This window comes from Asaia siamensis (genome assembly GCF_014635085.1).
Classification (GTDB): domain Bacteria; phylum Pseudomonadota; class Alphaproteobacteria; order Acetobacterales; family Acetobacteraceae; genus Asaia; species Asaia siamensis.
In genome coordinates this window covers 1-174,720 of sequence record NZ_BMCH01000007.1, presented here as the reverse complement: position 1 = coordinate 174,720, position 174,720 = coordinate 1, and the positions used below count along the sequence as shown (strand labels likewise).

Genomic DNA, 174,720 nt, shown 5'->3' with positions numbered 1-174,720 from the left:
AACCTTACCCTAACTCACTGATATCACTCAGTTCCCAAGGCAGTCACCGCGGCGTGTTCCGCTGCGGTGAACGGGCTTTTAGACCCCACACCCACACCCGTCAATCACAAAATTTCAAAAAAATGACACCAATTCAAAAAAACTCGACCAGACGTTCAAACACGCAGGTCTGAACGACACCGTTCAACCGGCAGCGCAATCGAAATCGGTGACGCTTCCCGCATCGGCTTCCTGAGGCTCATAAGCCCGGAACCATTCGACAAACCGGCGAACGCCTTCCTCAAGGCTTACGACAGGACGCCAGCCGGTAAGCGCTGTTATTTCCTCATGGGAAGACCAGGTGGCCTCGACATCGGAAAGGGGCCGACGCTTTGCCTCGATCACAGCCTTGCACCCGAGCTCGCTCTCGAGCAGCGCCACCAGACGACTCACCGGGGTGGGAGAATCACTACCCAGATTGAACACGCGGGAAACACCCTTCTCCGGCTCATGGGCCAAAGCCGCCACCACACCGGAGACAATATCGTCGATATAGGTGAAATCGCGGGCCAGCCCCTCGCCCGCATAAAGGGTAAGCGGCTTACCTGCCGTGATGGCACGGGCGAATTTGTAATAGGCCATATCAGGCCGCCCCCACGGACCATAGGCCGTGAAAAAGCGCAGCCCTGTCTGACGAAGGCCGTAGAGATGCGCATAGGCGTGTGCTGTCAGTTCGCCTGCTCTCTTGGTCACCGCATAAAAGGAGCCGGGCCGATCGACCGCATCGGTCTCACGAAAAGGCATGGTCTCGTTGAGGCCATAAACCGAGGAAGACGAGGCATAGACGATATGGCGAAGACCCGTCAGGTGACGTGCCGCCTCAAGCAGCACGACATGGCCCATCATATTGGCGGTGATATAGGCACAGGGATCGGCCAGCGAATAACGCACACCAGCCTGTGCCGCGAGATGGACGATATGTGTGATGTCTGGATGCTCGGCCATGATGGCATCGACATCATCCCGAATGCTCAGATCACCCTGACGGAAAGTGAAGCCCGGTTTCGGCGCAAGCTGGCCCAGACGGTCCTTTTTCAGCTGAACGCTGTAATAATCGTTCAGTGAGTCGAACCCGACCACCTCGTGCCCCTGGCTCAGCAACCGCTCAGCCACATGATAACCGACGAACCCTGCCGCGCCTGTCAGGAAGATCTTCATTGCCTTCAGCGTGCCGTCGGCAGGGCTTTGGAGGAAACGACGTCTCCAACGACGATACCATTCTTCTCCATCGTGCCCGCTGCCACTTCAAGCACCGCAGCAGAATCGCCATTGCCGCTCAGGCGTCTTTCACTGAACGGGACCGTCTTTTCCGCCATCGCCTGAATATGGCCATCAGGCGCTATGAACACCATATCGAGCGAGGCAGGGGTGTCGTGCATCCACATCGCTGCAGCCTCGGGCGGCGTGAAGAGAAAGAGCATTCCGGTGCCCTCAGGGGGCGACGCACGAAATGTCTCGCCTGCTTCCTTCTCTTTTTCACTGCGGGCTATCTCGACCGTGAACTCATGCTTGTGTCCCTGACGGTCAGTGATTGTCAGGGGCGCTTTTTCGAGCGGCTTTTGCGCGACCGCCGGTTTGGCGTCGTCGGCCAACACGCCGGAGACGGGCAGAGCAAGGGCGATCCCCGCCAGAAGCAGACCCTTCGTGAATAATGTCTTCATACAGGGGCTCCCGGCTATCAGTTCAGAAAAGGATTATTCTTTCGTTCTTCACCAATCATCGTCGGCAGACCATGACCGGGCAGAACAATGTAATCGTCAGGCAGGGAAAGCAGTCTGCGCTTGATCCCGGCAATCAGGCCTTCATGGTCGCCATAAGCGAAATCAGAACGACCAACAACACCACGAAACAGGGTGTCTCCCACGATCGCAAGCTTGTCTTCATGACATATAAAGACAACGTGCCCTGGCGTGTGACCGGGGCAGTGCGCCACCTCGAAACGGGCGCCCGAGAATTCCAGGATCTCACCATCGACGACGAAATGGTCGGGATGGGCATTATGGAGATCGAACAGGCCAAAAGCCTGAGCCTGGTCTGTGACCGAATTCAGCAGAAACTCGTCACGCCGGTCAGGGCCGATAATGCGCACAGGGGTTGTCTGTCGGCGCGCCAGCCCTTCTCGAAGGGCATCGGCCCCACCGACATGGTCGAAATGCCCGTGCGTGAGAAGAATGGCCTCGACAGTCATGCCATCAAGAATCTTCAGCAATTCTGGTGCGTCGCCGCCCGGATCTACAACAAGAGCCTGTCCGGTCTCCGGATTTTCAAGCACCGTGCAATTCTGGCGCAGGGGGGTCACCTTTACAGTGCGGGCACGCAAAACCGGCTTCTCCTTCGCGGTCGTGGATAAAGGCAGGTCCTTGAGAGGCCTTTAGGCGCGATACCGCGCCACTGTCTCACAGGCAAGCAATCATCGACCCGTCAGGATTGACCCGATGCCTTACCCGGACCAGAGTTCGGCCAAGCGGGCACGGCATGGCTGGCCCGGCAACCCAAGGTTTTCAGGAGACCCTCATGAGCCGCATCATCCGCACGGAACCCAACCCCGTCATGTCGAAGGCCGTCGAATATCACGGCTTCGTTTTCACCCAGGGTGTTGTTGCCCGTAACCTCGACGCCGATTTCGCTGCGCAGACGGCAGACGTGCTCGAGCAACTCGATATCCTGCTCGAGCAGCATGGCACCGACAACACCCGCATACTGCAGGCCCAGATCTGGCTGAAGGACATTGCTGACCGCGATGCGCTCAATGTTCAGTGGACGGCATGGCTGCCGAAGGAATCGGCCCCCGCACGTGCCTGCGTTCAGGCCGTTCTGGCTGACCCGCGCATGCTTGTTGAGATCATGCTGATCACAACAAAGTAAGGCCTCTTGACCTTTCCCCGGGCTGACACAAAATTTTCTCGGGGAAAGTTCATAAATTCGCCATGACTCCGCACTACACGGGTTGCATATTCAAGGTGAACACAGTTACCTAGATGCAACACATAACGGGCGGATGCGGAATCAATGAACGTGAGACAGAAAAGTTGCCTCAGACTTCTGCGCAGGCCGTTTTTTTCGTCTCTGACCGCATTATCCGTTCTGATCGGGTCGGCGCTTCTCGCACCGAAGGCTGAAGCCCGCCAGAAGATTTCTCACAAATCTGCCATGCATGGTGTGCATGTCGCTCATGTGAGCGGCTCGCATCGCGGTGCCATTCACCAGACCCGTTTCACACCGCGCCGCCACCGCTCGGGCGGACATGTGATCCAGTGTGTTGCCTACGCCAAAGCCGCTTCCGATGTTGTTCTGAGCGGTAACGCTCGCGACTGGTGGGAAAATTCCCGTGGCGTATATGCCCGCGGCTCCGCTCCCGAACCCGGATCCGTTCTGAACTTCCGCGCGATTCGTCGCATGCCTTACGGTCATGTCGCTGTGGTTCGCGCGATTGAAGACAACCGCACCATTGTTATCGACCAGTCTCACTGGGCGCAGAATGGCGTGGCAAAGAACGTACGAGTCATCGACGTTTCTCCCAATAATGACTGGTCGGCAGTTCGCGTTGCGCTCAACAGCAAGACCGAGACCTACGGCAGCATCTACCCGACCTACGGCTTCATCTATGGCCGTCCTGATGACGGGGTGATGATGGCTAACAATACGCCTGCCCCGGCACATCGTTCCATCCGCTCGCATTCTGTTGCGACGCAGAGCTTTGCCGCGCTGCAGCATCCGATGAATTCGACGGAAGTTGCAGAAGCGCCGGATGATGCATTCGGCCTTGAAGGCCCGAGCCGCAACCTGCGCTAAGCACTTCTCTCACCGCATTGCCCTTGGGCGGCCCGGAAACGGGTCGCCTTTTTTATTGCCCGAAAGGCAGGCTGATCAGAGCAAGACCAATATCGTGTCGGCTACGGCCGGGCAGCGCGATGATAGGGATGTCCCGCGCTGATCGCGCGCGCGCGATAAATCTGCTCAGCCAGAAGCAGACGGACGATCATGTGCGGCCAGGTCATGCGCCCAAAGGAAATGCGCGAATCGGCGCGATTGATCACGCTTGCCTCGAGCCCTTCTGCACCACCAATAACAAAAGACACCTGCTTGCCTGTAGCCAGCCAGGTCTCGAGCATTGTTGAAAACTGCTGGGAGTCGGGGGACGTACCCCCTTCATCGAGGGCAACCACAATGCTGCCCTCAGGGCAGGCTGCAAGAATTGCTGCAGCGTCCTTGCGGCGGATTTCGAGCGCACTGCCGCGCGATTCGGCAATCTCAACCAGTTCGACCCTGGGGCGGGTGCGCTCGACATAACGGTCGAACAGTTCCCGCTCCGGCCCTCTCTTCAATCGACCGACGGCGACGATCCTGATCATGAAAGATCAGAGATCCGTGGTGTCGGCTTCGTCTGCGGCGCTGTCGTCGAGATCCTTGCCCCACATGCGCTCAAGCGCATAAAGCGCACGGCTTTCAGGCTTGAAGAGATGCACCACGATATCGCCGGTATCGAGCAGCACCCAATCCGTGCCGTTCGCGCCTTCGATGGTGATGCGCTTGATGCCGATCTCGTTCAGCTTGTCTTCAATGTGCGACGCCATGGCGGCGATCTGACGATCGGCAATACCGGTTGCGACCACCATATGATCGGCAAAGCTGGCACGACCGCGCAGATCGAGGGTCACGATATCTTCTGCCTTGTCTTCATCAAGGCTGGTCGTGATGACAGCCAGTGCCTGCTCGACAAGTTCACGCGCAACGGTTTCACGCGGTGCGGCGGCAGCGCGCGACTTGCGCGGCCCGGCAGCAGCCGCCTTCTTGCGCGGCGTGCCCGCCGTTTTCAGGGTTGCAGTCTTCTCGCCCGTGGCAGGCTTGGTCTCACCAGCGGACGCACGGCTGCGACGGGCTGGGGTGGTCGTCTCGTCGGACGGTTTTCTGGCGATGGCTCGACACTCCGGTCAATTCATTAGAGAGCGCGCGGCGGGATAATTTCCAGAATCCCTCAGCGCTGTCGCTGATATACCGTTTTGCGGCGCCGGAAGAAAAGCCCAGACACCACCTTTAGAGCGCGACATGACTGGCCCCTGCCTTGGGGGCACACGCATATGGCTGAGAGCATGGGTCGCCCGTCCTGAAAGGGCCGTCCGGTTGCTGCCCGGTCTCGGCACCACGGCCATGGGCACATGCAGGGCCAGTTCGCGCCAGCGCCGCCAGCGGGTAAGTGTGGCCAGACTATCTGCCCCCATGAGCCAGACAAAGCGGGCACGAGGAAAGCGCAGGCGAAGCAGGGCAATCGTCTCGACCGTATAGCGTTTGTTCAGCCGCGCCTCGATATCGGTGGCGATGATATGCCGCCCGTCAGCGAGCGCATGAGCCGAAGCCAGACGGTCTTCAAACGGGGCCATACCGATTCGCGGCTTCAGCGGGTTGCCGGGGGAGACCATGAGCCACACCTGATCGAGCCGCAGATGGGTCAGGGCATAACGGGCCAGTTGCAGATGGCCCGCATGGGCAGGATTGAATGAGCCACCCAGCAGACCGATCGAAATGGCGCGACTGTCACCGTATTTCGGAATTTGCGGCACGTCAGGGGCGCGTCTGGCCGGTGCCGCGCACCTCGTAACGGAAGGTCGTAAGCTGCTCGAGACCGACCGGGCCGCGGGCATGGATCTTGCCGGTCGCAATACCGATCTCGGCGCCGAATCCAAACTCGCCGCCATCGCAGAACTGCGTCGAGGCATTCCACATCACCACCGCGCTGTCGGTGCCGTTCAGAAACTGCTCCGCCACTTCCGCATTCGCTGTGATGATCGCTTCGGTATGACCGCTGCCATAGCGCGCGATATGGGCGAGCGCTGAATCGACGCCGTCGACCACCGCCACAGACAGGCGCGCATCAAGCCACTCTGTGGCGAAATCGTCGGAACTGGCGGGCTCGAGGTCATGCACGATGCTACGCGCTGTCTCGTCACCCAGAATCGCACAGCCCAGCGCATGAAGATCCTGCACCAGAAGCGGCAAGAGGCTCGCCGCGATTTCCCGGTCGATCAGAAGGGTCTCGGTTGCGCCGCACACACCTGTCCGGCGCATCTTGGCATTGGCCAGAATCTCGCGTGCCATCGCGAAATCGGCGTCCTCATGGATATAGGTGTGGCAAAGGCCATCGGCATGGGCGAGCACCGGCACACGCGCTTCGCGCTGCACACGCTCGACGAGTGATTTGCCCCCGCGCGGGATGATCATGTCGATTTCGCCCGCTGCACCCAGCATGGACGCCACATGGGCGCGGTCGGCATCCGGCACGATCTGTACGCATTCGCGCGGCAGACCCGCCTGCTCGAGACCTTGCTGAATACAGCTCTGGATGCAGCGTGCCGAATTGAGGCTTTCAGACCCACCACGCAAAATGACGGCATTGCCCGACTTGATGCTCAACCCGGCGGCATCGGCGCCGACATTCGGCCGGCTCTCGTAAATCATGCCGAGCACACCAAGAGGGGTCGCTACGCGACGAATCATCAGACCATTGGGACGCGTCCACTCAGACAGCACACGCCCCACGGGGTCAGGCAGCAATGCAATCGCATCGAGTCCCTTGGCCATGGCTTCGATACGTGCCGGGGTCAGTGTCAGCCGGTCGATGAAAGCGGCGCTTGCCTTTGATGTCGCCACATCGCGGGCATTGGCCACGAGAATATCGGCCGAATGGCGACGCAGCGATTCGGCTGCTGCCCGAAGGGCCTCATTGCGCTGGCTTTCCGGGGCAATCGCAAGAATACGGGCGGCAGCGCGTGCTGGTCCGGTCAGAGCCTTGAAGTCGGACTGGGGGGTGACGGCTTCCATCCTGCATTCTCCTGTCTGCGATGCATCGGGCGCTCTGTCAGCGCCAGGGCTGCAAAAGAGCGATCAGGCTATGTATCACTCCTGCACCGCTTGAAAAGATCGCCCGACCGCCAGCCCTGCTGCAACGTTGCGTGCACAGCGACGCAGGGAGGGGGCAGCGTCTGACAAGGCTTCTTCAAGCGAGCAGGGACGATCGAGACTACTGAACAGCGCATCAAAGCCCAGTTCGTAGAGTTTTTCGCAGTCTTCTCCCAGCGTACCCGCAAACGCCAGAACGGGCTTGCCTGCCTGTCTGGCCATGCTCGCAATCGCATGAGGCGCCTTGCCCTGCGCCGTCTGCCCATCGAGGCGCCCCTCTCCCGTGATGACCAGATCGACCTGGCTCATCAGTGTGTCCAGTCCGAGCAGACGCGCAATGGCTCCAGCCCCGGGAACGAGCGTTGCCCCGCACAGCGCGACCAGCCCCAGAGCGGTGCCACCCGCAGCCCCCATACCGGCATCCATAGACAGGTCGCGCCCGCAGCGCGCCTCGAGCAGACTGGATAACCGGGCCAGCGCCCCATTCAGAATAGTGACCATGGGGGGTGTTGCGCCCTTCTGGGGCCCGAATACGGCTGCAGCGCCACTTTCCCCGAGCAGGGGTGCCGTCACGTCACAGAGAATCTCGATACGGCATCCGGCAAGACGCGGGTCGAGCTTTGCGTCGTCAAGGGTGAAGACAGAGCCCAGCGGCCCCCCGCCCTGGGCGATTTCCTCACCACGCAGATCGCGCAGCGACACGCCGAGTGCCTGCAGAAGCCCTGCTCCGCCATCGCATGTGGCACTTCCGCCCAGAGCGAGAACGAGATGCTCGCAGCCCAAATCGAGCGCTGCGAGCATAAGCTCGCCTACACCACGGGTCGTTGTGAAAAGGGGCTCTCGCGATTCAGGGGGAACCTGCGCCAGCCCGGCAGCTTCGGCCAGTTCGATCAGGGCCGTACGCCCTTCGTTCAGAACGGCAAATCTGGCTGCAACCGGCACACCGAGCGGACCGCAGACCAGACGCCTTTCCAGCTGGCCGCCAAGCGTGCGCGCCATGATAGCCGCCGTACCCTCGCCCCCATCGGCCATGGGAAAGGCGTGATAGCGTGCCTGCGGGAAAATATCGGAAAAACCGGTGACAATCGCCTCGACCACCGCCTCGGCGGTCAGGCTCTCCTTGAAGGAATCACAGGCGACGAGGATTTCCATGGCGCGCTCCAGAACAACGCACCATTCTTGCCTGTAACGCCAAGCGGTCAAGTAGTGACCGCCCGCGTCAGGCAAAATCTCTTACCCCGATGGGGTCAAAGAGGTCAGACGTTGAAACGGAACAGCAGGACATCGCCGTCCTGCACCACATATTCCTTGCCTTCAATGCGCAGCTTGCCTGCTTCCTTGGCGCCGGACTCACCGCCACAGGCGATATAGTCGTCGTAGGCCACGGTTTCGCAGGCGATGAAGCCACGTTCGAAGTCGTTATGAATGACGGCTGCCGCCTGCGGGGCTTTTGTGCCCTTGGTGATGGTCCAGGCGCGGGTCTCTTTCGGACCGACCGTGAAATAGGTGCTGAGACCCAGCAGGCCATAACCAGCAGCAATAACGCGGTCGAGACCGGAATTGCTCAGCCCCAGCCCCTCGAGGAACTCTGCGCGCTCTTCCTGCGGCAGCTGGCTGACTTCGGCTTCAATGGCGGCAGAGACCACGACCATGGCAGCCCCTTCGGCCTCGGCACGCTTGCGCACGGCTTCGGAATGGCTGTTGCCGGTGGCAGCAGAGCCTTCCTCGACATTGCAGACATAGAGCACCGGCTTGGTGGTCATGAGCTGCAGGCGGCGCGCCGTCTCTTCCTCACCTTTCGGCACGGCGGTACGGGCAGGCTTGCCCTCGCGCAGGGCCGCGATGATGGGGTCCATGATGGCGAGCTGCTGCTGCGCTTCACGGTCATTGCCGCGTGCGCGCTTCTGCAGCGAGACCTGGCGCTTTTCGAGCGAATCCAGATCGGCCAGCATCAGCTCGGTTTCGATGATTTCGGCATCACGCACGGGGTCCACGCCACCCTCGACATGGGTGATGTCGTCATCCTCGAAGCAGCGCAGCACATGGATAATGGCATCGACTTCACGGATATTGGCGAGAAACTGGTTGCCCAGACCTTCACCACGAGATGCACCGCGCACGAGACCGGCAATATCGACAAATTCGAGGCTGGTCGGCAGGATCTTCTGCGACTTGCCAATGCGCGCCAGATTATCGAGGCGCGAATCAGGCACGGCCACGCGCCCCACATTGGGTTCGATGGTGCAGAAGGGATAATTCGCCGCCTGGGCCGCTGCCGTTTCCGTCAGCGCGTTGAACAGGGTGGACTTGCCCACATTAGGGAGCCCCACGATGCCACAATTGAAGCCCATCAGCGTTTCTCCCCGCACAGCATGGCGATTTTTGTCATTGTTGCTTCCGGCTCCCCTTTGGCCAGCAGAGGCGACGCCGCAGCCACGGCATCGAGAAGCGCTTCGAGTTCGTTCTGTTCGGCCTTGGCGAAATCGCCCAGCACATGGCCCGTCACACGGTCCTTGTGGCCGGGATGGCCGATACCGAGGCGCACGCGCTGGTAGTTCTGGTCCCCCAGCATCCTGTCCATTGAGCGAAGGCCATTATGCCCCGCTGCGCCGCCGCCCCGTTTGACGCGCACCTTGCAGAAGGCAAGATCGAGCTCATCATGAAACGCCGTGATGTCAGAGACCGGAATCTTGAAGAACCGCGCAGCCTGCTGCACGCTCTCGCCGGATAAATTCATATAGGTCATGGGCTTGAGCAGAAGAACCTTTTGTCCCTCGATGCTGCCCTCGGCCGTCTCCCCCTTGAAGCGCGCACGCCAGGGAGAAAACCGGTAGTATTCGGCAATACGCTCGACAGCCATGAAGCCAATATTATGGCGCTGCCTGCGCATGCCGGGCTCGGGATTGCCGAGCCCGGTCCAGAGTAGCATTGCGGCCACCCTGAGCGGTCTTACTTCTTCTTCGCAGGAGCGGCGGCTTCAGCAGCAGCCTTCGCAGCGGCTTCAGCTTCCATCTCGGCATCGACCGTCGGCGGTGCGATGGTGGCGATGACGAAGTTCGGCAGCTGCAGAACAGGCGTCACGTTCTCGGTGCCGGTCAGGTCGTCCCAACGCACGTTGTCGTGGATGTCGAGCGCGCTCAGATCAACCGTGAAGCTGGACGGAATGCTGTCAACGTCAGCCATGACGTCCACCGTGTGGCGAACCAGGTTCAGCACGCCACCGCGCTTGATGCCCGGAGCCTTGTCTTCACCCGTCACATGGATGGCGACGGTCACGTGGACCTTCTCGCCAGCCGCAAGACGCTGGAAATCGACATGGATCGGAGCGTCGGTCACGGGGTGCAGCTGCACTTCACGCAGCAGGGCGCGCACGGTGCCGCCTTCGAGCGGCAGCTCAAACAGGCGCGAGCGCCAGCCGCCACGAACCATTTCCTTGTGGATGATGCGCGGGTCGATCGCGATCAGCGCCGGCTCCTGCTTGCCACCATACACAACACCCGGCACCAGACCGGCACGTCTCGTTGCGCGCGCTGCCCCCTTACCAGCCTTCGCGCGCGTAGAGACTTCGAGGGACGTCATATTTGTCACGGTATTCTCCCAAATTCATTGCACTCACGGCCTCCAGGGGTGCCTGAGTGATGGGGCGCCTTACCGGAAATGGGGGGGTAAAGCAATGTTCTTCGGGATTCGGAGGGGGATTCTTCTCGGAGCTCTGCCCCGAAACCCGCAAAGGGGCACAGCCCCTTTGATCCTGACACTGTTTCAGTCAGGGATGAAAGGGATCTGTTCCGTTCCCGAGGCGCGGAGCAGCGCCCCGCATCGCTCACTCGTAAGCGGTGAGAACCCAGCCATTCTCTGTCGGGTCGCAGTAGAGTGGCACAGCATTGGCCAGACGCACATTGATCGGCAGGCTCATCGCAGCACGCAGCGCACGGAAAAGCGCGCCATGGGCCACGATCATGGGGATACCGTCCTGTTCGAGCGCGCGATTGACGGCTTCAGCCGCACGGGTCTTGAGCCCCTCGAAGGTTTCGCAACCTTCGGGTGTGAACTGACCTTCGATCCAGGGATCGTACCAGTCGCCCATGGGTTCGCCTTCCATTACGCCGAAGCAGACTTCCTCGAGGCCCTGATCGGTCACCAGCGGCAGGGTGACGCCGCTCGAAACGGCAATCGCCTCCTGCGCGGCCAGCGCGGTGTCATGGGCGCGTGTCAGCGGGGAAGAAACGATGCGGGCGATGGGCGAAGCGCCATCGCGCCAGTGACGGGAGAGTGAGTCTCCCGCCTTGATGGCCTGCTCCCGCCCTGTGGCGTTCAACGGGATATCTGTCCGGCCCTGAGAGAGATTCTGTGCGTTCCAGTCGGTCTGACCGTGGCGCAGATACCAGAAGGGGCGACGAAGCAGCATGAAAACCGGTCCTTAGTCGAAAAGCGAAGAGACAGAGCTTTCATCTGCCACAGCACTCATGGCGCGCGCCAGCAGATTGGCCGTGCTGATTTGACGAATATTGGGCGATTCTTCCATGACATCCGTCGCAGGAATGCTGTCGGTGAGCGTCAGCATCTTGAGCGGAGACGCCTTGACGCGATCGACTGCCATGCCGGTCAGCACACCATGGGTCACATAAGCCTCGACCCCGGCGGCACCATGCTTCATCAGAGCTTCGGCCGCGTTGCACAGCGAACCACCGCTATCGACGATATCATCGACCAGAATGCAGTAGCGCCCCGCGACATCACCGATCACGTTCATGACCTCGGACACACCGGCGCGTTCGCGACGCTTGTCGATGATGGCCAGATCGGTGTTCAGACGCTGCGCGAGCTGACGGGCACGAACCACGCCGCCGACATCCGGCGAGACGATCATGAGGTCTTCATTCGGGTGACGGGCATTGATGTCGCGCTTGAAAAGCGGTGCGGCATAAAGGTTATCGACCGGAATATCGAAAAATCCCTGAATCTGCATGGCATGCAGATCCATGGTCAGAATGCGGTTCGCACCAGCCTCGACAAGCAGGTTGGCCACCAGCTTGGCGCTGATCGGCGTACGCGGACCGGATTTGCGATCCTGACGGGCATAGCCGAAATAGGGCATCACAGCCGTGACACGACGAGCCGACCCGCGACGCAGGGCGTCAAGCATGATCAGCAGTTCCATCAGATTGTCATTGGTCGGCGAACAGGTGCTCTGAATGACGAAGACGTCTTCGCCACGCACGTTTTCCTGGATCTCGACGAAGACCTCGGCATCGGCGAAGCGCCGCACCGACACCTTGCACAGAGGCAAACGCAGCTCCTGAGCCACGGCACGCGCCAGAGGCAGGTTACTGTTACAGGCGACGATCTTCATCGGGAAACGACTCCGGTCCGGGACGGCAGCAAACGCGGCCTTCTAACAACGCCGCGCCACGCTGTCATTAATTCATGGCGGCCCGGATCGACCGATAGAGCGTTTTTTACAACTCTGTGACTCTCGCCACCCATGTGCTGGGTATCCACCCCAAAGGGGGGGCTTCCGACGTCATCATATCCGTCCAGCATATCCCAAACACTTTCCCTACCATCAGGCCAGATGCCACCTGATATCAGCGGGACTGTGTTTCTATAGGAACGATGCTCCTGTCATCCCCCCCTCCCCGTCTCCGGAGAGAGGGAGGACAGACAGCTTCAGTCGGTATCGTATTTCACCGAACGCGGCCCGTAGAGCAGACCATCCGGCGGCCCTACCTTCAGAAGACGGTTGGCGGCTGTGCCGGCTTCGACAAAACTCTCATCCGTCAGGCTATCGACAACCTGATTGATAGCCGCATTGACGAGCACACCGATCAGACCACCAGCGCCGGAATTCTGATTCTTCTCAGCGCTCGAAGCCGTTCCGGTCCCAGTCCAGAGCACTGAGCCGGTCTTCAGATCCACGAGCTTCGCACTGGCTGTCACGACGGTGTTGCTGTTGATCACGTGATAGACCGAGCCGTAATCGGTAATGGTGGTGTACAGCACGGCATCGGCGCCATAAATCGTACGCAGCTTTTCGGCGGGGACCTGAATGATTTCATCAGGAACGCTCAATCCGTTCTGTCGGAATGTCTCGGTCTCGAGCGTGACGGGAATGACGTAATAACCGCCCTCGGCCAGCGGCAGTGTCATCTGCGACAACAGACCGCTGGTAGCCTTGATATCGGGCGTATGATTGACCGGCGGCAAAACGAGGATGGTGCGCGGCTTCGCAGCCTTGAAAGCGGTGTAATCGGGAGCTTTGACCTGTGAGGCACAGGCTGTAACGGCAAAGCAGAGCGCCAGCGCAGCAAAACGCCCCATCAAAGAAAAAGACTTCATGACGACACCTTCGTATTTTGAGGCGCACTGACATTCTGAGTCTGGGGCGAATTGGAAAACGAGCCTGGGGCCTGACCGAGATTCTTCAGCAGGAAGTCCATATAGGTGGTGGCTTCAGGAAAAAGCGTCTTTTCCTGAGTGAATTCCTGCTGCGCCAGATCGGTCTTGCCCTCTGTGGCATAAAGCAGGCCGAGATGTGCATGAAAGCCAGGAGGAACCGAAAGCCCCTTGGCGCGCGCCTTCTCCATGTCTTTTTCCATGACGTTAATCTGGGCCAGCGGATCTGTCTTGCCCTGAAGGTAGAGATATTGCTGAGCCTGAAAATTCTGCCAGCTATAGAGCGGCGGCGTTGACTGCCCGGAGCAGGCAGCCAGAACTCCTGGCAGCGCTATGCCTGCCAGAATTCTTGCGTAACGAGACATGGTTTGGAAATCCATTTATTGGTTTTATAAGTAGAATCGAAGTCACAGAGAGTCAGTGAATCTGACCCGAATCGACCTCCTGGGCGAAATGGTTCACGGCATCCTGGATAGCCAGATCGAGTACCTTGCCATTGAGGGTCGAGTCATAGGCGGCTGTGCTGCCAAACCCGATCACTTCGCGATCGGACAGGCTGTATTCTGCTGCCCCTTCGCTGGTTGCCACGATCTGGGAGGTAAGAGGATTGACGATCTGCAGGCTCACCTTGGCATAGGCAATCTGGCTGTGCCCCCGACCGGCAATACCGAAAAGCTGCATATCGCCCACATCCTTGCGACCGAACGCCGTCACGTCGCCGGTTACAAGATACTGCGCGCCTTGGATCGACTGCCCCTGTCGCAGGAATCCTGCCTCCTGCTTTCCCTCGGCCAGATTATCCCGATCCATGACCGAAAACCGGCCCGATTGCTGCAGGCGCGTCAGAAGAATCACGCGCGCCTGGTTTCCCAGACGATCAATACCATCGGAAAAGATCCCGTTCATGTAGTTCGACCTGTTGGCGAATTTACCTGCGGCAATCGGGATGCGTGGCCCGTTATAGGGCGTCTGCGCTACCTGAACGGGAGGCACGGGCAGAGTATGTGAGGATTCTGTCGCACAGCCTGCCAGAAGCAGGGCTGATGACAGCATTCCGGAGATGAAAATTTTTACGCGCACGAGAACCGTGTCCTTGATCGTTATTATCCAGTCAATACACCAAAGAATCAGAGAATTCTTCATGATAAAAATAACCTCATAAAATATTGAACAATCTCCGGGTGTGATAAATTTTTCGATACTTAAGAAAGATATCCGCGATAAATTTCATCGTTTCCATACTGCCTATGTTACCCAACAGATAATTTTAAGATATTTTATCATATTATTTTTGTATTTGTAATTTTTATCAAATAGTTATCTATTATATGTTATGTTTTATATTTATTTATCAGTAAAAATAATTTAAATATTAAAAGTAATGTTGCAAGAAAAAGATCTTCATTGCCCGAACACGTTTGGAAGGTCACTTGTTCTGACGGGAAACCCTTCGTTTTCCCATCATGAGGCCGCGCTCGTACGCCATCACACGCTTTATACACCTGCTGGTATTCTGATTGAAAACGCCACTTATTGCGCAGGGGAAAATATTGCCGGCACCTTCGATTATCATGTTTACGCTCCGCGGGTGATCTCGCCTGATCTACCTGTCTGTGACGGACCGGAAGACTGCTTCTGGCTGGGCTATTTTCACGACCACTTTGGCCATTTTCTCACCAGCACGTTGCAGCGTCTCTGGCATATTCAGAAATGGCAGCGTCATTACGCGGGATATGTTTTCCCCAATCGCAGGATTTCGGAAAAAAACCTCCCGTTCATGAGCAGAATATTCGAAATTCTGAATATCAACGAGACACAGATTTTTCATGTTCCGGAAAATACCATGATGAGAAACATCATGGTTGCCGAACCAGCTTTTATCGAAAACGCACATTGCTACGAAATCTGGGGCACATTCATGCGGGAACTGGGAAGGAAGATTCTTGGCTCCCGTGGGACAGCGCCTGAGAAATATCCAGTCTTTCTCTCTCGCAGTCTGACCCGTTCACCCACGCGCAGTTATGACGGAGAAGACGAACTGACGAGCCTTCTGATGGCTCTCGGCATCAGATCCTGTCATCCTGAATGTCTCTCATTGCAGGAGCAGCTGGCTTTTTGGGATAGCCACGCCGTTTTCATCGGCTTTTCAGGCTCGGCTTTCATGAATGCGGCATTCTTCGAGAACAAGACGCTCATCGTCCTCAATCATGACGGCTATGTTTTTGGCACACAGCGCATGATCGATTCTATTGCGGGAAACAGGGCCCTCTATCTGGATGTGTCACCCTTTCTCGAGCTTCAGGATGCAACCTCTCAGCGTTACCGTATCACGAGGCCTGGCGCTCTTGGGGCCGAGATTGTCACCGCCATACGGCGCCTTGGCTGAAGCGCGCTATAGCGCATGGGGGCGGTAATGCCTTGAGCAACATGTTGCCGCACCTGCATGGCAAGGGGGGCTATTTTTTCGTCGCAGGCGTTTCCGGTGGCAAGGGCTTGTGATCACGTCCTGAGTAATTGGTGATGATCTGATGCACGCCACCCGCTGCCTCGGAAGCTGCGGCCATGGCAACATCCCCCCAAGGCCCATCCAGTGAATGGGCGTCGATATCATGTAGCTGCGTGGCAGCGCCCGCCTCCTTGCCGTCGGCAGCCACTGTGCGCCATGAAATCTCGATATGCTGGCTTGGGTGGCCAGTCGTGCCGGCAGGGCCATCGCTCACGGTCACAATCGCCTCGACGCTGTAATCGGCGTCCTTGGGCGTGCTCTGCAACTGGTCATGCCTGTCAGGAAAGCTTGCAGTAAAAGCGCGCGCCAGCGAGACATTCCCGTCACCGGGGGCGCCCTTTACGCCTTTGAAATACACCTTGGCGGGGCGGCGCTTGAGGCTATGCGGGTCAGCTTGCATCATCGCAGCCTGAATACCGGTCAGAACCGAGCTGATCTGCGGTGCCGATGCGGCGGCCAGCGAGGAAAGCACAGGCTTTTCGCCCTGCGCCCAGACGGAAGCCGGGACGGGCGCCGCATCCCAGTGGCCGCGCGCTTCGCCATTGGGCATCATCACGACATAATGCGGCGTCACATCGCTGCCCTGCAGGGTCGCAGAGAGCTTGAGCCACCAGTCACCGGGCTTGGCTGGCTGCGCCACCGCAGGAAGTGACTGATCAACCAGCTGGGTTGCGACCTCTCTCGCCCAGAGCGCCGAGGCCGTATTATCGAGCAACGAATCAGGCGGGGTCGGCACCGCCAGACGCGGCGGCGGCGTGGTCAGTGCCAGACGACGGCCTTCCGGTCCGGGATCACCAAACGGATGCGGCATGTCCACGCACCCTGCCAGCAGGGTCATGGTGCTGAACAGACCGATACAGGCTTTCAGAGACCCCTTCATGCCCGGGCTCCTGCCCGGATGGCCGAAATCTGATGGCCAATCGCACCACCACCGGCCAGGGTGCGACGACGGTGGCTGAAAAAGCGCCTGACATCGAAACGCGTATCGAGCCCTACCGCAGAAACATGGTGCAGCCCGGCACGACGCAATCTGTGAAGGCAGTAGCCGGGCATATCGAAAAGAAAATGTCCGTCACGCAAGGCAGGCAGGAAGAAATGGGCCGCCTCAGGAGAGGTATCGAGCACGGCTTCGCGCATCTCGGGTCCGACTTCGTAACTCTCCTGACGGATGCAGGGCCCGACACTGGCCACGACATCCCCGGCACCAAGAGCTGCCATGGCCGAAAGCGTTGCCTCAAGTACGCCTCCGACCGCTCCACGCCATCCTGCATGGGCTGCGCCCACGACATGGCCATCGGGACTGGCAAACAGAACCGGGCTGCAATCGGCGGTGATGACACCAAGCGCCAGATCATCGCGATCGGTCACGAGCGCGTCGGCCTTGGGGCCACGTCCGGTCTGCCAGACAGGCGTTCCGTGCGTCAGGGTCACAACATCAGCTGAATGGGTCTGCGTCAGCCCCAGCAGCGAGGGCGCTTCGACCCCAAGAAACCGCGCAACCCGACCACGATTTTCGGCAATGTTTTCCGGCCGGTCGGCAGAGGCCAGGGAGCAGTTGAGCGAATTGAACGGGCTGGGCGAGACGCCGCCCAATCGGGTGAAGAAGCCATGACGCAGAAAGGCCAGGGAATCTGCCTGCAGCACCCAGCCACGCGGTGCCTGATCAGCCATCGACCTTTTCTCCCTCGATCGAATGCGGGTGACGCATGCCATAGGCCATAAGCCAAAGCCCGGCCAGCGCCATCGGAATGCAGAGCACCTGCCCCATCGTCACGCCGAAAGGCAGAAAGCCGATAAACGCATCAGGTTCGCGAAAAAGCTCGCAGAAGCTGCGCGCCACCGCATAGCCGAACAGGAACAGACCGGAGAGAAAGCCATAGCGCATGCGCGCCCAGGGGCGGCTCGCGACAACGAGCATGACAGCAAGCAGCAGCAGCCCTTCAGTCAGCGCCTCATAAAGCTGCGAGGGATGACGCGCGACAGGGCCGCCCGTCGGAAACACCATCGCCCAGGGCAGCCAGTCCGGCGCCGGGCGTCCCCATAATTCACCATTGATGAAGTTCGCACAGCGGCCAAGCCCAAGACCGAGCGGCACGATGATGGTGATGCGGTCGGAGAAAGACAGAAAGCTGAGCCCGTTGCGCCAGGTGAACCAGGCAAGCGCCAGAATCACGCCCAGCGCACCACCATGGAAAGACATTCCCCCCTGCCAGACCTCAAGGATGGAGAGCGGATGGGTGAGATAGAAACCCGGCTTGTAGAACAGGATATATCCCAGCCGCCCCCCGAGCACGACGCCGAGCATGGCCCAGAAGGCGAAATCATCCACTTGTTCCCGTGTCGCAGCACGCGGCGCCAGGCCGCAGAGCCGGATGGCGATTTTCCACCCGATCAGGATCGAGAGGATATAGGCCAGCGCGTACCAATGCACGGCCAGTGGCCCCAGATGAACGGCAATCGGATCGAACTGGGGCAGGATGATCGGGTGGGATTGCATGGGAAACTTTACAGATAGGGGTCTGGCGTCGCGAGATAATCGCGCACATAGCGCGTGATACCGTCTTCAAGCGAGGTGAAGGGTCGATCATAGCCCGCTTCACGCAGACGGGTCATGTCGGCACAGGTATAGGATTGATATTGCCCCTGCAAAGACTCGGGCATGTCGATGAACTCTATGCGGCGCGGCACACCCGCGGCATCGCACACGGCATTGGCGAGATCGACATAGGTACGAGCCGTGCCCGTGCCGCAATTGAAAAGCCCGCTGACCCTAGGATGGTCGTGCAGCCAGAGCATGACCGAAATCAGGTCGCCTACCCAGATGAAATCGCGTGCCTGAGCGCCATCTTCCAGATCTGGCCGGTCAGAACGGAAAAGCCTCGCCGGTGCACCGCGCATCACCTCGTCGTATTTGACCTTCACGACGGAGATCATCGACCCTTTGTGATACTCGTTGGGGCCATAGACATTGAAGAATTTGAGCCCCGCCCACTGGCGTGGCATCAGACCACCCGAGTCGATCCGGGCCTGGAGATGCTGGTCAAAGACATGCTTGGACCAGCCATAAAGATTGAGGGGTCTGAGCGCGGACAACGAGTCAGGCGCATCGGAAAAGAGCTCGGGCCTGTCTGCCGCCCCGTAAGTGGCTGCCGAAGACGCATAGAAGAACGGTACGTCACGCACCGCACACCAGTCGAGCAGGGTTTCAGACAGCTCGACATTGGTGCGCCACACCAGATCACCATCACAGGCCGTGGTACTGCTGATCGCCCCCATGTGAAACACGGCAGTGATCTCGGTCGAGTTCGACAGGAACGTCTCGAGCGCGTCCGGATCGATCAGCAGATCGGGCGGATGCTGGGCAAGATTACGCCATTTGCCCTGGTCACGAAGGCGGTCCACGACCGCGACAACCTCGCCCCGCGCCTTGAGCGCAGCGACCAGGCACGAACCAATAAATCCGGCGCCGCCGGTGACGATCATCATGGAACCTGTATAAGACGCCGCAACGCAACCTCCAAGCCACACCAGCCGGAGAAAAACGCGGCACGGGCATCCCTGACGGGGCCTCCTGCGTTGCTCTTGGCAGAGGTGAGAGTCAGTCTGGGCACAGCTTGGCCCCGACTGAACGCACGGGGGCCTCATAATCGCCCGGTCGCCAGACCGGACGCCAGGACAGCAAGGAAACCGCCATGGCAGACCGGCCCCGTTTTTTCGATGATCTTGCAGGCGCCGCCGGAGGCGCGTTCTCGGCCCTGACTGGGCTGCGCGAAGAGCTTCACGCCGTCGTACGCGCCCGTATCGACGAAGTGCTCTCCTCGCTTGATCTGGTGCGTCGCGACGAGCTCGACGTGGCCCGTGAGCTGGCCACCCGCGCCCGCATGGCCCAGGAAGATGCCAATGACCGCCTCGCCCGTATCGAGGAGCGTCTCGCCGATCTGGAAAAAGCCGTTACCGCCCCTTCATCGCACTCTTGAACTCTGCGGATATCTGCGTCCTTGCAACCGGGGCCGGGCATCCGTAACGTGACCTGATATGACGATTCGCGGTCTGATTTCCGCGGGTTTTCATATCTTTGCAGACATCATGATGCGCACCGCCTCGCGTCGCGCATCACCGGCCCAGGGAGTCCCGAATGCCTGCTCTTTCCTTCTCCTCCTCCTCGCATCAGGATACCAATCCGCTCGACGTCATGGAGCAGATCGTCTGCGGCCATGACTGGGCGTTCGACCGCCGTACCGAATCGGAAATGGCCGCCGAAGCGCCGGGCAAATGGTGCGACTATGGATTGTATTTTTCATGGTCCCGCGAAATTGCGGCCATGAACTTCACCTGCACCTTCGACCTGCGGGCTCCCGCCAATCGCCGCAAGGCTCTGTACGAACTCATCGCGCTCGCCAATGAGCGTCTCTGGATCGGGCATTTCAGCCTCGACCTCGAGACCGGCACGCCGGTTTTCCGGCACTCGGTTCTGTTGCGCGGTGCGACCAGCCTTGCCGCAGAAAGCATGGAAGACATGATCGATATCGCCATCACGGAATGCGAGCGGTTCTACCCCGCCTTCCAGTTTACACTCTGGAGCGGCAAGACGCCGGCAGAAGCCCTCGAAGCCGCCATGCTCGACTGTATGGGTGAAGCATGAGCCTGCCTTCTCTACTTCTCGTCGGCTGCGGCAAGATGGGCGGCGCACTCTGGCAGGGCTGGCTCGAACAGGGCGTCGCCCCTTCGGTCATTCTCGACCGCAGCTGCGCTGCCCCGCCTGCCCCTCATCGCCTGGCCCGCACAGCAAGTGAAATTCCTGCCGATTTCAAACCCGACATCATCATTCTGGCGGTCAAGCCAGCCGGAATGGAAGAGGCGCTCGCGTCGCTGCGTCCGTTCCTTGATGGCGCCATCATCATCTCCATGCTGGCTGCACGCACCATAGACAGCCTGCGCGCCGCCTGTGGTGACGCCGCCAGCACGAAGATCGTGCGTGCCATGCCCAATACGCCTGCGGCGATTGGCAAGGGCGTGACAGGCGTCGTCAGTCAGGATCTTGATGAGGACGGACGCACGCTCTGCACGGCGCTGCTTTCGGCCGTGGGCGACGTTGCCTGGGTCGAGAGCGAAGCCCAGCTTGAAGCCCTGACGCCAATCTCGGGATGTGGCCCGGCCTATGTCTTCCTTCTGGCCGAATTGCTGGAAAAGGAGGCCCTGCGTGTCGGCCTGCCTGCCGAAACGGCGCGGCTCATCGCGCGCGGTACGGTGTCAGGGGCAGGCGCGCTGATTGCTGCCTCGGACGAGAAGAGCGCGACCCTGCGCAAGAACGTCACGAGCCCCAATGGCGTCACTGCCAGGGCACTTGATGTCCTCATGGCACCGGAAGCGTGGCCCGAGACCATGACCAGGGCCGTTGACCAGGCCATGGCACGGGCGAAAGAGATGGCCTCCTGAGACGAAAACCCGCCTCTGAACCTGTCATTCGATTGTCACGACGCGCCCATAGGTTATTATCGGGCGCTTCAAGACAGGGACAGGTTCATGACGGATATCGATCGCGAAGAGTTTGATCTCGCACTTCTGGAGGCGGGTTTCACCCTCGCCGCTGATAAGGGCTGGCATCGTTTCTCGCTGGTAGAGGCCGCGCATCGAGCCGGACTTGCAGTCGATGAAGTCCGTGCCCGCTTTGCCTTCCGTCACACATTGCTGCTTCGCCTGGGGCGACTGGCCGATGAGTCGGCTTTCCGGGACGATGGTCTTGGCGGCTCTGTACGCGAGCGTATTTTTGACCTCTTCATGCGTCGCTTTGACGTCTTCCAGCAATATCGCGAGGGCATTCGCGCCGTGCTGCAGGCCCTGCCGACCGAACCGGGCCTTGCCGTCATTCTCGGCGCCGCAACGCTCGACACCATGCGCTGGATGGCCGATCTCGGCGGTATCGACCGCAGCGGCTTTGGCGGGGCGATGCGTCTGAATGCGCTGGTAGGTGTCTGGGGCTTTGCCCTGCGCGCCTGGGAAAAGGACGAAAGCCCCGATCTCTCCCAGACCATGGCAGCGCTCGATCAGGCGCTGGACAAGGCAGAGCGCTACGGCGCGCTCAAGCCCTCGCCCGACCGCCTGATGGAAGAGGCAACCCGCAATACGGGCATCGCCGATCATTCACTCGAACTCGAAACATAATGGCTTTACGTCTGCCGAGAGGCAGACTAAAAGCCCTGACACGCAATGGGATGTAGCCAAGCGGTAAGGCAGCGGATTTTGATTCCGCCATTCGGAGGTTCGATCCCTCCCATCCCAGCCAGCGTTTCCTTCTGAAAATCTCTGCTTGTTCTGGCGCCCTGTGCTGTCACGCATCATGACGTCCGGAAGCATTTCTTCTCCAACAGGAGAGACGTGCAGGGCAGATCTATGCTTCCCAAGGCGCCGAACAGCCTCTGGAGGCGGCGCGTAGCCATAATCCCACATAATTCAGGCAAACCCGCTTCAGGGCCTCAGGCACAAAAGCGAACTGGCCAGAGCACGATAATGAATAGAAGATCAGGGTCTTCTGGTTGGGTGCATAATGTAAAGGGAGGTACCGGCGGGGCAATGGTGGGCACACAAGGGCTCGAACCTTGGACCCGCTGATTAAGAGTCAGCTGCTCTACCAACTGAGCTATGTGCCCATAGCCCCGCTCCGGTGAGGTGGCTTCTAACAGGGGGCGGAACAGGCATCAAGAGGAAAAATGCACTATTCCGCATCCGTAACTATCAGGAAGCTTTCTCCGGCGATAACAGACGCATCAGCGTGTCGAACTGGTCGAGGCTGCGATAGTCGAGACGCAGCGATCCGCCCTTGCCATTGAACTCGATCTTGACCTTGAGCCCGAGCTTCGTGGCCAGGTCGCGCTCGAGACGCACCAGCTCATTATCACGCGGGGCCTTGATCACTTCCTGTTCGGCCTTCGGGGCCTGACGGGCAAGAGCCTCTGTCTGACGCACATTGAGCCCACGAGCGATCACGATATCGGCTGCTGCACAGGGGTCAGGATGGGCCAGAAGCGCACGGGCATGCCCAGCGCTCAGCATCCCGTCACGTACCTTCTGACGCACTGCCTCGGGCAGGTTCAGCAGGCGCAGGATGTTGCCGATATGGGGGCGTGACTTGCCCACCGCACCAGCCAGCTCTTCCTGCGTCAGCGCATAATCGGTTAGAAGCCTTTGCAGCCCTTCTGCCTCTTCGATCGCGTTCAGATCGGCGCGCTGAAGGTTTTCGACCAGAGCGGCCGCCATGGCATCGGCATCATCCAGCAGACGCACATGCACCGGCACTTCATGCAGCCCGGCGCGCTGCGACGCACGCCAGCGGCGTTCACCCGCGATGATCTGGTAGCGCCCTTTCTGGTCGGGGTCGGGCCGCACCAGAATAGGCTGCAGAACGCCACGGCTGCGGATCGAATCCGCCAGCTCGTTCAGACGCCCCTCATCCATGTCCACACGCGGCTGAAACGGCCCGGGGGCCAGCAGATCGACACCGAGCATGGAGGGATTGGGAGCGCTCTCATGGCTGGGAGACTGCGCTCTGGGCATGTCGATGGCCTGATCGCCGAGAAGGGCCGCGAGACCGCGCCCAAGGCGCGGAGCCGGTTTCTTGCTCATGACGAAGCCCCTTCCTTGTCGGTGATACCCAGACGTCCGGCAATTTCCTGCGCCAGAGCGAGATAGGCAGCGGCGCCGCTGCTGCGACGATCATATTCGAGCACGGAGCATCCATGGCTCTGCGCTTCGGATATCTTGATATTGCGCGGAATCAGCGTCTCAAGCACCTGCTCACCGAAGAAATTGCGCGCATCGGCAGCAACCAGTTCTGACAGGTTGTTGCGCCGGTCGTACATGGTGAGAATGATACCGGCCACATGCAGATCGGCATTGAACGCCCGGCGCACTCGGTCGACCGTGCGGACGATCTGGCTGATCCCCTCAAGAGCGAAAAACTCGCATTGCAGCGGAATCAGCACGGCATCGGACGCCACAAGGGCGTTGAGCGTCAACAGCCCGAGGCTTGGCGGACAATCGATCAGAATGACGTCATAGCGACCCGAGAGGGCTTCCAGCGCCTCACGGATGCGAAACTCGCGTCGCTCGCCGCCAATCAGTTCGATCTCGGCGCCGGCCAGATCGGTGTTGGCTACGATGATATCGAGATTGGGCGTCTCGGTCGGGCGGGGCAGCTTTTCAGGCGGCGCCTCCTGCATCAGGGCAGCATAGCTGCCGATCTGGCGGGCATTGTAATCAACCCCCAGCCCGGTCGAGGCATTGCCCTGCGGGTCGAGATCGACCAGCAGCACGCGTTGCGTACTGGCAAGCGCCCCGGCCAGATTGATTGCTGTTGTGGTCTTGCCCACACCACCTTTCTGGTTGGTGATGGCGAGGATACGGGCCTTCTTGCCCGTGTCGTTAGTCGACACGTCTGATATCGCTTATCTCGATGATGGCGCCCCCTGAGGCGGCGCGATTGTCCAGAATTCTATGCTGCATGTGCCAGCACCGTTCGGCTTCGGTCAACTCGTCCGGCAGATTTTTCCCTTTCAAAAACAGGGCTTTTCCCTCCGGCAGAAGAAATGGCGCGCTCCATTCCAGCAATTGTGAGAGCGAGGCCAGAGCCCGTGCCGTCACATAAGGTGCAGGCGCAACCTCTGCCTGCTCGATGCGCCTGGACACGACCTGGGCTTTCACACCGCAGGCTCGCGCCGCCTCGCGCAGGAAGGCACATTTGCGCTGGTCTGACTCGACCATGACCATCTCGGCGTCGCAGGCGATCCCGATCATGAGCGCCGGGAACCCCCCGCCGGAGCCGAGATCGATCACGCGGGAACCGTGCTCGATATATGGCACCAGCCTGAGAGAATCCTCGATATGACGCTCCCACAGATGAGGCATATCACGCGGGCTCACCAGATTGATGCGCGCATTCCATTTTTCGAGAATTGCTGCAAAGGCTTCCAGACGTTCTCTGGTTTCACGTGAAACGCCATTCATGCCACAGCCCTCACATGAGCCAGAAGCGCAATCATGGCAGCAGGTGTCACACCCGGCACACGCTGCGCGGCAGCAAAATTGGCCGGTCTTGCCAGTGAAAGACGCTCCTTCATTTCACTGCTCAGCCCGCCGATGCGGGCATAATCGAGATCGCTTGGCAGAGTGATCTGCGCCTCGCCGGCGAGCTGCCTGATCTCACGCTCCTGTCGTTGCAGGTAGCCACCGTAGCGGGCCTCAGTCTCGACATGCCGCCGCACACGCAAAGGCAACGCCGCAAACCACGGCGCCAGACGCTCGACCGCCCCCTCTTCAGTCTGGCCGCATAGCACATCGAGCAGCGAACGGCGCCTTCCGTCCTGAGATACGGTGATGCCCTGCGCTGCCAGATCCTGCGGCGCGTGAAGAGCCTGACGCGCTTGCTCCATCGCCTGAGCAATAGCGCTTTCATCTTCTTCCAGCTTCGCTGCCCGCTCGGCACCGACACAGCCCATGGCCTTGCCCAGTGCTGTCAGACGCAGATCGGCATTGTCAGCACGCAGACTCAGACGATACTCGGCACGCGATGTGAACATGCGATAAGGCTCGGACACCCCCTGAAGCGTGAGATCATCGAGCATCACCCCCAGATAGGCCTGATCGCGACCCAGAATGAGGGGCGCATTCCCCACCACGAAACGGGCGGCATTCAGCCCGGCCAGAAGCCCCTGCGCACCAGCCTCTTCATAGCCGGTGGTGCCGTTGATCTGCCCTGCGAGATAGAGCCCTGTCATGGCTGTCAGCGCAAGGCTGGGCGCCAGCTCTCTTGGGTCGACATAATCATATTCCACAGCGTAGCCCGGCGTGACGATACGCGCCTTTTCCAGCCCCGGAATGGAAGCGATCATCAGCGCCTGGATATCTGCGGGCAGGCTGGTAGAGATCCCGTTCGGATAGACCAGATCGCCGCCCGGATTACCCGGCAGCCCCTCAGGCTCGAGAAAGATCTGATGCCCGTCCTTCTCGCCAAAGCGCACGACCTTGTCTTCGATCGACGGACAATAGCGAGGCCCCCTTCCTGCAATCGCTCCGCCGTAGAGCGCAGAAAGCGCCAGATTATCGCGAATGATCTGATGCGTTTCGGGCGTAGTGGTGGTGATGCGGCATGACAACTGATCGGTCGTGATCCTGTCAGTCAGGCGGCTGAAAGGCTCCGGCAGCGCATCGCCCTTGTCTTCGACGAGCGATTCCCAGTCGATCGAGTCTCGTGCGATACGCGCAGGTGTACCGGTCTTGAGGCGCCCCATACGCAGGCCCATTGCCTCCAGCCGCTCACCCAGACGAGCTGCCGGGCGCTCACCGATGCGCCCCGCCTGCTCCTGTGTATGACCGATATGAATGACCCCGCGCAGAAACGTGCCGCTGGTGACGACCACAGCGCCGCATCTGAAAACCCGCCCGTCCTCGCATACGACACCCGTGACACGACCGTCGTGAATTTCCAGATCAGCCACCTCACCAGCGAGGATGGTCAGATTGGGCGTCTCTGCAAGAAGCGCCTGAATGGCGTTGCGATAAAGATAGCGGTCGGCCTGCGCACGCGGCCCGTGCACGGCAGGCCCCTTGGAACGGTTCAGCAGCTTGAAATGAATACCTGCCCGGTCGGCAGCACGCCCCATGAGGCCGTCAAGCGCGTCGATTTCGCGCACCAGATGGCCCTTGCCTATGCCGCCAATCGCCGGGTTGCACGACATGGCACCGATCATTTCGGGTTTCTGGGTCAGAAGAAGCGTACGCGCACCGAACCGTGCCGAAGCTGCCGCCGCCTCACTTCCCGCATGTCCGCCGCCTATGACGACAACATCAAACTCGTTCACACAGCCCTCATTTACCAATGCAGAATTGTCCAAATATCACATCCAGCAGGGACTCGACATCAACTTGTCCCGTCAGGCGCCCGAGTGCGCGCATGGCCAGACGTAGCGCCTCACCCCTCACTTCTGGCCAGGAAGCATTGCGCGCCTGGTCGAGATAAAGCAGTGCCTCCTCAATTCCGGCTCTGTGGCGCGCACGGGTCAGGGGGGCACCTACCCCAGCCGTCAGCCCCTTGATGCGTTCAGCAAGCGCCGCCTCGAAAGCCTGCATCCCTTCGCCTGTCTGCACACTCAACCCCAGGCTACCCGCAATGGCGGGCTGCAGATCGATCTTGTTGCTCACCAGAAGCGCATCAGGCCGCAACGGCATTTCGGCTTCACCCGCCATCACGTGCAGCACGAGGTCTGCATGTTCCACGTGAAACATCGCCCGCTTGATACCTTCGGCCTCGATCTCGTCTTCGGTCTCACGCAGCCCCGCCGTGTCGACGAGGCGCAGGCGTACGCCATGAAAAAGCCAGTCGATGGCAATGACGTCGCGCGTCGTCCCGGCACGATGCGTCACGATGGCCGCATCATAGCCAGCCAGATAATTGAGCAGGCTCGACTTGCCGACATTGGGCGCGCCTGCAATCACGACGGTCAGACCGCGCCGCACAATCTCACCGCGCTTATCTGCCAGATGGGCACTCAACGCCGCGCGCAGATCATCAAGTGTGTTCGCAAGCATCTGCTCGACAGAATCCGGAAGATCTTCGTCCGGGAAGTCGATCAATGCCTCCTGATGCGCCAAAAGGATTTTCAGACGCTCGCTCCAGCCTTCGTATAGACGGCTGAGCGCACCATCGGCCTGGGCCAGCGCCTGCTGCCTCTGGCTTTCGCTTTCGGCCTCAACCAGATCGCCGATGGCTTCTGCCTGCAGCAGATCGAGCCTGCCAGCCTGCACCGCACGACGCGTGAACTCCCCCGCCTCGGCCGGTCGCGCCCCAAGTACGGTCAGGGCCAGGGCAACACGATCGATCACCGCGGGCCCGGCATGAAGATGCAGTTCGAACCCGTCTTCACCGGTATAGGAACGCGGGCCCGGCAACCACAGCACCATGGCATCGTCCAGATGCTCGCCCTCATGACGCAGCGCTCGCAGGCTCGCCTGTCGCGGCAGTGGAAGGCGGTCTGAACACAACCCGGCCAGCACCTCTTGAGCGCCGGGACCACTTGCGCGCATGATGGCGATCGCCGCCCGTCCGGCCCCTGTCGCCAGAGCGAAAATGACTTCGCCCTTGCGCGCTGCCGGGCTTTCCATCGCGTCAACCATGTGAATTCCTTCTATGCCCCAGCTCTCTTTGCATTCTCCTCTCGGTCCCCTCACCCTCAGCGAGGATGAAGGCGCCATCGTCGCCCTTGATTGGGGATGGGGACGCGATCAGGAAAAGACACCCCTTCTTACCCGCGCCCAGACCATGCTGGAACGCTATTTCGATGGTGAGCCTGAAAGTTTCGACCTGCCACTGACGCCCTGGGGTACCACCTATCGCAAGGCGGTCTGGGCGGCCCTGCGCGACGTTCCCTATGGGCAGACCGTCAGCTATGCCGAACTGGCTGCCAGGGCTGGCGGCTCCGCCCGCTCTATCGGCGGCGCCATGGCGCATAACCCCATCCCCATTCTGATCCCTTGCCATCGTGTGCTCGGCAAAGGCCATCTCGGGGGCTATTCGGGTGAAGGCGGACTGGATGACAAACGCTATCTGCTTCGTCTGGAAGGTGTCGCGCTCTAACGTGGCCTTCACGGGGCGCTGCCCCGTCCCCCGGAAAGGGGCGCGCCCCTTTCATCCCGATTTAAAGGTTTCCAAAGGGCGACGGCCCTTTGGCGGGGGATGGGGTAAAGCCCCATAAAAAAAGCCGCCGGGCACCCACAGGCACCCAGCGGCTTGACCGTCACGAACTGACCCGAAAATCAGTTGTTCATGGCGTCGAAGAAATCCTGGTTCGTCTTGCTGTATTTCAGCTTGTCGAGCAGGAAGTCCATCGCATCCATCGTGCCCATCGGCGACAGGATACGACGCAGCACCCACATCTTCGAAAGCATGGCGCGATCGACAAGGAGTTCTTCCTTACGTGTGCCCGACTTGGTGATATCGATAGCCGGGAAGGTACGCTTGTCGGCGAGCTTGCGATCAAGGATGAGTTCGGAGTTACCCGTACCCTTGAACTCTTCGAAGATGACTTCGTCCATGCGGCTGCCCGTATCGATCAGCGCCGTGGCGATGATGGTGAGCGAGCCACCCTCCTCGATGTTACGCGCCGCACCAAAGAAGCGCTTGGGGCGCTGCAGGGCGTTGGCATCGACACCGCCGGTCAGCACCTTGCCCGACGAGGGCACAACGGTGTTGTAGGCGCGGGCAAGACGGGTGATCGAGTCGAGCAGGATCACAACGTCACGCTTGTGTTCCACCAGACGCTTGGCCTTTTCGAGCACCATTTCAGTCACCTGAACGTGGCGGGTCGCGGGCTCATCGAAGGTGGACGACACGACTTCGCCACGCACCGAGCGGGCCATGTCGGTCACTTCTTCAGGACGCTCGTCGATGAGAAGAACGATCAGGAAGACGTCAGGATGATTGGCACTGATCGACGAGGCGATGCTCTGCAGCATCACGGTCTTGCCTGTGCGGGGCGGGGCCACGATCAGGGCGCGCTGGCCCATACCGATGGGAGCAACGAGATCGATCACGCGCGGCGTGTAGTCGCGCTGGTCTTTCTTGCCCTTGCCGGTCGGCTGCGGCTCGGGGGCACCGACCTGCTCGACTTCCATACGCAGGCGACGCTCGGGATAGAGCGGCGTCAAATTGTCGAAATTGATGCGCTGACGAACGGAGTCAGGTTCTTCGAAATTGATCGAGTTGACCTTGAGCAGCGAGAAATAGCGCTCACCATCGCGCGGCGCGCGAATCTGACCCTCAACCGTGTCACCGGGACGCAGGCCGAAGCGGCGCACCTGGGCGGGAGAGATATAGATATCGTCCGGGCCAGGAAGGTAATTGGCCTCGGGTGAGCGGAGAAAGCCGAAACCGTCAGACAGGATTTCCAGCGTGCCTTCGCCATAGATGGCCTGATCATTATCCGCCAGGGTCTTGAGAATGGCGAACATGATGTCCTGCTTGCGCATTGAGGACGCGTTTTCGATCTGCAGCTCTTCAGCATAGGCCAGCAGATCGGCAGGTGATTTTTTCTTGAGTTCAGCAAGATGCATGAAAAGCGCCTTAGATGGGCTATAGTCCACTGCTCGGGAGACGGAATCCGTATCCGTGACAGATGATCGATCGCGAAAGAATGCCCCGTCAGATGGGCCGCAGAACCGGGCCCGACGATGAGCGAAGACGAAAGGTCTTGTGAGAGAGGCCGCGATGCAGTGAACGCATGCGGCTCTTGCTGTTCAGTCTAATGAGAAATAACGCTTTCTGTCAATAGTGCCGGTCAGCCGCGCCAGGGCTTCATCAGGTACTCACCGGAGCTGTTCTCCCCTTCCCCCAGGCCGGGCAGAAGAAACATCAGGGGCTGGGCTTTCACCTTTTCGCTATAGGCCCCCGAGATTAGGGCCGGGCCGCACATGCCGCTGAGATGCAATGTGCTGGGAAGCGCGATGTCGACACGACAGGCTATCGCAGTTTCGCCCCGGCTCGCTTCCAGAAGATGGCCGTTCAAAGGCGCGGCCTGGAGCGGGCGGTTCTCGGCATCGAGTGCAACGAATTCACCTGCAATCTGCAATCCATCGAGATGATAGCCGATCAGCACGCGGGTTGGCTGCCTGCCCTGATAGCCAGGCGCCTGACGGAAGCCGAGAGGGAAGTCGCTTGCCCCTTCAAATTTCAGCGGCTCCTGCACCAGCTTGTCGAGCATCGCCTGGGCCTGCTGAGTGGTGGTCTGTGTAACGGGACCAGCCAGAGCCTGATGGGCAATCGAAGCCAATGCGAGTAGGAAAACAGACAGAGCGTACCGGTTCACGATGAACGATCTCCAAACCATCCCCGGCGCCAGAAAATGAACAGGGGCAGCAGCACCGAGAAAGCCATGAGGCCTAACGCATAATAATAGCCGTAGCGCCATTCGAGTTCCGGCATGATCTTGAAATTCATACCGTAAATACCCGCAAGCAGGGTCGGGGTAATACCGACGAAGCTCACCACGGTCAGCAATTTCATGCCGTCATTCTGGTCGATACTGATAAAGCCCAGCGTCGCATCGAGCAGGAACTGTACCTTGACCGTCATCTGCGCCACGTAGTCGTTCAGTGAGGCCACGTCGCGACCCATGATGCGCAGCCGCGTCTGCAGCGTATCGCGAAACTCGAAATAGCGCGCATCGCCGAGGAACATCCCTATGCGATCCACCCCCAGCAGACTTTCCCTGATCGACGAGGTCAGATCGCCGCTCTCGCCCAGCTTCCTGAGTGTCTGGCGCAGCACATCGGCATTGCGCACGCGCCTGCGCGAGCGCTTGTCGGCAAAGACAGTGCGTGAAATCGTATCGAGGGTATGCCCGGCGTTTTCGAGAATATCCGCCAGACGATTGACGATGGTCTCAAGCAGGTGAATGGCGAGTTCGGGCACATCCGACAGGGCGAAATCGACATCATTGGCCGCCAGATCGCGACTCATGGTCTCGAAGGCCGTATAGCTTGCATAGCGCAGCGTGATCAGCCAGTTGGGCGAGACGACCATACCGACAGGATAGGTCGTCAGCCGGTCATCGATCATGCGTACAAGAGGCGTCGAGAGATAGATGACATCTCCCTTGCGGTAATGACGTGACGAACTCTCGATTTCCTCCAGCGCATCACGGCGTGGCAGGCTCAACCCCGTCACGGCCTCTGCCAGTCTGATCTCGTCTTCGCTCGGTTCGATCAGATCGAGCCAGGAGACGTTTTTCGCATCTTCGGCGGCAACGATCTCATGAATAGGGCGCCCCACAGGATGCGCTAGAAACATCGAACCTTCCTTTCCGGCTCAGACAGCTTTCCCCTGCGGGTCGGGAATGGACGTCATGCCGCCCCTCTGGTATCGCAGAAACCCGCTTGCCGTGTCGATCCATGCCTCAAACAGGACAATTCGCATGAGTTCTGAAGTCTCCCCCCGTCTCAACAGCCTGCGCAACGGTCCCGATCAGCGCGGCCGTTTCGGCACGTTCGGGGGCCAGTTCGTTGCTGAAACCCTCATGCCTCTGGTGCAGGATCTGGCCGATGCCTATCAGGCAGCCAAGGCCGATCCGAGCTTTCGACAGGAACTCGATTACTACTTCCGCGACTATGTCGGCCGCCCCAGCCCGCTCTGGCATGCGAAGCGCCTGAGTAAGGAACTCGGCGGCGCGAAGATCTATCTCAAGCGCGAAGAACTGAACCATACAGGCTCGCACAAGCTCAACAACGTCATGGGGCAGATCCTGCTGGCACGACGCATGGGCAAGACGCGCATCGTGGCCGAGACCGGTGCGGGTCAGCATGGCGTGGCCACGGCGACCGTCTGTGCGCTGTTCGGTCTGAAATGCACCGTCTATATGGGCGCGGTCGATGTCGAGCGGCAGAAGCCAAACGTATTCCGCATGCATCTTCTTGGCGCCGAGGTACACCCCGTGACAGCGGGCTCCGGCACGCTGAAAGACGCCATGAACGAGGCCATGCGCGACTGGGTGGCCAATGTGCATGACACCTATTTCCTGGTCGGTACGGTCGCAGGGCCGCACCCCTATCCGGAAATGGTGCGTGACTTCCAGTCGATCATCGGCATCGAGACGCGCGAACAGATCATGCAGGCCGAAGGCCGGCTGCCTGACGTTCTGGTGGCGGCAATCGGCGGCGGCTCGAACGCCATGGGTCTGTTCCATCCTTTCCTCGACGATGAATCGGTCAAGATGGTCGGTGTCGAGGCAGCAGGCCATGGTCTGGATAGCGGGCTGACGGCAGCCTCGATTTCTCGTGGACGCTCGGGTGTGCTGCATGGCAACCGCACCTATCTGCTTCAGGACGAATTCGGCCAGATTGCCGAGGCGCATTCCATCAGCGCAGGCCTCGATTATCCGGGCATCGGGCCTGAGCATTCCTGGCTCAACGATATCGGACGCGTGGAATATGTCGGCGTAACCGACAAGGAGGCGCTCGACGCCTTCCAGCTTCTGACCCGTACCGAAGGCATCATTCCCGCGCTGGAATGCGCCCATGGTCTGGCCCAGGTGATGAAGATCGCCCCGACCATGACGCCGGATCAGATCATTGTTCTCAACCTCTCCGGCCGCGGCGACAAGGACATCTTCACCGTCGCCGAACATCTGGGAGTGTCGCTGTGAGTCGTATCAAGGCCCGTTTCGAATCCCTCAAGGCCGAAGGGCGCGGCGCGCTCATTCCCTATCTTCAGGCCTATGATCCCGATCTCGAAACCTCTCTCGCCCTGCTCAAGGGCATGCCGGGCGCAGGTGCCGATCTGATCGAAATCGGCGTCCCGTTCTCTGATCCTTCAGCCGATGGCCCGACCATCCAAGCCGCCGCGCTGCGCGGTCTCAAGGCAGGGGCAACGCTTGCCGGTGTGCTTACCATGGTGCGTGCCTTCCGTGAAAGCGACAACGAGACCCCCATCATCCTGATGGGCTATCTCAACCCGATCGACAGCTATGGCCCGGCGCGTTTCTGCACAGATGCCGCACAGGCAGGGGTCGATGGCCTGATCATTGTCGACCTCCCGAAGGAAGAGAGCGATCTGCTCTCTGACGATGCGCAGAAAAACGGGCTCGATATCATCCAGCTCGTGGCCCCCAACACGCCCGATGAGCGTCTGCCCTATCTGCTCGATACGGCCTCGGGCTTCATCTATTATGTGAGCATCACGGGCATCACAGGCACGCGTACAGCGAGCGGCGATGAACTGGCAGCAGCCCTGCCCCGCCTGCGCGCCGTAAGCCCCCTGCCTGTCGCCATCGGATTTGGCATACGCACACCGGAGCAGGCGGCCCAGGCCGCCTCGGTAGGTGATGCGGCTGTCGTGGCATCGGCACTTATCTCGACCCTCGCCACCACCCTTGAAGACGACAAAGCCACTGACGGCACAGTGCCTGCCGTTCTCGGCCAGCTTGCCACCATCGCCAGGGCCGTACGCGGCTCATAAAAAAGGGGGCGTTCACCGCCCCCTTTTCATTACCTGACCCGGCGGCTGCATCACGCAGCCGCTCGGTATCATTTCCCGGCGTTCCTGAGCGACAGACCAAAAGACAGAGCCGAAATACCGCCAAAGATCAGTTCGATGGCGATAAAGGTCCCGATCAGCCATAGCCCGGACCAGGGCAGCGTCACGAAAATCAGAACGCCCGTCAGAAGCGCCACGACAGCACTCAGGATCAGCGTCCACCAATTGGCCACGTAACGGTGACCTGCCGCCCAGAGAGCGCGCATGACACCCGACGCCATGAGACAGCCAGCCAGAAAAGCCGTAAGGAACACAGAGCCAGTTGCAGGTTCCTGAATGAGCAGAATGCCGCCCAGAACATAAAGAAAGCCCATCAGCGCCGTGATCCAGAAGCGCGAGCCTTCAACATCGCGATGGGCAAAGCTCTGGGCAAGATAGGCCACACCCGAGAAAATCAGCAGAAACCCGATAACAATGATGCTCGCCAGAGTCGTCACCACGGTATCGACAAAGGCAATGCCTCCCAGAATGAGCAGCACCACACCGATACCGATAAACCAGTTGGGTTTGAGTTTCGGATTGATCGGGGGAAGACCGGGAAAATCACCAAGGCCAGCCATATTGTTTATTCCTTTCTTTCGCATCTCTACGCATCAACGTCGCATCCGGGCGCATCAGAGCGTTGTGAACAATATGTTATCTTCCCTGCCGACGGCGGCGATGTTTCACGTGAAACGCTGAGGCAATCAGCAGAAACGACCGTTCTGCGTATGCTTGGCGTACGCTGGTCCGCCATATTGGGGGACGCTACGCCCCACCATTCGCGCCCATCAGTTTGGCACGACGATTGTCACACTTGCATCATGACAGTATTGAACGATGCATGAGTGCAGATCTCTTCCGAAACCGGCTCGCCGGATTGCTGCCGCGACGGGGCCATGCTTCAGACAGCGCCCCTATACGCAGCAAGTCGCGTCCTGTTCTTGAAGAGAGCGCCAACTGCACGCCGTCCGGGCGTATCCATGGAAAGATCGAAGCCCTTTGCGCGAGCCTGCGTCTGGCTGGCATTGTGGTCTGGGTGCCGCTTTCGGTCGGGTTCGAAGCGCTTCTCCTGCCCATTCCCGGCGTGATGAAAATACGCTGGACACGCGTGATCTGGGGCGTGCTGTGCAAGCTGCTCGATCTGGACATCAAGATGATCGGCCGCCCCGTCGGCACGGTTGGTGGGCAAAAAGGTCGCGACCGTGGCGAGCGTCCGGTCATCTATGTGGCCAATCATTCTTCCTGGCTCGATATCCCTGTTCTGGGCACCAAGATCTATTCTGTCTTCGTCGCCAAGGGTGATATCGAGCGCTGGCCCATCATGGGGCTGGTCTCCAAGATCGGGCGCACGATTTTCGTGAGCCGTAACAGAAGCACGACAGGGCGCGAGCGTGATGAAATGATCACCCGCCTTGCCACTGGCGATAATCTCATCCTTTTCCCTGAGGGCACGTCGTCAGACGGATCGCGCGTCCTGCCGTTCATGTCGACGTTTTTCGCCATCGCCAAATTGCCGCGCCTGCCGAAAAACGCCCCGCCTGTCGACATGCCGTCATACCCGCCCGGCCTCACCCCGCTCATCCAGCCCATCTCTCTCGTCTATGACAGGCTGGAGGGGCTACCGGTCAATCGCACGAAACGCGCTGTTTTTGCCTGGTATGGCGACATGGATCTCGGGCCGCATGTCTGGCAGTTTCTTAAGAAGCGTAACAAGCGCGCCACCATCCTGATGCACCCCCCGCTGGCACCGGAAGATTTCCCCAGCCGCAAGGCGCTGGCCAACGCCGCCTGGGCTGCTGTCGCTCAGGGTGCCGCCGCACTCAGACAGAACAACGACACCGTGCAGGGCTGGTCTCCCGAACCACTTGTGGAACCAAGCCTCGCTACTGCTTCAGAAGCATGCGATCAGAAATCGATTTCGGTCGTTGCGTGATAGGTCCGGGGCAACCCGGCCACCGCTGAGTTCGTGGCAGTCGCCGCCCCATTGATCGAACTGGGGTAGACAGACGCCCAGTAGCGCTTGTCTGTCACATTCGTCACGCCGAACCTCACCACAACCGGCACGCGATACAGATGAAAACCGTAACGGGCGCCCAGATCGAGCGTCGTAAAGCCCGCAGCGAACTGACGGTTTTCGACATCGGCTGCACGCCGGCCCATTACATGGACGCTGGCATTGACAGCACCACCCCGCATCCATGACGCATGATAATCGAGCAGCATGCTGGCCTGAACCGGCGCCACACCCACAACCTGCTTATGGGCGGTAAGACCCTGGCCCGTTGCGCCCGTCTGGGCATCCAGCCAGGTGACGCCACCAAACAGGCTGAGCGCCCTGCCCAGCTTTCCAGCGACCTGCCCCTCCACACCGTAATTGCGCTGCTGCCCTGCCTCCCGATAGACGCCTGTCGTCGGATCGGTGAAAGCAAAGCCGCGTGTCATGCGAAACCCGGCGGCACTCACCATCAGATCCGGCAGCGGGCGATATTTGATGCCAACCTCATATTCTTCAGAGCGCAGAGGCGAGAGCACCTCATTGGCATTCGTGCTGGTGGCAGGGGCCACCGGCCCTGCCTGAACAGCCCGCCCCCATGTTGCATAGAGACTGGTCCGGCTGTCTGCGCGATAGATCAGACTGGTCGTAGGCGTGAAGACCGGCCCGACGCTGTAGCGTGCCGTCGTGACACCCTGGGTATTGCCGCTTGTCGTATCGAGCCAGCTCCAGGCCAGCGTCCCCATGACGGACCAGTGCCGTGTCAATGCGATCGTGTCGCCTGCCAGCAGCGATTGCGACATGATGGAGGCTGATTGATACCGGCCCGAAAAATAGGGCTGGGTTCCTGAAAACACGACAGGCGCCCCGATGCGCGCCGTACCCAGAACGGCGCTCTGGCCCTGGGTCGGGTTGAATGTCCCCATGCTGTAGCCATTCGACCCGATCAGGATCTGATGAGCGAAAGGCCCCGTATGGAAGCGGCCATTCACATAGGCCAGATTCGACCAGACCTTGAAATCATTGGCTGTTGTCGCCGCTGCGATGCTGGTCCGGTAGCGACCCACCGAGTCCGTCAGCGTGTTGGTGACGGAAAACACATTGCGCCAGGCGTCCTGATACAGACCACCAAGCGTTACCGACCAGTCCTCGTTGAAACGATGGGTAAGTTTGGCCAGCGCGGTGTTGGTCGAGGCGTTATATCCTGCGAAATCCTGTCCATAGCCGCGTCGGGACAGATCGGGTGCTGCAGGCAGGGCAAGACCCGTAGCGTAGGAGAAGCCGCCAGCATAGCCGCGCTGGGCATAGCTGTACTGGCTGGCATCGATCTGAAGCGTCGTCCTGGAATCGATCCTGAAATCGAAGGCCCCGGAAATGAGCCCCCGGCGGAGATGCGTACCGGGCGCATAGGTGCCTCCGGACTGGTTCAGCATGGTCACCCGATAGCCGAACCATTTATTGCGCCCCACCCGACCGGACGCATCGAGTGACTCGAATGGTGCGCTGGTCGAATCGACACCAAACGCCAGATGCTCACGCTGCCGATCGGTCGGTCGGTTGAGGGTATAGTCGAAAGTACCCGCCGGATTCTGCGGCCCGTAGAGCGCACCCGAGAGGCCATTGAGCACCTGAAGCGAGTCGAACTGCTCGGCGGCATAGGGCGTGGTGATAACCATGTTCAGCCCATCAAGACGCGAGTTGGAAATGACATCCGCCTCGAAGCCACGCGATTGCGGTCGGCTCGTATTGGGGTCGCCGCGCATTTCGAGCTGCACCGATGGCATATATTGTGCCAGATCATTCGCGTTGCGCGATTGCTGGTTCACGATCACATCCCGTGGCACGGTCATGATCGAGAAGGGCGTATCCAGCAGATCGCGCGTGCCGAGCGGCCCGAGGGCAGCTTCCTTGCTGCCGTATTCCGCCAGCATGCCGGCGGCCTGACGCCCGCGCACTGTGATGCGCTCATCCGGTGTCCGGCCTTTTCCCGTTGATCCCGCCTGACGCTGCCCCGGCGTATGAGGTGCCTTGCGCACAGGCGCTGTCGATGCCGGTTTCGTCACGGCCTGTTCGGCACGGGCAGAGCCAACAGCCGTGATGGAAATACAAAGGAGCAGAAGACTGCGTCCACAGACGCCGGGAATGGAGAGACGAGCCATGGCTCGTTTCCACATCAAAATAAGGCGGATGTCACGTCTGTCGTGCAGCGAAAGCCGCGTTTCGTCTGCATCGGTTGCACCCGGGCCTCACTCCCGCCTCATCCGCCTGTCGGGCTGACCATCACAGATGGCAGCCATGGCCGCGGCGCATGACAATTGCGCAAGGCGAGGCGGACGCCCCCTTTCCGGAAGGACCAACATAGGGCAACCTGAGTTTCTTGGTCTCCCGTGCCAAGAAGACAGAACAGTTGATCATTCTGCTCTGACTGACACCCAAGAAGGACAAGAACGTTCCCATGGTTTCGAGGACAATGCGCATGACCCGTCATTTTCTGCGCCCTGCACTGACTGCCCTTCTTCTGTCGGCTCCCGCTCTGACAGTCACGGCGCCCTACGCCGCGGCTCAGGCTGTCATCACGGGCAATCAGAAAATGGTCGCAACCGTAGAGAGCGTGGATCATGAGACACGCACCATCCTGCTTCGCGACAAGAAGGGTGGATTGCTGAACGTCACGATCCCCAAAGGCGCCAAGGATCTGCCCCATCTGGAAGCGGGCGACCGCATCAGCATGCAGTTCTTCCAGACAATGGCCGCTGATATCGCCCGACCCGACTCACCCCTGCCTGAATCGACGGTCTCATCGGCCAAGGGATACGCAAAGCGTCATCCGCACGGCATGCTGATTTCATTCCAGCGTCAGCGCGTGCGCATCCTTGCTGTCGATGCTGCCGCCCATAAGGTGACGTTCATCGATCATGCCGATGTCACCCGCACGGCAACCATCGACCAGAAGGCTCTGCTGCCGCTTCTTTCTTCGCTGAAGATGGGCGATGAAGTCGATGTGACGACCATGGACGCCGTTTCGTTCTCGGTGCTCAACCGCACAGTAAACGGCGACGTCTCTGTGACGGAAGATCAGGGCACCCAGACGAAGCCTGCGGGCAAATAAAGGGTCCTCAGGGCTCTGCCCTGAACCCGCGAAGGGGCTTGCCCCTTCGATCCCTGCTTTGATCAGTCAGGTTTCCAAAGGACGACTGTCCTTTGGCGGGGGGCGGGGCAGCGCCCCGCCTGTCTCTCAGGGCGCTGTCGATACCGGTTTCCACAGTGTATCCGGCGGCGGCAGATGGGGTGAGTTGTCGATCACCCCATAGCCATCGGCGGCATAGCCATGATGCGCCACCCTCTGCGGGCCGCAACCGCAAAGACCCGCACCTGCGACCAGAAGCACCACAGCCAGACGTGTCATGCGCCGGGTTCCAGACGCAGACTGTCGGCAACCGCGCGGGCAAGACGGGTATAGGCCTGCGCCGCCTCGCTTTCCGGGGCTGAGAGAATGATTGGCGTACCCGCATCGGCGCTCATGCGGATATCGGCCAGAAGAGGAATCTCCCCAAGGAACGGCACATTAGCTTTCTCGGCTTCCTCACGCGCACCGCCATGGCCGAATAGCTCGGTACGGTGGTTGCAGTTCGGGCAGCAGAAATAGGACATGTTCTCGACCACACCGAGAAGCGGCACGTTCATGCGCTCGAACATGGTCAGGCCGCGACGGGCATCAAGCAGGGCAATATCCTGCGGGGTCGAGACAATCACGGCACCGCGCAGGCTGAGCTTCTGCGCGATGGTCAGCTGCGCATCGCCCGTACCGGGCGGCATGTCGATCACCAGCACATCAAGAGCGGGCCAGGCCACATCGGCGAGAAACTGGCCAATGGCGCCCATCACCATGGGACCACGCCAGATCATGGCCTGCTGCTCGTCCACCAGGAAGCCGATCGACATGGCATGCATGCCCCAGGCCTCGACAGGAATGATCTTGCCATTTTCAAGCGCCGGTTTGGCAGAATGGCCAAGCATACGCGGCAGGGAGGGACCATAGATATCGGCATCCAGCATGCCGGTGCGCAGACCGAGCTTGGCAAGCCCCGCCGCCAGATTGACGGCAGTGGTCGATTTGCCGACACCGCCCTTGCCGGAGGCCACGGCAATGATGGCACGCACCTGCGGCAGGGCCTTGCCGTCCGGACGCGTCGGCTGAGGATGACCGGGGCTGTTGGCGGGCTGTTCGAGCTGGAAGGGGCGATGCCCCTGGGGTTGGGGCGCTGCCTTGCCCGGGGCGCGATGCGCGGTCAGAATGATGGTAGCACGGGTAATGCCGGGCAGACTGGCAAGAGCCGCCTCGACACGGGAACGCATTGGCTCGATACGGGCGGCATCCTCACGCGATGTCGCAAGCGACACATGGGCGTGACCGTCACGCAGGGCGATCCCTTCGAGCGACGCAAAGCTCAGAACATTCGATGTGCCTGCCTCGTCTTTGACAAGACGCAGGGTCTCGAGAATCCTGCGCTGGTCGGCTTCATTGGCGGGTTTTTCAAAATCGGTCATGTTTGTCCTCTGGCGACGGGGCCGTACCCCATGCCTTTTCGTTTAGCATGGCGGGAAGTGGATCGCGCAAGCATCTGCGCGTATGAGCAGGCAAAGCCGGGGCACCGCCCCCGGACCGACCGGGCAGGAGAGCAGGACAGGAATGAGCGAGGCCAAGACCGACTCCGCCCGCAAACGCAAGAAGCGCGACCATCGTATCGACGCGCTGCGTGGCATCGCGCTGCTGATGATGCTGGCCGATCACGCCCCGCAGGATGTGCTCAACCGCTTTACCCTGCGCAATTTCGGTTTTGCCGATGCCGCCGAGATCTTCGTGCTGCTGGCCGGATACGCCTCATGGCTGGCTTACGGGCGGCTGATCCTGCGCGGCCCGCCAACAGGTGGCTGGCTGATGGGCATCGAGCGGATCGTGCGGCGATGCTGGCGCCTCTATCTGTTCCAGATGGTCATGCTGCTCGTCTCGGTACTCACCATCAGGCAATGGCGCCACTATTCTCCTGTTCCGGTCGATTTTCTCGAACCCGAACTCGCCCATGGGCATGAATGGATCTGGCGTGTCCTGTCTCTGCAGGCCCTGCCGAATAATCTGAACATCCTGCCGCTCTATATCGTGCTGCTGCTCGGCTTTCCGCTGCTGGTCTTTCTCTGGAAGATCTCGCCTTGGCTTCTGGCTGCGGCGAGTTTCGCCCTGTGGGGGCTGATCAACAGCGACCCCACGCTCAATCTGCCGAACTGGCTCGATCCGGATGGGTGGTATTTCAACCCGTTTGCCTGGCAGCTCATTTTCACGCTGGGGATGCTGGCCGCGATTGTGGCAGGCAAGCGTGACGGCAATCTGCCCGGTCCGCTCTGGGCAAAGCTCATTGCGGGCGCCTATCTGCTTTTCGGCGCGCTGGAATGCTTTCCCTATGAGAGCTGGAACCTGCCAAGCCTGAGGCCGCTTGCGGATGTGCCGCAGGCCGACAAATCAGACCTCGCCATCTGGCGCTGGGTCGACGCCATGGCCATTCTGCTGCTCGTTCAGTCTTCACTCACGGCGACGAAGCTCTCAGAAACGCGGATAGGGCAGGGTCTGGCATTACTGGGTCGCCATTCTCTCGAGGTCTTCAGCTTCGGCACGATTCTCGACCTCTTCGCACGACTGGTCATGAACAGCTTCGGCGACGGCTGGGTCATCCAGATCCTGGTCAATGTGCTGGGTCTGGCCGGTGTTTACGGCGTGGCCGTCTGGCTTGACCGCCATCGCCGCCAGGCCGCCCTCATGGCCGGTGAGACGCGAAAGGAAGCCAGAGAGGAAGAGAAGAAAGATCGTGACGCAGAGATAGGTGACGCAAACCCCTGATTTGCGTTAGCGTAAGACCATGAAACATCGCCTCGTTCTCGCTGCCCTGATGGGTGGCTGGGTCTCCGCCAGCTCTTCCGTTCTCGCCCAGCCCGCCGCCCCTCCCGTCACACCGGCGGCGGTCCCGGGCGATGGCGCTGCCACAGCGCGCAGCGTCCACGCGGCGCCAGATTCGCTGGCCGACCTTGCCGCCCGTCTGCTGCCCGCTGTCGTGAATATCTCGATCTCGGCCACGCTGAAGCCGGGCGAGGATGAAGACGATGATGACGGTCCGGATGCGAGCCCCGATGACGGCCCGCAGGTACCGCAATTTCCCCCCGGCTCGCCGATGGAGAAATTCTTTCACGACTACATGAATCATGCGCCGACCCCGTCGGACCCGCCGCGCAAGATGCAGGCACTGGGCTCGGGCTTCATCATCTCGCCCGATGGCTACATCGTGACCAATAATCACGTCATCAAGGATGCCGACAAGGTATCGGTCACACTGCAGGATGGCACAGTACTGCCCGCCAAGATCATCGGTCGTGACAGCCGCACCGATCTCGGTGTGATCAAGATCGAGAGCAAGACGCCCTTTCCCACCGTCTCCTTCGGCGATAGCGACAAGGCACGCGTGGGCGATCGCGTGCTGGCTATCGGCAATCCGTTCGGGCTGTCTGGCACGGTCACGAGCGGTATCGTGTCGTCACGCGGGCGCGACATCAATCACGGCCTGTATGACGACTATATCCAGACCGATGCCTCCATCAACCGCGGCAATTCGGGCGGTCCGCTTTTCGATCTCGATGGCCAGGTCATCGGCATCAATACGGCCATCTACAGCTCGAGCGGCGGCTCCATCGGTATCGGCTTTGCCATTCCGGCCAATGATGCAAAGGGCGTGATCGACCAGCTGCGTCGTGACGGCCATGTGTCGCGTGGCTGGGTCGGGGTGCGGGTGCAGGATGTCACGCATGAAATTGCTGACAGCATTGGTCTCAAGCCTGAAAAAGGGGCCATGATCGCAGGCGTCGATCCCAAGGGGCCAGCCGCAGCCGCCAAACTTCAGACGGGCGATGTCATCACCTCGCTCGATGGCAAACCAATCGACGGCCACGCCCTGCCGCGACTGGTGGCCGAGATCACACCCGGCACCAAGGCGGTGTTCGGTATCTGGCGCAAGGGCAAGACCTTGGATGCGACCCTGACCATCAAGGCCTCGCCCGAAGCGCCCGACATGCCGCCGACAGACGCCAAGACCAAGGGACCGAGCAAGCTCGCCCTTGTCGATCTGGGCGTGACGTTTGCCGCAATCGACGATGACACCCGCGCCAAATACAATCTCTCCGACTCACAGCGCGGTGTGGTGGTGACCGATGTCACGCGCGACGGCACGGCCGATACGCGCGGCCTGCAGCCGGGCGACGTGGTGACAGAGGTGCAGCAGGTAGGCGTCAACTCGCCCGATGCCCTCTCGAAAGAACTGGCACGGGCGCGCCAGCAGAAAAAACATACGATCCTGCTGCTTGTTCAGGGGCAGGACGGATTGCGCTGGGTGCCGTTGCCACTCTCCGGGGAGTGACCCATGCCTTTCGCCTCGCTGTTCAGGGCCCGTGAAGACGGAGAAGCACCCTGGCGCCAGATGGTCCGCACACTCGTTGCGGTCGCGCTCTGCTGGATCATTGGCGAGGCCACCGGGCTGGATGAAACGATCTGGGCGTTGATCACGGCGCTGATCGTCACACAATCGAGCATCGACCAGACTTTTTCGACGGCACGTGACCAGATCATCGGCACGCTGCTCGGCGCGGTTGTGGGCACGCTGGCCATAACCGCACGGCTGGTCTTCGGCCTTTACTGGCCGATTTTCTGCGTTGCCCTCCTGCCCCTGGCGTATATGGCCGCTGTCAGGCCCTCTCTGCGCTTTGCCGGGGTGACGCTCATGATCGTCTATCTGCTGCCTTCTCGTGGCAGCAACCCCTACTGGCCGCTGACAGAGCGACTGACTGCCATTTTCCTGGGTGTCATCGTCTCGCTGGTGGTGTCGTTTGTCGTACTCCATGCGAGTGCACGGCGTCGTGGCTTCCTGACCGCAGGGCGCATGTTTCGCGAGATGGATGAGCTGCTACAGGCCGCTCTCAGGCGTGAAGAGATGTGGAGCGAGCTTGAAAGCCGTAACGACCACTGCGCGCGCAATCTGCTTGTCATCAACGAATGCGTGGCAGAGGCCTATCGCGAAAACTGGGGCCTGCTCGAAAAGCGTCACCCTATCTTGACCGTGCTGCCGGCCCTGATGCGGCGGATGCTGAGCGATACCATGCTGGTGGCGCGCGCCATCAATGCCGGCAAGGACAGGGGCGGATTTTCGGGCGTGGCGGGACTTCATACCGGCCTCAGCCATGCCTATCGCTCGCTTGCCCGGCGCTGCGAGATCCATGCTGCCGGCAAGGCACATGAAAAGCCTTATCGCCCCGGACGTGAAGACGTGCTGAGTGCCCTGCCGACACTCGGGCAGGATGCCCTGCCGGAAATGCATTTTGTTATCGCACTGCTTCGGCAGGATCTGCGTCGTGCGACGGATGTGCTGATGAGCACACCGGAAAGCCGGGCCAAGGACCTGCGGGACATGATCGGAAAATAGCGTCGGCGCGGGCCGGCGATGAACTTGTGAACGGCCTGAGGCGTTTATCCGAACGTAATGCGCCCATAAAAGGCGACGCACCATTTTTGACGTGGGGCAGCCGATCAGGTCACTCTGCCCCGCCCGGGAACGGCAACCTGTATAAAAAACGAAGAGGGATTTAAGCTAATGATCACCCGTGAGACTCTGCAGAACCTGCCAGAAGGCGTGGCAGCGCCGTCTTATGATCTCAAGGACATCAAGCCGGGAATCCTGCATTTCGGCGTGGGGAACTTCTTTCGTGCGCACGAAGCCTATTACGTCAACAAGGTTCTTGGCCTGCCGGGCCAGCAGCAATGGGGCATCGTCGGGGTTGGCCTGACATCGGGCGACCGCTCGAAGAAGAAAGCCGACGACTTCAAGGCACAGGATTGCCTTTTCTCCCTGACCGAAACCGCCCCGTCAGGTGAAAGCAAGCGCAGTGTGATCGGCGCCCTGCGCGATTACATTCTGGCCCCGGAAAAGCCCGATGCGGTACTCGATCTTCTTTCCGACCCCGCCATCAAGATCGTCTCCATGACGATTACGGAAGGCGGCTATAATATCGACGAGCATACTGGCGAGTTTGCCCTTGAGAATGAGGGTGTTCAGCGTGACCTCGCCAATCCGGAATCGCCTTCGACGATTTTCGGCTATGTGGTCGAGGGTCTGCGTCGTCGTCGCGATGCCGGCAACCGTGCCTTCACGATCATGTCCTGCGATAACCTGCGCCATAATGGCAATGTCGCGCGCAAGGCGTTCCTGGGTTTTGCCCGTGCCCGCGACCCGGAGTTGGCAAGCTGGATCGAAGCCAACGCGACCTTCCCCAACGCCATGGTCGATCGCATCACACCGACGGTTTCGCCCGAGATCGCCGCGCGTCTGAACCGCGAGAGCGGTCTCGACGACCTTCTGCCGCTGGTTGCCGAGGATTTCACCCAATGGGTGGTTGAGGATGAGTTTGCCGATGGCCGCCCCGCCCTTGAAAAAGTGGGCGTGCAGATGGTCGATGACGTGACCGATTATGAGTTCATGAAGATCCGTATGCTCAATGCATCGCATATCTTCCTGGCCTTCTCGGGCCTTCTGCTCGGCTACGATCACATTGATGAGTCGATCAACGATCCCGATCTGCGCAAGCTGGTCGAGACCTATCTCGATACCGATGTCATCCCGACCCTCAAGGCGGCACCAGGCGAAGATCTCGAAAAATACAAGCAGTCGGTCATATCACGCTTCTCCAACCCGGCCATGGCCGACCAGAATCTGCGTATCGGCAGCGATGGCGCCTCCAAGGTTCAGGTTTTCTGGACGGCAACGATCCAGAACCTGCTCAAGGACAAGCTGTCGATTGATCGCGTGGCCTACGGTCTGGCCGCCTATCTTGAAATGCTGCGCGGCAAGAACGAGCAGGGCGGTAGCTTCGAGCCGATCGAGCCGACCTTTACCGACGAAACCTGGAACATCGCCAGAAGCGACGATTTCGAAGCAGGCTTCGCCCTTCCGGCATTCGATGGTTGGCGCAAGCTCGACCATAAGGCGCTTGACGCAAAAGTGATCGAACTGCGCCATATCATTCGTGAGAAGGGCGTAAAAGCCGCGCTTCCCGCCTGAAAAGGATGCGTGAAAGCCGCACTCGTGACAGATTTCTAAGGCAGGCGAGTTTTCCTGTGTCCCAAAGTAACTTATGGGCGTTAGGAAAATCAGACATCACCCGGCTCCCGGCCGGGCCTGCTGGAGAAAGTCATAGTGCTGCGTCGCGACCTTGTAAAAATCGGTGCTGGCCTCTCGATACTGGGGGCTAGCAAGATCGCCCGGGCGGCCCCTGCCGCCGCGCCGCAGGCGACGGCGTTCGACAACAACACCGTGCGCCTCATCGCGCAGAAGCTGTCGAAATCGGCCTACAAGGCGCCGCAGCAATCCCTGCCCAGCGCCATCGACAACATGAATTTCGACCAGTTTCGCGGTATCGCCTATAAGGAAGACCGCGCCTTGTGGCGGGGGCAGAACCTGGCCTTCGACGTCGAATTCTTCCCGCGCGGCTTTCTGTACCGCCCACGTATCAACATGAACGAGGTTGTCGACGGGCAATCGACGCCCATCGTCTACGACCCCGACATGTTCACCTATCCCGATCCGATGCTGCGCGTGACCGACGATCTCGGCTTTTCGGGCCTGCGCCTGCGCAATGCCATCAACACGCCCAATGTCATGGAAGAATGCGCCGTATTCCTTGGCGCTTCCTATTTCCGCGCCGTCGCCAAGGGCCAGAACTACGGTCTTTCAGCACGCGGCTTTGCCAATGGCACGGGCGATCCGAAGGGCGAGGAATTCGCCCTCTTCCGCGAATTCTGGCTTGAAAAGCCGAAGCCCGGTGTCGATTCCGTCGTCATTCACGCCCTGATGGACAGCCCCTCGGTCGTGGGCGCTTTCCGTTTCACCATTCGCCCCGGCGCCACTACGGTGTTCGATGTGCAGTCGAGCTTCTATCCGCGCACCGACATCACCGAAGGCGGCGTGGCGGCTCTTACGGGCATGTTCTATTTCGACGCCAATAACCGCAATCATGTCGATGACTGGCGCCCGGGCGCTCATGACAGCGAAGCGTTGCAGATGTGGACCGGGACGGGCGCGCAGCTTTACCGCCCGCTCAACAACCCGGTCGATCTGCAGTTCTCGGCGTTTCAGGATGCCAGCCCGCATGGCTTTGGCCTGATGCAGCGTCGCCGCTCTTTCCATGATTTCGAGGATCTGGCGCTGAATTATGAAAAGCGCCCGTCACTATGGATCGAACCCATCGGCGACTGGGGCGAAGGCGCCGTCGATCTGGTCGAAATCCCGACCCCCAACGAGGTGAACGACAATATCGTCTCGTTCTGGCGCCCCAAGCAGACCATGCAGGCCGGGCACGAATATGCCTATACCTACCGCATGTACTGGGGCTGGGACACGCCCTGGCCGACCGATCTCGCCCGTATCGGCGCCACCCGCGTCGGCGCAGTGACCGACCATGCCGATGGCCGCATGTTCGTTATCGACTTTACCGGCAAGCCCTTCGAGAACCTGCCGCCCAACGCCGCTTTCCATCTTCTGCCGCAGGCCTCGACCGGCACCATCAAGAATGTGGTGGTCGAGCCCAATCCTGAAATCAAGGGCTGGCGCACGACGTTCGAATTCTATCCGGGCAGCGCGAAGCTGGCGGAGCTGACCTGCCAGCTTGCCAATGAGCAGGGCCCGATTTCCGAAAAATGGATGTATCGTTGGACGCCGTGAGCAGCCTTTCCCGCAAATTCACCCCTTTCGACGTGCTTCCGGCGGAATCGCCTCTCGAGATGCCGACGCAGAACCTGCGTCAGCGTCCCGAGACGTTCGGGCGTGACCGTCATCCCCCCACCACGCCGCCCTTTCTCTGGCTGCGTCGCCTGTTCGTCATCGGAGGCGCCATCCTCCTGACGGCATGGGGCGCCTTTGAAATGAACCGGGTGCTAAACAGCATGGGCGTTTCGACGCTCGGCATTATCGTGCTTGCGCTGTTCGTCATTCTCGGGGCGTGGATCTCGCTTTCCTTCACCTCGTCCCTGGCCGGTTTCGTTTCGGTACTGCGCCATGGCGGGCTTGGGCTGGGCATATCGCGTGAAACGCCGCTGCCTGCCCTCATGACACGCACAGCCGTGCTCATGCCCACCTATAACGAAGACCCCGACCGCGTTCTGGTCGGGCTGCGCGCCATTCATGACAGTCTGGTGGCCACAGGCCGTATCGACGCTTTTGATTTCTTCCTGCTTTCCGACACGACCGATCCGGATGTCTGGATTCGTGAAGAGCGCGCCTATCTCGCCTTCGTCGAGGCCGTTCATGGTCAGGGTCGCGTTTTCTATCGTCGCCGCCCCAAGAATATCGACCGCAAATCTGGCAATCTCGAAGAGTGGGTGAAGCGCTTCGGCGGGGCCTATCAGCAGATGCTGACGCTCGATGCCGATTCCGTCATGGATGGCGGGCTGATCGTCCGTACCGTCTCGGCCATGGAGCGCCACGAGAAAGTGGCCCTGATCCAGACCCTGCCCGTCATTATCGGCGGCAAGACGCTTTTTGCGCGGATGCAGCAATTTGCCGGACGTGTCTATGGCCCGCTCATCGCCCATGGCATTGCCTGGTGGCACGGCTCCGAGGGCAATTACTGGGGCCATAACGCCGTCATCCGCACGCGCGCCTTTGCCGAACAGGCCGGTCTGCCCCATCTGCCGGGTCGCAAACCCTTTGGTGGTGGCATTCTGAGCCATGATTTTGTCGAAGCGGCCCTCATGCGTCGCGGCGGCTGGGCCATTCACATGATCCCCGGTCTTTTCGGCTCCTATGAAGAAAGCCCGCCCTCGCTCACCGATGTTGCCATTCGCGACCGTCGCTGGTGCCAGGGCAATCTGCAGCATGGCAAGATCGTGCTGTCACGCGGCCTGCACTGGGTCAGCCGGATGCATATGATGGTCGGCATCGGCGCCTATATCACCTCACCGCTCTGGCTGCTTTTCCTGCTTTTCGGCATCCTGATTTCGCTCCAGTCGCATTTCGACCGGCCGGAATATTTCGGTGACACCAAGACCCTCTATCCGCATTGGCCGCAGGTCGATCCGGTACAGGCCAAATATGTGTTCATCGGCACCATGGCTGTGCTGCTCGCCCCCAAGGCGCTTGCTCTGATCACGACGCTGTTCGACCGCGCCATGCTGCGTAGCTGTGGCGGGGTACTGCGCCTGACGGCCTCCATCGCGCTCGAGACACTCATCGGTGGCCTCATCGCCCCCATCGCCATGCTTATCCATACCTCGGGCGTGATCTCGATCCTGCGCGGGCGCGATTCTGGCTGGAACGCCCAGAACCGCGATGACGGTCGCGTTTCCCTCAAGGAAATCGCTCACGGCTACTGGATTTACACCGCTTTCGGTGTCGTCATGGCTGCAGCCGCCTGGTCTGTCTCCTTCTCGCTGTTCCTCTGGATGACACCGGTTCTGCTCGGCCTCGCGCTTGCCATACCGCTGGCGGCCATGACGGCCAGCCGTGATGTGGGACTCTGGCTGAAAAGCTGGGGGCTGCTTCTGATTCCTGAAGAAACCGCCCTGCCGCCCATCCTGCAGCTGGCCGCCGAGAACGATCTGCGCCGGACACAGGCTGAAGCCATGCCCAACCGTCCACCCGAAGAGGCTTTTGCCGCCCTGCGCGTCGATCCCGAACTGGTGGCCGAGCATCGCCGCGCCCTGCCCGCCCCGCGTAAACCCGGCACCGCCATCGATGCCAACCTCGTTGTCGGTCTGCTGAAACTGCGCGAGGCTCCTTCTGTCGCCGATGCCCTCAACGTGCTCACGCGTCAGGAAAAGGCCGCTGTTCTCTGCAGTGCAGAAGGCCTCGATCTGGTGCTGGCTCTGCCTTACTGAAGCGGCATCCGGGGCTTTGCCCCGGACCCGCAGAGGGGCTGGTTTTTTCAGTCCCTGCTTTGATTTCCGACCGGTCGCGGGGCTGCATGGCTTGCAAAGCCTTTGCAGGGTGCCGCCCTGACACGCGAAGAGGCTGGCCCCTTCGATCCCGCTTCAACGACGGCTGTCCTTTAGCGGGAAGAGGGGCGAAGCCCTCGGGAAGCCTCAACATAACGCACCCCCAACATAGCAAAAAGGCCAGCCCTTGCGGACTGGCCCTTTCGCGAAGGCTTCGACAGGCAGGGCTTACTTGTAGTCCTGACCGCGCTGGCCGACCTGCGCGCAGAGCTGCGTGCGATGGCTGAGGTCGAGCGTGGACACATCGAACGGCACATTCGTGCTGGTCTGCAGCAGGCCCTTGCCGCCGAGCGAATAATACTGATCGTTCTTCACGTCAGGACGCTTGGCAAGGGTGCGACCAACAACGCGCAGGGTGGTGCCATGCACAAGGTGATTGCGCACGCAATAGCTTGCGAGCCCGGCCAGATTGCCAGCCTTCGCTGAGTCGAGCGAGGGCAGACCATAGGTGTCGAGCACGCCCGGCGTGGCGGCAGTCGACACCGTGTCGCTCACTTCGGCTCCGCCAACCGACTGCATGACATTGGTGGGCGCATGCGGTGCGCCATCGCGGTGCACGGGCAGCGATCCGGCAGGCATGACGGTGGACTGAGTGCCAGGCGCAACCGAGGGAACGGGAGCCTGCTGGGCGTGAGCTGCACCAACAAAGACGAGGCTGCACAGAGCTGTCAGGCCGAGGCAAGTACGTGCGAACATGAAAAACTATCCTTTGTCTGCTCTTCGTCAGACCCCGCCTGCAAAGCCGGGGGCCGTTAAAACGCTTTCTCCCGAAGCCGAATGCCGGGGTGAAGGACGTGTGCTTTTGTAACATGTGAGCCGGGCGCAGGTTTGTTCTCACATCGAAACTTCGCAGAAACAGAATTTTAGGGCGTTGAGGCGCATCCTGTTCTGCCGCACTCTATCGACCTTGTTTCTGAACAACTTCGAGGCCTTGCCATGATCCCCCCCGCTCCCCGGCGCGTCCCGCACACCATCACCCAGCTCGGACGTGTCAGGCAGGATGATTATGCCTGGATGAAGGATGAGAACTGGCAGAAGGTGCTGCGCGACCCATCGCTGCTGCGAACCGATATTGCCGAGGCCCTGCGCGAAGAGAACGCCTACACCGAGCATTGCCTCGAAAAAACGGCGCCCGTGCGCGAGGCCCTGCTCAAGGAAATGATCGGGCGTATCCCGCCCGCCGAGGATTCCGTACCCTGGCCCGATGGCGCGTGGCTCTATTTCTCGCGCTTTGCAAAAGACGCCCAGCATCCGGTCTATCTGCGTCGCCCCCGCGCCGGAGGGGATGAGCAGGTTCTTCTCGATGTCGAAGCCCTTGCAAAGGAGCATGCCTATTTCGCGCTCGCGGGCACACGCCATTCCGACGATCATCGGGTCTTCGTCTACGCGGCAGACATGCAGGGCTCTGAAGTCTATCGCCTGCACAGTATCGACCTCGAAACAGGCAAGGCCTATGCCCCTGCGGTCGAGAGTGCCGCAGGCAGCTTCGTCATTTCGCCTGACAGCCAGTGGCTGTTCTGGGTCTATCGCGACGATAATGGCCGTCCGTCACGGGTCTATCGCCGTCCGCTCGCCGGTGGTGAGGATGTGCTGGTCTTTGACGAACCGGATTCGGGCTTCTTCGTCAGCCTGAATGTCACGGCATCGCGCAAGTGGATCGTGATTGAACGAGGCGATCACGATACCAACGAGACGCTTCTCATTCCTGCCAGCGACCCGACACAGATGCCGCAGGTTGCGTCTCCTCTGGTACGAGGCGAACGCTACAACTTCACGCACTGGAATGACCGCTTCATCGTTCTGACCAATACCGGCAACGCGATCGATTTCCAGTTCATGCAGGTGCCGGATTCCTCGCCGTCACGCGAAAACTGGACGCCCTTCGTGCCGCACGAGCCGGGTCGCTTCCTGCTTGGCGCCGCCGCCAGCCGGGATTATCTCGCCTGGTCCGAACGGGTGAATGGCAATATCGAAATCCATGTCATCCGTCAGGATGTGCAAGGTCCGGTACGTGCCGAGGCCAGAACCATCGGCATGAAGGAGGAAGCCTTCGACCTCACCTTGCTCGGCTTTCTCGAATATGGCGATACGACACTGCGCTATATCTATGAGTCACCAACCACGCCGGCCCATTGGTACGATGTCGATATGGCGAGCGGCGCCCAGACCCTGCAGAAGATCCGCGAGATTCCGTCAGGTCATGACCCGGCCCTGTATGAAACGCGGCGTCTTTTTGCCCGTGCGTCTGATGGTGCCGAAGTGCCTATCACTGTGCTCAAGCGCCGTGACACGCCATGCGATGGCACGGCACCGCTGCTGCTCTACGGCTATGGCTCTTATGGCATCTCGATGGAATCCGGGTTCAGCACCTCGGTCTTCAGTCTGGTCGATCGTGGCTGGATCTATGCCGTTGCCCATATTCGTGGCGGATCGGAAAAAGGCTGGGACTGGTTCCTTCAGGGACGCGGCAAGCACAAGCCCAACAGCTTCACCGATTTTGTTACCTGTGGGCGTCATCTCGCAGCACAGGGCTATGGCAGGGAAGGGCGTATCGTCGCCCATGGTGGCTCGGCAGGCGGGTTGCTTATGGGGGCAGTCGCCAATCTCGCCCCCGATCTGTTCGCGGGTATCGCGGCACAGGTACCGTTCGTCGATGTGCTGAACACCATGTCTGACGACACCCTGCCGCTCACCCCGCCCGAATGGCCCGAATGGGGCAATCCGCTGGAAGACGGCGACGCCTATGACCTGATCGCCAGTTACTCGCCCTATGACAACATCCGGCCCGTTGCCTATCCGCCGGTTCTGGCCATGGGCGGTCTGTCAGACCCGCGCGTGACCTATTGGGAACCCGCGAAATGGATCGCGAAACTACGCGAAATCGCCCAGGGTGGGCCCTTCCTGTGCCGCATCAACATGGATGCCGGTCATGGAGGGTCTTCCGGGCGGTTCAAGCGTCTTGAAGAAGTGGCCTATGTGCAGGGCTTCGCCCTGTGGGCCATGGAACGACGCCCGCTCTGATCAGAACAGGCCCGGCAGAGCGCCGGGCCCGATTATCAGTCGTCATTCTCGCTCGGCGGGCGGGATTGGGCAGCCGCACAGAGCGGCGGCAATTTGGGGTCACTCTCGCCCTTGGTGCGGCACAGTCGGCGCGCATCGGCCCCGCAGACCTCAATTGTTTCCTCAAAATCGGATTCGAGCACGTCGCGGGCGACCGCAGCATCCTGGTTATTGCTGTCGGTATCCTGATTAGCGACGATCCCCTGCGTCTTGTGCAGTTCCTTCAGCGCTTCGACGCATGTATCGCTCGCCGAGTCCGGGTCGGTCTGTAGCACACCGAGAATCCGGTTGAGCACCGACGCCGGATCGTTTTTCGGATGGGGCGCAGCTTGGGCCGCAAGTGGGAGTCCCAGGAGGAGGATGGCGAAAACAGGCAGGGCTTTCTTCATGGAATCAGGATAATTGCGTTTCTCTCCTTTGAAAACGCCCAAAATAAAGGCTTTCGGCGCCGGGAAACGCAGCAAAGAGTTGACTCCCGCCATGCCGGTTAGTATTCCGACCACCTCTCGCGGGCGCGACGCCCGTTCGTCTTGCATGGCCCGGGAAGCAAATTATCATGAAGATCCGTAACAGCCTCAAATCCGCAAAGCTCCGCGACAAGGACTGCCGCGTCGTTCGCCGTCGTGGCCGCGTTTATGTCATCAACAAGAAGAACCCGCGTATGAAAGCACGCCAGGGCTAATCTCCTGTTGATGCCGAAACGGAGCCACCGCCCCGTTTTGACGCATTGCACGGCCCTTTACCGGGCCGTCGTCAGGCCGTGTCTGCTTTTCAGCAGCGCGGCTTTTGTCGTTTCTACGCTTTCCTCTACCCATGCCGCGCCTGTTCCGGCTCTTCAGCCCAGCCAGATAGCGCCTTCTGCCAAGGCCACTTCCCCCGCTAAGCCGAAACCCGATCCGCTGCAGGAGACCAGCAAGGCGCTGCGTGCGGCAAAGACCGCAACGGAAGCCCGTGAGCTGGAGCGCCGCGCTGAAACCTTGCGACAGAAGGGCCTGTCGGCCAGCACGCGCCTTCTGCTCGAAAATGCCGATTCGAGCCTCAAGGCTCATGATTATCGCAAGGCCGAGGCCGCTCTGGACAATGCGCTTGTCCTTCAGCCGGACAAGGCCTTCATTCGTCGCGGCCGCGCCCGTGTACGCTACGCGGCAGGCGATTTCGAAGGGGCTATCAGCGACCTTGGCGTCGCACTTCAGAAAGACCCTGACGATCCATTGTCATGGCAGCTCCTCTCTCAGATAGAGGAAGAGCGACATGACATGAAAGCCGCTCTCGCCGCCGCCCGACAGGTGCTTGTCGTCGATCCGCTTGCCAGCAATGGTGCCAAACGTGTGAAGACATTGCAGGCCGCCGTGGATGGACGTCCGATTTAAAGCACGTCACGATCTCAACTCTGTCGCGTCTGCGTTGTTTGATAAGACAGAGACGTCAAAGGAGAATCCGATGTTCAAGAAGAACAAAGCCAAGGTCACTGAACTGACCGCCCCGGACGAAGGCAAGAAAGGCTGCTGCATCAGCAAGATGTGCTGCTCTGCCAAGCCGCAGACGAAAGAAGCCATTCTGGGTGGCCTCACCTTCCTCAGCCTGTTCGGCCCCAAGAAGCTGCGCCCCCATCTGCAGCATGTTCTCGCCGTCATCGCCATCGTCACCTTCGTGGTCAAGGCCATCAAGCCCAAGCGCGAAGACAAGGCCGCCTGAAAAAGCCTCTCCTGTCGGGAGGGACTCCCCCTTGCCTCCGACAAAAGGTCATCGTCTCCTCAATATCCCGCAACGGGATAAGAGGGGCGATGCCCCTTCCGGTGGCGGGACGGTGCCCCGCAACCTTCCTACAGAAACGAAATCGGATCGATATCGATGTCGATCCGCTCATGGCTCGAAAGTTTCACGCCCTCAAGCCATTGCCTCAGAATAGGCTGCACGGCGACATTCCGCCGTGTGCGCAAAAGCAGGCGTCGGCGATGACGACCCCTTAAAATAGCCAGAGGCGCTGGAGCGGGGCCAAGCACCTGCGTTCCAGGCAGTTCGGGCGCTCTGGCACCCAGCTTGGCAGCCAGACGATCGGCGGCTTCGGCGGAATCGGCGCTGACAATCAACGCTGCCAGACGCCCGTATGGTGGCCAGAAACCGGGCTTTCTCTGCGCAGATTCCTGTTCCATGAAGGCCTGATAGTCGTTCGAGACGAGCGCCTTCATGACCGGGTGGTCGCCCAGATAGCTCTGCAGAAGCACCGCGCCCGGCTTGTCGGCACGACCGGCACGACCAGAGACCTGATGCAGAAGCTGCACGGTGCGCTCTGCGGCGCGCAGATCGCCCCCGCCCAGCCCGAGATCGGCATCGACCACACCTACAAGAGTCAGATCAGGAAAATGCCAGCCTTTGGCGACAATCTGGGTACCGATGACAAGATCGATCTCCCGGTCACTGATGCGGCGCACGGCCTCAGCTGTCGCAGAGGGCGAGCCAAGCGTGTCGGATGCCATGACCAGAATACGCGCGTCGGGAAAATGCAGCCGTGCTTCTTCATGAACACGCTCGATACCGGGGCCAATCGCCACCAAGCTGGCTTCGGCATCGCATGACGGGCAGGTTTCGGGCAGCGCCTCATGATGACCGCAATGGTGGCAGGTCAACATCTGACGGGCGCGATGCTCGACCAGCCAGGCGGAACAGTTCGGGCATTCCATGCGATGGCCGCAACTGCGGCACAGCGTCAGCGGCGCATAGCCTCGGCGATTGAGGAACAGCATGGCCTGTTCCTGACGCTCGAAGGTCGCGCTGATGGCGGCAACGAGTTCCGGCGACAGAAACTGACCGCGCTCCGGCGGGGCGCGTCGCATATCGACCAGTCTGACATCGGGCAGGGTCGCATTGCCATGACGACTATGGAGGGTGACATGCTGGTATCGCCCGTTCTCTACATTGGTCAGGGTTTCGAGACTGGGCGTGGCCGAGACCAGTATCGCCGGCACGTCGGAAAGGCGCGCCCGGACGATGGCCATGTCGCGACCATGATAGGTCACGCCTTCTTCCTGCTTGAAAGCGGATTCATGCTCCTCATCGACGATGATGAGGCCAAGATCGGGAAAGGGCAGAAACAGGGCAGAGCGCGCGCCAACGACCACAGCCGCCTGCCCCTGAGCGATGGCGTGCCAGGTCTCCCGGCGCTTCTTGCCGCCAAGCTCGGAGTGCCACAAGGCAGGCTGCACACCGAAACGGCGTGCGAAACGGTCGGTCCATTGGGTGGAAAGAGCGATTTCAGGCAGCAGAACCAGACATTGCCGCCCGGCCGCAAGACAGGCAGCCACAGCCTCGAAATAGACTTCTGTCTTTCCCGACCCGGTCACACCCTCCAGCAACGTGACACCAAAACGATGGGCCTTGACCCCTTCTGACAGATGATCGGCGGCCTCGCGCTGCTCCTCTGACAAGTGAGGGGGGTGAAATCCCGCATCGGGAGGCGCAAAAAGAGGCGCAACGACGAGCGGGGCCTCTTTCAGAACGCCCGCCGACGCGAGGCCGCGCAGCACTGCGGGAGAAACGCCGGTTTTTTCTGTCAGCGCTGCCGTCGAAAGCGGCACATCCCCTATGGCATCGAGTACGCGTTGCCGGGCTTCGGTCAGGCGTAGCCCGGCAAGATCGGCCTCCCCCCTGATCCAGCCAAGCTGTACGCGGGTCGGCTGTGTGTGGCGCGCCCTGATGGCCATGGCCAGCACGAGCCCGGGTGGGGTCAGCGTATAGGCAGCCAGCCAGTCGATGAAGCGCCGAAGATCAGCCGGGATCGGGGGCAGATCGAGCTGCCCGAGGATCGGCTTCAGTCGGGCGAGGGCAACCTCTCTGGCAGGTGCGGGCGCAAAATCGGCCGGGACATCGCTTTGCGTATCCCATACACAACCAGTTTCCTGCCTGCGCCCCAGGGGCACGCTAACCAGATCGCCGGGGGAAACACGCCCTTCAGGGGCCAGATAATCGAGCGGTGTCGGAAAAGGCAGCGGCAGCAGAACGCTGACACGCACCGCTCTCTCGCCATCTGCTGTCAGCTTCATTAAGCTCGGTTCCGTCATGTTGCCTGAGCGCCCCCTTCTGCCCTGTCCTCTTAACCGAGACGAGGTCCGCCGTCATGCAGATGCATGAATGTCTCGAAAACTGGCTGGACTGGCTGGCGCATGAAAAACGGGCAAGCCCGAACACCGTGCAGGCCTATCGCAATGATGTGGCATCGGCACTCGGCTTTCTTGGTGAGCATCTGGGGCAGGAGCCCGATCTGAACGCTTTCGCCGCTCTGCGCACGGCGGATTTTCGCGCCTGGCTGGCCCATGACGCAAGCCGGTCAGAAATGCAGCCAGGGACACCCGATGGCCGCGCCCGCTCGCGTGCCAGACGGGTCTCGGCCCTGCGGTCTTTCACCCGCTATCTCAATTCCATCCATGGGGTGAGCGCCTCGGCATTGAGCCAGCTGAGCGCGCCGAAAACCCGTAAACGTCTGCCGCGCCCCCTAGCGCGCGACGTCGCACGCACGGCTCCTGTTGAAATGGCGGCGCTGGCCGAGCACCCGCTCTGCGCCGCGCGCGATGAGGCCCTGTTCACCCTCTTATATGGGGCAGGGCTGCGTATAGGCGAGGCCCTGTCGCTGAACGTGCGCGATCATGACCGGGCCGCGCAAAATGGCCTGCGTGTGGTGGGCAAAGGCGGCAAGGAACGTCTGGTGCCGCTTCTGCCTCATGTCGCAAAAGCTCTTGCGGCCTGGCGCGTCCATCACCCCTGCCCCATACCGGAGGCGCCGCTCTTTGTCGGGCTGCGCGGCAAGCGCCTGCAGCCTGCCGTAGCGCGACGCGTGATGCAGCTCTGGCGCGAACAGGGCGGGCTGGATGCCAGCGCCACCCCGCACAGTCTGAGGCACTCCTTCGCCACCCATCTTCTGGAAGGCGGCGCCGATCTGCGCGCCATACAGGAACTTCTGGGGCATGCCAGCCTTTCTACGACCCAAAACTATACGCTGGCTGATGAAAATCATCTCCTTGCCGTCTGGCAGGCTCACCCACGCGCAAGGAAATAAGAACACGTGCTGCGCCCTGCTCTTGCCCTGCCCGCCATGATCATGGCTGGATTTCTGCCCCCTCGTGCTATGGCCACGCCTTGCGCCGCCGAGCGTATTGCAGAGATCCCGCTCCACAACGACGCGCTGTTTCTCAACGCGCCTGTCGTGCTCGACGGGCGTCAGGCGCGCTTCATTCTCGATACCGGGTCCGAAGGCAGTCTGATCACGCCCGAAGCGGCGGCGGCACTGCATCTGACGCCCGACCCTGCCCATGCAACCGTCATTCAGGGCCCGAATGACCGCGGCCAGCTTGCGCCCAACATGCTGATACGCGCGCTTTCCCTCGGCCTAATCCCTCTGGGTCAGCGCTCCATCCCGCTGGGCGCGCTGCCTGGCCTGCCGATCCTGACCCCACCCATTGCCGGGCTGATGGGGGTCGATCTGCTCCAGCATTTCGATCTCGAATTCGATGTCCCCCATCAGCGTCTCACTCTCTGGCGCCCCGTCGGCCAAAGCGGTACTTGCGTGGCGAAACCGTCATGGCCAGCCGGCTATACAACCCTCAAGGCCAGACATGAGGGCACAAGACTGACCGTTTCCTTCACACTGGACGGCCAAAGCGGCACAGCCCTGCTCGATAGCGGCGCACGCTCACATATTCTCTCGCGACGCTTCGCCCATGCGATGGGCATTACAGACGATGTTCTGCGTCAGGATCCGGGCGGCGTGACCAGTGGTGTCGATCTCAATGCGCGCTGGTATCACTGGCATCGCTTCCATGCGCTGCATCTCGGCGAAGAGACAGCCGGTAGCGGTAACCCGATCTGGAAAGACCCGGTTCTGACCGTTTCGGACATGCGCGATAATGTGGATATGCTGCTTGGTGCAGACTGGTTTGCCCAGCACGATATCTGGGTTTCTTTGAGCGCTGGCCGCGTCTGGGTACGTTGAGACGGAAGGCGGGACCAAGTCGACTGGCGGGGGATCTGGAAAGGATTCCATGGTGGAGCTGAGGGGAATCGAACCCCTGACCTCCTCATTGCGAACGAGGCGCTCTCCCATCTGAGCTACAGCCCCACGGAACGCGACGGAGGCTACACGGATTCATGTCAAAGTCAAGATTGACGGCCTGTAATGCCTGGGCTCGGTTGTGCGAGGCCTGTGTCAGGCGTTAGAAGAAATGCCTTGCCTTCCTGCAGAGAGACCAGACGTGCTGATCCTTACCCTCTACAAAATCATCATGATGCTGATCCAGGTCTTCACCTGGGCACTGGTCCTTTATTGCGTCATGAGCATGCTGCTGGGTTTCAGAATTCTCGATCCCAGCAACCGCTTCGTTTACAATGTCGCCGTCTTTCTCGGACGGATCGTCGAGCCCGTTCTCAACCCGGTACGGTCGATCCTGCCTCAGTTCGGTATGCTCGATCTCAGCCCGCTGGCGGTGCTGCTGGCGCTGCAATATCTGGTTGTCCCGGCGTTGCGCCAGCTCGTCATGCTGTCCCTGCAATCCCATTACTGAAACAGCGCCAACCAACGCCTCCCGGTGAAAGGGCGTTGAAACAGCCTTAACAGGGTTACAAGACGCCCCAGAATACCCTGAAAGCGCCCGCGCTGCAGAGAATGTTCATTCGCGGGCCAGCTTCTCTGCCAGAAGAACGAGGCGCGCTAAAGAGCTCTGGCCCGATCAGCTCTGCAAAACCGGCCGGGCACATCCTGCGGCGTATCCGGACACCCGCAGCGTCCAGACATGAGACGCGCCATTGCTCGGTACCTGCCTGCCATCAGTATAACGACGCCCTGCGGGGCCCACGCAATCAGGTCGCAGATGCCCTGAAAACCCGTTCCCGGCGGCCCCCCTAGTCGGCGACATCGCTCAGCTCGTGCCAGCCCAGCTTTGCCGAAAGCTGCGAAGCGGTCTGACGTATCTGGGGCGCCAGGGCCTTCATGCGCATGAGCGGCATCTCGCCGGCACGTTCCGTCACGCTGATCGAGGCGACAATCGCTCCGGTCGCATCGCGCACGGGCGCGGCAACACAGTGAACGCCGATCTCGTCATCTTCCAGATCGAACACGCAGTCAGAGGCGCGGTAGAAGCGCATGCGGTTGATCCAGCTTGGCAGACCGGCAGGCATGTGGCGATAGCTCGCCCGGTAGAACCGCGCCCAGTCGCTTTCGCTCTCATCGAGAATCAGGGCGCGCCCCGTGCCCGTGCGGGCAAGCGGAACATGCTGGCCCGTGCGCGTGCGCAAGGCGAGCGGGTGACGACCCTCAAGACGCATGAGATAGATGACATGGCTGTCAGAGCGCACGCCGAGATGGACCATCTTGCCGGTGGTTTCGTTGAGATTCTGCAGCAGGGGGGCGGCAAGACCAAGAAGCGGCGAGGCCGTCTGGGCCTGCGCTGTCAGTGTGGTCAGCTTCTCTCCCAATCCGTAACGGCCGGTCGATTTCAGGCGCAGCCAGCCCTGCTGCAACAGCGCCGCAGTAAGGCGTTGCGTTGTACTGCGCGTACACCCGATTTCGAGCGCCAATTCGGAAAGTGTGTCGACCCCGGCCTTGACGGCCAGGATGATTGAAAGACCACGACCAAGGGTTTGCGTACCCTGGGGCCAATCTTGATCCGAATATGCCACGTGCCGCTCCATCCCATCATGAACGGTGCCTTGTTCATTTCAAGGACTTATCGTTCAATTCAAAGGTTCAAATTGCTCCACAAGGGGGGCGAGAGCATCTCATAGCGTTATTCGTGGCCCGATAAACCATTATCTGCGTTTTCTGGTCACATCTATGTAATCAAGACCGAAGAAGTGCCTATTACAAAGAAAATCAGTGCTTACGGTCAGGAAATTTTATCTGGTATAATCTTGGCCAATATTTTCCAGTAACGAATACCCTGTCATTTTTTTGATCAAAAGCGATCCCGTTGGCGACAGCATCGGGATCGAAAGAGTTAATGTTTTCTTGCAGCGCAGTGAGATCGAGCCAGGATTTCACTTCACCCGTTACGGGATCGATTCTAGCTATTTCCGGCGTCATCCATATATTCGCCCAGATTTCACCGTGGATATATTCGAGTTCATTCAGTCTTCTTACTGGTACACCGCCCGCTGTTACACAAAGCTTTGCCAGGACATGAAGTGTCACAGGGTCAAGGCGCCTCAGGCAGGGCGTTCCATCGGACATGATGAGCGTGCGGTCGTCATGAGTCAGGCCCCAGCCTTCACCGAGATAGGAAAAACCCCCGATTCTCGCCAAACCTGGGTAGCTCCAGATAAAGCCCTTTCCGCTGCGCCAGGTCAGGCTGATCAGCCGGTCACGCCACGTGACGATACCTTCACCAAAATAGCCGTCAGGCAGAACACTCTCTGCCAGAACCTTGCCCGTATCGAGCGCCACCTTTCGTATGACGGAATGCCCGACCCGCCCGGTACTCTCGAACAGGGAGCCATCCTGAAAAAAGAGACCTTCGGTGAATGAGGTCGGGTCATGCGGCAGAACGGCCACCACTTCGGCCTGCTCTACAGGCACCACAGCGCCTGCCATGGCATCATTTCGGGTCGAGGCGATCAAACCCAGACAGGCGGCAAGTCCAAATAGCCGGAAACGGAACCAATTCATCGGGCGACACTTTACGACGGGACGTTATGACGCCCGCTATAGACACTGCCACGCCGTTTTTAAAATCACATCCCGCGCCAGAACCAGAACGGCGACCCGTTTAACGCCATAGCCGCCACGAAACCGGGATCTACGCCTGCCGTGCCGCACCCTGCTCGGCTTCGGTTCCATAAATAGCGACGAACGCCTTGCCGATACGTCCGGCAACGAACCGGATCTGTTCTTCACTGCTATCGATAGGCAGTTCAAAACGCTTGCGCTGCACGAGCCGGGTCTGACAAAGCGCCATGAACTGCTCGGCAGCAAAAACCGGATCATCGGTCCGGATCGCCCCGCGTTCGATCCAGAACTCGATCCACTGGGTCATCGTGCTCAGAGTCCTGCCAAAACCGTAACGCCAGAACGTATCGGCAAGATCAGGAAAATGCGGCGCTTCGGACACGATAATGCGATACAGACGCAGCGGGCCGGGCTGAAGCAAGATGCTGATGAAGCGCTCGGCAAGCTGTGCAAACGCCTCGGCACAGGTGATGGCGGTGAGATGGCTCTGGCAGATGGCGGGCGCGAGCTTGCTTCGGCTCAGATCCTCGATGACAGCGCCAAAAAGAGCCGCCTTGTTTTCGAAGTGATTATAAAGCGTGCCCTTCGACACCTTGGCGCGACAGGCAATCTGGGACATCGAGGCCCCTTCATAGCCGGATTCGAGAAAGATTGCCTCGGCGCCATCCAGAATCTGGCGGCGCTTCGCATTGCACGAGACGCTCTCTTCCTGACGCTCTTCCGTCGTCGGCAAGGAGATCTCTTCTTTCTTGTTCAAACGGCCCACCTGTTCTCTGCGTTAATCCTGCCCCGATCCGGCGGGTCGGACATGTGTCGCATCATTCCCGTGGAGAGAGGCGACAAACTGACCGAACGGGTCGATCAGCGCAAGGGTAAACTATCAAACCCGCGTAAATCCTGTGGTTCTGCAACGAGAATGACTTCAATGTGTCCATGAAAGGTCTAGGCACGGCTTTGTCAGATAGCGATAAAATAGCCGTGACGACCCGTTATCAGAGACATGAGATCATTATGACCCCTACAAGCCCGAATGCGTCGCGCCCCAGCCGAGCCCTGCCCCCGGGAGTTGTCACAGGTGATGACTATCTCGCCCTGATCGACGCCTGCAAGGAGGGCGGTTATGCCCTGCCGGCCATCAATGTTGTCGGCACCGACAGCGTCAATGCGGTTCTCGAAGCCGCAGCCCGCAACAACTCGGATGTCATCATTCAATGCTCCAACGGCGGCGCCCGCTTCTATGCGGGTGAAGGACTGGCTGACCAGCACAAGGCACGCGTGCTGGGTGCTGCAGCCATGGCACGCCACGTGCATCTTCTCGCCAAGGAATATGGCATCTGCGTCATTCTTCACACCGATCACGCCGATCGCAAACTCATCCCCTGGGTGGAAGGGCTGCTCGATCTGAGCGAGGCAGAGGTCGCCGCTGGCCGGCCGCCGCTCTTTTCGTCGCATATGCTCGACCTCTCGGCTGAACCGCTGGAAGACAATCTGTCTGAATGCGCGCGCCTGCTGCCCCGCATGGCCAAGCTCGGGATCAGCCTCGAGATCGAACTCGGTGTCACCGGCGGCGAGGAAGACGGCGTTGGTCATGATCTCGAAGATCATGAAGACAACGCCCATCTCTACACCCAGCCCGAAGACGTTCTGGTTGCCTGGAACCGCCTCTCACCGCTCGGTCACGTCACGGTTGCTGCGTCATTCGGCAATGTGCACGGCGTATACAAGCCCGGCAATGTGCAGCTTCGTCCCGAGATCCTGCTTCACTCGCAGGAGCATGTCGCCGAGAAGACCGGCCTCGGCCCCAAGCCGCTGGCTCTCGTCTTTCATGGCGGTTCGGGTTCGGAGAAGGACAAGATCACCGCTGCCGTCTCCTATGGTGTCTTCAAGATGAATATCGACACCGATGTTCAGTTCGCCTTCGCCAATGGCATCGGGAAATATGTGCTCGACCACCCAAAGGCGTTCCTGCATCAGATCGACCCCGAGACCGACGCGCCATACAAGAAGTTCTACGATCCGCGCAAATGGCTGCGCGTCGGCGAAAAGAGCATCGTCGATCGTCTGGAAGAAGCCTTTGCCGATCTGGGCTCCAAGGACAGATCGATCGCCACGAAGGGCTGACGGAGGTGAGCTGCGAGATCGTCCGAAGCTACGCTGTCGTACCGAGTCAGATCGAGACGTTCGAATCGACCTATGGGCCTGAAGGCCCATGGGCTCGGCTATTTCGCAACGAGCCCTCTTTCAGAGGGACCAAACTCATCGCAGACGTGATGCAGACCGGGCGCTACATCGCGATCGACGAATGGGCGTCCTATCAGGATTATCTTGAGTTCAAGACCGACCACCCCGAAGCCTTTGCCGCCCTTGACGAGGCTTGTGCCCCCCTGATCGTCAGCGTCGAGTTTTTCGGCGCCTTCCGTATCGTGCGCGGATGATGGGTCAGATCTGACTGTTTGATGAAAATACGATGACCGGGTGCAAAAACTTCTTGCATCCGGGGGGTATGACCTTTAATTGCGCGGCCTTGGCCCAAGGGGGCATGTTGCCCAACAGGCTGTCTGCTGGTTTAGAGGTACGTGATGAACGCACTTGCTCAACTGGGGATGGTATCGGGACTCCCGAGAGATAACCAGACTGTCGCATCGAACACATCTCATGAAGAGGTGTGCAAGGATTACTTTATTGAGCGTGATGGTGAACGCTTCGCCGGTCATCATTTGCTGATTGATTTCTGGGACGCCAAGAATCTGGACGACCCTGCGTCAATCGACGCAACGCTTTGCGAAGCCGCGGTTACCGCAGGGGCAACAATCCTGCACAGCCACTTCCATCACTTCACGCCGAATGGTGGCGTGTCGGGCGTGATCGTTCTGGCTGAAAGCCACATCTCGATCCACACCTGGCCCGAGCGCAATTTCGCCGCTGTTGACGTGTTCATGTGCGGTGCCTGCGACCCGAATCTCACGATTCCGGTCATGCAGCGCCTGTTCCAGGCCGGTCGCGTCGTCGCTGACGAGGTGCGCCGCGGTCGCGAGAAGATCGACAACGTAGCCTGACCGATGTCAGGATCTGCGTGAAATGCAGATAAGGCCGGGCGAGCAGCCCGGCCTTTTTTTCATGAGGGAAAGGCAGCGCAATGTCTGAATCTTGGATCAACGAAACCCTGTACCCCGACTGGGGCCAGCGCTTTCGCGTCACGCGTGAACTTGCACGCGTCAAGAGCGACTTTCAGGACATCGTGGTGTTCGAAAGCGATTTCCACGGCCGCGTTCTCGTGCTCGATGGTGTCATCCAGATCACCGAGCGTGACGAATTCGTCTATCAGGAAATGCTGACGCATGTACCCCTGCTGACGCATCCCGATGCCAAGCGCGTGCTGATCATCGGTGCCGGTGACGGCGGCGTTCTGCGTCGCGTGCTGCAGCACAAGACCGTCGAAAAGGCCGTCATGGTCGAGATCGACGGCGCCGTGATCGAGCTTTCGAAGCAGCACCTGCCCAACATCGCCGGCGATGCCTGGAACGACCCGCGCGCCGATGTCATCGTCGGTGACGGCATCGATTATGTCGCCAAGGCCGAAGACGGTTCGTTCGATGTCATCATCGTCGACTCCACCGATCCGATCGGCGTGGGCGAAGTGCTCTTTACCGACGCTTTCTACAAGGATTGCGCCCGTATCCTTTCGGCACAGGGTCTCATCGTCAATCAGTGCGGCGTGCCCTTCATGCAGGCAGACGAACTGCGTGAGACCAGTGCCCGTCGCGCCAGTTTCTTCCCACATGTCTCGGCTTACGTTGCCGCTGTACCGACCTATGTCGGTGGCTTCATGACGCTGGGCGTTGCTGCCAAGGGTGTAAACCCCACCAAGCAGAGCGTGGAAGATGTCCGCGCGCGCGCCGAAGCTGCAGGCATTCTCGGCACGACACGCTACTGGACGCCGGAAATCCATGTTGGCGCGTTCAACCTGCCGCCTTACATCGCTGAAAACCTGCCCAAGCAGGAAGGCTGAAACGCTTCTCCGGGGCTCTGCCCCGGACCCGCGAAGGGGCCTCCCTTCAATCCCCGCTTGAGTCAAATCAGGTTTCCAAAGGACGACCGTCCTTTGGCGGGGGACGGGGCAGCGCCCCGTGCAGGACCGCACTCAGGGCTCCGCCCTGAACCCGCAAAGGGGCGCACCCCTTTGATCCCCGCTTTTTGATCAATCAGTTTTCAGAAACTGGCCTCTAACGGAGGCGGGGCAGCCTGCAGGCCGCTTAATACCCGGAGCCGCTCAGCAGGCGGATCACGATGGTCTGCCACTCATCCATAACCGGGCCGTGACCCATGGCGTGACCTGCGCGGCGATACCAGTAGCGCGCGTTGTCGACGTCGTCTTCCACACGGTGCAGCCAGGCATGAACCCAGTTGCATTCAGGGTCCTGCTCGTTCGCCTGCACGATTTCATGGGCGGCGGGCCAGTCAGAGCGGCCTCCCCACCACAGGGCGAGCAAAGCGGGAGAGAGGCCCTGGGGCGGAATACCGTCTTCGAGGCTTTCCTTGAAAACGGATAGGGTCATGCTCATCGAACTCTCTCCCACTCAAACCGTACACCGGTCATGTTTTCAGAAGCCTGCCAGAGCTTTTCAGCAAGGGAAAGCCCCATGGCGGAGGGGGGAAGCATGGCAGGACCGGGCGGTCCACGTCTCTCTCCGGCCCCTTGTGGACCGTAATAACCGCCATTCCGTGCGGCTGTAGAGAGCGCAGCATAGACAAACGGTGCAGCACCTGCTGTCACATCCTGCCCCATCAGGCGGAACAACACATTCCCGAGACGATCCTGGATCATGGCAAGGGCACGGCTCGCAGGCGACCGGGAGATATCCAGAGCCGCACTATTGGTGATGATGGAACTGGTCGACCAGCCGGGATGCGCGGCACGCACATGGAGAGGGGCACCTGCCGCTCTGGCTCGGCGGTCGAGTTCCAGACTGAACAGGAGATTGGCGAGCTTGCTCTGACGGTAGCGGGCAAAACGCCGGTAGCTTTCGGTAGCGTTCAGATCATCGAGCGGTATCTCGCCTTTCCAGGCGGCGAGAGAGGCAACCGTAACGATACGCGCCTCACCGGCAATCAGCGATGGCAGAAGCCGGCCGGTCAGGGCGAAATGCCCCAGATGATTTGTCCCGAATTGCAGTTCGAACCCGTCCTGGGTGCTGCGACGCTGCGGCGGCGCCATGACGCCGGCATTATTGACCAGAACATGCACGGGCTGGCCATTCATGCGCTCGGCAAAGCGCGCGATGGAGGCGAGGGACGCCAGATCGAGCCCCTCGAAACGCAGTTTCGCACCGGGTACGGTCCTTGCGATCGTGGCAAGGGCCTCGCGCCCCTTTTCGGCGTTGCGACCGGTCACGATCACTTCCGCCCCGTTGCGCGCCAGACCGATAGAAGTAGCAAGACCCAGACCACCAGTTGCGCCGGTGACGATGGCCGTTTGCCCCTGGCTGGATGGATAGACTGTCTCGCTCATGTCGCATCCTTTTCAGCCGGAGCCTCGGCCTTGGCCTCTTTCAGAGCCTCATCCGTCAGCCGCTTTTCATTTTTCTTGAGGAAATAGAGGCTGACCCCAAGGAACAGCACGACCAGAGACCCGATACCGATGGCAAGGGGGCCGGAAAGGCTGAAGATTTCCTTGCCAAGAAAATAGGTCGCTACCGCATAGCCACCCGCCCAGACTACGCCACCGAGCGCATTATGCCAGAGGAAGGATTTCCAGGGCATGTGATTTGCCCCGGCCAGCAAGGCCACGAAGACGCGCAGAATGGCGACGAAACGACCGACGAAAACGACCGTCCCGCCATGACGCTTGAACAGATACCGCCCCAGAAGCAGGCGCTCATGGGTCAGCCCAACCTTGCCGCCATGTTTCTGAAGCAGCTTGAAACCGACGGAACGCCCGATCAGATAGCCGAAATTATCGCCCATGATAGCGCCGGTCACAGCCGCGACAACCACCCAGCGTATCTCGAGATGATGGGTCGTGGCCGCATAGAGCGCTGCCCCGATGATCAGGCTTTCGGCGGGCAGGGGCAGACCCATGCTTTCCAGCATGACAACCACGCCAACAATGCCGTAGCCGTACTCCTTCAGCAGATGTTCCAGAAAATGCAGCAGGGCTCTTATCCTTGGTGGGCTTGGCGATAAAGAGTCCGACTTGATGCCTGAAAGCCGCTCCCAGGAAAACTCGTCAGATGGTTTCTGTCGGATTATCTTGAATCCTATGACGAATCCATCTCCGATCCCTTCCGGTTCCTGGCCCTCATGGGTCTCACCAGACCTTGTGGCGGGCCGCAGCGTCTCCCTTGCCGAGCTTCAGGCCGCCGGAGACAGGCTGTACTGGCTCGAAGGGCGACCGCAGGAAGGGGGGCGCATGGCCCTTGTCAGCGTTGAACGCAACGGAACGCCTCAGGATTTATTACCACCAACCCATGATGTGGGTTCACGCGTGCATGAATATGGCGGAGGGGCCTATTGTGTGTCGCCAACGCAGCGCGTGGTATTCAGCGATCGCAAGACCGGCGCGGTCTGGCTCAGGGAAACCGACGGTACCCTGGTCAGCCTCGCTGCCAGCACAGGCTGCACCTATGCCGAGTTTGCCTTTGACGCAGCAGAACGCGGCGTGTTCTGCGTGCGTGAAGATTCTCGCGAGCCGGGCGATGCAAAGGCTGCCGTTGTCTGGCTGGACCGTCAGACCGAGAAAGTCCTGATCGAAGGCGATGATTTCTATGCGGCCCCTCGCCCCGCACCAGACGATGCCCATCTGGCCTGGATCTCCTGGTCTCACCCGGACATGCCCTGGGATGCTACGACACTCTCGATAGCACCGCTCAGCTGGCATGACGGCGTGCCGGATTCTGGCACTCATCGGGCTGTTTGCGGCGCAGCCATGCGATGCAGCGTGGTCGATCCTGTCTGGGAAAGCGCCCGCACGCTGCTCGCCAGCAGCGATGCAGACGGCTCCTGGCGACCCTGCCGGTTTTCCATCGACCCCCAACAGGCTCCGGAATGGCTACCCGACCCGAAGGGAGAAACCGGATTTCCTCATTGGGTGTTCGGTCAGCGCAGTCTGGTCCCTCTGGCCGATGGACGCCTCATGGCGCAGATCGTGACCGAGGGCGTCAGCCGAATCGGTATTCTGGAAAACGGCGTGTGGACTGACCAGCCTGAACGCAATGCTGCCCAGAGTCCCGTACCGTTCGATGGCACACTCGCCTGGATCGATACGCCGCCAGATGCTCCCCCGGCCATCGTCATTGGCCAAGATACCAACCGGATCAGACAGGCCTTCACCTTCCCCGATGGGATAGATGCAAGCGACTGCGCGGCGCCTGTCGCGCTTGCCTTCCCGTCAGCAGGAGGCCAGACCGCCCACGCGCTTTATTATGCACCAGCCAATCGTCACCACAGGCTTGCGACAAAGGAGCGTCCGCCACTCGTCGTGATGGCCCATGGCGGCCCGACGGCACGCGCCAACGCCGCTTTCTCTTTCAAGGTGCAATGGTGGACGAGCCGTGGCTTTGCCGTGCTGGACGTCAATTATCGAGGCTCGACCGGGTTCGGCCGCGCCTATCGCGAGGCGCTTGAAGGTCAATGGGGCATCGTCGATGTGCAGGATTGCATCGCTGCCGTGCGTCATGTCATCGCACAGGGTCTTGCCGACCCGGAGCGCTGCGTCATTCGGGGCAGCAGCGCGGGCGGTCTTACGGTGCTGACGGCGCTGGCGTCATCCGATGTCTTCGCCGCCGGGTGCTCGCTTTATGGCGTGGCCGATCTGCGCGCTTTGGCCGGGGATACGCACAAGTTCGAATCCCGCTATCTCGATCGGCTGATTGGTCCCTATCCCGAGCAGGAAGCGCTGTATCTGGCGCGTTCGCCCCTTACCCATGTCTCGGAAATCACGGCACCTGTTCTGTTCCTGCATGGCGATCTCGACAAGGTCGTCCCTCTGGCACAGGCGCAGGCCATGCATGACGGCCTGCTGGCACTGGGCAGGCACTCTGAACTGCATGTCTATGAAGGCGAGGGCCATGGCTTTCGTCAGGAACAGACCCTGAAGGACAGCTTTGCCAGAGAACTGACTTTCTATCAGCAGATCTTCGGCCAGCTCTGATCCGGCAAACGGGGCGTTGCCTGACAACGCCCCTAGCCCGATCCATCAGGGGGTCGGAAAGGCCGTGTTGATCAGGTCTGCCAGACGTACACCTGCCTGCTGCAGACGGGTTTCGATCACCGGAAAGGCGATGGCCGTATAGGCCTCGCCGAGGTCTTTCTTCCTGCCTGCGGGCAGGGCGCCATAAGCAACATCACGGGCCAGGGCATGGCTTTCATCGGTCCATTTCACAACCGAGTCATGCACCGTTCCCGCCGAGAAATCGCCGGTCCAGAACGCAGCCTGGCCCGGCGTGATCTGGGCGTTCAGACGATCGGCTTCTTCACGCGCCCTAGTGAAATCTATGGAATAATGCGGCCCCACCACGAGATGACGCTCGTGATCCATGATGCCTTCGTCCCAGAGTGAGTGCAGGTTTTCATGCCCGTCACGATCCTGGCCGAAATACGAGACCTTCACCATGTTGCCGCCCTTGTCGTGATCGCGCTCGGCGGCGTGAAGAGGCTGATGCAGATCGCCAGCGAGATGCACGATCCATTTCAGGGCGACCAGACGATCGGCCGGTGCCGCCTTGGGATCGGCCAGGATTTTTTCCATCTCGGGCAGTTTTTCGGTGACGCAGATATCGTTGCCGCAATCACGTGCCATGTCATAGGTCGCAAATTTCGCGTCGGTATCGACATAGTGCCAGGGCAGGGTCTGGGGCAGGCCGCCCTTCTCCTTGGGCACATGGCCGATCGTATCGGGCCATGAGGCCACCTGATCGAGTGTCTGGTGGTTTTCCAGGGCCAGAAGTCGCGTGACCTCGCTCGTCGCCTGAGGCGTCAGGCGGCTTTGCGCGATATCAGCGACAATGGCGTGGCCATAGGGCCCCCAGGCAAGGGCCTGCCCGGAAAAAGATGTGACAAGTGTGACCGTAAAAAGCGTCGAAACGGCACAGAGCGAGCGTCGGATCATGAAACCTCGGATCGGGATCAGGGGGCGAAGGGCCTGAACGTTCCACCACCCGACCGATCATGCAAGGGATGTTATGATGACACGCGCCGTCACTGCGTGCGGTCAGTCACCGAGACGCACCGACCAGCCCGCGCACCACTGTGCACCGGGTTGCAGATGCAGCAGACCTGGTTTCTGCTCGAAGGGCCCTTCGAAATCGACAGGGCTGGCATAGCCCTGCCAGGGCTCGATGCACAGAAAATCCGAGCCCGGCTTCATCCACAGGCCAAGCTGCTCGAAACCGTGCCAGGAAAAGACGAGCGCTTCGCCTTTATCTGCATGAAAACGCAGGCTGCGGCTGGCTGGATTCATGAAAATCAGCGCATCATTTTCAAACAGGCTGTCATCAAGCTGGATTCTTGTGCCACTGACCGGGCTTGGCCGCTCCCCTTCCGCGATAAGGCCTTCGGACAGAACGGCCAGCGATTCAGGCTCGGGCGCCTCGAAATCGATGACATAGTCTGTCTTTTGCGTATCGGGCTGGAAAGGCCAGACAAAAGCCGGATGCGCGCCAAGAGAGGCATGAAGCACGCTTAGACTGTCAGGATTTGCCAGATCGTAGCGCAGATGCAGCCCCTCATCATCGAGGCTGTAGCTGAGCGTCAGTCTGAATGCGAAGGGGAACAGGGCGCGGCTGGTTGGGTCGTCTTCGAGCACCAGAACGCAGCCGGTCGGCGTCCGCTCGACCCAGCGAAAGACACGATCGCGCGCAAAACCGTGCTGGGTGAGGGTATAATCCAGCCCGTCGATCAGGGCATGATTATCGAGCAGGCGACCCACGATCGGAAAGAGTACCGGCGAATGACGTGGCCAGGCACCACCACTCCAGATCAGTTCGCGCCCCGTTTCATCGCATAACGAGCACAACTCTGCCCCCAGGGCGGCGACCCGTGCCATGTATCGCCCATTGCTGAAACTATGGCTTTCAGACGTCATCAACGCGCTCCTTCGACCAGAATTTTTCTCTCTGCGGCCAGGTGGGCCACAGAGACGGCGTTCCCTCGACCTTCCCCAAAACGCCCCCCAGATCAAGAGACTGTTTCGTGAGCCCTGGCTGTAGGGCCAACCAGGTGGTGCCGGACAACCCGGCCTGCGCGTGCCACATGCCCTCGGGCGAGCGCGCTCTGCGCTTCAGATCTTACGAGCCTGTTTTTGCTTAGATTTATTTGACACTGCCAGCCCATTTCTCTTTCGCAGACACGAGAACCAGCGCGACAGAAAGGAGTATTCCAGTGTTTCATTTTTAACACTTGTGAAATTTACAAACACATTTCGCAACAAATCAATTGAGACTCAGTCGCGCTTTCAGTAAGGAGTTGCGAAATTCTCGCAACATCACGGAGCATCGCGCCACATGCGTTCCCCTACGCGCAAATCCCTGTCTCTTCTTCCGATGCTGACTGGTCTCGTTCTTGGCGCGACTCAGACCCATGCCGCCACGGATGATGTCGATGCCCGCAACGACAAGAAACCCCAGCGCCAGCGCAAGGAAGAAAAACGCAACAGAGACAAGTCCGATGAACAGATCACGGTCATAGGGAACGGCTTCAACACGCTGAAAGACCCGATCGGCCTTTCGCGCATGCCGCAGGACGCGCTGCATACGCCGCAGCAGATCAATATCGTGCCGCAGATGCTGATGAAGCAGCAGAACGTGAAATCGGTTGATGAAGCCCTGCGCAACGTGCCCGGCGTGACGTCTTCAATTGGCGAAGGCGCGGGCGGCATGAATGGCGACCAGTTCCTGATCCGCGGCTTTCAGGCCCAGAACGATATCTACCAGGACGGTCTGCGCGATTTCGGCGTCTATAGCCGCGATGCGTTCAATCTTGAGACGATCTCTGTCATCAAGGGGCCGTCATCCGAGGTGTTCGGTAATGGCACGACAGGCGGCGCCATCAATATGGTGACCAAGACACCGACCCTGACCGATCATTATGGCGCTGAATTCAATGGCGGTTCGGGCTCGTATTATCGCGGTGTGCTCGACGTCAACAAGAAGCTCGACGACCATACGGCGCTTCGCATCACCGGCATGGGCAACGAGAACAATATTGTCGGTCGCGATTTCCTCTATTCGCATCGCTGGGGCATCGCACCTTCGATCGCTTTCGGGCTCGGCAACCGCGCCACGCTCGTGCTGCAATATATGCATCAGCAGGAGAATTCGATCCCCGACTTCGGTGTGCCTGTCGTCACGCCGCCGGGCGCCAGGATTGGCGGTCCGATTACCGAATACGGTATTCGGCGGACCAATTTCTACGGCACGAACAACGACCAGAACGCCACCAACGACAATATGGAAACGGCGCGTTTCTCCTACAAACTCAACGACCACATCAAATTCTACGATGATCTGCGTGGCGGCCAGTTCTACCGGACCTTCGCAGCCTCGAAGGCGACCTGCGACGCGACCTGCGTCAATAATTACTTCCTGGGCAACCCGGCTTCAGCGCTCGTAGCGCGCTCTGGCCCCAGTGGCGCGGGCAATGGCAAGGGACCGGGCACCACCATGGCGCCCCTGCCCTATCAGCAGACAAGCTGGTCGGTTCAGAATGTCGGCTCGATGGTCGCCGATTTCCGCACTGGCTTCCTGAAGCATCAGATCGTGACCGGCTTCGATCTTGAACGCGTCAATGACGTGCGCTCGCAATCGACCTATCTCAAGGCCAAGCCCTATGCCTCTCTGGTCAATCCGAACCCCTATGTCGGCAATCTGCAGCTGGTACCGGGCGACCTGAACCCCGCCGGTCTGGTCTCGCTCGGTGCGCTGGGCGCCAAGTCGCATTCCAATGGCTATGGCTTTGACACTGGCCTGTTCTTCTATGACCAGATCTGGCTGACCAACTGGCTGTCGGTAAAGGGCGGCTTCCGCTGGGATCGCTGGCAGACCAGCTATAATCTGACGGGCGGTAACGTGAAGACCAACCCCGACATCCATTACCATCAGGTCAGCAGCGTCTTTAATCCCAATGTCAGCCTTGTCGGCACGCCGGACGAGCATCAGACCTATTATTTCACCTGGGCGACCTCGACCACGCCTAGCGGAATGTATGTGACCAATGGCTCGGTGCCGATCCGCCCCGGCACCAACTCCTTCGCCAGCCCGGAAAAGGCCACACTCTATGAGGTGGGTGCGAAATACAGTGCCTTTCATGACCGTATGGGCTTTACGGCCTCGCTGTTCCGTCTGGAAAAGAACAACGCCATCAATGCCGACCCGGTTACGGGCCAGGTGCTGGGCTCAAGCGACAAGCAGCGCAATCAGGGCCTCGAACTCTCTGTCAGCGGCATGATCATGCGCGGGTGGAATGTCTCGGCTACCTACGCCTTGTATGACAGCGACACTCTGGCCTCCGATACAGCAGCAGCCGTGGGCAAGCAGGTGCAGTATGTTCCGCATAATCAGGCAACGCTGTGGTCTGTGTACGAAGCTTTCCCGAACACTCCCTATAACGTCTCGTTCGGTGGCGGCATGACCTGGCGTCAGCAGGTCTGGCTGAACACGACCAATACGCTGCGCGTGCCGGCCAATCTCGATTTCGATGCTGTCGTTTCACATCGTCTCGGCAAGCACTGGAAGCTCGCCCTGAACGGGTACAATCTGGCAAATCGCCTGAATTATCAGAGTCTGTTCTCGAACCGTGCCACCCCTTCGGGCGGTCGTACCTTCCTGGGGCAGATCAGCATGAGCTACTGATCCTGCCTCAGGGAAATGTCAGGCGCGACGCAGCGCCTGAACATAGTCTTCGTCGTCGACACTTCCGTAATAAGCGGTTTCTGCCGGAAAACGCGGCTTGAGGTATGGGCCGGCAGCATCAACCCTGAGCGCGAGAAGAGTTAGCCCTCCCGGACGGCGCTCAGGCAGAGACAAGGCAGCATTGCCATTTGTCCAGCGTCTGCCGCACGGCTCGAGATTATTCCAGCCATGCTGGCCAGCATTATTGAGCGCGTCCGGCAGATTGACTGTTTCCCAGCTGTCAAAAAGCGTGATCGCTCCCACCAGAACGCCGAGGCGCCGTCTGTCATCGACATAAGGCGCAATAGCGTCACTGGGGCGACTTGTGTTGGAGACGATACGCACGTCACGGGCGTTGTCCGGCAGAACGAAAACATAGTGACCGTCTCTGGATCGACTGCGTCCAATCCACTCACCCGCTTCTGTAACGATATAGAGGTCCGGATCGAGCGTCGTCTCCAGTTGAGTGCCATCACGGGTCTGCACATCATTAAGCGCAGCACGGGCCACTACACGCTCGAAGATCGGCTCAACGAACGCGCGGTCAGTCCTCAGTTGGGCGGCGGCGGCGATATGCCAGTCCAGTGTTCGCGCACCCAGAACATGCACCGCTCCGGTCTGCCGGAAAGACTGGCGCTTGCCGGTATCCAGATAGCTTTCGCTCCAGACGCCGTCAGCCATGATCACCGAGTGATGCTCTGTTTCGATGTGATAATACTCGTATTCACTGAAGGTTCGATCATAGAAAATAGAGCTTCCATTGACCAACATGCGGACGGGAACGAACGCATCATCCAGAAAAAGGCAGTGTTCTGAAGTGATAAGCATGTCCTTGAAGGGCAGGCTCTCTCCGAGAGCATCTTTCAGTATCCTGACGGGATAACCAGAAAGATCACTCGGCAGATCAGGCCGGATTATCGCGGATGCTTTTCCGGCCCAGATCACCTCGCGTTCCTCGGTCACTCCCCCTACACGGGCCAGAACCTTGTCACCGATCTCGATATCCTCAACCGCGACCATCCCCTTATGGGTCTCGATAAGTGTCCCAGCCAGAAAGCAGGGGGCCGGATCGGTCGTGCTTACGGTACCGCCAGATACCAGAAGCTGGCCGCCATTCTGAATTAATGTCGGGTCGGTAATCGACGCACCAGAGGACACGCGCACAACGAAACTGCCCGCACCCGCCGATCCGATATAGGGAGAGATGATACTCGCGCCACTATAGATATAGGCATCCGAATACCCATCGGCCCCCGACCCACTATTGACATAGGTATCATTTATGGATTGCGCACCTGATGAGAGATAGACAACATTCGAATTGAGGACATTGCTCGAAAGCGTCGCGCCACTCATGGCTGAGACGTAGCCGTTGAGTAGGAGAGAATTCTCCAGAGTCCCACCGCCCATGACCGATACTGTCGCCACACTGCCACTGATGGTGACGCCAGAAACGGTTGCGCCACTTGAAATGGTCAGTGTCGATATTGCCGAAAAGGTTACGGCACCAGTCGCAGAGACATTGCCACTGACATAATAGGTGACTTTGTTGATCGATACAGCTGACCATGTTCCACCGCTGAGAACCACCGCACTCTGCGGCGGAACATACACATAGGCGCTGCCACTGCCGTAAGAGGTAGCCATCGACAGAACGCTGCCAGCACCCGTGTTGATGTCAGAGGCTGTAGCGCCGGAAGACACATACGCACTGGCGCCAGAACCCAATGTCAGCCCCGACACCGTTGCACCTGAAAATGCCGACAGAGCCAACCCTGCTACAGCGCCATCACTCATGGTGGCACCCACCAGAGAAGCGCCCGAACTTACATAGACATAGGCGTTCGTATCTGTCCCTGATCCACTATTGACGAAGAGATCATTGACCGAACTCCCGCCTGAAGACAGGGTGACCTCGGTGGAGTTGAGGGTATTCCCAGAGACCACTCCCCCGTTCGCTACGCGCAGGTAACCGTTCAGCTCGTAAGAGGAGACCATGGTTCCGCCATTCAGAACGGAAACCGTTGGGACGCCACCTGTAACAGTTGCCCCCGACACGACGGCACCGCTGGAAACGGTGAGAGTCCCGATATTCGACAGCGTTACGGCACCTGTGGCAGACACTGAGCCGCTCACATACCAGGTCGCACCATTTTTGTATGTCGCAGTCCAGTTACCACCGCTGAGAACTGTCACCGATGTTGCCATTTGAGCCTCCCCGACCCGCTCATCCTAAGGCCATAACCGTTAAAGTTTTGTTATAAGGCGGCATGTGATAACTTAACCGGGGAACTACAATTAAATTTCACTCAGTTTTCATTAAATTAATGATGAAATTTACCGATTGGGTGATTTTCAGTCAAATATCATTAATGTCTCGCTCGCGGGAAGGGCATCCCGAAATACGATCAAAAACCCGCATGGCTCGACCATTCATGATGGAAGCCGAGCATCTTCCTGCGCTATGACCCCCCCCGAATAGCTCTTGAGGTTACCGGGAATTCTATCATGCCGCAGCACTCCATCTGCATTGCAGCCCTTTACCGTTTTACGTGTTTTGCAGATCCTGTCGGGCTGCGCGCTCCCCTGCTGGATGCCTGCACCAGTTTTGGCATTCGGGGTACGCTGCTTCTGGCGCGCGAGGGTATCAACGGGACAATTGCCGGCACTCCCGAGGGCATAGACGCCATTCTTGCCCATATTCGCACATTGCCTGGCTGCGATGCGCTGGAGTGGAAGCTGTCCTATGATGTTTCCATGCCCTTCAATCGCATGAAGGTACGTCTGAAGCGTGAGATCGTGACCATGGGACAGCCTGATATCGATCCGCTTGCCGGTGTCGGCCATTACGTGCCTGCCGCCGACTGGAACGCGCTGATTTCAGACCCCGATACGATCCTAATCGACACGCGCAATGACTATGAGGTGGCTGTCGGCACCTTCAAGGGCGCCATCGACCCCGATATCCAGAGCTTTCGTCAGTTCCCCGAGTGGTTTCGTGCCCGCCGCGCGGCTCTTGAAGCGGAGGGGCGCAAGCCGAAAATCGCCATGTTCTGCACTGGCGGCATACGCTGCGAAAAATCGACCGCCTTCGCGCTCTCCGAAGGCGTGGAAGACGTCTATCATCTCAAGGGCGGCATTCTGAAATATCTCGAAGACGTGCCGGAATCCGAAAGCCTGTGGGAAGGCGAATGCTTCGTCTTCGACCAGCGCGTCACCGTGCGTCATGGCCTCGAACCCGGTGCCTATGATCTGTGCCATGCCTGCCGCCGCCCGGTTTCCGCAGAGGACAAGCTGTCAGATCTCTATGTCGAAGGCGTCCAGTGTCCTGCCTGTGCTGCCGAACGCACAGATGAACAGCGCGCCCGTTATGCCGCCCGCCAGCATCAGGAAGACCTCGCCCGCGCCCGTGGAACGCATCATATCGGCGGGGAGTGAGCGCGCCGACCTCTTCGCCTTTTCCTCATGCAACCATAGCTGCGGCTGAACCGCTCTGGCTCCCACCCGGGCGGAGAGAGGAAAAACCGTGCAGGAAACCAGCGAAGCGCCATTGATCATGACGCTCGAACTAGCGCCGGAAGAACAGGCCTGGGCGCAGACACAGCGCGACCTGTATTTTCCGCGCGAGCGGAATATCGTGCCTGCCCATGTCACCCTGTTTCATGCCTTGCCCGCGGAGTATCTGACGCAGGTTCTGACCCTCATGAGACAGCCTCGCCCGGCCCCTCTCGTACAGATCGGCGCGCCTTATCTGTTGGGAAAAGGCGTGGCTTATCGCCTCTCAATCCCGGAGGGCGCGGCAATACGCGCATCGTTCTGCGCGCTCATACCCAAAGACAGAATGACAAGGCAGGATCAGGCGCCATGGCGACCTCATCTGACCGTGCAGAACAAGGTATCACCAGAGCAGGCGCGCGACCTGCATCACCGGCTGCTGGCCGAACCGATGCGGGAGGCCCATCCTGCCGCAGCCCTGACCTTGTGGCGCTATCTGCGCGGCCCCTGGGAGCAGATCGAACGGGCGGCTTTCACACCCGGTCGGGACCATTCGGCCTGAAACCAGCCTAGAGCAGGCGGGCGAGCTTCAGGAACACCCAGGTCAGGATCATGGCGATAAAGCACACGGCACCTGCCTCGAGTGTGCCGAGCTGCCCGCTGGCCAGATACATGCCGCCCGTATTCATGCCGAAAAATCCGGTCACGAGCGTCGCGGGAAACATGAGAATGGTGGCAGCAGTCAGAATATACAGGCGCCGGTTGGTCTCTTCGGCCTGGGAAGAGCCCAGTTCGTCCTGAAGCGAGCGTGCGCGATCAAGAAGCGCGATCATGTCGTCCAGCGCCGCATGAACCTGGCGCTCGGTGCGATCACGCAGCTCGTCTTCGGCCCATTCCGGCAGTTCGAGATCCTCGTCACGCAACACACGGTCGATCGGGGTCACGACACGACGCAGCTCGGTTGCGCGACGACGACCCTTACCGACGATACCACCGAGATGACCCAGATCGGTGCGGCGCTCGATCAGAAGCAGCGCGTCTTCGGCACGGTCAAGTTCGTCATCGAGCTTGCCGATCTGACGACGCACACTGCCGGTGAATTCGCGCAATGCACGATCAATCACCCCAGCGGGGCTGCGCGGAATGGAGTCTGCCCGCAGTGTGCGGAACGCAGCCCCCAGAACCGGTATCGGATTGCGTCGTGTCGTGATGAGCAGATCGGGGCGCATGGCAAAGCGCCAGGCGCAGATATCGCGATCCTCTTCCGAAACGGCATCGTCAAAAGCAGGGAGCGCGCCCCATACGAGACCGGGAAGGGCCTCCAGCATGACGCCATATTCGGTTTCGGCCAGCATGGCGCTGACGTCTTCCGGCAGGCAGGGCAGGGTGGCGACATGCTGTCGCGCCGAGCTGTGCACGGTGTCGAAATGCAGCCAGGCCCAGCTTTCCGAGGGTTTGGGATAATTCGAGGGTGGCGTGCGATCATTGAGCAGGCTCTCGATCTCATGCGGCTCGAGCGGCACAGGATCTTCACCCGGCCTCGCCCTGATGGCCCAGACCAGCCCGTTGGCAATGCCGTGAGGCAATACGCCGTTCGGCTTCATGTCCTGGCCTGCGACGACTGAGAACGGCAGCTGCGAGCGTGTGTTGGACATGCCATCCTCCATCGTGAGGGATCGGAAGCGCAAGCTGGGCGCCGCTCGCTCTCTCGCATGTGTGCCCGAGACAGGCAACCGGTTTCAAACCTTAATCTTGTGACGAGGAAACCGGAACGCCGCCGGTTTGTTACCAGTTCGTCCAGATGTCCCGCAAAACGAAGAACCCGGCCCGACATCCCTACCCCGTTTTCCGACAGGAGCCTGTCATGAAACACGCATTCAAAGCCGTCCTGACCGCATCCGCCCTGCTTGCGGCCCCTGCTCTCGTTTCAGCCCCTGCCTTCGCCCAGGCGACGACGGCTACCGACAGCGATCAGGCCCCATCAGCCCAGAAGGCCGAAACGCTCAAGAACCAGTCAACCCACATCCATAACCCGACCGAACAGAACAAGACGTTCAAGAACCAGGCAAGCGAGCAGCCCGATCCGAAGACACCGAGCGCCCCCGGTGCGACGGTCGTCCCCACGGGCGAAACCTCGGACAAGATGCCCATCTCGTCACCCCAGCACGAGCAGGCCTCCAAGCACAAACACAGCATGAAGGGCATGAAAATGTCCGACAAATCGGCCCAGCAATAAGCAGCCGATAGCGTCCGTTCCGCCTTACCGGGCCTGAATCAGGCGCCCGCCCTCATGGGGTCGGGCGCTTTTTTCTTGTGCGCTGGCCCAAAGCCGGAACTCGCATTATACAAATGCCCCTCATCAGAGAAACAAGGGTTTCAGAATGACCGATTACAAGGTGCGCGACATCGCCCTGGCCGAATGGGGCCGCAAGGAGATTTCCATTGCCGAAGGCGAAATGCCCGGCCTGATGGCGCTCCGTGAGGAATATGGCGCCAGCCAGCCGCTCAAGGGCGCGCGCATCGCTGGCTGTCTGCACATGACCATCCAGACCGCCGTGCTGATCGAGACGCTGACGGCTCTCGGCGCGACCGTGCGCTGGTCGTCCTGCAACATCTTCTCGACCCAGGACCAGGCTGCTGCCGCCATCGCCGCGACCGGCGTGCCGGTTTTCGCCTGGAAGGGCCTGAGCGAGGAAGAGTTCTGGTGGTGCATCGAGCAGACCATCAAGGGTCCCGATGGCTGGACGCCGAACATGATCCTCGATGACGGCGGCGACCTGACCGTGCTGATGCACGACAAGTACCCCGAGATGCTGAACGACGTGCGCGGCCTGTCCGAAGAGACGACCACGGGCGTGCATCGCCTGTGGGAAATGGCAAAGAAGGGCACGCTGAAGGTTCCGGCCATCAACGTGAATGACAGCGTCACCAAGTCGAAATTCGACAATCTCTATGGATGCCGCGAGAGCCTGGTGGACGCCATCCGCCGTGGCACCGACGTCATGATGGCTGGCAAGGTTGCCGTGGTTGCCGGTTATGGCGACGTGGGCAAGGGCTCTGCCGCCTCGCTGCGCAACGCAGGCTGCCGCGTGCTAGTGACCGAAGTCGATCCGATCTGCGCCCTGCAGGCCGCAATGGAAGGCTATGAGGTCGTGACGATGGAAGCCGCCGCACCGCGTGGCGACATCTTCGTGACCTGCACGGGCAATGTCGACATCATCACCGTCGAGCATATGCGCGAGATGAAGCACCGCGCCATCGTGTGCAACATCGGCCATTTCGACAGCGAAATTCAGGTCGAGGCGCTGCGCAACTACAAGTGGGACAACGTCAAGCCGCAGGTGGACGAGATCGAGTTCCCCGACGGCAAGCGCATCATCCTGCTGTCTGAAGGCCGCCTCGTGAACCTTGGCAACGCCACGGGTCATCCGTCCTTCGTCATGTCGGCTTCCTTCACCAACCAGACCCTGGCCCAGATCGAACTCTGGACGGCCAAGCCCGGCCAGTACGACGTCAAGGTCTACACCCTGCCGAAGAAGCTGGACGAGAAGGTGGCAGCGCTGCATCTCGCCAAGGTCGGCGCCGAGCTGAGCAAGATGAGCAACAAGCAGGCCGATTACATCGGTGTGCCGGTTGCCGGTCCGTTCAAGCACGAAGAATACCGCTACTAAAAGAGGTGCGCAGGGTTCCACCCTGCAAACCGCCAGAGGGTCATCACCCTCTGGAAACCCTCTTGCAGGGATGAAAGGGGTTCGCCCCTTTCCGGGGAGCGGGGCAGAGCCCCGCCTCCTTCGACAAGGGAGACGCGCATGGCCCGAAAACGCTCCGCCGCCAGACCCTCCCGCTCCAGACAACCCGCATCCCGACATTCTGCACGCCGTCTCTGGATCGTGCCCACGCTCGTCCTGGCCGGTCTGTTTTCTGGCGCCATCGGGCTTCAGACGCTTCTTGCGCATCGGCAGAGCGCACCGATTGGTGGCCCCTACACCCTGATCGACAGCGAGAACCGGCCAACTACCGAGGCGCGCTTCGCCGGGCAGCAGACCCTGATCTATTTCGGCTATACGCATTGCCTCGATGTCTGCCCGCTGACACTGGCTACCGTTGCGCAGGCCTATACGCTTCTGCCCCCAGACAAACGCCCCCCTGTCCCGCTCTTCATCACGCTCGACCCGGAGCGCGACCGGCCGGAAGATGTCGCCCGCTATACGAGGCATTTCTCACTCGATATTGTCGGCCTCACCGGTACACCTGCCCAAATAGAGGCCGTGGCCCGGGAATTTCACGTCACCTCCCATATTACGATGCCCGCCATGAGCGGATCCGATCCGGATCACGCCATGATGGCGGGTGAGCAGAAGGGCGATTACCGCATCGACCATTCTTCAGTGCTTTATCTGATGGACGGCCAGAACCATCTACAGGCGATACTGCCCGCAGATTCCAGCCCGGCCCTCGTTGCGCGTAATCTCATGCCCTATCTATCGAAGCGCTGAAAAACGCCGCCCGAACAGGGCATTCGCCAGCACAAGCAGAAGCAGTGACGCCCCAAGCTCCGGCAGCAGAACTCCCAGAACGACCATGACGACCAGAGCCCCTGCCGCGACAGGGCGTGGTGAGGCTTTGGGGGCGTCCAGATGACCGGGGCGGCGTCGCTTCAGCCAGATCACGAGCGCAGCCACACTCGCCAGGGTCAGAACAAACGCAACGAGCAGGTTGAGCGCGAGATTGAGCACGCCGAAGAGATGCCCCTCATGAAAGGCCACGCCATAACCGATGAGGCGATCTGAAAAAGTCTTGTCGGCAAAACGCGCTATATGCGTAACGGCGCCTCCAGCCGTCACGCTTGCCTCGATACGTCTGGGGCGATTTTGCGCGTCAGAGCGTATGTGCCACTCGCCCCCGGCTGATGTGGGCGGTGTCACAAGCACCGGTGCGGGAAAGGCGAGATGCTGCGCGGTCTCGAAAACCGCATCCAGACCGGAATGGCTTGCCCTCTCAGTCTGACGACCAGAGTCTGAACCGTTTTCGCTGCCCCCATCCATGCTCGCCATCTCAGCATCAGACATGCCGGGCATCGCCGCATGGCCCGAAAGCGTTGCCGCGATGGGAACAGCCCCTATCTCCCAATCCTGTATCGCCACAAGCCTGCCGATGCGGCTTTCGACAGCCGAAAATGCGGAGCCCCAGACAAACGACCAGGGCAGACCCGACACCAGAAACAAGACCAGCACCAGAGAGACCCACATCCCCCCGACAGCGTGGAGATCGCGCCAGAACGGGCGCCCGGCCAGACGGAGCCTCGGCACGACACTGCCCTGCGCCCCACCCCCACGCGGCCACCAGAGCAGCAGCCCCGTCACCACGAGAACGATGGTCCATGAGGCCACCATCTCCATGATCACCGAGCCCCAATTGCCTATCAGCAATTGCCCGTGGAGCCGGAACACCAGCCGCTCGAACCGTGTCTGCTCATCGCGACAGGCCAGCACCCTGAGCGTGACCGGGTCGATATAGACGCGTGCGACATCGGCACCATGCGCCACGAGAACACGCGTTGCCTGCTTTTTGCGAGAGGGCATTTCCAGTGCCAGGAAATGTCCCCCCTCCACGGCGGCGAGAGCAGCATCGCGCTGGGCACTGACGCTTCGTGGCAGCCCGTCCGAAACCGCATGATCGATATCGCGATCCAGAAAGGTCTCGATCTGCGGCTTGAACAGATAGAGCGAGCCGGTCACGCAGAGCATGATCACGAAAGGCAGGCAGAAAAGCCCGGCAAAGAAATGCCACCGCCAGAGTGTGGTGCGGTCTGGCCACAGGACATGACTGCGACTGGAAAAAAAAGCCATGATATCTTCCCTCAGAACCGCACCCGTACACCGCCGAAAAAGGCGCGTGGGCTACCCGCATAGATCGAGCCTGTCTTTGTCGCGAGCGTCGCAGCCCCGGCCTGCTGCCCGTTGGCCAGAAGCGTATCGCTGATGGTCGTTGCACCGGCGGCATAGACGGTGTTGGCGACATTCTGCACTTCGACATAGCTGTGCAGACGATGCACCCAGCCCAGCCGTGCCGGTGGGTCGTAATGCACCTCCAGATTAAGCAGACCGTAGCCGGGGATTTTGAGCAGATTGGCATTGTCGATGTAGAAGGCGCTGCGCCATGTCACTTCGGCAAACCCACCCAGCCCCTCGAAAATCCCTGAGGGCTGGTCATAGAGCACGCGCGCATTCAGGAAATGCGGCATGACCCCTGGGATGAGATTACCCTTGCGCGAAAAGCTGCGCGACAGCGTGCTGTTCGACAGGATTTCGGCATAATTCGTGTAGATCTGGTTGTCATAGGTATAGGACAGACGCAGCTTCGCCCCCGGCAGGGACCGGGGCAAGGCTTGCCATGTGACAGCGAGTTCCACACCGCGATGCTGGGACGCGGGGGCGTTGAAGGTGTAGCTGCCCGCCTGGGTGTTCACCCCGGCCGACTGGCTGACCAGTTCGTTCCTGTAAAACTCATAGAACCCGGTCGCCTGCACATTGACTGACGGCGAGGGGTGCCATTCTGTTCCAAGATCGATGCCAAGGCTGCTCTGGCTCTTGAGCTGGGTGTTGTTCCCGTAATTGCCCTGCGGCGTCACAAAGAAGCTGGAATAGCCCGGCGTGGCATAGGCAGTGCCCAGTCGCGCATGCCATGTCCAGGCCTTGTCAGGCGCAAAGACGACAGATGCTTCGGGCGCGAGATTGAAGAAACGCCTGTTAGCCGTGATGTATTGCGCGCGCGTGCCCGTGGCAGCGTGACTGAAGACGGTCTGCACGGCTCCAATATCGGATTGCGTGCCCCCCAATCCGATCACGACATGCCATTTTGGTGCGAACTGCCAGTCTTCCTCAAAACGCAGGCCGATATTCCATTGATGGCCATAAGAGGTCGATGTCTGGCTGCCACGTGTCGCACCGGGCTGTGGCAGCAAGGCGTATACCTGATAGCCGTAATCCATATAGTCGAAATTCGCCCCGACAAAGCTCGTGAGCGGTGTCGTGCCCAGCTTGTCGTGACGGGTCAGATCAGTCTGAACATTGTAGGAATTGAACGGCCCGACAAAGGAGGTCGTCGAGGTTGGCTGCTCGATATGACGCTGGTCATAGGTGAACTGCGTGCGCCAGAACATGCGCGGCGTGAAATCATGCTCCCAGCGCAGCCCGACGATACTGCGCCGGTCAAACCGCCCCAGATTGGCCTGTTGAGGCGTTACCGCCGTCTGCGCGCCATAAGCGCCATTGCGATAGAGCGAGACTGTACCACATCCGGCGGCGGCACCAGCGGCGGTGGCACAACCCTGCTGATAAGGGTTGAGGCGATACTGGCTGAGAGACAGACGCAACGGCAGAGAGGCATCGGTCACATTGTTGATGAATTTCAGTACCAGACGATCTTTCGGCGACAGGGACACACGCAGACGCATGTTTTCAGTCGAGGTCGCATACTGGCTGTTGGCGATGAAGCCATCGCTGCGCACATCACTCGCAAACAGCATGAAATCATAGACGCGATTGCCCGCACCAAGCGTCATGTAATTATTGAACGTGCCAAAGCTGCCGAAATCGGATCCGAGTTCGAGCCCGTGGATCGAAGCGCCGCTGCGTGTACGGAAGTTGATCGCCCCGTTGATGGCGTAATTGCCATAGAGGGTCGAAGCCGGGCCCTGAAAGACATCGACCCCTTCATAGGCATGAGGGTCTATCAGATCGGCACGCGCCGTACCGTCAGGCTGCGTGACGGGGAATCCGTCTTCCGAAACCTGCAGGTTACGCAACCCGTAGGATTGACGCGCCCCTGACCCGCGTATGGAAACGACGGTGTCTCGCGGGCCGTTGCCCTGCAGGAAACTCGCCCCGGGCACAGTCACCAGCATGTCGGCCACGCTTTGCGCGACGTGACCGGCAAAATCCTTGCGCTCGGCGCTATAGCTTGTCTGCCCTGTAGGCGAGAGGGTCGCAGGGCCACGGGCCTGCCCTGTGACCTGAATGATCTCGCTTGCTGCAAGGCGCTTCTTTTCGTGTGCATTGCGCTTTTGAGGCGGGGGCGTCTGCGATGACTGAACAGGGCGCTGCATGGAGGCACCATGGTGAGGCAGCATCGGCAAAGACGGGTTTTGTGCAGCAAGAGCAGGAAGACTGCCCAGACCGAGGAAAGCAGGAAGCGTGCGTCCACAGCGGCGCACGGTCCGAAAAAACAGGGACATGATGAGATAACCTGACCGGGAAAAAGGTCATGACCGGACGAGCGCCTTCAGGCGCAGCCGTTGTCATGAAGCGGCGTGTGTCAGGTTGAGACGGGTGGCCCCTGGGGTGATCGGCTGTCACGCGCGGGCTCGGGAGGGCCACGCACGGGAGGGAAACACCAGAACCCCACAGAATGGACAAAAAGCACGATACCGCGTTGCGGCACCATCAGGGCCAGGGCAGGCCCCGATATGTCTGCACCGAGGGAGAGCAGCATGGCCCCGTCAGACAGGGTCGTGTCATGATGTCTATGGTCAGGATCATCAGGCGAGGGCGTCTCGCAAAGAACAGAGAGCGCTGCGAGAGTGCCCAGCGGGTCATCGGTTGCAACACCGGTCTGAGGAGGCGTGCCGGCCAGACGAACCATCAGGGCGAGCGCAGTCAGCAGCAGGAATGCCGCCCTCATGCCACCCGTTCGCCCCATTGCTCTCATGCCCTGATTCACTAGGCGATGAAGACGGCTTTGCCCATAGGGAGTCAGGAAATCGCGTCACTACCGTGTTCAGACAACCCCAGAGTTCGACACATGCACCGACAAGGTCAAGCCGGAACAAGCATTGGTTTAGGTAGACTTATATCGCGAAAAAATATGGTTGAACGGATTCAAGTAATATTGATGGTACGTAACAAGGTGACGACGCGCCAGAATGCCAGACACGCAATCCAGTCAATACGACAGGACATTTGAACTCATTCAAAATATTTCCCGACATGTGGAAAACATATATATTATGATATCAGAAATAAAATGATAATATACTCCATTACTGATGACCATCAATGAATGGACATGTGGATACAGATGTGAGATAGGTTACTGACGCGATTATCACAGAAGCGGGAAATTAAGGGCAATGGACAGCGAAAATCCGGGATCAGATCCTGCTCTGGTCGATATCGATGCGTGGGATGAACTGAGAGCCGAAGAAGCACCGCAGCAGGAAGCCGCAGCTTCGCTCCCAAGTGTGCTCGCTGGCCTTGACGCGCTGACCGACGACGATTTTGCCCATGAGGCGCAGGCCATCGCTTTCTACCGGCAGAATGGCTGCTCGACACTCATGCAGGCCTTTACCCTCGCGAATATCCTGCATACCAACTTCTGTGTGAAAGAAGCTTCGCGCTTTTATCGTATTGCCTACGAGTTCCACTCGAAAAACCCTGGCGAATACCCCCTGGCGCAGTCGCTCCTGCAGGCCCGCCTGCTATGCCTGATGAAGGCGGGTCTGGAGTTGCCCGACGATGAGATTGCTGAATTGCAAACTCTCGCTCCACTCTATGCCAATTTCATCAGAGGCGTTCATTTGGCTTGGCGTGGCGGAGACCCGACGGGCGCCATGCGCTTGACGGCCAATACCTTTGAGGAATTCCATACAGGCGAGGAAATCGACCAGCTTTATCTCGGCTTCGCTCTCCAAGCCGGCTTCCCTTTCACAAAGGGACGCAGCGAACACCGCGTCATCCCCAATCAGCTTTTCCTCTACTGGGACCAGAACCCTCCCGAAGAGATCCGCGCCAATTTCGACTTCCATCGTCAGATCTCCGGGCTCAATGTCCGCATCTTCGACAAGCCTGAGGCAGAACAATGGCTCTACGACGTCTACGGCGTCGAAGCGCGCTCGCTCTTCCTTTCGGCCCGTCATCCAGCCGAGGCAGCCGATATCCTGCGCGTTCACGTCATTCAGGCGCTTGGCGGCTGGTGGCTTGATGCTGATATCCGCCTGCGTGATGATCAGACCATCCAGTTCATGCTCGACCAGAAGGAAGAGAATGTCCTGTTCCTGACCCAGAACAAGTTTGTCCATAACGATTTCTACGGATCGGTTCCACAGAGCCCGCTTCTCAGTGAGTGCTTGCTGAACATCTACCGCAACAGCTACCTGCATACGGGATTGTTTATCTCGTACAAGACCGGACCCGGCGTGTTCAATCGCGCCGTAAACCGCCTGATTCATCGCGATGTTTCCGGCATCGCCCCCATGGCACCGACCAGCGTGCATGACCATCACGTGTTCAGCCGCCTGATCGAAGAATTCGATACTCCCTACAAGTATCAGATCAAGCACTGGCAGGCCGTCTGAGCCATCGCCGGACGCGTAACACGCACCATAATAGCTTCTGCCCATGCCTCGTCCTGTCTGACCTGGCATGGAGCGCCATGAAGCCTCTGTGACGTTCCTACTCCCTGAACACCACCCCGACGGCGCGCGTCCGATCCCCGGGGCCAGACGGCATACCGGGATCCCCACGTAGAACGACCATAGGGAAAAGCACCTTGTGCGATGGGATCGAAAATGAAACGATTGGCAGGAGTGTTTCTTCATCCTGATCAATAGGGCTTCCTGCCTATGCGTTCGTTTTTCCCGTTTCTTGGTCTGGCATTATGTCTGGAGCCCGCCCTGGCGGCGCGACCGGCCCCCAGCCAGAACATGCCGCTCTCAATGCGTCCGGTTTTCGATACGCTGGTCCTGCCTGACGCACCCAATATCTGGCGTAGCGGTTCTGGCCGCCCCGGCTCGGCCTACTGGCAGAACCGCGCCGATTATCGCATCGAGTCCCGCATCGATACGACCAGCCATGTCCTGACCGGCACCGAGACGATCACCTATACCAATAACAGCCCTGATGCGCTCGACGTGCTCTGGCTTCAACTCGACCAGAACCTCTATCGCAAGGATTCCCGCTCCTGGGTGGCCTTTCCTGACTGGCACCCGGCCAGTTCAGACGGCTATGCCATCGAGCGTGTGACACTCGAGACGAACGGCGTGGAAAAATCCGTTCCGTTCCGGATTTCCGATACCCGCATGCAGGTAACCCTGCCCGCGCCCCTCGCAGCTTCAGGGCATGCCCTGAAGCTGCACGTCACATGGCATCATACCATTCCCGGTGAGTGGGGCGGCCGCACGGCCGTTACCCCAGTCAAGGACGGAGCAATTTTCGAAGTCGCCCAGTGGTATCCGCGCCTTTGCGTCTATGACGATCTGCGTGGCTGGGACACGCTTCCCTATCTGGGGCAGGAATTCTATCTCGAATACGGCAGCATCGACTATGCCGTGACCGTACCCTGGAACTTCACCGTGGTCGGATCGGGCGCACTCACCAATCCGCAGGACGTGCTGACCACCACTGAACGGGCGCGTCTCGCCGATGCGGCAAAGAGCGACAAACCCGTACTGATCCGCACCCCGCAGGATGTGCTCGACCCCAATTCCCATCTGGCGCATTCAGGTGAGAAGACATGGCGCTTCCATATGGAGAATACGCGCGACGTCGCTTTCGCTGCATCGCCGGCTTTCGTCTGGGACGCTGCCAAACTCGATCTGCCCGCCCTGCCGGTTGCCAAAGGCCAGAAGCCGCAACCCCGCCTCGCCATGTCGGTCTATCCGCGTGAAGGCGCAGGGCCTCAGGCCTGGGACCGCTCGACCGAATACGTCAAACACGCCATCGAGTATTTCTCGTCGCAATGGTATCCTTACCCGTGGCCAAATGCGGTCAATCTGGGCGGCCATGGCGCGGGCATGGAATATCCGGGCATCGTTTTCGATGGCTGGCAGGACAAGAATGACGTCCTGTTCTGGATCACCACGCATGAGCTGGGTCATGGCTGGTTTCCGATGATCGTCGGCAGCAATGAGCGCCGTCACGCCTTCATGGATGAAGGATTCAACACCTTCATCGACGCCTATGCCTCACAGCACTTCAATCATGGGGAATATGCCCCCAAGAAAGACGCGGAATTCGCCCCCGAGACGGGCGATCCGGCAAAGGATATCGTTCCCGTTCTGACAGCGTCAGATGCTCCCACCCTGATGATGCCCGCCGAGCTGGTGCCAGAGAAATATCGCCACAAGGTGACCTATTTCAAAGGCGCCTATGGGCTGATGCTGCTGCGTGAGCAAATTCTCGGTCCAGACCGGTTCGATGCGGCCTTCCGGGCCTATATCCGCGCCTGGGCCTTCAAACACCCGACCCCGTCCGATTTCTTCCGATTCATGTCGAGTGAAGCGGGCGAGGATCTGACCTGGTTCTGGCGTGGCTGGTATTTTGAGAACTGGTGGCCGCAATATCGTCTGGATGGTTTCAGCCAGAGCAATGCCAAACCGGGAGAGGAAAGCACGATCAGCATCGGCGTACGCAACGAGGGCAAGCTGATGATGCCCGTAACGCTGCGCATTACATGGCAGGATGGTTCCAGAACCGAGCGGGTCATCCCCACTGAAGCCTGGATGCTGCATGACAGGCTGAATCTCACATTCCCAGATCATGGTGCCGTTAAGGCGATCGCACTCGACCCCGATCAGGGTCTGCCCATACCTGACCGGAATGGGCTCACGATCACGCCGGCAGTCACCAACCACCCATGACCCCTGTTCCTCCTGCCATTGGCAAGAGGAAGCGCGTCACCCGGCGATGGACTCGACGCGCTCACCCCAGCCTGCAGAGGTGACGAGGCCTGCGGCCTCGTTGCGCTCGGCGGAATCGAAACCGAAAAAAAGCTGTGCCTCGGCCCAGACGGGCGATGGCTGTGCCGCGTGGCTCTGCGCGAGCAGGCGGGCAAGATCGGCGGCACCGGTCGAAAGATATCTGATCATTCAGTCTGACCCTCACGACTGCACCCCCAACCTGATCATTCCATCAGGCAGGCAAGGCGCATAAAAACAACGATCCCAAAGGCCTGAAGGCCGTTTGGAAAGACGCGGAGAGCGCCCCCGCGTGCTGACGATGCAATCAGCCTATATGATAGTGAGAGTCGTTCTCAACAACTATTTTTGTGATGATAAGGCGAGAAAGAGGCAAGTGCTTCTTTCTCCTGTAAAATCGCCTCTCGCTCTTCTTCGAGAAACGGCCTGACAGCCCGGGCGAGCGCCGGATCGCGTATGAAATGGCTGGAATAGGTCAGACTCGGCAGATAACCGCGCTGGATCTTGTGTTCGCCCTGCGCACCAGCCTCGACCCGGGCCAGCCCCTCGGCAATGGCAAGATCGATGGCCTGATAATAGCACAGCTCGAAATGCAGAAAGGGCCAGTCGCCCTCGCAGCCCCAGTTACGACCATAGAGCGTATCGCGCCCGGCGAGATTGAGCGCCGCCGCAACAGGTATCCCGTCATGCAGGGCCTGCATCAGTACCACACGCTCTCCAAGCCGCTCTGACAAGCCACTGAAAAACTGGCGTGTGAGATAGGCCTGCCCCCATTTGCGGTCGATCGTGGCCTGATAGAAAGTGTAGAACCTGTCCCAATCCTGCGCCGTGATTTCAGGCCCGCGCAGTGTGCGAAATGTCAGACCGCAGCCTTGTGCCTCGCGTCTCTCGCGCCTGATGGCCTTACGCTTGCGCGATGCGAGTGCCTCGAGAAACTGCTCGAAATCGGCATAGCCCTGATTATGCCAGTGATATTGCAGGCCGATGCGTTTCATCCAGCCATGACCGGCGAGCACATCCTGCTCGGCCTCGGTGCAGAAACTCATATGGACGGAAGACAGCCCCAGCTCCTGACAGGCTTGGCGCAGCGCATCGCCGAAAACACCCGCGATCGTATCCTGCGCCAGCTGGGCAGGGTCGATCAGAAGCCGTTTTCCACTGACAGGAGAGAAAGGAACGGCAATCTGCAACTTGGGGTAGTATTGCCCCCCGGCCTGTTCATAGGCACGCGCCCAGCTCTGGTCGAATACATATTCCCCGTAGGAATGCCCCTTGAGAAAGAGAGGAGCCACAGCCACCAGAACGGTGCCGTCATGCAGGGCCGCATAACGCGGCAGCCAGCCCGTTCTGGCCCCGACGGAGCCGCTTTCCTCGAGAGCCAGAAAGAAGGCATGGCTGAGAAAGGGATTATCATCCCCGGCACAGCGATCCCACGCTGTGGCACCGATTTCGGTAATGGAAGCATGCAGCGTCAGGGACCAGTCCGTCATGCTGGGCATGTGGGCTGTCACTGAGATCGAATCAACCGCAAGCCGGACGGTTGCGGTTGAAAAACGACCAGGTCTTGCGCTGTGAGATCAGGCGATCTCGATCAGTGCTTCAACCTCGACGGGAGCATCGAGCGGCAGGGAGGGCACACCGATCGTCGAGCGGGCATGACGACCGGCATCACCGAACACGGCGACCGCCAGATCGGACGCACCATTCATGACGGTGGCATGCTGTGTGAAGTCAGGCGTGCATGCAATAAAGCCGCCCAGACGCACGATGCGCTTGACCTTCGACAGATCGCCCAGTTCGGCCTGGACCTGCGCCAGAACGTTCAACAGACAGAGTTCGGCGCATTCACGCCCCAGTTCGGGAGACACATCCTCTCCCAGCTTTCCTGTCGCCTTGAGCGTGCCACCCGACAGCGGCAATTGTCCTGACACGACAAGCAGCGAACCCGTGCGTGCTACAGGCACATAGGTAGCAACCGGCGCCGCGGCCTTGGGCAGATGAAGGCCGAGCGCCGCGAGGCGCATGGACGGTGTTTCAGACATGGACCAGTCTCCTTGCTGAGGGGTGCTTCCCCTCAGCTGACCAGACGCAGCCTGCCGCGTTCACGCGGGGGAAGATCACCGGGGATATCAAGCGGCAACATCGGATCCTCTTCAATCACATGAGGATCTTCCGGCGCACTGTCGGGCAGACGCTTGCCCAGATAACTATCTGACAGCGCCCTGAATGCATAATCAAGCAGCGATGAGGCATAGGCCGCCACCGGATCGCCCTCGACCGTGCCCGCAGGCCCGAAACGGGTATGGGCAAACTGCTCGACATAAGCCGAGAGAGGTGCGCCATGCTGCAGACCGATCGTGACCGCCTGACCCACGCTTTCAAGCAGACCGCGCACCATCGAGCTTTCACGCCCCGGCGTCAGGGAGATCTCGCCCAGCGAACCGTCTTCATATTCCCCCGTACGCAGATAGAGGCGATGGCCGCCAATGGCAGTGCGCTGCGTGAACCCGCCATGACGGGCAGGAAGAGGACGGCGCACACCACGCTCCAGACGCGCCGTGAGCGGCAGCGACGCGCGCGGATCGGGACGTGCCGGCATGCGATCGACAAAACCCGTCAGGGCACGATGCATCGACAGATGCGCCTCCGGCCCCGGCTGCGGAAGCGGGTTCTCGCCCAGAACGGCTGAAGCCAGAGCCGCCTCGAGGCTGAGACCGCGATGGGCCAGACGCGACAGGGCACTTGCACGCAGATGACCATCAGCGCGCAGCGGCGAGAAGATCGGTGCCAGACCGCAGGATTCGACACCGAGCAGGGCATCGACAGGGCCGGGCAGGGAGAAGCCTGTTTCGATCAGCGCGCGATTGGGCAGATCCGGCAGGCTGTCTTCCATCTCGTCACGTATCTGACGGCCCGTGATCTCGAGTCCGGCAATCGGGCAGGAAATAGGCGGCAACGGCACAGGGCCAGCCCCCTGACGCGCCAGAGACGTGGCCAGCCAACTCAGATAGCAGGCCGCATCGCGCCCGGTCTCGCTGTCGTAATCGAGACCCATCAGGGCAAGGCAGCTATCGAGATTGGTCAGAAGCAGCGTGCCCGCCGGTCCACCCAGACCATCCTGCTCCGGCGCAGAGGCCGAAGGTGCGTCGAAAAGCGGCAACTCGCCATTGAGCATCGGCCCGTTGACGGCATGCAGACGACGCAGCGCCACGCAGGCGAGACGCAGGGTCTCGACAAAGCGCTCACCGTCGAAATCGCCTTCCTGAACGAAGGCGGCCAGATTGACCACGAAGCCGGAACGACGATCGACCTGCCCCTGCCAGAGGGCCGCAAGTGGCGCGATCTGGCGCTCGAGCAGGGCACCCGCCAGAGCAGGACCCAGAGCGGGCACAGGCATTTCCGTCTCACCGGGCAAGGCAGGCAGGCTGCCAAGACGATCGAGCCAGCGTGCTGCCTCGCTCGACAGACGCAGGGCGCCAGTCGAGCCGGAAAGCTGCAGGAGCGCGATCGCCGCCTCGTCTTCCCAACTGGCAGGAAGAGTTACGGCACGCAGGGCGAGATCGTCAGGATCGGCAGCGACATGCGCGACGCGCATCCGCACCCCGTTCCACTGGAGAAGCGTTGTCATACCTATGAATCTAGGCCTCGAATCGGGGCTGGAAAAGGGGCATTCGGACCGCCAGACAGGGGATAATGGTCCGCATAATGGGGATATGGTGGATAACATTCCACGACCCAAAGCCCGGCGGGGTGATGGACGCTGGCAAGCGAAGCCTGTAGGACTGGAACGGATCGTTTTTCCTGCGTCCTTCCCTGCGCGACCCAAGCCTGTGAGTTCCCAATCACCATGAGTTCATTGTCTGGCGTTCGCCCCCGTCGCGATCTTCTCGAACTGACGACCGGCTTTCTTGTGCTTGCCGTCCTGGCGGCCCTTCTGGTGATTGCCGTTCTGGGGCGCAGCCAGAGTGGTAATGATGGTTACAAGCTGCGCGCCGTCTTCAACCAGATCGACGGGCTGTCTGTCGGCTCCGATGTGCGACTGGCGGGCATTACGGTCGGGCACGTGACCTCCGAGACGGTCGATCCGAAAAGCTATCGCGCCGAAGTAGGCTTCACGGTGCGTGACGGCATCGAACTGCCGACCGACAGCGCCGCCATCGTGACCTCTGACAGTCTGCTGGGCGGCAAGTACATTGCCCTCTCACCCGGGGGCGACGAAAAGAACCTCAAGCCGGGCGGGATCGTGTCGCAGACACAGGGCGCGATCAGCCTCGAGCAGCTTCTGAGCAAGTTCATTTTCTCGGTCACCGACTCACTCGACAAGAGCCGCAAGGCCGCTGCCCAATGAGCAGCCCCACCCTCTGGACCGATCGTCAGGGCGCCCCCATCGCCTGCGTCGAAAAGCTCAAGGTGTTGAGAGAGAACGAGACCGAGCTGCGCCAGACATTGCAGGATGTGTTTGAGGACGCGCTGCTGATGGGGGTCGATCCTGACGCAATGCGCCGCCATCTGGTCGATATGGTCGCAGCCCTCAAGGAGCTCAACGCATGAAACGCGCCCTCTCCCGAACGGCGATGCTTGTCGCTCTGCCTCTCACCATGGCGCCTGGCGCGATCATCCCTGCGGCCCTGGCTGCAGAAGCCGTTGCTCCCCCCGTCATGTATCCAGCCGATCTGTGGCAGGGTCGCGGTGAGGCGGTTATCCGCGTACTCAACCGCACCGACTCCCATATCGAGACCCTGACCATTCCGGTTGGCGGGCAGGCGCAATATCGCAGCCTGCATCTTGGCGTCACGCGCTGCGTCGATCGCCCCGAGACCCTGCCCAGCGATTCTGCAGCCCTGATCACCACCAGCGATGACACCGATCCGGGCGGTCATTATGAAGGCTGGGTTCTGGCTGAAGAGCCGTCGCTTACTGGATACAAGAGCGCGCTTTACGGCATTACCGTCATTGCCTGCTCAGGCCCGAAAACCGATCCGGCTCTGGCGCCCCTGCCACAATCAGTGGTGCCCGTGCTCACCAATGCGACACCCGAAGGCGCACAGAACCAGCCGGGCGATCTCGACGACCCCACCCATGCGGCAACCTCCGGCGGCGCCCCGCCGCAGACCCTGCCGAACACCCCTCCGGGCTCCCTGCCAGCCAGACCTCCTGCCACACAATCCGGCGGTCCGATGGCTCTGACCCCCTTCGGCGAACAGACGACGCCGTCGCGTCCCCCGGTTTCTGCGCCCCGTCAGATGACCGGCCAGCCACAACATCAGGACGCAGGCGGCCCGATGCAGCTTGCCCCTCTCTCCGGAGGCAGCACGTCGGGCGGCACCGGGCAGGCACTGCCGCCACCGCAGCCCTATAATCAATGACCCTGTAGCCGGAGATAAATGACCGAAGTAATCCTCTGACCATATTATGATCAGATTTGAGGGTGATAACGCGGCTGATCCTGCATTTCGGTGCAACCGCGTATCAATGAGGAAGTTATCAGTCTCATGACAACCCCCTCTCCCTCGGCTTACTCGTCATCCGGTCCCTCAGCGCCCTCGCTGGACCGTGCGGCATTTCTGCTCGATTTCGACGGGACTCTGGTCGATATTGCACCGACCCCTGACAGTGTTCAGGTCGAGCCCGGCCTTATCGACACCCTCCTGCGCCTGAGAGATCTTTGCGGCGGCGCCCTCGCCATCGTAACCGGCAGACCCATAGCCCAGATCGACCATTTCCTGCCCGGCATTCCGACAGCTGTCGCGGGCGAGCATGGATTGACCCTGCGTCGCAGCCCGGACGGCGCTGAAGAGCCCGTCAGCGCCAGCCCGATACCCACCGCATGGCAGCAACAGGCTGAAGCCCTTGTCAGCCAGTTTCGCGATACAGCGCTGGAGCGCAAAAAGGCCGGTCTGGTGCTGCATTATCGCGGCAATCCTGCTGCCGAGACGCCTTTCAGGAGCGCCATCGAAACATGGCTTTCAGGGCAGGATATTTTCGAAATCCATCCCTCCAAAATGGCATGGGAAATCCGGCTCGCCGGTATCCACAAGGGCAACGCCGTCGAGGCCCTTATGGCACAGGCTCCTTTCGCAGGGCGCATTCCCGTCTTTGTGGGCGATGATGTGACCGATATGGACGGTGTGCGGGCAGCCAAGGCGCTGGGGGGATATGGCTATCTCATCCCCGATGATTTCAGGACTGCTCATGATTTCCGGGCCTGGCTCGCCCATCTTGGGGAGAATGCCTGATGGGTCGCCTCGTTGTCGTTTCCAACCGTGTTCCCGCCCCTCGTGAGCGCAGTCAGCCAGCAGGGGGCCTTGCTGTCGGTGTGCGCGATGCCGTGCGCGGCACTGAAAGTCTGTGGTTCGGATGGTCCGGGCGTCATACCAGCCAGTCGAAAGACCAGACACCCAAGCTCGACACGCATGAGAGCTGCACCTATGCCACGATCGATCTGACGCGCAGCGAGTACGAGCATTTCTACGAGAATTTCTCGAACGGACTGCTCTGGCCGCTCTGTCATTATCGTATCGGCATCATCAATTACAAACGCACCGATTATAAGGTCTATCGCGAGGTCAACGCGCTCTTTGCCGATCAGCTCGTGCCCCTGCTGCGCGATGACGACACGATCTGGATCCATGACTACCATCTCTTCCCGCTGGGCGCGAAACTGCGCAGACGCGGGGTCAAGGCGAAGATCGGTTTCTTCCTGCATATTCCCTTTCCGCCCTGGAGCGTGACCCGCGTCCTGCCCTGTGCCGAGGAAATGCTGCGTGAAATGGCGGCTTATGATCTGATCGGTGTGCAGACCGCTGAAGACGCCCGCAATATGGATGGCTGCTTCGAAGCCAATAACCTGCCCAACCGCGCCGCGCATTTTCCGATCGGTATCGACCCGGTCGAATTCGGCGAACAGGCCATCCAGAACGTGATGGCCGAAGAGGTACAGCGCCTGCAGGCCTCACTGCGAGGGCGCAAGCTCATTTTGGGTGTCGACCGTCTCGATTATTCCAAGGGTATTCCCGAGCGTATCCATGGCTACGAGACCTTTCTGAACCGCTATCCCGAGCACAAGGGCGAGACGGTTCTGCTCCAGATCACCCCTGTCTCTCGCGCAGGGGTCGCGAGCTATCGCGCCCTGCGCCGTGAACTGGACGAGATGGCGGGCCATATCAACGCCATGCACGGTAATTTCGACTGGTCGCCCATACGTTACCTGACCCAGTCCGTGCCGCGCGAGGTCCTTGCCGGGTTCCATCGCATTGCCGATGTCGCCCTTGTCACCCCGCTGCGGGACGGCATGAACCTTGTGGCCAAGGAGTTTGTGGCGGCCCAGAGCCCTGATAGCCCGGGGGCGCTCATTCTCTCCTCCCTTGCCGGTGCTGCACCGGAAATGGAAGAAGCCCTCATGGTAAACCCCTATGACCATGAAGGCATTGCCGATGCCATTCATGCCGGGATCACAATGAGCCTTGAAGAGCGGCAAAGACGCTGGCAGGCTCTGCACAAGGACGTCACCCAGAATACAGCGGCAAACTGGGCTGACAGTTTTCTTGAAATGCTCAGAGAGACAAAAGGACAGGGATGATCGCGCGACTGACCGGTGGATTGATGTTTTTCGCCGGTATGGCCGCAATCGGCGTCGCGTGGTGGGCCGAGCATATTCTCGGCTATGCCCCGTGCGAACTCTGCCTGATCGAGCGCGCCCCCTGGCGCATCGTCTCTTTTCTGGGCGTTATCGCCCTTCTCATCCCCGGTATGGTCGGTTTCTGGGCGACTGTGCTCGCCCTGCCTGCACTTGCCGCCTCGGTCATGCTGGCTGGCATCCATAATGGTGTCGAGCAGAAATGGTGGGAGAGCCCGCTGCCTGCCTGCCATGCGCCAGTCTTTCATGCGGGCGCGAGCTTTCACGACCGCATGGCCTCCATGCCCATGCGCCCGGCCAAGCCCTGTGATGACCCGACCTATCTCTTTCATCTGCCTGTTTCGATGACAGTGCTTGGCGGTATCGCCGCCGCCCTGCTTTTCATCATCGTCAGCTATAGCGTGGTGCTTCAGGCACGACGCTGGCACGCCGCCCGCTGACATCCTGCGTCAGGGATTATCCCTGAACTGCAAATAAAGAGAAAATCCGCCTTTCTGCACCTGCCTGCATGGGCGAACGTCCCACGGATAGACTTCCTGCAGGCGACAGAAAGAGCCGTGTGGCATGGCGGCGTAACGGCGCCTGACCACGCAGCTGCAAAAAGACAGGTCTACAGCAAACGGCCTTTACTCGACCCGCTTTCCGGAAAACGGCTGGTAGAGCCTCATATGGTGCGATTGACGACGCGCGCCGCGAGAAACGCTCTGATTTCTGCCCCCGACAAAAAAACGGGCGCGCGAATCATGGTCGCCACAACAAAGGATCTTATCCTTGTGGCAGGAAATGCCATTTATAATTAAAACCAGCCTCTTTGCGGCGATTTATACCCAAAAAGAGAGCTATCCCTAATTTTTTTCGCCTAAAAACACTGCAAATTCGAGTTTGGCACGGCTTTTGCAAGAGGGAGATCATACCGCCGGACGATGGGTTCGGCGCTTCAAAAAAGGATCTCACCATGTTCGGTTTCGCCAAGTCTTTCGTTGCCGCCGTCAGCTTTATCGCCATCGCTGCCCAGCCTGCTTTTGCAGAAAACCGCATCGCACCGAGCGACAACACCGCACAGATCGATATCACGCATGTCGATCTCAAATCAGACCGCGACTGGAACCGCGTTGCAGATGCCATTCATGCCAAGGCTGCCGATATCTGCGAACGCACCGTGGGCGCCAGCGACCAGCGCGCTGCCGATGTCGATGCCTGCACCCAGACCTCGTACGAAAACGCCGTGCAGCAGATGCGTGACATCTATGCCCGTCGCGTTGCTGCTGCGAGCCAGACCCGTCTGGCTCGTTCATGAGGGCAAAAGCGCTAGAGGGCGCGCGGCAGAAGTATGACGAAGCAGGCACCGATAATCCGACCCGCTTCGTCATATCGGTTTTCGGCATGAAGCGTACCGTGAAGGGCTTCGATGATCTGACGGCTGATCGCAAGACCAAGCCCTGAGTGCTGACCGAAATTCTCCGTCTGGGGACGTTCGGAATAGAAGCGGTCGAAAATATCCTCGAGCTTGAGCGGGGGAATCCCCGGCCCCTCATCACTGACCGTAATACGGATCTGCCGGTCGACAGGCCGCATGAACAGCGTAATCCGCCCGCGTGGGGGCGAAAACGAAATCGCATTGCCAATCAGGTTGCGCAACACCTGCACCAGACGATCTTCCACCGCCAGCACCCGCAAGGGATGAACGGCGTCGTCATGGGAGTCGTCGAGAACGATAATGGCATCTTCAGGCTTGCGCGTGGTCTGATGCATCTCCGTCAGGATAGAGAGCAGCATCCCTACAGCCACAGGCTCAGACCGGGCGCGTGAGAGTTCAGCGTCGATACGGCTGGCATCGGCAATATCGGTAATCAGCCTGTCCAGACGGCGCACATCGTTGTTGATGATGGCCAGAAGTCGCGTCTGACGTTCGCGGTTCTCGATACGCGGCAGAGTCTCGATGGCAGAACGGATGGACGATAGCGGGTTCTTGATTTCGTGACTGACATCGGCAGCAAAGCGCTCGATGGCGTCCATACGGGCCCAGAGCGCCAGCACGCTGCCCCGCAAGGCGCGCGCCAGAACGCCGATTTCATCGCGGCGAACCAGCAGGGATTCGGGCACGGTATCGGCACGCCCGGCCATATCGCGCATGTCATGCGACGCAACGGCGAGACGCAGCAAAGGCCGGGCGATGGTAATCGAGAGATACCAGGACAGAAGCACTGTCACGGCCATGGCTGCCAGAAAGAGCGAGAGAATGGAGGAGCGTACGGCGAAAAGTGACCGATCGACCTCCTGCGCCTGTCGTGTGAGCTGGATGACCCCTACCGTCTGACCGTCATGAATGACCGGTTCTGCCACTGTAATGACCAGCTCATGCTCAGGTGTGCGCCTGATATAAGGGGCGGCCTCTGCGCCGCGATATTCACCAGCAGAACGCAAAGGCGGCGGGCCATCCTGATTTTCGAGCGTCACAATGCCTTCGCGTGACGATAGCGGCAGAAGGGACAGCAGCCATTCATAGGCAATTTCGATGCCATTATTGCGCGGCGGCTGCCAGCGTGGCGGGGGTACAGGCTCGCCAGCGCCAGACTGTCCCTTGCGATCGCGCCGCACGAGGGCAGCCTCGTTCAGACTATCTGCCACCAATGTGCCGTCAGGCCCGACCAGACGGGCGCGCACATTGGGGCTGGGTTCGGTTAGTCGCAGCAGGAGCGGGCGGGCCTGCGCCCCGTCAAGCATGAACTCTGCACCCGGAAAAGGATGGCGCGCCGGGTCGCGCACCACGGCAATCTGCCCCATGGCGGCGGCATAGATATGCGCCTGCTCACGCAGGGCATTCACATCGGTTTCAAGCAGGCTGTTCTGGAAATCGTTCAGAAAAAGCAGCGTGACAGCAAGGATGGCCAGAGGCAGCGTATTGAGCAGGAAGATACGCCGCATGAGCGGCGAGGCAAAACGCGGCAGATGAAAGCGCCGTTCCGACTGCGTCCCGTCGCGTCCGGCCTCCAATGCCAGCGTATCGCCATAGCGGAAGGACCGCCTGCGCAGACGACGGATCACTCGCGCCAGCAGACCGGGCGCACCCCGGCGCGACCGTCTGCCAATGGACTCACGCTGGGGCATGGCCGGTCAGTCTTCCTTGTAACGATAACCTATGCCGTAAAGCGTCTCGATCTGATTGAAGTTATCGTCGATCTGCCTGAATTTCTTGCGCACGCGCTTGATATGGCTGTCGATCGTGCGGTCATCGACATAGATGTTCTCGCCATAGGCAGCATCGATCAGCTGATCGCGCGATTTCACCATGCCGGGGCGCAGGGCAAGCGCCTTGACCAGCAGAAACTCGGTGACGGTCAGCATGATATCCTGACCTGCCCAAAGGCATTGATGGCGCGTCTCATCCAGCGTCAGACTGCCACGTACGATGGCGGCGCCACCGGTCGAGACGCCACTGCCCTCGGCGCGGCTGGCATCCTGACGGCGCAACAGGGCGCGAATGCGTTCCAGCAGCAGGCGCTGCGAGAAAGGCTTGGTGATGTAGTCGTCAGCACCGAGGCGGAGCCCCATGAGCTGATCAAGTTCCTCGTCCTTGGACGAGAGAAAAATGACCGGCAGGGCCGAGCGCGCGCGCAGGCGCTGGAGCAGCTCCATGCCATCCATGCGCGGCATCTTGATATCGAGCACCGCCAGGCTGACCGGCCGCGCCTGAATCCCCTGCAGAGCGGCCTCGCCATCGGTATAGGTGTGCACGACAAACCCCTCAGCTTCGAGCGCCATTTGGACCGAAGTGAGAATATTGCGATCGTCATCCACCAGGGCGATGGTGTGCTTTGTCGTCTCCATGCGCGATGCATCCGCCTTCAATTTCTGCCTGTTGCCAATAACAGGGGGGTTGGCATATGGCTTGTGGCAGCCACCTATATCTTACCACGCGGCTGCGCCCAAGACGGGGCAGCTGAAAACGGTCGGACATCCCGGGATGGTCGACCGGTGTCTTTCGTGGCTTCTTGCGGCCATACTCGCCCCGAAGCGGGGGAGCACGCCAGAAGCCGACCCTATGACGCCCGGTCCTGCCGGGCCAGAATTTTCGAGGTTGCGACCACGATGACGACTGAAAACGCGCTGCACGAAGAGCAGAACGAGACCCCGACCCCCGAGACAGCAGAAGCACAGACCGAGGCCAAGACCCCGGAAGCCCGCATTACCGAGCTTGAGGCGCAGGTCGAGGAATTCCGCGACAAATGGATGCGCTCCGAGGCCGAGATGCAGAACTACCGCACGCGCGCCAAGCGCGAGGTGGAAGATGCCCGCCAGTATGCCGTGCAGAAATTTGCCAAGGATGTCGTTGAAGCTGCCGAGAACCTGCAGCGCGGCCTCGCCTCGCTTCCCGCCAAGGGCGAGAACGAAGACGGGCTGATCAGCAAGCTGCGCGAGGGCTTTGAAAGCACCGAGCGCTCCTTTGTCGGCATTCTCGAGCGCAATGGCATCACCTGCCAGCACCCGGTCGGCGAGGTGTTCGACGCCAATCTGCATCAGGCCATGGCCGAGCAGCCGAGCGACGAGCATCCCGACGGCACGGTGATGCAGGCATGGACCCCCACATGGACGCTGCATGGCCGTCTGCTGAAGCCTGCCATGGTGGTTGTCGCCAAGGGTGGAAACAAAGCGGCAGAATGAGGGTTGAAACCCTTAACAAGGCCTCCTAGATTTTATGAGTAACCCGCCCCTGCCCAGGCAGGGAGACGAAAACAAGGGCGTTGCCTGGTGCCTGATTGGGCCGGACAGCGCCGCTGAAAGGACTGAAATATGAGCAAAGTCATTGGTATTGACCTTGGCACCACGAACTCTTGCGTCGCGATCCGCGAAGGCGATGAGACCAAGGTCATCGAAAACAGCGAAGGCGCACGCACGACGCCGTCGATGGTCGCATTCACCGCAAATGGTGAGCGTCTGGTCGGCCAGGCCGCAAAGCGCCAGGCTGTCACCAACCCTTCCGATACGCTGTATGCCGTCAAGCGCCTGATCGGCCGTCGCTATGACGATCCGACCGTCACCAAGGACAAGGAAATGGTCCCGTACGAGATCGTACGTGGTGACAACGGCGACGCTTGGGTGCGCGCACGCGGCGAAAACTACGCCCCTTCGCAGATCTCGGCTTTTGTGCTGGGCAAGATGAAGGAAACCGCCGAAGCCTATCTCGGTGAGACCGTTTCCCAGGCCGTCATCACGGTTCCGGCCTACTTCAATGATGCCCAGCGTCAGGCCACGCGCGATGCCGGTCGTATCGCCGGTCTCGAAGTGCTGCGTATCATCAACGAGCCGACCGCTGCCGCTCTGGCCTATGGCCTTGGCAAGCGCGATTCCGGCACCGTTGCCGTTTACGATCTCGGCGGTGGTACGTTCGACGTGTCCATCCTCGAAATCTCCGATGGCGTCATCGAGGTGAAGTCCACCAATGGTGACACGTTCCTCGGTGGTGAAGATTTCGACAACCGCATCATCGGTTACCTGGCAGACGAGTTCAAGCGCGACCAGGGCATCGACCTGCGCGGCGACAAGCTTGCCCTGCAGCGCCTGAAAGAAGCCGCTGAAAAGGCCAAGATCGAGCTTTCCTCCTCCAAGGAAACCGAGATCAACCTGCCCTTCATCACGGCCGATGCCTCGGGTCCGAAGCATCTCGTGGTCAAGCTGAGCCGCGCCAAGCTGGAAAGCCTGGTTGATGATCTGGTCCAGCGTACGCTTGGCCCGTGCCGTGCAGCCCTCAAGGATGCATCGGTTACCCCGGCCGAGATCGACGAAGTCATTCTCGTCGGTGGCATGACGCGTATGCCGAAGGTCATCGAGACGGTTAAGCAGTTCTTCGGCAAGGAACCGGCCCGCAACGTCAACCCTGACGAAGTGGTCGCCATCGGTGCCGCCGTTCAGGGCGCTGTGCTCAAGGGCGACGTCAAGGATGTGCTGCTGCTCGACGTGACCCCGCTTTCGCTGGGCATCGAGACGCTGGGTGGTGTCTTCACCCGTCTGATCGATCGCAACACGACGATCCCGACCAAGAAGAGCCAGACCTTCTCGACGGCAGAAGACAACCAGAACGCCGTGACTATCAAGGTCTATCAGGGCGAGCGCGAAATGGCGGCAGACAACAAGCTGCTCGGCAATTTCGACCTCACCGGGATTGCACCGGCTCCGCGTGGCGTGCCGCAGATCGAGGTCACCTTCGACATCGACGCCAACGGCATCGTCAACGTGTCGGCCAAGGACAAGGCGACCAACAAGGAACAGCAGATCAAGATCCAGGCTTCCGGTGGTCTGAACGATGCCGATATCGACCGCATGGTGAAGGAAGCCGAGGCCAATGCCACGGCGGACAAGGCCAAGCGCGAGATGGTCGAGCAGCGCAACAGCGCCGAGGCCCTGATCCATCAGACCGAGAAGTCGCTGACCGAAGCTGGTGACAAGGTTCCGGCTGCTGACAAGACCGAAGCTGAAGCCGCAGTCGCTGCTACCCGCGAAGCCATGAACGGTACGGATCTCGAAGCCTTGAAATCGGCTACCGAGCGTCTGACCCAGGCTGCGATGAAGATCGGCCAGGCTGTCTATGCCCAGTCTCAGGCAGAAGAGGGTGCCGCCGGTGGCGAAGCCCATGCTGCCAAGGACGAAAACGTTGTCGACGCCGACTTCGAAGACGTGGACGACAGCAAGAAGCACTGAGTTCCACGCAGAGGGGGGCTCTGCCCCCTTCTCGGGAAGCTTCCCGCTTTCAGCGCCCGTCCTTCCCTTGGGAGGGGCGGGCGTTTCGACGTTCTGATCACCCCCGCCTTTGTCATTGCGGTGACAAGGCCTGATCTGGCGCCCCTTGACCCCTGGATCTCCTGACGAGGACTCCCATGGCCACCAAAATCGATTTTTACGCCGTTCTTGAAGTCACGCGCACAGCGACCGCCGATGAGCTGAAAAAGGCCTATCGCAAGCAGGCCATGCGCTATCACCCCGATCGTAACCCGGGTGACGAGACAGCCGAACACAAGTTCAAGGAAATCAACGAGGCCTATGACGTCCTGAAGGATGAGCAGAAGCGCGCTGCCTATGATCGCTTCGGCCATGCTGCGTTCGAGAATGGCGGCATGGGCGGCGGTGGCGGCTTTGGCGGTTTCGGTGGCGGTGGCCTCGACGATATCTTCGAGATGTTCGGCGACATGATGGGGGGGCGTCGTGGTGGCGGTCGCCGTCGCACGGGCAACGACATTCAGGTGCAGGTCGAGATCACGCTGAGTGAGGCCTATGCGGGCGTCAAGAAGCCGGTCGAGATCCGCACACGCGTCACCTGCGAAAGCTGCCATGGCTCGGGCTCGGCAGACAGCAATGCCGGTGACACCACCTGCCCCACCTGTCACGGTGCCGGCGCCGTGCGGGCGCAGCAGGGCTTCTTTCTGGTCGAGCGCCCCTGCCCGACCTGCCATGGTTCGGGCAAGGTCGTGCGCAATCCGTGCAAGAGCTGCCGTGGCGCTGGCACGACCGAGAAAACACGCACGCTCGACATCGCCATTCCGGCCGGTGTGGAAGACGGCACACGCATCCGTCTCACGGGTGAGGGTGAGGCCGGAGGCAGCAATGTGCAGCCCGGCGATCTCTATGTGCATGTCTCGGTGGGAGGCAGCGACATCTTCCAGCGTGACGGGGCCAATATCTACTGCCGCGTGCCCCTGCGCATGACACAGGCCGCACTCGGCACCGAGATCGAGGTGCCGGTCATCGATGGCAGCCGCGCCAAGGTGAAGATTCCCGCAGGGACACAGACCGGCGAGAATTTCCGTCTGCGTGGCAAGGGTTTCTCGGTGCTGCGCTCGAGCGCACGCGGTGACATGTACATCCAGGTGGCTGTCGAAACACCGCACCAGCTCAGCCCGCGCCAGAAGGAACTGCTTGAAGAGTTCGAGGCCGAAGCCGGCGAAACCCAGGATCAGGAAAAGGCCAATCCCGAACATACGGGGTTCTTCGCCAAGGTCCGGGATTTCTTCGAAGGGAAGTAAAGACGATGCGTATCGGGATTGCAGGCATTACGGGGCGCCTTGGCGCACTTTGCGCCGAGGAAGTGGTGGGGGCACAACTCCATCTTTCTGGCGGGCTGGCCCGCAAACCCGACGCATTGCGCCATATCGTGACCGACCCTGCCCGTCTGGCAGGGTGCAGCGATGTGGTGATTGACGTAAGCAGCCCCGAGGCGACCTGCGCCAATGCCGAAGCCTTTGCTCAGGCGCGCTGCGCCTGGGTGATCGGCACGACAGGATTCAACGCCGAACAGGAAGAGGCCATCATCTGCGCCTCAAGGCAGATTCCGGTTTTGCGGGCAGCAAATTTTGCTCCGGGCCTGACCATGCTGCTCGATCTGGCCCGTCAGCTCGGCGCCAAACTCCCTGCTGATGAATATGACGCGGAAATTCTCGAGACACATCATCGTCAGAAGCGCGATGCGCCCTCGGGCACGGCCCTCGCCATTGGCGAGCAGTTTGCAGAAGGCCGAAAGGTGGCTCTGGCCGATGTCATCGAGACAGACCGTTCGGGGCTGCGCGGCGACGGTGCGATCGGCTTCGCCTCTCTGCGTGCTGGCCAGATCGTGGGGGAGCACAGCCTGATCCTGACTTCGGGAACCGAGCAGATCACGCTGTCCCACCGGGCCTTCGATCGCCGCGTCTTTGCTCAGGGCGCCGTCAAGGCCGCGCGATGGCTGGCAGGTAAACCGGCGGGGCTCTACGGCATGACGGAAATATTCGGCGCCTGAAACGCCCCGATTTCCTTGGTGAAACATAACAAACGCTTGACCCTTGCGGCTTTATGCCTCTAAGGACAGCCCTCTCTTGCGGTACGGGCGCAGGCTGTCGCGCGTCCGCTGCTTTTCTTTCACTCATTCCCTGCGAGGTCCCTGAGTGCGTAACTACGGCGAATTTCTCTTCACATCGGAATCCGTTTCTGAAGGTCATCCGGACAAGGTCTCTGACCGGATTAGCGATACCGTTCTGGACGCTTATCTCGAGGCAGACCCGGAAGCCCGCGTTGCGTGCGAAACCCTCTGCACGACCAACCGCGTCGTTCTGGCCGGTGAAGTCCGTGGCCCTGCCTCGGTCACCAGCGAGCTGCTGATCGAGCGTGCGCGTCACGCCATCAAGGATATCGGTTACGATCAGGAAGGTTTCTCCTGGAAGAACGCCGAAATCACCTCGCTGCTCCACGCGCAGTCCGCCGACATCGCTGTTGGCGTCGATAGCGCTGGCGAAAAGGATGAGGGCGCAGGCGACCAGGGCATCATGTTCGGCTTCGCCACCCGCGAGACCGAGCACCTGATGCCGGCCCCGCTCTACTACGCTCAGTCGATCCTCGAGAAGGTTCGTGACTACCGCAAGAGCGGCCATGCTCTGGGCGTCGGCCTCCTGCCGGATGCCAAGAGCCAGGTCACGCTGCGCTATGTCGATGGCAAGCCTGTCGGTGCGACCTCGGTCGTGATCTCGACGCAGCATATCGAAGGCATGCGTCAGAACACCATTCGCGAAATGCTCCGCGAAGTGGTACGCGAGACCCTGCCGGAAGGCTGGATGTGCCCGGAAGAAGAATTCTACGTTAATCCGACGGGTAACTTCGTGATCGGTGGTCCCGATGGCGATGCTGGCCTGACGGGTCGCAAGATCATCGTCGACACCTATGGCGGTGCAGCCCCCCATGGCGGCGGTGCTTTCTCTGGCAAGGACCCCACCAAGGTTGACCGTTCGGCTGCCTATGCCGCGCGCTATCTGGCCAAGAACGTGGTCGCTGCCGGTCTGGCCGATCGCTGCACCATCCAGCTGAGCTACGCCATTGGCGTGTCCAAGCCGCTTTCGGTCTATGTCGACCTCGACGGCACGGGCAAGGACATCGACGAAGCCCGTCTCGGCAAGCTGCTGAACGAAATGGTCGATCTGTCGCCGCGCGGTATCCGCAAGCATCTGCGCCTCAACCGTCCGATCTATGTGCCGACCTCGGCTTACGGCCACTTTGGTCGCGTGCCTGATCCGGTGCTGGACAACTTCACCTGGGAGCAGACCGATCTGGTCAGCTCGCTGCACGGTGCCCTCAACCGCTGAGGTCCCCAACTGTCTGACACTTCTCTCAAGTCCCAACCTGAGCGGCTTTACGGCCGCCAGCGCGGGCACCCGCTGCGCGCCCGCCAGCAGCGTCTTCTCGATGAAGCGCTGCCACGGCTCCGCCTGAACCCCGAACAGGCCACAGATCCGAAAGCCGCCTTCACCGGCGCGCCGGTCGATTCAGTCTGGCTCGAAATCGGTTTTGGCGGGGGCGAGCATGCGCTCGACCAGGCGCAACGTAACCCCGATGTTGGTTACATCGCTGCTGAAGTTTTCGAAAACGGGCTCTGCTCCCTCATGTCCCGCATCGTGCCGGAAGGGGAAGAAGACAGCATCACGCCGCCGGATCATTTCCGTATCTGGCCCGATGATGCGCGTCAGCTTCTGAAATCCCTGCCCGATTGCTGCCTTGATCGCGCCTATCTGATGTTCCCCGATCCGTGGCCCAAGGCACGTCATGCCAAGCGACGTTTCATCCACCCGGAGAATATTCGCGAACTGGCCCGCCTGCTGAAGCCCGGAGCCATCTGGCGCGTTGCCAGCGATCACCCTGTCTATCAGGACTGGGTTTTCGAGATCATGGGTGCGCAGGATCTTTTCGACGCGCCCCCGCCCGCACAAGGCGAGCGCCCCGAAGGCTGGTCGCCCACACGCTATGAAGCCAAGGCCTACCGCGAAGGCCGCGTGCCGTTCTACTGGACGTTCACGCGTCGCGGTGCCTGACACCGAGACTGATCGGAACACCCGTATGAGCACGCAAATCGAACGCGAGGAAATGGAATTCGACGTGGTCATCGTCGGCGGCGGCCCTGCCGGGCTCTCCGCTGCGATCCGCCTGCGTCAGCTCATGCCTGAGGCCACGGTCTGTCTGGTTGAAAAAGGCAGCGAGATCGGCGCGCATATCGTCTCGGGTGCCGTGATCGAACCGCGCGCTCTGGCCGAGCTGTTTCCCGACTGGCAGGAACGCGGCGCACCGCTGAAAACCCCGGTGACGGAAGAGAAGGTACTTTTCCTGACCGGAAAGCGCGGCTTCTCTATCCCGTTCATCGACAAGCTCATGCCCGCCATGGCCAATCACGGCAATTATGTCGTGTCGCTGGGCGAGGTCTGCCGCTGGCTCGGGGCGCAGGCTGAAGAACTGGGCGTCGAGATCTATCCCGGCTTTGCGGCTGCCGAACCCTTTATTGAAGACGGCCGCCTGTGCGGTATCATTACAGGCGATATGGGTGTGAACCGTGAGGGTGAACAGGGGCCGAATTTCGCCCCGGGCATGATCCTGCGCGCCAGACAGACCATCCTTACCGAAGGCGTGCGCGGCTCGATCAGCCAGCGTGTGATGAAGCAGTTCAATCTGCGTCAGGGGGTCGATCCGCAGACCTATGGCCTCGGCATCAAGGAAGTCTGGGAAATTCCAGCCGAGAAGCACAAACCTGGCTTTGTGCAGCACAGCTTTGGCTGGCCCATGGATGACGGCACCTATGGCGGCGCCTGGCTCTATCATTTTGGCGAAAACCTCGTCTCCTACGGTTTCGTCACCGGGCTGGATTACAGCAATACTTGGCTCTCTCCGTTTCAGGAGATGCAGCGCCTCAAGACCCATCCTGAGTTCGCGAAGCATCTCGAAGGGGGCCGCCGCCTGATCTATGGTGCGCGAGCGCTGTCAGAAGGTGGTTTCCAGTCCCTGCCGCGCCTGTCTTTCCCGGGTGGCGTGCTGGCGGGTGATTCCGCAGGCTTCCTGAACATGCCCAAGATCAAGGGCACCCATACCGCCATGAAATCGGGCATGCTGGCCGCCGAAGCCGTGGCTGAAGCTCTCGGTCATGAGGGCCCCTGCGAGGCGACCAGCTATACACGCCGCTTCAAGAGCTCATGGCTGTTCAAGGAACTGTTCGAGGCCCGCAATGTGCGCCCTGCCTTTGCCCTTTGGGGCAACCGCCTTGGCGCGCTCTATGCCGGAATCGACAGCCTGATCTTCCGTGGGCGCGCGCCATGGACGCTGCATTTCCGTCATACGGATCATGAGGCGCTCAAGCCTGCCGATCAGTGCAAGCCCATCGCCTATCCGAAGCCCGATGGCACGCTGACCTTTGACCTGACTTCGTCCGTATTCCTGTCGGGCACCAATCATGAAGAAGATCAGCCGATCCATCTGAAGCTGCGCGACCCGTCGAAATGGCTGCCGGTCAACTGGAATATCTTCCGCTCGCCTGAAAGCCGCTATTGCCCTGCCGGTGTCTATGAGGCGCTGGAAGAGAACAGCACTATGCGCCTGCAGATCAACGCGCAGAACTGCGTGCACTGCAAGACCTGCGACATAAAGGACCCGACACAGAATATCGACTGGTGCGTGCCCGAAGGGGCAGGCGGCCCGAATTATCCGGTCGGTATGTGATTTTGATTCGCAATAGGGTATGAACCCAGTCGAGATTTCCAGGATCGGCGAGGAACAGATGAAGATAGTGGTCCCGGTCAAGCGGGTGGTTGATTACAACATCAAGCCCCGCGTGAAGGCCGATAACAGCGGCGTCGACACGCAGGGCGTGAAGATGTCAATGAATCCCTTCGATGAAATTGCTGTCGAGGAGGCCGTCCGCCTTCGCGAAAAAGGCGCTGCCTCTGAAATCGTGGTTGTGACCATCGGCGTGGCAGAAGCCCAGCCGGTGCTGCGCACCGCCATGGCCATGGGCGCCGATCGTGGCATCCTGGTGCAGACCGATGCCGATCTCGAACCGCTGGCTGTTGCCAAGCTGCTCAAGGTGATCATCGACCGCGAAAACCCCGGTCTGGTCGTCATGGGCAAGCAGGCCATCGACGACGACATGAATGCGACAGGCCAGATTCTGGCAGCACGCCTTAACTGGCCGCAGGGCACCTTTGCCAGCTCGGTTGCTGTTGAAGATGGCCGCATCACCGTGGTGCGCGAGGCCGATGGCGGTCTCGAGACCGTGCGTCTGGCCCTGCCTGCCGTTGTCACGACCGATCTGCGTCTCAACGAGCCGCGCTACGCCACCATGCCGAACATCATGAAGGCAAAGAAGAAGCCGCTCGAAACCATTGCTGCCGATACGCTGGGCGTGGATATCGCGCCGCGCCTCGAAGTCGTGAGTGTGGTCGAACCGCCGGTGCGTCAGGCAGGCATCAAGGTGTCGAGCGTTGCCGAACTGGTCGGCAAGCTGCGTGACGAAGCAAAGGTGATCTGAGCATGACTACTCTGGTTCTGATCGAAGCCGAAGGCGCCGCCATCAAGAAGGCCAGCCTTTCCGCTGTTGCTGCCGCCCGCGCTTTCGGCGCTGTCGATGTCCTGCTGATTGGCGCCCATGGGGCTCAGGAAGCGGCAAGGATCGAGGGGGTCACCCGCGTTCTTCATGCTGACTCCACCCCGCATCTGGCCGAGAGCATTGCAGCGCTGATCGCCGATCGCGCTTCGGACTACGATCATATCGTTTCCGCCGCGACCGCCTATGGCAAGAACGTACTGCCTCGCGTGGCCGGTCTGCTTGATGTCCAGCCGATCACCGAAGTGGTCGAGATCATCGACGCCAATACGTTTGTGCGTCCGATCTATGCCGGTAGTGCCCTGTCGACGGTGCGCTCGCGCGACGCCATCAAGGTGCTGACGGTGCGTAACGCCAATTTCGATGCTGCCAGCCTCAGCGATGCGGCGCCTGCTCCTGTCGAGGCGATCTCGGCAGCTGTCGAGGTGCCTGATGCCGAGTATGTCGGCATCGAGCTGACCCATTCCGATCGTCCCGAACTGGAATCCGCCCGCGTGGTGATTTCGGGTGGGCGCGGTCTGAAGGACGCCGCCAACTTCAAGCTGCTCGAACCCGTCGCTGACAAGCTCGGTGCCGCTATCGGTGCGTCGCGCGCTGCTGTCGATGCCGGATTTGCTCCGAACGAAATGCAGGTCGGCCAGACCGGCAAGATCGTGGCTCCGGAACTCTATATCGCCGTCGGTCTGTCGGGTGCCATCCAGCATCTGGCTGGCATGAAAGACAGCCGCGTGATCGTAGCCGTCAACATGGACCCCGAAGCCCCGATCTTCAGCGTGGCCGATTATGGTCTTGTTGGCGATCTCTTCGAGGTGCTGCCTCAACTCAAGGCCGAACTCGGCGCCTGAGTCAGGCCCCTGTCTGGTCAATGATCATCGGATCATGACCAGACAGGGCGCCGTCATAACACGCAAGGCCAAGGGTTAAGCACCCACAACGCCTTTCCCTTGTCACGTCCGGCACGCAAGCCGCGGCATCATGACGAAGCCCTTCATTGGCAAACATCAACGCTTCGTACGCTTACGCTCGGAGCTTTTAGTACCATCCACATGGCTCTCCTCTAAAGCGCGCGCCCTCCTCTGACAGATCATGGTTTAGTTGCGTCTGCAGACAGCACCTACCTCTGACAAGAAACGAGGTTACTCAAAACAGGCTCTAAGCCGGTCAACGATACGTTCCGCAGCGCCGGTTTCGAATGGCAAGAGAATATCCTTCACCTTCTCGCGCTCAGATTTTTTGCAATCCTGCCCGTCTTTCGTGATTTCTCCCAGAAGATGTCGGGTCTCTTCGACGTTTCGTACAATATAACACGCGCTTTCGATGATTTTTCCAACCTTGTTGAATGGCGCGTGGTCAGGGTTTTCCATGAAAATGAGGGGCTTTTCGGGAAACAGCATATACTCTGAAAGAAAGCTAATGCCATCGGTAAGCATGATATCGGAAGCAAGCATTAGAGAGCCATAGTCAGAATCCTCAACAATAGTAGCGTTCTCCTGACCATTCCATTCATCCAAAAAAATCTTCAGTTGCTCACCTGTCATGAGGCCAGTTCCCGTTAGCAGCGCAAACAATGCAGGGTGCGGCTTCAGAACGATCTCGATATCTTGGTCGCTCTTAACCCAAGCGAGCATATCATTGTATACTGATGGAAAAATTCCAAATGATAACCAGTCATTCTTAATACTGTGATGTGGCGCCCATATAATGCGAGCCTTATTTTTTTCTTCTAATTTAGGAAAAGGCCACTTTGGATTATTCTTACATCCAAGAAGTTTCTCCAGTTTTGGATGACCTGTTGCAACAAAATGATCACCACCACGACAATTTTTCTCTGTCATTATTTCACGAGTGATATCCGACTCGCAAAAAACTAGGCGGCAGGCGCGATGTAAATCTTGATCTGCCTGAAAATCACGCTCATTTGGGTCTGGCGTAAATCTCTCAACAATATTGTATCCAAAATAAGGAATATAAAATAGATTAGAAAAATCTAATTTATTAACATGAAATTCCGGAGGAATATCATAATCCCATGGTGATTGTCTGAAAATTCCGTCTGGTGAAATAAATTTAAGTAGTCGCAAATTTTCGTCATGATCTGGGCCACCAAATCTTATATGGGGAATCCCTTTATTCAAGAGTGCCAGATGGGTTTCCGGCTCATGTCCGAATTTGTCCTCGCCCGGGAATCTCCGATTAATAGTAATGACTACGGCATCAAAATCCGGCGCCTCCATGAGATGCTGATAGACATCTGAAAGACTATCCCAAGTTGCTATATTATGTACGAGAAATACGATCTTTCTGACCGATCCGTGTCTCTTCCCCGACCGGACACCAACGCCCAAAGTGTCGTTCATCTGCGTCATCAGGGCTTTGACTGAGTCAACACTTGTCCTTACCTCTGCAAGGTAATCTTTTTTTTCCTGATTTTCTACGAGAATATAAGAAGAGGGATTATCACCATCAAGAGATTTTCCAATAAAAATAGAGACATTGTCGTGTTCTATCCTATTATTAAAAAGGATATATAATACATCCTCACGATAGAATTTTAGGCAATTATACTCAAAAAGCCATTTATTTCCTGCTTTATGATCGATCCCGTCTATCTTATGATCGTCAGTCAGACGAACGACGGAAGACAATAGATTTCCCGATAGATTATACAGAGAAAAGCATCGATTTGAGAATTTCATATTTTTTCCTTAATTATGGCTAAAACATATAATTTACAATATATTATGTAAGTATATATTTTTCATAACACCCCAATTCCGTGCCTTATTTTCAACTTTCTTTCTAAGAGACGCTTTTTTTATGACAAATCTGTGGCATATGCGCTAGGAGCGTGCCTGTCATACCGGACTCGTTGTATTTGCACATTTATTTCAATCATCTCAAAGCATCGTCATGAAAACGCAGATTATGACATGGATGTCTCTATAGACTCGGTTTTTTTGTAATTAAATATTATATTATATTTCCACATGCATGCCTTTTTTAAACACCAATTAATCTTGTAGATCATAGGCTATCAGTCGCCGATCAATCCTGAGTCGGAAGGCATCGCTTACGCTCTGCGTGGAGCCACGTTTCAACGCAACGCCTGAGACAGATCGAATGCCGGACCTAGTTTTTTCCGTGGTCTCAGCTTTCGATTGTCTTTCGCCTCGCCTTGAGACATTCTTGTATACATGATCGCGACGTCAAAAATTCAAGCTGGTGGCGCACGGGCCAAGGCCCGTTGCGACGAACTCGGAACAGTTCCCTACAGCGACCAGGCTGACGGGTTGTTCCGTCCCTATCTGGGTCCTGCTCACAAGGCGACGCTCGGGCGTCTGGCCCAGTGGATGGATGAGGCCGGCATGAGTGTCGAGACCGATGCGGTTGGCAATATCATCGGCCATTATGCAGGAACGACACCGGATGCGCCGGTTCTGCTCCTGGGCTCGCATGTCGACAGCGTACGCGATGGCGGGCGTTATGACGGCATGCTGGGTGTCATGCTCGGCATCGAGGCTGTCGCGCATTTCAGTCGCTCCGGGCAGCGCTTCCCTTTCGCTCTCGAAGTAATCGGGTTTGGAGATGAGGAAGGCTCACGCTTTTCCACCTATATGATGGGGTCGCGTTCGGCTGCGGGTCTTGCCCAGACAATTGATGAGGGCGTCACTGATCGCGAGGGGATTACCCTGCGCCAGGCCCTCGCGGATTGGGGTCTTTCGTCCATACGTTTCAGGACGGCCAAGCGAGAGAACGTGCTGGCCTATATCGAGGCGCATATTGAGCAGGCACCGCATCTCGAACGGGCTGGTCTGCCCGTCGGTCTGGTGCGCGGCATCGCCTCCCAGTATCGCTACCGCGTTACAATAAAAGGGCAGGCTGCCCATGCAGGCACAGCCATGCACGAACGCCGCGATGCCCTCGCAGCGGCGGCCGAAGCCATAACGGCAATCGAGTCCATAGGCGCGGCTGGCCCTGACGATCTGGTCACGACAGTGGGCTTTCTGACCGTCGAAAACGGCGCCCCGAATGTCGTGCCGGGTCACGTGGTCATGACTGTCGATATCCGCGCGGTCACACCGGGCCTGCGCGAGGAAGCTGCAAGGCAGGTTCTGGAAACGCTGGAAGCGATCAGCCGCAGGCGCGGTGTCGCGCTCGAGTGCGAACAGGTGCAGGATCTGCAGGGTGCCCTGTGCAATGAGACCCTGAACGCGACCCTGCGCGAGGCCATCATCGAGGCAACGGGCCATGTCCCGCCGGTCTTGCTGAGTCAGGCAGGCCATGATGCCATGATCATGGCCCATCTGGCACCCATGACCATGCTGTTCATCCGCTGCGAAGGCGGTATCAGCCATAATCCGGCGGAAGCCGTCGAAAGTGACGATGTCGAGGCCGCGCATCGCACGCTGGTCAGTTTCATCAAGCGAGTTGGAGAAGAACGGTGAGCAACTTCTACGGTGAGATCGATCCCCCCCAGCGCCTGCTGATGGGGCCGGGACCCATCAATGTGCACCCCCGCGTGTTGCGGGCGATGGGTGCTGACATGCTCGGCCAGTTCGACCCCGAGATGACGGAATACATGAACCAGACGATGGACCTCTATCGTCAGGTCTTCATGACCCAAAACCGCTGGACCTTTCTGATCGACGGCTCTGCCCGTGCCGGTATCGAGGCCGCCCTGACCTCGCTCATCGAGCCGGGTGCAAAAGTGCTGCTCATTCGCTCCGGCCGCTTCGGTATGCTACTCGGCGAAATCGCCGAGCGTCTTGGTGCCGATATCGCCACGATCGATCTAGAATGGGGACAGGTCGCGACACTGGCCCAGATCGAGGCAGCTCTCGCCGAACATCGCCCCGCTGTCTTCGCCGCCATACATGGCGACACCTCGACGACCACGGCCCAGCCGCTTGAAGGGGTCGGGGCGCTGTGCCGCAAATATGACGCACTGTCCTATGTCGATGCTACGGCAACGCTGGGCGGTATGCCGGTGCGCACCGATGAATGGGAAATCGATGTCATTTCCGCCGGCCTTCAGAAATGCATGGGCGGCCCGCCGGGTAGCGCGCCCATCACCATTTCGGACAGGGCCGCAGAGTTCATCTTCTCAAGACGCAAGGTTGAGAGCGGCATCCGCCGGGATGATATCAGTGACGGCACTCGCCCGTTCATCCGCTCGAATTATTTCGATCTGGCGATGGTGATGGATTACTGGTCAGAAAAGCGCCTGAACCATCACACCGAAGCTACGTCGATGCTCTATGCAGCACGCGAATGCGCCCGTCTGGCTCTGGAAGAAGGGCTCGAGAACCGCTTCGCCCGCCATGTCGCGGCTGGCAAGGCGATGGCCGAAGGGCTGCGTGGCCTCGGTCTCACGCTTTACGGGCAGGACGCCTATCGCATGAGCAATGTGACCGGCGTGTATATTCCTGAAGGCGTCAATGGCGAGCGCGTGCGCGCCCGTATGCGCGACGAATACCAGATCGAGATCGGCACGGCTTTCGGCCCGCTTGTCGGCAAGATCTGGCGTCTGGGCGCCATGGGCTACAACGCCGAACTACACAAAGTGCGTCTGACCCTGGCCGCGCTCAAGGCCGTGCTCGAAAGCGAGGCCTGAGCCACGCAGAAGATCAGAGGGAGGTTTCGACCGACTGGATCTCGTCGTGGATCGCCCTCAATACGCGACGCGTGGCAGCAAGATCTTCTTCTGCCACGCCGGCAATCGCCCGCATTTCGATCGCGCGTGAAAGCCGCATCACCTCCCGAAGACGAACATCACCCGCCTCGGTCAGGTTGACGAAAAAAGCCCGTCGATCCGTTTCATCGGGCGTGCGTGTCACAAAGCCCTTTTCCTCGAGTGTGCGCAGTATCCGCACCATCGAGGATTTATCGAGCAGAAGCGCATCGGCAATTTCCTTGGGGTGCAGCGGCCTGCCATGGCGTTGCAACTCCAGCAGAGGCTGCCAGGTGGCGTCCGTCAGATCGTGGGGCCTGAGCCCTGCATCCAGAATCTGTCGCCAGCGCCGTGCGATCAGCGCCATCATGCGCCCAAGTGTAGGCGTTTCGTCAGCAAGCAGGCTCATGGCGCCGCCACCGACAGATCATCGGGCATGTTGTTGGCCAGATCGAGCTGACCCGTGGCATGGGCCAGCGCCGCAGCCTTTGTGAAAGCCTGAGCGATGCTCACGGCGAGCGACGCCTGCGCCTCGAACAGGGCAGCCGCAGCCGTGGAAGCGTCCGTCATCGTGCCGACACCATGGGCATAGGCCTGGCTCGCCCCTTCATTGGCGGTCTGCGCGGCATCATTGAGAACCTGCGCCGATTTGACCTGAGCCAGAGCGGTTTCGAGCGCATCCTGACTATCAGCCACCTGACGCTCGACGCTCAGCCTGTCCTTGAGCAGGGTGGCTTCGGCTGCCTCGCGCCGGGATTCCGCCATGTGAATGGCATTGGCCCGCAATCCGCCCTGATAGATCGGCCAGCTGACCTGAAGAAATGCCCCGGCCTCAGGCTGGGCAATGGCAGAAGCCGGAGCAGAACGCCCCGTGCCATAGGTCTTGAGCGCACCCAGATAGCCTGACATCGTGCCGACGAACGATATCTGCGGACGCAGCGCTGCCTTCGACGCCAGCACCGCCTCGTCTGACGCACGCAGTTTGGCGATATCGGCCAGAAGATCGGGACGCGAAGCCAGGGCCTGGTTGACGAGCTGCCTGATCTGCTCTGGCGAGCTATGCGGCAAGTCGCGCGCCGGCACGGGCTCGATGGCCAGGGCAAGCGTCGCGGGCAGACCCGTCACCTCAAGCAGGGCATGGCGCGCCCCGTGTTCGGCATCAACGGCCTTGTCGAGATCAAAACGTGCCTGGGCCAGATTGCGCTGGGACGTGGCAACATCGATGATCGTCGCCTCGCCATGATCGTGGCGCGACTGTGCCGCCCGCAACAGCAGCGCCATGTTATCAACCGCATGATGCGAGGCCGCGACAATGGCCTGCGCGGCCTGTTGCTGGTGATAGGCGCTGATCACGTCAAGAATCAGCTCCTGATGCACAGCCGAAAAACCGAAATTGGCCGCCAGGGTCTGGAATTTTGCCTCTCTGATCTGTGCCCGCGTGCGCCCGAAATCGAGCAGCAGATAATCGAGTTCCAGCTTGGGGAAAGCCGCTGCCCCGTTCGACGTCAGATAACCGCGGCTCGACAGGTAATTGGGCAGAGGCAGAGCCATGCGCTGAAACCCGCCCATGGCCGAAAAGGTCAGTTGCGGCAGCATGGCCGCACGCGACATGCCAACACCGATGGCGGCCTGTCTGGCTGACTCCCAGGCAATGCGTGTGCGAGGGTTGTTGCGCTCGGCAAGATCGATCAGCTGGGGCAGGCTGAGTGCCCGGTCCGATACGTCAGGCAGAGCCGTGGCAGCACGACCCGCAACGATCTGCCCCACGCCTGCCTCACCCGTTACGGCAGGATGGCGTATATCGGGAGGCAGAACGAGGCCGGTGCTGGTGGTCGGGTGCCAGGCATGATCAGCGGTCTGAGGGGCAAGGTCTCGTGTGTCGTTACAGCCTGCCAGCAGCGCTGCCGCAACGATGAGAGAAAGGGCCGGTCGGGTCATCGGGAAAATCCGGGTAACAGGGCGGGACATCAGGCAGCGCCTTCCTGTCCGCAAGCATCGGGGTCGTAAGTCTGCAGGATCTGGCGGGCGCGTTCGTCGAGCAGGCCGAACCAGACCATGCGCTGGGCGTCATCCTCGATCACGGGAACGGCTGGCAAGCGGGTCTGCAGCGCAAGCCCGTCACGGCCGTCATGGAGCCATTGTGCCAGCTCGTTGAACCACGCGCGCATCGTCGAGACATAATCACGCGCCGCCTCATCCGGCTCACGCCGCACATCGGAAATGACGGCAACAGGGATCGCCAGCATCTGGATATCGGTCACCAGAGGCAGAGTGATATCAGGCATGGCGCCCCCGCCCTTGAGGCGTTCTTCCTCAAAAGGCGCGTTGCGCAGGGCCATGCGGGTAGCCGCTACCGCACGACCGAATTTCTCACGTTCGATCTCCTGGCTGATATCCACTGCGGCATCGGGGTTCTTGCGACGCAGCACAATCAGGTCGCCAAGCTGTCTGACAGCACCGGCAAGATGCTTGCGGGCCACATTGGTTGCACTGACCGGCCAGAGCGCAGCTGCCATGAGATAAACGACGACATTGCCTATAATGATGCCCACCACGCGATTACGCGCTGTCTCCATATCGAGCGTCGGGCCGTATCCCTGCAGGATCGTCATGAAATAGGCCATGGCAATCTGCACCCCGGCATAGGAGATGCGCTCGCTGCCGCTTTTGATCCAGCCCGCGAAAGCCGCCACCGGAAGAACAACGAGGATGAGATCGACGCAATCGGTCAGGGACGGCATGAAAAGAAGGATCGTGCCAATACCGCAAACCGCCCCGATCATGGCCCCGACCACGCGCAGCAGCATCTTGTGCACACTGTCACCGACCGTGCCGAGTGAGACCAGAAAGCAGGTGACCACGCAGGTCTGGATACCCGGCCATGACGTGAAGCGGGTGATGGCGTAACAGATGACAACACTAAGGGCGATCCGTATGGCAGAACGCGGATAGGCCGGGTTTCTAAAAGCATCCGGCTTAAAAAAGCCCTGCGCGGCAGCCTTGATTTCAGGGGCAAAGCTCGGCGCGGTCGTTTCAGGACGCATCAGAAGCCCGTGGATGATCGTCAGGCTGCGAATGAACTCGATAGCGAGCGGATAGAGCCTGGGATCATCGCGAAATCCGGCTGCGAGTGTCTCGAGTTCGGCCTGATCGAAATCGATCGCAGGCACGCGCTCGCGCCCGTGTTTGTAGACATGGCCACATTGCGCGACGATCTGCCCGATACGCTGCAGGAAATGTCTGCCTTCCTCCCGGCCAAGCTGGCTCCAGGCCAGCACGATCATGACCAGACGCGCCGCGTTGCGGATCATCGCAAGGCCGACATGGTGGCGCGACATTTCGGGGTGAATCTTCGTGCTCAGATCATGAAACTGCCTGAGCTGCGCCACGCCCTGCTCCGCCAGTCCCTTGATCGCCCCGATTTCCTGTGTCTGGGGCATGGCACCCGTTTCGCACGCACGCGACACAGCCTCGAAACGTCTGGCAAGACCATCACGCAGCATGGTGAGCGGGTCATGCCCGGCAAGGCGATTGACGATGGCGATGATCGCGAGCGCGATAATGAAGACTGCCCCGACCCAGAGCAGCGTGTGCAGCATGGCCTCTTCGGGCGGCATGAAAGCCGCATCGGGCACGGCGCTGTCTGTCGTGTTGCCAATGAACCCGTCGAGTGAGTAGCCGACCGTCTCGAGCATATCCGCGCTCATGGACATATAGACGATCCAGAACAGCAGGATATTGGCCAGAGACCCCATGGTCATGGCCTCTGACAGAAAGCCCGCTGCCAGAGTCAGCAGCAGCATGAGAGGCAATCTGAGCCCCGGTTCGGAGAGGCTCGCCATCATCAGCAGGATGGTCAGTGCCGTTCCCGCCACAATGACCGCGCCCCCCATAATCGCGGTGCTCGTATTCGAGGCGGCGTCATTTCCCGAGAGAAAGAAGCAGATGAAGACCAGAACCGGCAGATCGGGCACACGAAACGTCTCGCCGATCAGGATCGTCACGATCACCTGAACCACCAGCAGCACCGTATTACGGGTGCGCCCGGGGGTGGTCGCCATCTCCTTTTTCAGAAACGAGAAGGTCGATGGCGTATCATGCGCCTTGTGAGGGCGCACGGCCCCAGCCATATCCTGCCGGACAGAAGTCATCGCATGACAACCACAACAACCGTCGCACCGATGCGCATCAGATCGCTCGGCGGATTATCGAGCCTGATCCTGACGGGAAAACGCTGGGCGATGCGCACCCAGTTCAGGGTGCGCGGCACCTTGGGCAGGCCACCCGCACTGGTGCCTTCATCAGGAACGACACCGGCATTCAGGCTTTCCAGTGTGCCGGTAATCGGCTTTCCGGGCTGAGCCATGGCATAGACCTTGACCTTCTGCCCCGGAACCAGCCCGACGAGCTGGGTTTCGCGAAAATTCGCGATGGCCCACCAGATCTCGCTATCGACAAGCGTGAAGACAGGCTTGCCCGTCGTGGCGTATTCACCTGCGCTGATATTGAGATCGGTCACGACACCATCGCAGGGCGCTCTGACGGTCGTCAGACGCAGATCGCGCTTTGCCTCACGCAGCTGGGCCTGTGCCGCAGCCAGATCGGCACGAAGAGGGGCGACACTGCGCACGGCCTGATGCGCGGCTACGGCAGACTGAAGCGCCTGTTGCAGCGAAGCCTCCGCACTGCGTGTCTCCGTTCTGGCCTGATCGAGCGCTTCACGCGTAACGAAGCCCTGGCCCGCCAGTGGGGTAAGACGGTTCTGGGTGGCCTGGGCAAGAGCCAGACGGGCACGGGCACTCTGCACGGCGCTGGCTTCAGCCCCTGCATGAGAGATCTGCGAACTGACCTGGCTGGTCTGTACATCGATCTGCGCCTGCAGCCCGTCGACCTGAGCCTGGGCCTGTTGCAGACGGTAGGTATAGGGCTCCGGGTCGATCACATAGAGCAGTTGCCCGCGCCGGACCTTCTCATTGTCATGTACTGCCAGGGTGACAATGCGCCCGCTGACCTCGGGGGCCAGATGCACGATATTGGCCGCTATATAGGCATCTTCGGTTCTCGGGCGATCATGCAGCCGACCCAGAACCATGAAGCCGGTAATGACACAGGCGGCGAGAGAAAGAATCAGGAGCGCGATGCCCCCGATGCGGGAGGGGAGAGAACTCATGAAAACACCGCCTGAAACCGCTCCGCGACCGGCACAAGCCGGCCGATCGGAAAGAGACATTCGCGTGATGCGGGAATGACAGGGGCGTCCGACCCTGAAAAACCGGACGTCATCTCAGTGACCGAAAAAGATCAGCCACACCACGAACGTGATGGTGACCATGAAGGCGAGATAGGTCAGCATCGGCGCAGGCACGGCTTGCTGCAGATTGAAGACGCCCAGAACCGCGCGCAAAAACGCGGCAGCGACTGCCCCTAGCGTGGCGCAGAGCATCCAGGAAGGGAAGAAAGAGCCAAGCACATCCTGCAACGGCGCCCGTGTACACCCACTGAGTGCGATGGCGGGCAGGGGGATAAGGCGCCACAGCGCAAAAGGCCCCCGAAAAGAAGTGGAACGCAAAAGGGTCATGGCTCTGTCATCTGGTTTCGTTTCCTGAATGCAGGGACAGAACACGAATATGGTTTGCATATCAACCATTTTATCGTGAAAGCCCTTAGCCAGAGCAAGGGAGCAAACCGATGCCAGGGCTCAAGGCGATCTGACGTTTTTCGAAGAGCCTGTCTTTTCTCGACAACCGGAGGTGAGCCGGGCTGCACGATCTCCTGACGCCTGTGATTGAAAAGGCGGAATCAGGGCCCGCGATGACAGGGAAGGACAGGGATGATCAGTCGGCTCAGATCGGAAAACCGGCGTTTTTAAAAGGCCAGACGCACAGAAGCCGCGAGCTCAGGCTCGTCGCAGTGCAGTATGATCTGATTTTCTGAGGATGATGGTGGAGCCAATCGGAATCGAACCGACGACCTCCTGAATGCCATTCAGGCGCTCTCCCAACTGAGCTATGGCCCCGCCGTATCAAAACCGGCCCCTTGGGTCAGGCCAGTGGCGCGGGTATAGCGGGGGGCTTATCCTCTGACAAGCCCCTAATACACTATTTTTTCGCCACCCCGTATTCACGCAGTACAGCAAGCAGGGGCAGGCGAGGCAGACCCAATATGGCATCATGGTCGCCATCGATCGTCTCGAAAAGCTGTACTCCCATCCCTTCGAGTCTGTAGGCCCCCACACAGGACAAAAGGGCATCTCCCTCGCTTGCTATATAGGTGTCGAGAAACGCTTCGCTGAAGTCACGGAAGGTCAGTTTCGGGCTCGCCAGATGCTCCCAGAGCTTCTGGCGGTTTCTGTAAAGCACCAGCGCCGTCTGAAGATGATGCGTACGCCCCCTGAGATGACGTAGCTGCTCCCGCGCCTGATCGAGTGATTCCGGCTTGTCGAAACCGACGCCATCGCACTCCAGAATCTGGTCTGCCGCGATAACAAAATCGGCGCTCATAAAATCGGTTTTCCTGAAAAACCCTAGAGCTTTGGCATCAGCGAGCGCCAGAGCGATAGCGCCATGAGACCGTTTTTCAGCCCTCATCCTGTCTCTGATCACAGCCTCATCAATCCCTACGGGACAGGACATGACCTCAAGACCCGCATCCCGTAGCAAACCAAGCCGCGTCGTCGATCCGCTGGCGAGAAACAGGCGGGCTGTGCCCGGATTCGCATATGCCGACTCCATAAGGCGTCTCCTTCTATGAGGGGGGTGAATGAGTACCGTCAGTACTGGGGTACATGGGGATTGTACGAGGCATCGAGAGCCGATGTACCGAGTACCGTGGATTGTACTTTTTCTGGCGGTACCGGTGGGTTGTACACAGCCCTTCTGTGGGTATTTCGGGATAACTTACGCAAATGCTTCAAACCAAAGGCTTTATCGTTTGTACACAGTGTTGGTAAGTCGGGGTACGTTTTCGGAAAGATGGGTACCCCGTCATCCACAGGGATCAACCTATCCGACAGGATATCTTTCTTTTTTCTTTTATGATTATTGGTCGGTATGGATAGCGAAATCTCACCTCAGCCGAGCCCTGCAAAACCGCTCCTGCGTGTCCTCCAGGGAGAGGCGGTCTGGCCCCCTCCGATCTGGCTGATGCGTCAGGCCGGTCGCTATCTGCCCGAGTTTCGGGCCGAACGGGCCAAGGCCGATTTCCTGACGCGCTGTACCACCCCCGACATCGCCGCAGAGCTGACCCTTCAGCCGATCCGCCGCTATGCCATGGATGGCGCCATTCTGTTCTCCGACATTCTGGTCCTGCCCTGGGCCATGGGTCAGGATCTGAAATTCATCGAAGGCCGCGGTCCGGTCATGGAGCCGATCCGCAATCGCGCTGCTCTGGAGGCGCTGTCTCCGTCACGCGTAGCCGAAATCGTTGCGCCGATCCAGGAAACGTTGCGGATTCTGGCTCGTGAGCTTCCGCAGCCCACGACACTTCTCGGCTTTGCTGGCAGCCCCTTCACGGTTTCCTGCTACATGGTCGATGGCGGCAGCTCACGCGAGTTCGGCGTGACACGCGCCATGGCCCTGCAGGACCCTGCCCTGTATGGCGATCTCATCGACCTGCTGACACAGGCCACTACCGACATGCTGATTGGCCAGATCGATGCGGGCGCCGAAGCCGTCATGCTGTTCGACAGCTGGGCCGGTCTGTTGCCTCCGTCGCAGTTCCGCCAGCATGTGATCGCCCCGACACGGCGTATCGTGCAGGGTATTCGCACCGCTCGACCCGGCGTGAAGATCATCGGCTTCCCTCGTCTCGCCGGTCTGATGGCGATCGAATATGCCCGTGAAACAGGCGTGGATGCCCTGGCTTGCGACACCTCCGTCGATATGGCCCAGATGGCCGCGCTCTGCCCCGACACACTGGCACTGCAAGGCAATCTCGACCCGATCATTCTCAAGAATGGCGGGCAGGCTCTGATCGTTGAGGCGCATACGATCAGAAACGCCCTCAAGGGCCGTCCGCATGTGTTCAATCTCGGCCATGGCGTGATGCCCGAGACCCCGCCGGAGCATGTCGGGGCCCTGGTTAATGCCGTGCGTGATATCGGCTGAGAGCCATGGCCCATGCCCTGTCTCCCTCGGGTGCATTGCGCCTTGTGATCTTCGATTGCGACGGCGTGCTGATCGACAGCGAAGGGCCGTCCTGCCGCCTCGTGGCGCGTGTGGCCCGCGAGCATGGCATTGACCTCAGCGATGAAGAATCGCTCGAGCGTTTCGCAGGCAAGGCGCTGGCTCAGGTCAAACGCGAGCTTGAAGTCGAAACAGGGCATGATCTCGGTGCTGATTATGTCGCGATCATGCAGGACAAGCTGGTCGAACTGATGCGTGACGAGGCGGTGCCCATAGATGGTGCTGCAGCCATGCTGGAAGGCGTTGCCGCACTTGGTCTTCCCTTCCGGGTCGGCTCGAACTCCTCCTGGCCGGAAATGGAAGTGAAATTCGATCGTGTCGGTTTCTCTTCTCTCTTTCCGCGTCATCGGGTCCATTCGGCTCGCGACATGATGCGCCCCAAACCGGATCCTTATGTCTTCCTTCATGCCGCATCAGAGGAAAACACCGACCCGTCATACTGCGTGGTGATTGAGGATTCCGATACCGGCGTTCAGGCTGCACATGATGCGGGTATGGCCTGTATCCTGCTCAGGGCCGAAGGACCGTCTCCCGCCCATGACTGGCCCGGATTGAAGCGCATTGCCCATCTGGACGAGCTCGTGCCCGTTCTTGCCGGTGTGTTGAAGGAGCAAGCAAGATGAGTGCCCTCATGCCCTGGTTTCCCTGGCTCAAAGTGCTGCACATCCTGGCTTTCACCTCCTGGATGGCGGGTAATTTCTATCTGCCTCGCCTTTTCGTCTATCATTCGCAGGTTGCCCCCGGCACCGATGAAAGCGCCCGCTTCCAGATCATGGAACGCCGCCTTCTGCGTGCGATCATGACGCCTGCCATGATCGTCACGCTTCTTTCGGGTGGGCTCCTCGCCTCTCTTCCCGGCCTGATCGACTGGTCTGCGCCCTGGTGGTGGATCAAGCTTACTACCGTGTTGCTGCTTTGCGGCTTTCACGGTTTCTGCGCCCGCTGGCGTCGCGAGTTCGCTGCCGATCAGCGCCTGCATCAGGAGCGCTTCTATCGTATTGCCAATGAGGTGCCGACGCTTCTGATGGTCGTGATTGTCATCATGATCGTGGCACGACCATTTTCGGGGTGACCGGTTTTCAGGGCTCTGCCCTGGACCCGCGAAGGGGCGAGCCCCTTCGATCCCCGCTTTGAATCAAATCCGGTTTCCAAAGGACGACTGTCCTTTGGCGGGGAACGGGGCAGAGCCCCGTCTGCCCTTCAGATCGCTCTGAACCGTCGATAAAGAAACTCGCCATCGTGACCGGCAGTGGCGGCTTCCATGACCAGTGCATGCTGGTTCGAGCGGGCGCAGACAGGATCGGTTGCTGAAGCGTCACCGGTCAGGGCGAGGGCCTGACAGCGACAGCCGCCCCAGTCCACCTCCTTGAGGCTGCAGCTGCGGCAGGGTTCGGGCATCCAGTCCGTGCCGCGAAACAGGTTGAACAGCGGAGAATCCTGCCAGATCGCACCGAGGGATTCCGTGGTAACGCTGGGGAAGACCACATTGGGAATGGTCTCGGCGGCATGACAGGGCAGCACCTTGCCGGACGGGGTGATGTTGACGAAACGCTGGCCCCATCCGCCCATGCAGGGCTTGGGCTGGTCGGCATGGTAGTCAGGAGTGACATAGTCGATGGCGAGGCTGTTACCGAAGCGGGCGCGTGCCTTCACCACGGCTTCGGTCGAGGCTTCGAGCTGCGCGGCTGAGGGCATCAGCAGATCGCGGTTCTTCAGGCCCCATCCATAATACTGGGTATGGGCAATCTCGACGCGGCCCGCACCGAGCTCATGGGCGAGATCCAGCATCTCGGGCACACGCGCGACGTTTTCGCGATGCACAACGAAATTGAGGGTGAGAGGAATGCCACGTGCCTTGATCAGACGCGCTGCATTCAGTTTCTTTTCCTGAGCGCCGCGCAGCCCACCGATGCGCTCGGCCCCTGCCTCATCGACATCCTGAAACGAGAGCTGGATATGATCGAGCCCTGCCGTATCAAGGGCTTCGAGCGTGACGTCGTTGATGAGCACACCCGAGGTGATGAGATTGGTATAGAGGTTGAGCTTGCTGGCATGGCGCACGAGTTCGGGCAGATCATGGCGCGCCATGGGCTCGCCGCCGGAGAAATGAACCTGCAGCACACCCAGAGAAGCCGCCTCATCGAGCACGCGCAGCCAGTCCGCCGTTTCCATCTCCGCAGCCCGGCGATCGAGGGCGAGGGGGTTGGAGCAATAGGGGCAGGCAAGCGGGCAGCGATGGGTCAGCTCGGCCAGCAGGCTCATGGGGGGCGGCGCAAAACTCATGCGCTCAGCACTTTCTGCTCGATGAGCGAAGTGAGCAAGGTCTGCACATCGCCTGCGATTGTTTCACGTGGCGCCTGATAGGTTTCGGCCAGCGTATCGATCAGGACGCTGAGCGGTCGGGCGCCATCGACAAGCTGCAGAATGGCAGCGGCGATCGGATCGGCAATGAAGGCTTTCTCGGGCGCCTGGATAAGCCAGACGTCGCGCACGCGGTCATGCTGAAGGCGATGACCGCGGGTAAATTTCAGAATGCTGTCTTCGGAGACGCTCACGCGCTGAAAGCCTCTGGGGTATGAGCCCCGGCAAAGGCACCGGGAGCGGGATGGCCTTCCATATACACATGCTCAAGGGCATCGAGCATCGTCCAGAGCACATTGCATTTGAAGATCAGCGCATCGATGACCTCTTTCTGCTGCTCGGCCGTGCGGGCGTGTTCCTTCACATAGGCCAGAGCAAAGTCGGAATCGCGCGGTGCCTGTGTGAGACGCGGGGCGAAATAGGCCAAGGTCTCTTCCGAGATGAAGTCGTAATGGCGCAGCATGCCCGAAACGCGCTCGCTGATGATTGTCGGCGAGAAGAGTTCGGTCAGTGACGAGGCAATGGCTGCCAGCACGGATCGGTCACGCACATAATGCACATAGGCCTCAACGGCGAAGCCCGTTGCAGGCAGCATGCCCTGCAGGCTCTCGACATAGCTGCGCGACAGGCCGAGACCATCAGTCAGTTTCAGCCAGCGCGCAATGCCACCCGTGCCCGGCTCGTTGCCATCGTGATCCTCAAGGCGACGGCGCCATTCGCGGCGCAGCTCTGCCGTGGGCAGTCGGGCAAGAAGGGTCGCATCCTTCACGGGAATGGATGCCTGATAATAATAGCGGTTCAGCGCCCAGGCCTGAACCTGTGTGCGGCTGAGCTTGCCATCATGAAGGGCGCGATGAAACGCGTGGCGGTTGTGATAGCGCTCGGCGCCGATTTCACGCAGGCGGGCTTCAAGGGCGTCGGGGGTAAGAACCGTCATGATGATGCTCCCAATGTCAAGCGCAGACCATCTTCTCCGATGGTCCAGCCTGCTTCTTCTGCCGTCCGGCGTTCCGGAGAATCCGGAATGAGGACAGGGTTTGAGTTATTGATGTGAATGAAAACGCGATGCGCCGGTGCGTCATGCAGCGTGGCGATGATGCCTTCGGGGCCGGACATGGAGATATGGCCCATGCGCAGCCCCGTCTTGGGGCTGAGTCCGGCGAGGATCATCTCGTCATCGCGCCAGAGCGTACCTTCCATGAACAGGGCATCGGACTGACGGATGCGGGCGCGTATCTCCGGGGTGAGATCTGCACAGGCTGGCAGGAAGATCAGGCGGTGTTTGCCGTCCGTTATCTCGAGCCCGATCGTCTCGCCCTTCTGGCTGGGCAGATGCTCGGCATAAAGCGGCGCCTTGCCGGGAACGTCGAAGGCACTCACGGTCAGGCCGGACAATGTGCCATCCTTGTTGGGCAGGGCAACTGGCGTGGTGTCATCGAGAATGAGACGCGGGACGATCTCGCGGTTGACCGCCTCGAAAATCGGGTTGGCATCGAGCTGGGCGTGTGTCGCCTGCGTGGCATAGAGCCGGAAAGGCTCACGCTCGCGCAGGGTCAGCAGACCGGTGATGGAATCGATTTCGCCATTGGTCAGAATGACGCCCTGTATCGGGGTCGAGCGCAGCCCGGTCTGGGCCTGTAATTCAGGGGTTGCCAGAATCTGCGCGCGCAGATCGGGTGAGGCGTTGAGCACAAACCAGTTCCGGCCATCGCTGCTGACGGCAAGGGATGCCTGGCTGCGGGATGGAATTCGGCCTTCGCGAGCAGCGCGGCAGGCGGGGGCGTTCGAATTCCACTGGGGAAAGCCACCCCCCGCGCCGCTGCCGAGAACAATGATATCGAGCATGGTCGGGGTCAGTCAGTCTGTCATCGGCCAGAAACGACAACAGCCGCACGAGGGGTGCGGCTGTTGCGTGTAAGCGATCAGATGAAGAACTTACTTCTTCTGGCCGCAGACATAGGAGTTGATTTCGGCGCCGAGCGGAATTTCGGTAACCTTCGGGGTGTTCCAGGCCATGACGATATCCTTTTTTGAAAATCATAGTCGTGTGCTGAGACAGCATTACGATAGAACCCGAAAATGGGTTGCAAGCCAATGTGATTCAACCCAATAAAATGTAACGTGCATCACGTTGATGGCAACGTTTGTGATCCCGGGCGTTTGATTGGCGTTCACGACGGCGCCCAGTTCGCGCTGCAACCCGCCTCTCAGGAAAGAACCGCCCGCCATGTCAGACCCGTCTCTGACTTCGGACACGCCCATGCCTGATGCCGGGCAGAGCGAAACACTCACGCGCGAAAAGGCGTCCCGTGTCATGCCCGAGCCAGCTGTGCCCGGCGCGGATGAGAACGAAGCCTATCAGGCGGGTCTGATCCGAAAGGCGATGCTGCGTCATAGCCTGACCCTGCGCGATGTCGGCATTCTCATCCTCTCGCTGCTCGCCGTGTTCTACACGCTGTATTTTGCCGCTGATATCGTTCTGCCTTTCGTGTTTGCGATCGTGGTCAATCTGCTCATGATCGGCCCGATGCGGTTTCTGCATGGCCGGCTGCGTATTCCCAAGCCCATCGCGGCCCTGATGCTGATCATTGCGATGTTCCTGCTCGTGGTCGGTATCGGCACGGCCATCTCGGTGCCGGCGGCGGCATGGCTCACCAAGGTGCCGCAAAGCCTGCCGGCGCTTCAACAGAAGCTGGCTTTCCTACAGGGGCCGATCGATTCCCTGCAGCGGGGCTATCTGCGTGTCGTGGCTCTCATGTCGAGTGGCGGGCATCATCATGTTAGCGCCGCCAGCGCGGCCGCCTCGTCAGCTTCCAATGGTGCAGAGACGCTGCGTGTCTGGGGCTCTTCCTTCCTGATCGGCACACGTGCCTTCATGGGAGAGTTCTTCACCATGCTGCTGATGCTGTTCTTCCTGATGACCGAAGGCGACAGCCTGCTGCGCCGCATCGTCGAGATCATGCCGACCTATTCGGACAAGCGACGCATCGTGCAGATCACGACGCAGATCGAGCGCAATGTGTCGCTCTATCTTGCGACCATCACCATCATGAACATTCTCGTGGGCGCGCTGAATCTCCTGCAATGCTGGCTGACGGGCATGCCCAACCCGCTGCTCTGGGGGGTTCTGGCGTTTCTGCTCAACTACGTGCCGATCATCGGGCCGCTGACCGGGGTGGTGGTCTATTTCTGTGTGGCGCTCATCAGCTTCCCGTCTTTCCTGATGTCGCTTCTGCCTCCTTCCATCTATCTCTGCATCCATATCCTCGAGGGTGAGACCATCACCCCCATGCTGCTGGCCAAGCGCTTCACCCTGAACCCGGTGCTGGTGATGGCCTCGTTGCTGTTCTGGGACTGGATGTGGGGTATTGGCGGGGCCTTTCTCTCGGTGCCCATGCTCGCCGTGTTCAAGATCTTCTGCGATCACATCGAGGCCCTGACCCCGATCGGTCATGTGCTTGGTGGCCCCGTCAGACCGCGCTCATTGCGCACATTAGGCCCCGAGGTGAGCACTGAGGCAGCGCCCTAGCCTCCAGGCGCTCGCTTTTGGGAGGGGCGTCGCATCCTTTCTGGTGGCTTTCAGACCGGGGCGGATCGAGGCGACATATCCGGCGCTCATGCGAGCGCACACCTGTTCCTGGCCGGAAATGCTGTCGCCTATGCATGTCAGGTTTCATGAATGACGGGCATAAGGACATGTGCCAGACGCGCCCTAATGAAGGGCGTCACGACCGCCTATGATCCTTCGCGAAAGGCTTCCTGAGGCACGCGCGAAAACGGCAATGCTCTCCGCCATCGAGAAGAGACGGCATCAGGTCTCCGGTCTCGATGATCGCGTGTCCCAGGCGTGATGGGCCGGACACTCAAGCCAGCGGACTGGAAAAAACATGAAAGATGTCACCGTCGTTGTCGGTTCAGGATCGATCGGTCAGGCGATTGCGCGCCGCATCAGCAGCGGTCGCCATGTCGTGCTCGCCGATCTGCATCGCGACAAGGCCGAGCAAGCCGCGGGTATTCTCGAATTGGCAGGTTTCGAGACAAGCGTTGTCACGGTCGATGTTTCAGACAGAGAGTCTGTCCGTTCTCTCATCGAGGCGGCGGAAAAGATCGGCCCGCTTCTTTCCCTCGTTCAGGCAGCTGGTGTGTCACCGTCACAGGCTCCGGTGGAGACAATTCTCAAGGTGGATCTCTACGGGACGGCAATGTTGCTCGAAGAGTTCGGGCAACGTGTGGCCAGAGGCGGGTCGGGTATCGTGATCTCCTCGCAATCCGGCCATCGTATGCCTGCGCTCACTGCAGAGCAGGACAGGCAACTGGCGACGAACCCCGCCGATACCCTTCTGGCCCTGCCTTTCGTTCATGAGATCGATGACACGCTGCTTGCCTATCAGATGTCAAAGCGCTGCAATTCGCTGCGCGTCAGGGGCGAGGCGATGCGCTGGGGAGCACGAGGAGCCCGGATCAACGCAATCAGCCCGGGGATCATCATCACGCCGCTGGCTTATGACGAGCTGAATGGAGAGCGGGCGGCATTCTATCGCGCAATGCTCTCAAGCGCCCCTGCGGGCCGCGCCGGAACACCTGACGAGGTGGCGGCTCTTGCTGCGCTGATCAGTGGTGCTGAGGGCGGCTACATCACCGGCAGCGACTTCCTGATCGATGGTGGGGCAACCGCCCGGTTTTTCTACGGTCAATAACGGAGAGTCTGTGTGCGTGGGGTGCCAGAGCAGGCCATCCCGGCAGGTCTGTCCGGCCACGGGGCCCGGCTCGAATTCAACGTAAAATGATTTCGGTTTCGCGCATGACATGAAATTATCATGCGCGTTTCGAGACCATAGCCTATTAGAACACGGGTCTGAGGCCGGACGCCGCTTGGCGAAGCAGGATTGAACGGCTATCAACTGCAACAAATTGTTTCAATACCCCCTGAGCCGAGGTTTCCATGCGCTCCCTTGACGGCCTTGCCTGACCATGCAGGCACCTCTTATCCGCCGCCTAGGTCTGGCAGCGCTCATAGCCATCGTTCTTCTCGGGGTCGTTATCACGATCGTTCATGAGCATGGTGGTTCTCATCCAGGTCGTCCTCTGGCGCAGCTGACCCGTGAAAACGGTGTGGTGATCGTCGCTGATGACTCACCCCTCATGAAACGTCTGCATGTCGAGCCGGTCAAAGCGAGCGTGCTTGCGCACGGGCTGCGTGTGCCTGGCATGGTGTCGGCCGAGCCCCGGCGCAGCTTCAACATCCTGACACCCGTGACCGGCCATGTGATCAGGACCGATCTTCAGCCGGGTCAGATGGTGCATCAGGGCGATGTCCTGGCCGTGCTGGCCTCTGGCGATCTCGATCAGGCCTATGCCGATCTGATGAAGGCCCAAGCCCAGCAGACCTACGAGGAACGTGTGGTCAAGCGTGCACAGGATGTGCTTGCCGTTGGCGGCAATGCCCGCAAGGATCTGGACTCCGCCCTCAACGATCTGGCTCAGGCAAAGGCCGAGAGCCAGCGCGCTGCCCGTCGTCTTGAAACCCTGAACAGTCGCACGGATCAGGATGGCGAGGGGCTTGTGCGCCTCGTGGCTCCGGTAGACGGGCTGATTGCCAGCACGACGCTCGCCCAGGGGGTGAATGTCACGGATGCAACGGCAGTGCAGGCGGTTCTGCTGGACCTTTCCCAGGTGCAGATCGACGCCGAAATCCCAGAGGATTCAGTTGGTATCGTTTCACTGGGCCAGCAGATGAGCGCGCAGATCAGCGCCCTGCCGGGCAGGCATTGCGCGGCTCCCATCCAGTCGATCGAGCCGGCCTTGCACAGCGATACGAGACGCGTGATCGCTCATATCCTTTGCGACAATCCCGATGGGATGCTGCGCCCGAACATGTTTGCCGATATCGAGATTGCGGTGAAGCAGCCCGAGATGGTGATCATCCCCAAGACGGCGCTTCTGATGAACAATGACCGTCTGACCGTTTTTGTTCAGGACGGCGCCCCGATGCATTTCCGCCGTCGTGCCGTGACGGTGAGCTATGACGAGGGGGACTCGGTGCGTGTTCTCTCAGGGTTGCAGGCGGGAGAGACGATCGTCACCCGTGGTGCCATCCTTCTCAATGATCATGACTGATTTGTCAGCGCCGCAGATGAGAGCCCTATAATCCGTGATCGCGACCCTGATTTCCTGGTGCTTTGCGCGCCGTCATATCGTTTTTATCTGCGCTGTCTTTCTGGCCCTTGCGGGTGGCTATGCCTGGCGTGTTCTGCCGGTAGAGGCCTATCCTGATCTCGGCGCTGTCAACGTTCAGGTCACTACCCAGGTTTCGGGTCTTGCTGCCGAAGAGATGGAGCAGCAGGTCACCGTGCCTCTTGAACGCGCCCTTGCTGCCGTACCGGGTGTGACCGAGAGCCGCTCAAGCAGCACGTTCGGCCTGTCGCTCATCACCCTGATCTTCCATGACGGGATCGATGTCTTTACGGCACGCCAGCTTGTGCTCGAATTGCTGGGCACGGCCAGCATGCCCGATGGCGTGACACCCCAGCTTGGCCCGATCACCGGGCCGGCAGGCGAGATTTTCCGCTACACGCTGGAATCGGATTCGATGGATCTGATGCAGCTTTCCGACGTGCAGCGCTGGATCGTCATTCCCACGCTGCAGCGCGTGCCAGGCATTGTGAACGTCAATAACTTTGGCGGTCTCACACGCGAATATCAGCTGGTGCTCAAGCCCGAGGCGCTGCTGCGCTACGGGCTCAGCACCGATGACGTGGTTAACGCCATCAAGAACAACAATGCCAATGCCGCGGGCGGGCGTGTCACGCGTGGCGAGCAATCCTATATCGTGCGCGGCGTAGGCATGATCCACACGCTGGACGACATGAAACGCATTGTCGTCGCGCAGCATAACGGCACGCCTGTCCTGCTGAGCGATCTGGGTCAGGTGCAGTTCGGCCATCAGATCCGTGAGGGTATTCTCGGCAAGGACAATAATCCCGATACCATCGAAGGCATCGTGACCATGCTGTCTGGCGCCAACCCGTCTCTGGTGCTGGACAACGTGCATGGCGTGGTCGACCAGTTGCAGGAGCGTCTCAAACCGCTCGATGTGCGTCTCGTCCCCTACATTGATCGCGATAATCTGGTGAAGGCCACCACCCACAAGGTCGGTGAGACCATGGTGGAGGGTATCGGCCTCGTTCTGGTCATTCTCACCCTGTTTCTCGGCAGCCCGCGCAGCGCCGTTGTGACGGCCGTCACCATTCCGCTCGCGCTCTCTACCGTCTTTGTGCTGATGCATTTCTTCGGTATGGCAGCCAATCTCTTCTCGCTCGGCGCCATCGATTTCGGCGTCATCGTGGACGGCGCCATCGTCATCACCGAGGCCATTCTGCGTCTGCGAGAGGAATCGCCGAAAGCGACATTGACCAGCACCGAAGTGCTGAGTGTCGCCCGTATCGCCGGGCGTTCGATCTTCTCGTCCACACTGATCATCATCGTGGCCTATAGCCCGCTCTTTGCGTTCGAGGGCAGCGAGGGCAAGCTGTTCCGGCCGATGGCCTATACGGTCAGCTTCGCCCTGATCGGCGCTCTGGCCTGTGCGCTCTGCCTCATTCCGACGCTCAGCTATCTGGCTTTGTACAAGCCACGCCGCATCTGGCATAACCGTCCGCTTGAGGCGCTGCATCATGCCTATGAGCGTGGCCTCAACCATATGCTGGCCCGCCCGCTGGTGACCTATATCGGTGGTGGTGCGGCCCTGCTGGCGGTTCTGGTTCTGGGGGCGACGGTCGGTCGCGAATTCCTTCCCGATCTCGATGAGGGCGCGCTCTGGCTTCAGGTGCAGCTCCCGACGGGTATCTCGCTTGATGAAGGCAGCCGTATTGCCAGCGAAGTGCGTTCGGCCATCAGGGAGTTCCCTGAGACGTCCTATGCGATCACCCAGCTTGGCCGAAATGATGACGGCACGGACCCGTGGACATTCTCGCATATCGAAATGCCTGTCGGGCTCAAACCCTATGATCAATGGGCATCTGGCGAGACCAAGGCGCAGTTCATCGCACGTCTGCGCGAGCGGCTTTCGCAGATTCCCGGGATCAGTTTCGGTATCAGCCAGCCTATTCAGGATGGCATGAACGATCTGGTGGGTGGTGCCCACTCACCGCTCGTCCTGCGCGTCTATGGCAATGACTTTCATGAACTGCGTCGTATCGGACGTGAGATCGTGGGCATTCTGCATGACGTGCCCGGCACAGCCGATGCCTCGATCTTCCAGGAGCCGCAGATACCGCAGCTCATGATCACGCCACGCCGCGATCAGGCTGCGCGCTATGGAATCAACGTATCGGATATCAGCACGGTCGTTCAGAATGCCATCGGCGATGGCGCCATCACCCAGGTCTATGTGGAAGACCGCGTCTATAATGCGACACTTCATGTGGGCAGCAGGGATCTGAACGACCTTGCCTCGATCCGCTCCCTGCCTCTGCGTTCGACCGAAGGCGCGCCCATCCCGCTGGCGGAAGTGGCCGATGTGGGTCTGCACATGGGTGAGAGCAACATTGCCCATGAGATGGGCGAGCGTCAGATCACCATTCGCGTTGATAATGGTCAGCGCCCGCTGTCGCAATATCTCGAGGATGCGCAAAAGCGCATCTCGGCACAGGTCCATTTCGACCCGCGCAAATACCGCCTGCAATGGGCAGGAAGTTTCGAGCAGGAACAGCGTGCCCAGGCCCGTCTGGGCGTGGCGCTTCTGGTCATGTTCTCGATCATGCTGCTGCTGCTGTTCATGGAATTCGGCACGTTCCGCCATGCGGTTCTGGTGCTCAGCGTAGTGCCGCTTGCCACGCTGGGCGGTCTGATCGCCCTGCATCTGCGTGGCGAGACGCTCAACATCGCAACTGCCGTGGGCTTCATCGCCCTCTTCGGTGTGGCCGTGCAGAACGGCATCATCATGATTGCGGCCATCAACCGGCACCATCGTGCCGGTCTGAGCATTCATGATTCGGTTCTGGCGGGTGCTGCCGAGCGTTTCCGCCCTGTCCTGATGACGGCGACGGTTGCCAGCGCAGGTATGTTGCCAGCTGCTCTCGCAACTGGCGTCGGCACGGATGTGCAGCGCGGTCTGGCTACCGTGGTGGTGGGCGGTCTGGGCATCGCAACCCTGTTGACCCTCTTCGTTCTGCCCGTCTTCTTTTTCGAGATGGAGCACTTCATAGAGCGCCGCAAGGCGCGCCGTTCGGGAGGCGTGTCATGAGGCAATCCCTCTTGCTGGGCTGCGCTGCCGCCCTTGCCCTGTCTGGTTGTGCCATAGGGCCTGATTTCCACAGGCCTGCGGTGCTAGGGAATGCCGGTTATCAGAGCACGGCTCTGCCGGGCTCTGTTCATGGCACATCCGGCAGCGGTGCGGCGGGTGCTGCCCAGACCCTGACCGTAGGCGCCGATCTGAGCGGAGAATGGTGGAAGGCGCTCGGGGCGCCCCAGCTTGACGCCCTCGTTGCCCGTGCCCTGCAGAACAACCCGTCGCTCAAATCGGCGCAAGCCTCGCTCAAGGCCGCTTATGAGCAGACAAAAGTAGCCGGGGCGCCTCTGCTTCCCAGCATTTCGGCCTCGTTCAATCCGACACGCAACAAGACGTCAAAGGCCTTGTCGCCTGTGCCGGGCAATAACGAGATGCTCTATAATCTGCACACGTTGCAGCTGAACATCTCGTACCAGCCCGATCTCTGGGGCGGGTTGCGCCGTCAGGTGGAAAACCAGGCCGCTCAGGCAGAGATGCAGCGTTTCCAGCTGATTGCGACGACGAACACGCTGGTGAACACGCTGATCGTGACGCTCATCACCCAATCGAGCGTCAACGCCCAGATCGAGGCCACAAAAGACATCATTGCGACCCAGCAGAAGCTGCTCGATGTGATGGAAAAGCAGTATCGCCTTGGCGACATAGCCGAGGCACAGGTTCTGGCGCAGAAGGCCGCCCTCGCCCAGGCACAGGCGACGCTGCCCCCTCTGCATCTGCAGGCCGAACAGGCGCATGACCAGATTGCCGCCCTTGTCGGCGTCACCCCGAACGAGATGCTGCCCGAGATCCCGCTCGAGACCTACCGTCTGCCTGCCACTCTGCCGGTCAGCCTGCCAAGCGCGCTTCTGTCGCAGCGTCCCGATATACGTGCGGCTGAGTCACAGATGCACAGCGCCAGCGCGCAGGTCGGTGTGGCGATTGCCAACCGGCTGCCCAATGTGCAGCTTTCCGCAACGCCGGGTCAGGCCATCAATGCGATGAGCCAGTTCTTCACACCCGGCTATGGCAACTGGTCGATTGGCGCCATGGTGGCGCAACCCATCTTCCAGGGTTTCGAGCTGATGCATCTCGAGCGTCAGGCGCGGGACAATCTGCTGGCGGCCACCGAACAATATAAAAACACCGTGCTGACCTCGATGCAGAACGTGGCCGACACGCTCCATGCGTTGCAGGATGATTCGGATGCGCTGACCATCAGCGCAGCGAATGAAGACGCTGCCGTGCGCAGCCTGCGCATTTCCCAGAGCCAGATGTCCTATGGAGATATCAGCCCCATCCTGCTCCAGGCGGCAGTGCAGATCGAGCTTGAGGCCCGCCTCAACCTGATCCAGGCCAAGGCGACACGGTTTACCGATAGTGTTGCCCTGTTTCAGGCGCTGGGTGGCGGGTGGTGGCATCGTAACGATACCGCTATGAAGGTTCCCTCGACAGACTGGCATGCGGCGTTCTGACCTTCCTGGCGTGCCGTGTGCCGGCGCGCTTAGGAGAACCATCGCTGATGAAGTCCCCCCGTCTCTCCCGCCTTGCCCTGCTTGGGTTCGGTTGCCTTCTCGGTGCGACAACCGCGCTCGCTTCTCCGGCTCAGGTCGTCACGTCTGACACCAGCGCCGCGACGGCCTTTGACAGGCTGCTCGACGAGGAATGGCAGTATCAGCTCAAAAACGCGCCCGAGCTCGCGACCTCGATCGGTGACTATCGTTACAATGACCGCTGGAGCGATCTCTCCCTTGCCCATATCAAGGGTTCGGTTCCGGTCCTGACGGGGTTTCTGAAGCGTTTCGAGGCTATCACGCCCTCATCGCTCGATGACCAGCGCCAGATCAGCCGTGCCATGATCATCCAGCAGCTTCAGGATACGCTCGAGGGTATCCGTCTCAAGACCTATGAGATGCCCATCGACCAGATGAACGGCGCCCAGCTGCAATATCCGGGCTTCGTCTCCAGCATTCCGTTCGATACCACGAAGCATTACGAGGACTACCTCACCCGTCTGCGTGGCATTCCGAAGGCGATCGATCAGGTCATTGCCTTGGCTCGTCTGGGTGAGAAAGACGGCCTCATGCCGCCGCGTTTCCTGCTTGAAAAAGCCGAGCAGCAGGTCGAGCAGATTGCAGCACCCGAAGGGGAAAAAAGTCCGTTCGGCGAGCCTGTTACGAAATTCCCTGCCAGCGTTTCCGCTGCGGATCAGGCACGTCTGCGCAAGGCGATTATTGCCGCCATCGATCATGACGTGCGACCGGCCTATCAGCGTCTGGCTGTTTTCATGAAGCAGGGCTACGCTGCCCATGGTCGCACTCAGGAGGGTGTCTGGGCACTTCCGGGAGGGGATGCGCTTTATCGCTATGATATCCGCACCCTGACCACCACAACCATGACGCCGAAGGAAATCCACCAGCTCGGGCTCGATCAGGTTGCAAAGATCGAGGGCGAGATGGGCGAGATTGCCCACAAGCTCGGCTTTTCCGATCTGGCAGCCCTGCGCGCCTCCGTGGACAAGGACCCCAAGCTCTACGCCACGTCGCGCGAGCAGATCATCGATCTCTACCGCAAGTATATCGCGCAGATGGAGCCCGCCCTCACACGCGATTTCGACAGGATCCCGACTACCAAACTGGAAGTGCGTCCCGTCGAGCGCTATCGCGAGGCCGAGGCGGCTGGCGCCGAATATCACCAGGGCACGCCCGATGGCTCACGCCCTGGCATCGTGTTCGTCAACACTGGCGATTATGCCAAGCGCGATATCTATACGATCGAGGATACAGCCTATCACGAGGGGGTGCCTGGTCATCACTTCCAGATCTCCACGGCGCAGTCCCTGCCGTTGCCGCCTTTCCGTCAGCAGGGGTTCTATAATGCCTATATTGAAGGCTGGGCGCTTTATGCCGAGGGCCTGGGCAAGGAGTTGGGCTTCTACAAGGATCTCTACAGCGATTATGGTCGCCTGAACGGGGAGCTTCTGCGTGCAGATCGTCTGGTTCTGGATACGGGTGTGCATGATCTGCACTGGACCCGCGCCCAGATGCTGGAATTCTTCCATGCGCATCCGCCCACCAGCGAGCCTGACATGCAGGCCGAGACGGATCGCTACATTGCCTGGCCCGGTCAGGCTCTGGGCTACATGCTTGGCCAGCAGACCATTCTGCGTCTGCGCGAAAAGGCGAAAACCGAGCTTGGCTCGAAATTCGACATCCGCAAATTCCACGATGTCGTGCTTTCAGGTGGTGCCCTGCCGCTGAACCTGCTCGCCGATCGCGTGGATGCCTGGATCAAGGAAGTGAAGGCCCAGAAGTAAGAGGGCAGGCGGGGGGCGCTGCCACGCCCCCCGCCAAAGGACGGACGTCCCTTGGGAACCTGATTGAGTCGAAGCGGGGATCGAAGGGCCTTGCCCCTTCGCGGGGCCGGGGCAGAGCGCTGGAATATCGGTAAAAAAAGCTCCATTCCGAATTTCTGTCGTTCCCACTGGCCTGCGAACAGGGCAGGATCATGGGGATATGTCTCTGACTTCGCCTCCCCCCGACAAGATTTCCCCCGATGATCTGGCGCAGCAGGAGCCACCGCCTGAGGTTGATCTCAAGGCGACCCGCCCGGCGCGCTTCGTTCATGGCAGTATCATGCGCCATGTCGTGGTCATGGCAGGGACAGGCGCAATCGGGCTGATGGCCGTCTTCGCGGTCGATCTGCTCAACTTCTGGTACATTTCGCATCTGCATGACCCGGCGCTGACGGCAGCCATCGGCTTTGCCGCGGCGCTTGGCTATGTGCAGGTAGCCGTCTCGATCGGCATGACGATCGGTCTCGGTGCCATTATCGGGCGGCTGATCGGAGCGCGGCGTGTCATACGGGCGCGACGTTTCGCATCGGCTTTCATGGTGGTGATGGTCGCGGTCACAGCCGTGCTTGGCAGTCTGACGGCGGTTCTGGCGTCTTTTCTGCTTACGCTGCTCGGGGCGCGGGGAGAGGCGCTGATTCAGGCGGTCGGGTTCCTCCATCTCGTCTCGCCATTCCTGCCTCTGGTCTGTTACGGCATGGCGCAGTCGGCCTTGCTGCGCTGCGTGGGTGACGCTCGTCGCTCGATGCAGGTCACGCTGGTTGGCGCTTTTGTCTCAGCCCTGCTCGATCCGATCCTTATCTTCGGGTTCCATATGGGTCTGACAGGCGCTGCCATCAGCACGATCATCTCGCGGGGGACCGTGGTGGCTTTCGGCTTTTACAGCCTGCGCAACCACCGCATGCTGGAACGGCCGCGTCTCTGGGCGATCGCGCCTGCAACGCGCCAGATCGGGGGGGTGGCCCTGCCCGCCATCGCGACCAATCTGGCCACGCCGATCGGTGGGCTTTTCACGACGCATTTCATGTCGCGATTTGGGCTGGAAGCGATTTCGGGTCAGGCAACGATTGATCGCATTGTGCCGGTTGCCTTTGCCTTTGTGTTTGCCCTGACAGGCTCTGTCGGGCCGATAATGTCGCAGAATCTGGGTGCCGGAAAGAAAGACCGTGTGCGCGAGACGCTTTATGCCTCGCTCAAGCTCACGGCTTTATGCGTGGTGTTGACCTGGGCCATTCTGGCGGCGTTCCATACCCCCATCCTGCATCTCTTCGCGTCGAAAGGGGTGGCGATACGTATCGTCACGCTGTTCTGCTGCTGGCTGGTGGCGAGCTACTTCTTCGTGGGTCTGCTATTCGTCTCGAACACGGCTTTCAACAATCTCGGCCATCCGCTTTATTCGACCGGGTTCAACTGGGGGCGGGCCACGCTGGGAACGATCCCGTTTGTGTGGATCGGCTCCTTTTATGGACCAATCGGTATTCTGGTCGGTCAGTCTCTGGGGGTTGTGATTTTCGGAAGCCTGGCAGCCTTGACGGCGTTCAGGGTGATCAAACGGATCTGAGTGCGCGAGAGCCCTCACGGGCTGTTTATCGACGTGTGACTCAAAGAACCCGATGAGCTGAAAAATTGTGTCATCTTCGTGTAAGGACGCGATATTGAATAGAAAATAACAGAGAATTGAGAAAAATAATAAATAAATACGAATAAAACCATTGATATTAATGTATAACGATAATTTCACTAAAATAGTATAATTCTATTTCTTGCAATGATATACAAATCAATTCTCTATAAGTATCTTTCTTTAGATAAAGTTGCGTATTCTCGTGGAAAAATTCACAGAACAGTCTTCTTCTCTCAACAATTTTCAGGGTTATATGTATTTTTATTGAAATAATCTGAGCCGCCTCTCCATCTGACCCAGACATCTTTTTTTTCGTCTTCGCAACAAGAAGATACGTCTATGTATTTTGTCGCACATCGTATCTTTCCTATCCACCCTTGCAGATTATACTGGGAGAATGACAAGGCGGTGCGGATGCCCGGATTTGCCGCCCCTGAAAATGCTGTGACTGAGAGTAACGATGCGAATATTGTTGACAGGTGGCTGCGGGTTCATTGGATCTGCCGTGGTCAGGTATCTAATACGTCAGACGTCTCATGAAGTGCTCAATGTGGACTGCATGACCTATGCAGCCTCAGAGGAGACGGTTGGCGAGGTGGCTGCCGATCCGCGCTATCGTCACGCTGCCGTCAATATCGTCAACGGTGTCGAGCTTCAGAAGCTTTTTGACGAATACCGTCCCGATGCCGTGATGCATCTTGCAGCAGAGAGCCATGTCGATCGCTCGATCGATGGGCCCGGTGTGTTCGTCGAGACGAATGTGACCGGGACATACGCGCTGCTCGAGGCTGCTCGCCGCTACTGGCAGACGCTTGGTGCCGAGGCGCAGAAGGCATTCCGTTTCCATCATATCTCGACTGACGAAGTGTTCGGCCATCTCGAACTCGACGATCCGCCATTCACAGAGACGACGCCTTACGACCCCCGCAGCCCGTATTCAGCGTCCAAGGCGGCTTCGGATCATCTGGTGCGCGCCTGGTATCACACCTATGGTCTGCCCACCTTCGTGACCAACACGACCAATAATTACGGTATCTGGCACTTCCCCGAGAAGCTCATCCCGCTGGTGACGATCAATGCGCTCGAGGGTAAGGAACTGCCGGTTTACGGCAAGGGCGAGAACATTCGCGACTGGCTTTTTGTCGAAGATCATGCCGAGGCGCTGGTGAAGGCTGTCGAGCGTGGTCAGCCTGGCGAAACCTATGCCATCGGCGCCCGCCAGCCGCGCACCAATCTCGATGTCGTCAAGACGATCTGCGCAGTGCTCGACGAATTGTCGCCTGATCCGGCCGGGCCGCGCGAGCGTCTGATCCGGTTTGTCACCGATCGTCCCGGTCACGATTTCCGTTATGAGATTGACCCCAGCCACGCTGTAAAGGCGCTCGACTGGAAGGCGAAGCACGATTTCGAAACGGGCATTCGTCGCACCGTTCAATGGTATCTCGACAACCGTCACTGGTGGGAAGGCATACGCGCCCGCCGCTACACCGGACAGAGACTGGGAACAAAAGCATGAGCACCGAAAACGCCAAGCCAATGAAGGGCATTCTTCTGGCCGGGGGCTCGGGTACGCGCCTGCATCCCATGACGCTGGCAACCTCGAAGCAGTTGCTTCCGGTCTATGACAAGCCGATGATCTATTATCCTCTGACCACGCTCATGCTGGCGGGGATCAAGGATATCATGATCATCAGCACGCCGCATGATCTGCCGCAGTTCAAGCGTCTGCTTGGAGACGGTTCGCAGTTTGGCGTACATTTCGAGTATCGTGAGCAGCCTTCGCCCGATGGTCTGGCGCAGGCTTTCCTGATTGCGGAAGACTGGATTGACGGGTCGCCTTGCGCGCTTGCCCTCGGCGATAACCTGATATTTGCCGATCATCTGAGCGTATTGCTGCGTGCTGCTGCGGCACGTCCCAAGGGCGCGACGGTCTTTGCCTATCAGGTGCGTGACCCCGAGCGTTATGGCGTGGTCAGTTTCGACGAGAGCGGTCGTGCGCAGCGTATCATCGAAAAGCCCAGTGAACCGGAATCGAGCTGGGCTGTGACAGGCCTCTATTTCTACGACAGCCGTGTCGTCGAATTTGCGAAGAAGGTGCAGCCGAGCCCGCGTGGCGAACTCGAGATTACCGATCTCAACCAGATGTATCTGGCAGAAGGGTCGCTTCAGGTTGATCGTCTGGGCCGTGGCTGCGCCTGGCTCGATGCCGGTATGCCGGACAGTCTCATGCAGGCAGGGCTTTTCGTTCAGACCATTCAGTCCCGTCAGGGCATGCTGGTAGGCTCACCGACCGAAGTCGCCTATCGCATGGGCTTCATTGATCGTGAGCAGCTCATTGTTCAGGGTAACGCCAAAAAGAAGACCGAACTGGGTCGTATGCTGCTGGAACTTGCGCAGCAGACCCAGTCAGGCAGAAACTAGGAGCCGGTCCCATGAAAGTCGAACGTCTCGCCATTCCTGACGTCATTCTGGTCACCCCGCAGCGTTTCAGCGATACCCGCGGGTTCTTTTCCGAAACCTATAATCATCAGAAGATGGTCGAGGCAGGAATCGATCTGACCTTCGTGCAGGACAATCAGAGCCTGTCGGTTCAGAAAGGTGTTCTGCGCGGCCTGCATTCGCAGGTAGCGCCGTTCGTTCAGGGCAAGCTCGTACGTTGCACCAAGGGCGCGATCTGGGATGTGGCCGTTGACGCACGCACCGGTTCGCCGACCTATGGGAAGTGGGTTGCTGCTGAGCTTTCCGAAGAGAACTGGTCGCAGCTCTGGGTTCCCCCCGGCTTTCTGCATGGCTTTGTCACCTTGCAGGAAAACACCGAAGTGCAGTACAAATGCACCTCCCTTTATGACAAGGCGTCCGAGCGAGCCGTCATCTGGAATTGTCCGCATCTGGCGATCGACTGGCCGATCACCGAGAGCGAAGTGGTGCTGTCTGACAAGGACAAGATTGCACCGCATTTTACCGAAGCCAAGGGATGGTTCCAGTACTGATGAGCACGGCAACGGAAAAGCACATACTCGTCACGGGTGGTCAGGGTCAGCTTGCGACCTCGCTGAAAATGCTTGGCGGTGATCGGGTCGTGGTGGTGGGCCGCCCCGCTTTCGATCTTGCCTCATCCGAGACGATGGCGACCACGCTCGATCGGGTCAAACCGTCTGTGGTCGTTAATGCCGCAGCCTGGACTGCGGTCGATCTGGCCGAGAGCGAGATCGAAGGGGCGACCATCGCCAATGAGACCGGACCGGCAGAACTGGCGCGGCTTTGTGCCGAGCGCAATATTCCACTGATCCATGTGTCCACGGATTATGTCTATGCGGGTGACAAGGGCACGCCCTATGTCGAGACCGATCCGGTCACCCCACAGACAGTCTATGGCCGCACCAAGGCTGCGGGCGAACAGGCTGTCCTGAAAGCCCAGCCGCACAGCATCGTCTTGCGCACTTCCTGGGTCTATTCGGGTCACTGCAAGAACTTTGTTCGCACCATGGTCAATGCAGGTGCGAAGAATACCCATCTCAAGGTGGTGGGCGATCAATACGGTAATCCGACCAGTTCAGATGATCTGGCAACGGCGATTCTGTCCATTTCAGATCAGGTCGAAGCCGGATGGCAGGACAAATTTGCTGGTCTCTACCATGCCAGCGGCACGGGTGAGACCAGTTGGCACGGTCTTGCAGTAGCTGCTCTTGAGGAAGCCGTCCGACATGGGCAGGCCATGCCTGTCGAGGTTGCTGCCATCCGCACGGAGGATTGGCCGACCCCGGCAAAGCGTCCTCAGGATTCCCGCCTCGATTGCAGCAGGCTCAAGCAGGTTTTCGGCATCAGCCTGCCGGAATGGCGCGATGGCGTCACCCGTGCGGTCGATGAGCATTTTGCGACCAAGCCAATCTGAACGTGTCTGTAGAGGGCAGGACGATTTTTGAAGCACCGCGTTTATACGCGGTGGGAGGAAGGGACGCCCAAAGGGCGGCACCGCCGCCCGTAGCGATCCTGCTTTCCGTCTATAACGGCGAGGCCTTTCTCAACCAGCAGCTTGACAGCTTTCTAGCGCAGACTGATGCCAATTGGTGTCTTTACTGGCGCGATGACGGGTCTCAGGATGCGTCGCGCGCCATCATGCTGTCTTTTCAGGAGCATCGTGGCCTGGGACGATGCGTCGAGATCGAGGCTGAACCGGGTAATCTCGGGGTAGCCTGTTCCTATGCCCTGCTGCTCGCCGCAGCCCCCCAGGATGCCCTCATTGCCTTCGCTGATCAGGACGATGTCTGGGTGCCGCAAAAACTTGTCTGGGCACGTGAGAAACTCGCAGGTTTGACAGGACCTGCCCTGTATTGCGCGCGTCAGTTCCTTACCGATGAAAAGCTGCAGGTATTCGGGCCATCACTGCCTCTCAGGCGTATTCCCGATTTCTATTCGGCCCTGATCCAGAATATCGCGACCGGTCATACGGTGATGCTCAACGCCGAGGCAGCGGCACTCATCCGGTCGGTTCACGCGCCGAAAGGCGTGCTCCATGACTGGTGGAGCTATGTGCTGGTGCTGGGAGCCGGGGGGCAGATTGTTTTCGATGACCGATGTGTGAGTTTTTACCGGCAGCATCGGCGTAATGCTGTGGGTGTCGAGCGGTCACTGTTCGCCAGAGGAATGCGGGCCTTGCGTCGTGGCCCCAAGGCCTTCATGGCCTTGCTCGTGGCACTGGTTGTCCGTTTGCAGGACCCTGATTGCGCCGAAGCCCTCAAGCCGGAGGCTGGTGTATTTCTGTCGCGCCTCCAGACTGTGCTTGGCGGCGGATTTGGAACACGCCTGCGTTTTCTGCTGACAGAGCGCAGCTTCATCCGTCAGCGCCCGGCCGAGACCTGGCTGTTCCGGTTCTGGTTTCTGTTTTACGGCAGCGTCAGGCTGAAATCATGACAGGTGCGGCGGAACGTATCTGACGGCTCGGCGCGCGCAGAAACCTGCTCTGTCGTAAGTGTCGCGTGCAGCGAACGGCTCATCAGATGCAAGGCACCGGTGCCGCCCCCATAACGGCCATCGCCGATAATAGGACAGCCAAGAACTGCACAATGCACGCGTGCCTGGTGGGTACGCCCCGTGAGCAACGTCAATTCCATCAGAGCCCTGCCTTGGCTGCGTGAAAGCACACGCCAGGCGGTCACGGCTTTCTGCCCATTGGCGTGGCGCGCCATGTGCCAGCCCTCTTTCGTCGCGACCTTGCGCAGCGGGGTGTCGATGACGCCTTCGTTTTCCACCGGGGCTTTTCCAACGACGGCCCAGTAGGTCTTGCGGACCTGCCCGGAGGCGAAAAGCGCCTGCGCCTCTACGAGAGCCTGCTTGCGCAATGCAATCATGAGACAGCCCGAGGTATCGGCATCAAGGCGATGGACCAGCCACGGACCATCCTTGCGTCGTGACAGAAGCGGAAACAGCGCCTCGACCGAATGCGTCGTTTTCGGGCCCGGATGAACGGGGAGCCCAGCGGGCTTGTCGATCACGATGAGACGCGGGCTCTGATACAGGATGGGATAGGGGAAATCCGACATTGGGGGAGGGGAGGATCAGTCTTCGTCGCGCTGACGGCGGGCCAGAACCTCGCGCTTGCCGACATGATTGGCCGAACTCACGATGCCTTCCTTTTCCATCTGCTCGATGATCTTGGCGGCACGATTATAGCCGATCGACAGATGGCGCTGGATGAAGGAGGTCGAGGCCTTACCTTCGCGCGTCACCAGATCGACCGCCTGATCGAAAAGGCTGGCTTCAGCATCATATCCGCCGCCATTCATGCCATTGCCGCTCGAAGAAGCGCTCCCGCCCTCGTCCTCGAGGCTGGAGATCACCTCATCATTATAGATCGGCTCGCCCTTGCTGCGCAGGTCTGCCACGACATCCTCGACTTCGCTGTCTGTCACGAAGGGGCCATGCACGCGGGTAATGCGCGCAGCACCCTGCATGTAAAGCATGTCGCCCTGGCCAAGCAGCTGCTCGGCGCCCTGCTCGCCCAGAATGGTGCGGCTGTCGAACTTGCTGATGACCTGGAAGGAGATACGTGTCGGGAAATTGGCCTTGATGGTGCCGGTGATCACATCGACTGAAGGACGCTGGGTCGCCATGATGACGTGAATGCCTGCGGCTCGCGCCTTCTGCGCCAGACGCTGTACGGCGGCTTCGATTTCCTTGCCTGCGACCATCATCAGATCGGCCATTTCGTCGATCACCACCACGATATGCGGCATGGTTTCGAGCGCGAGCTGTTGCTCATCGAAAACAGGCTGGCCCGTTTCGGGGTCAAACCCCGTCTGCACACGACGCGTCACCAGCTCACCCGTCGAGCGCACCTGACGCACGCGCTGGTTATAACCCGTGATATTGCGCACCTGCAGATGGGCCATGGAGCGATAGCGTTTGTCCATCTCGCGCACGGTCCATTTGAGCGCGGCAACGGCCTTGTTCGGTTCGGTTACGACCGGCGTCAGCAGATGCGGGATACCGTCATAGATCGAAAGTTCGAGAATTTTCGGGTCAATCATGATCAGGCGGCATTCTTCCGGCGTCAGCCGGTAGAGCAGCGACAGGATCATGGCATTCACGCCAACCGATTTGCCCGAACCCGTGGTGCCGGCGATCAGCAGATGCGGCATCTTGGCGAGATCGGCATAGACCGGGTTGCCTGCAATATCCTTGCCGAGTGCCAGACGAAGCTGCGCACCGGGTTCGAGGAACTCGGGCGTGTCGAGCAGTTCGGAGAAATAGACGGTCTCGCGTGAGGCGTTCGGCACCTCGATGCCGATGACATTACGCCCCGGCACGGTTGCGATACGCACGCTCAGCACCGAAAGCGATCGTGCAATGTCATCGGCCAGACCGATCACACGGGCCGAACGGATGCCCGGCGCCGGTTCCAGCTCATAAAGCGTGACCACGGGCCCGGCATGGATGTCGCCGATCTGCCCCTGTACGCCGTAATCAGACAGAACCTGTTCCAGCAGGCGCGCATTGGCCTGCAGCACCTCATTGGAGGGGCCGCTGCCACCATGGGCCGGCGCCTTGCGGAGCAGGCCGAGCGAGGGCGGCTGCCAGCCCGCGCTTTCCCAGCCCTGACGTGCGGCAGCAGCGGGTTGTTCATGGCTGGGGCGCTCTGTGCGGGCACGTCCGAACCCGAAAAATCCGCGCTTGGGCTCCTCTTGCGGCTGAGGTCTTGGGGCCGGTTCCTCCGCATAAGGCGTGGCGTCTTCGATCTCGGCATAACGCGTCACGGCCGCCGGGCGGGGGCCGCTTTCCTGATCGCGGGCGATCTGTGCCAGCTGCATGGCATAGGGATTGGCAGGTGCAGAGGGCTCGGCCACGGGGGACGTCTGGGTGCGCGCCTGTGAGCTCTGCGTTTGGGTATTCTGCGTCTGGGTGTTCGCAAGGGCCGGCAGCGCTTCGTCGATCTTCTCCGGAGGCTGGAGCCATCCTGTGTTGGCCGGGATGAAGGGCTGGCGCGCCGTTTCGCTGGCCTGTCTGGGCGAGGGGTAGGGATGCTCATGGCGATAGGCATTCGCCTCGATCGGCTCGTAGCTGCTCCAGTCAGGGGGTGTTGTCTGACGGGCGCGATTGCCCATGCGGCGCGCCAGATGTTCCGATCCCTTGCCCACGGAGCGGGCGCCCCTGAACAGGGCGCGCCACTCACTACGGCGCAGACCAACCGCAAGCGGAATAAGAAGGACTGTCAGAAGCAGGCCGAGCAGGGAAAAAATTACGCCGCCCGCCCGGCCGAGCGTCGCCCGCCCGGTTGCGACCAGATGATCGGCCAGAACGAGCCCCAGCTGTCCGCCAAGCCCAGCCCGCGAAGGCCAGCTTGTGGTCAGAACCGGCATCAGAACCTGCAGGGTGGCGATAAGCGCCGCCGCAACCGGCAGCAGGCACAGAAAGGCTATAAAGCGCAGGATGGGCACGCTGAGCGCATGATGGCGCACGATCTGCCACGCCCAGCACAGCATGACGATAATCGGCAGCGCGCTGGCCAGGCCAAGCCATTGCACCAGCCCATCGGCAAGGGTTGCTCCGGGTTGCCCCAGAAGGTTGGTGGGTACAGCCGTGGTCGCGGTATCAAAAGACGGGTCCTGCGGATTATAGCTCCACAGGGCGACACCGAGCGCAAGCGCAAGAGCAAGCAGGACAAACCCGCCAAGCTCCGTCAACCGGTCATGCAACTGGCTGCGTAGTCTGGGCGAGGCGTTGGCGGGTGAGAGCCAGCGGCTGAACAAAGCCAAATTCACATCTTCCTGTGCTTGCGCAATTCGTTGCACCCCGCACATGGGGCGTCGAGCATCGTCTGAAACTATACCTGTCGTATGGCAGAACTATAGCGGAACAACGCGGCGAGACGAGAGCAAAAAAGGACAGATTTCCGCCAATCTCGTGTCATGCGGGGCTCGGCCCCGCTCCTCGCTAAAAGACGGTCGTCCTTTGGCAAACCTGATTGATTAAACTGGGGATCGAGGGGGGGGGCTTGTCCCTCCGCAGGTCAAGGGCGGAGCTCCGGGATCACGAAGCCCGCCAGATCCTGACCTGAGCGACACCGAAGCGACGCTCGGTCAGAAGGGGGAGATCGACAGCGAGTTCGTCTTTGACGGCAGTTTCGGCCACGATAACGGCACCGGGCGCGATCCAGCCCGAGCGGGTCAGGGCCTTGAGGGCAGCGGGCACCAGGTCTTTGCCATAAGGCGGGTCAAGGAAGACGAGCGTGCAGGGGCGAGAGGCGCGCGGTGCGCGGGTCACATCGCATGTCAGCACCGAGAGGTCACGATCATCAAAGCGGCAGGCGCGGATATTGGCCGAGATCACGGCGCGGGCGCTACGGTCCTGCTCCATGAAAATGGCCGAAGCTGCGCCGCGGGAGAGAGCCTCAAGACCAAGAGCACCTGTGCCAGCGAAAGCATCAAGCACGTGGGCTTCATGCAGAAAATCCGCTCCCGCCCAGGGGGCGTGGGCCAGCATGTCGAAAACGGCCTGACGGGCGCGGTCGGAGGTGGGGCGGGTGGTTTCGCCCCGAGGGGATTGAAGGGCGACGCCTTTGCGCTCACCGCCGACGATACGCATTATTCTTCTTCGGCTTCAGGGCTGGCGATGTCGGGGGTCTTGTCTTTCACGACACGGCGAACACGACGCGGGGCAGCGGCGAGTCCGGGAACCTGTTCGCGCAGGATCTTGCCCTGAACCTCTTCAATCTCGCGCTTCTGCAGCGTGCCGAGCTGGAATGGGCCGTAGGAAACGCGGATCAGACGGCTGACATGCAGATTGAGCCCCATCATGACGCGGCGGATTTCGCGGTTCTTGCCTTCCTGAAGGCTGACAGTCAGCCAGGCATTATCGCCTTTCTGCGAGTCCAGACCGGCTTCGATGGGGCCGTAGCGCACGCCTTCGAATTCCGAGCCGTTGGCCAGAGCGGCCAGCTTGCGCTCGTCCACCACGCCGAACACGCGCACGCGATAGCGGCGGATCCAGGAATTCGAGGGCAGCTCGAGGCGCCGGGCCAGTTCACCGTCATTGGTGAGCAGGAGCAGCCCTTCGGAATTGATATCGAGACGCCCGACGCTCACCACACGGGGCATGCCCTCGGGCAGGGAGTCGAACACGGTGGGACGGCCCTGGGGGTCGCGATGGGTGGTCATCAGCCCGTCGGGCTTGTGATAACGCCAGACGCGTGTGTGTTCCTTGTTGCCGATCACCTTGCCGTCGAGCTGGATGATATCGCCATCCTGCACGAAGGTGGCGGGATGCTCGACCGAAGAGCCGTTCATGCGAATGCGCCCGGCTTCGATCATGCGCTCAATGTCGCGTCGGCTGCCTACGCCAGCGCGGGCCATCCATTTGGCGATGCGCTCGCCCTTTTGTTCTTCGGTCATGCTCGTCAGTCCTGTGGTGTCGCGTGTCGGGCGGCGTTGATGAATTCAGCCAATAGACGCGCGTCTCCCGGATCGATAGCGAATTCCGGGTGCCACTGCACCCCCAGACGAAAAATTCCGTCATCCGTCTCGATTGCCTCGATCAGACCATCGGGCGCGTAAGCGCTTGTCACAAGACTTCCTGCATCGCGTACACCCTGGTGATGCGATGAATTGACGCGCATCCCTGTTGCCCCCGTGCAGCGCGAGAGCAGCGTGCCGGGTAGAATGGTCACCTCATGCCCGGCCTCGTCGCGCGGGTTGGGCTGTTCGTGGGCAATCGGGCCGGGGGCCTGTTCGGGCAGGTGCTGAAACAGCGAGCCCCCCCAGGCAATGGCCATGAGCTGCATGCCGCCACAGATTCCAAGCACGGGCAGATCCCTGCTGCGAGCGGCGGTCAGATAGGCAAGCTCGGCATCGGTGCGACCGGGTTTGAGCGTGGTGCGGGGATGTGGTGCCTCGTCGTAAAGTGCCGGATTGGGGTCGAAAGCCCCTCCTGTCACGACCAGACCGTCGAGACGGGCCATCAGTGCTGCGGCAAGTGCGGGGTCATGGGGCAATCCGACGGGCAGCCCCCCGGCGGTCGCGATTGCGCTGAAATAATTCTGGCGCAGCGCGTGGTAGGGCCAGCGCGAAAATTCCTGGGGGCCGCCCGGTTCGATATCGAGCGTGAGACCGATGAGAGGTGCGCGTGTCATGGCAACGATGTAAACAGGGTTTTGAGCAAACAGAAAGCGCCTGTGTGTCGATCACCCTGGCATCTGTCGCTCATACGTCTCTGAGTGGGAGAAGCCGTGCCCGAAGAATTCCCGCAAAACGAGCCTGATTTTCAGGCAGGAAACGAACAGGCTGACAGAGACAGGTCTGGCCAGATCGGCATGGAACTGGCCCTCGCGGCCGCGCATGAAGCCGCATCCCGTGGCGAGGTGCCGGTGGGTGCCGTCGTGCTGGCGCCGGATGGTCGCGAGATTGCCCGGGCATCCAATGAGGTCGAAGCGCGTCAGGACCCTAGTGCCCATGCGGAAATTCTGGCCATGCGGGCGGCGACTGCTGCACTTGGCACACGCTCTCTGGCCGGATGCACGCTGGTGGTCACGCTTGAACCCTGCCCCATGTGTGCGTCGGCCATGGTGCATTTCCGGCTCGGGAAGGTGATCTTTGGCGCTTACGACCCCAAGGGCGGAGGGGTCGATCACGGGCCACGTATTTTTGAGCAGCCCGCCTGTCTGCACCGGCCTGAAGTGATAGGGGGGGTCTGCGAGCAGGAAAATGCCCGAATACTGAGGGATTTTTTCATAACATTGCGGGAAACACGCGATTCCTGAAACGGATTACCACGTTTTTACGCGCGCCTATTCTGGACGAACCGGAAGCGACTTCATAAGTTTCTCTTACCACCCCGCACCTGATGGGTGCCAAAGCTGGAAAGATCATGACTGACGCCATGCCTGTTCGTTTGACGCCTTCACGAAAGCTCCGCCCGCTGGCTCTGGTTGCAGCTACCGCACTCTCCCTCGGGGTTGGCATCACGTCACCCGCCTGGGCTGAGGGGCCGATCACGCCGCAGACCCAGCTCCAGACGCTGCCAAATTTCGTCAATCTGGTGAAGCAGGTGAAGCCTGCCGTTGTCTCCATCACTTCCCATATCCGTGCCGATGTGGCCGAGCAGGAAGAAGGTGGCGGGGGCGGGGGCCAGCAGATGCCTTTCCCCTTCCCCTTCCCGTTCCAGATGGCCCCGCAGCAGCAGCCGACGCATCGCACGGTCGAGGCGCGCGGTTCGGGCTTTATCATTTCCAACGACGGTTACATCGTCACCAACAACCACGTGGTGAATGGCGCAACCAAGGTGTCGGTGACGCTTGACGATGGCACGACCCTGCCCGCCAAGATTGTCGGTCGTGACCCCAAGACCGATGTTGCCCTGCTCAAGATCAAGCCGAATGGCAAGCTGCCGTTCATCGAGCTTGGCGATTCTGACAATGTTCAGCCCGGCGAATGGGTTGTGGCCGTCGGCAATCCGTTCGGGCTTGGTGGCACGGTAACGGCCGGTATCGTCTCGGCACGCGGGCGTGATCTCAATGCCGGTCCCTATGATGATTTCATCCAGATCGATGCGCCGATCAATCACGGCAATTCCGGTGGTCCGCTCTTCAGCCAGAACGGCAAGGTGATCGGCATGAATGCCGCCATCATCTCGCCTTCGGGCGGTTCGATCGGTATCGGCTTCGCCATTCCGTCGAACACGGTCAAGAGCGTGGTGGATCAGCTTCGCACGTCGGGTCATGTGACACGCGGCTATCTGGGTGTGCTGATGCAGCGCATCTCGCCGACCCTCGCCCAGGCGCTCAATCTCAAGCCCAGCGAGCCGGGGGCACCGCCAGAAGGCGCGCTGGTAGCGCAGGTGACGCCGGGCGGTCCCGCCGACAAGGCCGGGCTGAAGAGCGGCGATGTGGTCACCGCGCTCAACGGCGCCAAGATCAAGAGCGTGCATGATCTGGTTGTCCATACCGTCTCGATGAAGCCCGGCACCGATGCCACGCTGAACATTCTGCGCGATGGCAAGCCACAGACCATCACGGCCAAGATCGGCAATATGCCGAAAGACGGTGAAGGTCAGGATGCGTCTTCCGGTGATGACAGCAGCCAGTCGGGCAGCGGCAAGATCGGCATTTCGCTCGCGCCGCTTTCCCGTGACATGCGTCAGCAGCTTGGTGTCGACGATACCGTCAAGGGCGCAGTGATCAGCCAGATCGCGCCGGGTTCGCCCGCAGAACAGGCCGGTGTGCGCCCCGGTGACATCATTCAGGCAGTGGGCAATACGGCGGTTGATAACCCCCGCGCTGTGCTGACCGCCGTGCGCGGCGTCATGAAGAACAAGCAGCCGATCCTGCTGCGTGTCCTGCGTGACGGCCAGCTGATTTTCGTGGCCATCGCGCCTGCTGGCAGCGATACAGATGATGATGGCAGCGACGACGCCAACTGATTTCGACCGATCTTCCGCTTTGCCGGGAGAATGATAGCAGAAAGGGGCAGGGTTCACGGACCCTGCCCCTTTTTTGCGTGAAGAGACCCCAACCTGCCGGGCAAGGTTTGCGGCGTCCGCCGCGCTGCGGCACAGTGGCGCCATGACCCGTATCTTCATTGATTCCGATGCCTGCCCGGTCAAAGATGAAATCTATCGCGTAGCCGGGCGCTATGGGCTGCATGTGTTCGTTGTGGCCAATCGCATGATCGCCCTGCCGGACTCGCCTTTGATCGAACGTGTTGTGGTCGATGCGGGCCCGGATTTGGCCGATGACTGGATTGCCGAACATTCGGTCGAAAACGATATCGTGATCACAGCCGATATTCCGCTGGCAGCCCGCTGTGTCGAGAAGGGTGTGCATGTGCTCGAGCCCAAAGGCCGTGTGCTTGATGGCGATGCCATCGGTATGGCGCTTGCCATGCGCAATCTCATGACCGATCTGCGCTCGGCAGGCATGATGACGCCGGGTGGCGCCTCATTCGGCAAAGCCGACCGCTCCCGCTTTCTCTCTGCGCTCGACACGCTGGTGAACAAGGCCCGTAAACCCCGTCTGCGCCCTATGATCCTGCCACCCGCATAGGCATCGCGCAGGCGAAGAATGTCTCAGGGGCTCTACACAGAGTGATTTCCTTCCCGGCTTTCCCATTAGATATCGTGCGCGCGTGACACGCGCTCACGGATGGCGGGGCAGCAGGAGAGTGAGGAATGAGGAAACTGTCGTTCTGGCAAGCTGGTCAGTTGATGCAGCAGAGCTTCGAGTTACGGTTTCTGAAGCGCGCAGACGTCATGATCCTCATCGGTGTTCTGATGGCAGGAGACTGTCTGATTGAGGCAGTCAGGCAGACAGGGTCATCCGCCGGGGGGCTGATTGATGGTGCCCTGCGTCATCCAACCCTGCACGTCCTGAGCAGTCTCGACATGATTGCGATGTGGTTTCTGACGCTGACCGTTACCCGTGCATGGCTCACGCCATGGCGAGGTATTGCCTTGTGGCGGCTGGATAGGGGCGGGTTGCAGTCCCTGGGTGTCAATGCGGTTATTCAGGCGTTCCCTGCCGGGTTGACCCTTCTGGCAGCGTCTGGGGCCAACGATTATCTGAGTGGAAGCGCGGCCTTCACGACGAAAGCAGCAGGAATAAGCCTCCTATGTGCGCTGTGCCTGTTCTGGATATGGCTGGCCGTACGGTGTTTCGCCATGAGCTACCTCGCCTGGGAAAGCGGAAATGCGGGTTTTCAAATCCGTCGAAGTTACGAGGCGATGAAAGGGCATGTCTGGAGCTACATCTTCTGGGGCGGTGTCCTGGCGATTCCCTTCGCTCTGGTAATAGTTCTCCTGCAGAAGACGGCCACCTTTACTGCGCCCGGCTCATATCTGATGTGGGGAAGCCTTTTGGTGGCGAACCTGATTGCGGCTGCAAACCACGTTGTGTTTCGCAGTTTCGATCTGCGATTTTTCCAGGCATTGCAACTCGACCAGCCCGTAAAATCAGAGACAGGCAATCTTTTCGGGTCGTACTGACAGGCAAAAGGAAAGATGGCCAAATTCTTACCAGCGTGTCATGTTTCCTGCGACTGATCGAAGCGATTCTGCTCTTGCCTGCTGGTACTGAGCGCGATGCGCCTCGATCGAGATTTTTTTGCTGACGCTCATTCATCCGGAAATGACCGACACCATGAACGCTTCTCTCTCCCAGACCTCCCTCCAGACGGCAACCGAGACAGCCCCCGATGCCCTTCTGGCCTCAATGTTGCTTGAAGCCCGACGTACCAACAAGCCGCTGCAGACTGTTCCCGAGACCATTGTGCCCATCAATCCAAAAGCCGCCTATGCCGTGCAGGATGTCGTGGCTCTCGCGCTGAGTGAATCCGGCAAGGGTGAGATCGTCGGGTGGAAAGTGGGTGCGGCTACGCCCACCGCCCTGCCTTCCTGCGCGCCGCTGCATCGGGCCACGGTCTTCGAAAGCGGGCAGGATCTTTCGCCATCCTTCTGTCGCTTCCACGGTGTCGAGGCCGAGATCGCCTATTCGTTCAGGAGCGATCTGTCAGCGCGGGCAGAGCCCTGGACGAAGGAAGAGGTGGCCGACGCGATCGGGGCCATCCATGGCGCGATCGAGTTGCTCGATACGCGCTTCGTAACCCCGAATTCGCAGCATAACCTGTCGCATCTGGCCGATCAGGGCAGCCATGGCGTGCTGGTTGTCGGGCGTGGCGTGACTTCATGGCGTGATTTCTCCCCGACCACCCTGCCCATGACCATGCTGGTCAATGGCGAAAAGCGATACGACCAGCAGGGGGGCAACAAGGCTGGCGATCCATTGCGTCTGCTTACCTGGCTGGCCAATCATGCCATTGAGCGCGGTCGCCCGCTGCGTGCAGGCGATGTCGTGACCACAGGCTCGACCATGGGCACGCTGTTCCTCGATGACCCGGCCGAAATCTGCGTTTCTTTCGAGGGGCTGTTTCCTGTCGAGGCACGGCTGGGGGCGCCGTTTCGGCTCTGAACCTGGTACGATCTGAAGGATACGGGGCGCTTCGTCACAAGGGTATAACGGCAAGGTGATGAGCGTCCCGGCGGCGTTCTTCCTAGGGTCGAAAGCTCTGTAATCCGCAAGATGGACGAGTCATGGCCAGCAAGACCGATATCCTCATGATCGACCCCATGCCTGAGAGCTTCAACGAGCAGCTCGGCACGCCTTTTCGCCTGCATCAGTTTATCTCGATCGAGGCGCTGGGGCCTCTGGCAGAGCGGATTGAGGGGGTAACGACAGGCGGTGGCAGCGGTCTGCCTCGGGCCATCATGGACCGCCTGCCCAATCTCAAGGTCATCTCCGTCAATGGGGTCGGTATCGACAAGATCGATCTCGATGAGTGCGGGCGCCGGGGTATTCGTCTTGCGACAGCTCAGGGCGTGCTGAGCGATGACGTGGCCGACATGGCCATCGGGCTGATGCTCGATGTGGTGCGCGGCATTTCCTGCAATGACCGTTTTGTGCGTGCCGGGAAATGGGGGCATGAACCCGTCGTCAACTCATGGACGATCAAGGGTAAGAAGCTCGGCATTGCGGGGTTTGGCCATATCGGCAAAGCTGTGGCCAAACGTGCGGCGTCTTTCGATATGGCGATTGCCTATTTCAGCTCACGTCAGCAGACCGATACGCCTCAATATCCGTTCTATCCGGAATTACGTGTGCTGGCCGATTGGGCCGATGTGCTGGTGCTCTGCGTGTCAGGGGGCGCACGGTCCTTTCATATGGTCGATCGCAGCATTCTTGAGGCGTTGGGCCCGAAGGGCTTTCTGATCAATGTGGCGCGTGGCTCGGTCGTTGACGAAGAGGCGCTGATCGAGGCCTTGCGCGACAACACGATACGAGGCGCCGGGCTCGATGTGTTTGCCAATGAGCCTCACGTGCCCGAGGCATTCTATGGTCTCGACAACGTGGTTCTGCAGTCTCATCGCGCGACCTCGACTGTCGAGACCCGTCAGGCCATGGGGCGGCTCGTTTTCGATAATCTCGCGGCCTTCTTCCAGGGCAAGCCCCTGTTGACCCCCGTGCTCTGACTGGGGGTTTTCGATGGGATCGCGCTGCCAGACAGCGCGATCTCAGCGCTTTTCCTTCACGCTGGTCTGCCCTTCGCGGAAGCGATCGAAATGCAGGTTCAGTCCAGGACGGGTCACCTGCGAACGGGCAGGCAGCAGAAAGACGCGGTGGTTCGGATAATCGAACAACACGATGTGCGACTGGAAGAAATCAACCCCCAGCAGCCCAACGCCCAGATCGCGCTGGGTAAAGACAGGCATATTATCGAGGGATTCCTGACCAATACGGAATGTCCCGAGCTTTGTTCCACGAAGTCTGGAGTGGAGATCGCCAAAGAGCGCAACGGTCGGGTGCTGCGCGTCATCGGCAGAATCCCCGGGGGCAGGTCTGTTCAGCCAGCGTTCTGGCAGGGTGGTGACTGGAACATCTGAATCGAGTGACAGCTCACGTTCCTTGCCCTCGATCAGACCCATTATGGTGTCATTGCCCGTAAGAGGCAGGGCCTGCGCGCCAGTACCGATAAAACCTGCCTGTGCATTGCTGCAGGCAGCATCCTGACGGAAGCGGATGAGGCCGAAAACGCCGTGAGGCATGTCGAGCAGCAAGGCGAGACGGTTGAAGAAAGTGCTGCCGATCGTACCGATCAGAGGGCGCGTGCCGATATGCTGCATCGGGTAGTCAATGAGCTGGATCATGTCCGGGGTTTGCAGATCGAGCCCGCCAAGCGTGAGCGTTCCGGCCTTGATGACAGGGCGGCTCTCGCTATGTTCCCGGTTGGTCAGGATGATATGTGTCCGACGGGTATCGTCGATGTCGAACCCTTCCATATCTCCCACATAGAGAACATCGAAACCGCTCGAGAAATAGAGGGCGATTTCCTTCCCGCCCAGCGTAGCGGGCAGGATGGGTGAGTCTCCCTTCCCGCCCAGAAGCGGTATGGAAACCGCGCCATCGATACAATCGGGGGTCGACTGCGCCAGAGCGTCGTGCATCCAGAATGCGCTCAGGGTCGCGACAAGAGCGCCGACCCGGCATGCGGCTTTCATCGAAGCTGGCTGTCCTTGCTGCCTCGACGATTGATACCGGTAAAGACGGGGCGGCTGTCACGCGCGCCCTGGCAGGCAACGCATAGTTTCACGCCTGGCACAGCCTGTCGTCGCGCCAGGGGGATGGGCTCGTCACATTCGATGCATTCCTCGGCGCTCTCGCCTTTTGGCATGGCGTGGCGCGCGCGATTGACGGCATCGGCAATCGTATCGTCGATCTGGTCCTGAACGGCTCCATCGGGAGCCCAGCCGGTCGCCATGAGCATATCCTCCCTTATCGTGACAGCCTTTGAATATGGCGATGGCGGGGCCGTGATAAAAGGGGGAGGAAGGGCTGGCATCTTCCGTCTCCCCATATGGAGGCAGGGTTTTCACGTGTCATCGAGTCATGCACTGAACCCTTGAGCCGTGGCGTCGTTCACGGGAAAGCGAGGCCGGACGAAACGAGGCGGGGCAGATGGGTCAATCAGGTGAAGGGCAGAGCGGCAGCAGTACGGTCACCCTGCTTCCGGTGCAGGCCCTGCTCGACCCGGCACAGGCAGCCGCCCATCTCGGGCTGGCGCCAGGGCTTTTCCGCGCACTGGATTTTTTCCGCTGTGGCCCGTCAAAGCTGAAACTGCGTGGCAAGATTTTCTATCGCCGTGCTGAACTCGATACATTGCGACAGGACTGGTGCGCTGCGGTTCAGGTCCGTGCGGAAGACCGTCTTGCGGTGCGATCCGACACGCAGAGGCGTGACAACACCAGCAGCGAGGAGGCGGCGCTCGACCCGTTGATGCGCCTCCTGGCGCTGCGCGCCATACGCCATCGCATCGTCATCTCCATCTTCTGGACGATGGGCATCATCGGTGGCGCAATCTGCCTCATTCTCTACTGAAACAGCTCATAGGGCCTGCTGACACCCCATCTGACACTTCAAGGATTTTCCTAATGCGCACGCGCCTTTTTGCTTCGACCCTGATCGGCTCTCTCACCTGCAATGCAGCCCTCCTGGCACTCGCGCGCAAACGCGGGTTCAGTGCGGCTCAGGGGGTCAATTGCACAGCCCATTGGCTTGTCGGGCCTGAGGCCGCTGATATCCGGGATTTTGATCTGAAACATAGCGGGACCGGCATCGCGACGAATATCGCTGCCCTGCTGTTCTGGTCCGTGTTCTACGATCTGGCACTGGGCAGAAAGCCCGGTCGTATCAGGGCGGTGCTTGTGACCCTTGCCCTGGGGCCAGTGGCGGCTCTTGCCGATTACAAGGCAACGCCCAAGCGGTTCACCCCTGGCTGGGAGCTGGTATTTTCAAAAAAGGAAATGGGGCTGGTCTATGCCGCTATGGTGGCAGGTATGGCGCTTGGGGCCAGACGCGCCCGCTAAGCCTGTCTCGGCATGGGGAGACAGGTTTTTTCCTATCCTGTAGTGCCCCGGTCAGCACGCTGACCGGGGGGGAAAGGTGCCTGATGAAGGATCAGGCTGTGCCGCCGATCGTGAGGCCCGCCAGCTTCAGAGTCGGCTGGCCCACACCGACAGGCACGCCCTGACCGGCCTTGCCGCAGGTGCCGATACCAGGGTCGAGCGCCACGTCCTGACCGATCATCGAGATCTTGTTCATGGCATCGAAGCCATTGCCGATGAGCGTGGCCCCCTTGACCGGGCGCGTCACCTTCCCGTCTTCGATCAGATAGGCTTCCGACATGGCAAAAACGAATTTGCCGGAGGTGATGTCGACCTGCCCGCCACCGAAATCGACTGCATAAAGGCCGCGCTTCGTCGAGCGGATCATTTCCTCTGTCGTGGCCTCTCCGCCGAGCATCAGCGTGTTGGTCATGCGCGGCAGGGGAACATGCGCGTAGGACTGGCGGCGACCATTGCCGGTGGGTGCCACGCCCATAAGGCGGGCATTGAGCCGGTCCTGGATGAAGCCGCGAAGGATACCATCCTCGATCATGACGGTTCGGCCTGAGGGCGTGCCCTCATCATCGATGGTCAGTGAGCCGCGCCCCTCTGCCAGTGTTCCGTCATCGACTACGGTGACACCGGGGGCGGCGACACGCTTGCCGACCATGTCGCTGAAACTGGACGTCCCCTTGCGGTTGAAATCGCCCTCAAGCCCGTGACCGACGGCCTCATGCAGCAGGATGCCCGGCCAGCCCGGGCCCAGCACCACATCCATTTCTCCAGCCGGCGCCGGGCTGGCTTCCAGACTGACCCTGGCGCGGCGCACCGCCTCATCGACGGCTTCCTGCCAGGTTTCACGGCCCAGAAGACGCGACAGCATATAGCGCCCGCCCATGCCCCGGCTGCCGCTCTCGCGACGCCCGTCACGCTCGAGCACGACCGAGACGTTCAGACGCACAAGCGGGCGCAGATCGGCGGTGCGGAAACCTGAATCGCGCATGATCTGTACGGCCTGCCACTCAGTGGCGATACTGGCCGAGACCTGAACCACTTCAGGGCCGATCCCGCGGGCATAGGCATCGATCTCGCCCAGAACGGCGGCGCGTGCAGCAAAGTCGGTATCGCTCAGCGGGCTTTCCGGTGCGTAAAGGCGGCGATTGGTCGCGTGCGGAGGCGCCGACAGCGTGCCACTGCGCCCCTGTCGCACAACGGAGACGGCACCGGCTGCACGCTCGAGGGCGCTTTTGCTGATCTCGTCGGAATGGGCAAAGCCGGTCTCGGGGCCGATGACAGAACGCAGGCCAAAACCGGAGGACGTATCGAAGCTTGCCGACCGGATGACGCCATCATCCAGCACGATGGATTCGCTCTCCCGATATTCGAGAAAAAGCTCGCCATCCTCGATGCCGTCGAGTGATTTCGTGACGATCTTTTCCGCCTCGTCGCGCGTCAGCGTGCTGTCGGCACGCTCGAAAAACAGGCGATCCGTGACGGCGAGGGCGGAGAGGGGCGCATCTTCGGCGTATATCGGCATGGGTACGAAAAGCTCCTTCTTGAACCCAGACACATGGCGCGTCCTGCCGATGAATGCGAGGGGAAAGCCGCACGGAGACGGAAAAATACGGGATTCAGCGGGCAAGACGCGCATTCAGCGCGATAAAGACCAGCAGAGCGGCAAGCAGCAGGAAGGCGACAGAGAGGCTGCTGACATGAGCCACGGCGCCCACGAGGGCAGGCCCGGCCAGAATGCCCGCATAGCCCATTGTGGTGATGGCAGCGACGGCAGCATTGACCTTCATGACCGACTGTCTGCCAGTGGCGGCATAAAGAACAGGGACGATATTGGCACAGCCCAGCCCGATCAGAACAAACCCGCCAAGCAGAAGGGGCGCATTGGGGCCATACACCACCAGGGCGAAGCCAAGAGCGGCACAGAGGCTGCCCCCTGCCATGATAAGGGCTGGCCCGGCTTTCGCCACCACATGGTCGCCTGTCAGGCGCCCGAAGGTCATGGCCGTAGCAAAAACGGCGTATCCCCATCCCGGGGCGATACCAAAGCCGACGCGTTCACCCGAGAGATAGACCCCGCCCCAATCGAGCACGGCGCCTTCAGCCAGAAAGGCGATGCATGTCAGCAGGCCTAGCAGCCAGACGATGCCCCGAGGCAGGCCGAAACCCGCCCCGCCGCCGGGTTCCGCATGGTTCAGCAAGCCGCGCCAGGCGGCACCGAACAGACCGATTATTCCCAGCTCGCCAATCAGCACGCTCACCCAGGGCTGCGCCTGCACCAGAGTCAGAATCTGTGGCCCCGCCGCACCAATTGCACCGCCAATGCTGAAAAAGGCGTGAAATCCCGAGAGCATCGGCCTGCCGCTCAGTTTTTCAACATCGATGGCCTGAATGTTCATGGCGGTCTCGACAGCCCCCAGCCCCATGCCAAGGCCAAAGACGGACGCAGCCAGAAGCGGCACGTCATGCAGCAGGGCGAGAGGCATGAGCAGCGTACCGGCGAGGGCCAGTCCGCCTGTCGCGACAATACGACAGCCCCAGCGGCCGACCCATTGCCCTGCCAGAGGCATGCCGATGATCGACCCGATACCAAGGCAGAGCAGCAGCAGGCCGAGCGCACCATCATTCAGGGCGGCATGCCGCTTTACGACAGGCACGAGGCAGGACCAGAGCGCCGACACGACTCCGACCAGAAAAAAGACGGCGCGAGTACTGTTTTGCAACCTCTGCACAGCTGTCCTGTTCATCCGGGAGTCCCTTTTTCTGGCGTTTCTGGCGTCGAGGGGGAGGAGAGCGCCACAAAACCTCACGGGGCTCGAGTCACATCTATGACAGGATGCTGCCTCAAACCCGTGCTCAGAGAAAGAAAGCCCGCGCGTATCGGGCCGGATTTCAAGGAGACCGCATGACGAGACACCGTCTTTCTTTCTCTCATGTCCTGCTTCTGGGCGTTTCGCTGGTGATAACCGGCGCTGCAGCCGGGCATGGCATGGCGCTGGCATCCGAACAGGGGGCGGAATCCGGGCAGAGTACGCCCGCAGCCCCTCCGGCGGCTTCCACTCCGCCCGAAACTTCTCCTGCAGCCGCGCCATCCCCGACAGGATCGACCGGCGCACCCTCGGCGTCGCGGGAGACCGTGGCGAGCGAGGCAGCGCAGTCTCTTCATGTTCCTTCGGTGCCGCAGGATTTGCGCTCGCCATCCATCGCGATGGGCGGTCTCTTTGCGGCCATTGGCGGGGCGCATCTGGCGCCCGATTTCAAGACGATTGCTGATTCACGCCCCGATGAGGCACCGTCGAAGCTGCTTCAGGACTGGGAGGCCCAGCGACAGCATCCGGGGTTCAGCATCAAGGCTTTCTACGCCCAGCATTTCTCCCCGCCTCTGCGTCGCGATGTGTCCTATCGGCGCAAGGCAGACGAAAATATCTATGACTATATCCAGGGGATGTGGGGCGTCCTGACCCGTCAGCCTGACAAGCCGATGTCGTATTCGTCTCTGCTGCCTCTGCCCTATGCCTATGTCGTGCCGGGAGGGCGCTTCTCGGAGCTCTATTACTGGGACACCTATTTCACCATGATCGGTCTTTACGAGACCGGGCAATGGGATCTGCTGCGTGGCATGGTGAAGGATATGGCGTCGCTGATCGACCGCTATGGCCATATCCCTAACGGGACGCGCACCTATTATCTCAGCCGGTCCGAACCGCCCTTCTTCTCGCTCATGGTCGATCTTCTTGCCCAGCATGACGGTCAGGGTGCCTATCGAACCCTCCTGCCCGAACTGCAGAAGGAATATGATTACTGGATGGATGGTGCCGACGCGCTCAAGCCGGGGCAGGCCTATCGTCATCTGGTGCGTCTATCTGACGGCACGCTGCTTCTGCGACACTGGGATGATCTCGATACCCCGAGGGATGAGAGCTATCCCGAGGATGTCGCGACCGCCGCGCGCGCGGGAACGCGTGCCCCTTCGGATGTCTATCGCGATCTGCGTGCGGGGTCTGAAACCGGGTGGGATTTCTCATCGCGCTGGCTGGCAGACGGGCACACACTGGCAACCATTCACACTACGGATCTGGCGCCGATCGAGGTGAATTGCCTGATAGCCCATCTCGAGCAGACACTCGAACATGGCTATGCCCTGACAGGACAGCGCAAGCTGGCAAGACTCTACGGGCAGCGTGCAGACGAGCGCACCGCGGTCGTGAGACGCATTTTCTGGAATGACGAGAAAAACGCGTTCTACGATTATGACTGGCGCAAGGGGCAAACCACCGACGTGCTCTCTGCTGCAACGGCCATGCCTCTGTTCCTGCGGCTGGCGACCCAGGCACAGGCGATGGCGGTGGCTGATACCATTCAGGCGAAGCTGCTCAAGCCCGGTGGCATCATGGCAACCGACCATGAAAGCGGCCAGCAATGGGATGCCCCCAATGGCTGGGCGCCGGAGCAGTGGATGGCCATCAAGGGCCTCAACAATTACGGGGCAAGCGATCTGGGCGAGACGATTGCCAGACGCTGGATGGCTCGCGTGATTGGCACCTACGAGAAATCGGGCGTGTTGCTGGAAAAATATGATGTCGAATCACCGGGCGTCAGCGCCACGGGTGGCAAGGGCGGTGGCGAATACCCCATGCAGATTGGCTTCGGCTGGACCAATGGTACGCTGCTGGGGCTGATGCGGCGTTATCCTGCCGATACAGCCCAGATCCTCAGGCACAATCCGCTGGCCAATCAGACGCCTATCGATGTTCTTCCCCCGAGCGACCCATACAGCGCCGTCGGGCCGCAGATATCTCCCGATGCACCAGCCAAACCAGCCGGTGATGTTGAAACAGGGGGCGAACCGGGCAAGTCTGCCTCTGCCGATGGCGCATCCGACAGGACGCCGACCGACGGGAACGGGTCAGCAAAGCAGGCAGCTGAAAAGACGGCATCAGGGGGGCTGCAGTCACCACAGGCGGCCCCCCTTGATCAGCGCGTGTCGACCGAGAAGATGACGGCGTTTCAGCCCTCCTGAGGGCTGAAATGGCGACCGAGACGGTCGAGCGCTTCGGTCAGAACGGCTTCGGTCTTGCAGAACGCAAAGCGAATGAGATGGCGCGGGGGTTCGGCGCCCTGCGGGTCGTAGAATGCCGAGACCGGGATGGCGGCAACACCGGACTCGACGACCAGATCGCGGCAGAAAGCGACATCATCTCGGCCATTGGCATGGGCGCTGATATCGGCGACCACAAAATAGCTGCCATCGGCGGGCAGGGTCGGAAAGCCGAGCGCGTGCAGACCCTCGGCAAACAGATCGCGCCGTGCGCGCAGGCTGTCTGAAAGCGTGGTGAAGAACGACTCTCCGAGATCCAGCCCCTTTGCCACAGCGCGCTGCAGATTGGGTGCGCTCGAGAAGGCAATAATCTGATGCGCCTTGGCGATGACGGCGGTCAGAGTCGGGCAGGCGGTGATGTAGCCGATCTTCCAGCCGGTGACCGAAAAGCTCTTCCCTGCGCTGCCAATGCGTATCGCCCGCTCTCTCATACCCGGCCGCGTCATGAGGGGGATGTGCTTCACGCCGAAAGTAAGGTGTTCGTAAACCTCGTCGCAGAGCGCATAGCAATCATGCTCCAGCACGAGCGAGGCGATCAGATCGAGCTCCTGCGGGCTGAACACCTTGCCGCTCGGGTTCATGGGCGAATTCAGCAGGATCAGCTTGGTCTTGGCTGAAAAAGCGGCGCGCAGGGCGTCTTCCGGCAGGTGCCAGTCCGGGGCTTCCACCCGTACGCAGCGCGGTACGGCACCGAGCAGGCGTAGTACGGGAAGATAGGTGTCATAAAGCGGCTCGATGAGCACCACCTCATCGCCCGGCTCTATGAGCGCCATCAGACTGACCGCCAGAGCTTCCGTCGCGCCTGAGGTAACGATCACCTCTGTCGCTGGGTCGATATCGAGGCCGTAATCGCGCCCGTTGGCGCGGGCGACTGCCTCGCGCAGCTCGGGCAGGCCGGTAAGGGGCGCATACTGGTTGCGCCCGTCCTTCAGCGCCTCTGCCGCAGCATCGATCAGCTCTGCCGGGCCTTCGGTATCGGGAAAGCCCTGCCCCAGATTGATGGCACCATGAGCCATGGCAAGCTGGGACATCGTCGTGAAAATGGTGGTCGGCAAGGAGCCGAGAAACGCGTTGGGAGTTTTCATGGCGATCCTGCACTGCAAAGGGGCTGGGGCTGCAAAGGAATAGGGCATGATACCGGCATAATCCCGCCTGTAAAACGCCCTGACATGTAGGTGCTGAAGGCAGGGGTTCTGAATCCGGAGGTCGTGAGCGTGTATTGCCGGCGGCGCCCTTGGATTGGAGGGACGGATTCCGGTCGCGATGGCGTTACGGGCCGTCCATGCGCATCACAGTCGCGTGGGTGATCGGAAAAATCGGAAATGAGGGAGTGACGCGATCCGATATGCTTTTTCTGTTGGTCTGTCATGCGTCGTTTTGATTCCGAAAGGTGTTTGAGGGCCTTACCGGGGGGAGAAGATTGCTGTTTTTCATGCGTGGTGCGTCGCAAAAAGCCTTTGGAATACTCGACAGTTCGCGAATCCTGTCCTAATCGTTTTGCAGCCGATCAGTGCGGCCCCTTGAGGCAGATACAGGTATTTGACAAATGGCGAAAAAAGCTCCAGCCGCGGCTTCCAAGGCTGCGTCTTCCACGAATGCAGCGAATGCCAAGCCCGGCAAGCCAGATAGCGCCGCTGTAAAGCGCGTCTTCGAGCTGATGCAGGAACACTCGGTCGAACTGGTCGACCTGCGCTTCACCGACCCGAAGGGCAAGTGGCACCATACGACGCAGTGGCACACCACGATCGAAGAAGACACCTTCGTTGAAGGCTTCATGTTCGATGGTTCGTCGATTGCCGGCTGGAAGGCCATCAACGAATCCGACATGGTGCTCCTGCCCGACCCGACTACGGCCGTCATGGACCCGTTCTCGGCCAAGCCGCAGCTGATCCTGATCTGCGATATCGTCGAGCCCCGCACCGGCAACTATTATGCCCGTGACCCGCGCGCGACCGCCAAGGCTGCCGAAGCCTATCTGAAGACCACGGGCCTGGGCGACACCGCCTTCTTCGGTCCGGAAGCCGAGTTCTTCATTTTCGACAACGTGAAGTTCGGCACGGGCCCGAATTACGGCACGTACCAGCTCGACAGCATCGAAGGCCCTGACGCCTCGATGAAGGACTATCCGGAAGGCAATATGGGCCATCGTCCGGTGGTCAAGGGCGGCTACTTCCCGGTTGCTCCGGTCGACAGTGAAGGCGACCTGCGCGCTGAAATGCTTTCGACGATGGGCGAAATGGGCCTGCCGATCGAAAAGCATCACCACGAAGTGGCGCAGTCGCAGCACGAGCTGGGCACCAAGTTTGCCACGCTGGTCCAGTCGGCCGACTTCATGCAGATCTACAAGTACTGCGTGCACAATGTCGCTCACTCCTATGGCAAGACGGCTACCTTCATGCCGAAGCCCATCGCTGGCGATAACGGCTCGGGCATGCATGTGCATCAGTCGATCTGGCGTGATGGCAAGCCGCTTTTCGCCGGTGACCAGTATGCTGGCCTGTCTGAAGATGCGCTGTTCTACATCGGCGGCATCATCAAGCATGCCAAGGCGCTGAACGCCTTCACCAACCCGTCGACCAACTCCTACAAGCGTCTGATCCCGGGCTTTGAAGCCCCCGTTCTGCTCGCTTACTCGGCAGCCAACCGTTCGGCTTCGTGTCGTATCCCGTATTCGGTCGGCCCGAAGGCAAAGCGTATCGAAGTCCGTTTCCCGGATCCGACCGCCAACCCCTACCTTGCTTTCGCCGCCATGCTGATGGCTGGTCTCGACGGCATCCGCAACAAGATCCACCCGGGCGAAGCCATGGACAAGGATCTGTACGAACTGCCGAAGGATGAGCTGGCCCAGATCCCGACGGTCTGCGGTTCGCTCCGTGAAGCCCTTCAAGCCCTCGAAGCCGATTTCTCGTTCCTGCTCGAAGGCGATGTCTTCACCAAGGACCAGATCGAGAGCTACATCGAGCTGAAGTGGAAAGAAGTTTACAAGTTCGAACACACGCCGCACCCGGCTGAGTTCGAAATGTACTACTCGGTCTGATCCGAGACGAAGCCCGGCTTTCGAGCCGGGCTTTTTTTATGCCTGCGCGCCAGAGACGGTATCGATCAGCATGGCCCTCAGGGCAGTCTGTGTCGGGTCGAGATCGGCGCGATCGGCCCAGACGAGGTATTTGTCAAAACCGGGCAGATCGAGCGGGGGCGCAAAGACGGCCAGATCGGACCGATCCGCTACTAGCCGGGCGGGCAATACGGCAAGCAGGTCGGTTGTCTTCAGAAGCTCGGGAACCATCAGAAACCCCGGCACAGAGACGGCCACGTGACGTTTCCTTCCCAGAAGATGGAGCTGACGATCGGTCTGCGCCTCGAAGCCTCCGCCATCTGGCGATACCACGACATGGGACGCCGCGCAGAAAGCATCGAGACTGTCCGTTTCTGTCAGAACGGGATGGCCGGGTCGTGTGACGCATAGCCAGGTTTCCCGGAAAAGCCATTGGCTGTGCAGCGAGGCAGGGCTTTCTTCGGGCGTCACGAGGGCCATATCGAGCGACCCATCTTCCAGCCTGTTGCGAAGCGAGGCCGTATCGAGGCCGTGCAGGGCCAGACGAATGCCGGGGGCTGTGTCCTGCAGGCGCTTCATGAATGGTGTGACCATGGTCGCTGCAGCATAATCCGTGGCTGCCAGTGAGAGGGTAAGGGTCGCCTTGGCCGGATCGAAATCCGGTGGTGCATAGAGCGCGCCGAGCCCATCCAGAACAGACCGCAGCGGCTTTTGGAGTGCGCGAGCGCGTGGGGTGCAGACCAGGCCTCGTGACTGGCGAATGAAAAGAGGGTCATCGAAGGCGTCACGCAGGCGGGCGAGCATATTGCTGACAGCAGGCTGCGTTACCCCCAGAGCCTCGGCCGTTCGAGTGACGCTTCCTGTGGCAATGAGGCTGTCGAGAGCGCGGAGCTGGGTGAGATCGAGCTTGTCGAGGCGGGTCATGACTATGCTTTCGACGGAAGATAGGAGAGTGATCCATCATGAATAATGATAGCAAAAATCAGAAAACATGATTTTTCATGATATCATTTTAGAGGCAGGAAAGTCCTTTTCCAGCCGGAGCGATCCATCATGATGAATGCCATCATCTGGCCAGCGGGCTATCTGCCCGGACTGTCCGATAATTTTGTCTCGAACGAAGTCATCATTCACGATCTACCAATCGCCGCAGTGTGGCACCTGCTTTGCCACCCGGCCGAATGGCCGGGTTACTACGGTAATGCGGCTGATCCGTCGTTTGATAAGGGGGCTGGGCCAGGGTTTTCATTGGGTGACAGGTTCCGGTTTACGACGTTTGGGTTTCCCGTTGAGGCACAGATCACAGAGTATGTTCCGCCTGTGCCGGGTCTTGCTGGACGTCTGGCATGGCATGGTTGGGCTGGTGAAAGAGGGACTCCCACGCGGCTTGATGTGCATCATGCCTGGCTTGTTGAAGCCATGCCGCAGAATCGCCTGCGCATCCTGACGCAGGAAACCCAGAATGGTGCCCCTGCAAGGCAACTCGCCACGACCCATCCCAACCCAATGCTCAATGGCCATCAGGACTGGCTTGATGGCCTTGTGGCAGCAGCAAGATCCTGGAGACAGCATGGGTGATCATATCCCTGCCACTACGCCGGTTTGCGGATAGAGGCAGGATTGACGGCGCCTGGGCGCTTCACCTGGGAAACACCTTGACGAATCCGCGATAACCGGCGAAAAGCGGTGCATTCACGCCTTTCGCCGGGTTAGCACAGTGGTAGTGCAGCGGTTTTGTAAACCGAAGGTCGGGGGTTCAAATCCCTCACCCGGCACCATTTTCAGGCAACTGAATCAGCTGAAAAATCTTTGTCTGATGCTGGGATATTGTTTCCCGGCTGGTGACGTGAATGGGGATGAGTGCCTGTTCGTCTCGGCTGAATGATGTTTTCTCAAGCGGCATACATCAAATGTTCAGCGCGGTATCAGATAGCGCGACGTTTCTTCGCTGGGCAGGCCGGGGCAAGGCCCTAGTATCGCATTAACTGCCTGATAGTCTCGTCACAAAAGCGACACAGCCTGAGATTAATTATCTATGATGCTTAGAGCTCACAACAGGCCTCCGTCTCCACGGGAAGACAGAAAAAAGGCTCAAAAACCTTCCGCGATCCTTCCATCTACCTTCTATACAGATCAGGATAAACTTGATATCGCAGCCCGATTGATGAACAAATCACTCTCCGGCAGCCCCGGGTACTTCAACTTTGAGTGAATCCCAACCTGTGAGTTGCATAGAGAACATCCAATGACAACACGTCAGGCCAGCTCTGGTCCTGTTCACATTTATGTCTGCCATCATAGCGCAGGCTTCACGTTTGAGGATGATGTCTTTCGCCCAATTCAGGCGGGTAGGGCTCTGGCTGACACGGCATTGCCCATGCCAGGTGACGATACGGGTGACAATATCTCCCGGAAAAACGGCGAGTATTGTGAGCTGACAACCCTGTATTGGGCGTGGAAAAATGACCGCAACGCCTCCTGGGTCGGCTTCATGCACTATCGGCGTTTTCTGGACTTTGCGTGCACGGGTCTGAAAACTGACCGCTACGGTTGCATCGCTTTGCCTGAGATGACGACCGGGTCTTTGCAGGCGATGGGGCTGAATGCAGAGACAGTTCGTAAAACGATAGAAAACAATCCGGATGCCTGCGCTATCCTTCCGGAAAAATGGTCGGTAAGAAATGTTGGATACACGTCATTCCACCAGCATTACGTCGATTCTGACTATCATTTCGCCCATGACCTTGATCTGACACGTTCCGTTATAGCCGATTTGTATCCCGGTGATCTGGCCGCATTCGATACAGTCATGGCGTCAGATGAAGGATATTTCACTAATGTCTTCGTATTCCGTCGTGAATTGTTTGACAGCTATTGTACATGGCTTTTCGCTATTCTCTCAGAGGTCGAGCGGCGAGCCGATCTAACCAACTATTCAGCACAGGCACGCAGAATTTATGGTTATCTGGGAGAGCGGCTATTCAACATTTTCATCGCCTCCTCACACGGTCCACACACAGGTTTGATTGAGCGTGCGCGTTGCTTTTTCGAGAACACGGGAACAGGGCAGAAGAGCGTGCTACCTAGAAGCCTTCCTGCTCCGCCAGACACCGCCGTGACAATTGTGACGGCTGCGGACGAAAATTTTGTTCCGCATCTGGGCGCATTATTGGAGTCTATAAAGTCGTCTTTCAGCCCCGACCGTTTTCTCGAGTTGATCGTGCTGGATGGGGGAATTCCGGCATTCAAGCGTAATCTCCTCAGGCAGCAGTTTCATAGTGGGCTGCCCGAAGAGAAAGGCAGTCTCACCTTTCTGGATTGCCGGCATATGTATCGCGACGTCAGTACGCATATGCATTTTTCCCCTGCGACGTTCTATCGACTCTCGCTTGGAGAGCTACTGCTCAATCATCCGCGGGCTCTTTATGTTGACTGCGATACCATTGTTCTGGCCGATCTGTGCCAGTTGTGGGACACACCGCTCAATGGTGCTGTGATCGCTGCCACGCCTGATCTGATCATGAAGAACTTCGTAAAGGCAGGTGTTCGTTCGCTCGCTGAAACCGGCGCTCTTCCTGCGGGCCGTTATCTTAGTGACTATCTGGGATTGCAAACCGGAGGAGACGCCTATTTTCAGGCGGGCATTATTCTCTTCGATTTGAACGCCTTCAGAAATGCTGACATTGCCGATGTCGCTATTAAAGATCTGAGTAGCCGATGCTATTGGTTCCTGGACCAGGATATTTTAAATAAATATCTGATTGGAAAGGTCAAGATGCTGGATACATCGTGGAACTGCGTCAATAGTATTGGCGAGATCTTCCCTCATTTGAGTGCCGATTGGCGGGCCAAGGTGCTTGAGGACCTTCAAAATCCGAAAATCGTGCATTATGCCGGATATGAGGCCAAGCCTTGGAACAACAAGAACGCAGCGTTAGGTTTCTATTACTGGTTCTTCCTGCGTAAGACATTCTGGTATGAAACCATCTTCCATGGCAGCCTCGGCCCAGGGGATGAGCCGCGCCCTATTCAGTACAGTCTGGTTCGTCGTGTATTGACGCGCGGATGGCATTGCCTTCCCCCTCTGCTGCGCCGACCGTTGTCTGGTGTCGCCTCGCGCGTCAAGCGGGCTCTGTGAGGCACGACATGTCCCTCAATTCTGCCTCCTCAACCGGACAGGGCCCTTGCAAGGTAACGGCCGTTATTGTCACCTATAACCGGCTATCGATGCTCAAAACGGTTATAAAGCATACACTTGCACAGAATTTTTCTTCTGTGGTTGTCGTCAATAATGCCAGTCCCGATGGTACCAGAGGCTGGTTGGCGAGCCAGACAGACCCACGCCTCCACATTCTGAATGAGACTATCAATCTCGGTGGCGCGGGTGGGTTCGCACGTGGCATGGATTATGCCGCCCGTCAGACAGATTGTGAATGGATCGTCTGTTTCGATGACGACGCTTGGCCTCAGCCTGGAGCGCTCGGTCAATTTCAGTCTCTCGTCCTTTCATCGGAGACCGGGGGTGTTGCTGCAGCGGTTTATTTTCCGGACGATACGGTGTGCGATATGAACCGCCCTGGATTAAGTCCGTTCAAGAAAATAGGAAGTATCATCCGCCTCATCAGAGAAAGGAAAAGAACATTCGCAATAGACTCAGCAGCCTATGAGAGAGATGAACTGCTGTCTGTCGATTATGCATCCTTTGTTGGTTTTTTTGTTCGCGCTGAACTGGTACGTGGCAGCTTGGGATTGCCGCAGAGAGACCTGTTCGTTTACGCCGATGATACGCTGTATACTTGGAAATTAAGATCGCTCGGATGGAAAATAAAGTTTGTTCCAGGAATTCGATTTTACCATGACTGCAGCACTACGGTAGATTTCTCGCATAGTCATTGGAAGATGTACTATATTATTAGAAACAGAATAATTTTTTATAGAAAAATGTGCGGGATTCTTTTTTTTCCATTCTCGGTGCTTCTTATTTTCGGTATTTTTAGGTTGTACCTGAAAAACAGAAATATACGCAATGTACGAAGGTTGGTGCTTACCGCTGTATGGGATGGTTTTCTCCAAAATACGGAACGAAAGCATGAGTTTGTAGTGGGTATATCCGAAATGAGTAGATAAAAAACATGGAATCTTATTTTTTATTTTGAGGTTTGTGTTGTAATTTTATATATAAAATAAAATCACGAAAATTATTAAAAATAATGAGCTTGCGTTATTTCTTGATTTGATCTTTCCTAAGAGCCCTTTTGGAAATTCACGGATGAGCGTTTCGGCGTAGCATTAGGCTTCCCATGGCGATGTGGATCATGGCCTCTGCCACGTCGATACGCTGTTCGTAATCCCTCACCAGTCGGCGCCAGC

At 59.8% G+C, this 174,720-nt stretch carries 161 protein-coding genes, 5 tRNA genes and 1 pseudogene; 86 read left to right on the top strand and 81 right to left on the bottom strand.

What is annotated here, in order from left to right:
- Positions 1-183 precede the first annotated feature (183 nt).
- Genes IEV53_RS13005 through IEV53_RS12995 form a run of 3 tightly spaced genes read right to left on the bottom strand, consistent with a single transcriptional unit; the run spans position 184 to position 2,359 of the window.
- A complete protein-coding gene (locus tag IEV53_RS13005; RefSeq protein ID WP_188427247.1) occupies positions 184-1,197 on the bottom strand; it encodes an NAD-dependent epimerase/dehydratase family protein in 1,014 nt (337 codons plus the stop codon).
- A gap of 5 nt (positions 1,198-1,202) precedes the next feature.
- Positions 1,203-1,700: a DUF192 domain-containing protein gene (locus IEV53_RS13000; RefSeq protein WP_188427246.1), complete on the bottom strand. Its 498-nt coding sequence runs from the start codon at positions 1,698-1,700 to the stop codon at positions 1,203-1,205.
- Between the two features lie 17 nt (positions 1,701-1,717).
- On the bottom strand, positions 1,718-2,359 hold the full coding sequence (locus IEV53_RS12995; RefSeq protein WP_229719885.1) for an MBL fold metallo-hydrolase: 642 nt from the start codon (positions 2,357-2,359) through the stop codon (positions 1,718-1,720).
- A gap of 194 nt (positions 2,360-2,553) precedes the next feature.
- On the opposite strand from IEV53_RS12995, the gene IEV53_RS12990 reads away from it, so the two are divergent.
- Positions 2,554-2,904, top strand: a complete 351-nt coding sequence (locus tag IEV53_RS12990) for a RidA family protein (RefSeq protein ID WP_188427245.1) — start codon at positions 2,554-2,556, stop codon at positions 2,902-2,904.
- 144 nt (positions 2,905-3,048) lie between these two features.
- Positions 3,049-3,831, top strand: a complete 783-nt coding sequence (locus IEV53_RS12985) for a CHAP domain-containing protein (RefSeq protein ID WP_188427244.1) — start codon at positions 3,049-3,051, stop codon at positions 3,829-3,831.
- A 101-nt stretch (positions 3,832-3,932) separates the two neighbouring features.
- On the opposite strand, the gene IEV53_RS12980 is transcribed toward IEV53_RS12985, so the two are convergent.
- The 13 genes from IEV53_RS12980 to IEV53_RS12920 all read right to left on the bottom strand — a co-directional run bounded on the left by IEV53_RS12980 (position 3,933) and on the right by IEV53_RS12920 (position 14,472).
- Entirely contained in the window at positions 3,933-4,388 is a 456-nt protein-coding gene (locus IEV53_RS12980) for a 23S rRNA (pseudouridine(1915)-N(3))-methyltransferase RlmH (RefSeq protein ID WP_188427266.1), read from the bottom strand.
- Between the two features lie 9 nt (positions 4,389-4,397).
- Entirely contained in the window at positions 4,398-4,856 is a 459-nt protein-coding gene (gene rsfS, locus IEV53_RS12975; RefSeq protein ID WP_188427265.1) for a ribosome silencing factor, read from the bottom strand.
- A 114-nt stretch (positions 4,857-4,970) separates the two neighbouring features.
- Complete coding sequence (locus IEV53_RS12970; RefSeq protein WP_229719883.1) at positions 4,971-5,597, bottom strand: nicotinate-nucleotide adenylyltransferase; 627 nt, start codon at positions 5,595-5,597, stop codon at positions 4,971-4,973.
- 1 nt (position 5,598) lies between these two features.
- The gene (locus IEV53_RS12965; protein WP_188427242.1) at positions 5,599-6,855 is read right to left on the bottom strand and encodes a glutamate-5-semialdehyde dehydrogenase; all 1,257 of its coding nucleotides are present in this window, start codon (positions 6,853-6,855) and stop codon (positions 5,599-5,601) included.
- A 75-nt stretch (positions 6,856-6,930) separates the two neighbouring features.
- On the bottom strand, positions 6,931-8,085 hold the full coding sequence (locus IEV53_RS12960; RefSeq protein ID WP_188427241.1) for a glycerate kinase: 1,155 nt from the start codon (positions 8,083-8,085) through the stop codon (positions 6,931-6,933).
- Positions 8,086-8,189: 104 nt separating this feature from the next.
- Positions 8,190-9,284, bottom strand: a complete 1,095-nt coding sequence (gene ychF / locus IEV53_RS12955; protein WP_188427240.1) for a redox-regulated ATPase YchF — start codon at positions 9,282-9,284, stop codon at positions 8,190-8,192.
- The gene (gene pth / locus IEV53_RS12950) at positions 9,284-9,862 is read right to left on the bottom strand and encodes an aminoacyl-tRNA hydrolase (protein ID WP_188427239.1); all 579 of its coding nucleotides are present in this window, start codon (positions 9,860-9,862) and stop codon (positions 9,284-9,286) included. Before pth ends, ychF begins: the two co-directional genes overlap by 1 nt.
- Positions 9,863-9,882: 20 nt before the next feature.
- A complete protein-coding gene (locus tag IEV53_RS12945) occupies positions 9,883-10,521 on the bottom strand; it encodes a 50S ribosomal protein L25/general stress protein Ctc (RefSeq protein WP_188427238.1) in 639 nt (212 codons plus the stop codon).
- A gap of 235 nt (positions 10,522-10,756) precedes the next feature.
- On the bottom strand, positions 10,757-11,341 hold the full coding sequence (locus IEV53_RS12940; RefSeq protein ID WP_188427237.1) for a histidine phosphatase family protein: 585 nt from the start codon (positions 11,339-11,341) through the stop codon (positions 10,757-10,759).
- A 12-nt stretch (positions 11,342-11,353) separates the two neighbouring features.
- On the bottom strand, positions 11,354-12,286 hold the full coding sequence (locus IEV53_RS12935; protein ID WP_188427236.1) for a ribose-phosphate pyrophosphokinase: 933 nt from the start codon (positions 12,284-12,286) through the stop codon (positions 11,354-11,356).
- 317 nt (positions 12,287-12,603) lie between these two features.
- Positions 12,604-13,272, bottom strand: a complete 669-nt coding sequence (locus tag IEV53_RS12930) for a DUF799 domain-containing protein (protein WP_229719882.1) — start codon at positions 13,270-13,272, stop codon at positions 12,604-12,606.
- The gene (locus IEV53_RS12925) at positions 13,269-13,694 is read right to left on the bottom strand and encodes a DUF4810 domain-containing protein (RefSeq protein WP_188427235.1); all 426 of its coding nucleotides are present in this window, start codon (positions 13,692-13,694) and stop codon (positions 13,269-13,271) included. The genes IEV53_RS12930 and IEV53_RS12925 overlap by 4 nt, the downstream gene beginning before the upstream one ends.
- A gap of 52 nt (positions 13,695-13,746) precedes the next feature.
- Positions 13,747-14,472 (bottom strand): CsgG/HfaB family protein, encoded by a 726-nt coding sequence (locus IEV53_RS12920; protein WP_188427234.1) that lies wholly within the window; start codon positions 14,470-14,472, stop codon positions 13,747-13,749.
- Positions 14,473-14,710: 238 nt separating this feature from the next.
- On the opposite strand from IEV53_RS12920, the gene IEV53_RS12915 reads away from it, so the two are divergent.
- Entirely contained in the window at positions 14,711-15,715 is a 1,005-nt protein-coding gene (locus tag IEV53_RS12915) for a glycosyltransferase family 61 protein (RefSeq protein ID WP_229719881.1), read from the top strand.
- A 70-nt stretch (positions 15,716-15,785) separates the two neighbouring features.
- On the opposite strand, the gene IEV53_RS12910 is transcribed toward IEV53_RS12915, so the two are convergent.
- The 4 genes from IEV53_RS12910 to rfaD are packed head-to-tail and all read right to left on the bottom strand — an operon-like array spanning position 15,786 to position 19,321.
- Positions 15,786-16,715 carry a hypothetical protein gene (locus IEV53_RS12910; RefSeq protein WP_188427232.1) on the bottom strand — a complete coding sequence of 310 codons (930 nt, stop codon included), beginning with the start codon at positions 16,713-16,715 and terminating at the stop codon, positions 15,786-15,788.
- Positions 16,712-17,506 (bottom strand): peptidoglycan editing factor PgeF, encoded by a 795-nt coding sequence (gene pgeF / locus IEV53_RS12905; protein WP_188427231.1) that lies wholly within the window; start codon positions 17,504-17,506, stop codon positions 16,712-16,714. The genes IEV53_RS12910 and pgeF overlap by 4 nt, the downstream gene beginning before the upstream one ends.
- Positions 17,499-18,332 (bottom strand): prolipoprotein diacylglyceryl transferase, encoded by an 834-nt coding sequence (gene lgt, locus IEV53_RS12900; protein ID WP_188427230.1) that lies wholly within the window; start codon positions 18,330-18,332, stop codon positions 17,499-17,501. The genes pgeF and lgt overlap by 8 nt, the downstream gene beginning before the upstream one ends.
- A gap of 8 nt (positions 18,333-18,340) precedes the next feature.
- Positions 18,341-19,321, bottom strand: a complete 981-nt coding sequence (gene rfaD, locus IEV53_RS12895) for an ADP-glyceromanno-heptose 6-epimerase (protein ID WP_188427229.1) — start codon at positions 19,319-19,321, stop codon at positions 18,341-18,343.
- Between the two features lie 206 nt (positions 19,322-19,527).
- On the opposite strand from rfaD, the gene IEV53_RS12890 reads away from it, so the two are divergent.
- The 5 genes from IEV53_RS12890 to IEV53_RS12870 all read left to right on the top strand — a co-directional run bounded on the left by IEV53_RS12890 (position 19,528) and on the right by IEV53_RS12870 (position 22,118).
- A complete protein-coding gene (locus IEV53_RS12890) occupies positions 19,528-19,812 on the top strand; it encodes an accessory factor UbiK family protein (RefSeq protein WP_188427228.1) in 285 nt (94 codons plus the stop codon).
- 158 nt (positions 19,813-19,970) lie between these two features.
- The gene (locus IEV53_RS12885) at positions 19,971-20,477 is read left to right on the top strand and encodes a type III secretion system chaperone family protein (protein ID WP_188427227.1); all 507 of its coding nucleotides are present in this window, start codon (positions 19,971-19,973) and stop codon (positions 20,475-20,477) included.
- Positions 20,474-21,271 (top strand): pyrroline-5-carboxylate reductase, encoded by a 798-nt coding sequence (gene proC, locus IEV53_RS12880; protein ID WP_188427226.1) that lies wholly within the window; start codon positions 20,474-20,476, stop codon positions 21,269-21,271. The genes IEV53_RS12885 and proC overlap by 4 nt, the downstream gene beginning before the upstream one ends.
- A 96-nt stretch (positions 21,272-21,367) precedes the next feature.
- Positions 21,368-21,997, top strand: coding sequence for a TetR family transcriptional regulator (locus tag IEV53_RS12875; RefSeq protein WP_188427263.1), 630 nt, complete (start codon positions 21,368-21,370; stop codon positions 21,995-21,997).
- A gap of 46 nt (positions 21,998-22,043) precedes the next feature.
- Positions 22,044-22,118 (top strand) — tRNA-Gln (locus IEV53_RS12870).
- A gap of 288 nt (positions 22,119-22,406) precedes the next feature.
- Here IEV53_RS12870 and IEV53_RS12865 read toward each other — a convergent pair.
- The 6 genes from IEV53_RS12865 to mnmE all read right to left on the bottom strand — a co-directional run bounded on the left by IEV53_RS12865 (position 22,407) and on the right by mnmE (position 28,000).
- Positions 22,407-22,482 (bottom strand) — tRNA-Lys (locus IEV53_RS12865).
- 85 nt (positions 22,483-22,567) lie between these two features.
- Positions 22,568-23,455, bottom strand: coding sequence for a ParB/RepB/Spo0J family partition protein (locus tag IEV53_RS12860; protein ID WP_188427225.1), 888 nt, complete (start codon positions 23,453-23,455; stop codon positions 22,568-22,570).
- Positions 23,452-24,264: a ParA family protein gene (locus IEV53_RS12855; protein WP_188427224.1), complete on the bottom strand. Its 813-nt coding sequence runs from the start codon at positions 24,262-24,264 to the stop codon at positions 23,452-23,454. Before IEV53_RS12855 ends, IEV53_RS12860 begins: the two co-directional genes overlap by 4 nt.
- Positions 24,254-24,835, bottom strand: a complete 582-nt coding sequence (rsmG, locus tag IEV53_RS12850) for a 16S rRNA (guanine(527)-N(7))-methyltransferase RsmG (protein ID WP_188427223.1) — start codon at positions 24,833-24,835, stop codon at positions 24,254-24,256. Before rsmG ends, IEV53_RS12855 begins: the two co-directional genes overlap by 11 nt.
- Complete coding sequence (gene mnmG, locus IEV53_RS12845) at positions 24,832-26,688, bottom strand: tRNA uridine-5-carboxymethylaminomethyl(34) synthesis enzyme MnmG (protein ID WP_188427222.1); 1,857 nt, start codon at positions 26,686-26,688, stop codon at positions 24,832-24,834. The genes rsmG and mnmG overlap by 4 nt, the downstream gene beginning before the upstream one ends.
- Positions 26,689-26,695: 7 nt before the next feature.
- Positions 26,696-28,000 (bottom strand): tRNA uridine-5-carboxymethylaminomethyl(34) synthesis GTPase MnmE, encoded by a 1,305-nt coding sequence (gene mnmE / locus IEV53_RS12840; protein ID WP_229719879.1) that lies wholly within the window; start codon positions 27,998-28,000, stop codon positions 26,696-26,698.
- A gap of 13 nt (positions 28,001-28,013) precedes the next feature.
- Between mnmE and IEV53_RS12835 the strand changes: the two genes are divergently transcribed.
- The gene (locus tag IEV53_RS12835; RefSeq protein WP_188427221.1) at positions 28,014-28,460 is read left to right on the top strand and encodes a methylated-DNA--[protein]-cysteine S-methyltransferase; all 447 of its coding nucleotides are present in this window, start codon (positions 28,014-28,016) and stop codon (positions 28,458-28,460) included.
- A gap of 179 nt (positions 28,461-28,639) precedes the next feature.
- Here the strand turns inward: IEV53_RS12835 and rho are convergent, their stop codons facing one another.
- The 3 genes from rho to IEV53_RS12820 form a co-directional block, all read right to left on the bottom strand.
- Entirely contained in the window at positions 28,640-29,935 is a 1,296-nt protein-coding gene (gene rho / locus IEV53_RS12830) for a transcription termination factor Rho (RefSeq protein ID WP_188427220.1), read from the bottom strand.
- A gap of 224 nt (positions 29,936-30,159) precedes the next feature.
- The gene (locus IEV53_RS12825; protein ID WP_188427219.1) at positions 30,160-30,687 is read right to left on the bottom strand and encodes a hypothetical protein; all 528 of its coding nucleotides are present in this window, start codon (positions 30,685-30,687) and stop codon (positions 30,160-30,162) included.
- A complete protein-coding gene (locus tag IEV53_RS12820) occupies positions 30,684-31,670 on the bottom strand; it encodes a magnesium transporter CorA family protein (RefSeq protein ID WP_188427218.1) in 987 nt (328 codons plus the stop codon). The genes IEV53_RS12825 and IEV53_RS12820 overlap by 4 nt, the downstream gene beginning before the upstream one ends.
- Positions 31,671-31,794: 124 nt before the next feature.
- On the opposite strand from IEV53_RS12820, the gene trpB reads away from it, so the two are divergent.
- Positions 31,795-33,021, top strand: coding sequence for a tryptophan synthase subunit beta (gene trpB, locus IEV53_RS12815; protein ID WP_188427217.1), 1,227 nt, complete (start codon positions 31,795-31,797; stop codon positions 33,019-33,021).
- Positions 33,018-33,833: a tryptophan synthase subunit alpha gene (trpA, locus tag IEV53_RS12810; protein WP_188427216.1), complete on the top strand. Its 816-nt coding sequence runs from the start codon at positions 33,018-33,020 to the stop codon at positions 33,831-33,833. Before trpB ends, trpA begins: the two co-directional genes overlap by 4 nt.
- Positions 33,834-33,901: 68 nt before the next feature.
- On the opposite strand, the gene IEV53_RS12805 is transcribed toward trpA, so the two are convergent.
- Positions 33,902-34,471: an HdeD family acid-resistance protein gene (locus IEV53_RS12805; RefSeq protein WP_188427215.1), complete on the bottom strand. Its 570-nt coding sequence runs from the start codon at positions 34,469-34,471 to the stop codon at positions 33,902-33,904.
- A gap of 263 nt (positions 34,472-34,734) precedes the next feature.
- Here IEV53_RS12805 and IEV53_RS12800 point away from each other — a divergent pair, with 263 nt between their 5' ends.
- Positions 34,735-35,826 (top strand): lysophospholipid acyltransferase family protein, encoded by a 1,092-nt coding sequence (locus IEV53_RS12800; protein WP_188427214.1) that lies wholly within the window; start codon positions 34,735-34,737, stop codon positions 35,824-35,826.
- Here IEV53_RS12800 and IEV53_RS12795 read toward each other — a convergent pair.
- A complete protein-coding gene (locus IEV53_RS12795) occupies positions 35,799-38,045 on the bottom strand; it encodes a TonB-dependent receptor (RefSeq protein ID WP_188427213.1) in 2,247 nt (748 codons plus the stop codon). The two genes, IEV53_RS12800 and IEV53_RS12795, sit on opposite strands and share 28 nt — an antisense overlap.
- Before the next feature lie 317 nt (positions 38,046-38,362).
- Here IEV53_RS12795 and IEV53_RS12790 point away from each other — a divergent pair, with 317 nt between their 5' ends.
- The gene (locus IEV53_RS12790) at positions 38,363-38,995 is read left to right on the top strand and encodes a preprotein translocase subunit YajC (RefSeq protein WP_188427212.1); all 633 of its coding nucleotides are present in this window, start codon (positions 38,363-38,365) and stop codon (positions 38,993-38,995) included.
- A gap of 126 nt (positions 38,996-39,121) precedes the next feature.
- Here the strand turns inward: IEV53_RS12790 and IEV53_RS12785 are convergent, their stop codons facing one another.
- Together IEV53_RS12785 and IEV53_RS12780 are read right to left on the bottom strand one after the other, a co-directional pair.
- Entirely contained in the window at positions 39,122-39,292 is a 171-nt protein-coding gene (locus IEV53_RS12785) for a hypothetical protein (protein ID WP_188427268.1), read from the bottom strand.
- Positions 39,289-40,434, bottom strand: a complete 1,146-nt coding sequence (locus IEV53_RS12780) for an Mrp/NBP35 family ATP-binding protein (RefSeq protein ID WP_188427211.1) — start codon at positions 40,432-40,434, stop codon at positions 39,289-39,291. Before IEV53_RS12780 ends, IEV53_RS12785 begins: the two co-directional genes overlap by 4 nt.
- A gap of 142 nt (positions 40,435-40,576) precedes the next feature.
- On the opposite strand from IEV53_RS12780, the gene IEV53_RS12775 reads away from it, so the two are divergent.
- From IEV53_RS12775 to mdoH, 6 genes are all read left to right on the top strand, one after another.
- Positions 40,577-41,776 carry an OpgC family protein gene (locus tag IEV53_RS12775; RefSeq protein WP_188427210.1) on the top strand — a complete coding sequence of 400 codons (1,200 nt, stop codon included), beginning with the start codon at positions 40,577-40,579 and terminating at the stop codon, positions 41,774-41,776.
- 19 nt (positions 41,777-41,795) lie between these two features.
- Positions 41,796-43,340: a Do family serine endopeptidase gene (locus tag IEV53_RS12770; RefSeq protein WP_229719878.1), complete on the top strand. Its 1,545-nt coding sequence runs from the start codon at positions 41,796-41,798 to the stop codon at positions 43,338-43,340.
- A gap of 3 nt (positions 43,341-43,343) precedes the next feature.
- Positions 43,344-44,399 carry an FUSC family protein gene (locus IEV53_RS12765; RefSeq protein WP_188427209.1) on the top strand — a complete coding sequence of 352 codons (1,056 nt, stop codon included), beginning with the start codon at positions 43,344-43,346 and terminating at the stop codon, positions 44,397-44,399.
- 168 nt (positions 44,400-44,567) lie between these two features.
- Positions 44,568-46,031: a mannitol dehydrogenase family protein gene (locus IEV53_RS12760; RefSeq protein ID WP_188427208.1), complete on the top strand. Its 1,464-nt coding sequence runs from the start codon at positions 44,568-44,570 to the stop codon at positions 46,029-46,031.
- Positions 46,032-46,166: 135 nt separating this feature from the next.
- Positions 46,167-47,690: a glucan biosynthesis protein gene (locus IEV53_RS12755; protein ID WP_188427207.1), complete on the top strand. Its 1,524-nt coding sequence runs from the start codon at positions 46,167-46,169 to the stop codon at positions 47,688-47,690.
- A complete protein-coding gene (gene mdoH, locus IEV53_RS12750) occupies positions 47,666-49,843 on the top strand; it encodes a glucans biosynthesis glucosyltransferase MdoH (RefSeq protein ID WP_188427206.1) in 2,178 nt (725 codons plus the stop codon). Before IEV53_RS12755 ends, mdoH begins: the two co-directional genes overlap by 25 nt.
- Positions 49,844-50,128: 285 nt before the next feature.
- Here the strand turns inward: mdoH and IEV53_RS12745 are convergent, their stop codons facing one another.
- Positions 50,129-50,656, bottom strand: coding sequence for a DUF2501 domain-containing protein (locus IEV53_RS12745; protein WP_188427205.1), 528 nt, complete (start codon positions 50,654-50,656; stop codon positions 50,129-50,131).
- Between the two features lie 240 nt (positions 50,657-50,896).
- Between IEV53_RS12745 and IEV53_RS12740 the strand changes: the two genes are divergently transcribed.
- Positions 50,897-52,981: a S9 family peptidase gene (locus IEV53_RS12740; RefSeq protein WP_188427204.1), complete on the top strand. Its 2,085-nt coding sequence runs from the start codon at positions 50,897-50,899 to the stop codon at positions 52,979-52,981.
- Positions 52,982-53,016: 35 nt separating this feature from the next.
- Here the strand turns inward: IEV53_RS12740 and IEV53_RS12735 are convergent, their stop codons facing one another.
- Complete coding sequence (locus IEV53_RS12735; RefSeq protein ID WP_188427203.1) at positions 53,017-53,484, bottom strand: hypothetical protein; 468 nt, start codon at positions 53,482-53,484, stop codon at positions 53,017-53,019.
- Between the two features lie 92 nt (positions 53,485-53,576).
- Here IEV53_RS12735 and ykgO point away from each other — a divergent pair, with 92 nt between their 5' ends.
- From ykgO to IEV53_RS12720, 3 genes are all read left to right on the top strand, one after another.
- The gene (ykgO, locus tag IEV53_RS12730) at positions 53,577-53,702 is read left to right on the top strand and encodes a type B 50S ribosomal protein L36 (RefSeq protein ID WP_023978233.1); all 126 of its coding nucleotides are present in this window, start codon (positions 53,577-53,579) and stop codon (positions 53,700-53,702) included.
- Positions 53,703-53,739: 37 nt separating this feature from the next.
- Entirely contained in the window at positions 53,740-54,390 is a 651-nt protein-coding gene (locus IEV53_RS12725) for a tetratricopeptide repeat protein (RefSeq protein WP_188427202.1), read from the top strand.
- Between the two features lie 70 nt (positions 54,391-54,460).
- Entirely contained in the window at positions 54,461-54,715 is a 255-nt protein-coding gene (locus tag IEV53_RS12720) for a hypothetical protein (protein WP_188427201.1), read from the top strand.
- A gap of 128 nt (positions 54,716-54,843) precedes the next feature.
- Here IEV53_RS12720 and IEV53_RS12715 read toward each other — a convergent pair whose 3' ends face one another.
- Positions 54,844-57,060 carry a primosomal protein N' gene (locus IEV53_RS12715; RefSeq protein WP_229719877.1) on the bottom strand — a complete coding sequence of 739 codons (2,217 nt, stop codon included), beginning with the start codon at positions 57,058-57,060 and terminating at the stop codon, positions 54,844-54,846.
- Between the two features lie 74 nt (positions 57,061-57,134).
- On the opposite strand from IEV53_RS12715, the gene IEV53_RS12710 reads away from it, so the two are divergent.
- Positions 57,135-58,070 carry a tyrosine recombinase XerC gene (locus IEV53_RS12710; RefSeq protein ID WP_188427199.1) on the top strand — a complete coding sequence of 312 codons (936 nt, stop codon included), beginning with the start codon at positions 57,135-57,137 and terminating at the stop codon, positions 58,068-58,070.
- A gap of 6 nt (positions 58,071-58,076) precedes the next feature.
- Positions 58,077-59,003 carry a retroviral-like aspartic protease family protein gene (locus IEV53_RS12705; protein ID WP_188427198.1) on the top strand — a complete coding sequence of 309 codons (927 nt, stop codon included), beginning with the start codon at positions 58,077-58,079 and terminating at the stop codon, positions 59,001-59,003.
- A 50-nt stretch (positions 59,004-59,053) separates the two neighbouring features.
- Here the strand turns inward: IEV53_RS12705 and IEV53_RS12700 are convergent.
- Positions 59,054-59,129 (bottom strand) — tRNA-Ala (locus tag IEV53_RS12700).
- Positions 59,130-59,262: 133 nt separating this feature from the next.
- Here IEV53_RS12700 and IEV53_RS12695 point away from each other — a divergent pair.
- Positions 59,263-59,571 carry a YggT family protein gene (locus IEV53_RS12695; protein WP_229719876.1) on the top strand — a complete coding sequence of 103 codons (309 nt, stop codon included), beginning with the start codon at positions 59,263-59,265 and terminating at the stop codon, positions 59,569-59,571.
- Between the two features lie 337 nt (positions 59,572-59,908).
- Here IEV53_RS12695 and IEV53_RS12690 read toward each other — a convergent pair whose 3' ends face one another.
- From IEV53_RS12690 to IEV53_RS12680, 3 genes are all read right to left on the bottom strand, one after another.
- Positions 59,909-60,685 carry an IclR family transcriptional regulator gene (locus IEV53_RS12690; RefSeq protein ID WP_188427197.1) on the bottom strand — a complete coding sequence of 259 codons (777 nt, stop codon included), beginning with the start codon at positions 60,683-60,685 and terminating at the stop codon, positions 59,909-59,911.
- A gap of 193 nt (positions 60,686-60,878) precedes the next feature.
- Positions 60,879-61,670, bottom strand: coding sequence for a glutaminyl-peptide cyclotransferase (locus IEV53_RS12685; protein WP_188427196.1), 792 nt, complete (start codon positions 61,668-61,670; stop codon positions 60,879-60,881).
- Positions 61,671-61,800: 130 nt separating this feature from the next.
- The gene (locus tag IEV53_RS12680) at positions 61,801-62,487 is read right to left on the bottom strand and encodes a TetR/AcrR family transcriptional regulator (protein ID WP_188427195.1); all 687 of its coding nucleotides are present in this window, start codon (positions 62,485-62,487) and stop codon (positions 61,801-61,803) included.
- A gap of 254 nt (positions 62,488-62,741) precedes the next feature.
- On the opposite strand from IEV53_RS12680, the gene fbaA reads away from it, so the two are divergent.
- The 4 genes from fbaA (at position 62,742) to speE (ending at position 65,739) form a co-directional block, all read left to right on the top strand.
- Positions 62,742-63,851 carry a class II fructose-bisphosphate aldolase gene (gene fbaA, locus IEV53_RS12675; protein WP_188427194.1) on the top strand — a complete coding sequence of 370 codons (1,110 nt, stop codon included), beginning with the start codon at positions 62,742-62,744 and terminating at the stop codon, positions 63,849-63,851.
- 5 nt (positions 63,852-63,856) lie between these two features.
- The gene (locus IEV53_RS12670; RefSeq protein ID WP_188427193.1) at positions 63,857-64,165 is read left to right on the top strand and encodes a hypothetical protein; all 309 of its coding nucleotides are present in this window, start codon (positions 63,857-63,859) and stop codon (positions 64,163-64,165) included.
- Positions 64,166-64,309: 144 nt separating this feature from the next.
- A complete protein-coding gene (gene speD, locus IEV53_RS12665; protein ID WP_025841063.1) occupies positions 64,310-64,786 on the top strand; it encodes an adenosylmethionine decarboxylase in 477 nt (158 codons plus the stop codon).
- A gap of 80 nt (positions 64,787-64,866) precedes the next feature.
- Positions 64,867-65,739 (top strand): polyamine aminopropyltransferase, encoded by an 873-nt coding sequence (gene speE, locus IEV53_RS12660; RefSeq protein ID WP_188427192.1) that lies wholly within the window; start codon positions 64,867-64,869, stop codon positions 65,737-65,739.
- Between the two features lie 244 nt (positions 65,740-65,983).
- On the opposite strand, the gene IEV53_RS12655 is transcribed toward speE, so the two are convergent.
- From IEV53_RS12655 to IEV53_RS12645, 3 genes are read right to left on the bottom strand one after another with little or no spacing between them, the layout of a single operon-like run.
- The gene (locus tag IEV53_RS12655) at positions 65,984-66,286 is read right to left on the bottom strand and encodes a hypothetical protein (RefSeq protein ID WP_188427191.1); all 303 of its coding nucleotides are present in this window, start codon (positions 66,284-66,286) and stop codon (positions 65,984-65,986) included.
- A gap of 2 nt (positions 66,287-66,288) precedes the next feature.
- On the bottom strand, positions 66,289-67,239 hold the full coding sequence (locus IEV53_RS12650; protein WP_188427190.1) for an SDR family oxidoreductase: 951 nt from the start codon (positions 67,237-67,239) through the stop codon (positions 66,289-66,291).
- Positions 67,236-67,820: a DedA family protein gene (locus IEV53_RS12645; RefSeq protein ID WP_188427189.1), complete on the bottom strand. Its 585-nt coding sequence runs from the start codon at positions 67,818-67,820 to the stop codon at positions 67,236-67,238. The genes IEV53_RS12650 and IEV53_RS12645 overlap by 4 nt, the downstream gene beginning before the upstream one ends.
- Before the next feature lie 169 nt (positions 67,821-67,989).
- On the opposite strand from IEV53_RS12645, the gene IEV53_RS12640 reads away from it, so the two are divergent.
- Complete coding sequence (locus IEV53_RS12640; RefSeq protein WP_188427188.1) at positions 67,990-69,879, top strand: alpha/beta hydrolase family protein; 1,890 nt, start codon at positions 67,990-67,992, stop codon at positions 69,877-69,879.
- Positions 69,880-69,924: 45 nt separating this feature from the next.
- Here the strand turns inward: IEV53_RS12640 and IEV53_RS12635 are convergent, their stop codons facing one another.
- Complete coding sequence (locus tag IEV53_RS12635; RefSeq protein WP_188427187.1) at positions 69,925-70,836, bottom strand: S1/P1 nuclease; 912 nt, start codon at positions 70,834-70,836, stop codon at positions 69,925-69,927.
- 102 nt (positions 70,837-70,938) lie between these two features.
- Complete coding sequence (locus tag IEV53_RS12630; protein WP_188427186.1) at positions 70,939-71,811, bottom strand: aldose 1-epimerase family protein; 873 nt, start codon at positions 71,809-71,811, stop codon at positions 70,939-70,941.
- Positions 71,812-72,229: 418 nt separating this feature from the next.
- On the opposite strand from IEV53_RS12630, the gene IEV53_RS12625 reads away from it, so the two are divergent.
- Positions 72,230-74,575 carry a TonB-dependent receptor gene (locus IEV53_RS12625; protein ID WP_188427185.1) on the top strand — a complete coding sequence of 782 codons (2,346 nt, stop codon included), beginning with the start codon at positions 72,230-72,232 and terminating at the stop codon, positions 74,573-74,575.
- A gap of 18 nt (positions 74,576-74,593) precedes the next feature.
- Here IEV53_RS12625 and IEV53_RS12620 read toward each other — a convergent pair whose 3' ends face one another.
- Positions 74,594-76,822, bottom strand: coding sequence for a Hint domain-containing protein (locus tag IEV53_RS12620; protein WP_188427184.1), 2,229 nt, complete (start codon positions 76,820-76,822; stop codon positions 74,594-74,596).
- A gap of 300 nt (positions 76,823-77,122) precedes the next feature.
- Between IEV53_RS12620 and trhO the strand changes: the two genes are divergently transcribed.
- The gene (gene trhO, locus IEV53_RS12615; RefSeq protein WP_188427183.1) at positions 77,123-78,052 is read left to right on the top strand and encodes an oxygen-dependent tRNA uridine(34) hydroxylase TrhO; all 930 of its coding nucleotides are present in this window, start codon (positions 77,123-77,125) and stop codon (positions 78,050-78,052) included.
- An 88-nt stretch (positions 78,053-78,140) separates the two neighbouring features.
- Complete coding sequence (locus IEV53_RS12610) at positions 78,141-78,671, top strand: 2'-5' RNA ligase family protein (protein WP_188427182.1); 531 nt, start codon at positions 78,141-78,143, stop codon at positions 78,669-78,671.
- A gap of 7 nt (positions 78,672-78,678) precedes the next feature.
- Here the strand turns inward: IEV53_RS12610 and IEV53_RS12605 are convergent, their stop codons facing one another.
- Positions 78,679-79,764 (bottom strand): CorA family divalent cation transporter, encoded by a 1,086-nt coding sequence (locus IEV53_RS12605; protein WP_188427181.1) that lies wholly within the window; start codon positions 79,762-79,764, stop codon positions 78,679-78,681.
- 209 nt (positions 79,765-79,973) lie between these two features.
- Here IEV53_RS12605 and IEV53_RS12600 point away from each other — a divergent pair, with 209 nt between their 5' ends.
- The 3 genes from IEV53_RS12600 to IEV53_RS12590 all read left to right on the top strand — a co-directional run bounded on the left by IEV53_RS12600 (position 79,974) and on the right by IEV53_RS12590 (position 82,605).
- Complete coding sequence (locus IEV53_RS12600) at positions 79,974-80,345, top strand: hypothetical protein (protein WP_188427180.1); 372 nt, start codon at positions 79,974-79,976, stop codon at positions 80,343-80,345.
- Positions 80,346-80,490: 145 nt separating this feature from the next.
- Positions 80,491-81,780: an adenosylhomocysteinase gene (gene ahcY, locus IEV53_RS12595; RefSeq protein ID WP_188427179.1), complete on the top strand. Its 1,290-nt coding sequence runs from the start codon at positions 80,491-80,493 to the stop codon at positions 81,778-81,780.
- Between the two features lie 138 nt (positions 81,781-81,918).
- A complete protein-coding gene (locus tag IEV53_RS12590) occupies positions 81,919-82,605 on the top strand; it encodes an SCO family protein (protein WP_188427178.1) in 687 nt (228 codons plus the stop codon).
- On the opposite strand, the gene IEV53_RS12585 is transcribed toward IEV53_RS12590, so the two are convergent.
- The 3 genes from IEV53_RS12585 to IEV53_RS12575 form a co-directional block, all read right to left on the bottom strand.
- Positions 82,591-83,958, bottom strand: coding sequence for a PepSY-associated TM helix domain-containing protein (locus tag IEV53_RS12585; RefSeq protein WP_188427177.1), 1,368 nt, complete (start codon positions 83,956-83,958; stop codon positions 82,591-82,593). The two genes, IEV53_RS12590 and IEV53_RS12585, sit on opposite strands and share 15 nt — an antisense overlap.
- A gap of 11 nt (positions 83,959-83,969) precedes the next feature.
- The gene (locus tag IEV53_RS12580; RefSeq protein ID WP_229719875.1) at positions 83,970-86,345 is read right to left on the bottom strand and encodes a TonB-dependent receptor family protein; all 2,376 of its coding nucleotides are present in this window, start codon (positions 86,343-86,345) and stop codon (positions 83,970-83,972) included.
- Positions 86,346-86,425: 80 nt separating this feature from the next.
- Positions 86,426-86,791 (bottom strand): hypothetical protein, encoded by a 366-nt coding sequence (locus IEV53_RS12575; protein ID WP_188427176.1) that lies wholly within the window; start codon positions 86,789-86,791, stop codon positions 86,426-86,428.
- 448 nt (positions 86,792-87,239) lie between these two features.
- Between IEV53_RS12575 and IEV53_RS12570 the strand changes: the two genes are divergently transcribed.
- Both IEV53_RS12570 and IEV53_RS12565 read left to right on the top strand, forming a co-directional pair.
- Positions 87,240-88,463 carry a glycosyltransferase family 32 protein gene (locus IEV53_RS12570; protein ID WP_229719874.1) on the top strand — a complete coding sequence of 408 codons (1,224 nt, stop codon included), beginning with the start codon at positions 87,240-87,242 and terminating at the stop codon, positions 88,461-88,463.
- 348 nt (positions 88,464-88,811) lie between these two features.
- A complete protein-coding gene (locus tag IEV53_RS12565) occupies positions 88,812-90,746 on the top strand; it encodes a M1 family metallopeptidase (RefSeq protein ID WP_229719889.1) in 1,935 nt (644 codons plus the stop codon).
- 36 nt (positions 90,747-90,782) lie between these two features.
- On the opposite strand, the gene IEV53_RS12560 is transcribed toward IEV53_RS12565, so the two are convergent.
- The 4 genes from IEV53_RS12560 to IEV53_RS12545 form a co-directional block, all read right to left on the bottom strand.
- Positions 90,783-90,974 (bottom strand): hypothetical protein, encoded by a 192-nt coding sequence (locus tag IEV53_RS12560; protein ID WP_188427174.1) that lies wholly within the window; start codon positions 90,972-90,974, stop codon positions 90,783-90,785.
- Positions 90,975-91,138: 164 nt separating this feature from the next.
- Positions 91,139-92,293 carry a GNAT family N-acetyltransferase gene (locus IEV53_RS12555; RefSeq protein ID WP_188427257.1) on the bottom strand — a complete coding sequence of 385 codons (1,155 nt, stop codon included), beginning with the start codon at positions 92,291-92,293 and terminating at the stop codon, positions 91,139-91,141.
- Between the two features lie 87 nt (positions 92,294-92,380).
- Positions 92,381-92,845, bottom strand: a complete 465-nt coding sequence (locus IEV53_RS12550; RefSeq protein WP_188427173.1) for a RidA family protein — start codon at positions 92,843-92,845, stop codon at positions 92,381-92,383.
- Positions 92,846-92,877: 32 nt separating this feature from the next.
- Complete coding sequence (locus IEV53_RS12545; protein ID WP_188427172.1) at positions 92,878-94,431, bottom strand: TSCPD domain-containing protein; 1,554 nt, start codon at positions 94,429-94,431, stop codon at positions 92,878-92,880.
- A gap of 219 nt (positions 94,432-94,650) precedes the next feature.
- On the opposite strand from IEV53_RS12545, the gene mlaD reads away from it, so the two are divergent.
- From mlaD to IEV53_RS12510, 7 genes are all read left to right on the top strand, one after another.
- On the top strand, positions 94,651-95,151 hold the full coding sequence (gene mlaD / locus IEV53_RS12540; protein WP_188427171.1) for an outer membrane lipid asymmetry maintenance protein MlaD: 501 nt from the start codon (positions 94,651-94,653) through the stop codon (positions 95,149-95,151).
- Positions 95,148-95,354: a hypothetical protein gene (locus IEV53_RS12535; protein WP_188427170.1), complete on the top strand. Its 207-nt coding sequence runs from the start codon at positions 95,148-95,150 to the stop codon at positions 95,352-95,354. The genes mlaD and IEV53_RS12535 overlap by 4 nt, the downstream gene beginning before the upstream one ends.
- Positions 95,351-96,169 (top strand): DUF2155 domain-containing protein, encoded by an 819-nt coding sequence (locus IEV53_RS12530; protein ID WP_229719873.1) that lies wholly within the window; start codon positions 95,351-95,353, stop codon positions 96,167-96,169. Before IEV53_RS12535 ends, IEV53_RS12530 begins: the two co-directional genes overlap by 4 nt.
- Positions 96,170-96,295: 126 nt before the next feature.
- Positions 96,296-97,039, top strand: coding sequence for a trehalose-phosphatase (gene otsB / locus IEV53_RS12525; RefSeq protein ID WP_188427169.1), 744 nt, complete (start codon positions 96,296-96,298; stop codon positions 97,037-97,039).
- Positions 97,039-98,382 (top strand): alpha,alpha-trehalose-phosphate synthase (UDP-forming), encoded by a 1,344-nt coding sequence (locus tag IEV53_RS12520; RefSeq protein ID WP_188427168.1) that lies wholly within the window; start codon positions 97,039-97,041, stop codon positions 98,380-98,382. Before otsB ends, IEV53_RS12520 begins: the two co-directional genes overlap by 1 nt.
- Positions 98,379-98,879 (top strand): disulfide bond formation protein B, encoded by a 501-nt coding sequence (locus tag IEV53_RS12515; protein ID WP_188427167.1) that lies wholly within the window; start codon positions 98,379-98,381, stop codon positions 98,877-98,879. The genes IEV53_RS12520 and IEV53_RS12515 overlap by 4 nt, the downstream gene beginning before the upstream one ends.
- Before the next feature lie 515 nt (positions 98,880-99,394).
- Positions 99,395-99,736, top strand: coding sequence for a UrcA family protein (locus tag IEV53_RS12510; protein WP_188427166.1), 342 nt, complete (start codon positions 99,395-99,397; stop codon positions 99,734-99,736).
- Between the two features lie 11 nt (positions 99,737-99,747).
- Here IEV53_RS12510 and IEV53_RS12505 read toward each other — a convergent pair whose 3' ends face one another.
- Positions 99,748-101,364: a stimulus-sensing domain-containing protein gene (locus tag IEV53_RS12505; protein WP_229719888.1), complete on the bottom strand. Its 1,617-nt coding sequence runs from the start codon at positions 101,362-101,364 to the stop codon at positions 99,748-99,750.
- A 189-nt stretch (positions 101,365-101,553) separates the two neighbouring features.
- A complete protein-coding gene (locus IEV53_RS12500) occupies positions 101,554-102,267 on the bottom strand; it encodes a response regulator transcription factor (protein WP_025841044.1) in 714 nt (237 codons plus the stop codon).
- A 261-nt stretch (positions 102,268-102,528) separates the two neighbouring features.
- Between IEV53_RS12500 and IEV53_RS12495 the strand changes: the two genes are divergently transcribed.
- The 9 genes from IEV53_RS12495 (at position 102,529) to IEV53_RS12455 (ending at position 112,656) form a co-directional block, all read left to right on the top strand.
- A complete protein-coding gene (locus IEV53_RS12495; protein ID WP_188427164.1) occupies positions 102,529-103,101 on the top strand; it encodes a nucleotide exchange factor GrpE in 573 nt (190 codons plus the stop codon).
- Positions 103,102-103,230: 129 nt separating this feature from the next.
- Entirely contained in the window at positions 103,231-105,135 is a 1,905-nt protein-coding gene (gene dnaK, locus IEV53_RS12490; RefSeq protein WP_188427163.1) for a molecular chaperone DnaK, read from the top strand.
- Positions 105,136-105,311: 176 nt separating this feature from the next.
- Positions 105,312-106,454, top strand: coding sequence for a molecular chaperone DnaJ (dnaJ, locus tag IEV53_RS12485; protein ID WP_188427162.1), 1,143 nt, complete (start codon positions 105,312-105,314; stop codon positions 106,452-106,454).
- A 5-nt stretch (positions 106,455-106,459) separates the two neighbouring features.
- Positions 106,460-107,203: a 4-hydroxy-tetrahydrodipicolinate reductase gene (gene dapB, locus IEV53_RS12480; protein ID WP_188427161.1), complete on the top strand. Its 744-nt coding sequence runs from the start codon at positions 106,460-106,462 to the stop codon at positions 107,201-107,203.
- 145 nt (positions 107,204-107,348) lie between these two features.
- Positions 107,349-108,536, top strand: coding sequence for a methionine adenosyltransferase (gene metK, locus IEV53_RS12475; RefSeq protein WP_188427160.1), 1,188 nt, complete (start codon positions 107,349-107,351; stop codon positions 108,534-108,536).
- 9 nt (positions 108,537-108,545) lie between these two features.
- Positions 108,546-109,259 (top strand): tRNA (guanine(46)-N(7))-methyltransferase TrmB, encoded by a 714-nt coding sequence (gene trmB, locus IEV53_RS12470; RefSeq protein ID WP_188427255.1) that lies wholly within the window; start codon positions 108,546-108,548, stop codon positions 109,257-109,259.
- Between the two features lie 25 nt (positions 109,260-109,284).
- The gene (locus IEV53_RS12465; RefSeq protein ID WP_188427159.1) at positions 109,285-110,928 is read left to right on the top strand and encodes an electron transfer flavoprotein-ubiquinone oxidoreductase; all 1,644 of its coding nucleotides are present in this window, start codon (positions 109,285-109,287) and stop codon (positions 110,926-110,928) included.
- A 58-nt stretch (positions 110,929-110,986) separates the two neighbouring features.
- Positions 110,987-111,736, top strand: a complete 750-nt coding sequence (locus IEV53_RS12460) for an electron transfer flavoprotein subunit beta/FixA family protein (RefSeq protein WP_025841041.1) — start codon at positions 110,987-110,989, stop codon at positions 111,734-111,736.
- Positions 111,737-111,738: 2 nt separating this feature from the next.
- Complete coding sequence (locus tag IEV53_RS12455; protein ID WP_188427158.1) at positions 111,739-112,656, top strand: FAD-binding protein; 918 nt, start codon at positions 111,739-111,741, stop codon at positions 112,654-112,656.
- A gap of 291 nt (positions 112,657-112,947) precedes the next feature.
- Here IEV53_RS12455 and IEV53_RS12450 read toward each other — a convergent pair whose 3' ends face one another.
- Entirely contained in the window at positions 112,948-114,507 is a 1,560-nt protein-coding gene (locus tag IEV53_RS12450) for a hypothetical protein (protein WP_188427157.1), read from the bottom strand.
- 498 nt (positions 114,508-115,005) lie between these two features.
- On the opposite strand from IEV53_RS12450, the gene IEV53_RS12445 reads away from it, so the two are divergent.
- On the top strand, positions 115,006-116,256 hold the full coding sequence (locus IEV53_RS12445) for an allantoate amidohydrolase (protein WP_188427156.1): 1,251 nt from the start codon (positions 115,006-115,008) through the stop codon (positions 116,254-116,256).
- A gap of 41 nt (positions 116,257-116,297) precedes the next feature.
- On the top strand, positions 116,298-117,425 hold the full coding sequence (locus IEV53_RS12440) for a pyridoxal-phosphate-dependent aminotransferase family protein (protein WP_188427254.1): 1,128 nt from the start codon (positions 116,298-116,300) through the stop codon (positions 117,423-117,425).
- A gap of 13 nt (positions 117,426-117,438) precedes the next feature.
- Here IEV53_RS12440 and IEV53_RS12435 read toward each other — a convergent pair whose 3' ends face one another.
- The 7 genes from IEV53_RS12435 to IEV53_RS12405 all read right to left on the bottom strand — a co-directional run bounded on the left by IEV53_RS12435 (position 117,439) and on the right by IEV53_RS12405 (position 124,213).
- Positions 117,439-117,891 carry a MarR family winged helix-turn-helix transcriptional regulator gene (locus IEV53_RS12435; RefSeq protein WP_188427155.1) on the bottom strand — a complete coding sequence of 151 codons (453 nt, stop codon included), beginning with the start codon at positions 117,889-117,891 and terminating at the stop codon, positions 117,439-117,441.
- Positions 117,888-119,420, bottom strand: coding sequence for a TolC family protein (locus tag IEV53_RS12430; RefSeq protein ID WP_188427154.1), 1,533 nt, complete (start codon positions 119,418-119,420; stop codon positions 117,888-117,890). Before IEV53_RS12430 ends, IEV53_RS12435 begins: the two co-directional genes overlap by 4 nt.
- A 29-nt stretch (positions 119,421-119,449) precedes the next feature.
- Complete coding sequence (locus IEV53_RS12425) at positions 119,450-121,633, bottom strand: FUSC family protein (RefSeq protein WP_188427153.1); 2,184 nt, start codon at positions 121,631-121,633, stop codon at positions 119,450-119,452.
- Entirely contained in the window at positions 121,630-122,652 is a 1,023-nt protein-coding gene (locus IEV53_RS12420) for an efflux RND transporter periplasmic adaptor subunit (protein ID WP_188427152.1), read from the bottom strand. The genes IEV53_RS12425 and IEV53_RS12420 overlap by 4 nt, the downstream gene beginning before the upstream one ends.
- Positions 122,653-122,766: 114 nt before the next feature.
- Complete coding sequence (locus tag IEV53_RS12415) at positions 122,767-123,060, bottom strand: YtcA family lipoprotein (RefSeq protein WP_188427151.1); 294 nt, start codon at positions 123,058-123,060, stop codon at positions 122,767-122,769.
- A 362-nt stretch (positions 123,061-123,422) separates the two neighbouring features.
- Positions 123,423-123,498 (bottom strand) — tRNA-Ala (locus tag IEV53_RS12410).
- Between the two features lie 82 nt (positions 123,499-123,580).
- Entirely contained in the window at positions 123,581-124,213 is a 633-nt protein-coding gene (locus IEV53_RS12405; protein WP_188427150.1) for a Maf family protein, read from the bottom strand.
- Between the two features lie 318 nt (positions 124,214-124,531).
- Here IEV53_RS12405 and hemE point away from each other — a divergent pair, with 318 nt between their 5' ends.
- Genes hemE through hemJ form a run of 3 tightly spaced genes read left to right on the top strand, consistent with a single transcriptional unit; the run spans position 124,532 to position 126,737 of the window.
- A complete protein-coding gene (gene hemE / locus IEV53_RS12400; protein WP_188427149.1) occupies positions 124,532-125,587 on the top strand; it encodes a uroporphyrinogen decarboxylase in 1,056 nt (351 codons plus the stop codon).
- 5 nt (positions 125,588-125,592) lie between these two features.
- Positions 125,593-126,288 (top strand): HAD family hydrolase, encoded by a 696-nt coding sequence (locus tag IEV53_RS12395; RefSeq protein WP_188427148.1) that lies wholly within the window; start codon positions 125,593-125,595, stop codon positions 126,286-126,288.
- Positions 126,285-126,737 carry a protoporphyrinogen oxidase HemJ gene (gene hemJ / locus IEV53_RS12390; RefSeq protein ID WP_188427147.1) on the top strand — a complete coding sequence of 151 codons (453 nt, stop codon included), beginning with the start codon at positions 126,285-126,287 and terminating at the stop codon, positions 126,735-126,737. Before IEV53_RS12395 ends, hemJ begins: the two co-directional genes overlap by 4 nt.
- Positions 126,738-126,865: 128 nt before the next feature.
- Here the strand turns inward: hemJ and pqqE are convergent, their stop codons facing one another.
- The 5 genes from pqqE to pqqA form a co-directional block, all read right to left on the bottom strand.
- The gene (gene pqqE / locus IEV53_RS12385) at positions 126,866-127,948 is read right to left on the bottom strand and encodes a pyrroloquinoline quinone biosynthesis protein PqqE (protein ID WP_188427146.1); all 1,083 of its coding nucleotides are present in this window, start codon (positions 127,946-127,948) and stop codon (positions 126,866-126,868) included.
- Positions 127,945-128,220, bottom strand: a complete 276-nt coding sequence (gene pqqD / locus IEV53_RS12380) for a pyrroloquinoline quinone biosynthesis peptide chaperone PqqD (RefSeq protein ID WP_188427145.1) — start codon at positions 128,218-128,220, stop codon at positions 127,945-127,947. The genes pqqE and pqqD overlap by 4 nt, the downstream gene beginning before the upstream one ends.
- Complete coding sequence (gene pqqC / locus IEV53_RS12375; protein WP_188427144.1) at positions 128,217-128,963, bottom strand: pyrroloquinoline-quinone synthase PqqC; 747 nt, start codon at positions 128,961-128,963, stop codon at positions 128,217-128,219. Before pqqC ends, pqqD begins: the two co-directional genes overlap by 4 nt.
- Entirely contained in the window at positions 128,960-129,871 is a 912-nt protein-coding gene (gene pqqB, locus IEV53_RS12370) for a pyrroloquinoline quinone biosynthesis protein PqqB (RefSeq protein ID WP_188427143.1), read from the bottom strand. Before pqqB ends, pqqC begins: the two co-directional genes overlap by 4 nt.
- Positions 129,872-129,961: 90 nt before the next feature.
- On the bottom strand, positions 129,962-130,042 hold the full coding sequence (pqqA, locus tag IEV53_RS12365; protein WP_023978294.1) for a pyrroloquinoline quinone precursor peptide PqqA: 81 nt from the start codon (positions 130,040-130,042) through the stop codon (positions 129,962-129,964).
- A 298-nt stretch (positions 130,043-130,340) separates the two neighbouring features.
- Between pqqA and IEV53_RS12360 the strand changes: the two genes are divergently transcribed.
- The 12 genes from IEV53_RS12360 (at position 130,341) to IEV53_RS12305 (ending at position 147,178) form a co-directional block, all read left to right on the top strand.
- Positions 130,341-131,555 (top strand): AI-2E family transporter, encoded by a 1,215-nt coding sequence (locus tag IEV53_RS12360; RefSeq protein ID WP_188427253.1) that lies wholly within the window; start codon positions 130,341-130,343, stop codon positions 131,553-131,555.
- A 358-nt stretch (positions 131,556-131,913) separates the two neighbouring features.
- A complete protein-coding gene (locus IEV53_RS12355; protein ID WP_188427142.1) occupies positions 131,914-132,723 on the top strand; it encodes an SDR family oxidoreductase in 810 nt (269 codons plus the stop codon).
- 274 nt (positions 132,724-132,997) lie between these two features.
- Positions 132,998-134,143 (top strand): efflux RND transporter periplasmic adaptor subunit, encoded by a 1,146-nt coding sequence (locus IEV53_RS12350; RefSeq protein WP_188427141.1) that lies wholly within the window; start codon positions 132,998-133,000, stop codon positions 134,141-134,143.
- Positions 134,144-134,177: 34 nt separating this feature from the next.
- On the top strand, positions 134,178-137,270 hold the full coding sequence (locus IEV53_RS12345) for an efflux RND transporter permease subunit (RefSeq protein ID WP_188427140.1): 3,093 nt from the start codon (positions 134,178-134,180) through the stop codon (positions 137,268-137,270).
- Positions 137,267-138,766, top strand: a complete 1,500-nt coding sequence (locus tag IEV53_RS12340; protein WP_188427139.1) for an efflux transporter outer membrane subunit — start codon at positions 137,267-137,269, stop codon at positions 138,764-138,766. Before IEV53_RS12345 ends, IEV53_RS12340 begins: the two co-directional genes overlap by 4 nt.
- A gap of 47 nt (positions 138,767-138,813) precedes the next feature.
- Entirely contained in the window at positions 138,814-140,607 is a 1,794-nt protein-coding gene (locus IEV53_RS12335) for a DUF885 domain-containing protein (protein ID WP_188427138.1), read from the top strand.
- A gap of 319 nt (positions 140,608-140,926) precedes the next feature.
- Positions 140,927-142,204 carry an MATE family efflux transporter gene (locus IEV53_RS12330; RefSeq protein WP_188427252.1) on the top strand — a complete coding sequence of 426 codons (1,278 nt, stop codon included), beginning with the start codon at positions 140,927-140,929 and terminating at the stop codon, positions 142,202-142,204.
- A gap of 523 nt (positions 142,205-142,727) precedes the next feature.
- Positions 142,728-143,783, top strand: coding sequence for a dTDP-glucose 4,6-dehydratase (gene rfbB, locus IEV53_RS12325; RefSeq protein WP_188427137.1), 1,056 nt, complete (start codon positions 142,728-142,730; stop codon positions 143,781-143,783).
- Entirely contained in the window at positions 143,780-144,688 is a 909-nt protein-coding gene (rfbA, locus tag IEV53_RS12320; protein ID WP_229719872.1) for a glucose-1-phosphate thymidylyltransferase RfbA, read from the top strand. The genes rfbB and rfbA overlap by 4 nt, the downstream gene beginning before the upstream one ends.
- 11 nt (positions 144,689-144,699) lie before the next feature.
- Positions 144,700-145,257 carry a dTDP-4-dehydrorhamnose 3,5-epimerase gene (gene rfbC, locus IEV53_RS12315; RefSeq protein ID WP_188427136.1) on the top strand — a complete coding sequence of 186 codons (558 nt, stop codon included), beginning with the start codon at positions 144,700-144,702 and terminating at the stop codon, positions 145,255-145,257.
- Positions 145,257-146,159, top strand: coding sequence for a dTDP-4-dehydrorhamnose reductase (gene rfbD / locus IEV53_RS12310; RefSeq protein ID WP_188427135.1), 903 nt, complete (start codon positions 145,257-145,259; stop codon positions 146,157-146,159). Before rfbC ends, rfbD begins: the two co-directional genes overlap by 1 nt.
- Before the next feature lie 50 nt (positions 146,160-146,209).
- Positions 146,210-147,178, top strand: coding sequence for a glycosyltransferase (locus IEV53_RS12305; protein ID WP_188427134.1), 969 nt, complete (start codon positions 146,210-146,212; stop codon positions 147,176-147,178).
- Here IEV53_RS12305 and IEV53_RS12300 read toward each other — a convergent pair.
- The 5 genes from IEV53_RS12300 to IEV53_RS12280 form a co-directional block, all read right to left on the bottom strand.
- Positions 147,151-147,807: an RluA family pseudouridine synthase gene (locus tag IEV53_RS12300; protein WP_188427133.1), complete on the bottom strand. Its 657-nt coding sequence runs from the start codon at positions 147,805-147,807 to the stop codon at positions 147,151-147,153. The two genes, IEV53_RS12305 and IEV53_RS12300, sit on opposite strands and share 28 nt — an antisense overlap.
- Before the next feature lie 15 nt (positions 147,808-147,822).
- A complete protein-coding gene (locus tag IEV53_RS12295; protein WP_229719871.1) occupies positions 147,823-150,519 on the bottom strand; it encodes a DNA translocase FtsK in 2,697 nt (898 codons plus the stop codon).
- A gap of 274 nt (positions 150,520-150,793) precedes the next feature.
- Positions 150,794-151,348, bottom strand: a complete 555-nt coding sequence (gene rsmD / locus IEV53_RS12290; RefSeq protein WP_188427131.1) for a 16S rRNA (guanine(966)-N(2))-methyltransferase RsmD — start codon at positions 151,346-151,348, stop codon at positions 150,794-150,796.
- Positions 151,348-152,154 (bottom strand): pseudouridine synthase, encoded by an 807-nt coding sequence (locus IEV53_RS12285; RefSeq protein ID WP_188427130.1) that lies wholly within the window; start codon positions 152,152-152,154, stop codon positions 151,348-151,350. Before IEV53_RS12285 ends, rsmD begins: the two co-directional genes overlap by 1 nt.
- 5 nt (positions 152,155-152,159) lie before the next feature.
- Positions 152,160-152,891, bottom strand: a complete 732-nt coding sequence (locus IEV53_RS12280) for a gamma-glutamyl-gamma-aminobutyrate hydrolase family protein (protein ID WP_188427129.1) — start codon at positions 152,889-152,891, stop codon at positions 152,160-152,162.
- Between the two features lie 180 nt (positions 152,892-153,071).
- On the opposite strand from IEV53_RS12280, the gene IEV53_RS12275 reads away from it, so the two are divergent.
- The 6 genes from IEV53_RS12275 to IEV53_RS12250 all read left to right on the top strand — a co-directional run bounded on the left by IEV53_RS12275 (position 153,072) and on the right by IEV53_RS12250 (position 158,776).
- Entirely contained in the window at positions 153,072-153,518 is a 447-nt protein-coding gene (locus IEV53_RS12275; protein ID WP_188427250.1) for a nucleoside deaminase, read from the top strand.
- Positions 153,519-153,637: 119 nt separating this feature from the next.
- Positions 153,638-155,176 (top strand): Do family serine endopeptidase, encoded by a 1,539-nt coding sequence (locus IEV53_RS12270; protein ID WP_229719870.1) that lies wholly within the window; start codon positions 153,638-153,640, stop codon positions 155,174-155,176.
- 142 nt (positions 155,177-155,318) lie between these two features.
- A complete protein-coding gene (locus IEV53_RS12265; RefSeq protein WP_188427127.1) occupies positions 155,319-155,798 on the top strand; it encodes a YaiI/YqxD family protein in 480 nt (159 codons plus the stop codon).
- Between the two features lie 125 nt (positions 155,799-155,923).
- Positions 155,924-156,736 (top strand): hypothetical protein, encoded by an 813-nt coding sequence (locus IEV53_RS12260; RefSeq protein ID WP_188427126.1) that lies wholly within the window; start codon positions 155,924-155,926, stop codon positions 156,734-156,736.
- 154 nt (positions 156,737-156,890) lie between these two features.
- Positions 156,891-157,718 (top strand): 2-keto-4-pentenoate hydratase, encoded by an 828-nt coding sequence (locus IEV53_RS12255; protein WP_188427125.1) that lies wholly within the window; start codon positions 156,891-156,893, stop codon positions 157,716-157,718.
- A 122-nt stretch (positions 157,719-157,840) separates the two neighbouring features.
- Positions 157,841-158,776: a 2-hydroxyacid dehydrogenase gene (locus tag IEV53_RS12250; protein ID WP_188427124.1), complete on the top strand. Its 936-nt coding sequence runs from the start codon at positions 157,841-157,843 to the stop codon at positions 158,774-158,776.
- A 42-nt stretch (positions 158,777-158,818) separates the two neighbouring features.
- Here the strand turns inward: IEV53_RS12250 and IEV53_RS12245 are convergent, their stop codons facing one another.
- Complete coding sequence (locus IEV53_RS12245) at positions 158,819-159,802, bottom strand: hypothetical protein (protein ID WP_188427123.1); 984 nt, start codon at positions 159,800-159,802, stop codon at positions 158,819-158,821.
- Positions 159,799-160,062: a DksA/TraR family C4-type zinc finger protein gene (locus IEV53_RS12240; RefSeq protein WP_188427122.1), complete on the bottom strand. Its 264-nt coding sequence runs from the start codon at positions 160,060-160,062 to the stop codon at positions 159,799-159,801. Before IEV53_RS12240 ends, IEV53_RS12245 begins: the two co-directional genes overlap by 4 nt.
- Before the next feature lie 197 nt (positions 160,063-160,259).
- Here IEV53_RS12240 and IEV53_RS12235 point away from each other — a divergent pair, with 197 nt between their 5' ends.
- Together IEV53_RS12235 and IEV53_RS12230 are read left to right on the top strand one after the other, a co-directional pair.
- Entirely contained in the window at positions 160,260-160,679 is a 420-nt protein-coding gene (locus IEV53_RS12235; protein ID WP_188427121.1) for a hypothetical protein, read from the top strand.
- 53 nt (positions 160,680-160,732) lie between these two features.
- Positions 160,733-161,167 (top strand): hypothetical protein, encoded by a 435-nt coding sequence (locus IEV53_RS12230; protein WP_188427120.1) that lies wholly within the window; start codon positions 160,733-160,735, stop codon positions 161,165-161,167.
- A gap of 91 nt (positions 161,168-161,258) precedes the next feature.
- Here the strand turns inward: IEV53_RS12230 and tldD are convergent, their stop codons facing one another.
- Positions 161,259-162,722, bottom strand: coding sequence for a metalloprotease TldD (gene tldD / locus IEV53_RS12225; protein WP_188427119.1), 1,464 nt, complete (start codon positions 162,720-162,722; stop codon positions 161,259-161,261).
- A gap of 94 nt (positions 162,723-162,816) precedes the next feature.
- On the bottom strand, positions 162,817-163,920 hold the full coding sequence (locus IEV53_RS12220) for an MFS transporter (RefSeq protein WP_229719869.1): 1,104 nt from the start codon (positions 163,918-163,920) through the stop codon (positions 162,817-162,819).
- A 266-nt stretch (positions 163,921-164,186) separates the two neighbouring features.
- Here IEV53_RS12220 and treF point away from each other — a divergent pair, with 266 nt between their 5' ends.
- A complete protein-coding gene (gene treF / locus IEV53_RS12215; RefSeq protein WP_188427249.1) occupies positions 164,187-166,217 on the top strand; it encodes an alpha,alpha-trehalase TreF in 2,031 nt (676 codons plus the stop codon).
- Here treF and IEV53_RS12210 read toward each other — a convergent pair.
- Positions 166,205-167,380 (bottom strand): aminotransferase, encoded by a 1,176-nt coding sequence (locus IEV53_RS12210; RefSeq protein ID WP_188427117.1) that lies wholly within the window; start codon positions 167,378-167,380, stop codon positions 166,205-166,207. The two genes, treF and IEV53_RS12210, sit on opposite strands and share 13 nt — an antisense overlap.
- Before the next feature lie 569 nt (positions 167,381-167,949).
- On the opposite strand from IEV53_RS12210, the gene glnA reads away from it, so the two are divergent.
- The gene (gene glnA, locus IEV53_RS12205) at positions 167,950-169,332 is read left to right on the top strand and encodes a type I glutamate--ammonia ligase (RefSeq protein WP_264784131.1); all 1,383 of its coding nucleotides are present in this window, start codon (positions 167,950-167,952) and stop codon (positions 169,330-169,332) included.
- A gap of 36 nt (positions 169,333-169,368) precedes the next feature.
- Here the strand turns inward: glnA and IEV53_RS12200 are convergent, their stop codons facing one another.
- A complete protein-coding gene (locus tag IEV53_RS12200; protein WP_188427115.1) occupies positions 169,369-170,274 on the bottom strand; it encodes a LysR family transcriptional regulator in 906 nt (301 codons plus the stop codon).
- Between the two features lie 129 nt (positions 170,275-170,403).
- Here IEV53_RS12200 and IEV53_RS12195 point away from each other — a divergent pair, with 129 nt between their 5' ends.
- The 4 genes from IEV53_RS12195 (at position 170,404) to IEV53_RS12180 (ending at position 174,477) form a co-directional block, all read left to right on the top strand.
- The gene (locus tag IEV53_RS12195; RefSeq protein WP_229719867.1) at positions 170,404-170,928 is read left to right on the top strand and encodes an SRPBCC domain-containing protein; all 525 of its coding nucleotides are present in this window, start codon (positions 170,404-170,406) and stop codon (positions 170,926-170,928) included.
- A gap of 125 nt (positions 170,929-171,053) precedes the next feature.
- A tRNA-Thr gene (locus IEV53_RS12190) sits at positions 171,054-171,128 on the top strand.
- Positions 171,129-171,595: 467 nt separating this feature from the next.
- Positions 171,596-173,488: a DUF4422 domain-containing protein gene (locus tag IEV53_RS12185; protein ID WP_188427114.1), complete on the top strand. Its 1,893-nt coding sequence runs from the start codon at positions 171,596-171,598 to the stop codon at positions 173,486-173,488.
- A gap of 8 nt (positions 173,489-173,496) precedes the next feature.
- Positions 173,497-174,477, top strand: coding sequence for a glycosyltransferase (locus IEV53_RS12180; RefSeq protein ID WP_188427113.1), 981 nt, complete (start codon positions 173,497-173,499; stop codon positions 174,475-174,477).
- 136 nt (positions 174,478-174,613) lie between these two features.
- Here IEV53_RS12180 and IEV53_RS12175 read toward each other — a convergent pair.
- Positions 174,614-174,720 (bottom strand): annotated as a pseudogene (locus tag IEV53_RS12175) (IS5/IS1182 family transposase); the annotation flags it as partial.

Coding starts and splice junctions, on each gene's coding strand:
- IEV53_RS13005 (WP_188427247.1), bottom strand. CDS start 1,197: ATGAAGATCTTCCTGACAGGCGCGGCAGGGTTCGTCGGTTATCATGTG.
- IEV53_RS13000 (WP_188427246.1), bottom strand. CDS start 1,700: ATGAAGACATTATTCACGAAGGGTCTGCTTCTGGCGGGGATCGCCCTT.
- IEV53_RS12990 (WP_188427245.1), top strand. CDS start 2,554: ATGAGCCGCATCATCCGCACGGAACCCAACCCCGTCATGTCGAAGGCC.
- IEV53_RS12985 (WP_188427244.1), top strand. CDS start 3,049: ATGAACGTGAGACAGAAAAGTTGCCTCAGACTTCTGCGCAGGCCGTTT.
- IEV53_RS12965 (WP_188427242.1), bottom strand. CDS start 6,855: ATGGAAGCCGTCACCCCCCAGTCCGACTTCAAGGCTCTGACCGGACCA.
- IEV53_RS12960 (WP_188427241.1), bottom strand. CDS start 8,085: ATGGAAATCCTCGTCGCCTGTGATTCCTTCAAGGAGAGCCTGACCGCC.
- ychF (WP_188427240.1), bottom strand. CDS start 9,284: ATGGGCTTCAATTGTGGCATCGTGGGGCTCCCTAATGTGGGCAAGTCC.
- pth (WP_188427239.1), bottom strand. CDS start 9,862: ATGCTACTCTGGACCGGGCTCGGCAATCCCGAGCCCGGCATGCGCAGG.
- IEV53_RS12940 (WP_188427237.1), bottom strand. CDS start 11,341: ATGCTGCTTCGTCGCCCCTTCTGGTATCTGCGCCACGGTCAGACCGAC.
- IEV53_RS12935 (WP_188427236.1), bottom strand. CDS start 12,286: ATGAAGATCGTCGCCTGTAACAGTAACCTGCCTCTGGCGCGTGCCGTG.
- IEV53_RS12930 (WP_229719882.1), bottom strand. CDS start 13,272: ATGAAGTCTTTTTCTTTGATGGGGCGTTTTGCTGCGCTGGCGCTCTGC.
- IEV53_RS12925 (WP_188427235.1), bottom strand. CDS start 13,694: ATGTCTCGTTACGCAAGAATTCTGGCAGGCATAGCGCTGCCAGGAGTT.
- IEV53_RS12920 (WP_188427234.1), bottom strand. CDS start 14,472: ATGAAGAATTCTCTGATTCTTTGGTGTATTGACTGGATAATAACGATC.
- IEV53_RS12915 (WP_229719881.1), top strand. CDS start 14,711: ATGTTGCAAGAAAAAGATCTTCATTGCCCGAACACGTTTGGAAGGTCA.
- IEV53_RS12910 (WP_188427232.1), bottom strand. CDS start 16,715: ATGAAGGGGTCTCTGAAAGCCTGTATCGGTCTGTTCAGCACCATGACC.
- pgeF (WP_188427231.1), bottom strand. CDS start 17,506: ATGGCTGATCAGGCACCGCGTGGCTGGGTGCTGCAGGCAGATTCCCTG.
- lgt (WP_188427230.1), bottom strand. CDS start 18,332: ATGCAATCCCACCCGATCATCCTGCCCCAGTTCGATCCGATTGCCGTT.
- rfaD (WP_188427229.1), bottom strand. CDS start 19,321: ATGATGATCGTCACCGGCGGCGCCGGATTTATTGGTTCGTGCCTGGTC.
- IEV53_RS12890 (WP_188427228.1), top strand. CDS start 19,528: ATGGCAGACCGGCCCCGTTTTTTCGATGATCTTGCAGGCGCCGCCGGA.
- IEV53_RS12885 (WP_188427227.1), top strand. CDS start 19,971: ATGCCTGCTCTTTCCTTCTCCTCCTCCTCGCATCAGGATACCAATCCG.
- proC (WP_188427226.1), top strand. CDS start 20,474: ATGAGCCTGCCTTCTCTACTTCTCGTCGGCTGCGGCAAGATGGGCGGC.
- IEV53_RS12860 (WP_188427225.1), bottom strand. CDS start 23,455: ATGAGCAAGAAACCGGCTCCGCGCCTTGGGCGCGGTCTCGCGGCCCTT.
- rsmG (WP_188427223.1), bottom strand. CDS start 24,835: ATGAATGGCGTTTCACGTGAAACCAGAGAACGTCTGGAAGCCTTTGCA.
- mnmE (WP_229719879.1), bottom strand. CDS start 28,000: ATGGTTGACGCGATGGAAAGCCCGGCAGCGCGCAAGGGCGAAGTCATT.
- IEV53_RS12835 (WP_188427221.1), top strand. CDS start 28,014: ATGCCCCAGCTCTCTTTGCATTCTCCTCTCGGTCCCCTCACCCTCAGC.
- rho (WP_188427220.1), bottom strand. CDS start 29,935: ATGCATCTTGCTGAACTCAAGAAAAAATCACCTGCCGATCTGCTGGCC.
- IEV53_RS12820 (WP_188427218.1), bottom strand. CDS start 31,670: ATGTTTCTAGCGCATCCTGTGGGGCGCCCTATTCATGAGATCGTTGCC.
- trpB (WP_188427217.1), top strand. CDS start 31,795: ATGAGTTCTGAAGTCTCCCCCCGTCTCAACAGCCTGCGCAACGGTCCC.
- IEV53_RS12805 (WP_188427215.1), bottom strand. CDS start 34,471: ATGGCTGGCCTTGGTGATTTTCCCGGTCTTCCCCCGATCAATCCGAAA.
- IEV53_RS12800 (WP_188427214.1), top strand. CDS start 34,735: ATGAGTGCAGATCTCTTCCGAAACCGGCTCGCCGGATTGCTGCCGCGA.
- IEV53_RS12795 (WP_188427213.1), bottom strand. CDS start 38,045: ATGGCTCGTCTCTCCATTCCCGGCGTCTGTGGACGCAGTCTTCTGCTC.
- IEV53_RS12790 (WP_188427212.1), top strand. CDS start 38,363: ATGACCCGTCATTTTCTGCGCCCTGCACTGACTGCCCTTCTTCTGTCG.
- IEV53_RS12785 (WP_188427268.1), bottom strand. CDS start 39,292: ATGACACGTCTGGCTGTGGTGCTTCTGGTCGCAGGTGCGGGTCTTTGC.
- IEV53_RS12780 (WP_188427211.1), bottom strand. CDS start 40,434: ATGACCGATTTTGAAAAACCCGCCAATGAAGCCGACCAGCGCAGGATT.
- IEV53_RS12775 (WP_188427210.1), top strand. CDS start 40,577: ATGAGCGAGGCCAAGACCGACTCCGCCCGCAAACGCAAGAAGCGCGAC.
- IEV53_RS12770 (WP_229719878.1), top strand. CDS start 41,796: ATGAAACATCGCCTCGTTCTCGCTGCCCTGATGGGTGGCTGGGTCTCC.
- IEV53_RS12765 (WP_188427209.1), top strand. CDS start 43,344: ATGCCTTTCGCCTCGCTGTTCAGGGCCCGTGAAGACGGAGAAGCACCC.
- IEV53_RS12760 (WP_188427208.1), top strand. CDS start 44,568: ATGATCACCCGTGAGACTCTGCAGAACCTGCCAGAAGGCGTGGCAGCG.
- mdoH (WP_188427206.1), top strand. CDS start 47,666: ATGGATGTATCGTTGGACGCCGTGAGCAGCCTTTCCCGCAAATTCACC.
- IEV53_RS12745 (WP_188427205.1), bottom strand. CDS start 50,656: ATGTTCGCACGTACTTGCCTCGGCCTGACAGCTCTGTGCAGCCTCGTC.
- IEV53_RS12740 (WP_188427204.1), top strand. CDS start 50,897: ATGATCCCCCCCGCTCCCCGGCGCGTCCCGCACACCATCACCCAGCTC.
- ykgO (WP_023978233.1), top strand. CDS start 53,577: ATGAAGATCCGTAACAGCCTCAAATCCGCAAAGCTCCGCGACAAGGAC.
- IEV53_RS12720 (WP_188427201.1), top strand. CDS start 54,461: ATGTTCAAGAAGAACAAAGCCAAGGTCACTGAACTGACCGCCCCGGAC.
- IEV53_RS12715 (WP_229719877.1), bottom strand. CDS start 57,060: ATGAAGCTGACAGCAGATGGCGAGAGAGCGGTGCGTGTCAGCGTTCTG.
- IEV53_RS12710 (WP_188427199.1), top strand. CDS start 57,135: ATGCAGATGCATGAATGTCTCGAAAACTGGCTGGACTGGCTGGCGCAT.
- IEV53_RS12685 (WP_188427196.1), bottom strand. CDS start 61,670: ATGAATTGGTTCCGTTTCCGGCTATTTGGACTTGCCGCCTGTCTGGGT.
- fbaA (WP_188427194.1), top strand. CDS start 62,742: ATGACCCCTACAAGCCCGAATGCGTCGCGCCCCAGCCGAGCCCTGCCC.
- speD (WP_025841063.1), top strand. CDS start 64,310: ATGAACGCACTTGCTCAACTGGGGATGGTATCGGGACTCCCGAGAGAT.
- speE (WP_188427192.1), top strand. CDS start 64,867: ATGTCTGAATCTTGGATCAACGAAACCCTGTACCCCGACTGGGGCCAG.
- IEV53_RS12655 (WP_188427191.1), bottom strand. CDS start 66,286: ATGACCCTATCCGTTTTCAAGGAAAGCCTCGAAGACGGTATTCCGCCC.
- IEV53_RS12650 (WP_188427190.1), bottom strand. CDS start 67,239: ATGAGCGAGACAGTCTATCCATCCAGCCAGGGGCAAACGGCCATCGTC.
- IEV53_RS12645 (WP_188427189.1), bottom strand. CDS start 67,820: ATGCTGGAAAGCATGGGTCTGCCCCTGCCCGCCGAAAGCCTGATCATC.
- IEV53_RS12640 (WP_188427188.1), top strand. CDS start 67,990: ATGACGAATCCATCTCCGATCCCTTCCGGTTCCTGGCCCTCATGGGTC.
- IEV53_RS12635 (WP_188427187.1), bottom strand. CDS start 70,836: ATGATCCGACGCTCGCTCTGTGCCGTTTCGACGCTTTTTACGGTCACA.
- IEV53_RS12630 (WP_188427186.1), bottom strand. CDS start 71,811: ATGACGTCTGAAAGCCATAGTTTCAGCAATGGGCGATACATGGCACGG.
- IEV53_RS12625 (WP_188427185.1), top strand. CDS start 72,230: ATGCGTTCCCCTACGCGCAAATCCCTGTCTCTTCTTCCGATGCTGACT.
- IEV53_RS12620 (WP_188427184.1), bottom strand. CDS start 76,822: ATGGCAACATCGGTGACAGTTCTCAGCGGTGGTAACTGGACTGCGACA.
- trhO (WP_188427183.1), top strand. CDS start 77,123: ATGCCGCAGCACTCCATCTGCATTGCAGCCCTTTACCGTTTTACGTGT.
- IEV53_RS12605 (WP_188427181.1), bottom strand. CDS start 79,764: ATGTCCAACACACGCTCGCAGCTGCCGTTCTCAGTCGTCGCAGGCCAG.
- IEV53_RS12600 (WP_188427180.1), top strand. CDS start 79,974: ATGAAACACGCATTCAAAGCCGTCCTGACCGCATCCGCCCTGCTTGCG.
- ahcY (WP_188427179.1), top strand. CDS start 80,491: ATGACCGATTACAAGGTGCGCGACATCGCCCTGGCCGAATGGGGCCGC.
- IEV53_RS12590 (WP_188427178.1), top strand. CDS start 81,919: ATGGCCCGAAAACGCTCCGCCGCCAGACCCTCCCGCTCCAGACAACCC.
- IEV53_RS12585 (WP_188427177.1), bottom strand. CDS start 83,958: ATGGCTTTTTTTTCCAGTCGCAGTCATGTCCTGTGGCCAGACCGCACC.
- IEV53_RS12580 (WP_229719875.1), bottom strand. CDS start 86,345: ATGTCCCTGTTTTTTCGGACCGTGCGCCGCTGTGGACGCACGCTTCCT.
- IEV53_RS12575 (WP_188427176.1), bottom strand. CDS start 86,791: ATGAGGGCGGCATTCCTGCTGCTGACTGCGCTCGCCCTGATGGTTCGT.
- IEV53_RS12570 (WP_229719874.1), top strand. CDS start 87,240: ATGGACAGCGAAAATCCGGGATCAGATCCTGCTCTGGTCGATATCGAT.
- IEV53_RS12565 (WP_229719889.1), top strand. CDS start 88,812: ATGCCGCTCTCAATGCGTCCGGTTTTCGATACGCTGGTCCTGCCTGAC.
- IEV53_RS12560 (WP_188427174.1), bottom strand. CDS start 90,974: ATGATCAGATATCTTTCGACCGGTGCCGCCGATCTTGCCCGCCTGCTC.
- IEV53_RS12555 (WP_188427257.1), bottom strand. CDS start 92,293: ATGACGGACTGGTCCCTGACGCTGCATGCTTCCATTACCGAAATCGGT.
- IEV53_RS12550 (WP_188427173.1), bottom strand. CDS start 92,845: ATGTCTGAAACACCGTCCATGCGCCTCGCGGCGCTCGGCCTTCATCTG.
- IEV53_RS12545 (WP_188427172.1), bottom strand. CDS start 94,431: ATGACAACGCTTCTCCAGTGGAACGGGGTGCGGATGCGCGTCGCGCAT.
- mlaD (WP_188427171.1), top strand. CDS start 94,651: ATGAGTTCATTGTCTGGCGTTCGCCCCCGTCGCGATCTTCTCGAACTG.
- IEV53_RS12535 (WP_188427170.1), top strand. CDS start 95,148: ATGAGCAGCCCCACCCTCTGGACCGATCGTCAGGGCGCCCCCATCGCC.
- IEV53_RS12530 (WP_229719873.1), top strand. CDS start 95,351: ATGAAACGCGCCCTCTCCCGAACGGCGATGCTTGTCGCTCTGCCTCTC.
- otsB (WP_188427169.1), top strand. CDS start 96,296: ATGACAACCCCCTCTCCCTCGGCTTACTCGTCATCCGGTCCCTCAGCG.
- IEV53_RS12520 (WP_188427168.1), top strand. CDS start 97,039: ATGGGTCGCCTCGTTGTCGTTTCCAACCGTGTTCCCGCCCCTCGTGAG.
- IEV53_RS12515 (WP_188427167.1), top strand. CDS start 98,379: ATGATCGCGCGACTGACCGGTGGATTGATGTTTTTCGCCGGTATGGCC.
- IEV53_RS12510 (WP_188427166.1), top strand. CDS start 99,395: ATGTTCGGTTTCGCCAAGTCTTTCGTTGCCGCCGTCAGCTTTATCGCC.
- IEV53_RS12505 (WP_229719888.1), bottom strand. CDS start 101,364: ATGCGGCGTATCTTCCTGCTCAATACGCTGCCTCTGGCCATCCTTGCT.
- IEV53_RS12500 (WP_025841044.1), bottom strand. CDS start 102,267: ATGGAGACGACAAAGCACACCATCGCCCTGGTGGATGACGATCGCAAT.
- IEV53_RS12495 (WP_188427164.1), top strand. CDS start 102,529: ATGACGACTGAAAACGCGCTGCACGAAGAGCAGAACGAGACCCCGACC.
- dnaK (WP_188427163.1), top strand. CDS start 103,231: ATGAGCAAAGTCATTGGTATTGACCTTGGCACCACGAACTCTTGCGTC.
- dnaJ (WP_188427162.1), top strand. CDS start 105,312: ATGGCCACCAAAATCGATTTTTACGCCGTTCTTGAAGTCACGCGCACA.
- dapB (WP_188427161.1), top strand. CDS start 106,460: ATGCGTATCGGGATTGCAGGCATTACGGGGCGCCTTGGCGCACTTTGC.
- IEV53_RS12465 (WP_188427159.1), top strand. CDS start 109,285: ATGAGCACGCAAATCGAACGCGAGGAAATGGAATTCGACGTGGTCATC.
- IEV53_RS12460 (WP_025841041.1), top strand. CDS start 110,987: ATGAAGATAGTGGTCCCGGTCAAGCGGGTGGTTGATTACAACATCAAG.
- IEV53_RS12455 (WP_188427158.1), top strand. CDS start 111,739: ATGACTACTCTGGTTCTGATCGAAGCCGAAGGCGCCGCCATCAAGAAG.
- IEV53_RS12450 (WP_188427157.1), bottom strand. CDS start 114,507: ATGAAATTCTCAAATCGATGCTTTTCTCTGTATAATCTATCGGGAAAT.
- IEV53_RS12445 (WP_188427156.1), top strand. CDS start 115,006: ATGATCGCGACGTCAAAAATTCAAGCTGGTGGCGCACGGGCCAAGGCC.
- IEV53_RS12440 (WP_188427254.1), top strand. CDS start 116,298: ATGGGGCCGGGACCCATCAATGTGCACCCCCGCGTGTTGCGGGCGATG.
- IEV53_RS12435 (WP_188427155.1), bottom strand. CDS start 117,891: ATGAGCCTGCTTGCTGACGAAACGCCTACACTTGGGCGCATGATGGCG.
- IEV53_RS12430 (WP_188427154.1), bottom strand. CDS start 119,420: ATGACCCGACCGGCCCTTTCTCTCATCGTTGCGGCAGCGCTGCTGGCA.
- IEV53_RS12425 (WP_188427153.1), bottom strand. CDS start 121,633: ATGACTTCTGTCCGGCAGGATATGGCTGGGGCCGTGCGCCCTCACAAG.
- IEV53_RS12420 (WP_188427152.1), bottom strand. CDS start 122,652: ATGAGTTCTCTCCCCTCCCGCATCGGGGGCATCGCGCTCCTGATTCTT.
- IEV53_RS12415 (WP_188427151.1), bottom strand. CDS start 123,060: ATGACCCTTTTGCGTTCCACTTCTTTTCGGGGGCCTTTTGCGCTGTGG.
- IEV53_RS12405 (WP_188427150.1), bottom strand. CDS start 124,213: ATGGAGTCGGCATATGCGAATCCGGGCACAGCCCGCCTGTTTCTCGCC.
- hemE (WP_188427149.1), top strand. CDS start 124,532: ATGGATAGCGAAATCTCACCTCAGCCGAGCCCTGCAAAACCGCTCCTG.
- IEV53_RS12395 (WP_188427148.1), top strand. CDS start 125,593: ATGGCCCATGCCCTGTCTCCCTCGGGTGCATTGCGCCTTGTGATCTTC.
- hemJ (WP_188427147.1), top strand. CDS start 126,285: ATGAGTGCCCTCATGCCCTGGTTTCCCTGGCTCAAAGTGCTGCACATC.
- pqqE (WP_188427146.1), bottom strand. CDS start 127,948: ATGAGTTTTGCGCCGCCCCCCATGAGCCTGCTGGCCGAGCTGACCCAT.
- pqqC (WP_188427144.1), bottom strand. CDS start 128,963: ATGACGGTTCTTACCCCCGACGCCCTTGAAGCCCGCCTGCGTGAAATC.
- pqqB (WP_188427143.1), bottom strand. CDS start 129,871: ATGCTCGATATCATTGTTCTCGGCAGCGGCGCGGGGGGTGGCTTTCCC.
- pqqA (WP_023978294.1), bottom strand. CDS start 130,042: ATGGCCTGGAACACCCCGAAGGTTACCGAAATTCCGCTCGGCGCCGAA.
- IEV53_RS12360 (WP_188427253.1), top strand. CDS start 130,341: ATGCCCGAGCCAGCTGTGCCCGGCGCGGATGAGAACGAAGCCTATCAG.
- IEV53_RS12355 (WP_188427142.1), top strand. CDS start 131,914: ATGAAAGATGTCACCGTCGTTGTCGGTTCAGGATCGATCGGTCAGGCG.
- IEV53_RS12350 (WP_188427141.1), top strand. CDS start 132,998: ATGCAGGCACCTCTTATCCGCCGCCTAGGTCTGGCAGCGCTCATAGCC.
- IEV53_RS12340 (WP_188427139.1), top strand. CDS start 137,267: ATGAGGCAATCCCTCTTGCTGGGCTGCGCTGCCGCCCTTGCCCTGTCT.
- IEV53_RS12335 (WP_188427138.1), top strand. CDS start 138,814: ATGAAGTCCCCCCGTCTCTCCCGCCTTGCCCTGCTTGGGTTCGGTTGC.
- IEV53_RS12330 (WP_188427252.1), top strand. CDS start 140,927: ATGCGCCATGTCGTGGTCATGGCAGGGACAGGCGCAATCGGGCTGATG.
- rfbB (WP_188427137.1), top strand. CDS start 142,728: ATGCGAATATTGTTGACAGGTGGCTGCGGGTTCATTGGATCTGCCGTG.
- rfbA (WP_229719872.1), top strand. CDS start 143,780: ATGAGCACCGAAAACGCCAAGCCAATGAAGGGCATTCTTCTGGCCGGG.
- rfbC (WP_188427136.1), top strand. CDS start 144,700: ATGAAAGTCGAACGTCTCGCCATTCCTGACGTCATTCTGGTCACCCCG.
- rfbD (WP_188427135.1), top strand. CDS start 145,257: ATGAGCACGGCAACGGAAAAGCACATACTCGTCACGGGTGGTCAGGGT.
- IEV53_RS12300 (WP_188427133.1), bottom strand. CDS start 147,807: ATGTCGGATTTCCCCTATCCCATCCTGTATCAGAGCCCGCGTCTCATC.
- rsmD (WP_188427131.1), bottom strand. CDS start 151,348: ATGCGTATCGTCGGCGGTGAGCGCAAAGGCGTCGCCCTTCAATCCCCT.
- IEV53_RS12285 (WP_188427130.1), bottom strand. CDS start 152,154: ATGACCGAAGAACAAAAGGGCGAGCGCATCGCCAAATGGATGGCCCGC.
- IEV53_RS12280 (WP_188427129.1), bottom strand. CDS start 152,891: ATGACACGCGCACCTCTCATCGGTCTCACGCTCGATATCGAACCGGGC.
- IEV53_RS12275 (WP_188427250.1), top strand. CDS start 153,072: ATGGAACTGGCCCTCGCGGCCGCGCATGAAGCCGCATCCCGTGGCGAG.
- IEV53_RS12270 (WP_229719870.1), top strand. CDS start 153,638: ATGCCTGTTCGTTTGACGCCTTCACGAAAGCTCCGCCCGCTGGCTCTG.
- IEV53_RS12265 (WP_188427127.1), top strand. CDS start 155,319: ATGACCCGTATCTTCATTGATTCCGATGCCTGCCCGGTCAAAGATGAA.
- IEV53_RS12260 (WP_188427126.1), top strand. CDS start 155,924: ATGAGGAAACTGTCGTTCTGGCAAGCTGGTCAGTTGATGCAGCAGAGC.
- IEV53_RS12255 (WP_188427125.1), top strand. CDS start 156,891: ATGAACGCTTCTCTCTCCCAGACCTCCCTCCAGACGGCAACCGAGACA.
- IEV53_RS12250 (WP_188427124.1), top strand. CDS start 157,841: ATGGCCAGCAAGACCGATATCCTCATGATCGACCCCATGCCTGAGAGC.
- IEV53_RS12245 (WP_188427123.1), bottom strand. CDS start 159,802: ATGAAAGCCGCATGCCGGGTCGGCGCTCTTGTCGCGACCCTGAGCGCA.
- IEV53_RS12240 (WP_188427122.1), bottom strand. CDS start 160,062: ATGGCGACCGGCTGGGCTCCCGATGGAGCCGTTCAGGACCAGATCGAC.
- IEV53_RS12235 (WP_188427121.1), top strand. CDS start 160,260: ATGGGTCAATCAGGTGAAGGGCAGAGCGGCAGCAGTACGGTCACCCTG.
- IEV53_RS12230 (WP_188427120.1), top strand. CDS start 160,733: ATGCGCACGCGCCTTTTTGCTTCGACCCTGATCGGCTCTCTCACCTGC.
- tldD (WP_188427119.1), bottom strand. CDS start 162,722: ATGCCGATATACGCCGAAGATGCGCCCCTCTCCGCCCTCGCCGTCACG.
- treF (WP_188427249.1), top strand. CDS start 164,187: ATGGCGCTGGCATCCGAACAGGGGGCGGAATCCGGGCAGAGTACGCCC.
- IEV53_RS12210 (WP_188427117.1), bottom strand. CDS start 167,380: ATGAAAACTCCCAACGCGTTTCTCGGCTCCTTGCCGACCACCATTTTC.
- IEV53_RS12200 (WP_188427115.1), bottom strand. CDS start 170,274: ATGACCCGCCTCGACAAGCTCGATCTCACCCAGCTCCGCGCTCTCGAC.
- IEV53_RS12195 (WP_229719867.1), top strand. CDS start 170,404: ATGATGAATGCCATCATCTGGCCAGCGGGCTATCTGCCCGGACTGTCC.
- IEV53_RS12185 (WP_188427114.1), top strand. CDS start 171,596: ATGACAACACGTCAGGCCAGCTCTGGTCCTGTTCACATTTATGTCTGC.
- IEV53_RS12180 (WP_188427113.1), top strand. CDS start 173,497: ATGTCCCTCAATTCTGCCTCCTCAACCGGACAGGGCCCTTGCAAGGTA.